Annotated in this window: 191 protein-coding genes, 2 tRNA genes, 1 other RNA gene and 1 pseudogene; 95 read left to right on the plus strand and 100 right to left on the minus strand. The window is 67.5% G+C overall.

Features of this window, described 5'->3' with window-relative positions:
* Positions 1-935 (minus strand): annotated as a pseudogene (locus G0D83_RS01135) (hypothetical protein); the annotation flags it as partial.
* Positions 936-1100: 165 nt separating this feature from the next.
* Between G0D83_RS01135 and G0D83_RS01140 the strand changes: the two are divergent.
* Positions 1101-1814 (plus strand): SIMPL domain-containing protein, encoded by a 714-nt coding sequence (locus G0D83_RS01140; protein WP_164188800.1) that lies wholly within the window; start codon positions 1101-1103, stop codon positions 1812-1814.
* A 79-nt stretch (positions 1815-1893) separates the two neighbouring features.
* Here G0D83_RS01140 and G0D83_RS01145 read toward each other — a convergent pair whose 3' ends face one another.
* From G0D83_RS01145 to G0D83_RS01165, 5 genes are all read right to left on the minus strand, one after another.
* The gene (locus G0D83_RS01145) at positions 1894-3063 is read right to left on the minus strand and encodes an exo-alpha-sialidase (RefSeq protein WP_164188802.1); all 1170 of its coding nucleotides are present in this window, start codon (positions 3061-3063) and stop codon (positions 1894-1896) included.
* A gap of 113 nt (positions 3064-3176) precedes the next feature.
* Positions 3177-4166 carry a hypothetical protein gene (locus G0D83_RS01150; RefSeq protein ID WP_164188804.1) on the minus strand — a complete coding sequence of 330 codons (990 nt, stop codon included), beginning with the start codon at positions 4164-4166 and terminating at the stop codon, positions 3177-3179.
* A gap of 201 nt (positions 4167-4367) precedes the next feature.
* Positions 4368-5060, minus strand: coding sequence for a metal-dependent hydrolase (locus tag G0D83_RS01155; protein WP_164188806.1), 693 nt, complete (start codon positions 5058-5060; stop codon positions 4368-4370).
* Positions 5061-5264: 204 nt separating this feature from the next.
* Positions 5265-6782, minus strand: a complete 1518-nt coding sequence (adh, locus tag G0D83_RS01160) for an aldehyde dehydrogenase (RefSeq protein ID WP_108966742.1) — start codon at positions 6780-6782, stop codon at positions 5265-5267.
* A gap of 157 nt (positions 6783-6939) precedes the next feature.
* On the minus strand, positions 6940-7905 hold the full coding sequence (locus tag G0D83_RS01165; protein WP_164188808.1) for a GAF domain-containing protein: 966 nt from the start codon (positions 7903-7905) through the stop codon (positions 6940-6942).
* A gap of 364 nt (positions 7906-8269) precedes the next feature.
* On the opposite strand from G0D83_RS01165, the gene rpsA reads away from it, so the two are divergent.
* The 5 genes from rpsA to G0D83_RS01190 all read left to right on the plus strand — a co-directional run bounded on the left by rpsA (position 8270) and on the right by G0D83_RS01190 (position 12505).
* Positions 8270-9946 carry a 30S ribosomal protein S1 gene (gene rpsA / locus G0D83_RS01170; protein ID WP_108966738.1) on the plus strand — a complete coding sequence of 559 codons (1677 nt, stop codon included), beginning with the start codon at positions 8270-8272 and terminating at the stop codon, positions 9944-9946.
* Positions 9947-10112: 166 nt separating this feature from the next.
* Positions 10113-10802: a gamma-glutamylcyclotransferase gene (locus tag G0D83_RS01175; RefSeq protein WP_164188810.1), complete on the plus strand. Its 690-nt coding sequence runs from the start codon at positions 10113-10115 to the stop codon at positions 10800-10802.
* Positions 10803-11077: 275 nt separating this feature from the next.
* Complete coding sequence (ihfB, locus tag G0D83_RS01180; protein WP_092425075.1) at positions 11078-11359, plus strand: integration host factor subunit beta; 282 nt, start codon at positions 11078-11080, stop codon at positions 11357-11359.
* 5 nt (positions 11360-11364) lie between these two features.
* Complete coding sequence (locus G0D83_RS01185; protein ID WP_108967766.1) at positions 11365-11715, plus strand: lipopolysaccharide assembly protein LapA domain-containing protein; 351 nt, start codon at positions 11365-11367, stop codon at positions 11713-11715.
* 121 nt (positions 11716-11836) lie between these two features.
* Complete coding sequence (locus G0D83_RS01190) at positions 11837-12505, plus strand: phosphoribosylanthranilate isomerase (RefSeq protein ID WP_164188812.1); 669 nt, start codon at positions 11837-11839, stop codon at positions 12503-12505.
* Positions 12506-12654: 149 nt separating this feature from the next.
* Here the strand turns inward: G0D83_RS01190 and ykgO are convergent, their stop codons facing one another.
* Together ykgO and G0D83_RS01200 are read right to left on the minus strand one after the other, a co-directional pair.
* Entirely contained in the window at positions 12655-12780 is a 126-nt protein-coding gene (gene ykgO / locus G0D83_RS01195) for a type B 50S ribosomal protein L36 (protein ID WP_008884645.1), read from the minus strand.
* An 80-nt stretch (positions 12781-12860) separates the two neighbouring features.
* Positions 12861-12935 (minus strand) — tRNA-Val (locus G0D83_RS01200).
* Between the two features lie 158 nt (positions 12936-13093).
* Between G0D83_RS01200 and G0D83_RS01205 the strand changes: the two genes are divergently transcribed.
* Positions 13094-13954 carry an N-formylglutamate amidohydrolase gene (locus tag G0D83_RS01205; protein ID WP_108966733.1) on the plus strand — a complete coding sequence of 287 codons (861 nt, stop codon included), beginning with the start codon at positions 13094-13096 and terminating at the stop codon, positions 13952-13954.
* Positions 13955-14029: 75 nt separating this feature from the next.
* On the opposite strand, the gene G0D83_RS01210 is transcribed toward G0D83_RS01205, so the two are convergent.
* Together G0D83_RS01210 and G0D83_RS01215 are read right to left on the minus strand one after the other, a co-directional pair.
* Positions 14030-14677 carry an RluA family pseudouridine synthase gene (locus G0D83_RS01210; RefSeq protein ID WP_164188814.1) on the minus strand — a complete coding sequence of 216 codons (648 nt, stop codon included), beginning with the start codon at positions 14675-14677 and terminating at the stop codon, positions 14030-14032.
* An 83-nt stretch (positions 14678-14760) separates the two neighbouring features.
* Positions 14761-15948 carry an acetyl-CoA C-acyltransferase gene (locus tag G0D83_RS01215; protein WP_164188816.1) on the minus strand — a complete coding sequence of 396 codons (1188 nt, stop codon included), beginning with the start codon at positions 15946-15948 and terminating at the stop codon, positions 14761-14763.
* 281 nt (positions 15949-16229) lie between these two features.
* Here G0D83_RS01215 and G0D83_RS01220 point away from each other — a divergent pair, with 281 nt between their 5' ends.
* Together G0D83_RS01220 and G0D83_RS01225 are read left to right on the plus strand one after the other, a co-directional pair.
* Positions 16230-16604, plus strand: a complete 375-nt coding sequence (locus G0D83_RS01220; RefSeq protein WP_108966727.1) for an STAS domain-containing protein — start codon at positions 16230-16232, stop codon at positions 16602-16604.
* A 15-nt stretch (positions 16605-16619) separates the two neighbouring features.
* Positions 16620-17105 (plus strand): ATP-binding protein, encoded by a 486-nt coding sequence (locus G0D83_RS01225; RefSeq protein WP_164188818.1) that lies wholly within the window; start codon positions 16620-16622, stop codon positions 17103-17105.
* 599 nt (positions 17106-17704) lie between these two features.
* On the opposite strand, the gene G0D83_RS01230 is transcribed toward G0D83_RS01225, so the two are convergent.
* The 4 genes from G0D83_RS01230 to G0D83_RS01245 form a co-directional block, all read right to left on the minus strand.
* Positions 17705-19075 (minus strand): glutamate--cysteine ligase, encoded by a 1371-nt coding sequence (locus G0D83_RS01230; RefSeq protein WP_108966724.1) that lies wholly within the window; start codon positions 19073-19075, stop codon positions 17705-17707.
* A 67-nt stretch (positions 19076-19142) separates the two neighbouring features.
* Positions 19143-19670 (minus strand): hypothetical protein, encoded by a 528-nt coding sequence (locus G0D83_RS01235; protein WP_164188820.1) that lies wholly within the window; start codon positions 19668-19670, stop codon positions 19143-19145.
* Positions 19667-20524, minus strand: a complete 858-nt coding sequence (locus tag G0D83_RS01240; protein WP_164188821.1) for a GNAT family N-acetyltransferase — start codon at positions 20522-20524, stop codon at positions 19667-19669. Before G0D83_RS01240 ends, G0D83_RS01235 begins: the two co-directional genes overlap by 4 nt.
* Entirely contained in the window at positions 20521-21249 is a 729-nt protein-coding gene (locus tag G0D83_RS01245; protein ID WP_164188823.1) for a 16S rRNA (uracil(1498)-N(3))-methyltransferase, read from the minus strand. The genes G0D83_RS01240 and G0D83_RS01245 overlap by 4 nt, the downstream gene beginning before the upstream one ends.
* Before the next feature lie 12 nt (positions 21250-21261).
* Between G0D83_RS01245 and ubiA the strand changes: the two genes are divergently transcribed.
* From ubiA to G0D83_RS01270, 5 genes are all read left to right on the plus strand, one after another.
* The gene (gene ubiA / locus G0D83_RS01250; protein ID WP_164188825.1) at positions 21262-22230 is read left to right on the plus strand and encodes a 4-hydroxybenzoate octaprenyltransferase; all 969 of its coding nucleotides are present in this window, start codon (positions 21262-21264) and stop codon (positions 22228-22230) included.
* Positions 22231-22292: 62 nt separating this feature from the next.
* Positions 22293-24266, plus strand: coding sequence for an OmpA family protein (locus G0D83_RS01255; protein WP_164188827.1), 1974 nt, complete (start codon positions 22293-22295; stop codon positions 24264-24266).
* Positions 24263-24592 carry a hypothetical protein gene (locus tag G0D83_RS01260; protein ID WP_108966714.1) on the plus strand — a complete coding sequence of 110 codons (330 nt, stop codon included), beginning with the start codon at positions 24263-24265 and terminating at the stop codon, positions 24590-24592. The genes G0D83_RS01255 and G0D83_RS01260 overlap by 4 nt, the downstream gene beginning before the upstream one ends.
* A gap of 366 nt (positions 24593-24958) precedes the next feature.
* Complete coding sequence (locus G0D83_RS01265) at positions 24959-28081, plus strand: calcium-binding protein (RefSeq protein ID WP_164188829.1); 3123 nt, start codon at positions 24959-24961, stop codon at positions 28079-28081.
* Positions 28082-28165: 84 nt separating this feature from the next.
* Positions 28166-29092 (plus strand): LysR family transcriptional regulator, encoded by a 927-nt coding sequence (locus tag G0D83_RS01270; protein WP_164188831.1) that lies wholly within the window; start codon positions 28166-28168, stop codon positions 29090-29092.
* 9 nt (positions 29093-29101) lie between these two features.
* Here G0D83_RS01270 and G0D83_RS01275 read toward each other — a convergent pair whose 3' ends face one another.
* The 5 genes from G0D83_RS01275 to G0D83_RS01295 form a co-directional block, all read right to left on the minus strand.
* Positions 29102-30103, minus strand: coding sequence for a glycosyltransferase family 4 protein (locus G0D83_RS01275; RefSeq protein WP_164188833.1), 1002 nt, complete (start codon positions 30101-30103; stop codon positions 29102-29104).
* A 26-nt stretch (positions 30104-30129) separates the two neighbouring features.
* Complete coding sequence (locus G0D83_RS01280; protein WP_164188835.1) at positions 30130-31101, minus strand: glycosyltransferase family 2 protein; 972 nt, start codon at positions 31099-31101, stop codon at positions 30130-30132.
* A gap of 19 nt (positions 31102-31120) precedes the next feature.
* The gene (locus tag G0D83_RS01285; RefSeq protein WP_164188837.1) at positions 31121-32035 is read right to left on the minus strand and encodes a glycosyltransferase family A protein; all 915 of its coding nucleotides are present in this window, start codon (positions 32033-32035) and stop codon (positions 31121-31123) included.
* 294 nt (positions 32036-32329) lie between these two features.
* On the minus strand, positions 32330-34957 hold the full coding sequence (locus G0D83_RS01290) for an ATP-binding protein (RefSeq protein ID WP_164188839.1): 2628 nt from the start codon (positions 34955-34957) through the stop codon (positions 32330-32332).
* A gap of 26 nt (positions 34958-34983) precedes the next feature.
* Positions 34984-35502, minus strand: coding sequence for an oxidoreductase (locus G0D83_RS01295; protein WP_108966699.1), 519 nt, complete (start codon positions 35500-35502; stop codon positions 34984-34986).
* A gap of 357 nt (positions 35503-35859) precedes the next feature.
* On the opposite strand from G0D83_RS01295, the gene G0D83_RS01300 reads away from it, so the two are divergent.
* The gene (locus tag G0D83_RS01300; protein WP_235940389.1) at positions 35860-36522 is read left to right on the plus strand and encodes a response regulator transcription factor; all 663 of its coding nucleotides are present in this window, start codon (positions 35860-35862) and stop codon (positions 36520-36522) included.
* Positions 36523-36781: 259 nt separating this feature from the next.
* Positions 36782-37171 (plus strand): hypothetical protein, encoded by a 390-nt coding sequence (locus tag G0D83_RS01305; RefSeq protein ID WP_164188841.1) that lies wholly within the window; start codon positions 36782-36784, stop codon positions 37169-37171.
* A 238-nt stretch (positions 37172-37409) separates the two neighbouring features.
* Here the strand turns inward: G0D83_RS01305 and ffs are convergent.
* An RNA gene (gene ffs, locus G0D83_RS01310) (signal recognition particle sRNA small type) lies at positions 37410-37508 on the minus strand.
* Positions 37509-37712: 204 nt separating this feature from the next.
* Here ffs and G0D83_RS01315 point away from each other — a divergent pair.
* Positions 37713-38873 (plus strand): hypothetical protein, encoded by a 1161-nt coding sequence (locus G0D83_RS01315; RefSeq protein WP_108966693.1) that lies wholly within the window; start codon positions 37713-37715, stop codon positions 38871-38873.
* A gap of 7 nt (positions 38874-38880) precedes the next feature.
* Here G0D83_RS01315 and G0D83_RS01320 read toward each other — a convergent pair whose 3' ends face one another.
* From G0D83_RS01320 to G0D83_RS01340, 5 genes are all read right to left on the minus strand, one after another.
* Complete coding sequence (locus tag G0D83_RS01320) at positions 38881-39642, minus strand: ABC transporter permease (protein WP_164188843.1); 762 nt, start codon at positions 39640-39642, stop codon at positions 38881-38883.
* Between the two features lie 97 nt (positions 39643-39739).
* Entirely contained in the window at positions 39740-40534 is a 795-nt protein-coding gene (locus G0D83_RS01325) for an ABC transporter ATP-binding protein (protein ID WP_164188845.1), read from the minus strand.
* Positions 40535-40597: 63 nt separating this feature from the next.
* The gene (locus G0D83_RS01330; protein ID WP_164188846.1) at positions 40598-41602 is read right to left on the minus strand and encodes an ABC transporter substrate-binding protein; all 1005 of its coding nucleotides are present in this window, start codon (positions 41600-41602) and stop codon (positions 40598-40600) included.
* 156 nt (positions 41603-41758) lie between these two features.
* On the minus strand, positions 41759-42442 hold the full coding sequence (locus G0D83_RS01335) for an HAD family phosphatase (protein WP_164188848.1): 684 nt from the start codon (positions 42440-42442) through the stop codon (positions 41759-41761).
* Between the two features lie 254 nt (positions 42443-42696).
* Positions 42697-44670 carry a bifunctional 2',3'-cyclic-nucleotide 2'-phosphodiesterase/3'-nucleotidase gene (locus G0D83_RS01340; RefSeq protein ID WP_164188850.1) on the minus strand — a complete coding sequence of 658 codons (1974 nt, stop codon included), beginning with the start codon at positions 44668-44670 and terminating at the stop codon, positions 42697-42699.
* A gap of 213 nt (positions 44671-44883) precedes the next feature.
* Here G0D83_RS01340 and nudC point away from each other — a divergent pair, with 213 nt between their 5' ends.
* Positions 44884-45858 (plus strand): NAD(+) diphosphatase, encoded by a 975-nt coding sequence (gene nudC, locus G0D83_RS01345; protein WP_164188852.1) that lies wholly within the window; start codon positions 44884-44886, stop codon positions 45856-45858.
* Between the two features lie 47 nt (positions 45859-45905).
* A complete protein-coding gene (locus G0D83_RS01350; RefSeq protein ID WP_164188854.1) occupies positions 45906-46364 on the plus strand; it encodes an SRPBCC family protein in 459 nt (152 codons plus the stop codon).
* Here G0D83_RS01350 and xylB read toward each other — a convergent pair whose 3' ends face one another.
* From xylB to G0D83_RS01370, 4 genes are all read right to left on the minus strand, one after another.
* Positions 46365-47819 carry a xylulokinase gene (gene xylB, locus G0D83_RS01355; protein ID WP_164188856.1) on the minus strand — a complete coding sequence of 485 codons (1455 nt, stop codon included), beginning with the start codon at positions 47817-47819 and terminating at the stop codon, positions 46365-46367.
* Positions 47820-47888: 69 nt separating this feature from the next.
* On the minus strand, positions 47889-48521 hold the full coding sequence (locus G0D83_RS01360) for an ATP-binding cassette domain-containing protein (protein WP_164188858.1): 633 nt from the start codon (positions 48519-48521) through the stop codon (positions 47889-47891).
* Positions 48514-50202 carry an ABC transporter permease gene (locus G0D83_RS01365; RefSeq protein ID WP_370457123.1) on the minus strand — a complete coding sequence of 563 codons (1689 nt, stop codon included), beginning with the start codon at positions 50200-50202 and terminating at the stop codon, positions 48514-48516. The genes G0D83_RS01360 and G0D83_RS01365 overlap by 8 nt, the downstream gene beginning before the upstream one ends.
* Positions 50203-51435, minus strand: coding sequence for an ABC transporter substrate-binding protein (locus G0D83_RS01370; RefSeq protein WP_370457124.1), 1233 nt, complete (start codon positions 51433-51435; stop codon positions 50203-50205).
* Between the two features lie 178 nt (positions 51436-51613).
* Here G0D83_RS01370 and G0D83_RS01375 point away from each other — a divergent pair, with 178 nt between their 5' ends.
* On the plus strand, positions 51614-52207 hold the full coding sequence (locus G0D83_RS01375; RefSeq protein ID WP_164188859.1) for a cyclopropane-fatty-acyl-phospholipid synthase family protein: 594 nt from the start codon (positions 51614-51616) through the stop codon (positions 52205-52207).
* A 12-nt stretch (positions 52208-52219) separates the two neighbouring features.
* Here G0D83_RS01375 and gph read toward each other — a convergent pair whose 3' ends face one another.
* The 11 genes from gph to coxB form a co-directional block, all read right to left on the minus strand.
* On the minus strand, positions 52220-52885 hold the full coding sequence (gene gph / locus G0D83_RS01380; RefSeq protein ID WP_164188861.1) for a phosphoglycolate phosphatase: 666 nt from the start codon (positions 52883-52885) through the stop codon (positions 52220-52222).
* A 130-nt stretch (positions 52886-53015) separates the two neighbouring features.
* Positions 53016-53849: an MBL fold metallo-hydrolase gene (locus tag G0D83_RS01385; protein ID WP_164188863.1), complete on the minus strand. Its 834-nt coding sequence runs from the start codon at positions 53847-53849 to the stop codon at positions 53016-53018.
* 118 nt (positions 53850-53967) lie between these two features.
* On the minus strand, positions 53968-54552 hold the full coding sequence (locus tag G0D83_RS01390) for a GNAT family N-acetyltransferase (protein ID WP_164188865.1): 585 nt from the start codon (positions 54550-54552) through the stop codon (positions 53968-53970).
* Complete coding sequence (locus G0D83_RS01395) at positions 54552-55814, minus strand: pitrilysin family protein (RefSeq protein ID WP_164188867.1); 1263 nt, start codon at positions 55812-55814, stop codon at positions 54552-54554. The genes G0D83_RS01390 and G0D83_RS01395 overlap by 1 nt, the downstream gene beginning before the upstream one ends.
* Entirely contained in the window at positions 55811-57199 is a 1389-nt protein-coding gene (gene thrC, locus G0D83_RS01400; protein WP_164188869.1) for a threonine synthase, read from the minus strand. Before thrC ends, G0D83_RS01395 begins: the two co-directional genes overlap by 4 nt.
* A gap of 6 nt (positions 57200-57205) precedes the next feature.
* Positions 57206-57895, minus strand: coding sequence for an SURF1 family protein (locus tag G0D83_RS01405; RefSeq protein ID WP_164188871.1), 690 nt, complete (start codon positions 57893-57895; stop codon positions 57206-57208).
* Between the two features lie 335 nt (positions 57896-58230).
* Entirely contained in the window at positions 58231-59031 is an 801-nt protein-coding gene (locus G0D83_RS01410; RefSeq protein ID WP_108966661.1) for a cytochrome c oxidase subunit 3, read from the minus strand.
* 25 nt (positions 59032-59056) lie between these two features.
* Complete coding sequence (locus tag G0D83_RS01415; protein WP_108966659.1) at positions 59057-59641, minus strand: cytochrome c oxidase assembly protein; 585 nt, start codon at positions 59639-59641, stop codon at positions 59057-59059.
* Positions 59631-59810 carry a hypothetical protein gene (locus G0D83_RS01420; RefSeq protein WP_108966657.1) on the minus strand — a complete coding sequence of 60 codons (180 nt, stop codon included), beginning with the start codon at positions 59808-59810 and terminating at the stop codon, positions 59631-59633. The genes G0D83_RS01415 and G0D83_RS01420 overlap by 11 nt, the downstream gene beginning before the upstream one ends.
* On the minus strand, positions 59810-60772 hold the full coding sequence (gene cyoE, locus G0D83_RS01425) for a heme o synthase (protein WP_164188873.1): 963 nt from the start codon (positions 60770-60772) through the stop codon (positions 59810-59812). Before cyoE ends, G0D83_RS01420 begins: the two co-directional genes overlap by 1 nt.
* A 67-nt stretch (positions 60773-60839) precedes the next feature.
* Positions 60840-61745 carry a cytochrome c oxidase subunit II gene (coxB, locus tag G0D83_RS01430; protein WP_164188875.1) on the minus strand — a complete coding sequence of 302 codons (906 nt, stop codon included), beginning with the start codon at positions 61743-61745 and terminating at the stop codon, positions 60840-60842.
* 186 nt (positions 61746-61931) lie between these two features.
* On the opposite strand from coxB, the gene tldD reads away from it, so the two are divergent.
* From tldD to G0D83_RS01455, 5 genes are all read left to right on the plus strand, one after another.
* Positions 61932-63353, plus strand: coding sequence for a metalloprotease TldD (tldD, locus tag G0D83_RS01435; protein ID WP_164188877.1), 1422 nt, complete (start codon positions 61932-61934; stop codon positions 63351-63353).
* Between the two features lie 176 nt (positions 63354-63529).
* Entirely contained in the window at positions 63530-64687 is a 1158-nt protein-coding gene (gene dprA / locus G0D83_RS01440; RefSeq protein WP_164188879.1) for a DNA-processing protein DprA, read from the plus strand.
* Positions 64688-64841: 154 nt separating this feature from the next.
* The gene (gene topA / locus G0D83_RS01445; RefSeq protein ID WP_164188881.1) at positions 64842-67538 is read left to right on the plus strand and encodes a type I DNA topoisomerase; all 2697 of its coding nucleotides are present in this window, start codon (positions 64842-64844) and stop codon (positions 67536-67538) included.
* A gap of 290 nt (positions 67539-67828) precedes the next feature.
* The gene (locus tag G0D83_RS01450; RefSeq protein WP_108966646.1) at positions 67829-68533 is read left to right on the plus strand and encodes a CoA transferase subunit A; all 705 of its coding nucleotides are present in this window, start codon (positions 67829-67831) and stop codon (positions 68531-68533) included.
* Positions 68533-69159 (plus strand): CoA transferase subunit B, encoded by a 627-nt coding sequence (locus tag G0D83_RS01455; protein WP_108966645.1) that lies wholly within the window; start codon positions 68533-68535, stop codon positions 69157-69159. Before G0D83_RS01450 ends, G0D83_RS01455 begins: the two co-directional genes overlap by 1 nt.
* Before the next feature lie 195 nt (positions 69160-69354).
* On the opposite strand, the gene G0D83_RS01460 is transcribed toward G0D83_RS01455, so the two are convergent.
* Together G0D83_RS01460 and G0D83_RS01465 are read right to left on the minus strand one after the other, a co-directional pair.
* Entirely contained in the window at positions 69355-69807 is a 453-nt protein-coding gene (locus G0D83_RS01460; protein WP_164188883.1) for a phasin, PhaP, read from the minus strand.
* 144 nt (positions 69808-69951) lie between these two features.
* Positions 69952-71748, minus strand: coding sequence for an alpha/beta hydrolase (locus tag G0D83_RS01465; RefSeq protein ID WP_164188885.1), 1797 nt, complete (start codon positions 71746-71748; stop codon positions 69952-69954).
* A 161-nt stretch (positions 71749-71909) separates the two neighbouring features.
* Between G0D83_RS01465 and phaZ the strand changes: the two genes are divergently transcribed.
* Positions 71910-73175, plus strand: coding sequence for a polyhydroxyalkanoate depolymerase (gene phaZ, locus G0D83_RS01470; protein WP_164188887.1), 1266 nt, complete (start codon positions 71910-71912; stop codon positions 73173-73175).
* A gap of 114 nt (positions 73176-73289) precedes the next feature.
* Here the strand turns inward: phaZ and G0D83_RS01475 are convergent, their stop codons facing one another.
* The 3 genes from G0D83_RS01475 to G0D83_RS01485 all read right to left on the minus strand — a co-directional run bounded on the left by G0D83_RS01475 (position 73290) and on the right by G0D83_RS01485 (position 75436).
* Positions 73290-73829 (minus strand): adenine phosphoribosyltransferase, encoded by a 540-nt coding sequence (locus G0D83_RS01475; protein ID WP_164188889.1) that lies wholly within the window; start codon positions 73827-73829, stop codon positions 73290-73292.
* A 37-nt stretch (positions 73830-73866) separates the two neighbouring features.
* Complete coding sequence (locus tag G0D83_RS01480; protein WP_164188891.1) at positions 73867-74490, minus strand: LysE family translocator; 624 nt, start codon at positions 74488-74490, stop codon at positions 73867-73869.
* A 73-nt stretch (positions 74491-74563) separates the two neighbouring features.
* Positions 74564-75436 (minus strand): S-methyl-5'-thioadenosine phosphorylase, encoded by an 873-nt coding sequence (locus G0D83_RS01485; RefSeq protein WP_164188893.1) that lies wholly within the window; start codon positions 75434-75436, stop codon positions 74564-74566.
* 204 nt (positions 75437-75640) lie between these two features.
* On the opposite strand from G0D83_RS01485, the gene G0D83_RS01490 reads away from it, so the two are divergent.
* A complete protein-coding gene (locus G0D83_RS01490) occupies positions 75641-77260 on the plus strand; it encodes a SulP family inorganic anion transporter (protein WP_108966631.1) in 1620 nt (539 codons plus the stop codon).
* 93 nt (positions 77261-77353) lie between these two features.
* On the opposite strand, the gene rpe is transcribed toward G0D83_RS01490, so the two are convergent.
* The 9 genes from rpe to G0D83_RS01535 form a co-directional block, all read right to left on the minus strand.
* The gene (rpe, locus tag G0D83_RS01495) at positions 77354-78049 is read right to left on the minus strand and encodes a ribulose-phosphate 3-epimerase (RefSeq protein WP_108966630.1); all 696 of its coding nucleotides are present in this window, start codon (positions 78047-78049) and stop codon (positions 77354-77356) included.
* A 37-nt stretch (positions 78050-78086) separates the two neighbouring features.
* Positions 78087-79022, minus strand: a complete 936-nt coding sequence (locus tag G0D83_RS01500) for a glyoxylate/hydroxypyruvate reductase A (RefSeq protein WP_164188895.1) — start codon at positions 79020-79022, stop codon at positions 78087-78089.
* 17 nt (positions 79023-79039) lie between these two features.
* Positions 79040-80179: a rod shape-determining protein RodA gene (gene rodA, locus G0D83_RS01505; protein WP_164188897.1), complete on the minus strand. Its 1140-nt coding sequence runs from the start codon at positions 80177-80179 to the stop codon at positions 79040-79042.
* Entirely contained in the window at positions 80176-82095 is a 1920-nt protein-coding gene (gene mrdA, locus G0D83_RS01510) for a penicillin-binding protein 2 (protein WP_164188899.1), read from the minus strand. The genes rodA and mrdA overlap by 4 nt, the downstream gene beginning before the upstream one ends.
* On the minus strand, positions 82092-82634 hold the full coding sequence (locus tag G0D83_RS01515; RefSeq protein WP_164188901.1) for a rod shape-determining protein MreD: 543 nt from the start codon (positions 82632-82634) through the stop codon (positions 82092-82094). The genes mrdA and G0D83_RS01515 overlap by 4 nt, the downstream gene beginning before the upstream one ends.
* Positions 82627-83586 carry a rod shape-determining protein MreC gene (gene mreC, locus G0D83_RS01520; RefSeq protein ID WP_164188903.1) on the minus strand — a complete coding sequence of 320 codons (960 nt, stop codon included), beginning with the start codon at positions 83584-83586 and terminating at the stop codon, positions 82627-82629. The genes G0D83_RS01515 and mreC overlap by 8 nt, the downstream gene beginning before the upstream one ends.
* A 116-nt stretch (positions 83587-83702) precedes the next feature.
* Positions 83703-84749, minus strand: coding sequence for a rod shape-determining protein (locus G0D83_RS01525; RefSeq protein WP_095882793.1), 1047 nt, complete (start codon positions 84747-84749; stop codon positions 83703-83705).
* A 307-nt stretch (positions 84750-85056) separates the two neighbouring features.
* Positions 85057-85506, minus strand: coding sequence for a YtoQ family protein (locus G0D83_RS01530; RefSeq protein ID WP_108966619.1), 450 nt, complete (start codon positions 85504-85506; stop codon positions 85057-85059).
* A gap of 83 nt (positions 85507-85589) precedes the next feature.
* Positions 85590-86312: a hypothetical protein gene (locus tag G0D83_RS01535; RefSeq protein WP_203595172.1), complete on the minus strand. Its 723-nt coding sequence runs from the start codon at positions 86310-86312 to the stop codon at positions 85590-85592.
* A 429-nt stretch (positions 86313-86741) separates the two neighbouring features.
* On the opposite strand from G0D83_RS01535, the gene mscL reads away from it, so the two are divergent.
* Both mscL and G0D83_RS01545 read left to right on the plus strand, forming a co-directional pair.
* Complete coding sequence (gene mscL / locus G0D83_RS01540; RefSeq protein WP_164188905.1) at positions 86742-87164, plus strand: large conductance mechanosensitive channel protein MscL; 423 nt, start codon at positions 86742-86744, stop codon at positions 87162-87164.
* 114 nt (positions 87165-87278) lie between these two features.
* The gene (locus G0D83_RS01545) at positions 87279-88166 is read left to right on the plus strand and encodes a cation diffusion facilitator family transporter (RefSeq protein WP_164188907.1); all 888 of its coding nucleotides are present in this window, start codon (positions 87279-87281) and stop codon (positions 88164-88166) included.
* A 126-nt stretch (positions 88167-88292) separates the two neighbouring features.
* Here the strand turns inward: G0D83_RS01545 and ald are convergent, their stop codons facing one another.
* Entirely contained in the window at positions 88293-89411 is a 1119-nt protein-coding gene (gene ald / locus G0D83_RS01550) for an alanine dehydrogenase (RefSeq protein WP_164188909.1), read from the minus strand.
* Positions 89412-89561: 150 nt separating this feature from the next.
* Here ald and G0D83_RS01555 point away from each other — a divergent pair, with 150 nt between their 5' ends.
* Together G0D83_RS01555 and G0D83_RS01560 are read left to right on the plus strand one after the other, a co-directional pair.
* Positions 89562-90020, plus strand: coding sequence for an Lrp/AsnC family transcriptional regulator (locus G0D83_RS01555; RefSeq protein ID WP_164188911.1), 459 nt, complete (start codon positions 89562-89564; stop codon positions 90018-90020).
* 196 nt (positions 90021-90216) lie between these two features.
* Positions 90217-90543, plus strand: a complete 327-nt coding sequence (locus G0D83_RS01560; RefSeq protein ID WP_108966609.1) for a hypothetical protein — start codon at positions 90217-90219, stop codon at positions 90541-90543.
* A 133-nt stretch (positions 90544-90676) separates the two neighbouring features.
* Here the strand turns inward: G0D83_RS01560 and ccoS are convergent, their stop codons facing one another.
* From ccoS to ccoN, 9 genes are all read right to left on the minus strand, one after another.
* Positions 90677-90838 (minus strand): cbb3-type cytochrome oxidase assembly protein CcoS, encoded by a 162-nt coding sequence (ccoS, locus tag G0D83_RS01565; protein WP_095881226.1) that lies wholly within the window; start codon positions 90836-90838, stop codon positions 90677-90679.
* Positions 90835-93030, minus strand: coding sequence for a heavy metal translocating P-type ATPase (locus G0D83_RS01570; protein WP_164188914.1), 2196 nt, complete (start codon positions 93028-93030; stop codon positions 90835-90837). Before G0D83_RS01570 ends, ccoS begins: the two co-directional genes overlap by 4 nt.
* A 4-nt stretch (positions 93031-93034) precedes the next feature.
* A complete protein-coding gene (locus G0D83_RS01575) occupies positions 93035-93508 on the minus strand; it encodes a FixH family protein (RefSeq protein ID WP_164188916.1) in 474 nt (157 codons plus the stop codon).
* On the minus strand, positions 93505-94941 hold the full coding sequence (gene ccoG, locus G0D83_RS01580; RefSeq protein ID WP_164188918.1) for a cytochrome c oxidase accessory protein CcoG: 1437 nt from the start codon (positions 94939-94941) through the stop codon (positions 93505-93507). The genes G0D83_RS01575 and ccoG overlap by 4 nt, the downstream gene beginning before the upstream one ends.
* A 90-nt stretch (positions 94942-95031) precedes the next feature.
* The gene (locus G0D83_RS01585; RefSeq protein WP_164188920.1) at positions 95032-95910 is read right to left on the minus strand and encodes a LysR substrate-binding domain-containing protein; all 879 of its coding nucleotides are present in this window, start codon (positions 95908-95910) and stop codon (positions 95032-95034) included.
* A 446-nt stretch (positions 95911-96356) separates the two neighbouring features.
* Positions 96357-97244 (minus strand): cytochrome-c oxidase, cbb3-type subunit III, encoded by an 888-nt coding sequence (ccoP, locus tag G0D83_RS01590; RefSeq protein ID WP_164188922.1) that lies wholly within the window; start codon positions 97242-97244, stop codon positions 96357-96359.
* A 13-nt stretch (positions 97245-97257) separates the two neighbouring features.
* Positions 97258-97455 (minus strand): cbb3-type cytochrome c oxidase subunit 3, encoded by a 198-nt coding sequence (locus G0D83_RS01595; RefSeq protein WP_108966599.1) that lies wholly within the window; start codon positions 97453-97455, stop codon positions 97258-97260.
* Between the two features lie 12 nt (positions 97456-97467).
* Positions 97468-98238, minus strand: a complete 771-nt coding sequence (gene ccoO, locus G0D83_RS01600) for a cytochrome-c oxidase, cbb3-type subunit II (RefSeq protein WP_164189061.1) — start codon at positions 98236-98238, stop codon at positions 97468-97470.
* A gap of 41 nt (positions 98239-98279) precedes the next feature.
* A complete protein-coding gene (gene ccoN, locus G0D83_RS01605; protein ID WP_164189064.1) occupies positions 98280-99893 on the minus strand; it encodes a cytochrome-c oxidase, cbb3-type subunit I in 1614 nt (537 codons plus the stop codon).
* 204 nt (positions 99894-100097) lie between these two features.
* Here ccoN and G0D83_RS01610 point away from each other — a divergent pair, with 204 nt between their 5' ends.
* The gene (locus tag G0D83_RS01610) at positions 100098-100937 is read left to right on the plus strand and encodes a universal stress protein (RefSeq protein WP_164188924.1); all 840 of its coding nucleotides are present in this window, start codon (positions 100098-100100) and stop codon (positions 100935-100937) included.
* A 274-nt stretch (positions 100938-101211) separates the two neighbouring features.
* Positions 101212-101526, plus strand: coding sequence for an SH3 domain-containing protein (locus G0D83_RS01615; protein WP_235940390.1), 315 nt, complete (start codon positions 101212-101214; stop codon positions 101524-101526).
* 25 nt (positions 101527-101551) lie between these two features.
* On the opposite strand, the gene G0D83_RS01620 is transcribed toward G0D83_RS01615, so the two are convergent.
* A complete protein-coding gene (locus G0D83_RS01620; RefSeq protein ID WP_108966593.1) occupies positions 101552-102007 on the minus strand; it encodes a MarR family winged helix-turn-helix transcriptional regulator in 456 nt (151 codons plus the stop codon).
* A gap of 70 nt (positions 102008-102077) precedes the next feature.
* On the opposite strand from G0D83_RS01620, the gene G0D83_RS01625 reads away from it, so the two are divergent.
* The gene (locus G0D83_RS01625) at positions 102078-102428 is read left to right on the plus strand and encodes a DUF1428 domain-containing protein (protein ID WP_164188926.1); all 351 of its coding nucleotides are present in this window, start codon (positions 102078-102080) and stop codon (positions 102426-102428) included.
* A 19-nt stretch (positions 102429-102447) separates the two neighbouring features.
* Here the strand turns inward: G0D83_RS01625 and fnrL are convergent, their stop codons facing one another.
* Positions 102448-103203 carry a transcriptional regulator FnrL gene (fnrL, locus tag G0D83_RS01630; protein ID WP_108966590.1) on the minus strand — a complete coding sequence of 252 codons (756 nt, stop codon included), beginning with the start codon at positions 103201-103203 and terminating at the stop codon, positions 102448-102450.
* Between the two features lie 64 nt (positions 103204-103267).
* Here fnrL and hemN point away from each other — a divergent pair, with 64 nt between their 5' ends.
* The gene (gene hemN, locus G0D83_RS01635) at positions 103268-104623 is read left to right on the plus strand and encodes an oxygen-independent coproporphyrinogen III oxidase (RefSeq protein WP_164188928.1); all 1356 of its coding nucleotides are present in this window, start codon (positions 103268-103270) and stop codon (positions 104621-104623) included.
* A 45-nt stretch (positions 104624-104668) separates the two neighbouring features.
* On the opposite strand, the gene G0D83_RS01640 is transcribed toward hemN, so the two are convergent.
* The 5 genes from G0D83_RS01640 to G0D83_RS01660 all read right to left on the minus strand — a co-directional run bounded on the left by G0D83_RS01640 (position 104669) and on the right by G0D83_RS01660 (position 111395).
* Entirely contained in the window at positions 104669-106264 is a 1596-nt protein-coding gene (locus tag G0D83_RS01640; RefSeq protein ID WP_164188930.1) for an ABC transporter ATP-binding protein, read from the minus strand.
* Positions 106261-107466: an ABC transporter permease gene (locus G0D83_RS01645; RefSeq protein ID WP_164188932.1), complete on the minus strand. Its 1206-nt coding sequence runs from the start codon at positions 107464-107466 to the stop codon at positions 106261-106263. The genes G0D83_RS01640 and G0D83_RS01645 overlap by 4 nt, the downstream gene beginning before the upstream one ends.
* Before the next feature lies 1 nt (position 107467).
* On the minus strand, positions 107468-108580 hold the full coding sequence (locus G0D83_RS01650) for a microcin C ABC transporter permease YejB (protein ID WP_164188935.1): 1113 nt from the start codon (positions 108578-108580) through the stop codon (positions 107468-107470).
* Position 108581: 1 nt separating this feature from the next.
* Positions 108582-110573, minus strand: coding sequence for an extracellular solute-binding protein (locus G0D83_RS01655; protein ID WP_164188937.1), 1992 nt, complete (start codon positions 110571-110573; stop codon positions 108582-108584).
* A 312-nt stretch (positions 110574-110885) separates the two neighbouring features.
* The gene (locus G0D83_RS01660) at positions 110886-111395 is read right to left on the minus strand and encodes a cytochrome c family protein (RefSeq protein WP_164188939.1); all 510 of its coding nucleotides are present in this window, start codon (positions 111393-111395) and stop codon (positions 110886-110888) included.
* A 144-nt stretch (positions 111396-111539) separates the two neighbouring features.
* On the opposite strand from G0D83_RS01660, the gene G0D83_RS01665 reads away from it, so the two are divergent.
* Both G0D83_RS01665 and G0D83_RS01670 read left to right on the plus strand, forming a co-directional pair.
* A complete protein-coding gene (locus G0D83_RS01665; RefSeq protein ID WP_108966577.1) occupies positions 111540-112373 on the plus strand; it encodes a prephenate dehydratase in 834 nt (277 codons plus the stop codon).
* Positions 112374-112394: 21 nt separating this feature from the next.
* Positions 112395-112901, plus strand: a complete 507-nt coding sequence (locus tag G0D83_RS01670; protein ID WP_235940391.1) for a hypothetical protein — start codon at positions 112395-112397, stop codon at positions 112899-112901.
* A 78-nt stretch (positions 112902-112979) separates the two neighbouring features.
* Here the strand turns inward: G0D83_RS01670 and G0D83_RS01675 are convergent, their stop codons facing one another.
* The 3 genes from G0D83_RS01675 to G0D83_RS01685 are packed head-to-tail and all read right to left on the minus strand — an operon-like array spanning position 112980 to position 115704.
* Positions 112980-113726 (minus strand): TadE/TadG family type IV pilus assembly protein, encoded by a 747-nt coding sequence (locus G0D83_RS01675; RefSeq protein WP_235940392.1) that lies wholly within the window; start codon positions 113724-113726, stop codon positions 112980-112982.
* An 11-nt stretch (positions 113727-113737) separates the two neighbouring features.
* Positions 113738-114274: a TadE/TadG family type IV pilus assembly protein gene (locus tag G0D83_RS01680; protein ID WP_164188941.1), complete on the minus strand. Its 537-nt coding sequence runs from the start codon at positions 114272-114274 to the stop codon at positions 113738-113740.
* On the minus strand, positions 114271-115704 hold the full coding sequence (locus tag G0D83_RS01685; protein ID WP_164188943.1) for a TadE/TadG family type IV pilus assembly protein: 1434 nt from the start codon (positions 115702-115704) through the stop codon (positions 114271-114273). The genes G0D83_RS01680 and G0D83_RS01685 overlap by 4 nt, the downstream gene beginning before the upstream one ends.
* A gap of 354 nt (positions 115705-116058) precedes the next feature.
* On the opposite strand from G0D83_RS01685, the gene G0D83_RS01690 reads away from it, so the two are divergent.
* Positions 116059-117495 (plus strand): Glu/Leu/Phe/Val dehydrogenase, encoded by a 1437-nt coding sequence (locus G0D83_RS01690; protein WP_164188945.1) that lies wholly within the window; start codon positions 116059-116061, stop codon positions 117493-117495.
* Between the two features lie 66 nt (positions 117496-117561).
* Here the strand turns inward: G0D83_RS01690 and ribD are convergent, their stop codons facing one another.
* From ribD to G0D83_RS01710, 4 genes are all read right to left on the minus strand, one after another.
* Positions 117562-118650 (minus strand): bifunctional diaminohydroxyphosphoribosylaminopyrimidine deaminase/5-amino-6-(5-phosphoribosylamino)uracil reductase RibD, encoded by a 1089-nt coding sequence (gene ribD, locus G0D83_RS01695; protein WP_370457127.1) that lies wholly within the window; start codon positions 118648-118650, stop codon positions 117562-117564.
* A gap of 31 nt (positions 118651-118681) precedes the next feature.
* Complete coding sequence (gene nrdR / locus G0D83_RS01700) at positions 118682-119149, minus strand: transcriptional regulator NrdR (RefSeq protein ID WP_108966569.1); 468 nt, start codon at positions 119147-119149, stop codon at positions 118682-118684.
* A 175-nt stretch (positions 119150-119324) separates the two neighbouring features.
* Positions 119325-119744: a secondary thiamine-phosphate synthase enzyme YjbQ gene (locus G0D83_RS01705; RefSeq protein ID WP_108966567.1), complete on the minus strand. Its 420-nt coding sequence runs from the start codon at positions 119742-119744 to the stop codon at positions 119325-119327.
* 101 nt (positions 119745-119845) lie between these two features.
* Entirely contained in the window at positions 119846-120097 is a 252-nt protein-coding gene (locus G0D83_RS01710; protein ID WP_164188946.1) for a hypothetical protein, read from the minus strand.
* Positions 120098-120308: 211 nt separating this feature from the next.
* Here G0D83_RS01710 and G0D83_RS01715 point away from each other — a divergent pair, with 211 nt between their 5' ends.
* The 15 genes from G0D83_RS01715 (at position 120309) to G0D83_RS01780 (ending at position 134484) form a co-directional block, all read left to right on the plus strand.
* Positions 120309-120983, plus strand: a complete 675-nt coding sequence (locus G0D83_RS01715) for an SDR family oxidoreductase (RefSeq protein WP_164188948.1) — start codon at positions 120309-120311, stop codon at positions 120981-120983.
* Positions 120984-121114: 131 nt separating this feature from the next.
* On the plus strand, positions 121115-124528 hold the full coding sequence (locus tag G0D83_RS01720) for a DUF2126 domain-containing protein (protein ID WP_164188950.1): 3414 nt from the start codon (positions 121115-121117) through the stop codon (positions 124526-124528).
* 7 nt (positions 124529-124535) lie between these two features.
* On the plus strand, positions 124536-126938 hold the full coding sequence (locus G0D83_RS01725) for a circularly permuted type 2 ATP-grasp protein (RefSeq protein ID WP_370457129.1): 2403 nt from the start codon (positions 124536-124538) through the stop codon (positions 126936-126938).
* A gap of 14 nt (positions 126939-126952) precedes the next feature.
* Positions 126953-127831, plus strand: a complete 879-nt coding sequence (locus G0D83_RS01730) for a transglutaminase family protein (RefSeq protein WP_164188952.1) — start codon at positions 126953-126955, stop codon at positions 127829-127831.
* Positions 127832-127928: 97 nt separating this feature from the next.
* Positions 127929-128918, plus strand: coding sequence for a hypothetical protein (locus G0D83_RS01735; protein WP_164188955.1), 990 nt, complete (start codon positions 127929-127931; stop codon positions 128916-128918).
* Between the two features lie 134 nt (positions 128919-129052).
* Positions 129053-129814: a sulfite exporter TauE/SafE family protein gene (locus tag G0D83_RS01740; protein ID WP_108966554.1), complete on the plus strand. Its 762-nt coding sequence runs from the start codon at positions 129053-129055 to the stop codon at positions 129812-129814.
* Between the two features lie 151 nt (positions 129815-129965).
* The gene (locus G0D83_RS01745; RefSeq protein ID WP_164188957.1) at positions 129966-130859 is read left to right on the plus strand and encodes a 2-dehydro-3-deoxygalactonokinase; all 894 of its coding nucleotides are present in this window, start codon (positions 129966-129968) and stop codon (positions 130857-130859) included.
* Complete coding sequence (locus G0D83_RS01750; RefSeq protein WP_164188959.1) at positions 130856-131476, plus strand: 2-dehydro-3-deoxy-6-phosphogalactonate aldolase; 621 nt, start codon at positions 130856-130858, stop codon at positions 131474-131476. The genes G0D83_RS01745 and G0D83_RS01750 overlap by 4 nt, the downstream gene beginning before the upstream one ends.
* 51 nt (positions 131477-131527) lie before the next feature.
* Positions 131528-132040, plus strand: coding sequence for a tRNA (N6-threonylcarbamoyladenosine(37)-N6)-methyltransferase TrmO (gene tsaA / locus G0D83_RS01755; RefSeq protein ID WP_164188961.1), 513 nt, complete (start codon positions 131528-131530; stop codon positions 132038-132040).
* 180 nt (positions 132041-132220) lie between these two features.
* Complete coding sequence (locus tag G0D83_RS01760; RefSeq protein WP_164188963.1) at positions 132221-133048, plus strand: urease accessory protein UreD; 828 nt, start codon at positions 132221-132223, stop codon at positions 133046-133048.
* Between the two features lie 2 nt (positions 133049-133050).
* Positions 133051-133353: an urease subunit gamma gene (locus G0D83_RS01765; protein ID WP_164188965.1), complete on the plus strand. Its 303-nt coding sequence runs from the start codon at positions 133051-133053 to the stop codon at positions 133351-133353.
* A gap of 59 nt (positions 133354-133412) precedes the next feature.
* Positions 133413-133580 (plus strand): hypothetical protein, encoded by a 168-nt coding sequence (locus G0D83_RS31805; protein ID WP_203595175.1) that lies wholly within the window; start codon positions 133413-133415, stop codon positions 133578-133580.
* Positions 133577-133882 carry an urease subunit beta gene (locus G0D83_RS01770; RefSeq protein ID WP_164188967.1) on the plus strand — a complete coding sequence of 102 codons (306 nt, stop codon included), beginning with the start codon at positions 133577-133579 and terminating at the stop codon, positions 133880-133882. Before G0D83_RS31805 ends, G0D83_RS01770 begins: the two co-directional genes overlap by 4 nt.
* A gap of 32 nt (positions 133883-133914) precedes the next feature.
* On the plus strand, positions 133915-134244 hold the full coding sequence (locus tag G0D83_RS01775) for an antifreeze protein (protein WP_164188969.1): 330 nt from the start codon (positions 133915-133917) through the stop codon (positions 134242-134244).
* Positions 134245-134271: 27 nt separating this feature from the next.
* On the plus strand, positions 134272-134484 hold the full coding sequence (locus G0D83_RS01780) for a hypothetical protein (protein ID WP_108966538.1): 213 nt from the start codon (positions 134272-134274) through the stop codon (positions 134482-134484).
* Between the two features lie 93 nt (positions 134485-134577).
* On the opposite strand, the gene G0D83_RS01785 is transcribed toward G0D83_RS01780, so the two are convergent.
* On the minus strand, positions 134578-135420 hold the full coding sequence (locus tag G0D83_RS01785; protein ID WP_164188971.1) for a c-type cytochrome: 843 nt from the start codon (positions 135418-135420) through the stop codon (positions 134578-134580).
* 70 nt (positions 135421-135490) lie between these two features.
* Here G0D83_RS01785 and G0D83_RS01790 point away from each other — a divergent pair, with 70 nt between their 5' ends.
* The 7 genes from G0D83_RS01790 to G0D83_RS01820 all read left to right on the plus strand — a co-directional run bounded on the left by G0D83_RS01790 (position 135491) and on the right by G0D83_RS01820 (position 141281).
* The gene (locus G0D83_RS01790) at positions 135491-135877 is read left to right on the plus strand and encodes a lysozyme inhibitor LprI family protein (protein WP_235940394.1); all 387 of its coding nucleotides are present in this window, start codon (positions 135491-135493) and stop codon (positions 135875-135877) included.
* Positions 135878-135897: 20 nt separating this feature from the next.
* Positions 135898-137637 carry an urease subunit alpha gene (gene ureC, locus G0D83_RS01795; RefSeq protein ID WP_108966533.1) on the plus strand — a complete coding sequence of 580 codons (1740 nt, stop codon included), beginning with the start codon at positions 135898-135900 and terminating at the stop codon, positions 137635-137637.
* 445 nt (positions 137638-138082) lie between these two features.
* Positions 138083-138301 carry a DUF1127 domain-containing protein gene (locus G0D83_RS01800; protein ID WP_108966531.1) on the plus strand — a complete coding sequence of 73 codons (219 nt, stop codon included), beginning with the start codon at positions 138083-138085 and terminating at the stop codon, positions 138299-138301.
* Positions 138302-138439: 138 nt separating this feature from the next.
* Complete coding sequence (locus G0D83_RS01805; protein WP_164188975.1) at positions 138440-139039, plus strand: urease accessory protein UreE; 600 nt, start codon at positions 138440-138442, stop codon at positions 139037-139039.
* Positions 139029-139664, plus strand: a complete 636-nt coding sequence (locus G0D83_RS01810) for an urease accessory protein UreF (protein ID WP_164188977.1) — start codon at positions 139029-139031, stop codon at positions 139662-139664. The genes G0D83_RS01805 and G0D83_RS01810 overlap by 11 nt, the downstream gene beginning before the upstream one ends.
* Before the next feature lie 16 nt (positions 139665-139680).
* On the plus strand, positions 139681-140313 hold the full coding sequence (gene ureG / locus G0D83_RS01815; protein WP_164188979.1) for an urease accessory protein UreG: 633 nt from the start codon (positions 139681-139683) through the stop codon (positions 140311-140313).
* Positions 140310-141281 carry a ketopantoate reductase family protein gene (locus G0D83_RS01820; RefSeq protein ID WP_164188981.1) on the plus strand — a complete coding sequence of 324 codons (972 nt, stop codon included), beginning with the start codon at positions 140310-140312 and terminating at the stop codon, positions 141279-141281. The genes ureG and G0D83_RS01820 overlap by 4 nt, the downstream gene beginning before the upstream one ends.
* Positions 141282-141512: 231 nt before the next feature.
* On the opposite strand, the gene G0D83_RS01825 is transcribed toward G0D83_RS01820, so the two are convergent.
* Positions 141513-146381 (minus strand): translocation/assembly module TamB domain-containing protein, encoded by a 4869-nt coding sequence (locus tag G0D83_RS01825; protein ID WP_235957995.1) that lies wholly within the window; start codon positions 146379-146381, stop codon positions 141513-141515.
* Positions 146378-148198, minus strand: a complete 1821-nt coding sequence (locus tag G0D83_RS01830; RefSeq protein WP_164188982.1) for an autotransporter assembly complex family protein — start codon at positions 148196-148198, stop codon at positions 146378-146380. Before G0D83_RS01830 ends, G0D83_RS01825 begins: the two co-directional genes overlap by 4 nt.
* A 215-nt stretch (positions 148199-148413) precedes the next feature.
* Between G0D83_RS01830 and G0D83_RS01835 the strand changes: the two genes are divergently transcribed.
* Both G0D83_RS01835 and G0D83_RS01840 read left to right on the plus strand, forming a co-directional pair.
* A complete protein-coding gene (locus tag G0D83_RS01835) occupies positions 148414-149325 on the plus strand; it encodes an NAD(P)-dependent oxidoreductase (RefSeq protein WP_164188984.1) in 912 nt (303 codons plus the stop codon).
* A gap of 4 nt (positions 149326-149329) precedes the next feature.
* On the plus strand, positions 149330-149893 hold the full coding sequence (locus G0D83_RS01840; RefSeq protein ID WP_164188986.1) for a DedA family protein: 564 nt from the start codon (positions 149330-149332) through the stop codon (positions 149891-149893).
* A gap of 76 nt (positions 149894-149969) precedes the next feature.
* On the opposite strand, the gene G0D83_RS01845 is transcribed toward G0D83_RS01840, so the two are convergent.
* The 4 genes from G0D83_RS01845 to G0D83_RS01860 form a co-directional block, all read right to left on the minus strand.
* Complete coding sequence (locus G0D83_RS01845; protein WP_164188988.1) at positions 149970-150254, minus strand: HlyU family transcriptional regulator; 285 nt, start codon at positions 150252-150254, stop codon at positions 149970-149972.
* Between the two features lie 16 nt (positions 150255-150270).
* A complete protein-coding gene (gene rpoD, locus G0D83_RS01850) occupies positions 150271-152265 on the minus strand; it encodes an RNA polymerase sigma factor RpoD (RefSeq protein ID WP_164188990.1) in 1995 nt (664 codons plus the stop codon).
* Between the two features lie 141 nt (positions 152266-152406).
* Positions 152407-154401, minus strand: a complete 1995-nt coding sequence (gene dnaG / locus G0D83_RS01855; protein WP_164188992.1) for a DNA primase — start codon at positions 154399-154401, stop codon at positions 152407-152409.
* Between the two features lie 128 nt (positions 154402-154529).
* A complete protein-coding gene (locus tag G0D83_RS01860; RefSeq protein ID WP_164188994.1) occupies positions 154530-154811 on the minus strand; it encodes a hypothetical protein in 282 nt (93 codons plus the stop codon).
* Between G0D83_RS01860 and G0D83_RS32020 the strand changes: the two genes are divergently transcribed.
* The 4 genes from G0D83_RS32020 to G0D83_RS01880 are packed head-to-tail and all read left to right on the plus strand — an operon-like array spanning position 154810 to position 157932.
* Positions 154810-155187 (plus strand): hypothetical protein, encoded by a 378-nt coding sequence (locus G0D83_RS32020; protein ID WP_235940397.1) that lies wholly within the window; start codon positions 154810-154812, stop codon positions 155185-155187. The two genes, G0D83_RS01860 and G0D83_RS32020, sit on opposite strands and share 2 nt — an antisense overlap.
* A complete protein-coding gene (locus tag G0D83_RS01870) occupies positions 155184-156704 on the plus strand; it encodes a CHAD domain-containing protein (RefSeq protein WP_164188996.1) in 1521 nt (506 codons plus the stop codon). Before G0D83_RS32020 ends, G0D83_RS01870 begins: the two co-directional genes overlap by 4 nt.
* On the plus strand, positions 156701-157453 hold the full coding sequence (locus G0D83_RS01875) for a ParA family protein (protein ID WP_108966508.1): 753 nt from the start codon (positions 156701-156703) through the stop codon (positions 157451-157453). The genes G0D83_RS01870 and G0D83_RS01875 overlap by 4 nt, the downstream gene beginning before the upstream one ends.
* Positions 157450-157932, plus strand: a complete 483-nt coding sequence (locus G0D83_RS01880) for a CYTH domain-containing protein (RefSeq protein ID WP_164188998.1) — start codon at positions 157450-157452, stop codon at positions 157930-157932. Before G0D83_RS01875 ends, G0D83_RS01880 begins: the two co-directional genes overlap by 4 nt.
* Before the next feature lie 398 nt (positions 157933-158330).
* On the opposite strand, the gene G0D83_RS01885 is transcribed toward G0D83_RS01880, so the two are convergent.
* Positions 158331-158405 (minus strand) — tRNA-Thr (locus G0D83_RS01885).
* Positions 158406-158540: 135 nt separating this feature from the next.
* Between G0D83_RS01885 and G0D83_RS31810 the strand changes: the two genes are divergently transcribed.
* The 3 genes from G0D83_RS31810 to G0D83_RS01895 are packed head-to-tail and all read left to right on the plus strand — an operon-like array spanning position 158541 to position 160449.
* Positions 158541-158714, plus strand: a complete 174-nt coding sequence (locus G0D83_RS31810) for a hypothetical protein (protein ID WP_203595176.1) — start codon at positions 158541-158543, stop codon at positions 158712-158714.
* Positions 158714-159985: a UDP-N-acetylglucosamine 1-carboxyvinyltransferase gene (murA, locus tag G0D83_RS01890; RefSeq protein WP_108966504.1), complete on the plus strand. Its 1272-nt coding sequence runs from the start codon at positions 158714-158716 to the stop codon at positions 159983-159985. Before G0D83_RS31810 ends, murA begins: the two co-directional genes overlap by 1 nt.
* Complete coding sequence (locus G0D83_RS01895) at positions 159982-160449, plus strand: DUF2948 family protein (RefSeq protein WP_193989030.1); 468 nt, start codon at positions 159982-159984, stop codon at positions 160447-160449. The genes murA and G0D83_RS01895 overlap by 4 nt, the downstream gene beginning before the upstream one ends.
* Before the next feature lie 41 nt (positions 160450-160490).
* Here the strand turns inward: G0D83_RS01895 and G0D83_RS01900 are convergent, their stop codons facing one another.
* Entirely contained in the window at positions 160491-160904 is a 414-nt protein-coding gene (locus G0D83_RS01900; RefSeq protein ID WP_235940398.1) for a c-type cytochrome, read from the minus strand.
* Between the two features lie 169 nt (positions 160905-161073).
* Between G0D83_RS01900 and hisD the strand changes: the two genes are divergently transcribed.
* The 13 genes from hisD to G0D83_RS01965 all read left to right on the plus strand — a co-directional run bounded on the left by hisD (position 161074) and on the right by G0D83_RS01965 (position 170327).
* On the plus strand, positions 161074-162375 hold the full coding sequence (gene hisD, locus G0D83_RS01905) for a histidinol dehydrogenase (protein ID WP_164189000.1): 1302 nt from the start codon (positions 161074-161076) through the stop codon (positions 162373-162375).
* Between the two features lie 108 nt (positions 162376-162483).
* Positions 162484-162963: a UPF0262 family protein gene (locus G0D83_RS01910; RefSeq protein ID WP_108966500.1), complete on the plus strand. Its 480-nt coding sequence runs from the start codon at positions 162484-162486 to the stop codon at positions 162961-162963.
* Positions 162964-162967: 4 nt separating this feature from the next.
* Positions 162968-163414, plus strand: a complete 447-nt coding sequence (locus G0D83_RS01915) for a low molecular weight phosphatase family protein (RefSeq protein WP_108966498.1) — start codon at positions 162968-162970, stop codon at positions 163412-163414.
* Complete coding sequence (locus tag G0D83_RS01920; protein WP_164189002.1) at positions 163411-163809, plus strand: ketosteroid isomerase-related protein; 399 nt, start codon at positions 163411-163413, stop codon at positions 163807-163809. Before G0D83_RS01915 ends, G0D83_RS01920 begins: the two co-directional genes overlap by 4 nt.
* Positions 163806-164414: a GNAT family N-acetyltransferase gene (locus tag G0D83_RS01925; protein WP_370457131.1), complete on the plus strand. Its 609-nt coding sequence runs from the start codon at positions 163806-163808 to the stop codon at positions 164412-164414. The genes G0D83_RS01920 and G0D83_RS01925 overlap by 4 nt, the downstream gene beginning before the upstream one ends.
* A 90-nt stretch (positions 164415-164504) precedes the next feature.
* Positions 164505-165389, plus strand: a complete 885-nt coding sequence (locus tag G0D83_RS01930) for a carbon-nitrogen hydrolase family protein (protein WP_164189004.1) — start codon at positions 164505-164507, stop codon at positions 165387-165389.
* A 108-nt stretch (positions 165390-165497) separates the two neighbouring features.
* A complete protein-coding gene (gene infA / locus G0D83_RS01935; protein WP_005978431.1) occupies positions 165498-165716 on the plus strand; it encodes a translation initiation factor IF-1 in 219 nt (72 codons plus the stop codon).
* A gap of 66 nt (positions 165717-165782) precedes the next feature.
* Complete coding sequence (locus tag G0D83_RS01940) at positions 165783-166361, plus strand: nucleoside triphosphate pyrophosphatase (RefSeq protein WP_108966490.1); 579 nt, start codon at positions 165783-165785, stop codon at positions 166359-166361.
* 15 nt (positions 166362-166376) lie between these two features.
* Positions 166377-167420, plus strand: coding sequence for a ribonuclease E/G (locus tag G0D83_RS01945; protein WP_164189006.1), 1044 nt, complete (start codon positions 166377-166379; stop codon positions 167418-167420).
* The gene (locus G0D83_RS01950; RefSeq protein ID WP_164189008.1) at positions 167417-167605 is read left to right on the plus strand and encodes a DNA gyrase inhibitor YacG; all 189 of its coding nucleotides are present in this window, start codon (positions 167417-167419) and stop codon (positions 167603-167605) included. Before G0D83_RS01945 ends, G0D83_RS01950 begins: the two co-directional genes overlap by 4 nt.
* 146 nt (positions 167606-167751) lie before the next feature.
* Positions 167752-168489, plus strand: a complete 738-nt coding sequence (locus G0D83_RS01955; protein WP_164189010.1) for an allophanate hydrolase subunit 1 — start codon at positions 167752-167754, stop codon at positions 168487-168489.
* Entirely contained in the window at positions 168486-169523 is a 1038-nt protein-coding gene (locus G0D83_RS01960) for a biotin-dependent carboxyltransferase family protein (protein WP_235957996.1), read from the plus strand. The genes G0D83_RS01955 and G0D83_RS01960 overlap by 4 nt, the downstream gene beginning before the upstream one ends.
* Before the next feature lie 27 nt (positions 169524-169550).
* Positions 169551-170327, plus strand: a complete 777-nt coding sequence (locus G0D83_RS01965) for a LamB/YcsF family protein (protein ID WP_164189012.1) — start codon at positions 169551-169553, stop codon at positions 170325-170327.
* Positions 170328-170373: 46 nt separating this feature from the next.
* Here G0D83_RS01965 and G0D83_RS01970 read toward each other — a convergent pair whose 3' ends face one another.
* From G0D83_RS01970 to G0D83_RS01995, 6 genes are all read right to left on the minus strand, one after another.
* Positions 170374-171405, minus strand: a complete 1032-nt coding sequence (locus G0D83_RS01970) for a siderophore-interacting protein (protein ID WP_164189014.1) — start codon at positions 171403-171405, stop codon at positions 170374-170376.
* Positions 171406-171419: 14 nt separating this feature from the next.
* Entirely contained in the window at positions 171420-172211 is a 792-nt protein-coding gene (locus tag G0D83_RS01975; protein ID WP_164189016.1) for an ABC transporter ATP-binding protein, read from the minus strand.
* Positions 172208-173185: an iron chelate uptake ABC transporter family permease subunit gene (locus G0D83_RS01980; protein ID WP_164189018.1), complete on the minus strand. Its 978-nt coding sequence runs from the start codon at positions 173183-173185 to the stop codon at positions 172208-172210. The genes G0D83_RS01975 and G0D83_RS01980 overlap by 4 nt, the downstream gene beginning before the upstream one ends.
* Positions 173182-174168: an iron ABC transporter permease gene (locus tag G0D83_RS01985; protein WP_164189020.1), complete on the minus strand. Its 987-nt coding sequence runs from the start codon at positions 174166-174168 to the stop codon at positions 173182-173184. Before G0D83_RS01985 ends, G0D83_RS01980 begins: the two co-directional genes overlap by 4 nt.
* A complete protein-coding gene (locus tag G0D83_RS01990; protein ID WP_164189022.1) occupies positions 174168-175169 on the minus strand; it encodes an ABC transporter substrate-binding protein in 1002 nt (333 codons plus the stop codon). Before G0D83_RS01990 ends, G0D83_RS01985 begins: the two co-directional genes overlap by 1 nt.
* Positions 175170-175346: 177 nt before the next feature.
* On the minus strand, positions 175347-176360 hold the full coding sequence (locus G0D83_RS01995) for a zinc ABC transporter substrate-binding protein (protein ID WP_164189024.1): 1014 nt from the start codon (positions 176358-176360) through the stop codon (positions 175347-175349).
* A 147-nt stretch (positions 176361-176507) separates the two neighbouring features.
* Here G0D83_RS01995 and G0D83_RS02000 point away from each other — a divergent pair, with 147 nt between their 5' ends.
* From G0D83_RS02000 to G0D83_RS02010, 3 genes are read left to right on the plus strand one after another with little or no spacing between them, the layout of a single operon-like run.
* Positions 176508-176999, plus strand: a complete 492-nt coding sequence (locus G0D83_RS02000) for a transcriptional repressor (protein WP_108966464.1) — start codon at positions 176508-176510, stop codon at positions 176997-176999.
* Positions 176996-177763 (plus strand): metal ABC transporter ATP-binding protein, encoded by a 768-nt coding sequence (locus G0D83_RS02005; RefSeq protein ID WP_164189026.1) that lies wholly within the window; start codon positions 176996-176998, stop codon positions 177761-177763. Before G0D83_RS02000 ends, G0D83_RS02005 begins: the two co-directional genes overlap by 4 nt.
* On the plus strand, positions 177763-178557 hold the full coding sequence (locus G0D83_RS02010; protein ID WP_164189028.1) for a metal ABC transporter permease: 795 nt from the start codon (positions 177763-177765) through the stop codon (positions 178555-178557). The genes G0D83_RS02005 and G0D83_RS02010 overlap by 1 nt, the downstream gene beginning before the upstream one ends.
* Before the next feature lie 24 nt (positions 178558-178581).
* On the opposite strand, the gene G0D83_RS02015 is transcribed toward G0D83_RS02010, so the two are convergent.
* The 3 genes from G0D83_RS02015 to G0D83_RS02025 all read right to left on the minus strand — a co-directional run bounded on the left by G0D83_RS02015 (position 178582) and on the right by G0D83_RS02025 (position 183172).
* The gene (locus tag G0D83_RS02015; protein WP_164189030.1) at positions 178582-180708 is read right to left on the minus strand and encodes a capsular polysaccharide biosynthesis protein; all 2127 of its coding nucleotides are present in this window, start codon (positions 180706-180708) and stop codon (positions 178582-178584) included.
* Complete coding sequence (locus G0D83_RS02020; RefSeq protein WP_164189032.1) at positions 180624-181766, minus strand: polysaccharide biosynthesis/export family protein; 1143 nt, start codon at positions 181764-181766, stop codon at positions 180624-180626. Before G0D83_RS02020 ends, G0D83_RS02015 begins: the two co-directional genes overlap by 85 nt.
* Positions 181767-181861: 95 nt before the next feature.
* Positions 181862-183172 (minus strand): capsule biosynthesis protein, encoded by a 1311-nt coding sequence (locus G0D83_RS02025; RefSeq protein ID WP_164189034.1) that lies wholly within the window; start codon positions 183170-183172, stop codon positions 181862-181864.
* Positions 183173-183317: 145 nt separating this feature from the next.
* Here G0D83_RS02025 and G0D83_RS02030 point away from each other — a divergent pair, with 145 nt between their 5' ends.
* The 10 genes from G0D83_RS02030 to G0D83_RS02075 all read left to right on the plus strand — a co-directional run bounded on the left by G0D83_RS02030 (position 183318) and on the right by G0D83_RS02075 (position 189778).
* Complete coding sequence (locus G0D83_RS02030; protein ID WP_108966451.1) at positions 183318-183905, plus strand: riboflavin synthase; 588 nt, start codon at positions 183318-183320, stop codon at positions 183903-183905.
* A 211-nt stretch (positions 183906-184116) separates the two neighbouring features.
* Entirely contained in the window at positions 184117-184275 is a 159-nt protein-coding gene (locus G0D83_RS02035; RefSeq protein WP_164189036.1) for a hypothetical protein, read from the plus strand.
* A gap of 128 nt (positions 184276-184403) precedes the next feature.
* Positions 184404-185321 (plus strand): cation diffusion facilitator family transporter, encoded by a 918-nt coding sequence (locus tag G0D83_RS02040; protein WP_164189038.1) that lies wholly within the window; start codon positions 184404-184406, stop codon positions 185319-185321.
* Between the two features lie 110 nt (positions 185322-185431).
* A complete protein-coding gene (locus G0D83_RS02045) occupies positions 185432-186058 on the plus strand; it encodes an ATP-dependent Clp protease proteolytic subunit (protein WP_108966446.1) in 627 nt (208 codons plus the stop codon).
* Between the two features lie 156 nt (positions 186059-186214).
* On the plus strand, positions 186215-187480 hold the full coding sequence (clpX, locus tag G0D83_RS02050) for an ATP-dependent Clp protease ATP-binding subunit ClpX (protein ID WP_095881278.1): 1266 nt from the start codon (positions 186215-186217) through the stop codon (positions 187478-187480).
* A 155-nt stretch (positions 187481-187635) separates the two neighbouring features.
* Positions 187636-188118, plus strand: coding sequence for a hypothetical protein (locus G0D83_RS02055; protein WP_164189040.1), 483 nt, complete (start codon positions 187636-187638; stop codon positions 188116-188118).
* Between the two features lie 4 nt (positions 188119-188122).
* The gene (locus G0D83_RS02060; RefSeq protein WP_108966440.1) at positions 188123-188485 is read left to right on the plus strand and encodes a RidA family protein; all 363 of its coding nucleotides are present in this window, start codon (positions 188123-188125) and stop codon (positions 188483-188485) included.
* 80 nt (positions 188486-188565) lie between these two features.
* Positions 188566-188949: an NADH:ubiquinone oxidoreductase subunit NDUFA12 gene (locus tag G0D83_RS02065; protein ID WP_164189042.1), complete on the plus strand. Its 384-nt coding sequence runs from the start codon at positions 188566-188568 to the stop codon at positions 188947-188949.
* 17 nt (positions 188950-188966) lie between these two features.
* The gene (mlaD, locus tag G0D83_RS02070; protein WP_164189044.1) at positions 188967-189416 is read left to right on the plus strand and encodes an outer membrane lipid asymmetry maintenance protein MlaD; all 450 of its coding nucleotides are present in this window, start codon (positions 188967-188969) and stop codon (positions 189414-189416) included.
* Positions 189413-189778, plus strand: coding sequence for a DUF2155 domain-containing protein (locus G0D83_RS02075; RefSeq protein WP_164189046.1), 366 nt, complete (start codon positions 189413-189415; stop codon positions 189776-189778). Before mlaD ends, G0D83_RS02075 begins: the two co-directional genes overlap by 4 nt.
* On the opposite strand, the gene aat is transcribed toward G0D83_RS02075, so the two are convergent.
* The 4 genes from aat to G0D83_RS02095 all read right to left on the minus strand — a co-directional run bounded on the left by aat (position 189742) and on the right by G0D83_RS02095 (position 193223).
* Positions 189742-190377, minus strand: a complete 636-nt coding sequence (gene aat, locus G0D83_RS02080; protein ID WP_164189048.1) for a leucyl/phenylalanyl-tRNA--protein transferase — start codon at positions 190375-190377, stop codon at positions 189742-189744. The genes G0D83_RS02075 and aat overlap by 37 nt on opposite strands.
* 66 nt (positions 190378-190443) lie before the next feature.
* Positions 190444-191796 (minus strand): acetyl-CoA carboxylase biotin carboxylase subunit, encoded by a 1353-nt coding sequence (accC, locus tag G0D83_RS02085; RefSeq protein ID WP_164189050.1) that lies wholly within the window; start codon positions 191794-191796, stop codon positions 190444-190446.
* A gap of 9 nt (positions 191797-191805) precedes the next feature.
* The gene (gene accB / locus G0D83_RS02090) at positions 191806-192297 is read right to left on the minus strand and encodes an acetyl-CoA carboxylase biotin carboxyl carrier protein (RefSeq protein WP_164189052.1); all 492 of its coding nucleotides are present in this window, start codon (positions 192295-192297) and stop codon (positions 191806-191808) included.
* Positions 192298-192506: 209 nt separating this feature from the next.
* Positions 192507-193223 carry a hypothetical protein gene (locus G0D83_RS02095; protein WP_164189054.1) on the minus strand — a complete coding sequence of 239 codons (717 nt, stop codon included), beginning with the start codon at positions 193221-193223 and terminating at the stop codon, positions 192507-192509.
* Positions 193224-193482 lie beyond the last annotated feature (259 nt).

A 193482-nucleotide genomic window follows, 5' to 3' on the forward strand; every position in this document is an offset into this window, starting at 1 on the left:
GCCGAGGCCGAGGCCGCGGGCGCCGGGCCGCGGCTGGCGCGCACGCTACTGAAGCTCGGCGCGCCGGGAGGCGAGACGGGGTGCGCGATCGGCGGCGCGACCGGGGCAGGCGGGGGCGCAGCCTCGGGGGGGGGCATGGGAACGGGCTCGGGGTCCGACTCGGCAGGCCTTTGCGGGGCGCCGGGATCGGCCCGCGGCGTTTCTGCGGCGACAGGAACCTCGACAGGGGGGGCGACATGGTCGTCAATCGGGGCGTCGCCCGTGGCGTCAATCGGGGTGGCGGGCGGCGCCGGTGTTGCGGCAGCTGCGGGCGCTTCCGTGGCAACGGCAGGGGTGACCGGGACGGTCTGCGATTCAGCGGCGGGCTCTGGCTCCGCCGGGTCCGCAATCGTCTCGGCGGTTTGCGGCTCGGCCGTTACCTCCAGCGGCAGCAGCACCACCTTGCCCGGACGTTCGGGGGTGGCGCCCTGCCAGGAGTCGGCGGGGCCGAAATAGGCGGTGCCGCGGAAGGCGCCCGAGGGCGGTATTGCGGCAAAGAGCACCGGCTCGAACCCGCGCTCGCGCAGGAAGGTCTCGGCCTCCTCCAGCGACTCCCGCGCCACGGCAGCGCCAAGCAGGGTGGTGCCGGAGAGCGACCAGTCGAGAACCAGATCCGCGACCCGGTAGGGCGTCGCGCCTTCGAGCGCGGCTTCCAGCGCGGCGCGGCGCTCGATCTCGGTGCCGGGATCGGGCATCTCGAGATAGCGCACCTGATCGTTGGGCAGGAAAAGCGCCACCTGCGCCCCCGCGGGGTCGAGCGCCTGCGCGCGCTCGCGCATGGCGTCGAAGCCGTCCGCAGACAGATCGGCATCGGCCAGCGCAAGCCATCCGCCGGCCTCGCGGCGCAGCAGGGTAAGCCCGTCGGATGTAAGCGAAAGCGCGAAATCTGGTATCATGCGCGGTCTCTAGCACTGCTCTTGGAGCTATGGGAGTCTCCGGCTCCTTGAGCGCAGCCTACAGCAGGAGTTTGCTCAGCGAAAGAACCGGGGGCGCCCGCCCCTTGTCGTTTGCCGTGTCCCTACCGACATTGTGAGCGGAATTCCAAGCCAAAGGATGTGCTTATGACCAGTATTCCCCGCCGCGCCGCCCTCATGGCCGCCACCTGTCTCGCGCTGGCCGCCCCGGCGCTGGCGCAGGCGCAGGAGGCGCCGCTGCCGCGCATCACCGTGACCGGAGAGGGCGAAGTGGCCGCGGCCCCAGACATGGCCACGGTCTCGCTCGGCATCACCGCCGAGAACGCCGAGGCCGGCGCCGCCATGGACGAGGCCTCGCGCGTGGCCGAGTCGCTGCTTGCGCGGCTCGACGAGCTGGGCATCGCCGCGGCGGACCGCCAGAGCTCCGACATCTCGCTGCGGCCGGTCTGGTCGAACGGCGAGGACGGCACCACGCGCGGCATAACCGGCTACGAGGCGGGCAATATGTTGACCGTGCGGGTCCGCGACCTGGACCGGATCGGCGAGGTGCTGGGCGCGGTTCTTGACGGTGGCGCCAACCAGCTTTCGGGCCTCAGCTTCGGTCTGCAGGAGCCGAAGCCGGTGATGCAGGACGCGCGCCGCGCCGCCGTCGCCGACGCGATGGACAAGGCCCGGGTTCTGGCTGAGGCCGCCGGGGTGACGCTCGGCCCGGTGATCTCGATCGCCGAGGCGGGCGGCGGTTTTGCCCCGGCGCCGATGATGGAGATGGCCCGCGGCGCCAAGGTGCCCGTCGCGGCCGGCGAGACGGTGGTGAGCACGCAGGTCACCATGGTCTTCGAGCTGGGCGGCGCGCCCGAGTGAGCCCTGTCCCCGCGGGGACGCGGGCTCTCCGTCCCCGCGGGGACGCCCGACCTCTGTCCCCGCGGGGACAGGGGACGGCTCAGGCGCGTGGCATGACCTCGACGCAGAGCACCGTCGGCAGGTGGCGCGCCAGCTCGCTCCAGCTGTCGCCCTCGTCGAATGAACCGAAGACCGAGCCCGAGTTGGTGCCGAAGAACACCCCGGCGGGCTCGGCGGCATCCACCGCCATCGCCTGTCGCAGCACGGTGAAGAAACAGCCCTGCTGCGGCAGCCCGTCTCTGCAGGCCTCCCAGCTTTCACCCGCATTGCGGGAGCGCCAGACCGCGGCCTTCGCGTCGGGCGGGTAGCGCCCCTCGGTGTCGCCGTTGAGCGGCAGGGTCCAGATCGTCTCGGGGTTGCTGGGGTGCAGCCCGATCGGAAAGCCGAAGGTCGAGGGAAGCCCCTCGGTGATCTCGTCCCAGCTGCGACCGCCGTCGCGCGAGCGGTACACGCCGTGGTGGTTCTGCTGGTAGAGCACGTCACCGCCCCCCGCGGCGCGGCCCATGTTGTGCACGCAATGGCCGGTCTCCTGCCCGTCGCCGGCGGCGGGATGAGAGCTGGGCGTGGCCGGGGCATTGGACCGGCGGTTGCGGCGCTCCCATGTCTCGCCACCGTCTTCGGTGGCGAAGACCCCGGCAGCAGAGATCGCCAGCCACATGCGCTTGGGATCGGCCGGATCGGCGACGATCGTGTGCAGGGTGAGCCCCGCTGCCCCGGGCATCCAGTCGTCGGCGGAGGGGTGATTGCGCAGGCTCTCTATCTCCTCCCATGTCTCGCCGCCGTCCTTGCTGGCGTAGAGCGCCGCGGGCTTGCCGCCGGCGTAGAGCGTGCCATCCGCGGATTTGAGCGACCAGACCGCCTGCAACTGGCCGGTGTAGGGAGCGGGGCCGGAGGCCGTCATCCCGAGCCGGGCAGCGAGCTCGGGGTCATTGGATATCCAGTCGTCCATCTGACCGCCAGCGAGCTTCGCCAGCTCCCAGCCGTCGCCATTCGCGCTGCCATTCGCGCGGCCGTTCCTGCGCCAGACCCCGGCACCGAACCACTCGTTGCCGCCCCCTGCCCAGATCGTGCCGGTCTTGGCATCGCCCGCCATGTGGTTGATCGGCCAGCCGTTGCAGAAGGGGCCTTCGGCGCTCCAGCCGTCCTCGCCCTTGGCGAGCAGGAAGGCGCCCTTGGTGGTGCCGACAAGAAGCGTGGGGGCGGTGCTCATGGGACTTCCTCCGTCCTTTGGGTTGATATCAACCTAACATGAGTCTTGGGGCACCGCGAAGAGGCTTTTGCGAGGGGGTGCAGGTTTCCGCGCGTGGCAAGTTGGGGCGGGCTTCAGCGCATCCAGAGCCCGGCGCGCTTGAGCGGGTTGCGGATGCCCTGCTCGCGCCGCGGCAGATCGTTGCGGTCGAACATCGCCCGGACCTTGGCGCCGCGCCCCTGGTAGATGTAGCGCAGGAAGGGCTCGTGGTCCTTGAGCAGTTTCTTGATGCGCTTGGGCGCGGCGATGGCCTCGAGAAAGGCGATGAGCGCGTCGCTCTCGCGGGCATAGAGCAGCGGCATGGCGCGGTAGTGGCAGCTGTGGCTGCCGTCGAGCATTCCCTCGGGCAGGGTGTCGCGCCCACCGCCGAAGCTGTGGATCACCAGCGGCAGCACCACCTGGTCGAGCCAGGGGTCGAGGCTCTGGCAGACCAGCGCCTCGGGCGGGTCGTCCCTGATCGAAAGGGCGTAGTCGAGGAAGCGCTGCCCGAAGTCTTGCGGGCAGGCGTGGAAGAAGAAGCCCGCGTTGAAGTAGAGGTAGCGCTGCCAGTATTCGTCGGGCCACGAGCGGTCGAGCGAGCTTTCGAAGTCGAGCCCGAAGCGGTCGTAGAGGGCGCGCCATGTCTCGGTGTAGCCCGGCCCGTAGAGCTCGATCTTCGGCCAGGTGTCCTCGCGCCTCATCGAGGCGGTGGGGCGGGCGAAGTCGAAGGGCACCTCTGACAGATCGCCGGTGATCAGCGTGTCGGTGTCGAAGAAGACAAAGGGCTCCTTCGCAGGCAGGGCAAAAAGTGCCTCGATCTTGTTGCCGTAGGGGTAGGCCTGCCCGAAGTGGCGGCTCTCGAAGGGAACGATGCGGGCACCGAGGTCGCGCAGGATGTCGCAGGCCTCGGGGGTCATGCGCGGATCATCGTCCCAGAGCGGGCCCGGCTGCGGTTCGGCGACGAAGAGGCGGGCGCGGCCCTCGGGGGTGGCGGCATCGAGCGAGAGGGCGAAGAGCACGGCCTCGTACTGCAGCCGCCCGTGCTGCCCGACGATCAGGATGTTGAGCGGGTGGGGACCTGTCATTCTGCCCGGTTTTCGCCTGTGGTGCCATGCTTGGGCGGGACTATAGGCGGGACCTTAGGGGGCGGGAAGCGGGTGGCGGTGCGGCGGGGGCGCGCTGTGACATCGGAAGCAGCACGCCGATCCGCCGGACTGAGGTCGACAGCGCCGGACGAGCGCCTGCCCGCCTCGGCAGGCTGGCCTCGCCCGGCTTGGCTGGGCCGTCTAGAGCGAGATTGCCGTCAGCACTTCGGGCTCGATCACCTGCACGCCCGGCAGGCCCTCGGCCAGCTTGGCTGCCGATTGCTCTAGCGCCGGGAAGGTGCGGTAGTGGCAGGGGATGACCGTGTCGAAGTCGAAGTAGGTCTTCGACGCCCAGGCTGCCATCTCCATATCCATCGTATAATAGCCGCCGGCGCTGAGGATGCCGATGTCGGGCTTATAATACTGTCCGATCCAGGCCATGTCGGCCATGATCGTGGTGTCGCCCGAGAAGTAGATGGTCTTGCCTTCGCCCTTGATGATGAAGCCTGTTTCCATGCCCGCATACTTGGGGCCTTCGTCGGTCGGCAGGGAGGAGCTGTGCGAGGCGGGCACCATGCTGACGCTGACATTGCCGAAAGAGATGGTGCCGCCCTTGTTGAAGGCGTGGCCCTCGATCGCGCCCTTGCCGTGCAGCTGCCCGGCAAGCTCGACGATGCCCGAGACCGGCGCCCCGGTGCGTTGAGAGACCTCGACGACATTGTCGGTGTGATCGAAATGGCCGTGCGTGATGAGGATCTGCGTGACGTCCTTCAGGGCGTCCTCGATGCGGTCCTCGGGGAAGGCCGGGTTGCCCTTGACCCAGGGGTCGATCAGCAGGACCTGGTCCTCGATCTCGATGCGGAAGGAGCCGTGTCCGAGCCAGATGATGTTCATGCGAGTGCCTCCTGAGCCTTGCCAATCTTGGATTGAGGCGGAGGGTAGCACGCGGAAAATGACGGGCAAGCGATGGCCTGGAGGGGCATGGGTGCGAAAAGAACCACCGGCCAGGCGGGAGGGCCTGGCCGGCGGACCCCTTGCCGACGCGCGCTTGGGGATACGCCCGCGCCGGCCAGGTGGCTGGGGATCAGGAAATTCTGATCAGAAGAAGCCCAGCTTGTTGGGGTTGTAGCTGACCAGCATGTTCTTGGTCTGCTGGTAGTGGTCGAGCATCATCTTGTGGTTCTCGCGCCCGACGCCCGACTGCTTGTAGCCGCCAAAGGCCGCATGGGCCGGGTAGGCGTGGTAGTTGTTCACCCAGACCCGGCCGGCTTCGATGTTTCGGCCGAAGCGGTAGGCGCGGGTGCCATCACGGGTCCAGACGCCGGCGCCGAGCCCGTACATCGTGTCATTGGCGATGGCGAGCGCCTCGGCCTCGTCCTTGAAGGTGGTGACAGACACGACCGGGCCGAAGATCTCCTCCTGGAAGACGCGCATCTTGTTGTGCCCCTTGAGGATCGTCGGCTCGATGTAGAAGCCGTTCTCCAGCCCCTCGATCTTTGCCGCCTTGCCGCCGGTGAGCACCTCTGCGCCTTCCTCAACGCCGATGGTCAGGTAGCTCAGGATCTTGTCCTGCTGCTCCTGGCTCGCCTGCGCGCCGACCATGGTGGACATGTCGCGCGGATCGCCGCGCTGGATCGCCTCGACCCGGGCGATGGCGCGCTTGATGAACTCCTCGTAGATGTCCTCTTGGATGAGCGCGCGGCTGGGGCAGGTGCAGACCTCGCCCTGGTTGAAGGCAAAGAGCACGAAGCCCTCGACCGCCTTGTCGAGATAGGCGTCATCCTCGGCCATCACGTCCGAGAAGAAGATGTTGGGAGACTTGCCGCCCAGTTCGAGCGTCACCGGGATCAGGTTCTCGGTCGCCGCCTGCATGATCTTGCGCCCGGTTTCGGTGGAGCCGGTGAAGGCGATCTTGGCGATGCGCGGGCTGCGGGCGAGCGGCGCGCCGACCTCGGCGCCCATGCCGTTGACGATGTTGAGCACGCCGTCCGGCAGCAGATCGGCGATGCACTCCATAAGGACCATGATCGCGGCGGGGGTCTGTTCGGCCGGTTTCAGCACGACGCAATTGCCGGCGGCAAGGGCCGGGGCGAGCTTCCAAGCCGCCATCAACACCGAGAAGTTCCAGGGGATGATCTGCCCGACCACGCCGAGAGGCTCGTGGAAGTGGTAGGCCACGGTGTCGTGGTCGATCTCGGACATGCTGCCTTCCTGCGCCCGGAGCGCGCCGGCGAAGTAGCGGAAGTGGTCGACCGCCAGCGGGATGTCGGCGGCCATGGTCTCGCGGATCGGCTTGCCGTTGTCCCAAGTCTCTGCGGTGGCGATGAACTCGAGGTTTTCCTCGATGCGGTCCGCGATCTTCAGCAGGATGTTCGAGCGCTCGGCGGCCGAGGTTTTGCCCCAGGCCTCGCGCGCGGCATGGGCGGCGTCGAGCGCCAGCTCAATGTCCTCGGCGGTGGAGCGGGCCACCTCGCAGACCTTGGCGCCGGTGATCGGCGTGATGTTGTCGAAGTACTGGCCTTTCACCGGGGCGGTGAACCTGCCGCCGATGAAGTTGTCGTAGCGGGTGCGGAAGGGCGATTGGTAGCCAGCCGCGACTTGGGTCATCTCGTTCATGTCTGTCCTCCTCAGGGCCCGGTCCTCCACCGGGGATGAGGAGAGTGTGGCGAGGCGCGAAGGCCGCGTCAGCCCGGGGGAAGTCGCGGGACGGGCGGATCTGTCTCAGCCCTGAGACAGGTTTGGGCAGGGAGATGACGCGCGGCGGCGCTGGGCGCTACGACAGCCCGAGCTTTTTCATCCGCCGGTAGAAGGTCGCCCGACCGACGCCAAGCGTGCGCGCGGCCTCGGAGACATTGCCCCTGGCCCGCGCCAGCGCCCGCACCATGGCGGCGCGCTCGGCGCGATCAAACCCCGAGGGGCCATCGTCGCGGCCGAAGAGGTCGCTGGCCGGGCGGGCGACGAGTGGCCCGCTGCTCTCCAACCCGAAGGAGCGGCGCGCGGCGCGGGTGGCACCCTGCACCAGGTCGTCGCCATCGACCGCCAGAAGCACCGAGGCCTCGCTCTCCTCGGCATCGGCGACGATGATCCGCGCCTCGGGGAAGGCGGCGCGGAAGGTGTCGGCCTCGATCTGCCGGGCGGTCTGGGAGACCATGGCGGCGATCAGCCGGTTGAAGGCCTCGGTTTGGTCGGCGCGGGCCGAGGAGACATCGAGCGCGCCGATGAGCTCGCCCTGGGGGCCGAAGATCGGCGCGTCCATGCAGCTCATCGCGGTGTTGCGGGCGTGGAAATGCTCGTCGCGGTGGATCACCACCCGCCGGGCCTCGGCGATGCAGGTGCCGATGCCGTTTGTGCCCTCCGAGGCCTCGGACCAGTCCGAGCCCGGGCAGAGACCCCAGGCGCGAAACACCCCGAGATCGCCCGAGCCGGCGCGCAGGTCGAGCACCACGCCCTCGGCATCGGTCAGAAGCACGCCGCAGCCCGAGCTGCCGACCATCTGGTAGAGCGCGTCGAGTTTCGGCGCGGCGATATGCAGAAGCCGCTCGGCCTGTTCGCGCCGCTCGGAGAGCGCCTGGTCCGTGATCCGGTGCACCCCGTCTTGCCGTGCCGGGTCGAGCCCGTGATGCGCCAGCGACCGCCGCCAGGAGGCAGCGAGACGCGAGCGTGCCGCGGCGGCCGGGTCGGTCGCCGTCTCGACGACGCGGGCGGCGTGGCGGTCGGCTGAGGGCCGGGATCGGGTCATGCGGGTGTCCTCCGGAGGCCGACGATACAGCAATTCGCTTCGGCGCCAAATCCTTCGTTCGTGCTTGGCTGGAGAGGCGGGCGCGGGGGCTTCTTTCGTTTCCCGATAGGCCCGCCGGAGGTCGTCCAAGCGGCCCCGCGGCCAGTATGACGCGGCACCGCCAAGCCTTCGGCCTTGATCTGCGGAGCCTGCGGGTCTATATCGCGCGCGTCAAGCAAGGCAACCAACGCCGCGGACATCGAGACGGGCAGGGTCGGACAACCGGCCCTCTTTGTCATATGCGGAGCGCCCGAAAGACCAATCCGAAGACCGGTGGAGACAACCACCCGGCCAGAAAAATCGATGTAAAGGACATATACGCCACATGGCAAACGCAACCATGGAGGAGTTCGAAGCCCTCCTTTCCGAAAGCTTCGAAATGGACACCCCCGAAGAGGGGTCCGTTGTTAAAGGCAAGGTCATCGCGATCGAAGCGGGCCAGGCCATCATCGACGTCGGCTACAAGATGGAAGGCCGCGTCGAGCTGAAGGAATTCGCAAACCCCGGCGAAGCCCCCGAGATCTCGGTCGGCGACGAAGTCGAGGTTTACCTGCGCGCAGCAGAAAACGCCCGCGGCGAAGCCGTGATCAGCCGTGAGATGGCCCGCCGCGAAGAGGCATGGGACCGTCTCGAGAAGGCCTATGCCGACGACGCCCGCGTCGAAGGTGCGATCTTCGGCCGCGTCAAGGGTGGCTTCACCGTCGACCTCGGCGGCGCCGTGGCCTTCCTGCCCGGCTCGCAAGTCGATGTCCGCCCCGTGCGCGACGCCGGCCCGCTCATGGGTCTCAAGCAGCCGTTCCAGATCCTCAAGATGGACCGTCGCCGTGGCAACATCGTTGTCTCGCGCCGTGCAATCCTCGAGGAATCGCGCGCCGAGCAGCGTGCGGAAGTCATCGCCAACCTCACCGAAGGCCAGACGGTCGACGGCGTGGTCAAGAACATCACCGAATACGGTGCGTTTGTAGACCTGGGCGGCGTCGACGGCCTGCTGCACGTCACCGACATGGCATGGCGCCGTGTGAACCACCCGTCCGAGATCCTGTCGATCGGCGAGACCGTTAAGGTCCAGGTCATCAAGATCAACAAGGACACCCACCGTATCAGCCTCGGCATGAAGCAGCTGCAGGAAGATCCGTGGGATCTGGTGGCCGTGAAGTACCCGCTGAGCTCGGTGCACACCGGCCGCGTGACCAACATCACCGACTACGGCGCCTTCGTGGAGCTGGAGCCGGGCGTCGAAGGTCTGGTTCACGTGTCGGAAATGTCCTGGACCAAGAAGAACGTCCACCCGGGCAAGATCGTGTCGACCTCGCAAGAAGTCGAAGTCATGGTTCTCGAGATCGATCCCGCGAAGCGTCGCGTGTCGCTCGGCCTCAAGCAGACCATGCGCAACCCGTGGGAAGTGTTCTCCGAGACTCACCCGGAAGGGACCGAGGTCGAGGGCGAGGTCAAGAACATCACCGAATTCGGTCTGTTCATCGGCCTGCCCGGCGAGATCGACGGCATGGTTCACCTCTCGGATCTCTCGTGGGATCAGCGCGGCGAGGAAGCCATCCAGGAGTACCGCAAGGGCGACGTGGTCAAGGCCGTTGTCACCGAAGTGGACACCGACAAGGAGCGCATCTCGCTCTCGATCAAGGCTCTCGGCGGCGACAAGTTCGCTGACGCGGTTGGCGGCGTGAAGCGCGGCTCGATCGTGACCGTCGAAGTCACCGCGATCGAAGACGGCGGCATCGAGGTGGAATACGAAGGCATGAAGTCCTTCATCCGCCGTTCCGACCTGTCGCGTGACCGCGCAGACCAGCGCCCCGAGCGCTTCTCGGTCGGCGACAAGCTGGACGTCCGCGTCACCAACATCGACAGCAAGACCCGTCGTCTGGGCCTGTCGATCAAGGCACGCGAGATCGCCGAAGAGAAGGAAGCCGTGGAACAGTACGGTTCCTCCGACTCCGGCGCATCGCTGGGCGACATCCTCGGCGCAGCTCTGAAGCGCGACGAGTAAGCCTCGCGCTTGCTGAATTGAGGAAGGCCCCGGGAGACCGGGGCCTTTTTCGTTTGTCCCCTCCGGTCCTGCGCCTTTGCTCTGACCCGCGCGGCAGCGCACAGGGGATTGTGCAGGGCGACCCGCGCTCTTGCGCGGAACTGGTCTCAGGGACGATATGCGGAGCATGGATAGAGAGCTTCACCTTACCGAAGAGCATGTGAGCCGGGTGTTTCGCGACGTCCCCGAGGGCGACGATGCGCTGCATTGGGGCTGGACCCGCCTCGACGAGGCCGCCGTCTCCGCCAAGGCGCGGGAGATCCTCGCGCAGCGGCCCGAGGGGCCACTGCAGGTCTTTGCCTATGGCTCGCTGCTGTGGAAGCCGGAATTCCGCCCGGTGGCCTCGCGGCCGGGGCGGGCGATCGGCTGGCACCGCGCCTTTTGTATCGAGCTGACCTCCTGGCGTGGCACCCCCGAGGCGCCGGGGCTGATGATGGCGCTGATGCCGGGCGGCGACTGCACGGCGCTGCTGCAGGAGATCGCAGAGCCGGAGGTGCTGCCGGCGCTCGAGGCGCTGGTGCGCCGCGAGGTGCCCTTTGCCGAGGTGGCGGAGTCCTACGCCTGGATCGAGGTGGAGGCCGCCGAAGGCCCGGTGCGGGCGCTCACCTTCTATGCGCCGCCGAAGGGACAGGACCTGCGCCGCGACCTGTCGCTCGAGCAGACCGCGGCGATCATCGCGCGCGCCTGCGGTCACGCCGGGTCAAACACCGAATACCTGCACCGCACGGTGACCGCGCTGGCCGCGCAGGGCATTCACGACCCGAATCTCTGGCGCCTTCAGCAGCTTGTGGCGGCGGAGATCGACGCGCTGGACTAGCGCCGGTCCGGGCGGCTTCGAGAGGTATCTAGAGACCGCTCTGCCTCTTTGCGGACGCATTTGGGGGGCGAATCGCGGGGGGGTGCTTTCGCCTAGCCGCGACGCAGCAATGGGCCTGCTTTGGGGTATCGAAGGGGTTACACCGGCGTGAAGCCGCGCAATACGCTGCTTTCCATGGGTTTTTCTCTGATTCGCGCGGTTTGTGTTTGGCGCGCCCCGGGCAAAGGTCGTACAACGGGGGAGGCTCCGAAAATGCGATACAGGGATGGGCGAGGATGATCAGATCGGAATTGATCCAGAAGATCGCGGAAGAGAACCCGCATCTCTACCAGCGGGACGTCGAGAGGATCGTGAACACGATCTTCGAAGAAATCACATCGGCTATGGCGCATGGCAACCGCGTCGAGCTGCGCGGCTTCGGGGCGTTTTCGGTGAAACAGCGCGACGCGCGGCAGGGACGGAACCCCCGTACCGGCGAAGCGGTTGACGTCGAGGAGAAATGCGTGCCGTTCTTCAAGACCGGCAAACTCCTGCGGGACCGACTGAACGGGAAGTGACCTCGATGAAATACATTCGCTACGCCTTCTGGGCCGTGCTGGCCGTTGTGCTGATCTGCGTGTCTCTGGCCAACCGTGGCCCGGTGACGCTCAACCTGTTGCCGGCCGAGCTTGCCACGTTGCTCAATTTCCAGCTCTCGGCGACCGTGCCGGTGTTCATCGTCATCCTTGGCGGGATCATCGCCGGGCTGCTCATCGGCTTCGTCTGGGAATGGCTGCGCGAGCACAAGCACCGCGCCGTGGCTGCGCAGCGCAAGACCGAGGTGAAGCGTCTGGAGCGCCAGCTCAAGAAGACCCAGGACGAACGCGACAAGGACAAGGACGAGGTTCTCGCGATCCTCGACCAGAGCGCCTGAGGGCGACTCGCGCCGCATCGCTGGCTAGAAGGGAAGGGGGCCGTGTGCCCCCTTTCGCTTGCGCTCGCGTCCCCCGGGGATATTTTCGCGGTGGAACCGCAACGCGAGCCGGAGGGCCGACATGGACATTCAGGTGAAGATTTGCGGGCTGCGCAGGCCTGAGGACGTAGCTGTCGTCGCCGAGGCCGGGGCGCGCTACGCAGGCTTCGTCTTCTTTCCCAAAAGCCCGCGTTCCGTGAGCGTCGCAGAGGCGCGCGCGCTGGCGCTGCTGGCCCCCGTCGGACTCGCCAAGGTGGCGCTGGTGGTGGATGCGGACGACTCGCTGCTCGACGAGATCGTCGCCGAGGTGCCGCTCGACATGCTGCAGCTCCATGGCCACGAGTCGCCCGAGCGCGTGGCGCAGGTTCGCGCCCGCTACGGCCTGCCGGTGATGAAGGCGGTGGGCGTCGCCTCGGAGGCTGATCTGCCGGCGCTGGAGGCCTATGGCAAGGTGGCGGACCAGTTGCTGGTCGATGCCAAGGCGCCGAAGGAGTCGGCGCTGCCGGGCGGCAACGGGCTGGCCTTCGACTGGCGGCTTGTTGCCGGTCGCCGCTGGCCGGTGCCCTGGATGTTGGCAGGAGGGCTGACCCCCGAGAATGTCGCCGAGGCGGTACGGCTGACCGGGGCGCGCCAGATCGACGTCTCGTCGGGCGTGGAGCGCGCACGTGGCGAGAAATCGCCCGAGTTGATTCGCGCCTTTGTCGGCGCCGCGCAGGCCGCCGGGGCCGAGCCCGCGGTGCCGCGATTCTGAAGTCCGCCTGTTCCGGCTTAGAAACTGGAAAAGCCCCGCAATCTGCGGGGCTTTTTCTTGAGGCGCGGCAGGGGGGATGTGAGGGTCCCAGACAGCAAAAAGGCCACCCATTTGGGCGGCCCTCAGCCGGATCTCGTCCTGCGCTTCGTTTAGCCCTGACGGGCCTTGAAACGGCGCTGGGTCTTGTTGATCACGTAGACGCGGCCCTTACGACGCACGACGCGGCAGTCGCGATGGCGCTGTTTGAGCGAGCGGAGCGAGTTTGCGACTTTCATATCAAGTCTCTCCTCTTTCGCGGCGCGCGAGCGCCTGGCGTTGCGTTGTGCCCCGGGACGCATCCCGAAGCGGTGAATAGTGGTGGGCGGTACTGGGATCGAACCAGTGGCCACTACGATGTCAACGTAGTGCTCTACCGCTGAGCTAACCGCCCGTATGGCCTGCGCTTTTCTTTGCTTTCGCTCCGCTTTCCTCTGTGGAAGTCCGCGGTGAGCAGCGCCGGTGGAGGGCTCTATAAAAGGAGTCGGAGGGGGGATCAAGGGCTTTTGGCAGAAATCGGTTCCGGCTATCTTGTTTTCGCAAGGAGCCCTTATGCCCAAAGTCGCGTATCACCTCGACCTGCCTGAAACGCCCAGTTCGGTGGTGGTTTTTGCCTCTCCGCATTCGGGCCGGGATTACCCCTGGAGCTTCCTGCGCGGGACCATCCTCGACGAGACCTTGATTCGATCTTCCGAGGATGCCTTTGTCGATCGCCTGTTCGATTGCGCGCCGCAATTCGGCGCGCCCTTGCTGCGGGCCGGGGCGCCACGGGCCTTTCTTGACCTGAATCGGTCGTCGGACGAGCTTGATCCCGCGCTCATCGAGGGGGTGCGCCGCACCGGCCACAACCCGCGGGTGGCGAGCGGGTTGGGAGTGGTGCCGCGCGTGGTCGCCAACGGTCGGGCGATCTACAGTGGCAAGTTGCCGCTGGCCGAGGCCGAGCGGCGAATCGGGCTCTACTGGAAGCCCTACCACACCCGTTTGCAGGCGCTGCTCGACACCGCCAAGGCGCAGTTCGGAGAATCGATCCTGATCGATTGCCACTCGATGCCGCACGAGGCGGTGGAGAGCATGTTGCGCAAGGGCGGGGCGCGCCCGCAGATCGTGCTGGGCGATCGTTTCGGGGCCTCTGCCGCGCCGGAGATCGTCGAGCTGGTGGAGCAGGCCTTCAGCCGGGCCGGGCTCGTGGTGGCGCGCAATTCGCCCTTTGCCGGGGCTTACACAACGATGCACTACGGGCGCCCCTCGCGGCGTCAGCACGCGATCCAGATCGAGATCGACCGGGGGCTCTACATGGATGAGGCGGCGATCAAGCCGAACGGCAACTTCCACGCCTTCCGCAGGCTGCTGCGCGGGGTGATCGCCGAGATCGCCGCGATCGGGCACCGCGAGCAGCGGCTGGCGGCCGAGTGACCCTCTGCCGCCGGTGCGCGGCGTCCAGCTCCGTCGGTGGGTATCTTCACCTCGAAGACGCGTTTGGCACCGTGCTCAGAACGGGGCGGGGGCGCGGAACTTGAGGCCGAGGCCGCCGTCGGGGTGGCGCAGGCGCAGCTCTTCGGCGTGCAACATCATGCGCGGATAGTTGGCCGCGGTCTCCGGCGCGTAGAAGGGATCGCCGAGAATCGGGTGACCCTGCGCCAGCATGTGCACCCGCAGTTGGTGGCTGCGGCCGGTGAGTGGCATGAGGTGCACCCGGCTCTCCTCGTCGCTGCACTTGATCACCCGCCAGTCGGTCTGCGCCGGCTTGCCGGTCTCATGGCAGACCATCTGCTTGGGGCGGTTGGGCCAGTCGACGATCAGCGGCAGGTCGATATGGCCGGTCTTCGGCTCGAGCTTGCCGGCGACGCGGGCGAGGTAGGTCTTCTTGGTGCGCCTGTATTCGAACTGCTGGCCGATGTGGCGCTGCGCGTGCGGCGTCAGGGCAAAGACCATGACCCCCGAGGTGTCGCGATCGAGCCGGTGCACCAGCAGAACCTGCGGGAAGGCTTGCTTGAGCCGTTCGATCAGGCAGTCGGCCAGCTCCGGGCCCTTGCCGGGCACCGAGAGCAGCCCGGCGGGCTTGTCGACCACGAGGATCTCGTGGTCCGCGTGCAGGATCGGGATCTCGCCCTGCGGAGGGGTGTATTCAGCGCTCATGGGGCCTGCTCATGGCAGGCGGCGGTGCTGGCCGCAAGGGCCCGCGCCGTCGCAGAAGGCCGCGCAGGGCGCGCGCTGGGGGATTAGAGCCGCTCGATGGCGATGGCCGTGCCCTCGCCGCCGCCGATGCAGATTGCCGCCACGCCGCGCTTCAGCCCGCGGGTTTCGAGCGCGTTCAGCAGGGTGACCATGATCCGCGCGCCCGAGGCGCCGATAGGGTGGCCGAGCGCGCAGGCGCCGCCGTTCACGTTCACCACGTCGCGCGGCAGGCCCATCTCCTTCATGAACGCCATGGGCACGACCGCGAAGGCCTCGTTCACCTCCCAGAGATCCACGTCGGAAGGCCGCCAGCCGATGCGCTCGAGCAACTTGCGGGCGGCGGGAATCGGCGCGGTGGGAAAGAGGCCGGGGGCCTGCGCATGGCTGGCGTGCCCGAGGATGCGGGCGCGGGGCAGGGCGCCGGTGCGTTCGACATTGGCGAGGGTGGTCAGCACCAGCGCCGCGGCGCCATCCGAGATCGAACTGGAATTGGCGGCCGTGACCGTGCCGCCGGGGCGGAAGGCGGGCTTCAGATGCGGGATCTTCTCGGGGCGGGCGCGGGAGGGCTGCTCGTCGCGGGTGATCACCTCCTCGCCGGTGCGGGCGTGCACGGTGACCGGGGTGATCTCGGTCTCGAAAGCGCCGCTGCGCTCGGCGTCGAGCGCGTTCGACAGCGAGGCGAGCGCGTATTGATCCTGCGCCTCGCGGGTGAACTGGAAGGCCTCGGCGCAATCCTCGGCAAAGCTGCCCATGAGGCGGCCGCCGCCTTTTTCTCCCCTGTCGTAGGCATCCTCGAGCCCGTCGAGGAACATATGGTCGATCACCTCTCCATGACCCAGACGGGCGCCGCCGCGCATCTTGGGCAGAAGGTAAGGGGCATTGGACATGCTCTCCATGCCGCCGGCGACCATGACCTCGGCTTGGCCGAGCGCCAGCCGGTCCCAGGCCATCATCGCCGCCTTCATTCCCGAGCCGCACATCTTGTTGAGGGTCGTGGCGGGCACCTCTTCGCCAAGACCGGCCTTGAAGCCCGCCTGGCGCGCCGGGGCCTGGCCCTGGCCGGCGGGCAGCACGCAGCCCATCAGCAGCTCGTCCACCGCCGGACGCCCGGCCTCGGCCAGCGCCGCGCGGATCGCGGCGCCGCCGAGCTGCGCCGCGCTGAGCCCGGAGAGCATCCCCTGGAACCCGCCCATCGCGGTGCGCGCGGCACCGGTTATCACCACATCCTGCATGCTCTCTCCTCCCAGGGTCACGACACCTGAATACCGAATGGTAAGGATTGCCGTCTAGCGTGCTGAGAATATGGGCGCTTGTCGCCGCCTCGGCAATGCGTCGGCGGTGTCGGCCCGGCACCGCGCGCGGATCGGGCAGGGTGGCAGAGAGCTGGCAGGGCGGCCGGTGATGCGTTGTGATGCGTGGTGAGGGGCCGTGAGCGGCCGTGGCAGGCTGGGCCGGTCACCTGCCGGAGGCGTTGCCGCCCGCAGAGGGGCGAACTTCAGGAGGCAAGGACGTAATGAAGTTGACGTGCCGGGGAACGGAGCCGCAGATCATCGCCGTTGGCGAGCCGCGCATCGATGCGGCTGTGGCGATCCAATTCAAGGACGCCATGCGCGCTGCGCTCTCATCCGAGGCGGGCCGGGTGATCCTCGACCTTTCGCAGGTGGAGTTCATCGATTCCAGCGGGCTCGGCGCCGTGGTCGCGGTGAAAAAGGCCATGCCGCCGCCGCAGCGGCTCGACCTCGCCGGGCTCACGCCGATGGTCGACAAGCTGTTCCGTCTCACCCGGATGGACACGATCTTTGCACTCTACCCGACGCTGGCCGAGGCGGAGGTCGCGCAAGCCCCGCTGGGCGCCCAGCGGTCCCCGGTGGATGGCTCCGAGGGCTGAAGGGAGATGGGTTCCATGGCGCTGCGCTCGGTCATGGGGGCCGACGGGCCGGAGCCGGGCGGCGCGGGGCTGAGGCTGCAGATCTCCAGCAGCGCCACGGAGGTGCGCGCGGCGCTTGGGCAGGTGACGGAGGCGCTTGGCCGCGGTGGTCATGATGCCCGCGCGCGAAGCTGCGCCGAGCTGGTACTGGCCGAGGCGCTCAACAACATCGTCGAACATGCCTATGCCGGGCAGGACTTGGGGCGCATCACGTTGCGGCTGCAGGGGGCGCCCGGAAAAATTCACCTGGAACTGCGCGATCGCGGACGGCCGATGCCGGGCCTCGCCCTGCCCGAGGGGCGGTTGAAGCCTCTGGGCCATGACGGCGATCTGGCCGAGGGCGGCTTCGGCTGGTATCTGATCCGGCGTCTCGCGACGGAGGTCAGCTACCGGCGGGACGGCCGCGAAAACGTCCTGCGTCTGGTTCTGGTCAGCGGGCCGGAGCCCGGCGAGCGCGGCTGAGCGCGATGCCCCGCCAAGCCGGGGTCTCAGTGGCTGCGCATTTTTGTCCCAGTGTTGATGGCCGTGGGCGCACGGGCGGCAAAAACTGTGCCCTGCCGCCGCAGCGCGCTGTGCCGGTTCGGCGGGGGGGCGCGGCGTTGACGCGGTCGCGTGGAACTTCCGGTAAGTCCTGACGCTTTCCGGGGTTTCCGTGCGATGGGCGTCTTTCTGCCGTTGAAGGGGTGATCTGCGCGGGCTTTCGCCGACCCGGGACAATCTGCCCGGCCTGCTGCACTAAGGTCTCAGAGCGACCTTAGTATTGCCTGATTTGAGCGGGATACATGGAACTGTAGCTGCATATGGCTTCCCTCGGCGCCACGCCGTTTCAGCCCCCACCCAGTGCGTGGCGTCGAGGACTCTAAAGCGCAGCGATTTCCCCGACCTCACAGATCCGGTCCGCGCAGATCCCGACCGCGCAGATCCCGACTGCACAGATTGCGACATGGCAGAGCCCGCCGCCGAGCCGCGCCCCTGTCCGTGTCGGCACGCGGTCGCCCTGACGCAAGCCGCCCGGTCTTTCGGACCGGGCGGCTTGGGATCTCGGTGGCAGGGGGCGGGCCTCAGTAGCTGTAGGCGCCGTAGATCTTCGAAAGATCGCCGCCCCAGTCGCCCTCGTAATGCGCCAGCATCTCGTCGGCCTGCACCGTGCCGCTCTCGATGCTTTCCTTCAGCGCGTTGAGGAAATGTGTCTCGTCCGGCAGCAGGCCACCCGCGCCGGGGCGGGCGCGGGATTTGAGCCCGGCCTCGGCGATCTCCAGCACCTGCGCGGCCAGATCGTGCATCCGGATGCCGTTCACCTCGGCCTGCAGCGCCTGTTCGGAGGCGGCAACGCGCAGACCCTCGCGGGTTGCGTCGTCCCAGCCTTTCACCAGGTCCCAGGCGGCGTCGAGCGCACCCTGATCGTAGGTCAGGCCTACCCAGAAGGCAGGCAGGGCGCAGAGCCGGCGCCAGGGGCCGCCATCGGCGCCGCGCATCTCGATGAACCTCTTCATCCGCGCCTCTGGGAAGAGCGTCGTCAAGTGGTCGGCCCAGTCCGAGAGCGTCGGTTTTTCGCCGGGCAGGGCGGGCAGGCGTCCGGCCATGAAGTCGCGGAAGGACTGGCCGAGTGCGTCGATGTACTTGCCGTCGCGGTAGACGAAGTACATGGGCACATCGAGCGCGTATTCCACGTAGCTTTCGAATCCGAAGCCCTCGTCGAAGACGAAGGGCAGCATGCCGGTCCGCGCGGCGTCGAGATGCCGCCAGACGTAGGCGCGGTAGCTCTTGAGGCCGTTCGGCTTGCCCTCGAGGAAGGGCGAGTTGGCAAAGAGCGCGGTGGCGACCGGCTGCAGCGCCAGCGCCACGCGCATCTTCTTGATCATGTCGAGCTCGGAGCCGAAATCGAGGTTCACCTGCACGGTACAGGTGCGGCGCATCATCGTGGTGCCGGTGGTGCCGACCTTGCCCATGTAGGCGTCCATCAGCTTGTAGCGGCCCTTGGGCATGAGGGGCATTTCCTCGTGCTTCCATTCGGGCGCGGCGCCGAGACCGATGAAGCCCACGCCGATCTCGTCGGCGATGCCCTTCACCTCGCGCAGGTGCTCGTTCACCTCGTCGCAGGTCTGGTGGATGGTCTCAAGCGGGGCACCCGACAGCTCGAGCGCGCCGCCGGGCTCAAGCGAGACGTTCGCCCCGTCCTTGGTCAGACCGATGAGGTTGCCGCCCTCGGTGACCTCGGCCCAGCCATGACGGTCGCGCAGACCTTCGAGCACGGCCTTGATCGAGCGCTCGCCGTCATAGGGCAGCGGGGCATGCGTGTCGGTCAGGTAGCCGAACTTCTCGTGTTCGGTGCCGATGCGCCAGTCGTCCTTGGGCTTGATGCCCTCTTCGAGGTACTCGGCAAGCTGCGCGTGATGCTCGATCGGCCCGCCGCCGGATTGAGGGATGGACATGGCTTGGGCTCCGATCTTGCTCGCCTTTGGTGTCGAAGGTCAGGGATGGGCGCAACCGAAGCCCTTGTCAATGCAGACGGAGGGGGTGGTTTTGTGCGCTGGCGCGCTGCCAGATGAGCACCGGTGCGGAGCCACGCGCCTGCATCTTCGACAGCATCCGCTCGGTCTGCAGCCCGGGCAATTGGGCGAAAATGTCGAAGAGCTGCTCCGAGCCCTCGGCGGTGAGGGGAATCGCCAGCATGGTGCCGTCTTCGCTGCGCAGCAGCCAATGCGGCGGCCTGGCGGAGGGATCGAGGCTGAGGGCGGTGAGGCTCGACAAGTCGGCGAAGCCGCCGGTGAGCGGGCCGAAATAGCTGATCCGCCCCTCGACCACCTGTACCATGCCCGGCCCGCCAGTGCCGGTGCGGAAGCGCGCGCGCTGTACCCCGGCGAAGGTGAGCGCCGCGCCGGCCAGCGCCACGGCCCATCCCAGCAGCGCCAGAAGCCCGCCGGTGAAGAGCGCCCAGTAGAGGCCGAGCGCCACGGCACCGGCCCCCACCAGAACCTCGCGCCAGCGCATCAGCGTGGCCTCGGCCTCGGGGCGCAGGAAGCTCATGCGTGCGTCCTCGCCGTTTGCGGCACACGCAGCACCGCGACGCGGTAGCCGCCGATATGCTCGAAGCCGAGCGCCTCATAGGCGCGCGCCGCCGCCGGGTTATTGGCGAAGAGCACCGCGGTGCGAATGCCGCGGTCCTGCGCCTCGCGGAGCTGGGCGTGGACCACCCGGCGCCCGCGCGCAGCATTGCGCAGGGCGCGCGGCACGAAGACGCCGCCGAGTTGAACGAGATCCGCAACCTCGGCATTGAAATCGCTCATGGCCACGGGCCGGCCCTGGTCGATGAGCAGGCGCAGCGAGCCCTTGGTGATGCAATAGTCGGCGCGCTCGCGTGCGGCCTGACGGGCCGGTTCGTCGGCGGCCGTCGCCTTGATGTCGACCCCGTAGTCGAAGAACCAGTCCGCCAGCAGCGACGCGTCCTGGGGGCCGGGCGGTCGGATGACATCCGCGCAGTCTGGCAGCCTGGCCAGATCGAGCCTGTAGAGCGGCTCCACCTGGTTCAGCCTGAAGGCGGCGTCCCCGAGCCCCAGCGCCGAAATGAGCGCGGCGGTCTGCTCCGGGGGGCCGCTGATCACGGTCACCGGCAGGGGGGCGATGATCTCGGCATAGGCACGGAACGCCTCTGTGGGAGCGCCCTGCGCTTGGCAGATGACGTCGCCACGCCGTGTTCGGCCAAAGACCGCCCGGATCGCGCCGCGTTCGGACCAGATATGCACCGTGGTGGCAAGCCGGTGACCACTGTCGCCGAGTCCGTGCGCGGCGATATTGCTGCGCAGGAACATCGAGGTTTCAGCATGGGGCGCGAGGAAGGCGTCGAGCGCTGCGACATCGCCGGGCAGGGCGCGCCGGATCATGCCCAATCCCCGCAATGCGCCTGCCAGAGCGTCAGCGCAGCCACGGCCGCCGTATCGGCGCGCAGGATGCGCGGACCGAGGGCGATGGACGTTGCCTGGTCCATGCCGTGCAGCTTCTTGCGTTCGGGCTCCGAGAAGCCACCCTCGGGGCCGATCAGCACGGCCCAGGGAGCGGGATCGCCCGACAGGGCGGCGGCATAATCGGTGCCGGCCCCGGCAGAGGATTCGTCGCAGAAGAGCAGGCGGCGCTCGGTCCAATCGGTCAGCAGCCGGTCCAGCTTCTGCAACTCGGCCACCTCGGGCACGAAGGTGGCGCCGCATTGCTCTGCCGCCTCGACCGCGTGGGCCTGCAGCCGGTCCTGCCGGATGCGCTCGGAATTGGTGAAGGCGGTCTGCACCGGCACGATGCGCCGCACGCCCAGTTCCACCGCTTTTTCGACAATGAAATCGGTGCGCGCCTTCTTGATCGGCGCGAAGAGCAGCCAGAGGTCGGGCGGCGTGCCCTGCGGGCGGGTCTGTTCCACGCAAGTCAGCGTGCCGCCCTTCTTGCCGGCCTCGGCCACCTCGGCCAGCCACTCGCCGTCGCGGCCGTTGAACAGGGCAACCGGCGCGCCGACCGGCAGCCGCATCACGGAAAAGAGATAGTGGGCCTGCTCGCGTTCGAGAGCGACCGGTTGTCCCGCGCCCAGCGGGTCGTCTACATACAGGCGTACCTTAGCAGTCATGAGGCGGACCATATGACCCATCCCGGCGCAGCGCCAGATCCCGAAGGACAGGTTTCCGACGCCGTCCGGGGCAACTGGGTGGATCACCACGCCCCGGCCTGGACGCGCCCCTACCTGCGCCTGTCGCGCGCCGACCGGCCGATCGGGACGTGGCTGCTGCTGCTGCCCTGCTGGTGGGGCCTGCTGCTGTCGATGGTCGCGGACGGGCAGGCGCGCTGGTTCGACCTGTGGATCTTCGTCGGCTGCGGCATCGGCGCTTTCCTGATGCGCGGCGCGGGCTGCACCTGGAATGACATTACCGACCGCGATTTCGACGGCTCGGTGGCGCGCACCGCCTCGCGGCCAATCCCCTCGGGGCAGGTCAGCGTGAAGCAGGCGCTGGCCTGGGCGGTGGTCCAATGCCTGATCTCCTTCGCGATCCTGCTGACGTTCCCGCCGATGGCGATCCTGCTGGGGGTCGTGGCGCTGGGGACAGTTGCGATCTACCCGTTCGCCAAGCGGTTCACCTGGTGGCCGCAGGTGTTCCTTGGCATCGCCTTCAACTGGGGCGCGCTGCTGGCCTGGGCGGCGCATAGCGGCAGCCTCGGCTGGCCCGCGGTGGCGCTTTACTTCTCGGGCATGGCCTGGACGCTGTTCTACGACACGATCTACGCCCACCAGGACAAGGAAGATGACGCGCTGATCGGGGTGAAATCCACCGCGCGGCTGTTCGGCGACGCACGCACCCCGGCGATGCTGGCGCGTTTCCTGGTGATCTCGGTCGCGCTGATGGGGCTTGCAGTGGTACTGGCCGCGCCGCGCGGCGAGATCCTGCAGCTGGTGATCCTGATCGCCGGCCCCTGGGCCTTTGGCTGGCATATGCTTTGGCAGATGCGCAAGCTCGACGTGAACGACAATGCCGTGCTGCTCAGGCTGTTCCGGTCCAACCGCGACGCCGGCCTGCTGCCCGTGCTGTTTTTCGCCGCCGCGCTTTTGGCATGATTGCGCCGACCCGGGGGCGGGCGTATCAGAGATGAAAAATTGATCAAGAAAGGGACGCTTTGATGCGCCTTTCCGGCTATCTCCTTCCGGCTACCGCCTTTGCTGCCGCTGCGGCGCTCTGTGCCGGGACCGCCTATTTCTCGATGCAGATGGTCGAGACCGCCTCGCGGCAGGATGTCGCCGATGCGCTGCTGCGCGATGGGCAGGACTGGGCCGAGGTCGATGTGAACGGTTTGCAGGTCTTTCTCATCGGAACCGCGCCCGACGAGGCGGCGCGGTTCCGGGCGATGACAGTGGCAGGCTCCGCGGTGGATTCAGCGCGGGTCATCGACCAGATGCTGGTCGCCGATGCCGAGGAAATCCAGGCGCCGCGCTTCTCGATGGAGATCCTGCGCAACGAGTCCGGCATCTCGATCATCGGGCTGGTGCCCGGCGAAACCGACCGTGAGCGTCTGCTGGGCGTGCTTTCGGAGATGACCGAGGGTGATCAGCAGGTGGCCGACCTGCTCGAAGAGGCCGATTTCCCCAAGCCCGAGGGTTGGGGCGCTGCCGTGGACTTCGCCGGCCGCGCGCTCGAGGATCTGCCGCGCTCGAAGATCTCGGTCTCGGCGGGTCGGGTGCACATCAAGGCGATGACTGACAGCGAGAGCGACCGGCGCGAGATCGAGCGCACCCTGCGCCGCCGGGCACCGAATGGCGTGGATCTGACGCTTGATCTGTCCGCGCCGCGGCCGGTGATCACCCCCTTCACCCTGCGCTTCCTGATGGACGAGGAGGGGCCGCGCTTCGACGCCTGTTCCGCCGATACCGAGGCTGCGCGCGAGCGTATCCTCAAGGCGGCGCAGGACACGGGTTTCGAGGGCACGGCCAACTGCCGCCTCGGACTGGGCGTGCCCTCGCGGCGCTGGGGCGAGGCCGGGGCAATGGCGATCTCGGCAGTGAAGGAGCTGGGCGGGGGCTCGGTCACCTTCTCCAATGCCGATGTCTCGCTTGTGGCGCTGGAAGGCACCAGCCAGGGGCTTTTCGACCGGGTGGTGGGCGAACTCGATACGGCGCTGCCGCAGGTCTTTGCCCTGCACGCCACGCTGCCCGAGACGCCGCAGGAAACCGACCAGGGCCCGCCCGAGTTCACCGCCACGCTCTCGCCCGAGGGCTCGGTGCAGCTGCGCGGCCGGATCAACTCGGACCTCTCGCGCGAGACCGCGGACAGCCTGGCCAAGGCGCTCTTCGGCTCGGACAGTGTCTATACCGCCGCGCGCGTCGTCGAGGGGCTGCCGAATGGCTGGTCGACCCGCGTGCTGACCGGGCTCGAGGCGCTCGGACAGCTCAGCAACGGCGCGCTGCGGGTGACCCCCGAACTGGTCCGGGTCTCGGGCAATACGGGCAATAAGGACGCGAACGCCGAGATCGCCGGGTTGCTCTCGGACAAGCTGGGCGAGGGCGCCGACTACGAGATCGACGTCACCTACCAGGAAAAGCTCGACCCCGAGCTGGGCATCCCAACCCCCGAGCAATGCGAGGCGCAGATCGTCGAGATCATCGGCGACCGGAAGATCAGCTTCGAGCCGGGCTCGGCCAATCTCGACTCCTCGGCCAAGGACATCATGGACGAGCTCGCCGATCTGCTGAAGCTTTGCGGCGACATCCCACTGGAGATCCAGGGCCACACCGACAGCCAGGGCCGCGAGTCGATGAACGAGGCGCTGAGCCGCGACCGGGCGCAATCGGTGCTCGACGCACTGCGCAACCGCCGCGTGCTGACCTCAAGCTATCGCGTGAAAGGCTATGGCGAAACACTGCCGATTGCGGATAACAGTACCGAAGAGGGACGCGAGGCGAACCGCCGGATCGAATTCAAGCTGATCCGCCCCGAGCCGACCGAGGAAGAGCCGACCGCGCTCGAGCAGATCGAACAGGAAGGCGCCGAAGCCACCGGTGAGTCGGGGGCCTCGGAAGAAAGTGACGCCGCGCAGGACAACGCGGCGCAGGACGAGGCAGGGACGGGCGAGGCAGGCATGGAAGGGGCAGAAGAATGAACCGGACGGAATTCGTGATCGCGACGGCGGTTATCCTCTTCGTGGCCTTCTGCATGGGCTGGTTCGCCAACTGGCTGGTGCACCGGTTCAAGCGCGTCGCCCAGGCCGACGTCGACCAGCTGGAGAAGATGAGCCGCGAGCTGCACGAAGCCGAGGAGACCCGCGACCAGGCGATCACCTACTTGCAGCAGCGCGAGGCCGAGCTGACCAATCAGCTGGCGCAGACCGAGGCCGAGCTCTCTGCGGCTATGGAGGGTCTGCGCGAGGCGCGGCACGAGGCCGAGGACCTGCGCGGGCTGGTCGAACGCAAGAAGGGCATGGCCTGAGAGCCATCTCAGGCGCAGCTTGCGACAAGGCGAGGCTGTGCCTCGCCTTTTTTGCAGTGAATGAGGTTCCGCACCCGCCCTGCTGCCGTTCGCGGGATAAGCCTGCCTCTCAGAACGCGCGGGGTTGATCGGCTGCGGTTTGATCTGGGTCGGGCGGCGCCGTCGGCGCGCAAAAACCTTCGGCATTGCTGATATACTCAAGACAATTTTGCCTGATGGGACTTGCTGTTTCACAAATCGGGCCGTGATCGTTCGCGGCGCCTTAAACTTGTCGCATCTTGTCCCTATCCAGTCTTAATTCGGGGCGCAGACCAGCCCCCGTGTGCGATTCCCCGGGTGTTGGGGATCTATGTCAGGGTGTGTGCGATGACGGTCTACGCGGTGACGCAGGAGAACTGGAACGATCCGACCTTCTGGGCGGCGATCTCCGAAAGCTCCGCGGGGCACCAGCTCGACCTCGCGGGTCTGCCGGACGGGGTCGAGGCGGAGTTCGACCAGGCCAACCTTGTGCTCTTTCTCCATTACGAGGGCGGCAGCTTTCTGATCGGCGACACCACGGCCCCAGCGGTCTTCGACGCGCAACTCGGCGCGGGCACCGACTGGAGCTATTTCACCCTGATCACCGGCAGCGCGGGCGACGACAAACTCGGTGGCGGCGAGGGCGATGACACGCTCTGGGGCGCGGCGGGGGAGGACAGCATTCTCGGCTATGCCGGGGACGACCTAATTTACGGCGGCGACGGTGGCGACACGGTGCATGCCGGCATCGGTGCCGACACGGTGATCGGCGGCGAGGGCGATGATTCCCTGTCCGGCAACGAGGGGAACGACGTGCTGGAGGGCGGCGCGGGCAGCGACTCGCTCTACGGTCAGGAAGGCGATGACTATGTCAGCGGCGGCGACGGCGACGACACGCTCGAGGGCAACGAGGGCGCGGATACGATCGTTGGCGGCGCGGGCAACGACTGGATGCGCGGCTCTTACGGCAACGACGCGCTTTGGGGGGGCACCGGCGACGACAGCTACTGGGGCGGGTGGGGTGACGACACTTTCCACATCGAGAACGGTTTCGGCAACGACACGGTGGATGCCGAGGGCGTGGACGAGGTGCTGGGCGACACGCTCGACCTGTCGCTTGTCACCGACGCGCTGCGCCTCGACCTGGGCGACATCAACCCCGAAAACGGACGTGTCTCTGACGGAACGAGCACGCTGATCTACGACGAGGTCGAGCACATCATCCTTGGCGCCGGGGAGGATACGCTGGCGCTGTCAAACGGTGGTGGGCACGATGCGGTGGAGGGCTTCGCGCCGCCGAGCGCTCTTGGCGATGGCACCTACGCGGGCAACGACCTGTTGGACGTCTCGGGGCTGACCGATGCCGAGGGCAATCCGCTGGACGTCGGCGACGTCGCGGTGAGCGATACAGTCGGCGACGGCACAGGCGACGCGGTACTAAGCTTTCCCGGAGGCGCCTCTCTGACACTGGTGGGCGTGCTGGCCTCCGAGGTTTCCTCGGCGGCGCAGCTTCAGGCTATGGGCATTCCGGCGGCCAGCGAAGGGGCCGATCCGGTGGAGCCGGGTGATCCTGTCGATCCGGTTGACCCCGTTGACCCGGTCGAGACCACGGGGGAGCTGCCGCAGATCGACGGGGCTTTCGAGTTCGAGGCCACGGTTCGCTTCGATGATCTGTCCGCCGCGCCGGGCCAGAAGGTGTTTGAATTCGGCGGTGCGGGCGAGGACCGGCTGAGCTTCGGCCAGCTCGGCCCGAGCACGGCCGTGCTTTTCGAGATCGTGCAGGACGGGGCGAGCTGGCTCATCGTCGCCGAGGACGCCATCGTCGAGGGCGAAAGTGCCACCTGGACCGTGGGCGTCGACGAGACCGGCTTCATGTATGTCGAGAAGGACGGGCTGCAGATCGCGGAAGGCGACGGCGTCGTGCCAGCCGACAGCGAGCGTCTGACCAACATCCTTGGCGGCAGCGACGGGACGGCACTGGTCGGCGCGATCTCGGGGGTGTCTGTCACCCAGGCGAGCGGCACCTGGGTACCGGCCGGCGGCAGCGGGGCGGATGCGGGCGGTGACGGCGGAGAGGCTGGGGGAGAGACTGGTGGCGAGACTGGCGGCAGCACCGACCCCACGGACCCTGACCCTGCCGATCCGACCGATCCAGCAGGCCCCGATCCGGACAGCGACGCGATCCCGCAGATTGGCGGCGCCTTCGAGTTCGAAGCGAGGCTGCGGTTCGACGACATCACCGGCGCGCGCGACCAGCGGATCTTCGAATTCGGCGGGGCGGGCGAGGATCGCATCACCTTTGGCCAGCTCGGCCCAAGCAGCGCGGTGCTCTTCGAGATCGTGCAGGACGGCGTCACTGCGCTCATCGTCGCCGAGGATGCGATCTCCGAGGGCGAGACCGCGACCTGGACCGTGGGCGTGGATGAGACCGGCTTCATGTACATCGAGAAGGACGGGGTGCAGATCGCCGAGGGCGACGGGATCGTGCCGGCGGACAGTGACCGGCTCGAGAACCTGCTCGGCGGCTCCGGCTCCACGACGCTGCAGGGCGAGATGAGCGACGTCAGCCTGGTGCAGGGAAGCGAGATCTGGACGCCCGAAGAGGGCACGCAAGTCTATGACCCCGGTGAGACGGAGGCGGAGGACGGGGGCGGCGCGGTCGATCCCGTGCTTCCCGAGCCAACCGACGACGACCTGCCGCAGATCGGCGGGGCCTTCGAGTTCGAAGCAGAGCTGCGCTTCGACGATCTCACCGATGCGCGCGGCCAGCAGGTCTTTGAATTCGGCGGGGCGGGCGAGGACCGCATCGCCTTTGGCCAGCTCGGGCCGAGCGATGCCGTGGTCTTTTCGGTCAGCCAAGGCGGATACACCCATTACATCGTGGCCGAGGATGCGCTTACCGAGGGTGAGACGGCAAGCTGGACGGTGGGCGTGGATGAGACCGGCCTTATGTACGTCGAGAAGGACGGGGTGCAGATCGCCGAAGGTGAGGGCGTGGTGCCAAATGGCAGCGCCCGGCTCAGCAACCTGCTCGGTGGCAGCGGCGACCGCGCGCTGCAGGGGCAGATCAGCGACGCCAGCATCACCCAGGAGGGCAGCCATTGGTGGCTCGACGAGGCGGGCGATGCGCATCTTGAGCTGCACGGCACAGAGGAAGACGAGCTGCTCGAGGGCGGCAGCGGCGACGACACGCTCTGGGGGGGCGGGGGCGATGACACGCTGACCGGCGGCGACGGCGCCGATGACTTCGGCGTGAGCGCGGCGGCGGGGAATGTCACCATCACCGATTTCTCTGGGGCCGACCGCATTGACCTCTCGCAGCTCGGGCAATGGGCGGATGGCGAGGCGCTGATGGCGGCGCTGAGCCAGGAGGACGGGACCGCCAGCCTCAGCTTCGACGTCGACGGCGCCGCGCAGACCCTGCTGATCCACGCGGACGAGGAGCTGACCGAGGACGACTTCCTGCTCTGAGCCGTCCCGCCCGGCCAACGGCTTGGCAAGGGGCGGGGCGCGTGGTTCACTCCGCCGACGCCGACAGCCCCTCGAAGGACCGCCATGCCCGGACTGCCCCATCTGCGCGCGATGCAGGCCTTCGAGGCCGTGGGCCGCTGCGGCTCGGTGCGCCGCGCCGCCGAGGACCTGGGCGTCTCTTCCGGCGCGATCAGCCAGCAGGTGCGGCGGATCGAGGAGCATCTGGGCGTCGCCCTGCTAGAGCGTCGCGGACGGCAGCTCGAGCTGACCAGCTGGGGCCGGGTCTACCATGCCGAGGTAAGCAAGGGGTTCGCGCAGCTTGCCCACGCGGGCGAGGCGCTGGCGCGGGCGCGCAACAGCAGGGGCTTCGTGATCAGCTCGCTCACCACGGTGACCAACAAGTGGCTCGGGCCTCGGCTCTTCGAATGGACCGCCGACAACCCCGGCGCGCCGGTGCGGCTGGTCGGCACCGAGATAGAGCCGGATCTGACCCGCGACAACGTCGACTTCCGGCTCTACTTCGACGACAGCCCGCCACATGGCCAGTATGCCGAGCTTTTCACAGACTGCATCCTGCCCGCCTGCGCGCCGTCGCTGCTAGAGGGGCGCAAGCTGCAGCGGCCCGAGGAGGTCTACGACTACCCGCTGCTGCAGATCTCCTGGATGGAGAGCTTTGCCGCGCATCAGGTGCCGGGCTGGGCAGATTGGGCGGCGCAGTGCGGCGTCGCCCCGCCGCCGGACCCGGGCGGCTCGGCGCTCAGCTTCGCGCTGTCGTCTAGCGCCATCGACGCGGCGGTGGCGGGGCGGGGGTTCGTGCTCGGGCAGCTGGCGATGATCGGCGAAGAACTGGCCAGCGGGCGGCTTGTTGCGCCGTTCGATCTGCGCATGCCGCTCTCGGTGCCCTACGGGCTGGCGTGGGACCGCGCGAGTCTCGAAAAACCCATGGGCCGGGCGCTGCGCGACTGGCTGGTGGCGCAGGGGCGGCGGCAGGCGGCCCTCTGCGCCCGCTGAGCGGCGGCATCAGATCGTTGCGAAGGAACTGCTTTTGGCGGTCTTGCGGCAGCCGAGGCGGCCGAGCAACGCCTGCCAGCCCTGCACCGTGGGCTCGCGCGCGGCCGCCACGGCGAGGCGCGGCACGGCATCGGTCTCGGCCAGAACGTCACTGAGGGCCCGGCTCCAGGCGGCGACCGAGAGGTCGGCGACGGTCACCAGCCCAGGTCCCTGGATCTCGGAAAGGCTGTCGCGGCCCGAATGCAGGACCCGGCGCCCGGCGGCCAGCGCCTCTTGCGCGGCCAGCGGGGAGGGTTGCCAGCGGGCCGGGATGGCGATGGCGTCGGCCCGGCGCAGCGCCGCCAGCCGGGTGGTGCTGCCATGTACGCGGATGCGCAGGTCGTGGCGGGCCAGCGCGCGCAGCTCGCCGCGCTGCGGACCGTCGCCGAAGATGTCGAGCCGGGCGTCGGGGTTGGAGACGACGCTGAACGCCTCGATCAGCATATCGAGGCCGCTTTGCCGGTGCAGGCGGCCAATCGCGGCGATGTGCCGGACCGGGCCCCGGGGGTCGGGCAGGGCGGCAAAAGGCGCGAGATCGGCGCAGGGCGGTATCACCGAGAGCTGGCCCGGGTTGACGAGGGCGTGCCGGCGCATCCAGTTTGCCTGCGGGGTGCTCAGGGCGACGACGTGATTGAACAGCGCATAGGCGCTGCGCAGAATGGCGCGCTGCCGGCCGCGGTTCCGCGCCGCCGCCGCCGACCCCTCGCAATGCAGATGCTCGACATGGATCAGCGTGGCGCGCGGGTGGCGGGCGCGCAGGGCCATGAGACCCGGCAGGCTTTGCAGGCGCAGCGGCAGGTGCGAGACGATCACCTCTGCCCTGAGGGAGACCGCCCCCGCGGCAAAGCGTGACACGCGCACCGCGTGGTGCTCGGCGGTGGCGCCAAGCGCGGCATCGCGGCCCAGAAACGCAAGATAGCGAGACAGGTCGCCCGACGTGTGGTCGTCGTGAAGATGGGCGATGCGCGGCATTGGCTAAATCTCCATGCGATGAGGGGTCACGCCGAGCGGCCGTGCCGACGCGAAAGCCGGCTCAGCAGCGGGATGCTGGTCATGGAAAGAAACAGGCTAGTGGCGCAAATCGCCAGCGTCCGGCCGGGCTCTTCGGTCAAGGGCCTCCGCGAGGAGACAAGCGCCCCGCGCAGAAGCTGGGCAGCACCCGGCGCATCACCGCTGGCGATGGCACAACGCGCGAGGTGGCGCAGGTGGTAGGCGCGGGCGGCGGCCGCGTACCGGCCGAAGAACTGCCGATCCTGTGCCGAGAGCTTGGTCACCATACGCTCCCAGGCGGCGAGCTGCTTGCCCACCGAGGTGTGGGGCTCGGCGCGGCGGCAGCTGCAGAGCGTGCGCGGGATCGCGGCGATCTCCCAGTCGGTGACCAGCGCGAAGCGCAACCAGAGCTCCAGGGCCTCGCCCTGCAGAAAGGTCTCGTCGAACCACCAGTCGCGCTCGGTCTCCTGCGGCGGACGGAAGGCGATGCGCTGCAGGGCGGCACGGCGGAACAGGGCCGTGGAGACGGGACCGATGGGGTTGCGCTTGAAGATCGCCGCTGCTCCGTAAAGGCGCTTCCGGGGCGTTTTCCACAGGCTGTACCGAGGGCCTTCGTCGCGGATCATGTCGCAGGCCGAGAAGCTCAGGCCGACGCTCGGCGCGGACTGCATCAGTGCCATGTGCTCGGCCAGCTTCTCCGGCGCCCAGAGATCACCTGCGTCGCAAAAGCCCACCAGGGACCCGCGCGCGGCGGCGATGCCGGTGTTGCGCGCGGCCGGGAGCCCGCGGGTGCGCTGGCGCAGCACGCGGATGCGCAGATCGCCGAAGTCCTCTGCCAGCTCGGCGCTGTGATCGGCGGAGCCGTCGTCCACCACGATGATCTCGAAGTCGGGAAAGCTCTGCGCGCAGAGGCTGCGCAGGGTCTCCTGCAGCCGCTGCGCGGAATTATGTGTCGCAACGATGATAGAGGCGCGGGGCATTGGGGGACCTCCCCGGGGTTCAGCGCGAGAAGAGCGCGTTGCGCAGCAGGCGGGGCAGCAGCGTGGAAAACAGCGCGGCGGTCAGCACGCGGGCACCGTGGCGCGGGTTCGAGAACCAGCCCCTGGGGCTGGTGGTGCAGCCGATGAGACCAAGGCGCAGCACCTGCCGGCCCGAAGCGCCGATGCGCAGGGCTCGCGCGGCGAGGAAACGAAGATGCGCGGCTTCGCTGCGGGCGGTGCTGCTGAAGCCGTAGCGCGCGGCGCTGATCAGCGCGATCGCGCGGCCGGCCTTCATGCCTTCGAGATCGGAGGACAGGCCGCGGTCAGAGACGCGGTAGGTGACCAGCGGGGCGTCGATGCCCACGACCTTGGCACCGTCGCCGATCAGCCGGACCAGCCACTCGAGGTCGGCGTTATGGGTGATGTCGGTGTTGAAGCCGCCGCTGGCAAGGAAGCTCTCGAGGCGGATCGCGAAGTTCGACATGGTGCAGACCGGATTCTCGGACAGCAGCGCATCCAGCGTCAGCGTGCCCTCGAAGGGACCGGTGGGGGTGCCCACGGTGCGCCCATCCGAGAGGGTGACGCGGCCGAAGCAGGCGTCGGCGCTCTCTTCCTCGAAGAAGGCGTCGAGCCTCTCGAGCTTCTCGGGATGCCAGGTGTCATCGGCATCAAGGAAGGCTATGATCTCGCCATCGGCCTCTGCCAGCGCCATGTTGCGCGCCGCGCTGGGGCCGGTGCCGTTGCTCTTCATCAGGCGGAACCGCATATCGATCCCGGCCATGGCGGCGGCGATCAACCGGGTGTCGTCGCTCGAGCCGTCGTCGATGATCAGCACTTCCCAGTCCTGCTCGGTCTGCGCGAGTAGGCTCTCGAGCGTCTCGGCGAGGGTGTCTTCGGCGTTGTAGCAGGGAATGACGACGGAAAAGCGGGGCATCTTCGGGCATCCTTCTCTGCCGGGGACAGGATCGAGGAACGTTGGAACGGGATCGGCGCTTGGCGTCCGATACACCATTTCTACCTGCGCTCCCGCGACCCTGTCGCCCGCACCAGAGGGGAGTCGGATGGGGCAAGCGGCGAGAGACCTATCCAGTAGGATAGGCGCACTAATCCGCGCCCGGGGCGGGCGCGGCAAGACTGTGACAAAGCGGGGCGGAAAAGCGGCGCGGAGGCCCGAAGCGGGCTGCGGAAGGACCTTGCCGACTCGGTTTTCAGGCGCTGCGCAAGGCGGTTAGGCCGCCTCGAGTCGGCTCTCCAGCGCGCTGCGGCTCTGCTGCCAAAGATCGGCCAGCGCGGCGAGTTCGGCCCTCGACGGTTGATCGCCGCGTTTCACCTGCGTCTCGATGCGTCCCAGTGCGCGGCGCAGCGCTTCGACGCCGAAGGGACCGCAGGAGCCGGCGCATTGATGCGCGACCGGACCGAGATCGGGATCGTCGGGCGCGGTTTCCGCGAGTGCGGCAATGTTGCGATCCATCTCGGCGTAGAACCGCTCCAGCAGCTTGTCGACCGTGGGACGCGGCACCTCGGACAGGAAGGCACCGAGGCGCTCCTCGTCGAGCAGTTCCGTGTCGGGCGCGCCTGCGCCCTCCGGCCGCGGCTTGACCACAGTGAGCGAGGGGGCGGCGGCAGCCGCGGCGACGATCTCCGGCGGGATCGCCGGGATGGCCCCCGAGGTTACCTCGGCCAAGGTGCGCAGCAGCAGCGGGCGCTCGATTGGTTTGGTCAGGCAGGCGGTCATCCCGACCTTGCGGAAGCGCTCGCGCTCCTCGGGCAGGGCGTGGGCTGTGAGGGCGATGATCGGCACCTCGGCGCAGGCGCCGGTGCCGCCGCGAATGTGAGCCGACGCGGTGGTGCCGTCCATGACCGGCATGGAGATATCCATCAGGATCACGTCGTAGCGGTGCAGGGCCGCCGAATCCACGCCAGCCTCGCCATTCTCGGCTATGGTGACCTTGTGGCCCTCTCCCTCGAGCATTTCGCGAACGATGAAGCGGTTGATCTCGTTGTCCTCGACCAGCAGAACGTCGAGCGGCCGCTGCGGCTTCTCTGGGCAATCGCGCGGCTCTTCCGGCTCGATGCCGAGGTCCTCGGAGGGGCGCAGCGGCACGCGGATCCAAAACAGGCTGCCTTCGCCGGGTTCGCTTTCGGCGCCGATCTCGCCACCCATCAAGCGCATGAAGCGCCGCACGATGCCGAGCCCGAGCCCGGTGCCGCCCGCTTCGCGCGCGTAGGAGGAATCGAGCGTCTCGAAGTCTTGGAAGATGCGGGTAAGGTCTTCCTCGGCGATGCCGATGCCATTGTCGATGACGCGGAACTCGACCTCGGTCTTCGCGGCATTGACGTATTCCACCTCGATCTCGACGCTGCCGTTCCGCGTGAACTTCAGCGCGTTGCCGACGAGGTTGAGCAGCACCTGGCGCAGACGACGGGCGTCGCCGATGGCGCCGTCGCCCCTGGGGCCGGACCAGCGCCAGTTGAGTTCGTTGCCGTAGGTCTGCGCCAACGGCTGGGCTGTCTCGACCAGCCCGTCGAGAAGGCGGTTGATCGAGAAGGGGGCTTCCTCGACCTTCATTTTGCCCGCCTCGAACTTGGCCAGATCGAGCACGTCGTTGACCAGTTCGAGCAGCAGCCGGCCCGAGCTTTGCATGCGGTCGAGCAGTTGGCTCTGGCGCGCGCTGAGGCTTTGGTCGCGCATCAGCTGCATGGCGCCCAGCAGCCCGTTCAGCGGGGTGCGCATCTCGTGGCTCATCACCGCGAGGAACTCGGACTTGGTGCGCTCACCGGCGAGGGCCCGGTCGCGCGCTTCGGTCATCTGCTCCTCGGCCTCTTTCCAGTTCGAGATGTCGCGGATGTAGAAGACGTAGAGCGGGTTGTCGGCCTCGGCCCTGTCGGCGGAAATCTCCGCCGGGAAGAGATGCAGGTCGCGGGTCTGCAGGGTGATCTCGAAGTGCTGCTCCTCGGGGCGCGGGCGGCGGTGCTCGTCGAGGAAGGCCAGCGCGCCGAGCTGGTGGCGAGCGAGCGATTCAGTCGGGACCATGAGCTCCAGTGCCAGCCGGCCAACTGCCTCGGCGCGGGTGAAGCCGAAGAGCGCCTCTGCAGCGGTGTTGAACTCGCGCACCACGCCCACCTCGTCGGTCACGACGATGGCGTTGGGGGAGGTCTGCACGATGGTCTTCATCCGGGTGCTGGCGAACTGCAGCGCGTCGGCGCGCTTCTGCGCGAGACGGAACAGCCGGAACATCGCATAGGCCAGCAGGGTCAGGCCGATGAACAGCGCCAGAAGCACCGCGGCGATGTAGATCATCAGCTCGGTAATGCCCTCGCGGCGGGAATCCGAGACCTCGGCGAAGGCCGCCAGCGCCGCGAGCGAAAAGGCGCGAACATCGGCGGTGACCTGTTCGGACTGCTCCAGCAGCGAGGGCAGTTCGGCGAGGAAGTCCTCGTCCGGCCCGTCGATCAGCGGGACGGTCTGCTCGAGGAAGTCGAGCACCCGCATGCGCGGCGCAGAAGATTGCACCGACTCGCGCAGGGCATGGAACACCCGCCCGCTGCTCATCGTCACCATGCGGCTGTAGAAGATGTCGAAGCGTCGGCGTACGTCCTCCATCGCGGCGGGATCGTCCTGCGCCTCCTTCATCGAGAGACGGAACTGCAGGAATTCGACGTCCGCCTGCGCGAGGCTCCACTGAAGGTTGTCGGAGTTGGCGACGGAGAAGTCGTCGATCTCTCTCAGAACCAGCCACCCGAGCCAGACCACAAGGCCGACACAAAGCAGGAGCGCCGAGGCCGCGCCCCCGGTCTGCACCAAGGTCGCGCGGCTGTGGGTCGAATTTTCGTCGGGCAAGTTCAAGTTGATCATGCTTCCATGGGCATGAAGCGGGCGTGCTAGTCAAGCACGACGATGCGGTCCAACTGCCAGATTGCACGAGAGTAAATCTGCTCGGTCTGGTACTCGGGCCGCTGGTCGAAGGGATAGACGATCCAGAGGGGGCCCTTGTCACGCACGGCCATCTTCTCGCCGCTGTTGAGGAAGGCAACGATCGGTCCGCCGTCCACCCAATCCGCGCGGGGGATGTTCACCGCGTAGTCGTTGATCGCCGTCGCCTTGATCTCGTCGCCGGTGGCGCCGACCAGGTCCATCAGGTCGCTCAGCTGCACACCGGTGAAGGTCTGGTCGCCGTCCGTCCATATGGTCTTGGTGGTGAAGGTCACCGTGTCCAGCCCCTCGAGCATCTCGAAATCGAAGGAGGCGGTGTCGTCCACATTGGTGTTCGAGATCGCTCCACTGACCACAAGCAGGGGTTTCTCCTCGGGCACCGGCAGGTTCTGCGCCGCCGCAGCTGCCACGGGCGCGACGAAAAGAGCGAGGGCGATGAGCGTGCGCAGGGGCGGAAGACCGAGCATGTTAAGCGACTCCTTGGTAGCTGAACCCATAGTGTCACATACGCGACAATAGCGGTATCGGGGCAATCGGAGGGTCCCCTATCCGTCCGGGTAGGGACGGATCCGACGCCTGAATAGGTGGGAATTGCCGCAGGTGCAGCCTTGCCGTTGCGCGATCCGGGATGCGATACCGATACTCAGGCGGGCATTGGCGGCGAAAATGCACGTAAAACGAGAGGACTTAGGCCCGGCCAGGATGTGCAAGCGTGCCACAGGCCCTGTTTTGTCCATAATTTAACCGCAATCCGCCAATAACTTTGCTATTTGTTTAGAGAATGATGATCGGCGATTCGCCGTGAGGTTGCAGGGAGATGGACGATGATGGCACAGCAGGCGGCACAGGCGGTAACCAGACCGGCCAATATGCTCCGCGTTTTGATCGCCGACGACCATGATCTGCTGCGCGACACGCTCCAGATTTTTCTTGAAGGCGAAGGCACTTTCGAGACCGTCTGCGTCGCAAGCTACTCCGAAGCCGAAGCGCTGGTGAAGGCGGGGGAGCAGTTCGACCTCGTGCTGCTCGATTATTCGATGCCCGGCATGAACGCGCTTGAGGGCTTCAACAAGATGCGCGCGCTCGAGGGCTCGCAGCGGGTGGCGATCATCTCCGGCACTGCGAATCGCGACGTCGCTGAGCAGGTGCTCGAGGCTGGCGCCGCGGGCTTCCTGCCCAAGACGCTCTCCGCCAAGTCGCTGGTCAACGCTGTGCGCTTCATGGCGATGGGCGAGCAATACGCGCCGCTGGATTTCATGCGCCAGGAAGAGGCCACGCCGAGCCACCCGATGGCCGAGCGCCTGTCGCCGCGCGAGCTGGAAGTGCTCGAGGGCTTGACCCATGGCAAGTCGAACAAGGAGATCGCCCGCGATCTCGACATTCGCGAACCGACGGTGAAATTGCACGTCAAGACGCTCTACCGCAAGATCGGCGCGTCGAACCGCACCCAGGCCGCGCTGCTGGCCAAAGAGGCCGGCCTGTTCTGAGCGGCGCCTCCCGACGCTGACATCCGCGAAAGACGCGCCGGGTTTCCCGGCGCGTCTTTTCTTTTGGCAGGCGGTGTGGATTTGGGCGCCGGCCGGCTCGCTTTGTCTCAGTGAGATGTGGTGCCTCACCGGGGCGCCCGGCGTAAATTGAGGTGCAATTATGGCGAAGACCGAATATAATGGGCGCGCAAGACCTTGAAAAGGGCGGGTATTGAGCCGCCTTCATTTTGTGCGATGCATTTTTTTAAGGAATATTGATATGAGTCTTAAGATTATCGCCTTTGGGCTTGTAGCGAGTATTGCAATTTCTGGTTGTGCAAAGAAGTCCCAAGACATTTCAGCCCAATATGTTTCTCCAATGCAGTTCCAATCCTACTCCTGTCGCCAGATCACCGAGGAAGCGCAGCGCGTTTCCGAGTATTCGGCTCGAGCGATGCGTGTTCAGAACCAGACCGCAAGCACCGACGCTGTCGCGACCGGCGTCGCGATCGTGCTGTTTTGGCCCGCGGCCTTTTTCGTGAGCGGAAACGGCGCGAACGCGGATGAGCTTGCGCGTCTCAAGGGGCAGATGGATGCGCTGCAGAGTGCCAGCACGCAAAAGCAATGCGGAATCGAGTTTCGCAGGGCGCCATTGCCCGAGCCGACCTGAGCGCCTGAACAGACCCTGATCTGGCATCCTGCACTCACCCGGGTCCCTCCAGCAGGGGTCCGGGTTCTTGTGTTTTCGACAAGAGGGTGGTCCGGGATGCGGCCTGCGCTCCTCTGCCGGACCTGTCACCCTTGCTGCGGTGCGCGTGCCGACTTCCGAGGTCGAGCGTCGACGGCTCCGATCGAGCCGCGGTGGATTGCGGTCGCTTTCGCAGGGTCTGGTCGTCCTGAGGGGGATAAGGTGAGAGGCTGGACAACGACCCAAGCGGGGCTCGTTACGGCTGCTTCCTTCCGGACCTGACCGGGTTGGCGAGGCGCTCGCCCGCGCCAACCTCTCGACGCTGATATAGGCCGCCCGGTGGCAGGACTGCAAGGGGGGCAGGGCAGAGATTTTTTGTCCGGCCCTCTTTGGATTTTCGCAAACTTTACCTTGATCGGCATAAAGTCGTCGGACAGCGCGGCCCTTGTCGGGGCGCGGTCGCATTCTATCTTGCTTTATCGACATGGCTATAAAGGTGTCGGCGACACATGGGAATCCACAGATGACCGACAGGAGCAACCGCGGCGCCTTCTACGTCCCGCGCAGAGAGCTGGCGGAGACCATTGCCGGGCGGCTGTCGCTCGACCCGCTGATGGGCAGCCCTTCGGGGCTCATGCTGGCCGCCCCGCGGCGGACCGGCAAGAGCACCTTCCTGCGGCGCGACCTTCTGCCGGTGCTCAAGGCGCGCGGCGATCACGCCGTGCTGGTCGACCTCTGGTCGGATCGCAAGGCCGACCCGGGCCAACTCATCGCAGACGCGCTCGCCGCCGACATCGCCGGGATGCCGACCCCCGCCGAGCGCGTCGCCCGTGCCGCGAACGCGGTGCCGATCAAGTCGATCAGCATCGGCGGGCTGCGGGCCGAGATCGGCGGCGTCGCGGACGGGCGCAACCTCACGCTCACCGAGGCGCTGCTGGAGATCGGCGCGCGGGCGAAGGCGGACGTGGTCTTCATCATCGACGAGGCGCAGCAGGCGGTGACCTCCGAGGCCGGGCTCGACGCGATGTTCGCGCTCAAGGCGGCGCGCGATGCAATGAACCAGAGACCCGAGGGCGCGCGGCTCTTCGTGCTCTGCACCGGCTCCAACCGCGACGGGCTGGCAGGGCTGCTGTCGACCAACCAGCAGCCGTTCTACGGCGCGCGGGTCGAGGATTTCCCGACGCTTGGCCGGCCCTACGTCGAGGCGCTGGTGGCGGCGATCAACCCGCGGCTGGCCGAGGACAACAAGCTCGATCCCGAGGATGTGGCGCAGGCCTTCCGCTTGCTGGGTCACCGTCCCGAGAAGCTGGTCGAGGTGGTGCAGCAACATGCCGCCTGGTTGCCCGGCAGCGCCGGGCTGAAGCGCACGCTGCAGGAGCGCGCGGACGAATTGCGGGCGCGGGTCTGGGACCAATACGGTTCGGATTTCGACGGGCTGACGACGCTGCAGCGCGCAGTGCTCGAGGTGCTGATCCGCGACGGAGCGAATTTCGCGCCCTTCCACGAGAAGACCGTGCAGCGCATCGCCGGGATCGCCGGTCGCAAGACCTCTGCGCAGGCGGTGCAAAAGGCGCTGGACGCTCTGCGCGACAGGCAGCTGGTCTGGCGGCCGGGCCGGGGGCGCTACGCGCTCGAGGACCCGGACATGCGCGACTGGCTGCTGGCGCGGATGGAGACGGGCTGAGCGCTGCTCAGCCCTGCGGGCGTTCGGCCCAGCTCGCGAAGACCTTCTCGAGCGCGACCACCACGTAGTAGAGCACGATCCCGAGGAAGGCCAAGGCGATCAGCACCGCGAACATCAGCGGGTAATCGGAGTTGGTCTTGCCGCTGTCGAACAGCGCGCCGAGACCGCGCCCGTGCGGGCTGACGATCTCCATCAGGTTGGTGCCGATGAAGGCCAGTGTCACCGCCACCTTCAGCGCGCCGAAGAACTCTGGCAGGGTCTTGGGCAGCGCGATCTTCCAGAAGATGGTCGACTGGCTGGCGCCGAGAGAGCGCAGGATGTCGCGGTACTCCGGCTCCAGCGTCGACAGGCCGATCGAGACCGAGACGGCGATCGGGAAGAAGGAGATCATGAAGGCGATGAGCACGGTGTTGAAATCGTGCATGCCGACGAACATCAGCGCCACGATGGGCACGACGGTGGCCTTGGGCACGGCGTTGAACCCCACGAGCAGCGGGTAGAGCGCATCGCGCATGGTGCGCGAGAAGCCCATGACCATGCCGAGCGCGGTGCCTAAGACCACGGCGATCAAGAGCCCCACCACGGTGCGCCAGAGGGTCTGCCAGCCCATGGTGAGGAACAGGCTCCAGTAGCGCTCGTAGGCGGGCAGCAGATCGGAGGGCGAGGCCATCTTGTAGTTGGGCCAGCCCATGGCCCAGACCAGCGCCTCCCAGAGCGCGAGGAAGATCACGATGGCGAGGCAGGGGACGGCGAACTGGCGGAAAGTCATGAGGGGCTCCGCTGCGCGGCCTGACCGGCGGGGGCGCGGGTTTCGGCGGCGGGATATGCGTATTTGGAAAGAGGATAAGCGGGCAGGAAGACTCGCATCACGTGGAAGCCCCCGCGGGGGCCCGGCCCTGGGCGATCTCGATCTGGTGGCGCAGCGTGGCGAGCATCTCGGCAGCCTGCGGCGTATAGAGGTGCTCGATGTCGCGCGCGCCGCTTATCCCTGTGTCGAGGGTGAACTGGGTGCGGGCCGGGCGGCCCGAGAGCACCACCACCTGATCGGCGAGGTAGATCGACTCGCGCAGATCGTGGGTGATGAGAACGCCGGTGAAGGGCTCTTTCTCCTTCACTTGGTGCATGATCTGCCACAGGTCCTCGCGGGTGAAGGCGTCGAGCGCGCCGAAGGGCTCATCGAGGATCAGCACCTCGGGCGAATGCACCAGCGCGCGGCAGAGCGAGGCGCGCTGGCGCATGCCGCCCGAGAGCTCGGAGGGACGCTTGTCCTCGAAGCCTTCGAGACCGACGAGGGAGAGCAGGTAGCGGGCGCGCTCCTCCTGCTGCGCCTTGTTGAGTTTCGTCGGCACGATCTCGAGCGGCAGCATGACGTTCCGGAGGATTGAGCGCCATTCCAGCATCACCGGGTTCTGGAAGGCCATGCCGACGGTGGCGCGCGGGCTCTTCACCTTTTCGCCGTGCAGCCAGACCTCGCCCTCGTCGGGTTTCAGCAGGCCCGCCACCAACTTGGTCAACGTGGACTTGCCGCAGCCGGAGGGGCCGACGACGGCGACAAAGCCGCCTTCGGGCACCGACAGCTCCAGCCCGTCCAGCACCGGCAGAGGGCCATTGGCGGTCTTGTAGGCGTGGCGCACGCCCTTGATCTCGATGAGGTTGGTCATGTCTTGCCTTGCATGGGTGCGCCGGGGCGGTAGAGCCGTCCCGGCGCGGTCTTCGTCAGGGTCTCACTCGAGCGGGAAGCCGCCCTCGGGAAGGTAGTCGCCGGTGAAGTAGAGCGCGGCATCGGGCTCGTGCTGGAACTCGTAGGTCAGCTTGATCTGCTCGAGCGCGCTCTGCATGCGGGTGTCGTCGATCGGTCCGAAGCCGTTCGCCTTCGTCCAGTCGGTGACCACATTGGCGTCGAGCGCCAACTCGAGCCGGCGGGTTTCCAGCTCAGCATCCGCAGCGGGGTTGCGCGAGACGAGGCTTTCCACCGCGGCGGCGGGATCGGCCACCGCATCTTTCCAGCCTGTGGCGACGGCGGCGAGGAAGCCCTTGAGCAGGTCGCTGTTCTCGGCGGCCCAGTCGGTGTTGACGATGATCGCGTTGCCGTAGAGGTCGACGCCGTAATCGGCCATCAGGAGGGTCGAGATGTCGGCCTCATCCACGCCGAGGCGGGCGGTGTTGAGATAGGAGGTAAAGGAAAAGCCGGTGATAGCGGCCACCTTGCCCTCGGCCAGCATCGGCTCGCGGGTCGGGAAGCCGACGGGCTCGATGGTGATCTTCGAGGTGTCGAGATCGTTCTCGGCGGCAAAGATCGGGAACTGCGCCCATGCGCCATCCGGCGGCGGCGCACCCAGCACCTTGCCCTCGAGGTCCTTGGGGGCCTCGACGCCCAGCGACTTGCGGCCGATGATGGCAAAGGGCGGCTTGTCGTAGACCATCATGACGCCGGTCACCGGCGCACCGGGGTTCTGGTCGAGGAACTTGATCAGCGAGTTGATGTCGGCAAAGCCCACGGGGAAGGCACCGGTGGCCACTTTGGGGATGGCGTCAAGCGAGCCGGATCCGGCGGAGATCTCCACCTCGAGACCGGCATCGGCGAAATAGCCCTTGTCGATGGCGACGAAATAGGGGGCCGAGGGGCCTTCGAATTTCCAGTCGAGCGCGAAGGGCAGGGCGGTCTGGGCCGAAGCGGCGGTGGCGGCGGCCACGAGGGTGGCGGCCAGCGCGAAGGCGCGGGGGGTCATGGTGTCTTCCTCCGTGTTGCGGCGGTCGGGCCGCCAGGATTTTCGGCGTGTTCGTCACGTCTTGCGGCGAGCTTGCCCGGAAATGCGGCCGTGGGAAGACCTGATCGGAGGAAGTCGCGCGCCGGCCCTGCTGATTTTTAATCGAATGATCAAAAGTTAGGCAGAGAGGTCCTCGGCGCCCTTGCGCAGCGGCAGGCCGGCCGCCAGCGCGCCCTCGATCAGCGAAGCCGCGAGGTGGTGCGCATGGAGCCCGTCGCTGGGCAGCATGTCGGGCACCTGCACCACGCGCATGCCCGCGGCGCGGGCGCTGGCGGCACCGGTGTCGCTGTCCTCGAAGGCGAGGCAGAGCTCCGGCGCATGGCCGAGCGCCTCGGCGGCCAGGAGGTAGGGATCGGGCGCGGGCTTGGGGTTCTCGACGTGGTCGAAGGCGATCACCGCAGTGAAATGTGCGCGCAGCCCGGCGAGGGTGAGCTTGCGCTCGGCCTCCTCCGCACCCGAGCTGGTGGCCACCGCCATGGGCAGACCGAGCGCGGCGATCTCCTCGACCAACAGCTGCACGCCGGGCTTTAGCGGCAAGCCGCTGGCCGCGCGCAGGGCGATACTCTCCTCGCGGATCGCCTGCAGCAGCATCGGCTGGTCGAGGTGCCCGTAGGTGTCGCGCAGGGCGCTTGCCACGGCGTTTCGGTCGCGGCCGATCAGCGCTTCGAGAAACCCCGGCGCCACGGTCTCGCCGAAACGCAGGAAGGCGCGCCGCCCGGCCTCGAGCGCGACCCGTTCACTGTCCACGAGCGTTCCGTCGAGGTCGAAGATGACGGCGGCGAAGGGGAGTGGGGTGGTCATGGCGGGCCTTTCTGCATCGGGCGCCGCCATGTGACCCATCGCGCGGGGGAATGTCGAGGCCGCGGTGTCGTGCCATGCTGTCTGCCTTTGAGTCAGGCTTGAGTCAGGCAGGCACCACAGAAACCTCGTGGACCACGGAGGGTGGTTCGATGATCGCGCGTGTCTTCCAGGTCGTCGCGATCCCGCTGCCGCGCCGCATTAGCGGCTCGTCGAGGTGCTGCCGGGGGCGCTGCGAGGCGCCCCCGGCGGGATCCTCAGAGCTTGATGCGGAACTGCGCGTAGCCCTCCTCGGTGTCGCCCGCGTCCTCGATGTCGAGCGCGACGCTTTCCATGTAGTCGCGTGCCTTGGGGCCGGTCTCGAAGAGCACCGTGGTGCCGTCCATCGGGGCGAAGCTCCAGTTGTCGTCAGCGCTCGGGTTGATGGTGCCCTGCTCGACGATGTAGCGCACGATGACATCGCGATTGGTGTCCGGCGCCTCGAAGACGATGGTGTCGCCGGTGCCCGGGAAGCTGCCACCGCCCGAGGCGCGGTAGTTGTTCGTCGCGATGATGAATTCGGCCTCGGGATCGATCGGCTTGCCCTCGTAGGCGAGGTTGACGATCCGGTTGGTCTCCTCGTTCACCACATTGCCATCGCGGTCGAACATCGCCGGTTGCGACAGGTCGATCTGATAGGTCACCCCGTCGATCACGTCGAAGTTGTAGCTCGGGAAGTCAGGGTTGAGCAGCGGTGCATCACTGGCGCCGGGCTCGATCTGGTTGAACATGCCCGCAGACCGCTCCAGCCAGCCCTTGATCTGAGCGCCAGTGACCTTCACCGCGCGCACCGTATTGGGATAGAGGTAGAGATCCGCGACGTTCTTGATCGCCACCGGGCCCGCGGGCACGTCGGTGTAATACTCCGGCCCGCCGCGGCCACCGGCCTTGAACGGCGCTGCCGCCGACAGGATCGGCAGGCCCTCGTATTCGGTGCCCTTCATCATCTGCGCGATGTACCAGCTCTGCGCGATCGAGACGATCTGCACCGAGGGGTCATCCGCCACCAGCGCAAAGTAGGAATAGAGCGGCGCCGAGGTCTCGCCCACCGCGCGGCGCACGTAGTCCAGCGTCGCCTCGTGCTCGGGGCGGATCGAGTCGAGCACCTCCGCGTCGTCCTCGACCAGCGCCGTGATCGAGCGGTCTTCGCCGCGCTCGTAGATCGGGCGCGCTTCTGACGTGGTCGAGACCACCTTCCACGCGTTGCCGTCGCGCTCGAGCAGCAGGTCGATGAGCCCCATGTGCGAACCCCAGAACCCCCCCATGACGGCGGGCTTGCCGTGGATGGTGCCCGCCGAAAGGTCGATGGCGTCCTGCCCGTCGTAATCCGGCGAGGGGAAGACGAGGTGGCTGTGACCGGTCATCAGCGCGTCGATCCCGTCGACGGCGGCCAGCGGTACCGAGGCGTTCTCCATCCCGTCCTCGTGCTGCGCCGCGCCGATACCGGAGTGCGAGAGCGCAATGATGATCTCGGCGCCCTCTTCCTTCATCTGCGGCACGAACGCCTCGGCGGTGGTGACGATGTCGCGCGCCTCGACGTTGCCCTCGAGATGTTTGCGGTCCCAGTTCATCACCTGCGGCGGGGTGAAGCCGATGATGCCGACGCGGATAGGATGGGTAGTGCCGGCCCCGTCGGTGACCTCGCGGTCGAGGATCACGTAGGGCTTGAACAGGGTCTCGTCCTCGCGCGGGTTCGCGCCCTGCTTCTTGGCGATATTCGCAAGCACGATGGGGAAGTTCGCGCCTGCGGCGGATTTCTCGAGGAAGCCGAGCCCGTAGTTGAACTCGTGGTTGCCGATGGTGCCCGCGTCATAGCCCAGCGTGTTCATCGCGGTGATGACCGGGTGCATGTCGCCGTCCTTCATGCCACGCTCGTAGGCGATGTAATCGCCCAGCGGGTTGCCCTGAAGGAAGTCGCCATTGTCGACGAGCAGCGTGTTGGTGGCCTCGGCGCGGATGCTCTCGATGATCGAGGCGGTGCGTGACAGGCCCACGGTGTCGACCGGCTTGTCGGCGTAATAGTCGTAGGGGAAGACGTGCACGTGCAGGTCGGTGGTTTCCATGATGCGCAGGTGCGCCTGATTGGCCGCCGCCCGGGCCGAATAGGGGTGCAGCGCGATCAGCGCGCCACTCGCGGCGCTGCCAGCGAGAAAGCCTCGGCGGCTGATCGGGGTTTGGGGAAGTTTGCGCATCTTGCTCTCCTTCGAGTCTCGTCGCTGCGGGAATAGTGCAGCTTCAAGACGGTCTTGCAACGATTGCCTCGCGCGGCATCGCGTATTGGCAGATGACGCTGCGACATGCGCCGGGGGCTGTGCATCGCGCCTCCGGCACGGCTCGGAGGGCGCATCGGTTGCCAGTCCGCGCGCCGCGTGCCATCCCTTGCCCGACCCAGCAGGAGACACGGCATGCGGCAGGCGGAAGAGGTGACATTTGGCGGCTCGGGGCTCGATCGGGCGGCGGAGCTGCGCGGCGACGTCCCGGGCCTTGCGGCGTTGATGCAGCGCCCCGGCGCGCGCGGCGTGGTGTTCTGGCGCGGCAAACCTCTCATTGCCGATGAGGCGTCGCGCGGCACGTCCTGTGCCGGGCTGCTCCGGCTGCCGCTCGATCATCCGCTGCTCGGCGCGGCGCGGTCGCGGCCGGTGCTCCTTGGGCGCGAGGCGGGCGAGGTTGTGCTGGCCTACGACATTTCTGCCTGGGAGCCCGACGCGCCGCAGGAAGAGGGCTTTGTCGACCCGAGCGTGCAGGTCCACCCGGATGCGCCGGAGGGCGCGCGTTTCGTCGAGCTGCGCACGCTGCTGATGGCGCTCACCCCGCGCGACGCCGAGCTCGCCGCCACCGCCAAGGCGATCCTCGGTTGGCACGATACGCATGGGTTCTGTGCGCGCTGCGGGTCGGCCTCTGATGTGACGCAGGCGGGCTGGCAGCGGGTCTGCCGATCCTGCGGCGGCCAGCATTTCCCGCGCACCGATCCGGTGGTTATCATGCTGATCACCCGCGGCAATGCCTGCCTTCTGGGCCGGTCGCCGGGTTGGCCCGAGGGAATGTACTCCTGCCTTGCCGGCTTCATCGAGCCCGGTGAGACGGTCGAGGCGGCGGTGCGCCGCGAAGTGATGGAGGAGACAGGGGTCGAGGTCGGTCCGGTCTCGCTGCTCACCAGCCAGCCCTGGCCCTGGCCCTCGTCGCTGATGCTCGGCTGCCACGGCGAGGCGACAAGCGAGGCCATCACCATCGACCCGGTCGAAATCGAGGCCGCGCAATGGGTCAGCCGCGAGCGGCTCGCCGATGCCTTTGCCGGGCTCGAGCCGGGCCTCGTGCCGGCGCGACGCGGCTCGATCGCCAACCACCTGCTGCGCAACTGGCTTGCGGACCGCCTTGAATAGGCCAAGATGCGGCGGCAAATGGGGAAAACTGGGTAACGAGGCAGGCAATGGACATCTCCACCAAGGAAGACATCGCGGTTCCGGTCGAGCGGGTCTACGCGGAGGCGACGAATTTCGATCATCTCGAGCGGCAAATCATGCGGCGTGGGATCGAGTTGCGGCGGGTGAACCCGGAGGGCGCGGGCAGCCATGCCTGGCACGCGGTGTTCAACTTCCGCGGCAAGGCGCGGTCGGCCGATATCACGCTGGTCGAGGAGGATGCGCCGAACCTGCTGGTCTATCGCAGCTTGACGGACGGGCTCGAGGTGATGACGCGGATCGAGTTCGTGGCGCTGTCGCGCAGCCGCACGCGGGTGGCGATGGACCTCGAATTGAAGCCCAAGACGCTCTCGGCCCGGCTCATGGTGCAGTCGCTGAAGCTGGCGCGGGCCAATCTCGAAAAGAAGTTCCGGCTGCGCATGGCAGACTACGCGCAGGCGATCGAGGACCGACTGAATCGCGCCTGATCAGCGCGGGACAGCGAGCGGCTTCAGCACGCGGTAGAGCGCGCGCCAGGCTTCGAGACGATCCTGCAGTGCGGCAGTGGGGCGGGGGCCGAAGATCTCGCGCGCCTCGGGGCGCCGGGCCAGGTCGCTGCGCGACAGCGCGCCTGTGGCCAGCGCCGCGAGCTTGGCCGCGCCCAGAGAGGGCCCGCTGGTGGCACTTTCGGGACGGAAGAGGCTCAGTCCGCTGGCATCCGCGACGCTTTGCAGCAGCAAGTCGCTTTGGGCCCCGCCGCCGAGCGCGGGCAAAGGTGCCAGCCCCTGCGCGGCAGGCCCGAAGCTTTGCACCGCGTCGGCAAAGCAGAAGGCCACTGCCTCGACCACCGCGCGCATCATCGCGGCGCGACTGGTGCTGTCCTCGAGCCCGAAGAAGCCGCCGCGGATGTGCGGGTCGCCATGCGGGCTGCGCTCGCCGGTGAGATAGGGCAGAAAGAGCGGCACGCGGGTTTCGGGCACCTCTGCAGCTTCCTGCAGCAGCGCGCCGATCTCGGCCCCGGACACCCCGGCGAACCAGGCGATCGGGCGGGCACCGTTGAGCATCGCGGCCATCTGGTACCAGCGTTCCGGAAGGGTGTGGGCGAAGGCGTGCACGAAGGCCCCAGGGTTGGGGCGATAGGCGCTACCCGCCAAGAGGAACTGCCCCGACGTGCCGAGAGAGATGAGCCCGGTGCCATCCTCCACGGCGCCCACGGCAACCGCACCGGTGGCCGCATCGCCGCCGCCGGTGACGATCTGCACCTTGGGCGAGAGACCAAGCTCGGCTGCCATTTGCGGGAGCATTTCTCCGGCGACCTGTGCGCCCTCGAGCACCGGCGGCAGCCAGTCCGGATCGGTCGCGGAGGCGGCACAGAGGGCCTCGGACCAGCGCCTCTGCGCCTGGTCGAACCAAAGGGTTCCGGCGGCATCCGAGGGATCGGTGGCGTAGCCGCCGTGCAGGCGCAGGCCAAGGTAGTCCTTGGGCAGAAGTACATGGGCAATGCGGGCGTGGGTCTCGGGCTCGTGCCGCGCCAGCCAGAGCAGCTTCGGAGCGGTGAAGCCGGGCAGCGGTGGAACCCCCGCGAGGGTGCCGATCCCGGGCAGCGCCTCCTGCAGCGCGGCGCATTCGGCATGGGCACGGCCGTCGTTCCACAGCATTGCCGGGCGCAGCACCGCGCCCGCCGCATCGAGCAGCACGGCACCGTGCATCTGTCCCGACAGGGCAATGGCGCTTATGCTCCGGCGCTCGGCCTCGGGCAGGGGCGCGATCAGTTCGGCGAGAACCGCGCGGGCCGCCTGCCACCAGTCCTCGGCGTTCTGCTCGGAAGCGTAGGGCGTGGGCGACGCGGTGGTGAGCGGGCGGCGCGCTTCGGCGCGCGGCCTGCCTGCCTCGCACAGCAGGCCGATCACCGAGCTGGTGCCGAGATCCAGTCCGATTTCCAAGCTGCGTCTCCTCCCATGAGCCCCATTTCGCCCAACCTTTTCGCGGATCGGCGCAGGCCGCAAGGGGGCTCAGCCGAGGGTGATCACCCGTCCGCCAGCGGCCTTGGCATCCTCGGGGTCGTGGGTCACCAGCAGGACTGGCAGGCCCTGAGCCCGTGCCCGCTCGAAGACCAGCGCGCGGATCTGCCCGCGGCGGGCGGCATCGAGCTTCGAGAAGGGCTCGTCGAGCAGCAGCGCGCGGGGCTCGGCGAGCAGCATCCGCATCAGGGCGACGCGGGCCTTCTGCCCGCCCGAAAGCGTGGCGGGGTCGCGCGTGGCAAATCCCTCGAGGCCGATGTCGCGCAGCGCGGTGTCGATCTTTTCGTGCCGGGCCCTGCCGCGCAGCCGCGGCGGCAGGCCGAAGCCGAGGTTGCCGCCGACCGAAAGGTGGGGAAACAGCAGCTCGTCCTGAAAGAGAATGCCGGCGCGGCGCTGCTCGGGTGGCAGGTAAGTGATCTCGGTGCCGTCGAGCGTGATGCGCCCCTCCAGCGTGAACCCGGGCGCCAATGTTCCGATGACCGCGGCGAGCAGCGTGGACTTGCCCGAGCCCGAGGGCCCCATGACCGTCAGCACCTCGCCCGGTACGACGGTGGCGTCGAGCGCCAGCAGGGGGGCGCCGTGATGGAGGATGCGCAGGTGATCCAAGACCAGCCCCCTATCCATGTCGCATTCCCCGCCGGTTGCGCCAGGCCAGCGCCGGGATCAGCAATGCCAGACCGAAGGGCAGGAAGGCCGCGGCGGTCTGCGCCAGAGCGGTCACACCGATGACCCGCCGGTCGCCGCCGGACGCGAGGGCGAGCGCCTCGGTGGTCAGGGTTGGCACGCGGCCTCCGCCGATCAGCAAAGTCGGCAGGTATTGCCCGACACTGACGGCAGCGCTGACCGCGGCGGCGGTGAGCCAGGGTCGCAGCAGCATCGGCAGGCGCACGCGCCAGAAGGTGGCACCGGGGCCGCGCCCCAGCGCGTGGGCGACGGCGGCGTAGCGCGGATCGAGCGCGCGGTAGGGGTCAGAGAGCGACAGGAAGGCATAAGGCAGCACGAAGACCACATGCACAGCGATCACCGCCGCCAGCGTGCCATCGAGTCCGGTGAGCAGCCCGGCCACCTGCAGCCCTGGCAGAAAGGCGATCTGCGGCACCAGCAGCGGCAGATAGAGCAGCCAGAGCGCCCGCGCGCCGGGCCGTAGCCCGTGGCGTTGCTCGGCCTCGAGGCAGGCGGTCGTCAGGATCATGGCGATGCCAGAGGACGTGGCGGCGATCAGCAGGGTCCGCGCGAAAAGCGCCAGCAGCTCGGGTCCGTGGCGCATCCAGCTGCGCAGGCTCCAGCCTTGTGGCAGCAGTTCGGGAAAGCGCCACAGCCCGGCGAAGGACCAGACTGCCAGCCCGATGAGCCCCAGCAGCACCAGCGCCGCCGAAAGCGCGCCGAGGCCGAGCCCCAATGCGCGCAGTAGCCGTTCGCCGTGGCCGCGCCCTCCGGCCACCAGCCAGCGCGCCGCGAGCCGTGCGAGCGTGATCTCTGCGCCGCGCCAGAGCAGCAATGCGGCCAAGGTCAACGCCAGCAGCAGCAGCGCCCCGGCGGCGGCGCGGAAACGCATCGCGAGGTCCGGATCGTTCATCCATCTCAGCACCTGCACCGCCAGTGGCGGCGGCGTGCCCGGCCCGAGGATCATCGCCACGTCAACCACCGAAACCGAGAAGGCCAGCACGGCGTAAACCGGCAGGCGGATCTGTGGATAGAGGCGCGGCAGGATCACCTTGAACCAGGCGGCGACGCGGCCGTACCGCAGGGCCTGCGCGGTGGCGAGACTCTGTGCCGGGCGCAGCGCGGGCAGGGCGGCGAGGGTCATCAGCAACAGGAACGGCATCTCCTTCACCACCAGCCCGGCGATCAGCGACAGGCCGAAAGGGTCCTGCAGGATCAAGAGGTCCGGCGGGCGCTCCCACCCCAAAGGCTGCGCGATCAGCCGGGCGATCCAGCCCGAGGGAGCGATGAGGAAGGCCAGCCCGAAGGCGGCGGCGGCATGGGGAACCGACAAAAGCGGAGAGAGCGCGCGTTCGAGGGCTCTGAAGGCGCGGGTGCCCTGCCAGCCGGCGCAGATCAGCACCGTCAGCGCCAGCGAGACCAGCGTCGCCGCGAGGCCGGTGAAAAGCGACAGGGCCACCGCGCGGGGCAGCCCCGGCCACCCCAGCAAGTCGCCGAAGGGCTCAAGGCTGAGGTCGGTTCCGCCGAGGGCGGGCATCAGGCCAAAGGCCGGGGCGAGCGTGCCCGCCAAGCCCGCCGCCACCGGCCCGAGCAGTGCCAAGAGCGTCAGGACCGGCGCCGCGCGGGTCGGCGAGAGGCCCACTCAGGGGGCCACGCCGTAGCGCGAGGTCCAATCCTCTTCGAGCTTTTCCATCCACGACGGATGTGGCTCGGGCAGGGTGGGCCCCAGCTCTTCGGGGGTCAGCGTCGCGATGCCGACCGGGATCTCGTCGAAGAGCCGCACCTGATCGTCCGAAAGCCGGTCCATCGCCAGCACCGTGCCAAAGCCCAACTCGTCGGGGCTGGCCATGCGCGCCTGCGCCTGCGGCGAGAGCAGCAGGTTGGCGATCACCATCGCCCCCGCCTTGGCATTGGCGTTGTAGGGGATGGCGACGAAGCTGGCGTTGCCGAGCGAGCCGCCCTCGAGCACGAAGCTGCGGACCGTGTCAGGCAGCTGGAAGTTCGCGATGGCGTTGGAGGCGGCGTTGGGGTTGAACTCGAAGCCGATGTCGATCTCGCTGTCGGCCACGAGCTGGATCATCCGCTGGGCGTTCTGCGGGTAGGCTTTGCCCTGGCGCCAGAGATTCGGGGTCAGCGCGTCGAGCCAATCCCACAGCGGGGCGGTTGCAGAGGCGTAATCGGCCTCTTCGACCGGCTGCGACAGGGCATCCGTGTCCGGGGTCAGCTCGATCAGCGCCTGCTTGAGGAAGGTCGAGCCGAGAAAGTCCGGCGGCTGCGGATAGGTGAAGCGGCCGGGGTTCTGCTCTGCCCACTCCGCCAGCGCCGCCATGCTGCGCGGTGGCCGGGACAGGCGGGCGGTGTCATGGTAGAACACCAATTGCGCCATGCCCCAAGGGCTTTCCAAGCCCTCTGTCGGCACGGTGAAATCGGCGGTGAGCGCGGCATTGGCCTCGGGGTCGGTGAGCTGCCAGTTCGGCAGCGCCTCGGACCACGGGCCAAAGAGCAGCTCCTGCCGCTTCATCGCCGCGAAATTCTCCCCGTTGATCCAGATGAGGTCGATGGCCCCGCCCGTGTCCTTGCCGGCGCTCTTTTCGGCCAGCACACGGCTCACCGCCTCGGCGGTGTCCGAGAGCTTCACGTGTTCCAGCGTCACGCCGTAATTCTCCTGCGCGAGCTCGCCCATCCAGTCGATGAAGGCATTGACGTTCTCGGCCCCGCCCCAGGCGTTCCAGTAGACGGTCTGCCCCTTGGCCTCGGCCAAGACGGCGTTCCAGTCGGCGGGGTCCGCCTCGGCAAAGGCAAGGGTAGGAGCTGTGACAGTGAGGGCAGCGGCAAGGCCGAACGGCAGCCAGTTGCGCATCGGACGGCGGATCATCGCGCGGGTCTTTCCTGCTGTGCCGCAAGATGCGGCAATTTCGTGCTATAGGGAGTCATGTTTTCGCAAGTGCGCCGCCCCGGGGTCAATGGCAAAAGGCTGTGAACGATTGCCACGCGCTTGTCGCCTTCGGGCGCCTTTCTATCTGAGCCATATGTATTTTTGAGGAGCATCGCCCATGTGGGACGAACGATATGCCGTCGAGGACTACGTGTATGGAACCGAGCCTTCGGGCGTTTTGATCCGCCGAAACCACTGGCTGAAGCCGGGCGCGCGGGCGCTTTGCGTTGCCGATGGCGAGGGGCGCAACTCTGTCTACCTTGCGGGGCAGGGTCTGAAGGTCACCGCATTTGATGGCGCGGCGCCCGCGGTCGAGAAGGCGCGGCGGCTGGCCGTCGAGCGCGGAGTCGAGGTCGACTACGCGGTGCAGGATGTCTTCGACTGGTCCTGGCCGGTGGCGGAATTCGACCTTGTTGTCGGCATCTTCATCCAGTTCGTCGGCCCCGCCGGGCGCGCCATGCTGTTCGACAAGATGAAGGCGGCGCTGAAGCCCGGAGGCGTGTTGCTCCTGCACGGCTACACGCCGCAGCAGCTGCGCTACGGCACCGGCGGCCCGGGCGTGGCCGAGAACCTCTACACCGCCGGCATGCTTCGCAAAGCCTTTGCCGACATGCAGGTGCAAGTGCTCGAGGACTATGAGCTCAATATCCAGGAGGGCCGGGGCCACAACGGGCGCTCGGCGCTGATCGACATGATCGCCGTCAAGCGCTGAACACTGCGCGGCTCAGGCCTCTTGCGCGGCGAAGTGCTGCGCCACGATCCCGGGAAGCTGGTCCCAGTGGTCGAAGGCATAGGCGTGCGGCAGCTCCCCCACCGGGGATTTGCGATAGCCCTCGGTGAAGAGGACAAACGGCAGGCCAGCGCGCTCGGCGGTCTCGGCGTCGACTTCGCTGTCGCCGACGTAAAGCCCCGGCCCGCCCAGATCATGCATGACCTTGATCAGCGGCGCGGGATCCGGCTTGCGCACCGGCAGGGTGTCGGCGCTGGCGACGGCGCGCAGGTGGCGGTCGAGCCCGAAGTGCTTCAGCGCGATATGGGTGGGGGCCTCGGGCTTGTTGGTGCACAGCCCCATGGCGCAGCCGAGCAGCTCGAGCCGCGCCAGCGCGTCGATCACCCCGGGGTAGAGCACCGTCAGCGCCGGATCTCGCTCGTATTCGTGCATGAACTTGCCCAGCAGCCGGGCGTGGGCGTCGGGATCATCGCTGAGCCCCACGGCTTCGACCACCCGCTCGATGAGCACCGACGCGCCCTTGCCGATGAAGCTGCGGGCCTGCTCGAAGGTGATTTCTGGCAGCCCCTCGCTGCGCAGAACGACATTGGTGGCGCGGTGCAGGTCCGGGGCGCTGTCGATCAGCGTGCCGTCGAGATCAAAGACTACGGATTTCAGCATGTTGCGCGGCCTTCGGCGAAGAGGGCGTGAGAGAAGGGCATGGCGCAAGGCTCCTGTATCGGCGCCGCGGGAAGGCGGTGCGCGGCCATACTGGCCCCGCCAGGGCACGACGTCCAGCGCCACCGGGATCTCATTCGCCGAGCCATTCGGGCGGCAGCACCATGACCGTCGGTTGCGGGGGCAGGGTGTTCAGGCCGATGACCAGCTCGGAGCTGTCGCGGCGCTCGACCACGAAGGTGTCCGACACATCCGCGATGAAGCGCTCCAGCGAGGCGCCGGAGAACCAGTGCATCGGCAGGATCAGCGAGCTGCGCAGCCTCTCGACCACGCGCTCCATATCCTCGAGCGGCATCGTCATGCCGCCGTCCACCGGGACCATCAGCACGTCGATCCGGCCGAGTGCGGCGTATTGCGCGTCGCTTGGCTCGTGGTGAAGGTGGCCGAGATGGCCGATGCAGAGCCCCTCGACCTCGAAGACAAAGATCGAATTGCCGTTTTCCTCGGTTCCGCCGTAGGCCGAGCGGATGTCCGTCGAGACATTGCGCACCAGCATCTCGCTTAGGTCTAGGTGATGCTCGATGCCCTCGCCGAAGGGCCCCCAGCCCTCGAGGATGTGCGGGATCGCCGGATCGGGATAGGGGGTCCAGTGGCTTGTGTGCGCGTGGTTCATGGTGACGACGTCTGGGATCATCGGCACGTTGCCGATGTAGCCGGTGAAATCGGTCACCACGTTCAGCCCACCGCGGGTCTGGATCAGGAAGGAGGCATGCGAGAGATACTGGATGCGCACCGAATACTCGGGCACCGGGTCGGTCCAGGCCGCCTGGTGCAGATACTGTATGCCGGGTGCGGCGTCGGCGATGGCGATGCAGTGAGACGCGCGGCGCTCCTGCGCCTCGGCGGGCAGGGGGGCGGTCAGCAGAGGAATCAGCGCGGCGGCTGAGGCAAGGACAGGACGCGGCATGGCGGGGCTCCTTTCGGGAAGCAGCCTAAGCCGGATGGCCCCGCGCGAAGTTAAAATTTACGTGGGGTAAGCTTTGGGCGCTCTGCGAACGCGTGGCAGCGGCCTTCCCCGCGGGCCATCAGCCGACCTGTGTCCGCCCGCGCCGGTCCAGCCGCAGCGCGCTGTAAAGCACATGGGTGCGCCAGCGGCCATTGATCTGCAGATAGCTCTGCGCCACGCCCTCGTACTTGAAGCCCGAGCTTTCCAGCAACCCTCGCGAGGGAACGTTCTCCGGCAGGCAGGCAGCTTCGATGCGGCTGAGGTCCATCGCGGTGAAGGCGTGATGCACCAGCGCCGCGATCGCCTCGCGCATGTAGCCGTGACGGGAGAAAGGCTGGCCGGTCCAGTAGCCGAGCGTGCCCGACTGCGCCGGGCCGCGCCGGATGTTGTCCAGGGTGATCGCTCCGATCAGCAGCTGGTCTTCGCGCCGGACAATGAAGAGCGGCACCGCCGAACCTGCGTTGATCGAGCGCTGCGCCCAGTAGACACGGTTGGTAAAGGCGCGCCGCGACAGGTGATCCTCGGCCCAGGACGGCTCCCAGGGGGTGAGGTATTCCTTGCTCTGCAACCGCAGCGCGACCCAGGCGTTGAAATCGCCATGGAGCGGCGGGCGCAGGATCAGGCGCTCGCTGTCGAGCCTGAACTTCCGCCGCCGTCCCAGCATCACGCGGCTCGCTGCGCCTGCAGTTCGCCCAGCCCCGGCGCGCCCGAGACCGGCCCGTAGAGCGCCAGCGCCGCAGGCGCCTCGGCGGCGACGGTCTCGGCGAAGTCGCGCACGTCGCCGGTGGTGACATTGTCGATCTTCTCGACCGTCTCCTCGATCGGCGGCACCTCGCCCCAGATCTGCACCATGCGCGCCATGCGCTCGGCGCGGGAGGACGAGCTTTCCAGCCCCATCAGCAGCCCGGCCTTCATCTGCGCGCGGGCGCGGGCGACCTCCTCGGGGGACATGTCGTCAGCGGCGCGCTTCATCTCGTCGATGGTCAGCCGGGCAAGCTCGCCGACTTCCTCGCCGGAGGTTCCGGCGTAGATCGTGTTGAGCCCGGTTTCCGCATAGGCGCCGGTCTGCGAGAAGATCGTGTAGCACAGGCCGCGCTTTTCGCGGATCTCCTGGAACAGCCGCGAGGACATGCCGCCCCCGAGCGCGATCGAGTAGATCTGCGCGGTGTAGAAGGCGGGGTCGCGATAGCCCGGCCCTTCGAAGGCCAGCGCCAGATGCGCCTGCTCGAGCGTCTTCTCGCGGCGGAACTCTCCGCCGGTGAACCGCGCGTTCTCGGCAATCGGCGCAAGCCGCGGCGCCATGTGGCCAAAGAGCGCCTCGGCCTGCGCCACCAGCGCCTCGTGATCGACCGCGCCGGCGGCCGAAAGGATCATCTGGCCCGGCCCGTAGTGCTCGGTGACAAAGTTGGCGAGATCGTCGCGCCCGAAGCCCTTCACGTTGGCTGCCTCGCCGAGGATGGTGCGCCCGAGCGCCTGTCCACCATAGGCCTGCTCTTGCAGCCAGTCGAAGATCACATCATCGGGCGTGTCGAGCGCCTGGCCGATTTCCTGCAGGATCACGTGGCGCTCGGTCTCGATCTCCTTGGGCTCGAAGATCGGGTTGAGCAGGATGTCCCCGATCACGTCCATGGCGAGCTTGGTGTCGTTCTCCAGCACGCGGGCGTAATAGGCGGTCACCTCGCGCGAGGTATAGGCATTGATGTAGCCGCCCACGTCCTCGATCGCCTCGGCGATCTGCAGCGCGCTGCGGGTCTTCGTGCCCTTGAAGGCCATGTGCTCGAGGAAATGGGCAATGCCGTTTTGCTCGAGCCGCTCGTTGCGGCCCCCGGCGGTGACCCAGATGCCAAGCGAGGCCGACTGCAGGCCGGGGACGTTTTCCGAAACGACGCGGAAGCCGTTCGTAAGGGTGGTGAGTTGCACGGTCACTTGGAGATACGCTCCCGGATGAGGGTTTCGAGTGCCGCAAGGTCATTGGGCACGCGGGTGACACGCTCGGGGCGGTCAAAGAGATCGGCCATGCGCGCGGGTAAGGGCGGGCGGATGCCGCTGGCCTTCTCGACGGCGTCGGGGAACTTGGCCGGATGCGCGGTGGCGAGGGTGATCATCGGCACCGAGGGGGTGCGATGCTCCTCGGCGACCTTCACGCCGATGGCGGAATGCGGGCACAGAAGCTCGCCCATGGTCTCGCGCGCCTGCGCGATGGTGGCCAGGGTTTCGTCTTCCGAGGCGCGGCCGCTCTCGAAATGCTCGCGCAGCGCCTGCAGCGCGCCCTGGCTGACGTGGAAGCCGCCCGCTTTCAGCTCGTCCATCAGCTGCGCCACGGCCGCACCGTCGCGGCCGTAGGCATCGAAGAGCGCGCGCTCGAAGTTGCTGCTCACCTGGATGTCCATCGAGGGGCTAATCGACGGGTGCACTTCCGAGGTCTGGTAGTCGCCGGTCGACAGGCAGCGGTGCAGGATGTCGTTCTGGTTGGTCGCCACCACCAGCCGGTCGATGGGCAGACCCATCTTCTTGGCGATGTAGCCGGCGAAGATGTCGCCGAAGTTGCCGGTGGGCACGGTGAAGCTGACCTTGCGGTCGGGCGCGCCGAGCGAGACCGCCGACGAGAAGTAGTAGACCACCTGCGCCAGCACCCGGGCCCAGTTGATCGAGTTCACTCCCGCCAGCCGCACGTCGTCGCGGAAGGTGAAGTCGTTGAACATGTCCTTGAGCTTGGCCTGGCAGTCGTCGAAATGCCCGTCGAGCGCGAGGGCGTGGACATTGGCCTCGGGCGGCGTGGTCATCTGGCGGCGCTGGACCTCCGAGACGCGGCCATGCGGGAAGAGGATGAACACATCCACCGCGTCGAGCCCCTTGAAGGCCTCGATCGCCGCCGAGCCGGTGTCGCCCGAGGTCGCGCCGACGATGGTGACGCGCTCGCCGCGGCGGGTCAGCGCTTCCTGGAAGAGCTGGCCGATGAGCTGCATGGCGAAGTCCTTGAACGCCAGCGTCGGGCCGTGGAACAGCTCCAGCAGGAAGTGGTTCGGCGCCAGCTGCACCATCGGCGCGCGGGCGTTGTGGCCGAAACCGGCATAGGCCCTGGAGATCAGATCGCCGAAGGTCTCGTCGCTGAAGGTGTCGCCGACGAAGGGGCGCATGACGCGAAAGGCGACTTCCTCGTAGGATAGCCCGTTCAGCGCGCGGATGTCGCCAGGGGTCATCACCGGCACCGTCTCGGGCACGTAGAGGCCGCCGTCACGGGCAAGGCCAGAGAGCATGGCCTCTTCGAAGCTGAGCGCCGGGGCTTTGCCGCGGGTCGAGATGTAGCGCATGAGGGCTCAGGCCTTTCCTGTCTTAGACTGCCGGCGGATGTAATAGCCGGTCATGATCAGCCACACCACGGCCAGCGAAAACCAGGTGATGGCATATTGCAGGTGATCGTTTGGAATGCCGCTGGGGCTGACCGGCAGCGGCTCTATCTTGGGGTCGGCGGGGTCGATCTCGCGCGCGACGACGAGCAACGGCTCGGTCTGCAGCACCTCGGCCATGGCGCCGATGTCCCTGGCGAACCAGATGTTCGCCTTGAGGTCATTCTCCGGTGTCGCGCTGTTGCGGTCGTCCGGCCAGTGCAGGTTGCCGGTCACGGTGACCGGACCGGTGCTGCGCGCGGCGTCCTTGTCGGCATCGGCGGTGAAGCCGCGGTCGAGCAACAGCAGCCGCGGCCCGCTCGGCGCCCCCTCGACCCGGAAGGGCGAGATGATCCGATAGCCCGCGCCGACCTGCTTTTGGCTGACCAGCACGCGGATTTCGCCGGGCAGGATTTCGCCCTGCAGGGCGACCGGCTGGTAGCGCTGTTCGTCGGGCGAGATCATTTGCGGCAGGGGCTCGGCCGGGCCGGAGATGCGGCTGTCGATCTCGGCCAGCACGGCCTCTTTCCATTCGAGCCGGCGCAGCTGCCAACTGCCCAGGGAGACCAGGATCCCGGCGCCGATCAGGCCAAAGAGGAGAGGAGCGAGGTAGCGGGTCACGTAGGTCCGGGTCCAGCTTTCAGTCGAGGGTCGGGGCGCCTGTGCGTCCCGCCTGCTTTAGCGCCTCTGCGCGGGGCACATCAAGGCGCGATTGAGCGGCCTTGCAAGAGGGGCGGGAACTGCAGCCAAAGAGCAGGGCGTCCGCTCCTCTGCGGATGCGCCGCAGTCACCCCGGCATATCTGGAAAGAGAAGACGCGCGCTGCCGCTGCGTCTTCTCTTCTGCAAGCACGTTTGCCGAAGCCCTGCCGTCGCGCGCGGAGTCGGGCAGATGCGAAACGCCCGCCGAAAGGGGCGGGCGTCTGCGGTCCCGAAGGACGAAGCGCGGGGGCCTGGCTCAGCCGCCCCAGATGTAGACCGAGGCGAAGAGGAAGAGCCACACGACATCGACGAAGTGCCAATACCAGGCGGCGGCCTCGAAGCCGATGTGCTTGGTCGGGGTGAAGTCGCCCTTCATCAGCCTCAGCAGGCAGACGAAGAGGAAGATCGTGCCGATGATCACATGGGTGCCGTGGAAGCCCGTCGCCATGAAGAAGTTGGCGCCGTAGATGTTGCCCGAGAAGCCGAAGGCCGCGTGGGTGTACTCATAGGCCTGGAAGACGGTGAAGAGCACGCCGAGCGCGATGCCGATGATCAGGCCCCACTTCATGTCCTGGCGGTTGTTCTCATGCACCAGCGCGTGGTGCGCCCAGGTCACCGCGGCGCCAGAGCAGAGCAGGATCAGCGTGTTGATCAGCGGCAGGTGCCAGGGATCAAAGGTCTCGATTCCCGCGGGCGGCCAGACGCCGTCGACGGCCGGCGAGTTCGGACCCATCGGGTAGAGCGCATGTTTGAAGAACGACCAGAACCAGGCGAAGAAGAACATCACCTCGGACATGATGAAGAGGATGAAGCCGTACTTCAGGCCGATCTGCACCACCGGGGTATGGTCGCCCACCCGGCTTTCCGCGATCACGTCCGACCACCAGCCGAACATGGTGTAGAGCACGCCGACGAAGCCCGCGAGGAAAATCCACGGCCCGTGGTCGTGCATCCACAGCACCGCGCCGAAGAGCATGACGAAGGCAGAGGCCGAGCCGATCAGCGGCCAGGCTGATGGAGGCAGGATGTGGTAGTCGTGGTTCTTTGCATGCGCCATCTCGATTCCCTCGTTGGTCAGGCGGTCAGTTCACGGAACTGGTGTCCGCTTCCTCTTTGGCGAGAGCGGCCTGCGTCTCCTCTGGCAGGTCGATCTCGTAGAATGTGTAGCTGAGCGTGATGTGCTTGGCGAACTTCGCGTCGGGATCGTTGACGATCTCCGGGTCGACGTAGAAGCTCACCGGCATTTCCACCCGCTCGCCGGGCATGAGCACCTGCTCGGTGAAGCAGAAGCACTCGATCTTGCTGAAATAGGCGCCCGCATCATAGGGGGCCACGTTGTAGGCGGCCTGTCCGGCAATCGGGCGGTCGGTGGGGTTGTAGGCCTCGTAGAAGGCCAGCCCGTCCTCGCCGATGCGCAGCGTCATCTCGGTTTGCAGCGGCTTGAACTCCCAGGGGAAGCCGCGATCCTTGGAAGCATCGAAGCGGATCTTGATGGTTTGGTCGAGGATCTGCGAGGATTCCCCGGTGGCCACGTTGGTGGTGCCGCCATAGCCGGTGACCCGGCAGAACCAGTTGTAGAAGGGCACCGCTGCCCAGGCCATGGCGCCCATGAAGACCACCACGCCGATCAGCGACCAGAGGGTTTTCGTGGTCCCCTTAGTTGCCATTCTGGACCTCTTCCTGCTGCGGCGCGTTGGCGGCGCCGAAGTCCCCCGAGCCGATCTTCACCATGGTCAGCCCAAAGACGATCGCGATGAAGGCAGCCAGGGTCAGCCCGACCCCGATATTGCGCCCGCGGCGGCGCTGGTGCAGCTCGTGTTCGTGCGCAATGCCCATCAGAAAGCCCCCAGAAGATCGATGCCGAAACGGGCCAGCCCCGCCTCGACCAGGATCGCGCCGAAATGCGCGAAGAGGTAGAGCAGCGAGAGCTTGAAGAAGCTCTTTTCGGTTTTGAAGTTGTCCGCCTCGGACATGGTCTCGTCGCGGCGGAAGATGTCCCAGGCACCCTTGAGGAAGAGCACGTTCAGTACCAGCGCCACCGCAAGGTAAATCGGTCCGCCCACCGAGGTGAAGCCGGTGCCGATGGCCAGTGCGGCTAGCAAGATGGTGTAGACGAGGATATGCTTGCGGGTCGAGCGGCGGCCATGGGTCACGGTCAGCATCGGCACCTTCGCGTCGTCGTAATCGGAGCGCATGAACAGCGCCAGCGCCCAGAAGTGCGGCGGGGTCCACATGAAGGTCAGGCAGAACATCAGCACGGCCTCGACGCTGACCGACCCGGTCGCGGCGGCCCAGCCGATCATCGGAGGGAAGGCGCCCGCGGCGCCGCCAATGACGATGTTTTGCGGCGTCGAGCGCTTCAGCCACATGGTGTAGATCACCACGTAGAAGAAGATGGTGAAGGCCAGCAGCCCCCCCGCGAGGACGTTGGTGGCCAGCGCCAGGAAGACGCAGGAGAAGCCCGAGAGCGCGAGCCCGATGGCCAGTGCCTCGCCCGCCTGCACGCGGCCCGACGGGATCGGACGCTTGGCGGTGCGCTTCATCACCGCGTCGATGTCGGCGTCCCACCACATGTTCAGGGCGCCAGAGGCGCCGCCGCCCACGGCGATGAAGAGGATCGCGCAGAAGCCGATGAAGGGGTGAACCGGAACCGGAGCGGCCAGCAGGCCGACGAAGGCGGTGAAGACCACCAGCGTCATGACGCGCGGCTTGAGCAGGGCGAAATAATCGCCGAACTGCGCGTCGTACTCGGACACGCGGGCTGCCTGGGCTGCGGGATTGGTGGTGAGGTCGCTCATCTGGGTCTCGATTCAGGTCTTGGAAACGCGCCCTCCTCCTCGGGGCGCGCCTCCGTGGTGTAAAGAGTTACGACGCGGCGAGGAACTGGCGCACGTCGACGTAGCCGCCCTCGTCCTGCGAGGCAGCGAGCCAGGCGTCGTAGGCCTCCTGGCTGACCACCTTGACGGTGATCGGCATGTAGGCGTGGCTGATGCCGCAAAGTTCCGAGCACTGGCCGAAGAACACGCCTTCGCGCTCGGGCTTGAACCACAGCTCGGCAATGCGGCCCGGAACGGCGTCCTGCTTCACCCCGAAGGCGGGGATGGTCCAGGAGTGGATCACGTCGGCCCCGGTCACCTGCATGACCACGGTCTTGCCCACGGGCACGACCACGGCGCTGTCGGTGGCGAGCAGGAACTCGCTGTCGCTGTAGCCGGCTTCCTGCAGCTGGGCAGAGACCTCGGGGTTCATGCGGTTGTCGCCGCCGGTGGCCGGCGCGCCGATCATGTAGCCTTCGTAGCCGAGGTCGGTGCCGACGTATTCATAGCCCCAGTACCACTGGTAGCCGGTGACCTTGATGACCACGTCGCCCTCGGGGATTTCCTGCTGCTTGAACAGCACCGGCAACGAGAAGGCACCGATCACCACGAGAATCACGATGGGACCAAGGGTCCAGGCGATCTCCAGTGGAGAGTTGTGCGTGAAGCTCTTGGGGTTCGGGTTCGATTTCCTGTTGAAGCGCACCGCGGCGAAGGCCAGCAGCGCGATGACCAGGATGCAGATCGCGGTGATGATGACCAGCAGCATCCCGTCGAGCCAATGAAGATCGCGCGCCAGCTCGGTCGCGGCGGGCTGGAAGCCCACGCCGCCGGCCTGCGGGTGGCCGACCAGCTCCAGCGAGTCCTGCGCCATGGCGGGCGCGGCCTGCACAGCGGCGAGGGCTGCGGCGAGGGTGCCGGTGGCGCGGCCCGTCAGCATCGATAGTTTACGCATGTATCACCTGATCCGGTTGTCATTCTTCTCTGCGGACAGGAGGATTCACCCCCGAGCCGCCGCCCGAAGAGCCTCCTCCCTGTTGTTGTGGACTTTAAAAAGCACATTGCGCCCATCAAATAAAGATGAACGCTTGCGGCAAAAGCGCACTTTTTTGATCCAGATCAAATCTAAAAGGACAATCCCATGAGCGAAAGCCCCTTCCGGCCCTTTGAAACGGCCCTCGATCTGGACCGCACACTGGGGCAGCTGCGTAATGCTGTCGCGGGGGCGGATGACGGCGAATTGTTCCTCGAACGCCGCCGCGGCGAGGCTTTGGTGCTCGACGACGGGCGAATCAGGACCGCCAGCTACGACGCCTCCGAGGGATTCGGCCTGCGCGCGGTGCGTGGCGAGGTGGCGGGCTACGCCCATTCCACCGAGATCTCTGAACAGGCGATCACCCGCGCCGTGGAAACCGCGCGGTTGGCGGTGGGCGATGGCGGCGGCGTGCTCGCCCCGCCGCCCGCGGGCACCAACCGCAAACTCTACACCGACGCCGATCCGATTGCGGGGCACAGCTTCTCGGTCAAGCTCGACACGCTGCGCGAGATCGACGCCTTTGCCCGCGACCTCGATCCGCGGGTGGTGCAGGTGACGGCCACCATCGCCGCGTCGTGCCAAGAGGTCGCGATCCTGCGGCCCGAGGGCGGGCTGGTCTCGGACGTGCGGCCGATGACGCGCGTCACCGTGTCCGTCATCGTCGAGGAGAACGGCCGGCGCGAGCAGGGGGCGGCCTCGGGCGGCGGGCGCTACCTGCTGGACGGGCTGCTGGAGCCGTCGGCCTGGCAGGCGCAGGCGCGCGAGGCGCTGCGCGTGGCGCTCGTCAACCTGCGGGCCGAGGATGCGCCCGCCGGGGTCATGGACATCGTGCTCGGGCCGGGCTGGCCGGGCATCCTTCTGCACGAGGCGGTGGGCCACGGGCTCGAAGGCGACTTCAACCGCAAGGGCAGCTCGGCTTTTGCCGGCCTGATGGGCCAGCGCGTTGCGGCACCGGGCGTTACGGTGGTCGACGACGGCACTCTGCCGGATCGCCGCGGTTCGATCTCGGTGGACGACGAGGGGACGCCCTCGGCGCGCAACGTGCTGATCGAGGACGGCATCCTCGTGGGCTACATGCAGGACCGGCAGAACGCCCGGCTGATGGGGGTCGCGGCCACCGGCAACGGTCGCCGCGAGAGCTATGCCCATGCGCCCATGCCGCGGATGACCAACACGATCATGGAAGGCGGTGCCGCCGACCCGCAGGACATCGTGGCGGACCTCAAGGACGGCATCTGGGCGGTGGGCTTCGGCGGCGGCCAGGTGGACATCACCAACGGCAAGTTCGTCTTCTCCTGCACCGAGGCCTACCGGGTGAAGAACGGCAAGGTCGGCGCCCCGGTCAAGGGCGCGACGCTCATCGGCGACGGGGCGACCGCGCTGCAGCACGTGCGGGCGCTGGGGAATGACATGGCGCTCGACCCGGGTATGGGCAATTGCGGCAAGCAGGGGCAATGGGTGCCGGTGGGCGTGGGCCAGCCGACCGTGATGATCGGCGGGCTGACCGTGGGCGGGGCCGGCAGCTGAGGCCCGGCGCCGCGCAGCGGGCGCGGGGCAGGGCCCGAGGCGAGGGGCGCTGCTGCCCCTCGCGCTCCCCGGAACGCTTGGCTCAGGACGAAAGGGCGGACGCCGTGGAGCGCGGCGCTTCATGCTTGCTTAACCAGTCATCGGGTAGAGAGGATCTCGCAAGAGGCGGGATCAGGATGACCGGGCCCAGACAGACTTCCAACCACCCCCCACTCCCACCCACCACGGAAGCCGACCGGCTGGACTGGCTCCGTCTCTTGCGCTCGCGCCGAGTGGGGCCATCGACCTTCTGGCGGCTGCTGTCGGAACATGGGACGGCCGCGGCGGGGCTGGCGGCGCTGCCGGCGGTGGCGGCCGAGGCCGGTGTCGAGGACTACAGGACCTGTCCCGCGGGCGTGGTCCTGGCCGAGCTCGAGGCCGGCACGCGTGCCGGGGCCCGATTGGTGTTTCGCGGCGCGCCAGACTACCCGCCCGCGCTTGCCGAGCTGGAGGATGCGCCGCCGCTGCTTTGGGTGATCGGGCAGGGGCCGTTGCTGCGCCGCCCCACCGTTGCGCTGGTGGGCGCACGCAATGCCTCGTCGCTCGGCGCCCGCACGGCGCGATTGCTGGCGCGCGGGCTTGCTGAAGCTGGCTGGCTCGTGGTGTCGGGTCTGGCGCGCGGCATCGACGCCGAGGCGCACCGCGCAGCGCTGGAGGGTGCCGGGGGCGGAGGCGGCACGGCGGCGGTCATGGCTGGCGGCGTCGACGTCATTTATCCCAAGGAAATCGAGATGCTTGCCGCCGAGATTCGGGCGCGCGGCGTGCTGCTGTCCGAGCAGCCCATGGGCGTGCAGCCGCAGGCCCGGCATTTCCCGACCCGCAATCGCATCGTCTCGGGCATGGCCCGGGGTGTCGTGGTGGTCGAGGCGGCGGTGAAGTCCGGCTCGCTGATCACCGCGCGCTGCGCGCTCGACCAGGGGCGCGAGGTCCTGGCGGTGCCGGGCCATCCGCTCGACGGGCGGGCCGGGGGCTGCAACCTGCTCTTGCGGGACGGCGCCCAGCTGGTGCGCCATGCCGAAGACGTGATCGAAGCGCTGGCCCGGCCGGAGCCACCCGACCTCGTGGAGGTGATCGAAGAGATTCCTGCGCCGCCGCCCGAGCGCCGCAGCCGGGCCGAGACGCTGGCACTGCATCAGCGCATCCTCGACCGGCTCGGACCAGTGCCGGTGCCCGAGGATCAGGTGATCCGCGACCTTGGCGGCGCGGTCGGGCAGATCGCCCCGGCGCTCACCGATCTGGAGCTCGAGGGCCGGCTTGAACGCCGTCCCGGCGGGCTGCTCAGCCGCCCCTCCTGATCCCGGATTCCGCGCCAAATCGCGGCAATCTGCCTACGTTGCAAGGGGCCCGCGAGCGGCCCACATTGACATTTCCCCCTTGCGTCCCACATGTTGCGCCGCCATAGCGGCAGGCAAGCCGTTTTGAGCACAGAGTTGCAATGAGGTCTCATTAATGCCCGTCGTCGTCGTCGAATCCCCGGCCAAGGCCAAGACAATCAACAAGTATCTGGGATCCGACTACACGGTGCTCGCCTCCTACGGTCACGTGCGCGACCTGCCGGCCAAGGATGGATCGGTCGACACGGAGCACGACTTCGACATGACCTGGGAGATCGGCAGCGACTCGCGCAAGCACGTCGCCGCCATCGCCGAAGCGCTGAAAAACGACAACGCGCTCATTCTCGCGACCGACCCCGATCGCGAGGGCGAAGCGATTTCTTGGCACCTGAAGGAGGCGCTGACCAAGCGCCGCTCGATCAAGAAGGACACGGCTGTGAGCCGGGTGACCTTCAACGCGATCACCAAGGCCGCCGTCACCGAGGCGATGCAGAACCCGCGCGAGATCGACGCGCCGCTGGTCGAGGCCTATCTCGCCCGCCGGGCGCTCGACTACCTTGTCGGCTTCAACCTCTCGCCGGTGCTCTGGCGCAAGCTGCCGGGCGCGCGCTCGGCGGGCCGGGTGCAATCGGTCTGCCTGCGGCTCATCGTCGAGCGCGAGATGGAGATCGAGGCGTTCAACCCGCGCGAATACTGGCAGGTCAAGGCGCTGCTCTCGACGCCGCGCGGGCAGGACTTCGAGGCCCGGCTGACCACGCTCGCCGGCAAGAAGCTCGACCGCTACGATCTCGAGAACGCCACCCAGGCCGAGATGGCGGTTCAGGCCGTGGCCAAGCGCGCGCTGAAGATCCTCTCGGTCGAGGCGCGGCCCAGCACGCGCAACCCCTCGGCGCCCTTCATGACCTCGACCCTGCAGCAGGAGGCGAGCCGCAAGTTCGGCATGGGTGCGCGCGCCTGCATGAACGCGGCGCAGCGGCTCTACGAGGCGGGGCACATCACCTACATGCGGACCGACGGCATCGACATGGCCCCCGAGGCAGTCACCGCCTGCCGCGAGGCCATCGCCGATCGTTTCGGCAAAAACTACGTGCCGGGCAGCCCGCGCATCTACAAGAACAAGGCCAAGAACGCGCAGGAAGCGCACGAGTGCATCCGACCCACCGACATGACGAAGGACGCGGGCGATCTGAAGCTGCGCGAGGACGACCAACGCAAGCTCTACGACCTGATCTGGAAGCGCACGCTCGCCTGCCAGATGGAGGCCGCGAAGCTCGAGCGCACCACGGTCGAGATCGGCTCGGACGACCAGCAGGTCGGCCTGCGCGCCACCGGCCAGGTCATCGTCTTCGACGGCTTCCTGAAGATCTACGAAGAGGGCCGCGATGATGTCGCGGATGACGACGACAAGCGCCTGCCGCAGATCATGCAGGGCGAGAATGCTGCTTTTGCCAAGTCGGGCCTCAAGGCGCAGCACGAGAAAGCTGCCGAACGCGCCACCGCCGCCTCCGGCGTGTCGTCGATCCTGTCGGACAACAGTGCCGTGCTGGGCACTCAGAGCTTTACCCAGCCGCCGCCGCGCTACACCGAGGCGACGCTGGTCAAGCGGATGGAGGAGCTCGGCATCGGGCGGCCCTCGACCTATGCGTCGGTGATCACCACCATCCAGGACCGCGAATACGTCAAGAAAGAGCAGAACCGCCTGATTCCCGAGGACAAGGGCCGGATCGTCACGATCTTCCTGCTCAACTTCTTCCGCAAGTACGTGGGCTACGAGTTCACCGCCGAGCTTGAGAACGAGCTCGACGAGGTCTCGGCGGGCGAGATGGACTGGAAGGCGCTGCTGGGCAAGTTCTGGCGCGACTTCTCGGCGGCGATCTCCGAGACCTCCGAGCTGCGGATCTCCGAGGTGCTGGACGTGCTCGACGATGCGTTGGCGCCGCAGCTCTACCCGCCGCGCGAGGACGGCTCCGATCCGCGGGTCTGCCCCAAGTGCGGCACCGGCCAGCTGCATCTCAAGACCTCGCGCACCGGCGGCTTTGTCGGCTGCGGCAACTACCCCGAATGCACCTACACCCGCCCGATCGCGGGCGAGGGGGCCGAGGGCGACGAGCGGCTGCTTGGCGAGGATCAGGGCGACGAGATCTGGCTCAAGGCCGGGCGCTTCGGCCCCTACGTGCAGCGCGGCGAGCCGACCCCCGAGAACAAAAAGCCGCCGCGGGCCTCATTGCCGCGCGGCTGGTCCAAGGACGAGATGACGCTGGAGAAGGCGCTTGTGCTGCTCTCGCTGCCGCGCGAAGTGGGCGAGCACCCCGAGGGCGGCACGGTGTCGAGCAACTTCGGGCGCTTCGGCCCCTACATTATGCACCAGCTGCCCGACGACGCGAAGCCGACCTACGTCAACCTCAAGGACCCGGCGGATGTCTTCGAGATCGGCATGAACCGCGCGGTCGAGATGCTGGCCGAGAAGCGCGCCAACCCGGGCGGGCGCGGCCGTGCGGCGGCCAAGGCGCTGAAAGAGCTGGGCGATCACCCGGACGGCGGCAAGATTGCCATCTTCGACGGGCGCTACGGGCCCTACGTGAAATGGGAAAAGGTGAACGCCACCCTGCCCAAGGATACGGACCCCGAGAGCGTCACCATGGAACAGGCGCTCGAGTGGATCGCCGAGAAGGCCGCGAAGTCCGGAAAGAAGAAAGCCGCCCCGAAAAAGGCTGCGGCGAAGAAGACGACCACCAAGAAGACCACGGCGAAAAAGACAACCGCGAAGAAGACGCCGGCGAAGAAGACTGCGGCGAAATCGGGCGACGACTGAGCGCGCCCAGATTAGGCTCGGCGGATCGGCCCGCGCCCCCGTTGGCGCGGGCCGTTGCACGTCCGGCGTTGCGCCCCTGCGCCCCTGCGCCCCGAACGGGGACATTTCCGCCTAGAAGAAAAGGGCTTGCCCTTGCCTGCCAATCTTGGGAATGCTGCATCGCGGCGCCAGTTTGCTGCGCATGCGAAAGTGACTTGGCGCGAACCCCGCGAACGGCGGGGGAGGCTTCGTTGACTCTGCGGGTCCCGCGGGTGACAAGTCTCGCAGACTCTTTCTTTCGGGAGGACGGAATGAAGAAAGTTTACGGCTCCGCCGCAGAGGCGCTGGACGGGCTGCTCTTCGACGGGATGACCATCGCGGCGGGCGGCTTTGGCCTTTGCGGCATCCCCGAGCTGCTGATCGACGCCATGGTCGAGAGCGGCGTCAAGGATCTGACGATCGCGTCGAACAACTGCGGCGTCGACGGCTTCGGCCTTGGCAAGCTGCTCGACACCAAGCAGATCAAGAAGATGATGAGCTCCTACGTGGGCGAGAACGCCGAGTTCATGCGCCAGTACCTGTCGGGCGAGCTCGAGCTCGAGTTCAACCCGCAGGGCACGCTCGCCGAGCGTATGCGCGCCGCCGGCGCGGGCATCCCGGGTTTCTACACCAAGACCGGTGTCGGCACCGTGGTGGCCGAGGGCAAGGAGACCAAGGTCTTCGGCGGCGAGGAATACGTGCTCGAAGAGGGCATTTTTGCCGACCTTTCCATCGTCAAGGCATGGAAGGCCGATACCACCGGCAACTGCGTGTTCCGCAAGACGGCGCGCAACTTCAACCCGCCGGCGGCCATGTGCGGCAAGGTCTGCGTGATGGAGGTCGAGGAGATCGTGCAGCCGGGCGAGCTTGACCCGGATCACATCCACCTGCCGGGCATCTTCGTGCATCGCATCATCCAAGGCGAGCATGAGAAGCGGATCGAACAGCGCACCGTGCGCAAGCGGGAGGACGTGTAATGCCCTGGGATCGTAACCAGATGGCCGCGCGTGCGGCCGAGGAACTCGAAGACGGCATGTATGTGAACCTCGGGATCGGCATCCCGACGCTTGTCGCCAACTACGTGGGCGACAAGGAGATCACGCTGCAGTCCGAGAACGGCATGCTGGGGATGGGCCCCTTCCCCTATGAGGGCGAAGAGGATCCGGATCTCATCAACGCCGGCAAGCAGACCATCACCGAGCTGCCCAAGACCTCTTATTTCGACAGCTCCATGTCCTTTGCGATGATCCGCGGCGGCAAGATCGCGGCGGCCATCCTCGGCGCCATGGAGGTCGCCGAGAACGGTGACCTGGCGAACTGGATGATCCCGGGCAAGCTGGTCAAGGGCATGGGCGGCGCCATGGACCTGGTGGCGGGCGTTGGCCGCGTCATCGTCGTCATGGACCACACCAACAAGCACGGCGAGAGCAAGCTGCTCAAGGAATGCACCCTGCCGCTGACCGGCAAGGGCGTGGTTGACCGGATCATCACCAACCTGGGCGTGCTGGACGTGGTCGAGGGCGGTCTGAAGATCGTCGAGACTGCCGAGGGCGTCACCGAGGACGAGCTGCGCGCGGCAACCGAGGCGACCATCGTCGACTGAGGCGCGGTCCCAGTGCCTTATCCGAACGCGGCCCCCCGGGGCCGCGTTTTTCTTTGGCGTCCTCTGCGGATCCGGGCGCGGCACAGAAAAAGGGCGGGCTCTGATGAGCCCGCCCCACGCATTGCGCCGGATACATGGGAGGAGAGGAAAGGCGCAACAGCGGCTCGCCCCGGGGAGGCCGGGGCGAAATCCGTCTTATTTCGTGGCGGCCGTGGTGGTCTTCTTGGCAGCTGCCGTCATGTCGTCGGTGGCCTTCTTGACCGCCGCGGAGGCATCCTCGGAGAAGTCCTTGCCAGCGGCCATCATCAGCTCGACGGTGTCCATCTGCACCTTCTTCGCGATCTCTGCGAAGGCGGCCATGTTCTCGGCAGCGACCTCGGCCTGCGCCGATGCGAAATCGGTCATTGCCTTGGCATAGTCGGCCGGCTCTTTCTTGACCTTGGACATGTCGGAGAGTTTCGCCAGCGTTTCTTTGGTCCACTTGGCGGAGATCTCGGTGGACTTTCCGGCCGCTTCGAGCGCAACCGCCGAGAGTTTCTCGTTCAGCGTTGCAGAAGTCTTGAAGGCTTCGTCCATGGCCTTGGTGTCCACGGGGAACGCGCCCATCATGTCCTTCATCATGGCGGTGAAGTCTTGAGTCTTAGCCATCCTTAAATTCCCGTATTCAGCCTGGCGGGCCCACCCCGCGCTTTGTCTATCGGCTACACACAATATGAATGCTGCAGTGCAGCATTTCAAGGTTTTTTGCCGCAGCGCAGCAAAAATCGTGCAACGTCCTGAATTGACGCAAGGTTAAGCGGCCTTTACCCGCACGTATTCGCCGGGCGCGGGGCAGAGCGCGGGATGCGCCGAATCGCCAGGGGCGCGCGCGGGGACCAGTTTGCCCGAGCGTTTGCGCAGCCAGGCCTCCCAGACCGGCCACCACGATTGCTTTTCGTGGAAGGCCGCGCCGGCCTGCCAATCCTCGGCCGAGAGCTTGAGGTCGGGGTTCAGGTAGTGGCCGTACTTGTTCTTGCTCGGCGGGTTCACGATGCCGGCGATGTGGCCAGATTCCGACAGCACGAAGGTCTTCGACCGCGAGCCCATCTTCTGTACGCCGCGATAGCAGTCCTTCCAGGCGGCGATGTGGTCGCCCTCGGCGGCGATCGACATCAGGGGGACGTCCACGTCGGTGATGTCGAGCCTGTGCCCCAGGATTTCGAAGTCGCCGCGAGAGAAGAGGTTCTGCTGGCAGAGCCCGCGCAGGTACTGGACCGTCATCTTGCCCGGCAGGTTCGCGCCGTCGCCGTTCCAGTAGAGCAGGTCGAACGCCGGGGGCGTCTCGCCCATCATGTAGCTGCGGATCGCCGGCGTGTAGATCAGGTCCGTCGAGCGCAGGAACGAGAAGGTGCGCGACATGATGAAGCTCTTCAGGATGCCGCTGGCGTTGATCTCGGCCTCGATCCCATCGACAAAATCGTCTTGCAGGAAGGGGGTGAACTCGCCCTGATCGGAAAAATCGGTGAGCGTGGTAAAGAAAGTCGCCGACTTCACCGAGGTGTCGCCCCGCTGCTTGAGCAGGGCAAGGGTGAGCGCGAGCGTCGTGCCGGCGATGCAGTAACCCACCGCGTTCACCTGCGCGACACCGCAAATATCCCGGACCTGCTGGATCGCGGTCAAGAAGCCGTCCTCGATGTATTCCTCGAGGCCGACGTCGCTGTAGCTCTCGTCGGCATTGACCCAGCTCACCACGAAGAGCGTGTATCCTTGGTCAACGATGTACCTGATCAGGCTGTTCTGCGGCTTGAGATCGAGGATGTAGTACTTGTTGATCCACGGTGGGAAGAGCACGATCGGGGTCTCGCGCACCTTCTCGGTGGTGGGCTTGTACTGGATCAGCTCCATCATGCGGTTGCGGTAGACCACCTCGCCCTCGGCGGTGGCGATGTTCTCGCCGAGCTTGAAGGCGTTCTCGTCGGCGAGACGCACCACCAACTCGCCGTTGTTGGCCTCGAGGTCGGCGACGAGGTTCTCCATCCCCTTCACCAAGCTTTCGCCCTCGGTCTCGAGCGCCTTTTGCAGCGCGTCGGGGTTGGTGGCGAAGAAGTTGGTCGGCGCCATCATGTCGACGATCTGCCGGGCGAAGTAGCGCAGGCGCTTCTTTTCCTTGGGATCGAGATCGTCGATCTCGTCGATCGACCGGTGGATCGCATCGGCGGAGATCAGGTACTGCTGCTTGATGAAGTTGAAATAGGGGTGATTGTCCCACAGCGGGTTCGCGAACCGCTTGTCTCGGGGGCCGGTATCCTCGGGCGGCGTCAGTTGGCCACCGGCCAGGGCCGCCTGCGCCTCGAGGTAATGGCTGAGCGCCTTGCCCCAGTAGGACACCTGCTGCTCGTAGACCTTGGCCGGATTTTGCATCCACTCCATCCAGTAGGCCTGCGCGGCCTTGCCGTAGAGCAACGGATCCGGGCCATTTAACGCGGGATTGATCGGCTTACGTCGCGAAATTGCTTCCATAAGGCGTTGAGAAAGGGCTTCGATCTTCTCAATGTTTGCTTCGAGTCTTGCGCGGTCAGACGTGACGTCCGTGCCCGGAGTAGTTGTCATAAGGTCGAATCCCCTCTACTTTCGGCATGTTGCAGAATAACGGCGGCAGAGCGGGGGGCAAAGCGGCGAATTGGTCCGGGGACCGGATCGGCGGTGATTGCGTGACGGGAGGTGCGCAAGGCCGGACGCTGTGAGCGACCGCATCTCAGGAGACACGCATCATGCGTCAAATGGCGACCTACGATCTGATGGAAACCTTCCGGAACACCAACCAGTGGCTCGGGGCCACCGCGCGGACCATGGCTTCCTATCCGGCCTTCGCGGCAATCCCCAATCCGATGATCGGCTTGATGGCCGCCTGGGGCGAGGTGACCGAGCGCACCTTCGAGCGCATGGTGGTCAAGCCCGCCTGGGGCATCCGCACGGTGACCTGCAACGATGGCCGCGACCACGTCGTCGAACCGACCACCGTGGTCGAAAAGGCGTTTGGCGACCTGGTGCATTTCGAAGTGGTCGGTCGTCCGACCAAGGAGCGAAAGGTGCTGCTGGTCGCGCCCATGTCCGGCCACTACGCGACGCTGCTGCGCTCCACGGCCGTCTCGCTGCTGCCCGATTGCGAGCTCTACGTCACGGATTGGAAAAACGCCCGCGACATCCCGGTCTCGGAGGGCAAGTTCGATATCGAGGACTACACCCTCTACCTGATGGACTTCATGCGCGCGCTTGGGCCGGACACCAATGTCATCGCGGTCTGCCAGCCGGCGCCGCTGACGCTGGCGGCCACCGCCTATCTCGCCGAACTCGAGCCCGCCGCGCAGCCGCGCACGATGACGCTGATCGGCGGGCCGATCGACCCCAATGCCACCCCTACCGACGTCACCGATTTTGGCCACCGCGTGACCATGGGCCAGCTCGAAGAGACGATGATTCAGCGCGTCGGGTACAAGTACGCGGGCGTCGGAAGGGCGGTCTACCCGGGGCTGCTGCAGCTGGCCTCCTTCATGTCGATGAACGCCGAGCGTCACTCCAAGGCGTTCTCCGAGCAGATCCTCCGCGTCACCCGTGGAGAGGCCTCGGATTACGACGCGCACAACCGCTTCTACGACGAGTATCTCGCGGTGATGGACATGACCGCCGAGTTCTATCTCTCGACCGTCGAGCGGATTTTCAAGAACGGTGAGATTGCCTCGAACAATTTCATCGTGGACGGGCACAAGGTCGACATCGGCAAGATCACTGACGTGGCGGTGATGACCGTCGAGGGCGCCAACGATGACATCTCGGCCCCGGGCCAATGTGTCGCCGCGCTCGACCTCTGCACCGGCCTGCCGGACAGCAAGAAGGGCCGGCACCTCGAGCCGGGAGCGGGCCATTACGGCATCTTTGCCGGGCGCAGCTGGCGCAGCAACATCCGGCCGCTGGTGCTCGACTTCATCGACCGCAACTCGAACGCGCCCCGCAAGGCAGCCAACAGCAACGCCGCCTGAGTTCTGCGGGAAGGGGGGCGCTGTCCGCTCTGGCCTAACGGCCGGGTTTTCCTACGGCGTACTAGCAAAGAGAATAAGCGCGGCGGGCCGAGAGGCACCGCCGCGTCTTATTGGTCAGAGGCCTTCGTAGGCGCAGAGCGCGTGGACCTTGCCACCGAGCGCTTCGAGCCGCTTGCGGCCGCCGAGGTCTGGCAGGTCGACGATGAAGGCGGCGCCGACCACGGTGCCGCCAAGCCGCTCGACGAGCGCCACCGCCGCCTCGGCGGTGCCGCCCGTGGCGATGAGATCATCCACCAGCAGCACCTGCTCGCCGGGCGCGATGGCGTGCTCCGAGAGCTCCACCACCGCCTCGCCGTATTCCAGCGCGTAGCTCTGCGCGATCACCGGCGGCGGCAGCTTGCCCTCTTTGCGCAGCGCCGCGAAGCCTGCCGAGAGCTGGTGCGCCACCGCGCCGCCGAGCAGGAAGCCGCGCGCCTCGGGTCCGATCACCTTGTCGATCTTCTGGCCGGTGAAGGGCAGGGTGAGCTGGTCCACCGCCAGACGGAACCCCTGCGGGTCGGCGCAGAGCGGCGTCACGTCGCGGAACAGGATCCCTGCATGCGGGTAGTCGGGGATCGTGCGGATGTAATCGGGAATGGACTTGGGAGGCTTCATCGGAAGGATCCTGTGACAGATGCCGCGCGCGGCAGGGTCAGGCGGCGCGGCGCAGCGTGGCGGTGAGGGCGCCCATGGCGATCAGCGCCGCGCCTCCGGCGCGGGTGAGCCAGGCGAGCACCGAGGGGCGGCCGATCAGCCGGCGCAGCCGGTCGGCGGCCAGCGCATAGGCCAGCACGTTGAGCGCCGCAAGGGTGACGAAGGTGGCCACCAGCAGCGCGAATTGCGGCAGGAGCGGCGCCGAGGCGTCGACGAACTGCGGCACGAAGGCGATGAAGAAGGCGATGCTCTTGGGGTTGAGCGCGGTCACCGCCGCGGCATGACCGAAGACACCGCGCGCGCTCACCGCGTCGCGGGGCACCGCCAGCCCGGCACCGGGGGCCGAGCGCAGCAGTTTCACCCCCATCCAGACCAGGTAGAGCGCGCCGATCCACTTCAGCACGGTAAAGGCGGTGGCCGAGGCCAGCACCAACGCACCAAGCCCGGCGAGCGACAGGCTCATGGCCGTGAAATCGCCGAGCGCAACGCCCGCCGCCGAGGCCAGCGCCACCGAGCGGCCCTTGGAGAGCGCGTAGGACAGCACCAGCAGCACCGTCGGGCCCGGGATCAGCAACAGCGCGACAGAGGCGGCGACGAAGGTCAGCCAGAGATCGAGGGGCATGGCGGTGTCCTGTCCTGTTCGGCGGGCAGTCTGGCGCGGCGGCGCGCGCGGGGCAATGGCGGAATGAGTACTTTCAGAGCAGCCGGCCAGCCACGGCATCCAGCCTTGCCAGCACCTCGGGATCGCGCGCCGCGGGGGCGGTGATGAGCGCATGTTCGAGCGCCCGGTCACAACCATGCGGGCAGGGCGCGCGGCTCGCCCCAAGCAGCGCCGGCAGGCGCGAGACCAGCGCGCGGGCCTTCTCGGCATTGCCCTGCAGCACCTTGAGAATGTCCGAGACCTCGACCGCGCCGTGATCCTCGTGCCAGCAGTCGTAGTCGGTGACCATGGCGACCGAGGCGTAGCAGAGCTCGGCCTCGCGGGCGAGCTTGGCCTCTGGCATGTTGGTCATGCCGATGACGTCGGCGCCCCATTGTTCGCGGTAGAGGCGCGATTCCGCGAGGGTCGAGAACTGCGGGCCTTCCATGGCGAGATAGGTACCGCCGTCATGCACCGTGATCCCCGCATCGCGCGCCGCGGCGAGCGCATGAGCGCCGAGCCTCGGACAGGTGGGACGGGCGAGCGAGACATGCGCGACACAGCCGGTGCCGAAAAAGCTCTTCTCGCGCGCGAAGGTGCGGTCGATGAACTGGTCGACGACGACGAAGTCGCCCGGCGCCATCTCCTCGCGGAACGAGCCACAGGCCGAGACCGAAACAACGTCGGTCACTCCGAGCCGCTTCAGCGCGTCGATATTGGCACGGTAGGGCACGCTCGAGGGCGACAGCCGGTGGCCGCGGCCATGGCGCGGCAGGAAGGCCATCTCGACCCCTTCCAGCGTGCCGGTGAGGATCTGGTCCGAGGGCGCTCCCCAGGGCGTGTCCACCGTCACCCAGGCGCGGTCCTCCAGCGTGTCGAGGTCATAGACCCCGGATCCGCCGATCACCCCAATCATCGTCTTTGCCATGCGCGGTCTCCTTTTGCGCGCAGCCTGCCCCGCGGCGTCGGCGAAGGAAAGGGGCGGGATCTGCCGCCCCGCGGCCCCTCCGAATGCCGGATTTGCACCATTCGTGGCGGATCTGCCGAAATTCGGCGCCTCCGGGTAGCGCCCGCAGCCTCTGTGCCTTATGGGCAGGGGCGCGCGCAAACAGACCGATTGGAACAGCTCCCCATGGCCAAAGCCCTCCTGGCGCGATACGCCAGCCGTATTCAGAAACCCGACCTGAGCCTCTCGCCGACGGCGCGGCTCACTCCCGCACAGATCCGCACCGACATCCTGTCGGGCCTGACCGTGGCGCTGGCCCTGGTGCCCGAGGCCGTGGCCTTTGCCTTCGTGGCGGGGGTGCATCCGCTGGTCGGGCTCTATGCCGCCTTCCTCGTCGGGCTGATCACCGCGCTGATCGGCGGCCGGCCGGGGATGATCTCGGGCGCCACCGGCGCGCTCGCCGTGGTCATGGTGGCGCTGGTCGCGGACCATGGCGTCGAATACCTCTTCGCCACGGTGGTGCTGATGGGTCTGCTGCAGATCTTTGCAGGCGTCATGCACTGGGGCAAGTTCATCCGGCTGGTGCCGCACCCGGTGATGCTGGGCTTCGTCAACGGCCTGGCGATCGTGATCTTCATGGCGCAGCTCACGCAGTTCAAGGTGCCGGGTACAGCGGTGCCGGGGGTGACGCCCGGTGAGTGGCTCGCGGGTCCGCAGCTTGCGATGATGCTGGGGCTGGTGGTGCTGACCATGGCGATCATCTGGCTGCTGCCGAAGGTGACCAAGGTTATCCCGGCGCCGCTGGCGGGCATCGCGGTGACCGCCGCCATCGTCATCGCCTTCGGGCTCGACGTGCCGCGGGTCGGCGACATGGCCTCGATCGAGGGCAGCTTCCCGCCGTTCCACCTGCCGATGGTGCCGCTCAACCTCGAGACGCTGCAGATCATCCTGCCCTATGCGGTGATCCTCGCCGCCATCGGCCTGATCGAAAGCCTGCTGACCCTCAACCTCGTCGGCGAGATGACCGGCCAGCGCGGCGGCGCCAGCCAGGAATGCATCGCCCAGGGGACCGCCAACGTGGTCACCGGCTTCTTCGGCGGCATGGGCGGCTGCGCGATGATCGGCCAGTCGATGATCAACGTGAAGTCGGGCGGACGCACCCGCATCGCCGGCATCGTCGCGGCGCTCTTCCTGCTGTCCTTCATCCTCTTCGCCTCGCAGCTGATCGAACTCATCCCGCTCGCGGCGCTGGTCGGGGTGATGTTCATGGTGGTGATCGGTACCTTCGCCTGGAACAGCCTGCGTATCCTCGCCAAGGTGCCGCTGACGGACGCCTTCGTCATCGTGCTGGTGACCGTGGTGACGGTGTTCGAGGATCTCGCGGTGGCGGTGGTCGTCGGTGTGATCGTCTCGGCACTGGCCTATGCCTGGAACAACGCGCGCCGCATCCACGCCAAGAGCTACACGACGCCCGAGGGCGCCAAGGTCTACCAGATCCAGGGTCCGCTCTTCTTTGGCTCGTCCGACGGCTTCGCCGAGCTCTTCGACATCGAGGGCGACCCGAAGGCGGTGATCGTCGATTTCGCCGACAGCCGGGTGGTCGACCAATCGGCGCTGCAGGCGATCGAGGCGGTGGCCGGCAAGTACGAGGCCGCGGGCAAGCGGCTTCAGCTGCGCCACCTGTCGCGCGACTGCCACCGGTTGCTGACCAAGGCCGGGCACCTGGTCATCGACAGCGACGACGACCCCGATTACGCGCTGGCTGCGGATTACCACGTGCGCACGGGCATTCTCGGCGGGCATTGAGCCGCATCCGACAGGAATGAAAAAAGGCGCCGCGAGAAATCGCGGCGCCTTTCTTCATTGCAGGAGGGGTCTCCGCTCCCGAGGCGCGGAGGCTCAGCCCTCGAGGCTGGCGCGGATGGCGCGGATGTTCTCGCCGTAGGGCGCCGGGTTCTCGACCGAGCCGCCGCGGAAGACGGCGGATCCCGCCACCAGCACGTCGGCGCCGGCCTCGACCACCAGCGGCGCGGTCGAGGGGTCGACGCCGCCGTCGATCTCGATGTGGATCTCGCGATCGCCGATCATCTCGCGCAGCTTCTTCACCTGCGCCACCTGGCTGTGGATGAACTTCTGGCCGCCGAAGCCGGGGTTCACGGTCATCAGGCAAACGAGGTCGCACATGTCGAGAAGCGGTGCCGCCGCCTCGACCGGGGTGCCGGGGTTCAGAGCGAGCCCGGCCTTGGCACCCGAGGCGCGGATCGCCTGCAGGGTGCGATGGGTGTGGGCGCCGGCCTCGAGGTGCGCCGTGATGATATCGGCGCCTGCCTCGGCGAAGGCCTCGATGTAGGGATCGACCGGCGCGATCATCAGGTGCACGTCCATGACGGTCGAGATGTGCGGGCGGATCGCCTTCACCAGCGGCGGACCGAAGGTGAGGTTCGGCACGAAGTGGCCATCCATGACGTCGACGTGGATCCAGTCCGCGCCCTGTGCCTCGACGGCACGGATCTCGGCGCCGAAATTGGCGAAATCGGCGGAGAGGATCGAGGGGGCGATCTTCACGTTGCGGTCGAAGGTCTCGGGCAGGGGCATGGCGGCAGCATCTCCAGTTAAGATGCGCCGCGCCTTATCAGTATCCCGCGCCCCGGTCCACAAGATGCAGCAGCGGCTCGCCCGTGACGCCGCGCCGCAGGTTCTCGGCAATCACCCGCGAAGCCGAGTCGGCCCGGGTTTCGGCGGCGATATGGGGAGTGACCGTCACCTTGGGATGCGCCCAGAACGGATGGTCCTGCGGCAGCGGCTCGACCCGGAAAACGTCGAGTGTGGCATGGCCGACCTGTCCGGCGTCGAGTGCCGCCAGCAACGCGTCGTCGTCGATCAGCGGGCCGCGCCCGGGGTTGATGATCGCGGCACCGGGTGCCAGCAGGGTGAACTGCTCGGCGCCGAGCGTGTTCTCGGTCTGCGGGGTGAAGGGCAGCAGCAGCACGACGATCTCGGCGCTGGCGAGCGCTTCGGCCAGCCCCTCGGCGCCCGACAGGCAGCGGATACCCTCGATCTCCCGCGGGGTGCGGCTCCAGCCGGTCACCGGGAAGCCGATCTGCGCAAGTTGCCGGGCGCAGGCGCTGCCCAGCATGCCGAGGCCGAGCACGGTGACCGGGCGCTCGCGCGCCAGCGGCGGCGCCTTGTTCAGCCAGACATGGTCGGGATTCACGATATGCGCATCCATCCCGAGGTGATGGCGCAGCGCGTGGCCGGTGACATATTCGACCATGCCCTGGGTGAGCCCCTCGTCGTCCACCATGCGGGTAAGCGGCACGGCAAGCTTGTCGTTGCCCACGATCTTCTCGACCCCGGCCCAGAGGCTCAGCACCGCCTTGAGCTTGGGAAAACCGGTGAAGTCGGTCAGGCCCGAGCTCGGCGCATAGACGATGTACTCGACCTCGGCCGCAGGAATGTCACGGGAGAGGTGGTAGTCGATCCCGGTGGCGTCCAACGCCTCGGTAAGCGGCGCGCGGTATTCGTCCCAGCTGTCCTGCGGGGCGGCGAAGAGGATCGTCGTGGTCATGGAAGTCCTTGCGAAGTCTAGCGTGGCCTGTGGATGTGCGCACTCTGCACGAGACCGAAGGCGATCATCAACACCAGCATGGCCGAGCCGCCGTAGCTGACCATCGGCAGCGGCACGCCGACCACGGGCGCAAGGCCCATGACCATCGACATGTTGACCGCGAAGTAGAGGAAGAAGGTCAGCCCGATGCCCAGCGTTAGCAGCGAGGAGAACCGGTCGCGGTTGCGCAGCGCTGCGAAGATGCAGAACAGCAGGATCAGCACGTAGAGCGTCAGCAGCGACATGCCGCCGACGAAGCCGAACTCCTCGGCCAGCGTGTTGAAGATGAAGTCTGTGTGCTTCTCGGGCAGGAAGTTGAGCCGCGACTGGGTGCCCTGCATGAACCCGCGCCCGGTCCAGCCGCCCGAGCCCATGGCGATCTTGGCCTGGGTGATGTGATAGCCCGCGCCGAGCGGATCGGTGGATGGGTCGAGGAAGGTGTCGATGCGGCGGAACTGGTAGTCCTTCAGCAGCTGCCAGTCGGTGCCGCGCGACTCGAATACGGTAAAGACCGTGCCCACCCCGGCGGCGATCACCACGGCAAAATAGGCCCAGTGCACCCCGGCGAGGAACATGATCAGCCCGCCGCCGATCATCAGCAGCAGCGCCGTGCCGAGGTCGGGCTGGATCAGCGTCAGCCCGGTCGGCAGCAGGATCAGCAGGATCGGCATCAGCACCCAGAGCGGGCGCGACGTCTTCCTCAGCGGCAGCCAGTCGTAATAGGCGGCCAGCACCATCACCAGCGCGATCTTCATCAGCTCCGACGGCTGCAGCCGCATGAAGCCGATGTCGATCCAGCGTTGCGCGCCCATGCCGACGGTGCCGAAGAGCTCCACGGCGATCAGCAGCCCGAGCGCGCCGAGGTAGGCCAGAACCGACAGGTTCCGCCAGAGCCAGATCGGCACCATGGCGGTGACGAACATCGCCGCCAGCCCGAGGCCGAAGCGCTTCATCTGCGGCTCGGCCCAGACGTCAAGTCGTCCGCCAGCCACCGAGTAGAGCATCAGGAAGCCGACGCTGGCCACGGCGGTCAGCAGGATCACCAGCGGCCAGTTGATGTAGAGCACCTTGCGCCAGCCCGTGGGCGTGGTCTTGACGGTGTATTCGAGATAGCTCACGCGCGCCCCCGTGCCTGTTCGGCGCGCTCGCGGCGCTCGCGGTCGAGCCGCTCCTGCAGCTCCTTGATCTTGTCGTGGTCCGACGAAGGGTAGGCGTCGAGCGGGGGCGTGCCGCCGTAGAGCGCCTGCAGCGCCACGTCGCGCACGATGGGGGCCGCGGCCGAGGAGCCGCCGCCGCCGTGCTCGACGACCACCGAAACCGCGATGCGCGGCGCGTTCACCGGGCCGAAGCCGACGAAGAGCGCATGGTCGCGCTCGACCCAAGGAACCTCGTCGTTGCTGACCACCCGGTTGCGGACCTGCGCCGTGCCCGACTTGCCGGCAAGCTCGTAGCCTTCGGCGACAACGCGTGAACGGTAGCCCGTGCCGCGCGTGGTATTCATCACCGACGACATGCCCTTGCGCACCCAGCGCAGGTGGTTGGGATTGATGTCGAGCGCCTGCCCGCCGACAAGCTCGGTCTCGACCCCGTCGATGGTCTTGACGAGCCGCGGGTGTACCTCGCGGCCGGTGGCGATCCGGGCGGTCATGATCGCGAGCTGCAGGGGCGAGGTCAGGACGAAGCCCTGACCGATCGAGGCGTTCACCGTGTCGCCGATCAGCCAGCCCTTGCCCCGCTCGCGCTGCTTCCACTCCTTGTTGGGCATGATGCCGGAGGTTGTCGCCGACATCGGCACGTCCGGCGCGGTGCCGAGCCCGAGCCGCCGACCGACATCCGCGATGCGGTCGATGCCGACCTTCATCGCCACGTCGTAGAAGAACACGTCGCAGCTCTGCTGCAGCGCCTGCTCCAGCGTCACGTGCCCGTGGCCGGAGCGCTTCCAGCAGTGGAATCGGCGCGAGCCGACCTCCAGGTGGCCGGGGCACCAGACGGTGTCGTCGGGCGAGAGGACCCCTGCCTCGAGCGCGGCGAGCGCGGTGACCATCTTGAAGGTCGAGCCCGGCGGATAGGCATCCTGCACGGTCTTCGAGGCGAGCGGGCGGTGATCGTTGTCGCGCAGGATCGAATAGTCGGCGACCGAGATGCCGCGCACGAACTTGTTGGGATCGAAAGAGGGAGCCGAAGCGATGGCCAGCAGGTCGCCCTTTTCCACGTCCATGATCACGCAGGAGGCGGATTCATGGCCCAGCCGCGCCTGCACGTAGTCCTGCAGATCGCTGTCGATGGTCACCTGGATGTCGGCGCCGTTGTCGCCCTCGCGCCGGTCGAGCTCGCGCATGACCCGGCCCACGGCGTTGACCTCGACGCGTTTGGCCCCCGCCTTGCCGCGCAGCTCTTCCTCGTATTTGGCCTCGACTCCGACCTTGCCGATCTGGAAGCGCGGGATGCGCAGCACCGGCTCGGGGTCCTCGTAGCGGGCGAGGTCGCGCTCGGACACCGGGCCGACGTAGCCCACCACATGCGCGAAGTTGCCGTGCTGCGGGTAAAAGCGCGACAGGCCGACCTCGGGGGTGACGCCAGGAAGGGCAGGGGCGTTGACCGCGACGCGGCTGATCGACTCCCAGCTCACCCGGTCGGCGATGGTGATCGGCAGGAAGGGGGCAGAGCGGCGCATCTCGGCCAGCGCGCGGTTGAGCTCGTCCTCGTCCAGCTCGACCAGCGCCGAGAGCTTGGCGATCACATCCTCGACGTCCCCGGCGTCTTCGCGGACGATGGTGATGCGGTAGGTCGGGGTGTTCTCGGCGATGACCTTGCCCTTGCGGTCGAAGATGCGCCCGCGACTCGGCGGGATCAGCCGCATGTTGATGCGGTTTTCCTCGGCCAGCAGGCGGAACTCGTCCGCCTGATCGACCTGCATGTGGTGCATGCGCAGCCCCAGCATCCCGGCAAAGCCCAGCTGCGCGCCGCCCAGCAGCAGGGCGCGGCGCGATATGCGGCGCCAGCTGTCGGAGCTTTCCTTGGGGGTGCGTCTCACATCGGTCTCCCGGCATGGTCGAAATCGCCCGGCGCCATCCGGCGCACGCCGAACAGGCCCTGCGACAGCAGAACCACCAGAGGGTAGCAGATCACGGTGGTGGCGTATCGCATGAGCGCAAGGAAAGAGGTTCCCTCGGGCACGATCAAGAGCCCCAGCGCCAGCCGGAACAGGATCGTGATCACCGCCAGCACCACGGCGACGGTGATCCATTCCATCAAGAAGGTCTGCTCGCGCCGCGGCCCGTCGCGGTTCTTCAGCGACTCGGTGGCCATCAGCACCAGCACCGCCCAGAGCCCTGGCGGGCGTTGGAACAGCAGGTCGGCCAGCAGCATGACTCCCGCCACCAGCAGCGCGGGCACGTAGTCGGGCCGGCGCAGCGCCCAGGCAAAGCACAGGGCGGTCAGCACGTCCGGTCCCGCATAGGCGGCGGGCATCAGGTCGAGCGGCAGCAGGTGGATGAAGATGAGCGCGAAGGTCAGGGCGACGAAAATGGCGCGCATCATCCAGACCTTGGCCGGGCGGCTGCTCTCAGCCATTGCCGGCCTCCGGCCCCGATCCGGGCTCCGCGTCGCTGAGCGGTGGCACCGTCGGATCGGTCACCGCCTCGGGCTGCGGTGCCTCGGGCGGGGTTTCGGGCAGGATCAGCCCCGACGGGGCGCTGACCCGCCGCGCGCCGTGGTCGCGCAGCACGCGCAGGAACTCCAGCCGCTCGTAATCGGCGGCAAGGCGCACGCGCAGCCGCCCGCCCGGATCCTGCACCACCTGGCCAATCAGCAGCCCCGGCGGGAAAACCTCCCCGTCGCCCGAGGTGACAATGCGGTCGCCGGGCTTCACGAGGTCGGGGTTCTCGAGGAAATCGATCGGCGGGTTGGCCGAATTGTCGCCGACCACCATGGCCCGCTGGCCCGAGGGCTGGATCGTCGCCGGGATGCGACTGCTGGCGTCGGTCAGCAGGATCACCCGCGCCGTGTTGTTCCCGACCCCCGAGATGCGCCCGACTAGACCGATGCCGTCCATCGTGGCCCAGCCGTCGACGATGCCGTCGCGGCTGCCGACGTTGATCAGCACCGACTGGCGAAAGGGCGAGCCGCTGTCGGCCAGCACCACGCCGGTGATATAGGTCAGCCGCGGATCGAGCTGCACGTTGTTGAGATCGCGCAGCTTGGCGTTCTCCTGCTCGAGCTGCAGCGCGGCCTCCTTCCAGGCGGTCATCCGGCGCAGCTCGCGGCGCAGCTCCTGGTTCTGCTCGTGGATGCGCTGGTAGGACTGGAAGTCGCGCAGGATCTTCACCGCGCCGGTGACCGGCGCCATCGCCCAGTCGAACCCGGGCATGATGGTGTCGATCACCTGTGCGCGGAATCGCTCGACGCGCGGGCTGTCGATGCGCCAGAGGATGAACAGCCCGGTGAGACACAGGATCAACACCGCCAGAAGCAGGCGCTTCAGCGGGGCGGAATAGTCTTCGCTGTTGGTGCCGTGTTTCGCCATCGGATCTCTGCGGGTGGCCTCTGCGTCACGTGTGCCTCAGGGGCGGTGCAGGGCGGGTGCGGCCTCGGCAGCACCCGCCCCGGACTATGCCGCAGCCGGGACGATCCCGAAAGGGATCAGCTGTCGTAGTCGATCGCGTGCTGCAGCTGCTTTTCGTATTCCAGCGCCTTGCCGGTGCCGAGCGCCACGCAGTTGAGGCTTTCCTCGGCGATCGACACCGCAAGCCCGGTCTGCTCGCGCAGCGCCAGATCGAGATCGCCCAGCAGAGCGCCGCCGCCGGTCAGCATGACGCCGCGGTCGACGATGTCGGCCGCCAGATCCGGCGGGGTCGCCTCGAGCGCGGACATCACCGCCTCGCAGATCGCCTGCACCGGCTCGGACAGCGCCTCGGCCACCTGGGCCTGGCTGATCTCGGTTTCCTTCGGCACGCCGTTCAGCAGGTCGCGGCCGCGGATCTGCATCGAGCTGCCGCGCCCGTCGTCGGGCATGCGCGCGGTGCCGATCGACGTCTTGATGCGCTCGGCCGTGGCTTCACCCACCAGCAGGTTCTGCTGGCGGCGCAGGTAGTTGACGATGGCCTCGTCCATGCGGTCACCGCCGACGCGGATCGAGCGCGCATAGACGATGTCGCCCAGCGAGAGCACGGCCACCTCGGTGGTGCCGCCGCCGATGTCGACGACCATGTTGCCGGTCGGATCGGTGATCGGCATGCCAGCGCCGATGGCCGCGGCGATCGGCTCTGCGATGAGCCCCGCCTTGCGCGCGCCGGCGCTCAGCACCGATTGACGGATCGCCCGCTTTTCCACCGGCGTCGCGCCATGCGGCACGCAGACGATGATCTTCGGCTTCGAGAAGGTCGAGCGCTTGTGCACCTTGCGGATGAAGTGCTTGATCATCTCCTCGGCGGTGTCGAAATCGGCGATGACGCCCTCGCGCATCGGCCGGATGGCTTCGATCGAGCCGGGGGTGCGCCCCAGCATGAGCTTCGCATCCTCGCCGACGGCCAGCACCTTCTTGACGCCGTCCTTGACGTGATAGGCCACAACCGACGGTTCGGACAGAATGATTCCGCGACCTTTCACGTAGACCAGCGTGTTCGCCGTGCCGAGGTCAATGGCCATGTCCGCCGAGAAGGCGCCCATGAGTCTGTCCAGTCCAAACATTAAGTGTCCCGCCCCAGAAATACGCGTTTTGGCCCTCGACTCCCCTCGAGCGAAGGCTCGGGTGTTATAGGGTCGGACGGCGCGGCAAAAAAGCCCCCACCCTGCGCAAATGCGCGTGAAATCGCGTGTGGGGTCTTGCTGCCGCACATCCGCCGGTCGGCAGCGCCCCGACTCGGCGCTGAAGCACGTCGCACATCTCTCGGCATTTGCTTGCGAAAGGGGCGCGACGGAACGTCGCGGCCGCCGCATCGGGCCGCAGGGCGGGGTGGGCCGCGTCGTGGCGTCACCCGGCGGCGATGATAGCCTGTTATTCGGGCAGGGCGCCGGTCAGAACGTAACGCAGCGTGGCCACCACCTCCTCGGGCTCGCGCGTGACCGCCAGCGCCGCGGCATCGACCTCCTTCAGCGCATGGTCATGCTCGGGGCGCTGCAGGATGATCAGCGACTTGCCGAGCGCGGCGGCATAGCCCGCGTCGAAGGCGGCATTCCACTGCTTGTACTGCTCGCCGAAGCGCACGACGACGACGTCGGCATCGGCGATCGCCTTGCGGGTGCGGATGGCGTTCATCTTGGCGCCCTTGTGGTCGTGCCAGAACTTGCTCTGTTCGGCGCCGAGGATGGCCACGCCGCAATCATCACTGGCCGCGTGGTCGGTCACCGGGGCGCTGAAGGTCACATCAAGCCCCTGCGCCCCCGCGATGATACGCTCGCGCCAGTCGGTGTGAATCTCTCCCGAGAGATAGACGTTCAGTCCCATGCGGTGTCCCTTCCGTGTCCTTGCGTACCGGGCAACCTATGCACTGACCGGCGCAAGACAACCGCAAAGGCGGGGAAGAGGGCTCAGAACTCGTGCCGGTAGGAGACGCCGAGCTTCTGCTCTTCGCCGAAATCATTGTCGATGTAGGAGCCGAAGAGCGCCACCGTGTCGGCCTCGGACAGGTGATAGGACAGCCCGCCGCCCAGCGAGATTCCGTTGAAGTCGTCGGACCCGCGCGTGTAGATGCCGCCGGTCATGAAGGTGAGCTTCTCTGTGAACGGCCGGATCGCGAACAGTCCGGCATAGCCGCTGTTGTTGCTGACCTCGACGTCGAAGGTCTCGTGCAACTCCACGCTCGTGACTGCCACGGTGCCCTCGCTGTAGGTATAGCCGAAGGGGGTGAAGAGCTGCCACCGCCCGGTCTTGAGCCCCATGGCCGTCAGCGGGATGAAGCCCCCGAGCGAATAACGGGTCTGCTCCGAGCCATTGTCGAACTCGTTCTTGCCGGCCGAGAAGGTCAGGATGCCGAAGGAGAAGAGGTAGGATGCCCCGAGCGACCATTGCCCGCTCTCCGAGACCCGCGCGTTGACCTTGGTCACCGGGCCGAAGGCCAGCGAGCCGGAGACGGAGAACTCGTCCGAATAGGACACGCCGGCCTTGGTGGCGATCTTGGTGGGGTCCTCTGGGTTCTTCTCCTCCTGCGCGGCGGCAGGGGTGGAGGTCAGAAGCGCGATCAGGGCGGTGCCGGCGCAGAGCCGCGCAAAGCGGGGGTCCGTGAGGAATGGTCGGGAAACGGGTCTGGCCACGAGATTGCCCCTTGTGAAATGCCGACGGGAAGAATGATCGGTTGGAACGCCTGTCATGCGCGACGCCGGGAAATGCCTGCGGTCATACTAAGGCGGGAAAGCCAAACAACAAGCACCAGTTAAGGTGGAGCGAGACGGCGCGCGGTGTGGTTCTGGTTGCCCTGGGCCGCCGTGACCTGCGCGCCGTGCAGCGGCCAGCGCGCCCCGATCCATGGCGGCCAATGCTGCGGCGACGAAACCGCGCCGCGCGGAGAGGGCGACGTCCGGGCGCACCGGGCCCAACGCACAAAAAGTGAGGGATCTCTGCATCCTGTCCGCCGCCCGCGCGGAATGTCCCCGGGTTTTCCGTGGCGTCATCGCGGCAAACGTGCCACCTCTGGACCCGGAAACGACAGTCACACCCGCGCAGCGGGCAGGGAACCCAGAGACATGATTCAGGAATTCAAGGACTTCATCGCCAAGGGCAACGTCATGGACATGGCGGTGGGCATCATCGTCGGCGCCGCCTTCACCGCCATCGTCACCTCGCTCGTGGGCGACATCATCAACCCGATCATCGCTCTTTTCACCGGCGGCATCGACTTCTCGGGCTGGTTCTACGCGCTCGACGGGGGCGACTACGCCTCGCTGCAGGCGGCCAAGGACGCCGGGGCGCCGGTCTTCGCCATCGGCAGTTTCATCATGGCGGTGATCAACTTCTTCATCATCGCCTTCGTGGTTTTCATGCTGGTCAAGATGGTCAACAGGATCCGTTCTGCGGCGGAAAAGCCCGACGAGGTGGCCCCCGAGGTGAAGACCGGCCCCTCCCAACTCGATATCCTGATCGAGATTCGCGACGCGCTGAAGAAGTGATCCGTCTTGCGCATTCTGCAGTCCCGCCATGCAGGCCCGGATCCCGATACGGGTTCCGGGTTGCGAGCCAAAGACGACATCGCTAAGTCGCCCGGACCCCTCCGGAGAGCCAGCATGACCCGCAGCGTGAAGATCGCCCTCGGCAGCGTATTCGTCGGCATTCTCGTGCTGACGATCAAGACCTTTGCCTGGTGGCTGACCGGCTCGGTCGCTCTGATGTCGGACGCCCTGGAGAGCATCGTCAACGTCGCCACGGCGCTGGCGGCGCTTCTGGCGATTCACATCGCCTCGCAGCCGGCGGATGCAGACCACCCCTTTGGCCACCACAAGGCCGAGTATTTCAGCGCCGTGCTCGAGGGCGTGCTGATCGTCGTCGCCGCGGTGCTGATCCTGCGCGAGGCCTGGGGGGCCTGGCAGCAGCCCGAGGCGATCCAGCAGGTCGGGCTCGGCCTTGCCATCAACCTCGCGGCAGGGGCGATCAACGCGCTCTGGTGCTACGTGCTGCTGCGCGAGGGGCGCAAGCTGAACTCGCCGGCCCTGGTGGCGGACGGCAAGCACCTTCTGACCGACGTCTTCTCCTCGGCCGGGGTGGCCGTGGGGGTCGGCGCGGCGGTGCTGACCGGTTGGCTCTGGCTCGACGCCGCTCTGGCGGCGCTGGTGGCGGTCAACATCCTCTGGTCCGGCTGGCAGGTGATCCGCGGCTCGGTCGGCGGGCTGATGGACGCGGCGGTGCCCGAGGCGGAACTGGCGGACATGCGCGCGGTGATCTCGGCCAATGCCGAGGGCGCGGTCGAGGCGCATGACCTGCGCTCGCGCCGGGCCGGGCAGGCGGTCTTTCTCGAGTTCCACCTCGTGGTGCCGGGCGAGATGTCCGTCGATGCGGCGCATGAGATCTGCGACCGCATCGAGCACGCGCTTCAGGAGAAGATCGACGGCTGCCGCGTGACCATCCACGTCGAGCCGGAGCACAAGGCAAAGCACTCGGGCATCGTGGTGCTCTGAAACCCGGGCCGCAGGGGGCATTACCCCCGACCTGCCTGCGCTTGGACTCCCCGCGTATTTGAAAAGAGAAAAAAGGGCGGGCGCTTCTGGCGGCCCGCCCTTTCGTTTCTCGCGATGTCGTGCCGATCAGGCGGCGAGAGCCTTCTCGATGCTCTCCAGCGGCAGGTTCAGCGCGCGGGCCACGGCAGCGTTTGTGATCTGCCCGTCGTGCACGTTGAGCCCGGCCTGCAGGTGCGGGTCCTCGGCGCAGGCGACGCGCCACCCCTTGTCGGCGAGCGCCAGCATGAAGGGCAGGGTGGCATTGCCGAGCGCCAGCGTCGAGCTGCGCGGCACCGCGCCCGGCATGTTGGCGACGCAATAGTGCTGAATGCCGTCAACCGTGTAGACCGGGTCCTGGTGGGTGGTGGCCTTCGAGGTCTCGAAGCAGCCGCCCTGGTCGATCGCCACATCCACCAGCACCGCACCGGGCTTCATGGTCCCGAGCTGCGCGCGGCTGACCAGCTTGGGCGCGGCGGCACCGGGGATCAGCACCGCGCCGATCACCATGTCGGCCTCGGCCAGCAGCTCGGCCACGGCGCCCTCGGTCGAGTAGCGGTTCTTGAAGAGGCTACCGAAGGTCTCGTCGAGCTGGCGCAGGCGCGGCAGCGACCGGTCGAGCACGGTGACATCCGCGCCCATGCCTGCGGCGATGCGGGCCGCATGGGTGCCGACGACGCCGCCGCCCAGCACCACCACATTGGCCGGCCCGACGCCGGGCACGCCGCCCATCAGCACGCCGCGCCCGCCATTCGCCTTCTGCAGCGACCAGGCGCCCATCTGCGGCGCGAGGCGCCCCGCGACCTCGGACATCGGCGCCAGCAGCGGCAGCCCGCCACGCGCATCGGTCACTGTCTCGTAGGCGATGCAGGTGGCGCCGGACTCGAGCAGATCCTGCGTCTGCTCGGGGTCGGGAGCGAGGTGGAGGTAGGTGAACAGCAGCTGGCCGCGCGTGAGCTGCTTGCGCTCGCCTGCCTGCGGCTCCTTCACCTTGACGATCATCTCGGCCTCGGCCCAGATTTCCTCGGCTGTGGTCGCGATGCGGACACCCGCCGAAGTGTAATCCTCGTCGGAGAAACCGGCGCCGAGACCCGCGCCCTGCTGCACGATCACCTCGTGACCATGGGCCACCGCCTCGCGCGCGGCGTTGGGCGTAAGACCGACGCGATATTCCTGCGGTTTGATCTCTGTCGGGCACCCGATTTTCATGATAGCTCCTCCTCCTGGCCCCTCCGGGCATCTCTTGATGCTTTCAGGATGCGCCCGCGCGCGTGCAATTTCCTTGCTGAAGTGTCCCGTCCAAAGCGCTATTGGGGGGAGAATCTTCGACCACACCGCCAAGTTTTCGAAAGACTACGCATGCAACTCGACGATACCGACCGGCGCATCCTGCGCGCGCTGCAGAAGCAGGGCCGCATGTCCAACGCGGAGCTGTCGGAAAAGGTGAACCTCTCGGCCTCGGCCTGCCACCGGCGGGTGCAGCGGCTGGAGGCCGAGGGCTACGTGAAGGACTACGTGGCGCTGCTCGACGCCCGCAAGCTGGGGCTCGCGAGCACGGTGTTTGTCGAGATTCGCCTCAGCGCCCAGGCCGACGAGGTTCTGGATGCCTTCGAGAAGGCGGTGGCGCGGGTGCCGGCGGTGCTGGAATGCCACCTGATGGCGGGCACGGCGGATTACATCCTCAAGGTCGTGGCCGAGGACACCGAGGATTTCGCCCGCATCCACCGCCAGTATCTCACCCGCCTGCCGGGCGTGGCGCAGATGCAGTCGAGCTTCGCCCTGCGCACCGTGTTCAAGACCACCGCCCTGCCGCTCTGAACAGCCTGCACCGCATTCCGACTTGCCGCGCCATGCCGCGCACCCCCTCGGGCAACACAAATGCGCCGACGACCATGATCGCCGAGAAGGCGGCCGAGATGATCCTGCAATGCTCCTCTGCGGTTGCGTCGGAACCGTGCTATGCTCGGCGGTGTTCGAGACTCAAGACTTTGCCCGAAGCATTTGGAGACAGCCGATGAACGCCATTACGCCGATCGCCGCCGCGGTCCTTTCGCTCAGCCTTGCCGCCCCGGCGCTTGCCGGGGATTTCACGGTCTACGAGGGTGTGCCCGCCGACCGCAGCAAGGACGCAGGTCGCTACTTCTCGCAGCTCGACCTCGACCGCAACGGTGTGCTGACCTGGTCCGAGCTGGTGGCCGCCTACGGGGATTCGGCCTTCGACGCGATCATGGCTTTTGATGGCAACGCCGACCGCATGGTCACCCGCAACGAGATGCGCGCCTATGACGATCTCGGCACCGGCGGGCCGGCCGGGCTGCTGCACGAGAGAGTGCGCGGCTGACCGGGGCGCGGAGGGGGCTTTGCCCCCTCGGTGCTGCTTTCCTCACCCCGGGGATGGTTCCCCTTAGAAGAAAACCGCGCGGCGTCTTCCAGGCTCGAGCCTGTGCGCCGTAGGCGGGCCTGCCCGGGGGCGCTCAATCCTGCTTGGGGTGGTCGTCGTACTTGCCCGACAGGATCCGCTGCGCGTCGCCCTCGGGATCTTCGTACTGGCGGCTCTTCACCGTGAAGACGAAGAAGCCGAGTCCGAGCCCCCCGAGGATCAGCGAGATCGGGATGAGGTAGGCGAGGATATTCATTTTGTTGCCTTGAGACGCAGCGCGTTCAGCGAGACGGTGATCGACGAGGCCGACATGGCCAGCGCCGCAATGAGCGGCGAGCAGAGCCCGGCTACGGCCAGCGGCACGGCGATGACGTTGTACCAGGTGGCGATGGCGAAGTTCTGGCGGATGCGTTGCGTGGCGCTTGCGGCCACCGACAATGCTCCGGGGATCGGCGCCAGCGAGCGGCCCAGCAGCACGATGTCCGAGGCCACCCGCGCCGCGTCGAGCGCCGACGCCGGCGAGATCGAGACATGCGCGCCCGCCAGCGCCGCCGTGTCGTTGAGCCCGTCGCCGACCATCAGCACCCGTCTGCCTGCGTCCGAGAGCGCCCTTACCCGCGCCGCCTTGTCCTGCGGCAGCGCCTCGGCGACCCACTGCGGGATCTGCAGCCGCGTCGCCAGCGCTTCGACCGCGGCGGTGCTGTCACCGGAGAGCAGGATCACGCGCTTGCCCATGTCCTTGAGTGCGGCGACTGTTTCCTCGGCGCCGTCCCTCAGGCTGTCCTCGAAGGTGAAGACCTGCGCCGGGCCTTGTCCGACCCGCAGCCATGCAGCGGTGGCGGCGCTCTGTCCGCCGCCGGTCCAGGCGGCCCGGCCGAGCCGCACGGGCTCTGCGCGCCAGAGGGCCTCGGTGCCATGGCCGGGCACCTCCTTGAGCCCGGTGACCTCGGCGGGGCTGATCCCGGCGGCGCGCAGCGCGGCGGTCAGCGACACCGAGAGAGGGTGGGCCGAGCCCTCGGCGAGGGCGAGGGCGATCTCGAGGTCGTGCCGGGTGAAGTCGTCGCGATTGGTCAGAGCCGGCGTGCCCGCGGTCAGCGTGCCGGTCTTGTCGAAGACCACCGTGTCGATCTCGGCCAGCCGCTCGAGCGCGGTGCCGTCCTTGATCAGAAGCCCCTGCTTGAAAAGCTTGCCCGAGGCGGCTGTGGTCACCGCGGGCACGGCGAGCCCGAGCGCGCAGGGGCAGGTGATGATCAGCACTGCGGCGGCGATATTGAGCGCGACGCGGAAATCGCCGGACCAGAGCAGCCAGCCGAGGAAGGCCAGCGCGGCGAGGATGTGTACCCCCGGCGCGTAAAGCTTGGCGGCCTTGTCGGCGAGCGGCGTGTAGTTCTCGCGGCCCGACTCGGCCACGGCCACCAGATCGGCCATGCGGTGCAGCGAGGTGTCGCGGCCCACCGCCGTGGCGCGGATCACCAACGGGCCGGTGAGGTTCACCTCGCCGGCGCTCACCGTCTGGCCGGGGGCGGCGTAGACGGGCAGGGTCTCGCCGGTCAGCAGCGAGCGGTCGAGCTCTGACTGGCCCTCGCAGATCTCGCCGTCGACCGGCATCCGCCCGCCGGGGCGCACGCGGACCAGATCGCCGACGCGCAGCTCGGCGGCGGGGACCTGTTCCTCGCCCGCCTCGGTGAGACGCCAGGCGCGGGGCACCTCGAGCGCCGAAAGCTCCTCGGCGGCGGAGCGGGCGATGGCGCGGGTGCGGTGGTCGAGGTAGCGCCCGGTGAGCAGGAAGAAGGTCAGCGCGATGGCGGCGTCGAAATAGGCGTGCTCGCCCGAGAGCATCGTCTCCCAAAGCGAGGTGACGATGGCCAGCAGGATCGCCAGAGAGATCGGCACGTCCATATTGAGATGCCCGGCGCGCAGCGCGGACCAGGCGTTGCGAAAGAAGGGCTGCGCCGAGAAGGCGACAGTGGGCAGCACGATGGCCGCCGAGATCCAGTGGAACAGGTCGCGCGTCGGCCCCTCGGCGCCGGACCAGACCGCGACCGACAGCAGCATGACGTTCATCGCGGCAAAGCCCGCCACGGCGAGGCGCATCAGCAGATCGCGCCCGGCCGTGTCGGTGGCGGTGGCCGCAAGCGTGCCGGCGTCGAGCTCGTGAGCCTCGTATCCCGCCGCTTCGACGACGGGGATCAGCGCTTCAGCGGTCATTTGCGGGTCGGCCTCGATGCGCACGCGCTTCTGGCTGAGGTTGACCCGGGCGCTGCGCACGCCGGGCACCTTTTCCAGCGCGCTTTCCACGGCGGTCATGCAGGCGGCGCAATGGATGGTCGGCAGCGACAGGGCCAGCCGGGCCTCGGAGGGCTGCGCGCGCTCGGCCAACGCCTCGGCGGCGGGGGCGGCGACGCAGGCCGGGCAGGCAGAGGCGGGCGGTCGCAGGGTGGCGGTCATGAGGTCAGCCCCTGATGAAGAATTCCAGACGCTGCTCGAAGAGCGTACCATCCTCGGCTTGGGCCTTCACCCAGACGTTCCAATGGCCGGGCGCAAGATCGTCGGCGGCGACGAACTGGCGGCCGTCCCAGAAGAACTCGGGCGTGTGGTCGTCCTTGACGTGGGTCGAGCGGCCGAGTCTTGCGCTCAGCTCGGCGGGCTTCACCGGCAAACCCTCGGGATCGGTGAACCGCAGCACCACCGCGCCCTCGCGCGGCTCGGCATGGGCGGTCCAGCGCAGCGCCTCCTGCTCGGCGCGGCGGACATCGAAGGTCTGGCTGGCGACGTAGGAGTTCGGCACCTCGAGCCCAGGGAAGGTGGCGATGGCATTGTAGGCGAGCGCGATGTTCACCGCGATGATCACCCCGAAGGCGCCGCCGAAGATCGCCAGCACGTGCCAGCCGGTGAGCTTGCGTCCGCTATCCTGTGCTTCGGTCATTGAATTGTCCGTCCGTTGAAGATGGTCGCCTTGGCGGCGCGGTCGCCGGTGGTCAGGTCCTCGACCCAAATGTGAAACTCGGTGCGGTCGGCCTTAGCCTCGGGGGTGCCCTCGGGAGCGGTCACATAGACCCTCTGAAGGTGCGTCTCGTTGGCGGGCACGTCAACGGTGGTGTCCGTCTCGCCCTCGAGGCTGATCTGCAGGATGGCATCGTCCGAGAGCGACAGCCGGAAGGGCCGGTCCTCGCCGTGCTTGTTGAGCAGGCGCACGTCGTAGGTGTTGCGGATCGAGCCGTCCGAAAGCACCACGTAGGTCGGATTGCGCACCGGGGCGACGGTGAGCTCGATCTCGGGGCGCAGCACCAGCGCGACCAGCAGGCCGACGCCGACCAGCGACCAGAGCGCGGTGTAGAGAAGCACGCGCGGACGGAAGATGTGCTTCCAGATCCTGCGGGGTTCTTGGCCCGCGCGCTCGCGCGTCTCGTCCGACAGGGCGAGGTAATCGATCAGCCCGCGCGGCTTGCCGATCTTGTCCATCACGTCGTCGCAGGCGTCGATGCAGAGCGCGCAGGTGATGCAGGCCATCTGCTGGCCGTCGCGGATGTCGATCCCCATGGGGCAGACGTTCACGCAGGCGTTGCAGTCGATGCAGTCGCCGAGCTGCTCTGCGCCCTCGGCCTTGCGGTGCTTGCCGCGCGGCTCGCCGCGCCAGTCGCGGTAGCCGACGGTCAGCGTCTCCTCGTCCATCATCGCCGCCTGGATGCGCGGCCAGGGGCAGGCATAGATGCAGATCTGCTCGCGCGCGAAGCCGCCGAAGGCAAAGGTCGTGGCGGTGAGGATGGCGATCGTCGTGTAGGCCACGGGGTGGGCGTTGCCGGTCACCAGGTCGACCAGCAGGGTGGGCGCGTCGGTGAAATAGAACACCCAGGCACCGCCGGTGGCCAGCGCGATGAGCAGCCAGACCACCCATTTGGTCAGCCGCAGCCGTAGCTTGCGTACGTCCCAATTTTTCTGCCGGTGCAGCCGAAGCCGCGCGTTGCGGTCGCCCTCGATCCAGCGTTCGACGAGGATGAAGAGGTCGGTCCAGACGGTCTGCGGGCAGGCATAGCCGCACCAGACCCTTCCCAGCGCCGAGGTGAAGAGGAAGAGCCCGAGCCCTGCCATGATCAGCAGGCCGGCGACGAAGTAGAACTCGTGTGGCCAGATCTCGATGAAGAAGAAAAAGAAGCGGCGGCCAGCCATGTCGACCAGCACCGCCTGGTCCGGCAGCTCCGGCCCCCTGTCCCAGCGGATCCAGGGGGTCACGTAGTAGATGCCCAAGAGCACGAGCATCAGCACCCATTTGAGATTACGGAAGTGCCCGCGCACCCGGCGGGGGAAAATCGGCTCGCGCGCCGCGTAGAGAGAGGGCGCGCCTGGTTGGGTCTCGGACACCGCAAGTACTCCGGTTCGAATCTGCCTGTGCCGCCCGTTCTGACGCCGCAGCGCGCCGCGAACTTTGACCTGCATCAATAAGCATATCTTTCACTTAGCTTTTGCGGCCTCACGTCGCAGCCAGGTGGTGAACATCCGGAGCGGCGCGCGCATGACTCCGGGCCGGGTGACCAGATAGTAGCCCTTTTGTCGGCTATCTTCGAACAATAGTCGCAGCCGGCCCGAGGCGATGTCGTCCTCGGCAAAGACGCGGGCGGTGATCGCGATGCCATGACCCTGCCGCGCGGCCTCGAGCATCAGGTTGCCGGGCAACGAGCTGACCCCCTGCCGGACGTCGTGGTCTATGCCGAACTGGGCGAACCAGTCGGTGGCCTCGTTGGTGCCCAGCTCCTGCAGCCAGTGGAAGCTGCGCAGCTCGGCGGGGTCGGTGTACTCGCGGTCGCCCACCAGCTGCGGCGCGCCGACCAGCGCGATGGGAGACTCCACCAGCAGCTCGGCCTCGAGCCCTGGCCAGCGGCCCGAGCCGTAGCGCAGCGCCACGTCGATGCCGCCAGGCTCCAGCGGCGCGAGCTTGGCCGAGGGATCGAGCATCAGGCTGATCTCGGGATGCGCCTCGCGAAAGCGCGCGAGCCGCGGCATCAGCCAGGACGAGGCAAAACTCGGCGTGGTGGTGATCATCAGCGGCCGGTCGGCTTCGGCGCCGGTCAGCGCCTCGAGCTCCTGCGCGATGCGCCCGAATCCCTCGGCCAGCGCCTGTGCCAGCCGCGCGCCTTCCTCGGTCAGCGCCATGGAGCGCCGCGAGCGGTCTAGCAGCCCGATGCCGAGATGCGACTCCAGGTTTCGTATCTGCTGGCTGATCGCCGCGTGGCTGACGTTCAGAGCTGCGCCGGCCTTTTGCACCGACCCGGTCTCGGCGTAGGCGGCAAAGGCCCGGAGCGCAGGGAGAGGGGGGAGAGAGGTCCAATTCATTATGTCAAGCAATCTTACATGTCAGAATTCTTCCTGACTGGCTGCAATGGGCCCTTCGATCAATACTTGAAGGGCGAAATGGCGTATTCAGGAGGTTAAAAGTGCTTGTAATATATGCAAAAACTTTCATGACTGCGACCCGGACGGACGTCAGGCCAAATTGCCCTCCATCCGCGCGCTCGACACATGCGCCTCACCCCGGTGCGCCAGAGGCGTCCCGGGCAAGCGACAGGCGTCGCCGGGGTATACGGTCAATGATCAACGGAATTTTGATGCGTGCCAAGGGCAGAAATGCGGCCAAGGCAGATTGCCGGGGTCATGAGACGTGAAACGTCCGCTTTCTCGGCGGCAAAAGGAAACGCCGGCCCCCCTGGAAACGCGCGAACAGGTGGGGGACCGGCGTCTGGCCTCCGGGCCTTGCGGCCCAGAGGTATCTTGTCGCGCGCCTACTCGGAGGCTTCGCCGCCGCCAAGCCCGTGCACATAGGTGGCCACGGCGCGGATTTCCGCTTCCGACAGACGGGCGTTCCAGTTCGGCATGACGCCGAAGCGGGCGTTGGTGACGGTCTCGTGGATCGTCGCGTAGTCGCCGCCGTAGAGCCAGATCGCGTCGGTCAGGTTCGGCGCGCCCTGCATCCGGTCGCCGGTGCCGTCCTCGCCATGGCAGGCCGCGCAATTGTCCGCGAAGACCGTGGCGCCCTCGTCAACGAGCGAAGCGTCCTGGGGCTCTTCGCCCGACAGCGTCATCACGTAGTTGCTGACCGCGGCGATCTGTTCGCGCTCGAGCAGCCCGTCACGCCCGAAGGCCGGCATTTCCGAGTAGCGCGCATCGGGGTCGTCCTCGTTGCGGATGCCATGGGTGATCGTGGTGTGGATCTCCTCGATCGAGCCGCCCCAGAGCCAGTCGTCGTCGAGCAGGTTGGGATAGCCCTTGGCCCCCGCTGCGCCCGAGCCGTGGCACTGCGCGCACCAGGTGCGGAAGACCGCGGCCCCGGCGTTCTGCGCGTAGCCGCCCAGCTCGGGGTCGCCCGCGATCGCGCTCAGCTCGACCGAGGCAAGCTGCTCGTTGATCGGGGCGAGCTTGGCCTCCTGCGCCGCGATCTCCTCGGCCACGGCGCCGCGGGTCGAGTAGCCGAGCAGCCCCGCGGTGGCCGAACGCACGCCCGGCCAGGCGGGATAGGCGATGGTGTAGCCCACGCCCCAGATGATGGTCGCGTAGAAGACCATCAGCCACCAGCGCGGCAGCGGCTTGTTGTACTCCTCGATCCCGTCCCAGGAATGGCCGGTGGTCTCGTAGTCGAGATCGTCTCTACGGGTGTCTTTCTTGTCGCTCATGATCCTCGCCTCCTCACTTGTGGGCGGGTTTTTCGGGCGCGTCGGGCGCGGCCGGGGCGGTGTCGTTGCGAAGCGGGATGCTGGCGGCGTCATCGTGATTGCGCCTGGCCCCGGGGCGGAAGATCCAGACGATCATCCCCACGAAGAACAGGAACATCAGCAGCAGCCCCCAGCTGTCCGCGAAGTGGCGGAGGCCGGAATAGGTGTCCATCTCGTCCCCTCCTCAGCGGCTGGCGTCGGGCGTGAAGGTCGAGAAATCGACCAGCGTGCCGAGCATCTGCAGGTAGGCCACCAGCGCATCCATTTCCGAGATGCCCGGTTCGCCGTCGAAGTTGCGCACGCTGACCTTCTCGCCGTAGCGCTCGAGCAGCCCGTCGTAGTCGAGATCGGGGTTCGCCTGCACCCGGAAGTCGGCCGAGGCGTTCTCGACCATCTCGTCGGTATAGGGCACGCCGACCATGCGGTGGGTGGCCAGAAGGTCTTCCATGTACTGCCCGTCGATCAGCTTGGCCGACAGGAAGCCGTACTTGGGCATCACCGATTCCGGCACGACCGACTGCGGGTCGGTCAGGTGATCGACGTGCCACTCGTCCGAGTAGCGGCCGCCGACGCGGGCGAGGTCGGGCCCCGTCCGCTTCGAGCCCCATTGGAACGGGTGGTCGTACTGCGATTCCGCCGCCAGCGAGTAATGGCCGTAGCGCTCCACTTCGTCGCGCATCGGGCGGATCATTTGGCTGTGGCAGACGTAGCAGCCCTCGCGGATGTAGATGTCGCGCCCGGCCAGCTCCAGCGGGGTATAGGGGCGCATGCCCTCCACGTCCTCGATGGTGTTTTCCAGGTAGAAGAGCGGCACGATCTGCACCAGCCCGCCAATGGTCACCACCAGGAAGGCGAAAATGGCCAGCAGCGTGACGTTCCTCTCGAGAACGCCGTGCTTGTCGAGGATGGACCACCTTTTGGGGCGGTCACCCAGACCCGTGGCGGAGGCCGGCATCGGGGGCTTTTTGTCGTTGGTTGCCATTGTCTCGGCCCTCCTTATTCGGCCGGGTGCGCGAGAGCGGCCGCGGTCTCGGCTTCGACAGCCGGAGCCCGTTTCACGGTCATCCACAGGTTGTAGCACATGATAATCGCACCAGCGATGTAGAGGCCGCCGCCGAGGGCGCGCACCACGTACATCGGGAACTTGGCGGACACGGTGTCGGCGAAGCTGTTGACGAGGAAGCCGTTGGCATCCACCTCGCGCCACATCAGGCCTTCCATGATGCCCGTGACCCACATCGACGCGGCGTAGAGCACGATGCCGATGGTGGCGAGCCAGAAGTGCCAGCTGACGAGGCTGAGGCTGTAAAGGCGCTCACGGTTCCACAGTTTCGGCGTCAGGAAGTAGAGCGCGCCGAAGGTGATCATGCCGTTCCAGCCAAGCGCGCCGGAGTGCACGTGGCCAATGGTCCAGTCGGTGTAGTGCGACAGCGAGTTCACCGCGCGGATCGACATCATCGGGCCTTCGAAGGTCGACATGCCGTAGAAGCCGATCGAGATCACCAGCATCCGCATGATCGGGTCGGTGCGCAGCTTGTCCCAGGCCCCCGAAAGCGTCATCAGGCCGTTGATCATGCCGCCCCAGCTGGGCATCCACAGGATGATCGAGAACACCATGCCAAGGGTCGAGGCCCAGTCGGGCAGGGCGGTGTAGTGCAGGTGGTGCGGACCGGCCCAGATGTAGAGGAAGATCAGCGCCCAGAAGTGCACGATCGACAGCTTGTAGGAGAACACCGGGCGCTCGGCCTGCTTGGGCACGAAGTAGTACATCATCCCCAGGAAGCCGGCGGTCAGGAAGAAGCCCACGGCGTTGTGGCCATACCACCATTGCGTCATCGCGTCCTGCACGCCCGAGAACAGTTGCACCGACTTCGAGCCCCAGATCGATACGGGGATGCTGAGGTTGTTGAAGATGTGCAGCATGGCGACGGTGATGATGAAGCTCAGGTAGAACCAGTTCGCCACGTAGATGTGCGGTTCCTTGCGCTTGATGATCGTGCCGACGAAGACCAGCAGGTAGGCGACCCAGACCACGGTCAGCAGCCAGTCGACGTACCATTCGGGCTCGGCGTATTCCTTCGACTGGGTGGCGCCCAGCAGGTAGCCGGTCGCGGCCAGCACGATGAAAAGCTGGTAGCCCCAGAAGACGTACCACGCGAGGTTGCCGCCCCAGAGGCGGGTCGCCGAGGTGCGCTGGACGACGTAGAACGATGTGCAGATCAGCGCGTTGCCGCCAAAGGCGAAAATCACCGCCGAGGTGTGCAGCGGCCGCAGCCGTCCGAAGTTGGCAAAGCCCTGCGCCCATTCGAAGTTGAGCGCCGGAAAGGCCAGCTGGGTGGCGATGAACACGCCGACCGCGAATCCCACCACGCCCCAGAAGGCGGTTGCAATGACGCCGGCGCGCACCACATCGTCCATGTAGCTCAGCTCTCGCACCCGGGCGGGCACCGGCTCGTCGGTATTGCGGAGGGTCCAGAGGAACAGACCCGCCGCGAGGAGGAAGATGGTCAGCGCATTGACCATGTAAGCCACGTCTCGTGCGTAGTTGGCAGCGATCAGCGCGAAGAGCGCGACAACCCCCAGCACGATGAGCTTGATATAATTCAGCATCATTCGTCCCTTCGTCTGACTCGCACGATTCGTTGCCGCGCGAGCGGTTCTGACTGACGGGGTTTTGAAGTGAATGCTCCCGCCCAACCTTGATCTGAATCAAGGCTTTGGTTCCGAGTTCTTGCGTTAAGTCATTCTAAGGGTTGCCCTTCGGGCGTAATGTGCCGGTGTCGGGCCCTCCCGGACAATACCACGGAGATTGCAATGGGCTACAAATCAATACTTACGGTTGTGACCGACGAGGCCTTCCTGGAGTCGACGATCGATCACGCCGCCGCGGTTGCCGCCTGCTGGGACGCCCATCTGGATGTGCTCGCCTTTGGCGTCGACCGCACCCAGACCGGCTATTATTACGCCGGCGCCGACGCGATCATCCTGCAGGAAACGCTCGACCGCGCTTCCAAGGACGCCACGGCGCTTGCCACGGCGGCGAAGGCGCGGCTGAACCGCTTCGACCTGCGTTGGGCGGTCGAGGAGGGTGTGGCGCAATTGGCCGACATCGGTCGCCACGTGGCGGGCCGGGCGCGGTTTGCCGACATGGTGGTGCTGCCCAAGCCCTATGGCCCGGACCGCGGCGTCGAGCTGGAGCCGGTGGTCGAGGGCGCGCTCTTCGAGGGGCAGGCCCCGGTGCTGGTGGTGCCGCGCGCCTCGGACCCGTCGAGCAAGCCCAAGCGCGTCGTGCTGGGCTGGAACGAAAGCGCCGAGGCGCTGCGCTCGGTGCGCGCCGCCATGCCGATCCTCAAGGAGGCCGAGGCGGTGCACGTGGTGGTCATCGATCCGCCGCAGCACGGGCCGAACCGCTCCGATCCGGGCGGCATGCTGTCGCAATACCTGTCGCGCCACGGGGTGAGCGCCGAGATCGACGTGCTGACGAAGACCATGCCGCGGATCTCCGACATCCTGAACCGCCACGTGCAGGACGTGGACGGTGACATGATCATCATGGGTGCATATGGCCATTCCCGCTTCCGCGAGGCGATCCTCGGCGGCGCGACGCGGAACATGCTGGAACTGGCGGAGGTACCGGTCTTTCTGGCGCATTGAGGCTTGGGAGAAGAGGCCTCTGCGAAGAAACCGGACAGGCGGCGCAAGCCGTCCGAGGGCGGACCCGAGGGTCCGCCCTTGTCGTGTCAGCCGGTCCGTGTCAGCCGGTCCGTGTCTGCCGCGCCAACCCTGCGAGGACGTGTCTGCGGCAGAGGTTGCCCGGGCACCGCACGGTGGGGGCGCAACGGCCCGGCGCGCTCGGTTGAGGTTCCTTTCGCACCGGCAAGTCGATAGGGTCCGGGCCGAGGCAGAAAAGAACGAGCAGGAGACACCCATGCGCGCAACGATCGGGACCGTGATGATGAGAGGCGCGGCAGCGCTCGCCCTTGCGGCGACATTGGGCGGATGTGCCGCCAATCCCGGCTGGGGCGGGCGCTACGAGGTTTACGGCGTCGAAGAGGGCGACATGCTCAAGCTGCGCGGCGGGCCGGGCACCGGTTTCGACGTGATCATCGGCCTGCCGAACGGCACCGTCCTTCGGGTCTACGACTGCACCCAGACCGGCGGAACCCGCTGGTGCGAGGCCGCCCTCGACCGGGCGCCGGAGACACGGGGCTACGTCTCCTGGGCCTATCTGCGCGAGCACTGAGCACGCCGTCCCCGCGGGGACGGGCTCAGATCTCGCCCAGGGCCATCAGCGCCGCCTTCAGCGTCTCGAGGTCCATATCCCCGAGCGCCGTGTCCACGGCATCGTGCTCGCGGCGCCAGATCGGCATCGCCGCGTGCAGCACCTCGTGTCCCCGCGGGGACAGGCGCAGCCGCTTGCCGCGCTTGTCCTCGGCATCGGCGGTGCTTTCGACCAGCCCGCGCCGCTCGAGCACCTTGAGCGCCGCGGTCAGCGTGGTGCGGTCCATGGCCAGGAAGGGCGCCAGATCCGAGATGCGCGGCGGCTCGGGGCGGTTCAGCGACATCAGGATCGAGAACTGCCCGTTGGTCAGCCCCACGGGTTTCAGCGCGACGTCGAAGCGCCGGCCAAGCGCGCGTGCCGCCCGCTGCGCGCGGAAGCACAGGCAGCGGTCGCGGACCTCGAGGGTGGTCTCATAGGGCAGGGATGGCGTTGTCTCGCTCATGTATTCTCATTCATGTTGATATCAACTTAATTATGCGCCTAGGATGCGGAAGAGCAACAGGAGATGTCTCATGACGCATGTTTGGGGGTTTTTGACGCCCGTGCCGCAGGAAAACAAGGCAGCCTATTTGGAGACGGCCCGAAAATCCTGGGATTTATTCAAGGAATACGGGGCCTTGTCGCTACACGAATGCTGGGAGGCCGAGGTGCCCGAGGGCAAGCTGACCTCCTTTCCCATGGCGGTGAAGCGCGAAGAGGGAGAGGCCGTGGTGTTCAGCTGGATGATCTGGCCCGACAAGGAGACCGCCGACCGCTGCGGCGCCTCCTTCGAGACCGATGAACGCTGGAAGGCGACCATGGACATGCCTTTTGACGGCAAGCGGATGATCTACGGAAGCTTCGATCCGCTGTTCGAGGCCTGAGCCGGGCGCAGGCGGGCGGTCAGGCGAAAACGCCGCCGTCCGCGTCGTCGCCCGCCTCTTCGAGCAACCGGTCCATGTCGGGGATGGTGACGTGGCGCTTGCCCTCGAGCTCGATCACCCCGTCCTTGCGCAGCGCCGAGACCTGGCGGCTGACCGTCTCGAGCGTCAGCCCGAGGTAATCCGCCATGGCCTCGCGGGTGAGCGGCAGGTCAAAGGTGATCCGCTCGCCGGGCGCGCTCACGTCGCGCATGTTGATCGAGGCATCGCGACGGGCAATGATCGACAGCAGCGAGGCGATCTTCTCGCGCGCGGTCTTGCGGCCGAGCACCAGCATCCATTCGCGTGCAGCATCGAGCTCGTCGAGGGTCATCTCGAGAAGGCGCTGCGCGATATGCGGGGTGCGCATCATCATCTCTTCGAAGGGGCTCTTGCGGAAGCAGCACATCACCAGGTCGGTGGTTGCCACCACGTCGTAGGCAGCCGAGGCGCGGCCCGGACGGCCGACGAAATCCGACGGCAGCAGCAGGCCGACCATCTGGGTGCGCCCGTCTTCCATGGTCTGGGTGAGCGTCGCGATGCCCGAGACCACCGAGCCGACGAATTCCATCCGGTCGCCGGACCAGATCACCGTCTGCCCGGCTTCGAATTTGCGGTAATACTTGATTTCTTCGAGCCGCTCGAGCTCATCCGACTCGCAGCGGGCGCAGACCGCACGGTGGCGGATCGGGCACTCGTTGCAGTCATGCGAAACCGCGATGCTCTTTTCGTTCAGCATTCCATGTCCAAATCTTGATCTGCGTCAAAGTCGTGCCGCGAAAAATTTTCGTAAGCCTACGCTCATGATTACGCGAGCACAACTCTCCCGCCTTGGCCTCTTCGACGCGAAGGTTCCCCGGTACACCAGCTACCCGACGGCCCCGCATTTCTCGGGCGACGTCACCCCGGGCGATTTCGCAAACTGGATCAGGGCCGTGCCCGAAAATGGCATGGTCTCACTCTACCTGCACGTGCCTTTCTGTCGCAGGCTGTGCTGGTTCTGCGCCTGCCGCACGCAGGGCACCGCGACCCTCGCGCCGGTGGAAAGCTACGTCGAGACGCTGAAGGCCGAGCTTGACCTGCTGAAGCGGCATCTGCCCCGGGGTGTCAAACTGTCGCGGCTGCACTGGGGCGGCGGCACGCCGACGCTGCTGACGCCCGAGCTGATGCGGGCACTGATCGACAAGCTCGCCGACGTTGCCGATTTCGCCGAAGGGGCCGAGTTCTCGGTCGAGATCGACCCCAACGAGATCGACGGCGAGCGGCTCGACGTGCTGGCCGCCGGGGGGATGAACCGTGTCTCGATCGGGGTGCAGGACTTCGATCCCGGGATCCAGAAGACCATCGGTCGCGAGCAGAGCTACGAGGTGACCCGCCGCGCGATCGAGATGGTCCGCGACCGCGGCATCGGCAGCCTCAACGCCGACATCCTGTACGGGCTGTCGCATCAGTCGAAGGCGCGGATCACCGAGTCGGTGCAGAAGCTGCTGTCGCTCGGGCCCGACCGCGTGGCGCTCTACGGCTACGCGCATGTGCCCTGGATGGCCAAGCGCCAGCAGATGATCCCCTCGGACGCGCTGCCCACGCCGAGCGAACGGCTCGACCTTTTCGAGACGGCGCGCCAGCTTTTTGCCTGGGATGGCTACGCCGAGATCGGCATCGACCACTTCGCCGTGCCCGATGACGGGCTGGCGATCGCGCAGAAGACCGGCAAGTTGCGGCGCAACTTCCAAGGCTACACCGACGACACGTCCGAGGTGCTGATCGGGGTGGGGGCCTCGTCGATCTCGCGCTTTCCGCAGGGCTTCGCGCAGAATGCTCCGGCGACCTCGGCGCATGTGGCGGCGATCCGAGAGGGGCGTTTCTCGACAGCGCGCGGGCATACTTTCCGGGGCGAGGACAAGCTGCGCTCGCGGATGATCGAAATGCTGATGTGCGATTTCCGCATCCGCTCCGAGGAGTTGATCCGGGACTACGGCGCGAGCGAGGCGATGCTCGCGGGCCTGTACCGCGATGCCAATGCCCGCTTCGACGGGCTGCTGGAGATCACTGAGGACGGGCTTTTCATTCCGGTGGGCGCGCGGCCGCTGACCCGCATGGTGGCGCGCAGCTTCGATGCCTACGAGCTGTCGAAGGCCGGGCACAGCTCGGCGATCTGAGCAATGGCGCATGGGCGGGCGCTGGCCCGCCCGGCGCGCGCCGCCTTATCCCGCCAGCTCGAAGGCCGCGGCAAAGAGCGTCTGCGTGTAGTCCGTCTTGGGCGCGGCGAAAATCTCTTCCGCGTCGCCCATCTCCACCACGTCGCCCTGCTTCATCACGATGACCTTGTGGCTCATCGCGCGCACCACCTTGAGGTCGTGGCTGATGAAGAGGTAGGCGAGGTCGTACTTGCGCTGCAGCGCGCGCAGCAGCTCGACGATCTGCACCTGCACCGTCATGTCGAGCGCCGAGGTCGGCTCGTCCAGCACCACCAGCTTGGGCCGCAGCACCATGGCGCGGGCGATGGCGATCCGCTGGCGTTGACCCCCCGAGAATTCATGCGGGTAGCGGTGCATCGTGGCCGGGTCGAGACCCACCTCGGTCATGATCGCTGCCACCACCTCTTTCGCGGGTCGCCCGTCGGGGGAGCCGTGCACGCCGAGACCCTCGGCGATGATCTGCTCGCAGGTCATCCGCGGGCTGAGCGAGCCGAAGGGGTCCTGGAAGACGATCTGCATCTCGGAGCGCAGCTTGCGCAGCTGCCGGGTCGACAGGTCGCGCACGTCGCGCCCGTCGAAGGTGATGCCGCCCTGTGACTGGATCAGCCGCATGATCGCAAGAGCCAGCGTGGTCTTGCCCGACCCGGACTCGCCGACGATGCCCACGGTCTCGCCCGCGCGCACTGAGAAAGACGCGTCGTTGACCGCCTTCACGTAGCCGACGGTCTTTTTCAGGAACCCTTTCTGGATGGGGAACCAGATCTTCAGATTGTCGGCGCGGGCGATCTCTTTCGCATCCGGCTCAACCGGATCAGGTTTCCCGGTGCTCTCGGCCGAGATCAGCTTCAGCGTGTAGGGATGCTGCGGGTTGGCGAAAAGCTCGGCGGTGGGGCCATGCTCGACGATCTCGCCGTTCTTCATCACGCAGACCCGGTCTGCAATCTTGCGCACGATGTTGAGGTCGTGGGTGATGAACAGCAGGCTCATGCTCTCGGCCTGCTTGAGATCGGCCAGAAGCTCGAGGATCTGCGCCTGGATGGTCACGTCGAGCGCGGTGGTGGGCTCATCCGCGATCAGCAGGTCCGGCCCGTTGGCCAGCGCCATGGCGATCATCACCCGCTGCCGCTGCCCGCCCGAAAGCTGGTGCGGATAAGCCGACAGACGGCTTTCGGGGTCGCGGATGCCGACCTTGTTCAGCAGATCGAGGATGCGCGCGCGGGCCTTGTCGCCGGTTAGCCCCTGGTGCAGCGCGAGGCTCTCGCCGAGTTGCTTTTCCAGCGTGTGCAGCGGGTTGAGCGAGGTCATCGGCTCCTGGAAGATGAAGCTGATGTCATTGCCCCGCACCTTGCGCAGGCGCTGCAGATCGGCGCCGATCATCTCCTGATCGTTGTAGCGGACCGAGCCTTCGACATGTGCGGCATCGCCCAGCAGCGAGACGGTCGAGAGCGCGGTCACCGACTTGCCCGAGCCCGACTCGCCGACCAGCGCCACGGTCTCGCCGCGCGGGATGTCGAAGCTCACACCCTTGACCGCGAGGCTGCGCGTGCCGTCCTGGGTGAAGCTGACCTTCAGGTCGCGGACCTCGAGGATATTGGCGCTCATGAGAAGGTCTTTCTGGGGTCAAACGCGTCGCGTACGCCTTCGAAGATGAAGACCAGCAGCGACAGCATCAGGGCAAAGACGGTGAAGGCGGTGAAGGCCAGCCACGGCGCCTGCAGGTTCTGCTTGGCCTGCAATGTCAGCTCGCCCAGCGAGGGCGCCGAGGAGGGCAGGCCGAAGCCGAGGAAGTCGAGGCCGGCGAGAGTGCTGATCGTGCCGGTCACGATGAAGGGCAGCATGGTCAGCGTCGCGACCATGGCGTTGGGCAGCATGTGGCGGAACATGATGGTCCAGTTGCTGACGCCGAGCGCCTTGGCGGCGCGCACGTACTCGAGGTTGCGCGCGCGCAGGAATTCTGCCCGCACCACGCCCACGAGTGCCGTCCAGCCGAAGAGCACCGTCAGGAAAACCAGCAGCCAGAAACTTCGGCCCAGAATGGCGAAGAGGATGATGATCACGTAAAGCGATGGCGTTGCGGACCATATCTCGATCAGCCGCTGGAAAATGAGGTCGAGCCAGCCGCCGAAGAAGCCCTGCAGTGCCCCGGCGACGACGCCGATGATCGACGAGACGACCGTGACCACCAGCGTGAAGAGGATCGACAGGCGGAAGCCGTAGATCACCCGCGCCAGCACGTCGCGCTTGGTGTCGTCGGTACCGAGCAGGTTCTGCCCATTCGGGGGCAGGGGCGCCGCGCCGGGACGGTCGACCGGGGTGTTGAACGTGTAGGGAATGGGCGGCCAGATGCTCCATCCCTTGACGAAATCGCCCTCGGGGGTGCCGCCCGCCTCCACCGTCTCGATCAGCCCTTCGGGGTCGTCGAAACATGCCTCGATGCCGCCGGTGCGAATGAGGCATTGCACCTCGGGATCGCGGTAGGCGGCCTCGGTCCGGAAGTCGCCGCCAAAGGCGGTTTCGGGGTAGAAATTGAAGATCGGCATGCGCAGCTCGCCGCGGTAGCTGACGAGGATCGGCTTGTCGTTGGCGATGAACTCGGCGAACAGCGACAGGCCGAAGAGCACCACGAAGATCCACAGCGACCAGAAGGCGCGGCGGTTGCGCTTGAAGTTGCGCCAGCGGCGCTGGTTCAGCGGCGACAGCGCGAAGCGGCCGGGTTTGGGCTGCGGGACGACGGGAATTCCGGGCTCGGGCTGCGGGCGGAGCGGCGCGGAGTCGTCGAAGCGGGGATCAGGCTCGTAGCTCATCTCAGCCCTCCCGCTTCTCGAAGTCGATGCGCGGATCGACCAGAACGTACATCATGTCCGAGATGATCCCGACGACAAGGCCGATGAGGCCGAAGATAAAAAGCGTGCCGAAGATCACCGGATAGTCGCGCGCCACCGCCGCCTCGAAACCGAGCCGCCCGAGACCGTCGAGCGAGAAGATCGTCTCGATGATCAGCGAGCCCGAGAAGAAGACGCCGATGAACACCGCCGGGAAGCCGGCGATGACGATCAGCATGGCATTGCGGAAGACGTGGCCATAGAGCACGCGGCTCTCGCTCAGGCCCTTGGCACGGGCGGTCATCACGTAGTGCTTCTTGATTTCGTCGAGGAAGGAGTTCTTGGTCAGCAGCGTCAGCGTGGCAAAGGCCGAGATCGTCGAGGCGATCACCGGCAGCGCGATGTGCCAGAAGTAATCGGCGATCTTCATCGGCCAGCTCAGCGCCTCCCAGTTGTCCGAGGTGAGGCCCCGCAGCGGGAAGATCTGCCAGAACGAGCCACCGGCGAAGAGCACCAGCAGCAGGATGGCGAAGAGGAAGCCCGGGATGGCGTAGGCGACGATGATCACGCCCGACGTCCATGTGTCGAAGCTGCTGCCGTCCTTGACGGCCTTGCGAATGCCGAGCGGGATCGAGACGATATAGGCGATGATCGTCGACCAGAGCCCGAGCGAGATCGACACCGGCATCTTTTCCAGCACCAGGTCGATCACCGAGATCGAGCGGAAGTAGCTCTCGCCGAAGTCGAGCCGCATGTAGTTCCACATCATCCCGAAGAAGCGCTCGAGGGGGGGCTTGTCGAAGCCGAACTCCTTCTCGAGGCTCTCGATGAACTCGGGCGGCAACCCGCGGGCGCCGACGTATTTCTCGTTGCCGCCGCCGCCCATGCCCGCGCCGACAGTGTCCATTCCGGCACCGGGCGCAGTGCCGCCACCGCCGGAGAAGCCGCCGAAGACGTCTCCCTGGCCCTCGATCTGGGCGATGATCTGTTCGATGGGACCGCCGGGCACGAACTGCACCAGCGCGAAGTTGATGATCATGATCCCCAAGAGCGTGGGGATGATGAGCAGCAGTCTGCGGAGAATGTAGGCTCCCATATTATTTCAGCACGCCGGCCTCTTTGAGGGCCTTCTCCTTGTCGGGGTTCACCCACCAAAGGCTGAGGTAGCCAAGATCGTAGGGCGGGATGGTCTCGGGGTGTTCGTACATGTCGTAATAGGCGACCCAGTAGTCTGCGATATAGCCGTCGGGGACGATGAAGAACTCGTAGCGCAGCGCGCGGTCGAGCGCCATCAGCGCGACGTCGGTTTCCGCCTGGCTGGTGGCCTCGAAACTGGCGGCGATGATCGCGTCGACGAGCGGGCTGGCGAGCCCGGCGGGGTTGAAGAGCGAGAATTCGGCTTCGCGCGAGCCGTACATCTGGCTGAGCCCGCCCCCCGTGGACAGGAAGGCGCCGTAGCGACTCGAGTAGATCATGTCGTAGTCGCGCTCGCGCTGCCGCAGCGTGAACTGCGAGGGATCGACCTTTTCGTAGCTGGCATCGATCCCGATGGCGCGCAGGTTCTGCACGTAGGTTTCATGCATCGACTCGATGCTCGCTTCGATGTTGCTGGGAATGATCATGTGCAGCTTGAGGGTCTCGCCGGCGTCATTGCGCGCCAGCCCGTCGTCGCCCACGCTCCAGCCCGCCTCCTGCAGCAGCCCGCCTGCCTGGCGGCGCGTGCCGCGGCTGATCAGGTCCTCGGGGTTGCTCTCGTGCATGGTCCAGACGTCGGTGGTGTAGATGCCTTCGGGAACCACGTCGCCCAGCGACTTGAGGAAGTCCAGCTCGGCCCCCTCGGGCAGGCCCTTGGCCTCGATCGGGGTGCCCTCGACGAAGGAACTGCGCGGGCTGTAGAGCCCGTAGCGCAGGCTCTCATTGCTCCACTCGAAGTTGAAGGCCAGGGCGATCGCCTCGCGCACGCGCTTGTCCTTGAGCTGCGGCTTGGCGAGGTTGAAGACGAAGCCGGTGGGGTTGGGCGGGCTGCCGTCGGCGATCTCTTCCTTTTTCACCGTTCCCTGCTGGATGCGCGGGAAGTCGTAGGAGGTGGCCCAGAGCTTGGGGTCGCTCTCGACCCGGAAGGTGTATTCGCCCGCCTTGAACGCCTCGAAGGACGCCGTCTGGTCAGAGAAATACTCGACCCGGACGGTGCCGTAGTTGTGCCGGCCCTTGTTGAAGGGGATGTCGCGGCCCCAATAGTCGTCGCGCAGCTTGTAGACGATGCGGCGGTTCACCTCGTAGCTGTCGAGCTTGTAGGGGCCAGAGCCGACCGCCACCTCCATGCGCGGCTCGTCGAGGCGGCGCTTCTCGGGGTCTTCCTCGAACCAGGCCTTCTTGAACACCGGCGTGGCGCCCACGGTCTCGATGCGCGAGCGCTTGGTGAGCTCTGTGTTGAAGGTGAATTTCACGGTGCGCTCGTCGAGCGCTTCTGCGCCGGTCACCATCTCGCCCACGGCGGCGGCATAGGAGGGAAGGCCCTGGGTGATGAAGAGCTTGTGCGAATAGACCACGTCCTCGGCGGTGACCGGCGTGCCGTCCCAGAAGGTCGCCTCGGGGCGGATGTGGAAGATCACCCAGGATTTGTCCTCGGGGTATTCGAGGCTCTCGGCGAGGACGCCGTAATATTGGCCGACGGAATCCTCGGTGCTCTCGATCAGGCTATCGTATTGCAGGGTGGTCAGCGCCCCGGCGCGGCCCTTGCGCGAATAGGGATTCATGCTGTCGAAGGTGCCGGAGGCGCCGAGCACGATCTCGCCCCCCTTTGGCGCGTCGGGGTTCGCAAAGTCGAAATGGTCGTAGTCGGCAGGGTAGTCGAGCTCGCCGAAGTAGGAGTAGCCGTGCGCGGTGATGATCTTCTGATCCGTCGCCTCGGCGGAGTCGGGGGCAGTTTCGGTGGCGGCGGGGCTGGCTGCGGGACTGGAGTCCTGGGCCCAGCCGGCTTGGGCGGCGAGGGCGATCCCCAGCGCGGTCAGCGCGCCGAGAAGGGGGCGAAAGGCAATCGGATCGAGGCTGCGAATGGCGGCCGCGGCAGGGCGCGTCGTCCGGATCATGTGGTCTCCCCTCTGGTTGTCGGCTTGAGCTCTGCCGTTTGATGTAAGCTAAGGGCCGGTCGCGACGACATTCAAGCCGAACTTGCTGGAGTTTGCGTGAGCGCCCGCGATTTCGGCGCGAGGGCGCCTGCGCGCAGGCCGTCCCGCCCGCGTCGCGGCCCGGCGCGCTTTGGGGGGTCGATTTTTCAGGGAAGGGGCGCGCAGCGGCCGCTGGTGGAGCGCCCATCCGTCCGCAGCGCACAGAAAAAGGCCACGGCGCGGGGCCGTGGCCTTTGCAATCTTGCTGCCGGAGCGATCCGGCTGATCCGCGGATCAGCCGCCCAGCGAGTCCAGGTAGGCGATCAGGTTCACGCGGTCCTCGGGCTTTTTCAGGCCGGCGAAGGACATCGCGGTTCCGGGCGCCACACCCTTGGGGTTCTCGAGGAAGTGGAAGAGGTTCTCGGGGGTCCAGACATCGCCGACCTGCTCGAGCGCGCCGGAGTAGGAGAAGCCGTCCACGGCGTCGATGTCGCGCCCGACGACGCCGTCGAGATGCGGGCCGGTGGCGTTGGTGCCGTCAATCTTGTGGCAGGCACGGCACTTGCCGAAGACCTTCTCTCCCTTGCCGGCATCGGCCGAGGCCATGAGCGTGGCGAAGTCGACCGTCTCTTCCTCGGCGCCGCCGCCGGCATCGGCGACCTCGATCACGTAGGAGGCCGTTTCCTCGCCATGGCTGCCGCCGACGTGGTAGAGGCTTTCGCCGACCCAGCTTCCCAGAAGGTAGATCAGAAAGGCGCCGCAGACGCCGCCCACCACTTTCGTCAAGGTCATGGTATCAAACATATGTCGCGTGTCCTCCCCAGGTCGGGCGTCGAAAGATAACCGTCGATCAGTGGTCTACGGCTTCCCTTGGCGTCTGGCAAGGTATACTAGCCGCGACCAAATGCCCACAAGCTGCAAGTGTTTCCAAAACGACGCGAGACTGAAATGACCAACCGCATTGCCTTCCAGGGAGAGCTTGGCGCCTATTCGCACCAAGCCTGCCGAGACGCCCGTCCCGACATGGAGGCACTGCCGTGCCGCACCTTCGAGGACACGATCGAGGCGGTGAAGAGCGGTGAGGCGGATCTGGCCATGCTGCCGGTCGAGAACTCCACCTACGGGCGGGTCGCGGACATCCACTCGCTGCTGCCGCACTCTGGGCTGCACATCGTTGACGAGGCCTTCGTGCGGGTGCACATCAACCTGCTGGCGCTGCCGGGGGTGCCGCTCGAGAAGATCGAAAAGGCGATGACCCATACCGTGCTGCTGGGCCAGTGCCGGAAGTTCCTGTCCGAGCATGGCATCGCCCGGCTGACCGGCGCCGACACGGCGGGCTCGGCGCGGCAGGTGGCCGAGATGGGCAAGCCCGAGATCGCGGCGCTGGCCTCGGAACTGGCGGGAGAAATCTACGGCCTCGACGTGCTGGCGCGGCACATCGAGGACCAGGGCAATAACACCACCCGCTTCCTCGTCATGTCGCCCGAGGCGAATCACGAGCGCCGCGGCGATCACGGCATGATGACCACCTTCGTGTTCCAGGTGCGCAACATTCCCGCCGCGCTCTACAAGGCGATGGGCGGTTTCGCCACCAATGGCGTCAACATGACCAAGCTGGAAAGCTACATGGTCGGCGGATCGTTCACCGCGACGCAGTTCTATGCCGACATCGAGGGCCATCCCGAGGACCCGGCGGTCAAGCGGGCGCTGGAGGAACTCGACTACTTCACCGAATACCTTGAAATCCTTGGGGTCTATCCGCGCGATCCGCGCCGCGACTGATCCGGGGCAGGGGGAGGACCCATGCAAGACAAGATGGACGACAAGATCCTGGCGCGCGCCTCGGCCACCGGGCCGCGGCGGGTGATCGGCGTCGGCACGATGGGCGGGCTCGGCCTGCTGCTGCTCTGGCTGGCGGTGATGCAGCCGCCGGCGAACCCGCTCTGGCTGGTGTTCCTGATCGTGCTCGGCGTGGCGGCGCTCTGGGTCGCGCAGATGATGTGGCGCGTGACCTCGCGCGAGCTGCTGCTCACCGACGACGCGCTGAGCGACAGCTCGGGCGCGGTGATCGCGCGCATCGCCGACGTGGTGAAGGTGGACCGCGGCGCCTTTGCGCTCAAACCCTCGAACGGCTTTGCCCTGACGCTGAAGGCACCGGGCAAGCGCGCGTGGTATCCGGGGCTTTGGTGGCGCACCGGTCGGCGGGTTGCCGTGGGCGGGGTGACCGCCGCGCGCGACACCAAGCCGATGGCCGACATCATCTCGGTGCTGGTGATGCGCCGCGAGGGCGAACTGCCGCCGGAGATGTGATCCCGGGGCACCCCGAAGAGCAGAAAGGCCGCAGCGATGCTGCGGCCTTTTGCGTAGGGTGGTGGGCGCGGGCGGGGATCAGCTGTCCCAGCCAGCCTCATTGTTGTAGCTGCCGTCGGTGTTGTCGCAGTCGGTGGCGTTCTCGGCGTTGTTGTTGCACAGCGAGTTGCCCGAGGCGTCCTGGTCGCCGTTGCCCCAGCCGTTGTTGCCGCTCTTGTTGTTGTAGAGAAGCTGCGGCGCATAGCGCGGCTGGGTGAAGCTGTAGGCCTTGATCGGGAAGGCGGAGAGACCGACCCGGAACAGCGGGTAGTAGTCGTCCCAGGTCTCCACCAGGATCACCTGCGCGGCATCGGCCAGGATCGGCAGGCGGTTGCGCATCCCGCTAAGGTCGCCGTTGGTCAGCGGCGCCGGATCGCCGCGCACGACGGACCATTCGACCGAGTAGTTGTCCTTTTTCTCCGAATAGCTGACCACGGTGATCCGAAGGTCGGTCTTATAGAGGTCGCCCTCGGCGAAGCCGGCGTTTTCGCGGTCCTCTCCGTAAACCGCGTTGCCGGTTCGGGTGAACAGTTTCAGCAGCTTGTAGGCGTTGTCGATATAGGTGTCGGTGATCTCGTCGGTTTCGCGCGAGAGCGCATCGCCGATGACGTAGTTGGCCTTCTGGTTCACCGAGGTCTCGCGAAAGACGTCGAAATAGACCCAGCAGGCTGCGAAGATCACCACCAGGATGGGCAGGGTGATCATCGCTTCCATCGTCACGTTGCCCTCGGTGTCGCGGGCAAAGCGGGTCAGGCGCGAAGCGAGGGATCTCTTCAGGGTCATCATGTCCTCACTCCTCACAGCGGTTCGTGGACGAAGGCCGAGGTGGCCACCAACGCGGTGTAGCCCTCGTCGTCCTTGTACATCGACGAGGCCAGCGCTCCGCCGGGCGAGATCGGGCGGTATTTGAAGCAGGCGCGCAGCAGCATGGTCTCATGCTGACCGCCGTGGACGAAGCTGCGCATCGGCGTGACCGTCAGGTTGGTGTCAACGCAATCCGGCGAGGCCGCGGGCGCCACCCAGTTGCGCATGTCGAGGCCGACCATTTCGAGCTGCAAGGTCTCGACGCAGCTTCCGAGGATGGGCGCGCGGTCGCAGATCATCTCCTTGAGCGAGTCGGCCGTGTAGAGCGTGCCGGTCCCGAGCTTGACCTCGCGCACCGTCTCGTCGAGCGCGCGGTCCAGCGCGGTCTGGCGCATGGTGGCAAAGCCCGATTCGACGCTGGCGATGAGCAGGCCGACGAAGACCGGCGTCCAAAGCGCGAAGGGGATGACTGCCGAGCCGTTCTCGTCACGGCCGAAACGCCGCAGGGCGGATTTCAAGGAGCCGATCATTGGGTCAACCTCAGCTGGTTGAGGGTGTGCGCGATGGTCGAGAAGGCTTCGCTGATCTCCGTCCCCTCGACGCGGAAGAAGTGCGAGGGAGAGGAGGCACAGCTTTCCATCACGTCCGCGCCGTGGTCTGCGACCTCGAAGCCGATGGACCAGATGATGATGCCCTTGTCCTTGGCGGCGGTGCAGATGTTGTCCAGCAGCGTGTCGCCCGTCCTGGCGTCATACTTCTGGTAATAGAAGTTGCCGCGCTGCCATTCGTAGACGTTGCGGTTCAGCCAGTACCAGAGGTTGTTCTTGCTCCACTGCACGTACTCGGATTCCGAGTTGTAATATGCATCGCGGATGCGGAACGACTTGTCGTGCTGCCCGTCGGTCATCAGGACAACCGTCTTCAGCACGTCCTCGTCGCCGTAGTCCACCGGACGACCCTCGAAGACCGAGTCCACCTCGCCATCGGCAATCAGCCCGCTGGCGATATTGCGGCTCGAGGGATCGAGCAGCGCCGCGCCCCATTTCATCCCGAGGAAGATCGAGGTGCCGGCGCGCGGCGTCAGCTTTCCGATCTGCCGCTTGAGCGCCGTCGCATCCTGGCTGAACGGGGTGATCCGCTCGTAGTCGTAGCGCGGGCAGACCGTGTCGGTCAGCGTGTTCCTGCCGTCGTAGTTCCACTGGAAATGCTGCATCTGGTCATAGCGGATCGAGGTGTCGAGCTCGGTCGAGCCGAAGACCGAATTGGGCATCTCGAGGCAATGCGAGAAACCGTGCTTCCAGTTCACCGGCAAGTAGCTCAGGATCTCGGGGCCAGCGTTGACCTGCTCGGAATAGGGCACCAGCGAGATCGAGACCAGATCGTCGCTTCCGTCCGACAGCAGGGTGTCGACGAAGTCGCTCGCGGCGGCCTTGAGGTTTTCCATCTTGTTGTTGTTGACCATCGAGCCGGAAATATCGACGACCAGCGAAACCTCGACCTTGTTGAACCGTTCCGTGGCCTGGGCGTGTCCCGAGGCCGTGGTCGTGTCGATGCCGAGCAGGCCGATGAAGTTCGAGGGCGCCTCGACGAAGCCGTCGGCAGTGACGATCCGGTAATTGAGGCCCTCGTCCACATCGGAGGAGACCAGCGCATCGCCAAGGCCCATCTTTGCCATGTAGTCGGCAACGACGTCCTCGGGGTCGAGAATTTGATCGAGGTCCGCGGCGGCAAGCACCGCGCGGTCCAACGTGTTCTGTACCTTGGTGCGATTGAGCTCGGTGAACACCATGTCCACACCAATTCCGCCAAACGCTATCATCACTAACGAGGACACAAGCGCGAAGTAGGACATGCTGCCCTCTTCGTCACGGAGAAAGGCATCGCTGCCGCGCATCCGCGCCATCAGCGAAACCCTGCTCCGGGCGCGAAATACGCGCCAGCAAGCAGTCTGCTTTTCCATGATATAAGATACCCTTTTCTCGACCATTGCTGACGCAAGGCCTTCAGAACTCACCACACTACGAGGGGAACTATCGGAACGCTTGATGGCTAAAATGCGGCTCATTTCACGGCGAAATTGGGACCTACGGCTCGCGGTCAGGGACAATACCGGGGGCTTTCGAGGGGCAGGTTCCGGAGTCAGAACAATACGTTGCCCATCGGTTAGCAAACGGTTTCGCCGCGACAGGTTTTCGGTCAGTAATGAAGGGCCGCCGTCTCTTGCTCCTCCGGACTGTCCGGCACCGCGGCAGCAGACGGCACTCCGCGCTTCGGCGCGGACCGGCAAGCGTGCGTTTGGCCAGGAGGAGATCCAATGAACGTCTTACCATCCAACGAGCCGACATTCCGCCAGAGCGTCGATCTGATGTTCAACCGCGCCGTGGCGCTGATGGACCTGCCGCCGGGACTGGAAGAGAAGATCCGTGTCTGCAACGCGACCTACACCGTGCGTTTCGGGGTGCGCCTGCGCGGCAAGATCGAGACCTTCACCGGCTACCGCTCGGTGCACTCGGAGCACATGGAGCCGGTCAAGGGGGGCATCCGCTACGCTGCGGCGGTGAACCAGGACGAGGTCGAGGCGCTGGCCGCGCTGATGACCTACAAATGCGCGCTGGTCGAGGCGCCTTTCGGCGGGTCCAAGGGCGGTCTGCGGATCGACCCCACGCAATACGAGGAGCACGAGCTCGAACTGATCACCCGGCGCTTCGCTTACGAGCTGTGCAAGCGCGACCTGATCCATCCCAGCCAGAACGTGCCCGCGCCCGACATGGGCACCGGCGAGCGCGAGATGGCCTGGATCGCCGATCAATATGCACGGATGAACACCACCGACATCAACGCGCGCGCCTGCGTGACCGGCAAGCCGCTCAACGCCGGCGGCATTTCCGGGCGGGTCGAGGCGACGGGGCGCGGCGTGCAATACGCCCTGCGCGAGTTCTTCCGCCACCCCGAGGACGTGGCCAAGGCCGCGCTTTCGGGCGGGCTCGCGGGAAAGCGGGTGATCGTGCAGGGTCTTGGCAACGTGGGCTATCACGCCGCGCGTTTCCTGTCCGAAGAGGATGGGGCGATCATCACCGGGATCATCGAGCGTGACGGCGCGCTCTACGATCCCAAGGGGCTCGATGTCGAAGCGGTGAAGGATTGGATGACCAGCCACGGCGGGTTGGTTGATTACCCCGACGCCATCCACACCCGCGATGGCGGCGCGGTGCTGACCGAGGACTGCGACATTCTCATTCCTGCCGCGCTCGAGGGGGTGATCAACCTCACCAATGTCCACAGGGTTCAGGCCAACCTGATCATCGAGGCCGCAAACGGGCCGATCACCGCGGGCGCCGACGACATCCTGCGCAGCCGTGGCACGGTGGTCATCCCCGATCTGTTCGCGAACGCCGGGGGCGTCACCGTGTCGTACTTCGAATGGGTGAAGAACCTCAGCCACATCCGCTTCGGGCGGATGCAGCGGCGCCAGGAAGAGTCGCGGCACCAGTTGGTGGTGGACGAGCTCGAACGGCTCGACATCGCCATGGGTGACGCCTGGACCCTCGATCCGGCGTTCAAGGCGCGTTACCTGCGCGGCGCGGACGAGCTGGAGCTGGTGCGGTCTGGGCTCGATGACACGATGCGCACCGCCTACCAGTCGATGCGCGAGATCTGGCACGGGCGCGACGACGTCACCGACCTGCGCACCGCCGGGTTCATCGTCGCGATCGACCGGGTGGCCAAGAGCTACAAGGCCAAGGGCCTTTGATCTGCCGGGGGAGGGGCGTGGCGCTGCCGCGCCCCTTGCCATGCCTGGGCCGCACCCGGGCCGCGCCTAGCGCAGCCAGCGGTGCATCACGTCGTTGCCAAGCGCGCGGGTCTCCACCAGCCGGAAGCGCGGCGCCTCGCTCAGGGTGTCGACCCCCATGGCGCCGACGCCGGGCCGCCCCTCGGCGCCGAGCGCAAGGCCGGCGGTGAAGCCGACCAGCTCGTCGACGAGATCGGCGGCGAGCAAGGAGGCGGCGAGCTGACCGCCGCCCTCGCAGAACACCCGCGTCAACCCCTGCGCGCCAAGTGCCGAGAGCAGCGCCCCGGGATCGAGGCGCCCCGCGGTGACGCGGCTCTGGATCAGGGTCGCGCCGCAGCTCTTCCAGGCCCGGCGGGTCTCGGCGGCGGCGTCGGAGCCATGCACGATCCACACCGGCACCTCGCGCGCGGTCGAGGCGAGCCGGCTCATCAGCGGCACGTCGATCAGCCGCGAGGCGATCACCCGTATCGGCTGGTGCACCTCGCCCCAGCCGCGCACGGTGAGTTCGGGATCATCTGCGCGCGCGGTGCCCGCGCCGACCATCACCGCGTCATGCGCCGCGCGCAGCCCGTGCACGGTGCGGCGCGCCTCGGGGCCGGTGATCCATTGGCTCTCGCCGGTGGCTGTGGCGATGCGCCCGTCGAAGCTGCTCGCCAGCTTCAGCGTCACCCAGGGGCGGCCCTCCTCGGTCTTCAGGAAAAAACCCGCGTGGTCGTGCGTCGCCTCTTCGGCAAGCACGCCGGTGGCCACCTCGATGCCCGCCTTGCGCAGCATCTCGAAGCCCTGGCCCGAGACGCGCGGATCGCTGTCGGCGATGGGGGCCACCACCCGCGCGACGCCCGCCTTGATCAGCGCCGTTGCGCAGGGCGGGGTCTTGCCAGTGTGGGCGCAGGGCTCGAGTGTGACATAGGCGGTGGCGCCACGGGCGCGCGGGCCGGCATCGGCCAGCGCCACGGCCTCGGCATGCGGGCGGCCGCCGGGCTGGGTCCAGCCGCGGCCGACAATCCGGCCGTCATTGACCAGCACGCAGCCGACGGCGGGGTTCGGCCAGCACTTGCCCATGCCCCGGCGCCCAAGGCGCAGGGCGTGGGCCATGTGGCGGGCATCGTCGGTCACGCGGACATGCTCCCTTTTTGCCGGTGCGGGCTCACTTCTCGGTGTGGGTGCCCGGGCGCAGCTCGCTCACGAACTTGTCGAAATCGTCGGCCGCCTGGAAGTTCTTGTAAACGCTCGCAAAGCGCACGTAGGCCACCGTGTCGATCCGGGCGAGCGTCTCCATGACGATTTCGCCGATCTGCTTCGACTGTATGTCGGTCTCGCCGAGGCTTTCAAGACGCCGCACGATCCCCGAGATCATCTGGTCCACGCGTTCCGGATCGATCGGGCGTTTCTGCAGCGCGATGCGGATCGAGCGCTCGAGCTTGTCACGGTCGAAATCCTCGCGCCTGCCGCTGGTCTTGATCACCACGAGGTCGCGCAACTGGACCCGCTCGTAGGTGGTGAACCGGCCGCCGCAGGCGGGGCAGAAACGCCGGCGACGGATCGAGACATGGTCCTCTGCCGGGCGTGAATCCTTGACCTGGGTGTCGATATTTCCACAAAACGGGCAGCGCATGCCTTCCCCCAATCACTTCGTTCCAACGTGGGCATGAGGTTATCCCTCATTTATCCACAGCCACTATAGGGGAGCGCCCAGAAATTGGGTAGAGGTCAAATCACCCCGCAAGATGAAGGGCGTTGAAAATCTGCGGGACGGACCTAAAGCGCTATGAAAACGGCCTTGCCCGCCTTCACGCGCAGAGATGGGCCAAAATCTCGCGCCGGTGCGGCGCGCTGCGGTGCTCGAAAAGATAGATGCCCTGCCAGGTGCCGAGCGACAGCTTTCCACCGGTGACAGGAATGGAGAGCGAGACCGGCAGCAGCGCCGCCTTGATGTGGGCGGGCATATCGTCCGGGCCTTCGTAGGTGTGCGTGAGATAGCGCATCGACGGATCGCTGCTGGGTGGCACCAGCCTGTGGAAGAACTCGGTGAGATCGCTGCGCACCTCCGGGTCCGCATTCTCCTGAATGAGCAGCGAGGCCGAGGTGTGGCGGATGAAGAGCGTGAGAAGACCGTCGCCTTTGCCGGTCCCGCCGACCCATCGGCTGACGTCACGGGTGACCTCGTAGAGGCCGGGGCCTCGGGTCTCAACGGTGAAGAGCGTCTGCATTGGCGTGGGCGCCTCGCTTTCGGATTGGGAGTCCAAGGCGTAGCAAGCGGGGCGCGGGAGTGCCAGCGCCCACGCTCCAGACCGTGGCCCAGACCGTGGCCTCAGACCGTGGTGGCGACGCAGCGCACCTGCGGCAGGTCCTCGGACGACTGGAAGAGCAGGGGCGTGCCGTCGTCTGAGACGGCGGCCATGGAGCCGACCTGTTGCAGCGTCTCGCGGCACTGTGCCAACTCGTGCGGCGCGACCTCAATTTCGATGACCGTTGCGGCGCCAGGGTTCAGCGCCTCGGTCGCGGCATAGGCGGCGACGGCGGTGCAGGTGGCGGCGGCAGTGAGCAGTGCAAGGCGTTTCATCAAGAGTCTCCGTTACTGGTCAGCAGGTACGGTCGGCAAGAAAACGCTGGTGCGTCGAAAATCGTTCCATTTCCGCCGCGTGAGGTCCGACCGGTTCACGTCGAGGCCCGGCTGCATGGGCGGCGGCACGCGGCGCCCTACCTTTGAGCGGAGCCGCGCCGGGAAGCCGGCGCTTCGAGTTTCACGGCAATTTCCTTCGGGAGGATTAAGCATGAATCGCAAGACCCTCTTCATCACCGGTGCCTCCTCGGGCATCGGCGCACAGACCGCCCGCGCCGCGGTCGAACACGGCTGGAACGTCGGGCTCTTCGCCCGCTCCGAAGACAAGATCGCAGAGTTGGAAAAGGAGCTTGGTGCGCACGCGCTGGCGCTGCCCGGGGATGCGACCTCGCTGCAAGAGCAAGAGGCGGCGATGGCAAAGCTGGCCGGGCATTTCGGTGATGTGAACGCCGCCTTTGCCAATGCCGGGACGGGCCTTTCGCAGTCGGGCACCCGCAAGGGCGATCCCGAGGAATGGGAGGCCCTCGTGCGGCTCAACATTCTGGGGGTGCTCTGGACCGCCAAGGCGGCCTCTGCTTACTTCGTGAAGAACCGCGGTCATCTTCTGATGACTGGCTCGGCGGCGGGGCGGACGACCATCAAGGGCTCGCTTTACGGCGCCTCGAAGTGGTTCGTGCACGGCTACGGCGGCAATCTCGCCGAAGAATTCCGCGAGTGGGGTGCGCGGGTTACGGTAATTGCGCCGGGCATGGTGGACACGCCCTTCTTCGACGAGGCAAAGCCGGACAAGCTCAAACCCGAAGACATTGCGCGCTCGGTGATCTTCGCGCTCGAGGCCGATCCGCGCGCGAATGTGCGCGAGGTCTTCGTTATGCCGGTGAACTGAAGCGGGACACCGCGCCGCCTGCGGAACGGGCGGCGCGGCAACGCGTGATGCCGCGAGGTCACGCAGGGCTTTACAAGCGCAGACCAAGTCGCTCAGGTGTGGGAGGTTTCCCCCAGTTCCGGACCTGATGAATGGCGATCACGGCAAGTATCTATCACCTGACGCATTACAAGTACGACCGCCCGGTGTCGCTCGGGCCGCAGATCATCCGGCTGAGGCCCGCGCCGCATTCGCGCACCCGGGTGATCTCGCATTCGCTGAGGGTCTCGCCCGAGGGGCACTTCGTCAATCACCAGCAGGATCCCTATGGCAACTGGCTGGCGCGCTTCGTCTTTCCCGAACCGGTGACCGAGTTCAAGATCGAGGTTGATCTGGTCGCCGACATGACGGTCTACAACCCGTTCGATTTCTTCGTGGATGAGAGCGCCGAGGCCTTTCCTTTTGAATATTCGCAGGACTTCGCCGAGGACCTGTCGATCTACCGCACCCCCGAGCCGGCCGGGCCGCGGCTGCAGGCTTATCTTGACACGATCGAGAAGAGCGCGCCGCGTACGGTCGACTACCTCGTCGGACTGAACGCCCGGCTGCAGAAGGACATCGGTTATATCGTCCGCATGGAGCCCGGGGTGCAGACCCCCGAGGAGACCTTGCATTTGGCGAAGGGCTCGTGCCGCGACACCTCGTGGCTGCTGGTGCAGATCCTGCGCCACCTCGGCTTCGCGGCGCGCTTCGTGTCGGGCTATCTCATCCAGCTCAAGCCCGACCTCGTCTCGCTCGACGGGCCGGCGGGCACCGATCACGACTTCACCGACCTGCACGCCTGGTGCGAGGTCTACATCCCCGGCGCCGGCTGGATCGGGCTCGACCCGACCTCGGGGCTGCTGACCGGCGAAAGCCACATCCCGCTCGCCGCCACGCCGCACTACCGCAACGCCGCGCCCATCGTCGGGGGCTATGCCGCGCCGCCGGACACGCAGACCGACTTCGACTTCGACATGCAGGTGACGCGTGTGGCGGAGCACCCGCGCATCACCAAGCCTTTCTCCGACGAGGCGTGGGAGGCGCTGGATGCGCTCGGGCAAAAGGTCGACGCCGAGATCGCGGCGCAGGACATGCGGCTGACCATGGGCGGCGAGCCCACCTTCGTGTCGATCGACGATTTCGAGAGCGCCGAGTGGAACACCGCCGCTGTCGGCCCGCAGAAGCGCGCGCTTGCCGACCAGCTGATCCGCCGCTTGCGGACGCGCTTCGCGCCGGGCGGCTTCCTGCACTACGGGCAGGGCAAGTGGTACCCCGGCGAGACGCTTCCGCGCTGGACCTTCTCGCTCTACTGGCGGCGCGACGGCAAGCCGGTGTGGAAAAACCCCGACCTTGTGGCGAAGGAGACCGCCAAGGGCGCCGACGCCGCGCAGGCCGACAGCTTCATGACCCGGTTCGCCGAAACCCTCGGGCTCAGCGGCGATTACGTGCATCCTGCCTACGAGGATCCGGCCGAGTGGATTCTCAAGGAAGCCGACCTGCCGATGAACGTGACGCCGGAGGATTCAAAGCTCAAGGATCCCGAGACCCGCGCCCGCATCGCCCGGGTGTTCACCCGCGGGCTCGACGAGGCGGCGGGCTTCATCCTGCCACTGCAGCGCTGGCAGTCCAAGGCGAGCGGGCCGAAGTGGCGCTCGGAGCACTGGAAGACCCGGCGCGGGCATCTCTTCCTGATCCCCGGCGACAGTCCGGTGGGCTTCCGCCTGCCACTCGGCGCGCTGCCCTTCGTGCCGCCGTCGGCCTATCCCTATGTCTATCCCGCTGACTCCAGCATCCCGCTGACCGAGCTTCCGGATTTCCACGCGCAGCAACAGGAGCGCCGCGCGCGGCTGATGAAGGAGCTGGAGCGCATCGCCGAGGAAGAGCGCGAGGCCGCCGCGTCGCTGCCCGAGGTCACCCCGGGCCACGATCAGCCGGTGAGCGCAGCGCGCGACGTCGGGCGGCGGCAGCGCATAATGGAGCAGGGCGTCGATCCGGCAGGGGGCGCGGTGCGCACCGCCATTGCCATCGAGCCGCGCGATGGGCGGCTCTGCCTCTTCATGCCCCCGGTGGAAGCGCTGGAGGATTATCTCGACCTGCTCGCCGCCGCCGAGACCACCGCCGAGGAGTTGGGCCTGCCGATCCATATCGAGGGCTACACCCCGCCGCATGACGCCCGGCTCAACGTCATCCGCGTCGCCCCCGATCCCGGGGTGATCGAGGTCAACGTCCACCCGGCGCACAGCTGGGAGGACTGCAAGGCGATCACCAATGGCGTCTACGAGGAAGCCCGCCAATGCCGCCTCGGGGCAGACAAGTTCATGATCGACGGCAAGCACACCGGCACCGGGGGCGGCAACCACGTGGTGGTGGGCGGCGAGACGCCGAACGACTCGCCCTTCCTGCGCCGCCCCGACCTCATGCGCTCGATGATCCTGCACTGGCTGCGGCATCCCTCGCTGAGCTATCTCTTCTCGGGGCTCTTCATCGGCCCGACGTCGCAGGCCCCAAGGATCGACGAGGCACGGCACGACAGCCTCTACGAGCTGGAGATCGCGCTGGCGCATTTCCCGGCGCCGGGGCAGGGCGAGCCGCCGCTGCCCTGGCTCACCGACCGGCTCTTGCGCAACATGCTGATCGACGTCACCGGCAACACCCACCGGGCCGAGATCTGCATCGACAAGCTTTACTCGCCCGACGGGCCGACCGGGCGGCTTGGCCTTGTCGAGTTCCGCGGCTTCGAGATGCCGCCCGACGCCAAGATGAGCCTTGCCCAGCAGGTGCTGATCCGGGCGCTGCTGGCGCGCTTCTGGAAGGCCCCGATCCAGGGCAAGCCCACGCGCTGGGGCACCACGCTGCACGACCGCTTCATGCTGCCGCATTTCGTCTGGCAGGATTTCCTCGACGTGCTGCGCGACCTTGGCGATCACGGTTTCGCCTTCCGCCCCGAGTGGTACGAGGCGCAGCGCGAGTTCCGCTTCCCCTTCGCCGGGGAGGTCGAGTACGACGGCGTCCATCTCGAGCTGCGACAGGCGCTCGAGCCCTGGCACGTGCTGGGCGAGCGCGGCGCCATCGGCGGTACCGTGCGCTACACCGACAGCTCGGTCGAACGCATGCAGGTGCAGCTCACCGCCACCGAGCCGGGGCGCTATATCGTCGCCTGCAACGGTCGAGCCGTGCCGATGGCCGAGACCGGCGCTTCAGGCGTCAGGGTCGGCGGCGTGCGCTTCAAGGCGTGGCAGCCCGCCGAGGCGCTGCACCCGACGCTGCCGGTGAACGCGCCGCTGACCTTCGACATCTTCGACACCTGGACGGGTCGCGCGCTGGGCGGCTGCCGCTATCATGTGGCGCATCCGGGTGGGCGCAACTACGACACCTTCCCGGTCAATACCAACGAGGCAGACGCGCGCCGGCTTGCCCGTTTCGAGAAACTCGGGCACACCCCGGGCAGCTATTGGCCCGCGCCCGAGACACCGCATCCGGAGTTCCCGATGACGCTCGACCTGCGCCGCCTGCCGGGGATCTGATGCCGTGGTGGCGGACACAAAACGCCCGCCGCCGGAGACGGTGGCCAAGTTCCTCCAAGGCTACAGCCCCCCGCCGGGCGTGGCCGACGAGCTCTTGCGCTCCGATGGCCGTCTCCGCCCCGTCTGGCAGCCGCTGATCCGCCACCTCGCCGCGCAGAGCACCGAGGCCCGCGCCCGCGCCTTTGCCCGGGGCGACCAGTACCTGCACGACACCGGCGTCTACTTCCGCCAGCACACCGGCGAGGGCTCGACCGAGCGCAGCTGGCCGCTGAGCCATGTGCCGGTGGTGATCTCGGGCCGCGAATGGGCGACGCTCTCGGAAGGCATCGTGCAGCGCGCCGAACTGCTCGAGCGGGTGATGGCCGATCTCTACGGGCCGGGCAATCTGGTGAAGCAGGGGTACCTGCCTGCCGACCTGGTGGCGCGCAACCCCGAGTGGCTGCGCCCCATCGTCGGCGTGCAGCCACGCTCGGGGCATTTCCTGCATTTCCTGGCCTTCGAAATCGGTCGCTCGCCAGACGGCTCGTGGTTGGTGCTGGGCGACCGCACGCAGGCCCCCTCCGGGTCGGGTTTCGCGCTGGAGAACCGGATGGCCACCGGCCGGGTGTTCCACGACCTCTTCCCCAAGGCCAACGTCGAGCGGCTGGCGGGCTTCTTCCGCAGCTTCCGCGACGCGCTGATCGGCCTGCGCGCCGACGACCGCAGCCGGGTCGCGATCCTCACCCCGGGCCAGCACACCGACACCTACTACGAGCACGCCTATATCGCCCGCTACCTCGGCTTCATGCTGCTGGAATGCGAGGATCTGGCGGTGCGGAGCGGCCAGCTCAAGGTGCGTACCGTGGCCGGGGACCAGCCGGTCTCGGTGCTCTGGCGGCGGCTCGACTCGCGCTTTGCCGATCCGCTGGAACTTGACGAAAGCTCGGCCCTCGGCACGCCCGGCATGGTCTCGGCACTGCGCGCCGGGGCGATCACCATGGTCAACTGCCTCGGGTCCGGGGCGCTGGAATCGCGGGCGCTCATGGCCTTCCTGCCGCGCATCTGCGAGGCGCTGACCGGCGAGCCCCTGAAGCTGCCCAACATCGCCACCTGGTGGTGCGGCCAGCCCTCGGAGCGTGCCTATGTGCGCGACAACCTGCACCGCATGCTGATCGGCCCGGCGCAATCGACCAAGCTGCCCTTCGACATCGACGCGGGCACCGCGCTCGGCGGGCGGTTCCGTGGCGGCGTGCATGGCTCGGTCTCGGACTGGCTGGAGCGCGAGGGCGAGACGCTGGTGGGGCAGGAGGCGGTGACCCTTTCGACCACCCCCGCCATGGTCGGCGACCAGCTTCTGCCGCGCCCGATGGTGGTGCGTGTCTTTGCCGCCCGCACGCCGCAGGGCTGGACGGTGATGCCCGGCGGCTACGCGCGCATCGGGCGCACGGGCGATCCCACCGCGCTGGCGATGCAGGCGGGCGGCTCGGTGGCCGATGTCTGGATCACCTCGGACGCGCCTGTCGCCCGCGAGACGCTCGCCCCGCGCGACACGGGGCCGTTCCTGCGCCGCCAGCCGGGTCTGCTGCCGGCGCGGGCGGCGGACAACCTCTATTGGCTCGGGCGCTACGTCGAGCGGGCCGAGAACGGCGTGCGGCAGATCCGCGCCTACCACCTGCGGCTCGAGGACTACGGCCCCGACGCGCTTCCGCTGTTGGAGAGCCTCGCGCGGTTCCTGGCGGGCTACGGTCTCGATCCGTCCGAGGAGCCGGTGCCGCCGGGGCTGCTGCAGCTCTTCGACGTCTCGCGCGGTTGCGCGGCCAAGGTGCGCGACCGTTTCTCCACGGACGGCTGGAACGCGCTTTCGGACCTTGCCACCACCGCCCACGAGGTCGCCGAGGGCTGCCATCCCGGCGACGACGCCGCCCGCGCGATGAGCCTGCTGCTGCGCCGCATCGCCGGCTTCTCGGGCCTCGTGCACGAGAACATGTTCCGCTTCCTCGGCTGGCGCTTCCTCACCTTGGGGCGGGCGCTGGAGCGCGCCGACCAGATGGCCGCCTTCCTTGCCGCCTTCACCGACAGGGCCACCCCGACGGGCGGGCTTGATCTGGCGGTCGAGGTCGGCGACAGCGCCATGACCCACCGCCGCCGCTACTCGGTGGAAACCTCGCGCGAGACGGTGATCGATCTCTTGGCGCTCGACGCGGGCAACCCACGCTCGCTGCTCTTCCAGCTCGACGTGCTGATGGCCGAGGAGGCGCGGCTGCGCCCGGCGGGCAGCAGCGGCCTGCCCGAGGCCGGGCGGCGCATCCTGCTGTTGCGCACCGCGCTCGCCGTGGCCGCCCCCGAAGAGATCACCCCGGCCCGCCTGCGCGGCTTCCGCGCCGACCTCGCGGCGATCTCCCACGCGCTGACCGCGCATTACCTGAGCTGACCCCGGAGCCGCCCATGTCCCAGCTCTACGACATCTCGCTGCGGATCACCTATGAATACGCCCATCCCGCCGGGGCCAGCCGCACCTTGCTGCGCATCCTGCCGCGCGCCCTGCAGGGGCAGCAGCTGCTCTCAGGGGCGGTGACCGCCGATCCCGCTCCGAGCTGGCGACGTGATGGAAAGGATTTCTTCGGCAATCCGACCTGCGAGATGGCCCATGATATGCCGCTGAGCGAGATCGCCTTCGCCTTCTCGGGCCGGGTGCGCAAGGCGCGGCCGGTGGACGGGCTCGACCTCTCCGGCGGGCTCGGCGCGTTGGCGCAGGAGCTTGCGGGGGTGCGCAGCATCGGGCCTGAAAGCCCGCATCACTTCCTTGGCGCCTCGCCGCGGCTGCCCGCCGCGCCCGAGATCGCCGCCTTCGCGCGGGGCACGCTGAGCTCCGCCCTGTCGGTGCGCGCGGCAATCGAGGCGATCAGCCACCAGCTCCACAGCGAGTTCACCTTCGACCCCGAGGCCACCGAGGTCACCACCGCCGCGATCGAGGCCTTTCGCGCCCGCCGCGGCGTCTGCCAGGACATCTCCCACGTGATGATCACCGCGCTGCGCAGCCTCGGCATCCCTGCGGGCTATGTCTCGGGCTTCCTGCGGACCCTGCCGCCCGAGGGTCAGCCGCGCCTCGAGGGCGCCGATGCCATGCATGCCTGGGTCCGCGCCTGGTGCGGGGTCGAGCTGGGCTGGGTCGAGATCGATCCCACCAACGACATGTTCGCCGGTGCCGATCACGTCACCGTCGCCTACGGGCGCGATTATTCCGACGTGGCCCCGACGCGCGGCTCGCTGCGGTCCGAGGGCAGCCATGTGACGACGCATTTTGTGGACATGGTGCCCGTCTGAGCCCCCCGCCGAGACCCAGCCCGGGCCCGCGCCGCCATTGACGATTGCGCAACCTCTTTGGCGCATGCTGCCGCGAGGGGCGCCAAGGGGGCAGGCGATGCGGCGGATCGATGAGAAACTGGCGAAGATCGCGCAGGGGCGGTACGGGCCGCGCGATTTCATCCTGACCTTCTGCAAGGATGCGGACCTTGTGCGCGGCTGTTCCGCCGCCGGGCGGGACGAAAACGGCCGGCTGCGCAACGCCCCGGCCTACCGCGCTGACATGCGCCGGGTCATAGAAAGCGATCTGGCCGACATCGTGCTCAGTTCCCTGGCCAACGCCGAGATCTTCAGCGAGGAGGGGATCTATGCCCGCTCCAACGTCACACCGGCCGTACGCCTGACCGACAATACCGACATCTGGCTGGTGCGCGGCGGGCGCTACGCGCAGGTCCCCGCCGTGCCCTTCCGCAGCTCGCGGCTGGAAAACGTGCGCCCGGTGGCGAACCTCGGCCTCTACGCGCTCAGTTTCTACAACGACATCGACATCGACCACGCCACGCTGCGCGCCTATGCCGAGTTTCGCCAGATCGCCGCCTCGGTGGGGCTGCGCCACTTCCTGCGGGTCGCCGATCCGCCCATCCCCGTCGACACCGGCCCCGAGGAATATGGCGCATATCTCAACGACGTGCTGACCCGCAGCCTCGCCGGCGTCGCCAGCAAGGAGCGGCCACTCTTCGTCGAGGTCGGCTACCACGGCCCCCGCCTGATGGAGGAACTGGCCAACTGGGACCCCACGCGGGTGATCGTCGGCCTCACCGGCTGCAAGGAGGGCACCACCCGCGACTGCCTCGAGCGGCTGGCGCAGGGCGAGCGCTACGGCGCGCGCACCGCCAGCTTCAGCCGGCTGGACTTTCAGTGCGAGGATCCCGTGCTGATGATGCGCGCCATGCGCCGCGTTGTGCGCGAGGGCGTGAGCTCGCGCGAGGCGGTGCAGGCCTACCATGCCGAGCTCGAGGTTGCGGGGCTGCCTCCGAACCGGCCCCTGCAGGAGGACCTCGAGCTCACCGTGCCCCTGCTCAGCCGAAACCACAGCCGCGCCGCCTGACGCATGCGGGCGGTCCGCCCGGTTTGTCGCCCGCCGCCGCCGCGCCTGTCTGCATCTGCGGCTGCCACGGCGGTTTCCGCTTTTCCCTCCCTCCGCCTTTCTCCAGAAGGGGGCACGGCAAGAGAGGGTGCGTCATGGAAGATGGAAGCGGGTTCTGGATTGCGGCGGCGCTGGCGACCTTCTGCGTCGGCGCCTCCAAGGGCGGCATGCCGGTGATCGCCATGCTCGGCGTGCCCATGCTGACGCTCTTCATCTCTCCCGCCGCGGCCGCCGGGCTGCTCTTGCCGATGTACATCCTGTCGGACGTCTACGCGATCTGGCTGTTCCGCCGCAATTTCTCGCGCCGCAACCTGAAGATCCTGATCCCCGCTGCCGCAGTCGGCATCCTGCTGGCCTTCCTGTGCATCTCGCGGGTGCCGCCCGAGATCGGCAAGCTGATCGTCGCGCTGGTCGGGCTTTACTACCTTGGCGACACGCTGCGCAAATGGCTGGTGCGGGACCACGCTGCCCGGCCCGCCGATGTCCCGCGCGGGCTCTTCTGGGGCGCGCTTTCGGGTTTCACCAGCTATATCTCCCATGCCGGCGGTCCGCCGTTCCAAGCCTATACCCTGCCGCAGATGATGCCCAAGATGACCTACGTGGGCACCCAGGCCATTGTCTTCGCCTGCATCAACTGGATGAAGCTGCCGCCGTATATCGTCGCCGGGCAGGTGACCTGGGACAGCCTGCAGCGGGTGGCGCTGCTCGCGCCCGTGGCGCTTTTTGGCGCCTGGTCCGGCCAGCGGCTGGTGCGGTGGCTTCCCGAGCGGCTCTTCTTCGGGGTGGTGCGCGCAGCGCTGGGGCTGCTCAGCCTGCGCCTCCTGTGGGAGGTCGCCCGCGCCTGGGGCTGGCTCTAGGCGCGCTGCCGCGGTTTCCCCCGGGCGGACATGGCCCGGAGGGGCAGCCGCGGATCCCCGCAGCATGCGGGTCGCCAGGTTCTGCGGGCTCCCGCGCTTGCACGCCGCAGGGCCGGGCGCTAACACCAAGGCTGCAATTCACGGAGGGCGCATGGCCAAAGCTGACTGGATCGCGGTGGACTGGGGCACGTCGAACCTGCGCCTTTGGCGCATGGCGGCGGATGGCACGGTGCTCGACCGCGCCGAGAGCGACGCCGGAATGGGCCGCCTTTCCCCCGAGGACTTCGAGCCGACCCTGCTGGGGCTGCTGTCCGATCTCGACACGGAAACTCCGGTGATCATCTGCGGCATGGCCGGGGCACGGCAGGGCTGGGCCGAGGCGCCCTACGTCAAGACCCCCTGCGCCCCGCCCGGCGTCGCCGAGGCGATCACCGTGCCGACGCGCGATCCGCGCCTGAACGTGTGCATTCTGCCCGGCGTTGCGCAGGACCGTCCCGCCGACGTGATGCGCGGCGAGGAGACGCAGGTCGCGGGCTTCCTTGCGCTCAACCCGCGGTTCGATGGGGTGATCTGCCTGCCCGGCACGCACAGCAAGTGGGTGCATGTGAGCGCGGGCGAGATTGTCTCCTTCCGCAGTTTCATGACTGGCGAGATCTTCGAGCTGCTGAGCCAGAAGTCGGTGCTGCGGCACGGGCTTGGCGGCGGCTGGGACGAGGCGAGCTTCGCCGAGGGCGTGGATCAGGCCATGGGCCGCCCCGCGGCTTTTGCCGCCGAGCTCTTCACCCTGCGCGCAGAGGGGCTGCTGCACGGGCTGCCGCCCGAAAAGGCCACGGCGCGGCTCTCGGGCCTGCTCATCGGCATGGAGCTCTCGGCGGCGAAACCCTACTGGCTCGGCCAGAGCGTCGCCCTTCTGGGCGCCTCGAAGCTGGTGGCGCACTACCGCAGCGCGCTCGAGACGCTGGTGGTGCCGGTGGTCATCGCTGACGCCGAACGCATGACGCTGGAGGGGCTGAAGGCAGCCCGCAAGACGGAGAAGACCGAATGACCCGCGAGATCATCGCCATCCTGCGCGGCCTCACCCCCGAGGAGGCCCCGGCCGTCACCGAGGCGCTGATCGGCGCCGGGATCACCAAGATCGAGGTGCCGCTGAACTCGCCGCGCCCCTTCGACTCCATCGCCAAGATGGTGCAGGGCTTCGGCACCGACGCGATCATCGGTGCGGGCACGGTGCTTGCCCCCGAGGAGGTGCTGCGCCTGCAGCAGATCGGCGCGCGCATGGTGGTCTCGCCCGACATGAACCAGCGGGTGATCATGGCCACCAAGAAGGCTGGTATGCTCAGCTATCCCGGGGTGCTGACCCCGACCGAGGCTTTCACCGCGCTGCGCACCGGCGCCGACGGGCTGAAGTTCTTCCCCGCCTCGCTGGTCGGCCCCGAAGGGGTGAAGGCAATGAAGGCGGTGCTTCCCGAGGCCACGGCAACCTATGCGGTGGGCGGCGTCAGCGCCGGGAACATGGGCGAATGGCTGGCGGCGGGCGTCACCGGCTTCGGCATCGGCACCTGGCTCTACAAGCCGGGCCGCAGCCTCGACGAGGTGGCCGCCCGGGCGCGCGAGGTGGTTGCTGCCTATGACACGGCGCAGGAGGCGGAACTGGCGGGCTGAGCACGGCCGCGCTAGCTTGTCTGCCAAAGGGGCAGGGACAGGACGCGCGCCATGAGCCAGACCAGGGACGATCAGACCGGGGTCGATAAGACCGGGCAGACCAGCGACGATGCGATCCGCCCCGGCGAGACCGCGCTCGAGCTGCCGCCAGCGCGGGACGCAGAGCTTCGCTTCATCGGCCGAATCCGCACGCCCTTTGCCAGCCGGCGCGATTGCCCGCGGCAGGGCGATCTCGACGGCCCCGAGTGCCGCATCGAACTCGACCCGCAATGGGAGCCCGCTCTCGAGGGCATCGAGCGGGCAGAGCGCATCCAGGTGCTCTACTGGCTCGACCGTGCGCGGCGGGACCTTCTGACCCAGACACCCCATGGCAACACCACCCGTGGCACCTTTGCGCTGCGCTCCCCGGTGCGACCCAATCCGATCGGCATTTCTTCGGTCCGGCTGGTCCGGCGCGAGGGCGCGGTGCTGGTGGTCCAAGGGCTCGATTGCGTCGACGGGACCCCGCTTCTGGACCTCAAGCCGGACCGGTGCGAGCACCGCGAACGGCCGAAGAATGGTTGATTCAATAACGCCCAATCCTTACGCAATCACGCGATTTTCGCCGCGTTTCTGTGCGTATGGCCTGCGCGGTCTGGGGGAGGTCCGGCCTTGCGGCGCACCACTCCTTGTCGCGCTTGCCGCGATGACAGAGGGTCCGCGAGGCAAGCGGAGGACACGTCCATTCCCTATGATAATCCCCAGATGAGCGCGCCTTCTGCCCCGCCGGGGAAGATCGCCGCGCAGCGTGCCCGCGGACGCGCCCGGCTTGCCGCGCGGCGTCGCGGGGCCGCCAGCGTCATCGGGGATCTGCACATGTCAGGTAGCTCCAAGCTGCTCTTCCCGCGCGCATTGGACGCGCTGCAGGCGGTCTATCTCAACAGCTCGGGCGGGGTGACCGGGGGCGACGCCTTTGACATCACGGCCACCGCCCGCGAGGGCGCGCATCTGGCGATCACCACGCAGGCCGCCGAGCGCGTCTACCGCGCGCTGCCCGGCGAGATCGGGCGCGTCGACACGCAGTTGACCCTCGAAGAGGGCTCAAGGCTCGACTGGCTGCCGCAGGAGACAATCCTCTTCGACGGCGCGGCCCTCGACCGGCGGCTTTCGGTCGAGATGGCCGGGGACGCGCGTCTGCTGCTCTGCGAGCCGCTGATCTTCGGCCGCGCGGCCATGGGCGAGAGCGTCACCGACCTGCGCCATGCGGACCGCATCGATATCGCGCGCGCCGGACGGCTCGTCTGGTCCGACCGGCTTCGCCTCAACGGCGACGCTGCCGCCTGCCTTGCCGATCCGGCCATCGCCGAGGGCGCGCGGGCCATGGCCACCGTCGTTCTCGCAGCGCCCGGCGCGGCGGCACAGGTCGCGCCGCTGCGCGGGATGCTGCCCGAAACCGGCGGCGTTTCGGCGCTTGATCCCGACCTTCTCGTGCTGCGCCTGCTCGCCATTGACGGCTTCGAGCTGCGCCGCCACCTTTGCCCCATACTGCGGCGGCTTTCGGGCGCCGAACTCCCAAGACCCTGGATGATCTGACCATGCAACTGACTCCCCGCGAAAAGGACAAGCTTCTGGTGGCGCTCGCCGCCGAGGTGGCCCGCAAGCGCCTCGCGCGCGGCGTGAAGCTGAACTACCCAGAGGCCGTGGCGCTGATCACCGACGCGGTGGTCGAAGGCGCCCGCGACGGCCGCTCCGTCGCCGAGATGATGGAGGCCGGCGCGCAGGTCATCACCGCCGAGCAATGCATGGAAGGCATCCCCGAGATGGTGCACGAAGTGCAGGTCGAGGCGACCTTCCCGGACGGCACCAAGCTGGTGACCGTGCACAATCCCATTCGGTAAAGCCGGGTTCTCGGGAACCTCCGGGGCCACGAGGCACTTTGAAGACCACAGGTGACAAAATGAAATACCTCCTTCCGATCCTTGCCCTGCCGCTCGCAACCCCGGCGCTCGCGCATTCCGGCGCGCACCTGCACCCGCATGGCGCCGAGACGTGGTTGACCGCCGTGGCGGTGCTGGCCGTGGCGGCCTGCGCCGGCTGGCGCATGTTTGGCGGTGGTCGCAAATGATCCCGGGCGAGATCCTTCCCGCCGCCGGTGAGCTTGTGCTCAACGATGACCGCGAGGCGATCACCCTGATGGTCGCCAACACCGGCGACCGCCCGGTGCAAGTGGGGTCGCACTACCATTTCGCCGAGACCAACCCGGCGCTCGACTTCGACCGCGATGCGGCGCGCGGCCTTCGGCTCGACATCGCGGCGGGCACCGCCGTTCGCTTCGAGCCCGGCCAGCGTCGCGAGGTTCAGCTCATCCCGTTCTCGGGAGAGCGCAAGATCTACGGCTTCAACCAGAAGGTCATGGGGGCACTCTGAGGTCTCCTCTTCCAGCGATAGGGACGGCAAGCATGTTCGAAGCATTTACGGCACTGACCGGCAGCATGATGCGGCTGGGGTTCCTCGGCGCCGAGGCGCAGAGCGTGATGACCTACCGGATGCTGGGGTTCGCCGGCATGTGGTCGGTTCCCTCGACCGAGGTCTACCGGATGACCGCCGAGAAGGGTCCGGCCTTCATCCAGGCTTGGTCGCAAGCGAGCGCGGCGATGATGCGCGGCGCGCCCGCGCCGGTGGTGATCAACGCGTTTTCCCGACCGCTGGAAGTGAAAGCCCGCCGCAACCGCAAGCGGCTGAGCCGGCGCGGGCCGCAGTTCCGCCCCGGTCAGCGCTCGGGCTGGTAGGCGCGGTCAGGGCAGGGAGGAGCGGCGATGGTCTACCTGACACCCTTCGACTGGGCGGCGCTTATGCTGCGCGGCGCGAGCCAGATGCTCGCGGTCCAGGCGCAATGGACCGAGGTTTACCTTGGCCATGTCCGCAGGCGGGGGGCTGCAATGCCGACCGCCAAGGCGACCGTGCTGCCCTTCGTGCGCCCGGCGCCCCTGGCAACGATGGGCATCTGCGGCCCGGCGCGGGTGAAGTGAGGGCCCGCCTTGCACGCAGCGAGCCACGCATATTCCTCTTTGGTCAGGCCGGCCCCGGCGCGCCAGCGACTGGCACGCCGGGGTGCGTATCTCTCAGGCGTCGGGCAGCGGCGGCAGGCTACGCAGGTAGAGCACGACGGCATCGAGATCGCCCTCGGTCATATGCGCGAAATAGCCATAGGGCATGGGCGGCATCATCGCCGAGCCGTCGGGCCGCGTGCCAGTGGTGATCATCTTCTTCAGATCGTCGTCGCTGTAGCCCGCCAGCCCGTCCTCGGAGCTGGTGAGATTGGGCGCGGTGACGCTGCCCCAGGGGCCGTGGAATTCGAATCCGCCCTGACCGAGGTGCTCGGGATCGGTCATCGGGCCCTTGTCGCTCATCGGCGAATGGCACTCCATGCAATGGCTGACGGCGGTGGCGAGGTATTGGCCGTAGTCCGCCGACACGCCGCGCGCGGGCGGGGTGATGCTCTCGACCGGCGGGCCGTAGGCCGGGGGCAGGGGGATGTTGTAGACCGAGTCCGGGACTTCGTTGTCGACAGCCGGGAGCGTCCGCAGGAAGGCGACGATCGAAGCCAGATCGTCATCGCCAAGACCGCGGTACATGGCGATGGGCATGGGCGGGCCGATCACCGAACCGTCGGGCAGGATGCCCTCGCGGATGGCGCGGGCCAGCTCTGCGTCGGTCCAATCCGCGACCGCGCCGGCCGGGGTGATATTGGGGGCATAGGCGGTGAACATGGGGTTGTCTTCCACGAGGCGCCCGCCGAGCTCCTTGCTCATGTCGAACCCCGCCTCGCCGAAAGGCGTGTGGCAATTGCCGCAGCCCGCCGGACCCCTGACCAGATATTCGCCGCGGGCGACATCGCCCTCCGCGGCAGCAGCCCCGGCGCCGAGCGCCAGCAGCGAAAGTCCCGCAATCGTCGACCTGGACATTCCAATCTCCTTGCTGATGAACTGGCTGGGAGGAAAAATGAACTTTGCCTGCTTGCCCGGAAGGTTACTCTTGTCCCCTAGTCTTACAAAGCGAATTCGCATTGCCGCCCTTGCAGGGATATCGCTGCTTGCGCTGACTTCGGCCGAGCCGGCCCGCGCCGAATGCGCCGACGCTGTAACCACCGTCGAGATGCGCGCCTGCGCAGCGCAGGAATACGAGGCCGCCGACGCCGAGCTGAACGCGGTCTACGCGCAGGTGAAAGCTGCCGTGTCCAAGGAGGTCATGGGCTATGTCCGCGAGGCGCAGCGGGCCTGGATCCCCTTCCGAGACGCGGCCTGTTCCGCCGAGGCGGCCCCTTACGCAGGCGGTACGATCCAGCCGCAGATCGGGACCGACTGCAAGACGAGACTCACCCGGCGCCGCAGCGAAGATCTGCGCGCGCTCTTGCCGAATTGACCAACCCGAGGACGACCCGAATGCCCGCAACGATTTCCCGCCGCGACTATGCCGCCATGTTCGGTCCCACCACCGGGGACAAGGTGCGGCTTGCAGACACCGACCTCATCATTGAGGTCGAGCGCGATCTCACCGCCTCGCTTGCCGGCGGGGGCACGCGCGCGCTCTACGGCGAAGAGGTGAAATTCGGCGGCGGCAAGGTGATCCGCGACGGCATGGGCCAGTCGCAGTACACCCGCGCGCAGGGCGCCGTGGACACGGTGATCACCAATGCGCTGATCGTTGACCATACCGGCATCTACAAGGCGGACGTGGGCCTGAAGGACGGGCGCATCGCCAAGATCGGCAAGGCGGGCAACCCCGACACCCAGCCGGGTGTGAACATCATCGCGGGTCCCGGCACGGAGGTGATCGCGGGCGAGGGGCGTATCCTCACCGCAGGCGGCATGGACAGCCACATCCACTTTATCTGCCCGCAGCAGATCGAGGACGCCCTGCATTCGGGCCTGACCACGATGCTTGGCGGCGGCACCGGCCCTGCGCACGGCACGCTGGCGACGACCTGCACCCCGGGGCCGTGGCACCTTGGCCGGATGATGCAGGCCGCCGACGCCTTCCCGATGAACCTGGCCTTCGCCGGCAAGGGCAACGCCTCGCTGCCCGCGGCGCTGGAAGAGCAGATCAGGGGCGGTGCCTGCTGCCTCAAGCTGCACGAGGATTGGGGCACCACCCCGGCGGCCATAGACACCTGCCTGTCGGTGGCCGACGACTGGGATGTGCAGGTGATGATCCACACCGACACGCTCAATGAATCGGGCTTCGTCGAGAACACCGTCGCGGCGATGAAGGGCCGCACCATCCACGCCTTCCACACCGAAGGGGCAGGGGGCGGTCACGCGCCGGACATCATCAAGATCTGCGGCGAGGAGTTCGTGCTTCCGTCATCCACGAACCCGACCCGGCCTTACACGGTCAACACGCTCGAGGAACACCTCGACATGCTGATGGTCTGCCATCACCTCGACAAGTCGATCCCCGAGGACGTGGCCTTTGCCGAGAGCCGCATCCGCCGCGAAACCATCGCCGCCGAGGACATCCTGCACGACATGGGGGCCTTCTCGATCATCGCTTCGGACAGCCAGGCCATGGGCCGCGTCGGCGAGGTGATCATCCGCACCTGGCAGACCGCCGACAAGATGAAGAAGCAGCGCGGCAAGCTGGCCGAGGAACAGGGCGACAACGACAACTTCCGCGTCCGCCGCTACATCGCCAAGTACACGATCAACCCGGCGATCGCGCATGGCATCAGCCAGCACATCGGCTCGATCGAGGAAGGTAAGCGCGCCGATCTGGTGCTCTGGAATCCGGCCTTCTTTGGCGTGAAGCCCGAGATGGTGCTGATGGGCGGCACCATCGTCTGCGCGCAGATGGGCGATCCCAATGCCTCGATCCCGACGCCGCAGCCGGTCTACACCCGCCCGATGTGGGGCGCCTATGGCCGCTCGGTCGAGAATTCGGCGGTGATCTTCGTATCGGAGGCGGCACAGGCCGACGGTTTGCGTGACAAGCTCGGCATCGCCAAGCAGACGCTGGCGGTGAAGAACACCCGCGGCATCGGCAAGAAGGACCTGATCCTCAACGACGCGCTGCCGCATGTCGAGGTGAACCCCGAGACCTACGAGGTGCGCGCCAACGGCGAGCTGCTGACTTGCGAGCCCGCCAAGGAGCTGCCGATGGCGCAGCGCTACTTCCTCTACTGACGCCCGCCACCGCAGCGGAGCTCATGACGCCGGCCCGTTGCCACGGGCCGGCGTCTCTGTTCCCAGACGGTGAGTCTCAAGGGGGCCGAATCCGGGTCGAGCCGTGCAAAATGCGCAGATCGCGCCCCGGATCCAAGCTTGCCGGATGCGCCCGAAAATTCGGCAGCCTCCCCGCCTGCGCATGGCTGCCCTCGGCTAAATGACGCGTCTTGCAGAGTTTTTTACGGCAATTGTTCGCAAAACGCCGCCCATTTATGCGTCAAATAATTTTGCATCCCTCCTAGGGCGGCGTGAGTAATAAAATTATCTGTGATCTTTGCATGGCTGGGGGGCCGGCTATGCACATGCAGCATTTGTTGTTCCCGGGTGCCTGACCTATCTTGGCTGTCAAGGGAGGAAACCAAAACCGAACGCAACGAACTCAAACGCTAGGATAGGTTTCCAAATGGCATTTCTGACTGCATCCGCACGCACTGAACAGGCACCGTTCTTCTCGCGCTTCTTCGCCGCAATCGGCAACGGCCTCGTTGCACTGGGTGAAGCAAACCCGCGCCTGCGCAAGATCGAAGCCCTGCAGCGTCTTTCCGACGAGCAACTGGCCGAGCGTGGCATCCGTCGCGAAGACATCGCGCGTCACGTCTTCCAGGACGTCTTCTACCTCTGAGTTCCTTGGGGCGCGCAAGCGCCGCAGAACTCGGCACATCAAGGCCACGCCCCGGTGATCCCGGCGCGTGGCCTTGCCTTTTCCGGTCGTTGGTCCGAGGGTGCTGGCGCAATCCAGACGATCCCCGGAGCCCTCCTCATGACAGCCCCCTCGACAAGCCTGTCCGTGTCCCACGAGATCGCCCGCAAGGGCGTCGTTCCCGAAGCGAGCCTGAGCGTGACCCTCAGCTACGAGGATCGCTTTCTCCGCCGCAAGGTGCTGAAGAGCGACCAAGGCGAGAGCTTCCTCGTCGATCTCGCGCACACCGAGAGTCTCGACCAGGGCGACGCCTTTGTACTGACCGACGGGCGCGCGGTGCGCGTCGAGGCCGCCGCCGAGCCGCTGCTGGCGGTGAGCGGAGCAGACCTGCCGCGGCTTGCGTGGCACATCGGCAACCGCCACACTCCCTGCCAGATCGAAGCCGCGCGGCTGCTGATCCAGCGCGACCACGTGATCCGCGACATGCTCGCCCATATCGGCGCGACCGTGGACGAGGTGCTCGAGCCGTTCACCCCCGAGGGCGGGGCCTATGGCCACGGCCGCACCCACGGCCATGACCACTCGCATGCGCACGGGCCAGAGGGGCACGCGCACAGCCACTCCCATTCGCACAGCCATGCGCACGCCCATGATCACGATCATGCGCACAGCCACAGCCACAGCCATTCCCACGGTCCCGCGCACGCGCATGACGACTGATCCGCTGCTGACGCTGCACCAACTTTTCTCGCCGGCCTTCCCGGTGGGCGCCTTTGCCTATTCGCACGGGCTCGAGACGCTGGTGCAGGAGGGCCGCGTCACCACCGCCGCGCAGCTGCAGGGCTGGCTCGAGGCGGTGCTCGAACACGGCGCAGGCTGGAGCGACGCGGTGCTTCTTGCGCAGGTATCGCAGGGCGGGGACGTTGCAGAGCTGACGGACCTCGCCACGGCGCTCACCCCCTCCGCCGAGCGGCGGCTCGAGACAGTGAAACAGGGCGAGGCCTTTGCCGCCACCGTCCGCGATCTGTGGCAGGCCGATATCCTCCCCGCGCCCTATCCCGTGGCAGTGGGGCAGGCCGTGCGCGCGCTGGATCTGCCGCTGCTACCGGCGCTGCAACTCTACCTTCTGGCCTTCGCCTCGAACCTTGCGGCCGCCGGCATCCGCCTGATCCCGCTCGGCCAGACGGAGGGGCAGGCGGTGATCCGTGCGCTCTCGCCGCTCTGCGAGGCGCTCGCGGCCCGCGCAATGACCGCCAGCCTTGATGAGATCGGCGGCTTCTCCCCGCTCTCGGACGTTGCCAGCCAGCGCCACGAGGCGCTCTATTCCCGTATCTTCCGATCCTGACACCTCTGGAGACCACATGACTTCCCCCAACGGACCCCTCCGCGTCGGCCTCGGCGGCCCCGTGGGCGCCGGCAAGACCACCCTCACCGCGGCGCTGGCCCGCGCCCTGCGCGACCGGCTCTCGATGGCCGTGGTGACCAATGACATCTACACCCGCGAGGACGCCGAGGAGCTGATGCGCCAGCAGATCCTGCCGCTCGACCGCATCAAGGGTGTCGAGACCGGCGGCTGCCCGCATACGGCGATCCGCGAGGATGCCTCGATCAACCTTGCCGCCATCGCCGAGCTGAACGCGGCCTTCCCCGACCTCGACCTGATCCTCATCGAAAGCGGCGGCGACAACCTTTCTGCGACGTTCTCGCCGGAGCTGGCCGACGTGACGATCTACGTGATCGACGTGGCCGCGGGCGAGGAAATCCCGCGCAAGGGCGGTCCGGCGATCACCAAGTCGGACATCCTCGTGATCAACAAGACCGACCTCGCGCCCTACGTCGGCGCCTCGCTCGAGGTGATGGAGCGCGACGCCACGCGGATGCGGGCGGGCAAGCCCTTTGTCTTTGCCCAGGTCAAGCACGGCGAGGGCGTGGACGAGATCGTCTCGCTGCTCGCCAAGATCGGCGGACTGCCTCTGGCGGAGGCGGTGGCATGAGCCGGATCGTCATCCTTGGCGTTGGAGCCGTCGGCGGCACGCTGGCGGTCAAGCTGACCCTTGCCGGGCAGGAGGTGCTGGGCATCGCCCGTGGCGCGCAGCTCGAGGCGATCCGCGCTGGTGGGCTGACGCTGCTGACGCCCGAGGGCGCCTTGCAGGCCGAATTCCCCTGCGTGGCCAGCCCCGCCGAGGCGCAGCTGCGTCCGGACGACGTGATCTTCCTGTGCGTGAAGACCCAGCACACCGAGGCCGCGCTCATGCAGCTGCGCGACGCGGGGCTGCAGGACCAACATGTCTTCTGTTTCCAGAACGGCGTCGAGAACGAGCGGCTGGCGCTGCGTTACTTCCCCAACGTGCACGGGGTGACGGTGATGCTTCCGGCGGACTTCGTGCAGCCGGGCGAAGTGGTCTGCTACGGCGCGCCCTGCATCGGCTCGTTTGACATCGGGCGCTACCCCTCGGGCTTCGACGCCGCGGACACCGCGCTCGTCGCGCGGCTCGAGGCTGCGGGTTTCCCCTCTGCCACGCGCGCGGCGGTGATGGAACGAAAATATGGCAAACTCCTGATGAACCTCGGCAATATCGTGGGTGCTGCGCTTGGCGAAGAGGTCGACAGCACCGCAGTCACCGCTGCGCTCAAGGCCGAGGCCGAGGCGGTCATGGCCAAGGCGGAGATCGACTGGTCGGACCCCGCCGAGGAGGACGACAAGCGCGCGGCGCAGCTGAAGATCGTCGAGGTGCCGGGGGTGACACGGGTCGGCAGCTCGACGGCGCAGAGCCTCGCGCGCGGGGCCGGCTCGGTCGAGACCGACTACCTGAACGGCGAGGTCGCGCTGCTGGGCCGGCTGCACGGCGTGCCCACCCCCTGCAACGCCTGGTTCACCGCGCTTGCCGCCCGGTTGGTGCGCGACGGTGCCGCGCCGGGGGCGGTGACGCTGGCCGAGGTCGAGGCCGCGCTGGGGCTCTGAGCAGAGGCCAGAGCGTCGCGATAACGCGTTTCGGGGACGATGCGGTAGAAACGACCGCCGATCACCCCGAACCGCCCTCGGGCCGGAAGAGCCTGATCCATGACGCCGCTCTCCCGGATGACCGACTGTGCCGTTCTGGAGAGCCGCAGAGCCGCAGGCAAGAATTGCACCATTGATGAAAAAGGGGTGTCCCCGCGGGGACACCCCTAGATGTTTTGGCGGCGCGGCGCCTTAGTAGTCGTGCTCGTAATAGATGCCGAGCGTGCTGTCGCCCTCCGAGGTCACGCTGCCCTTTGCCTTGAGGCTGGGGGTGATCTTGATGTTGAGGTTGACCGCGCTGCCGCCGCCGGAGTCGACTTCGACGTCGGTGTAGATGTCCTCCGAGATGTACTTGCCGAGCCGCAGCCCGGCCTCGCCCTCGTCGTTCGTGGTCACGTCGAGATCGTCCAGCCCGAGGTTCTGCCTCAGCCCGTCGACCGCGCCGGAGCCGCGCCCGGCGAGCGTGTTCACCGCCGCCGCGATCTGCAGCGCCTGGAAGCCCGAGATCTCGGTGATGTCACGTCCGAAAAGCAGCAATGCCAGCACCTCTTCCTCGGGGCGCGAGGGATCGGAGGAGAACTCGACTTCGGGCTCCGTGGCGAGTCCGGTGATGCTGACGGTCACCGTGGTGCTCTCGACCTGCGAGGTGGCGGCGATATCCAGCGTCGGGATGAACTCTCCGGTGAGCGCCATGGTCGCCCGGTCCAGCGTGAGCCGCTGGCCGAGGATGTCGAGCCGGCCGCGGATCAGGTCGAACCGGCCTTGCGGGATCACGTCGGCCGAGCTGCCGGTGATGCGCAGCGCGCCGCCAAGCTCCATGTCGAGGCCACGGCCGCGCACGAAGATCTGCTGCGGCGCACGGATCACCAGGTCGAGCGGCAGCGCGTAGGCCGAGCCGCCGCCTTGCTTCTCCTCGTCGATCATCCCGGCCCGGATGCGGGTCACGCGCGAGCCGAAGGGCTCGGAGACATGGGTCAGCACGAAGCCATGGCTGCCCGGCCCGAGCCCGGTTTCGGGGATGCGGATTTCGGCGTTGTCGATAAGGATCTCGCCGCCGATCGTAGGCCCGGTGAGCAGTGGCCCCGAGATCGTGACGTTGCCGCCGAGCTGCACCTGGTAGAGCCGCCGGTCCTCGAGCACGAGGTCGTCGAGCGCAATGACGAGGTTGGCGGGGAAATCGCCGCTCATGCCGATGGTGCCGTCGACGTTGATCCGCCCGCCGGTGGCCAGCGCGGTCGAGGCGGTCAAGCTGGTCTGCCCGCCCGAGACATTGGCGTTGAGGTTGAGCCCGGTGAACTCGAGCCCGGCGGTGGGCACGATGACGCGCGCGCCGTTGACCGTGACATTGCCGGACAGGGAGTTCAGCGCCAGCGGTCCGTTCAGCTGCATGTTGAAATTCGCCATGCCGGACATGAGGTTGGGCGAGGCCACCTGATTGGCCAGCTCGAGCGGCGCATTGCCGGTGATCGCCAGGTTGGCGCTGCCGAAGTCCTGCGCGATGCTGCCCGAGACCTGCGCCCGCGTGCCGCCGGGGGCGGTGAGGTTGGTCTGCACTTGGTACTGGCCGCCGTTCTGGGTCAGCGTGCCCTCGGCGGTGGCGCGGCCGGGGAGCTGTGGCACCAGAAGGCCCAGATCGCGCAGCGCGACATTGTAGGTGATGCTGCTGTCACCGGTGCCATAGGTGCCATTGGCGGTGGCGGTGATCTCGCGCGTCTGCACCTCGAGCTGTTGCACGTTCAGCGCCCCGTCCGCATCTCGGCTCAGTTGCACCACGGCGCGGCCGTCGCCGCCAACGAGCTGGTCGACGGTGGGGATGCCAAGCGCCAGCGCGCGGGTGTCGAGCCGCCCATCGGCCGTAAGGCTGCCATCCTCGAGGTTGTAGGCGACGTTGCCGTCGAAGTTGACCCCGCCCGAAAGCGGCTGGCCGACCAGCGGCGCATAGGCGTTCAGCGAGGCGACCGAGGCGGTGCCATCGAAGCCCACCGCGCCGAGCTTGCCGCCGCCGAGCTTCTCGGCGGTGACGCGGCCCTGCGCGTTCGCCTCGCCCGGGCCGGAGCCGCTGAAGTCGAGCTGATAGGCGCCGTCACTTTCCTGCAGGGTGCCCCTGAGCTGCGCGCCGCCGGTGACGCCGGGCTGGATCAGCGACATGTCGGGCAGCGAGATGTCGAAGCTGGCGTTGCTGAGGCCGCTCTCGGCCGAGCGCTCCTTGCCGAGCAGCGCGGCGGTGTAGACATCGCCCTGCGCGGTGACCTGGATTGCCTGGCCGTTCACGTCGAGCTGCCGGATCTGCACCAGATCACCGTCATAGGCGACCGAAGCGTCGAGATCGACCGTGCCGGTGAGCAGCCCGTCCAGCTGCGCGATGCCGGTGCCGAGATCACGCGTGGTGCCGTCGAGCACCGCGTCGGCGGCGCCGGTGGCCATGTCGTAGGAGACGTCGGCGGTGAGGTTCAGCCCGCCCGCCAGCGCGCGTCCGACGAGCGGCTCGTAAATCGACAGGTCAGAGGCCGCGAGGTCGCCATCGAAGGTGACCATGCCGAGGCTGCCATCGGCCCGTTTCTCGGCGCTGGCCTTTCCGATGATGCGCACGTCGCCCGGCGCGGTGGCGTCGAGGTCGAGCAGGTAGGCGTTGCCCTCTTCCTGCAGCGTGCCGGTGAACCGTGCGGGGCCGGTGATCTCGGGCTGGATCAGCGACATGTCGGGCAGGGAGATGTCGAAGCTGGCGTTGCTCTGGCCTGCACTTGCCGACGGGGTGCCGCCCAGCAGGGCGGCGGTATAGACCTCGCCTTCGGCCGAGACCTGCACAGCCTGACCGTTCACCGTCAGCTGGCGGATCTGCGCCAGATCGCCATCATAGGCAACCGAGGCGTCAAGATCGACCGCCCCGGTGAGCAGCCCGTCCACCTGCGCGATGCCGGTTTCGACGTTGGTCAGCCGACCGTTCAGCACGGCATCGATGGCGCCGCCGTCGAGCGTATAGGTGACGTCGGTTTTCAGATCGACGCCGCCCGCCAGCGGTCTTCCAGCCAGCGGGGCATAGGCCGCCAGGTCCTGCGCCGCGGCATCGCCCATGAAGCGCAGGAACCCGATGCCGCCACCTTCGAGCTTGCTTGCGGTCAGCAGACCATCGAGATCGGTGCCGCCCGGCGCGGTGCCCTCGATGTCGAGGCGGTAGGCTTCGGGGGTCTCGTCGAGCGTGCCGGAGACCTGCACCGCGCCCGAAAGCCCGTCCTGCACCTTCGACACGTCCGGTATAGAGATGTCGAAGGTGCCGGTGCTGCCGCCGGTCTGCAGCTTGGCCTCGGCAGTGGCCTTGAGACCCTCGCCCGAGAGGTCGAGGCGGCGCAGCTCGGTGCCTTCCTCGTTGCGGACTGCAGAGGCGAATAGCTCGACCTGCCCCTCGAGCAGGCCGTCGGCCTGCGCGATGCCGGTCTTCAGATCGAGGGTGCGGCCCTGCGCGGTGATGTCGAAGCGGCCCGCGACCGGCTCGATCGAGCCCTTTACCGCAAGGTCGGCATCGCCGCCGAGAGGGCGCCCGGCAAGGCCGGAGAAGCGGCCGATGTCTTTGGCCTTCACGCTGAGGTCGGGCTCGATGATGATATTGCCGCTGTTGCCGAGGCCCGAGAAGGTCACGTCTCCGTCGAGCGAGAGCCCCGCGCCGCCGAAGTCGATCTGCCGCAGGTAGAGTGGATCGCCCGCTTGCCAGTCGATCTGCATGACGCCCCTCAACTCCTCGCCCGCGGCGTCGGCCATGGAGGCGTCGGCGAAGTCGAGGCCGGTGGCATCGAAGGTCAGCTGCGCCTCGACTCCGCCAGGCAGGGAGGCGCCGGCGCTGCGGCGGATGGTGCCGCGCCCGGCGATGTCGGCGCGGTCGATGGACATGTTGGGGCGGTCGATGCCCTCGGCGACCAGATCGAGGATGAAGGCCTCGCCCTGCGATGCGTCGAAGTCGAGCGTCAGCGTGGCGGTGTCGAGCATGGTGACGTCGCCGGACATGGCCAGCCGCACCGGGCTGCCGTCGTCGGAGGCGATTTCCCCGTCGAGTTTCAGCAGCTCGGGCCAGCCGTCTGCGCCGATCCGTGCCGAGCCGGTGAGCGAGACCATTGCGGTTTGCAGGTCCAGCTTTTCCAGATCGAGCGTGCCGTCCGAGCCCTGCAGGCCCGTGACTTGAAGGCTCTGCTCGGGTCCGAAGAAGTCGCGGTGCTCCTCTGGCAGCAGCGGGCGGAGGTCGCCCGAGAGATCGGCGGTGAACTGGCGCCCGGCTTCGGAGCTGCCCTGCAGCGTGACCTGTCCCCCCAGCCGTTCCTCGCCATCGGTGGCGAGCTGCAGGTCGGCGGTGAAATCGTCGAGCACGCCGTCGCCCTTGACCGTCAGCGCCAAAGAGGGCGCTCCGGGCAGGCCCAGCTTGGTGCCGACGATTCCGCCGCTGTCCTCTTCGAGCGCGAGGTCGATGTTGAGCGAGCCGCTGTCGTTGGCGTAGCTGCCTGCGAGAGTCAGCGAATCCCGCGGCCCGTCGAGCCGGTTTACCGAAATGTCGGCATTGCCTTCGCCATCCGCGAGTTTGGCCGAGCCTTGGACCTCCAGCGCGATCTCCTCGCCCATCAGCGGGGCGCCGAGTTCGACGCGGGCGATATTCAGCGCGCCGACCTCGACCGAGACGGGCAGATCGGGCAGAGCGAAATCGCCCGAGGCCTCGGGGGCGGGGGCCTCGCCCTCGGTGATCGGGGCACGCGCGATGGCGAGCCGCTCGGCGCTGAGCTCGTTGACGACGAGCTGGCCGCGCAGCAGCGCGGTGCGGCGCCAGTTGAGCTTGGCATTCTCGAGCGTCAGCCAGACGCCGTCGGAGTCGGAAATGGTCATCCGCTCCAGCGTTGCTTCGGAGCTCAGCGCGCCGCGAAAGCCGATGATGCGCACGTCGCGCCCGGCGCCGGAGAGGGAATCCTCGATCAGCCGTTCAAGAAAGCCGCCGCTGTCCTCGTCTTCCTCCTGCGCCAGCGCAGGCGGGGCCGCCAGAAAGAGCGGCAGCAGCAGCAGCATCAAAAGTCTTTTGAGAAGGGTCAAAACGCTTGTCCTATCCCGAGGTAAATCTGAACGCCGTCGCCGGTGTCGCCGCCGGCGGGCATGGCGACATCGAAGCGCAGCGGGCCGATGCCCGTCTTGTAGCGCACGCCGAGACCGGCGCCCGCGTGCCATTCGCCGTCATCGCCGCCGGGGGTGCTGTCGCGGCCGACGTAGCCCGCGTCGTAGAAGACCACCGCGCCGAGGCTTTCGCCGATGTCCTGCCGAAACTCGGCCGAGAGCGCTGCGAAGCTGCGGCCGCCGATGGTGTCGCCGTCGCCGATGTCGATGGCCAGCGACTGATAGGGCTGGCCGCGGACGGTGCCGGCGCCACCGGAATAGAAGAGGTAGTCGGGCGGGGTTTCGTCGATGTCGGGGCCGAGCACCGAGCCCAGCATGACCCGCCCTGCCAGCACCGAGCGCTCGCGTTCGCCGAGCGCGAGATAGCCGCGGAAGTCGCCGTAGAGCCGCGCGCCGTTGGGATCGTCGCGCAGGTTCAGGAAGGGGGTCGCCTCGGCTAGCGCGTAGAAGCCGTGTCGCGGATCGAACTCGTTGTCGCGGCGATCGTATTCGGCCTTCATCGGCAGAGTCAGCAGCTCGAAGGTACGCTCGCCGAGATCGTCGGTGGTCTCGGAGTAAAGATAGCCGACGCCGATTTCGGTGTAGAGATGGTCGGTGAGTTGGCGGGTGATGCCGAGGGTCAGCTCGATGCTGTCCAGATCGTAGTTCGGCTCCTGCAGGTGCTGCAGCTCGGTCTCGAAGAAGCCGTTGGTCTCGGGTCCGATGACGGCGGGCACGTCGAGCCGCCCGGTGAGCGTGTAGTCGAGCGTGTCGGCCTGATCGGTTATGTCGGTGATCGAGGCGTCGAAGCGCAGTCGTTCGGCACCGCCGAGGATGTTGCGGTGCAGCCAGTAGCCGGTGAGCGACAGGCCTTCGAGCGAGCTGATCTCGGCGCCGGCGCCAACGCGCCGCGGCTTGGAGTCGACAACCTGGAGCGTGTAGTCGAGCGTGCCGTCGGGGTTGGGCACCTCCTTCTCGCGCAGGGTGACCGTGGCAAAGGCGCCGGTGCGGGTGAGCCGATCAACCGCATCGTTGACCTCTTGCGGATCGTATATCTCGCCAGTGGGCAGCCCGGCGATGCGTCGCCGGGCGCTGCCGCGCACGGCGCTCTTGCCGACGTTGAGCAGCCGGCCGAAGCGCAGACGCGGGCCGGTGGTCACCCCGAGGTCCACATCGACGTAGCGGCTGACGTGGTTGGCGGTCACATCCTCGCGGGTCAGCTCGGCCTTGGGGTAGCCGACGTTGCGCCAGCCGTCGACGGCTGCCTGCGCGGCGCCGCTGATGGTGCTTGCGCGGGCGCGGTCGCGGGTCTTGAAGTCCGAGGGCAGTTCGGTGCCGGGGGCCAGCGGCGCCACGTTCGTGCGCCCGAAGCGGAAGCTGGGACCGCGCTTGACCAGAACGTCGACACGGTTCACCGACTGCGGCGTGGTGAGCAGCGGGATGTCGGCCGCCTCGCGACCGTCGATGCGGATCGACACTTCGGGTCCGTAATAGCCGTTGGAATAGAGCGTCTCGACGATGATTCCGTAGTCCTGCAGCGCCGCGGCGAGCACGTCCGGCCCCTGGGTCTTGCCGTCGGTCTTGGCACGCACCAGCGCCGAGTAGGTGGTGATCTGGTCCTGAATGTCCTGGTCGAGCTCCGGAAATGCGAAGCTGAGCGTTTCGAAGGCCGAGGCCGGCAGGGCGGCGAGGCTCAGGGCGAGGCTCAGGGAAATAAGAGAGTGCCGAGGGCGCAATGAACTGTCCTTTCTCGAAACCATGCGGGCACCTTAACGCAGCGGAAGTGCTGCGGCTAGGCGCAGCGGCAATAAGGTCAGCGTTCCGGGTGATTTAGCGCTCATCGGTCACGGGGCGACCGTCGATCCGCAGCGGGAGGCCGCCGGGACGCGGAAAAGCCGCGGCGCGGCTTGCCGTAAGGTCGGTGCGGCACTATCCCGATCAACAGGCAGCTTGGCAAAAAGGGCAGGGCATCACGATGGCGACGCAGACCTATGTGACCGGATGCGCCGGCGTGCTCGGCTTCGAAATCCTGCGCGCGTTCGACGCGGCGGGCCTGCCGGTCACCGGCATCTCGCGCAGCGCGCTGCCCGAAGGGGCGGCGGCGCTGCCGCACGTGCGGGTGAGCGACGCACTGCACCCGGGCTGGCTGGCGCCGGGCGATGCGGGGGCCACCATCGTGCATTGCGCCGGCCTGTCGGACGCGCGGCGGCGCTTCGGCTCGATCGGTGAGTTGTCGCAAGAGATCACCCGGCCGCAGACCGATTTCGTCGAGGCGCTGGTGGCGCGCGGCTGGCGCGGGCATTTCATCTACCTGTCCACCGCGGCGGTCTACGGCGACACGGACGCGCTGCCGATCCCCGAGACCCGCGAGCCACAGCCCAAGGGGTATTACGCGCTGCACAAGCTGGCGATGGAGGAGGCACTGCTGTTCCTCGCCGCGCAGCATGGCTTCCGGCTCACTCTGCTGCGGCTTGGAAACCCCTATGGCACGGCGATGCCTGGGCGCGAGCGGGGGGTGATGCGGCTGCTGCTCGATGCGCTGGCCAGCGGCGCGCCTTTCACCGTCTATGGCAGCGGCGAGACCTCGCGCGATTACCTGCACATGGATGACTTCTGCGCCGCGGTGGAGCGGGTGGCGACCGGCCCGCTGCCGGCGGCGGTGACCCGGCTCAACCTCGGCGCGGGCGAGGGATGTTCGCTGAACGCGTTGATCGCGAAGCTGGAGGCGGCCACCGGACGCCAGCTCAACCTCGTCAGCGAACCTTCGGCGCTGGAGGTGAAGTCGAGCGTGCTCGATATCGCGCGCGCGCGACGTGTCCTTGACTGGGCGCCGCGGGTGTCCCTGGACGACGGGCTGGCGCGCATGGTCGCGGACTACGGGCTTTGAGGCGATGATCGACGCGCTGATCGCCAAATACGGTCTGATCATCGTCTACCTCGGCTGCGCGCTCGAAGGCGACACGGTCGCCATCACCTCTGGGCTGCTGGCGCATCACAAGTTGCTGCCGCTCTGGCCGACCCTTGCCGCCGCCTGGGCTGGGGCTTGGAGCGCGGACGCCGTGATCTTCCTGCTGGCGCGGCACTACCGCGATCACCCGCGGGTCCTGCGCCTCCTCGCCCACCCGGTGTCGCAGAAGATGGCGCGGCGGTTCCTTGGGCGTCCGGTCCTGCTGGCCGCGGTCTTCCGATTCCTGCCGGGAATGCGCACGGTGACGCCGGTGCTTTTGGCCGCCGGCGCGCGGCTGAGCCCGGCACTTTACCTGCCGCTCACCTGCGTTTCGGCGCTGGTCTGGGCCGGGGTGATGGTGGTCATCGGCCATGGCATCGGCGGGCTGGTGCACCGCATCTGGGGGCATGTGGACCGGACCGAGTTGCTGCTGGCGCTGCCGGTGCTGCTGGTCGCGCTGTTCCTTGGGCACCGGCTGTGGCAGATGCGGCGGGATCTGCGCGAGTAAACCAGCCAGACTTGGCCGGCGCCGCAAAAGAAAACGCCGCCCCGGAGGGCGGCGTCTTGCGTTCCGCGGGCGCGCTTCAGCCGAAGAGCCGGCTGCCCTGTTCGTCGATCATCTGCTTGGCCTTGCGGATCGACGCCTCTACGGCCTCGTCGCGGTCGCGGATGACGTCGGCGCGGATCAGTTCGTGCACCTTTGTCTCGCCGTTCACCTCGCCCTCGATGCGGGCGGCGATGCGGAACTGACCCTCTGCCGGCTGCGGCGTGGGAAAGATGCGGAAGCCGCTATATTCGACGGCCTCCGCCTGCGGCTCTGCCTTGGCGGGGCCGGAGCCGCCGCCGAAGAGACGAGACCAGAAGGACATGGGCGTTCCTCCGCGTTTACTGGTCGAGGAAGGAGCGCAGCTTGCGCGACCGCGACGGGTGCTTGAGCTTGCGCAGGGCCTTGGCTTCGATCTGGCGGATCCGTTCGCGGGTCACCGAGAACTGCTGGCCAACCTCTTCCAGCGTGTGGTCGGTGTTCATGCCGATGCCGAAACGCATCCGCAGAACCCGCTCTTCACGCGGGGTGAGCGAGGAGAGCACGCGGGTGGTGGTCTCCTTGAGGTTTTCCTGAATCGCCGAGTCGAGCGGCAGGATCGCGTTCTTGTCCTCGATGAAATCGCCGAGCTGCGAATCTTCCTCGTCGCCGATCGGCGTTTCGAGCGAGATCGGTTCCTTGGCGATCTTCATCACCTTGCGGACCTTCTCGAGCGGCATCTGCAGCTTTTCCGCCAGCTCTTCCGGGGTCGGCTCGCGGCCGATCTCGTGCAGCATCTGGCGGCCAGTGCGGACCAGCTTGTTGATCGTCTCGATCATGTGCACCGGGATACGGATGGTGCGCGCCTGGTCGGCGATCGAGCGGGTGATCGCCTGACGGATCCACCATGTCGCATAGGTCGAGAACTTGTAACCGCGGCGGTACTCGAACTTGTCCACGGCCTTCATCAGGCCGATGTTGCCTTCCTGGATGAGATCGAGGAACTGCAGCCCGCGGTTGGTGTATTTCTTGGCGATGGAGATCACGAGGCGCAGGTTGGCCTCGACCATTTCCTTCTTGGCCTGACGCGCCTCTTTCTCGCCCTTCTGCACCTGCTGGACGATGCGGCGGAATTCGCTGATGTCGAGGCCGACGTACTGGCCGACCTGCGCCATGTCGGCACGCAGCTCTTCTGCCTTGTCCGAGAAGCGCTCGATGAACATCTGCCAGCCGCGACCGTCCTTGGCCGCCATGTGGTCCATCCAGTTCGGATCAAGTTCGCGGCCACGGTATTCGTCGATGAACTCGCGGCGGTTGATGCGGGCCTGGTCGGCCAGCTTCACCATCGAGCTGTCGATCATCATGATCCGCTTGTTGATGCCGTAGAGCTGGTCGATCAGCGCCTCGATGCGGTTGTTGTGCAGGTGAAGCCCGTTCACCAGCACCACGATTTCCGAACGCACGCGCTGGTACTGCGCCTCGTCCTCGGCCGAGAAGGAGCCGTCCTCGTTCAGCGTGGCGCTGATCCGGGCATCCTGCATTTCCGACAGGGTTTCGTAATCGGCTGCGATCGTGTCGAGGGTTTCCAGAACGCGCGGCTTCAGCGCGGTCTCCATCGCGGCCAGCGACATGCTGGCCTGGTCGTCCTCGTCCTCGTCGTCATCACGGCGCAGCGGGTTGCCGTCGGCATCGAGTTCGGGCTCGTTGCTGCGCTGCTTCTGCGCCGAGGCGTCGCCGCCGGTGCCGACCACCGGCTCGTCCAGCTCGCCGTCCTCGTCGAGCTGGTTGCCGAAGGTCGCCTCGAGGTCGATCACGTCGCGCAGGAGGATTTCCTCGCTGAGAAGTTCCTCGCGCCAGATGGTGATCGCCTGGAAGGTCAGCGGGCTTTCGCAGAGGCCCGCGATCATCGTGTTGCGGCCAGCCTCGATGCGCTTGGCGATGGCGATTTCGCCCTCGCGCGAGAGCAGTTCGACCGAGCCCATCTCGCGCAGGTACATGCGCACCGGGTCATCGGTGCGGTCGAGCTTCTCGGCGCCCCCGGACGACAGCGCGACGTCGCGACCGCGCGAGGCGTCGACCAGATCGGTCGAGCCCTTCGCCTTGTCGTCACCGTCTTCCGATTCCTCGTCCTCTTCGGTGACTTGGATGCCCATTTCGGAGAGCATCGACATCACGTCTTCGATCTGGTCTGAGCTGACCTGATCGGGCGGCAGAACCTGGTTCAGCTGGTCATAGGTGATAAAGCCACGCTCGCGCGCCTCGGCGATCATCTTCTTGACCGCGGCCTGGCTCATGTCGAGGCTGTGTGCGTCGTCCTGAGTTTCCGGCTTGGCGTCGTCGTTGTCTTTGGCTGCCATGAAGTGCTCCGTCAGAGGGAGGGGCCGGTTCTGGCCGGCACTCGCGCAAGTGAAGTGATTCGATTTTGCGAATCATGGGGGGAATCGTTTGATTCGGCCACCCGTCTACCGGTTTTTCCTCCAGTTTCCCTAAATGGCCATCTAGTTCTGACCTTTGGAAAAGCGAATCTGCTGCAGCAACGCGTCAAAGGCGCTGCGTTCTTCCTTGTCCATGCGGGCGCCATTCACGCCCACGTCGAATTCCACGTCATCCTCGGACCGGTTCATCACGGCCTGGTTGCGTGCCTGCGCTGCCTGTCCCAGGCGCCAGGTGAGGGCTTCGTCCGCCAGGCTTTCCATGTCTTCCAGAGCCTCGGCGAGTTCGGCCACGAGCCCAGCCTGAGCGGCGATTTTCGCGAACTCCTCGGCCACCGTCAGGCGGGCGAGCTCGCTGTCACCGAAATGTCGCAGGCAGGGTACGACAGCCACATGGCGTGCCCCGAGCAGGGAATCAAGGGCCTCGGGTCCGATTCTCTGCATCGCTTCGTCCTGGAGTGTCTCGGGATCGTCGGTCACCCCCGACAGCAAAAGGCTGCGCAGGGCGGCGTGCGAGGGGTCCTGGCAGGGCAGCGTCTCGAGCGGGCTCTCGAATTCGGCCATCAGCGCGGGGTAGCGCAGCAGCACGGCGAGGATGACATCCTCGCGCAAGCGGGTCTCGGCGGCGTCGCCAGCGGCAACCAGGAGCGAGGCCTTGGCCGAGGCGCTCGGCGCGATGGGCACGGCCTGGCCCCATTTCTGCGTACGCCTGCCGTTGCGGAAAGGGGTGTATTGGCTCGCGCTTCCCGAGAACCCGCCGGACGAGCCGCCGCGCTTGCCGCGGAAGAGCTGCCAACGCAGGTCCTTGATCTCGTCGCCGTAGTGGCGGCGCAGGTCGGGGTGCTGGATCCGCTTGATCGCGGCGCGCAGCGTCGCGTCGAGGGCGGCCTTGCGTTCGGGGCTGTCGAAGACCTTGCCTTCGGTCTCGCGCCGCCAGAGAAGCTGCACCATGGGCAGCGCCTGGTCGAGCACGGCCTTCACCGCCTGCGGACCCTTCGCGCGGAGCAGATCATCGGGGTCCTGCCCCTCGGGCATGAGGGCGAACCGCAGCCCTTTGCCAGGCACCAGCAAGGGCAGGGCCGTGTCGATCACCCGGTAGGCGGCGCGCAGCCCGGCCTTGTCGCCGTCGAGGGCGATCACCGGCTCGTCGGCGATACGCCATAGGAGGGCGAGCTGATGCTCGGTCACCGCCGTGCCGAGCGGCGCGACCGAGGCTTCGAACCCGGCTTCGCTGAGGGCGATCACATCCATGTAGCCCTCGGCAACGATCAGCGGCTGGCCCTTGCCCGCCGCCTCGCGCGCGGGCGCGTGATTGTAGAGGTTCCGGCCCTTGTCGAAGAGATCGGTCTCGGGCGAGTTGAGGTATTTCGCATTGTCGCGCGGATCCATCGCCCGCCCGCCAAAGGCGATCGCGCGGCCGCGACCGTCGCGGATCGGGAACATGATGCGGTTGCGGAAGACGTCATAGGGCGCGCGGCCCTTGTCCGAGGGCTTGGCCAGCCCGGCGCCGAGGATCAGATCCTCGGCCACGCCCTGTCCGCGCAGGTGATCCCAGAGCCCCTGCCAGCCGTTCGGCGCGAAGCCGAGCTCGAACCGGTCCTGCACCTCCTGCTTGAGGCCGCGCCGCTCGAGATAGCCACGCGCCTCGGCGGCGGCGCTGGTGCGCAGCTGCATCCGGTAAAAGCGCAGCGCCTGTTCCATCACCTCGGCGAGCTGGCTGCGGCGGTCGGCCTTCTGCGCGGCCTGCGGATCGCGCGCCGGCATTGGCATCCCGGCCTCGCGGGCGAGGATCTCGACGGCTTCCATGAAGTCGACGTTCTCGCTCTCGCGGATGAAGGAGATGGCGTCGCCCTTCGCGTGGCAGCCGAAACAGTAGTAGAAGCCCTTGCGGTCATCGACGTGGAAGGACGCGGACTTCTCTTGGTGGAACGGGCAGGGCGCCCACATGTCCCCCTTGGCCTGGTTCGATTTCCGGCTGTCCCACATGACCTTGCGGCCCACGACCTGAGACAGGCTCGTGCGCGTGCGCAACTCGTCGAGGAAACCGGGTGGAAGACTCATGGTCGGAGTATCAATGCACAACGGAGCCGAGTCCATGCGACTCGACCGGGGATTTCATCATTCGTTGCGGATAGCCGACTCCGGCGCCGCGCGGAAGCGCGACGTCGGTGCCCGTCAGCTCTGAGGGCTCATTGCGTGAGGCACTGTTGCTCCCACGTCCGACCCACGTCGAGGGTCAGATCCTTCTCCGGCAGCTCGTAGATCCATTGCGCGAGCGAAGCGCCGGTGTCGCGGTCGAGCGCCCGGCGCAGCTCGCGCTCGGTCCGCTTGAGGGAAATTCCGTCCTTACGCGCCTGCACCGCTTCCATGACCATCTTTGCCGAGGTCTCGCAGCGTGCCGCCTTCTCACTTTGCGCGGAGAGGGGCGTGGCAGCGGCAAGCACCAGCCCGAGTACAACAAGGTTCCGCATGGTCTGCATCTCCTTCGTCAGCCATGCTGGGTACCTAAGCGCTCGCGGCGGCGCTGTCATCCGCAGCACTCTGTTCATTCACGAACAGATGAGTAGGCCGAGCGTGTTGATTTCAGGGAAAACCGCGTTGCGGGCCGGTCGCAGGAATGACATCATGACGTCACATACAGGAAAGGTGCGCAGCATGGCGAAGGTCAAACAGCCCAAGGCCAAGGATGCACAGGAAGATGAGAAGAAGAACACCTCCCTTCGGCTCAGCGGCGAGACCCTGAAGGCGCTCAAACTGCGCGCGATCGAGGAAGATACAAGCGTGCAGAAGATCGTCGAGACACTGATCGAAGACTACCTGCGCAAGAGCAGAAAGAAGGTACGATGAGCCCGGAGACCCTTGCACTCTATCTCCTGCCCGAAGCGGCGCTGGAGCGGCTGATGGGCGCGCCCGTCGGCGGCCTTGCCGCGCGGTTGGTCTGGCAGGAGGGCAGCAGCGCCTTCCAGGTCCGAGACAGCTTCGATCAGAGGCTCCGGAACTCCGGCAGGCTGCTGGTCGAGGCGGACGAGCGGTTCGAGCTGCTGCGGCCTGCGGGCGCGCCTCTCGTGCAGCGCGGTGCCGCCGGGGCCCGCTTCGTCAGCGACCTTCCCGAGGGGCCGGTCAAGGGGGCGCTCTCGGACCTCTCTTCGCTGCGCTGCCTGCTCCCAGTGGGCGCGGGCACGCTGCGCCGGGGAACGTTGTCGCTGCTGGATGACGAGGGCAAGACGCAGGCGCGGGCGCAGCTTATCGAGCTGGCGGCGACCGGGGGCGGAACCGTATTGGTGCTGCAGCTGCAGGGGCTGCGCGGCTACGACAAGGCGCTGCAGCGGCTGCGCGCTATGGTCGAGGATGCGGGCGGCACGGCGCTCGGCGAGGCCGGGCTCTATGCAAAGCTCTTTCCGGGTCTGAGCGACTACACCCCCAAGCCGGTCGTTTCACTGGATCGCGAGACCGGGGCCTTCGATGCTGCGAGCGACATCATCGCCGCCTATCTGCATGTGGCGCGGGCCAACGAGGCCGGGGTGATCGCCGATGACGACACCGAGTTCCTGCACGACTACCGCATCGCGCTGCGCAAGGTCCGCTCGGTGCTGAGCCTTTTCAGGGATGTCTACGACGCGGAGCTGACCGCCGAACTGAAGGCGCGCTTTTCCGACCTCATGACGCCCACCGGGCGGCTGCGGGATCTTGATGTCTACCTGCTGGAGCGGGACGGCTTCTACGGCATGGTGCCCGCCAGCCTGCACGGCGGGCTCGACCGGATGTTCGCGCTTTTCGCGCAGGAGCGGACGGGGGAACACCAATCGCTTGCGGCACACCTGCGCAGCACTGCCTACCGCAAGGAGATCAAGGCGCTCATCAAGCTCTTTGACAAGCGCAAGAAGCTGGCAAAGGGGGGCAAGGCTGATCTGTCCGCCTACGACTTCGCCTGCAAGCTGATCTGGAAACGCTACCGAAGGATCTGCGCCATTGCCGAGGGCATCGACGAGGGCACACCCGACCACGAGGTCCACGAGCTGCGCATCCACTGCAAGAAGCTGCGCTACCTCATGGAGTTCTTCGCGCCGCTCTTCCCGGCAAAGCCCTTCAAGCAGATCATCAAGCCGCTCAAGAAACTGCAGGACAACCTCGGCCTCTTCAACGATTACTCGGTGCAGCAGGAGAGCCTGCAGGCCTTTCTCGGGCGTCTCGAGGGGGCGACACCGGGCAACCTGCAGATTGCCCAGAGCGTCGGCGCGCTGGTCCTTGTGCTGCACGACCGCCAGCTGGCCGAGCGCGCACGGGTTGTCGGCAGCTTTGCCGCCTTCAACAGCGCCGAGACCCGCCAGACGTTCCGCGACCTGTTCCACGGGGGAAAACCATGAAGATCATCGCCTGCTATTCCAACAAGGGCGGCGTGGGAAAAACCGCGACCTCCGTCAATCTCGCCTATGCGCTGGCGCAGGGCGGGCGGCGGGTGCTGCTCTGCGATCTCGATCCGCAGGGCGCCTCGGGGTTCTACTTCCGGGTGAAGCCATCGAAGAAGCTGACCGAGACGCGTTTCTTCGACGACGTCGCGCGCTTCACCAAGGCCATCCGCGGCAGCGATTTCGACAATCTCGACATCTTGCCCGCGAATATGACCTTCCGCGACTTCGACGTATTTCTGGCGAGGATGCGCAACTCGCGCTCTCGGCTCAAGAAGGCGCTGAAGGCGGTGAAGGGCGACTATGACGTGATCCTTCTGGATTGCCCGCCGAACATCTCGACCCTGTCGGAGAACGTCTTCCGCGCCTCGGATGCCGTTGTCGTGCCGGTGATCCCGACGACGCTCTCGCAGCGCACCTTCGAGCAGCTCAAGGCGTTCTTCCGCGAGCACGACCTGCCGGTGAAGAAGTTGCACGGCTTCTTTTCCATGGCGCAGGGGGTGAAGTCGTTGCATGGCGAGACCATGGACGAGATGCGCCGGGAGCACGGCAAGCGGCTGCTCGCGGCGTCGATCCCCTTTACCTCGGACGTGGAGCGCATGGGGGTGCATCGCGCGCCGGTCATGGTCTCGGCCCCGTCGAGCGCGGCAAGCGCGGCCTACGCGACGCTGCATGACGAACTTGTTGCCCGGGTGTTCGGCAAATGAGCGGCGGCGTGGAGATCGAGCGCAAGTTCCTCGTCGCCCGCCTGCCGGTGCTCGAGGGGCTGAAATCCAAGCCGGTGCGACAGGGGTATGTCACGCTCGAGGGCGATTCCATCGAGCTGCGCCTGCGCGAGAAGGGCGGCGCCTATTTCCTGACGCTGAAATCCGAGGGCGGGCTGGCGCGGATGGAGCGCGAGATCGAGATCGGGCGCGCCCAGTTCGAGGAACTCTGGCCGACGACCGGCGGGCGCGTGGTCGAGAAGACCCGCTACGTGGGCGCGCTGGCGGATGGCACCGGCTTCGAGCTCGACGTCTTTGCCGGCGCGCTGGCGCCGCTGGTGATGGTCGAGGTGGAATTCGATACGGTGGAGGCCGCACTGGCTTTCACTCCGCCGGACTGGTTCGGCGCGGATGTGACCGAGGATCGCCGCTACCGGAATCGCGCGCTCGCCGACAACGGGGTGCCGGGCCGACCCGGGTGACGTGACGTTCGCCTCCTGCGACTCGTGTGTATCGATTCGCGGGGGGCAGTTTTCGCGGCGGAGAATCGCGGTGCCGTGCGATCTGGGCGCGACTCGTTTCCGCGCCGGAGTCGGGGTGACGCCGGGGTGACGCGCCGGGGTGACGCAAGGACCGCTTCCGGGGGTCGGAAAATGCGCAGGATACGGGGGCTTCGGGATGCCCTTGCGGCAGCTCGGTGCGCGCTGCGCGGTGGCGCGCCAAGAGCCCTGGCGACGTGCTCCGATAAAGCCCTGATCTACCGGACCAAGCGCATGCAGGAGCCAGCGCGGCAGCGCGGAGGCGTCTCGGCAAGGCCCGGAGCGCGAGAGGCCACCCTGGGAGAGGGTCTCGCGAAATCTAGCGATTTCAGGGATTTAAGTGGTGCTGCTGGACAGGATTGAACTGTCGACCTCTCCCTTACCAAGGGAGTGCTCTACCACTGAGCTACAGCAGCGCCGGTTCGCCTTTCGAAGCGTCCGCGCTAGGTTGCGTCGGTGTGCCTCGTGGCGTGGCGCGGTGTCTAAGGGCAAACGCCGGGGGGTGCAAGCGCAATCTGGACGGTTTTTTGCCTCTCAAGTAAAGAAAGTTCATGGAGCCGAAAAACAGCCCCCGAACATCCCCTGCGCAGGAGCGCGAAACCCGTCTAAAAGCCGCGCTGAAGGCGAATCTCGCCCGGCGCAAGGCGCAGGCCAAGGCGCGCAATGCCGCGCCGACAGAAGATAACAAGCCCGAAGACGGGCAGAGCAGTGAAAAGGACAGTTAATGGATTCGATCGTCGTCACGGGCAACGGCCCGCTTTCGGGACAAATTCCGATTGCCGGGGCGAAGAACGCCTGTCTCACGCTGATGCCGGCCACCCTGCTGTCCGATCAGCCGCTCACGCTGACCAATGCGCCGCGGCTGTCGGACATCCGCACCATGACGCTGCTGCTGCAGTCGCTTGGCGCCGAGGTGCAGTCGCTGAATGACGGGCAGGTCCTGGCCATGTCGAGCCACGCGCTGACCTCGACTCGCGCCGATTATGACATCGTGCGCAAGATGCGCGCCTCGATCCTCGTGCTCGGCCCGCTGCTGGCACGCTTTGGCCATGCCGAGGTTTCGCTGCCCGGTGGCTGCGCCATCGGCGCGCGCCCTGTGGACCTGCACCTCAAGGCGCTCGAAGCCATGGGCGCCGAGCTCGACCTGCGCGACGGCTACGTGCATGCCAAGGCCCCCTCGGGCGGTCTCAAGGGTGGCATCGTCGATTTCCCCTTCGCCTCTGTGGGTGCCACTGAGAACGCGCTGATGGCCGCGACGCTGGCCAAGGGCACCACGGTGATCAAGAACGCCGCGCGCGAGCCCGAGATCGTCGACCTGGCGCAGTGCCTGCGCAAGATGGGCGCGCAGATCGAGGGCGAGGGCAGCTCCACCATCGAGATTCAGGGTGTCGAGACGCTGGGCGGTGCGACCCACCGCGTGGTCACCGATCGCATCGAGCTGGGCACCTACATGCTTGCCCCGGCGATCTGCGGCGGCGAGGTGGAGTGCCTTGGCGGCACCATCGCGCTGGTTGAGAGCTTCTGCGAGAAGCTCGACGCGGCGGGCATTTCGGTCGAGGAGACGCCCACGGGTCTCAAGGTGGCGCGCAAGAACGGCCGGGTGAAGGCGGTGGACGTGACCACCGAGCCTTTCCCGGGCTTCCCCACCGACCTGCAGGCACAGATGATGGCGCTGCTCTGCACCGCCGAGGGCGAGAGCGTGCTGGAAGAGAAGATCTTCGAGAACCGCTTCATGCATGCCCCCGAATTGCTGCGCATGGGAGCCAAGATCGACGTGCACGGCGGCACCGCACGGGTCACCGGGGTCGACAAGCTCAAGGGCGCCCCGGTGATGGCCACCGACCTGCGCGCCTCGGTGTCGCTGATCCTCGCGGGTCTCGCCGCGGAAGGCGAAACCGTGGTAAGCCGGGTCTATCATCTGGACCGCGGCTACGAGCACGTGGTCCGCAAGCTGCGCGGCGTGGGCGCCAAAATCGAACGGGTGAAGGGCGAGTGACCGAGGACGCAAGATTCGAAGACGCGGGCAACCAACCGCTCAACCTGGGTGCCATGGATCCGGAGGACCTGCAGGTCCTTTCGGCCCTTGCGCAGGATTCGGTGACGACCGTGGCCGACGTGGCCTGGGAGAAGCGTCACCACCGGCTGGCGCTGCTGATCAACCGGCTGCGCCGTGAGGATGGCGTGCATGTCTCGCCGCCGGAGCGGGTGCGATCGCTTCTGGTGATCGAGAACGTCCTGAAGGTCTCGGCGCAAGGGGTGAACCCGGGCGAGAAGGACACCGTGCTCTCGCTGCTCTCGGTGAAATTCGAGCCGGGCGAGGAGGGAGCAGGATTCGTCGAGCTGACCTTCGCCGGTGACGGCGCGCTGCGTGCCGAGGTCGAGGCGCTGGAGTTGCGTCTCAAGGATGTGACCCGGCCCTACACCGCGGTGTCGGGGCAGGTGCCGGATCACGGGGCCTGAACCGGTGGTCCTGAACCACCGGGCCTGACTCCTTTCCGAACCTACTGCGCCTGGATCGATTCCAGGTGCTGCGCGAGGGCGAGAATCCGTCCTCGCGTCACGATCTCGCTGGCGTAGGGGCCGATGTCTATGGAAAGCGCTTCCTTGAACCGCTGCCCCCAGACCGGCATCGGGTAGCCATGCCCCCGGATGCCGCTGCGCCCGTCGATGATCTGAATGACGTCGAGCATCGGAAACGCGCCGTCGTTCCGCGCCGAGATCTGCGTGAGGTCGGGTAGATCGACGGTCATCAGTTCGGCCAGCGGCCCGTCGCCGGTGCCTTTCTCGCCATGGCAAGCGGCGCAGGCGTTCATGTATTCCGTTTCTCCGGCGCTCTGCGCCACGGCCGATCCGCCAGCGCAGAAGGCACTCGCCGCAACCACCAGCCCCATGGCTGCAAATGTCTTCTGAAACATCTTTGCTCCTCCGAAATGCATCGGCTCTCCCATGCCGATTTCGACATATTAGGCGAGTCGCATGTTTTTCGGGCTGATCCATGTCAAGGGATGCGGGCGAATCCCCCGGCGCGCCACTTGAGCCGGGCGGCGCTTCTCTCTAAGCAGTCTCGCGACAAGGAGACCGCCCATGCCCGTCTTTCTCGACACGACCGACCCGGATTTCGAGCTGGAGTTCGCCCAGCTGCTCAGCGCCAAGCGCGAGGACAGCCCCGACGTGGATGACATCGTCGCGGGCATCATCGCCGACGTGCGCGCCCGCGGCGACGCCGCCGTGCTGGAGATGACCGCCAAGTTCGACCGGCTCGAGCTGGAGGCGGCCGGGTTGCGGTTCACTCCCGAGGAGATCGACGCCTATTGCGCGCAGGTCCCCGCAGCCGAGCGTGCCGCGCTGGAGATCGCCGCCGAGCGCATCCGCGCCTACCACGTGCGGCAGATGCCCGAGGATGCGCAGTGGACAGACCCCGACGGCGCGACCCTCGGCTGGCGCTGGACGCCGGTCTCAGCGGCCGGTCTCTATGTGCCGGGCGGACTTGCCAGCTATCCGTCCTCGGTGCTGATGAACGCCATTCCCGCCAAGGTGGCGGGTGTCGAGCGGCTCTGCATCGCCGTGCCGACGCCTGATGGCGTGGCCAACCCGCTGGTGTTGCTGGCGGCGCGCATCGCCGGGGTCGACGAGATTTACCGGATCGGCGGGGCGCAGGCGATCGCCGCGCTCGCCTATGGCACCGAAAGCATCGCGCCCGTGGACAAGATCACCGGCCCGGGCAATGCCTTCGTCGCTGCCGCCAAGCGCCGGGTCTTCGGCAAGGTCGGCATCGACATGATCGCCGGCCCCTCCGAGATCCTCGTCATCGCCGACGAAGGCAATGATCCCGAGTTCATCGCCCTCGACCTGCTCAGCCAGGCCGAGCACGACGAGAGCGCCCAGTCGATCCTGATCACCCCCGACGCGGGCCTTGCTCAAAAGGTGGCCGACGAGGTCGCCCGGCAGCTCGAGGTGCTCGAGCGCCGCGGCATCGCCGGCGCCAGTTGGCGCGACTTCGGCGCAGTCATCATCTGCCGCGATCTCGACGAGGCGGCGGCCCTGTCGAACCGGGTGGCGCCCGAGCACCTCGAGCTCTGCGTTGCCGAGCCCGAAGCGCTGTCCGAGAAAATCCGTCACGCCGGGGCGATCTTCCTCGGCCAATGGACCCCGGAAGCGATCGGCGATTACGTCGGCGGGCCGAACCACGTGCTGCCCACCGCGCGCTCGGCGCGCTTCTCTTCGGGGCTGTCGGTGCTCGATTTCGTCAAGCGCACCACGCTGGCGAAGATGTCGCCCGATGCGCTGCGCGCCATCGGCCCCGCCGCCGAGGTGCTGGCGACCTCGGAAAGCCTGCAGGCGCACGGCATGTCGGTCACCGCGCGGCTGCGCAAGCTCAACGGCTGATCGTCCGGGGCGGGGGCGTCGCCGCTTCTGCCCCATGAGTCGCAAGTCGCATTGCCCCATCCCCGCGCATTGGCTACAGATTCCGGAGCCGCAGCCGAGGACGCGCCCATGAGCACCATCGCCCGTATCGAGCTTGACGACGCCAACCTGCCGCCTCCGACCCCGGAGATCGAGCAGGAGCGGCGCGTGGCCATGTTCGATCTCATGGAGGACAACAGCTTCTGCCTGCCGGCGCGCAACGGCCGCGACGTGCCCGACGGTCCCTATGCGCTCGGCCTGTCGATCCGCGACAAGCGGCTGGTTTTCGACATCACCACCGACGCTGGAGATCCGGCAGCCGAGTTCCACCTGTCGCTCGCGCCCTTTCGGCAGGTGGTGAAGGACTACTTCCAGATCTGCAAAAGCTACTTCGATGCGGTGAAGACGGCGGCACCGAGCCAGATCGAGACCATAGACATGGCCCGCCGCGGCATCCACAACGAGGGCGCGCGCATCCTGCAGGAGCGGCTCGAGGGCAAGGCCGAGGTCGACATAGACACCGCGCGGCGCCTTTTCACACTCATCTGCGTGCTGCATTTCGGGGGCTGATCGCGTGCCGAAGCTGCCGCAATCGGTGCTCTTCTGCTGCGACCACAACGCGGTGCGCTCGCCCATGGCCGAGGGCATCATGAAAAAGCTCCACGGTCAGGGCACCTATGTGCAGTCCGTCGGCGTGGTGAACGATCTCGAGATCGACGGCTTCGCGATCTCGGTCTGCCAGGAGATCGGCGTCGAGCTGTCGCGCCACCGCTCGCGCAGCTTCGAGGAGCTCGAGGAGATGGGCGAGACGCTTTCCGGATTCGACCTGATCGTGGCCATGTCGCCCGCCTCGCAGCGCGCCGCGCTGGATCTGACCCGCTTCTTCCATCTGACGGTGGAATACTGGCCGATCATGGATCCGACGGGGCTCGGCGAGACCCGAGAGACCAAGCTCAACGCCTACCGCCAGACCCGCGACCAGATTTACCAAAAGCTCAAGACCCGGTGGGGAGACACATGACGGCCACCGAAACGATCCAAGCCTATTTTGCCGCCTTCAACGCCAAGAACACCGATGCCATGCTCGAGCTGCTCTCGCCCGACATCGCGCATCACGTGAACGAGGGGCAGATCCGCTCGGGCAAGACGAAGTTCGCCGAGTTCTGCGCCCACATGTCCCACTGCTACGACGAGCACCTGACCGATATGGTGGTCTTCGAAGCAGAGGGCGGCACCCGCGCCGCCGCCGAATTCACGGTGAACGGCACCTATCTCAGCACCGACGCGGGCCTGCCCGAGGCGCGGGGCCAGACATACCGCCTGCCGGCTGGGTCCTTCTTCTCGCTCGAGGACGGCAAGATCACCCGGGTCGTCACCTACTACAATCTCGCCGACTGGATCCGGCAGGTCTCGTGACCGCGGTGACCGAGGTTCGTGTCCTGACCGGCGCGGCGCTCGATTCGGCGCTCGACGACGTGGCGCGGCTGCGCATCGCGGTGTTTCGCGACTGGCCCTATCTCTACGACGGCGATCTGGATTACGAGCGGCGCTACCTGGAAAGCTACCGCACCAGCGCCGGGGCCGTGCTGGTCGGCGCCTTTGCGGGCCCGCGCCTCGTCGGCGCCGCCACCGGCACCCCGATGGAGGATCACGCCGAGGATTTCGCCGCGCCCTTCGCCGCCACCGGACTCGCGCTGGCCGACATCTTCTACTGCGCCGAGTCGGTGCTGCTGCCCGAGGCGCGCGGGCAGGGCATCGGTCACCGCTTCTTCGAGGCGCGCGAGGCACACGCCCGCGCGCTCGGCCGCCGCTACAGCGCCTTCTGCGCCGTGCAGCGCCCCGCGGATCACCCGCTGCGCCCCGCCGCCTACACCCCGCTCGACACGTTCTGGCGCAAGCGCGGCTACGCGCCGCTCCAGGGCGTCGTCGCCCGCTTCCGCTGGCGCGACGTCGACCAGCCCGAGCAGACCGACCACACCCTGCAGTTCTGGCTTCGTGACCTCGACGACGACATCGCCTGACCTTTCCTTCTCTCTTCACATACGCCTCGGGAGTCCGCGCAGCGGACGGGGGCAGAGACCCTTCGACCCCGCCAGCCAAGGACACCATGCATGAAGATCGCCACTGCTGCTTACCCGATGGACTTCCTCGAGGACTGGGACGCCTATGCCGCAAAGACCGAGACCTGGGTCTCCGAGGCCGCGGGGCAGGGCGCAGAGCTCCTGGTCTTCCCCGAATATGGCGCGATGGAGATCGCGACGCTGGCCGGGCGCGCCGCGGCAGGTGATCTCGAGGCCTCGCTGCACGCGGTCTCCGAGCGCATGCCGCAGGTGGATGCGCTGCACTCGGAACTCGCTGGCAAGTACAAGGCCCACATCCTCGCCGCCTCCGCCCCGGTCTTCGATGCCGCCCTCGGTCCGCGCCCGGTCAATCGCGCGCGCTTCTTCGCGCCCGGCGGCGGCATGGGGTTTCAGGACAAGCAGATCATGACCCGTTTCGAGCGGGAGGACTGGCACGTTGTTGGCGGCGCGCCGCTGCAGCTCTTCGACACCGCGCTCGGCAAGATCGGCATCCTCATCTGCTACGACAGCGAGTACCCGCTGCTCGGCCGGGCGCTGCGCGACGCCGATCTGCTGCTGGTGCCCTCCTGCACCGAGGCGCTGGCGGGCTACAGCCGGGTGCGCATCGGCGCCATGGCCCGCGCGCTCGAGCAGCAGTGCATCGCGGTCATGGCCTCGACGGTCGGAAGCTGCGACTGGTCCGAGGCGGTGGATACCAACATGGGCATGGGCGGGGTCTTCTGTCCGCCCGACACCGGCTTTCCCGCCACCGGGGTGATCGCCGAGGGCCGACTCGGACAACCCGGCTGGACCTATGCCGAGGTTGACCTTGACGCCGTCGCGCGGGTCCGTAACGATGGCGTCGTGCTGAACCGAAGCCACTGGGACGATCAGTCCGGCCGCGACGGCCCCGTGACCCAGCGGGCGCTGCGCTAGAGCCTATTCCCGACAATCTGCAATTGTGGGCTTGAAAATTGCCCCGTTTGGGCGCATATGCATCCGCGTTCCGCGAAAGTCAGCGGGACTGCATTTTCAGGAGAAAGCATGGCCAAGGAAGATACGCTCGAATTTCCCGGTGTCGTGAAGGAACTCCTGCCCAACGCGACGTTTCGGGTCGAGCTAGAGAACGGCCATGAGATCATCGCGCATACGGCAGGTAAGATGCGGAAAAACCGCATCCGGGTTCTTGCCGGCGACAAGGTTCAGGTGGAAATGACGCCCTATGATCTGACCAAGGGCCGGATCAACTACCGCTTCAAGTAACTCCGCATGACCCGGAATCTCATGGCGGATCCCGCGTTCCCTGACACGGACACGGGAGGTCCGCGCATGAAACTCGTCCTCGGTTCCGGCTCGCCCCGGCGGCGCGATCTGCTCGCGCAGCTTGGCGTCACCGCCGACGACATCCGCCCGCCCGACATCGACGAAGACCCGATGCCGGGCGAGCTGCCCCGCCCTTACTGCGTGCGGCTCGCGCGCGAGAAGGCGCAGGCGATTCCCTCTGCAGACGACGAGATCGTGCTCTCGGCCGACACCACCGTCGCGCTCGGGCGCCGCATCCTCGGCAAGCCCCGCGACGCGGGCGAGGCCGCGGAGTTTCTCACCAAGCTCTCTGGCCGCCGTCACCGGGTGATCACCGCCGTCGCGGTGCGCCGCGGGAGCCGCATCTGGGAACGCGACGTTGTAACCCAGGTGCAAATGAAGAACCTCTCCAACGAGGAACTGAACGCCTACCTCGCTTCGGGCGACTGGCAGGGCAAGGCCGGGGGCTACGGCATCCAGGGTCTCGCCGGGGCGTTCATCCCGTGGATCAACGGCAGCTTCACCTCGGTTGTCGGCCTGCCGATGGCCGAGACCGCGAACCTGCTGCTCGCGGCGGGCTACCCGCTCTATAAACCTGCAGACTGACCAAAGGGGCCTCGCATGAAGGGACGCACCATCGCGCTCGACCAGCTCGGCGAGGCGGAAGCCGCCGCGCTGATCGTCGACGGCAAGCTCGAGGACCTGCTGATCGACAGCGATCACGCGCGCCCGGGCACCATCTACCGAGGCATCGCGCAGCGCCCGATGAAGGGGCAGGGCGGCATGTTCCTCGACACGCCCGAGGGCTCGGCCTTCCTGCGGCAGGTCAAGGGGCTGGCACCCGGCCAGCCACTGATCGTGCAGGTCACCGGCTTTGCCGAGCCGGGCAAGGCGATCCCGGTCACCACCCGCATCCTCTTCAAGTCGCGCTACGCCATCGTCACGCCCGGCGCGCCGGGGCTGAACATCTCGCGCCGCATCAAGGACGAGGACATCCGCGAGAGCCTGCTCGAGATTGCCCATGAGGTCATGCCCGGCGCCAACGAGGCCGAGAACGGCCTGATCCTGCGCTCTTCCTGCGCCGAGGGCAATGCGGACGAGATCGCTGAGGACATCGCCGCCATGGCGCAGCTTTGCGCGCAGGTGATGGCGGATGTCTCGGGCAAGGCCGAACTGCTGGTCGAGGGCGACGGGCCGCATTCCATGGCCTGGCGCGAGTGGGACGAGGGCGACGTGGACGCAGAGCCCGGCGCCTTCGAGCGCCATGACGTGCACGAGATGATCGCCGCCTTGCAGCGCCCGCTGGTGCCGCTGCCCGGGGGCGGCTCGATGAGCATCGAGCCCACCCGCGCGCTGGTCGCGGTGGACGTGAATACCGGCGGCGATACCTCTCCGGCGGCGGGGCTCAAGGCCAATATCGCCGCCCTGCGCGAGCTGCCCCGGCAGCTGCGCCTGCGCGGGCTTGGCGGGCAGATCATCGTCGATCCCGCGCCGATCCCGAAAAAAGAGCGCCGCCAGCTCGAGACCGTGCTGCGCGCGGCGCTGAAGACCGACGCCACCGAAACCATCCTCGCCGGCTGGACCCAGCTGGGGCTCATGGAGCTGCAGCGCAAGCGCGAGCGCGTGCCGCTGAGCGAGGTGCTGAAACCGGGGATGCTGCCATGAGCTGTCCGATCTGCGCCAAGCCGACCGACGAGAAATACCGCCCCTTCTGCTCGAAACGCTGCGCCGATGTCGATCTGGCGAAGTGGATGTCGGGCAGCTACGCCGTGCCCTCGGACGATCCGCAGGACGTGGAAGAGGCGATCGAGCTTGCCGAGCGCGAACAGGCCAAGCAGACGCGGCACTGACAGGGCGGGCAAGGGCCTTCGCTGCCACCGCGCTGCGCGCGTCCTCCCGAAGGAACGTCTGTCTGGAAGAAACGCAGGGCCGGTCCCGGGGCCGGCGACGGTCATTGCCTGTTGCAGCCGCGCGGGACATCGCTAACGTCCCGCGCATGACCCATACGTCTTCCTATCCCCTGCTGCGCACCGCTGGCATCGACGGCATGCTGGTGAGCTTCGGCGACCGGCTGAGCGAGCCTGCCAACCGCGCCGCGCTGGCCTTCCGTGCCGCGCTGGAGCGCGAAAGCTGGGAGGGGGTGGAGGAGATATCCTCGTCGCTGGTCTCGGCCTATCTGCGCTTCGATCCGCTGGCGCTCAAGCATGCCACGCTCGAGGCGCGGCTGCGCGCGCTGATAAGCTCGCGCGACTGGCTGCAGGCCGAGTTGCCGCACGGCCGCCGCCTGCACCGCATTCCTACCGCTTATGGCGGCACCCTCGCGCCGCAGCTGGCGGAGGCGGCACAGGTGGCGGGGATGACCGAGGCCGAGGCGGTGGCCTCGCTGTCCTCGGCGCGGGTGCGGGTGACGGCGCTTGGCTTCGCGCCGGGCCAGCCCTATCTGGGTGAGTTGCCGGAGGTGTGGAACATCCCGCGCCAGCAGGCGCTGACGCCGCGCGTGCCGCAGGGGGCGTTGGTGCTGGCGATCCGGCAATTCGTCATCTTCTCGGTCACCGCGCCGACCGGCTGGCGCCACGTCGGCCAGACCGCCGCGCCGCTGTTCCGGCTCGGGGCCGAGCGGCCTTTCCTGCTGGCGCCGGGCGACGAGGTGGAATTCCCGCAGGTTTCGGAGGAGGTCTTTAACCGGATGCAGGACGATCCCGACGGCGGGGCGAGCTGGGAGGCGCTGTCATGAGCAAGGCCATGACCGGAACCACGCGCCGCGAGCTGATCGTCCATCGCGCCGGGCCGGCGGTCACCGTGCAGGATGGCGGGCGTCCGGGCTGGATCGCCTATGGCTTGTCACGGGGCGGCGCCATGGACCGCATGGCGCTGGCCGAGGCTGCGGCGCTGCTCGGGCAGGGCGAGAGCGCGGCGCTGGAGATGGGCGGCATGGGCGGGCGCTTCGAGGCGGGCTGCGATCTGCGCATCGCGCTGACCGGCGCGCCGATGCGCGCCAGCATCGACGGCGCGCCGGTTGTCTGGCACGCCTGCCACGCGCTGCCCAAGGCCGCGGTTCTGGAGATCGGCCCGCTGCAGGCCGGGGCCTATGGCTACCTGTCGGTGGGCGGGGGGCTTGCGCCTGACGAGATCCTCGGCGCGGTCTCGGCGCATCTGACGGCCGGGCTCGGCCGGGCGATCGAGGCAGGCGACCGCATTCGCGTGGGTGCCGACCGCGGCAGCGCCGTGGCACGCAAGCTGGCTGTCGAGGACCGTTTTTCGGGCGGCGCATTGCGCGTGGTCGAGAGCCTGCAGACCCGGCTCTTCCCCGAGGAGCAGCGCGCCCGGCTCGAGACCACCCGCTTCACCCGCGACGCCCGCGCCAACCGGATGGGCGCCAAGGTCGTGGCCGAGGGCGAGCCCTTCGGCGTCGAGGGGGGGCTGTCGGTGGTCTCCGAGATCATCACCCCCGGCGACATCCAGGTGACCGGAGACGGCGCCCCCTTCGTGCTGCTGGCCGAGTGCCAGACGACAGGCGGCTATCCGCGCCTGGCCACGGTCATTCCCGCCGATCTGCCGAGCATCGCGCAGGCGCCCGCCGGGGCCGAGCTGCGCTTCCGCTTCGTATCGATGGACGAGGCACTGGCGGCCGAGGCGGCCCATCGCGCCGCGCTCAAGGAGATGCCGCGCCGGGTCGAGCCGCTGGTACGGCACCCCGGCGATGTTCCGGACCTTCTGGGCTACAAGCTGGTCAGCGGGTTTTCCAACGGCGAGCATCACGACCACTAGACACGACAGAAAAAAGGGGAGCGCAGGATGACCAGCGTCGATCTCAACGCGGATATGGGTGAAAGCTTCGGGCCCTGGGTCATGGGGCAGGACGCGGCGCTCTTGGAGGTGATCACCTCGGCCAATATCGCCTGCGGGTTTCACGCCAGCGATCCCGACGTCATGGCGGCGACGATGAAACGCGCCGTCGACCATGGCACCGGCATCGGCGCGCACCCGGGTTTTCCGGACCTGCAGGGGTTCGGGCGGCGGCGGATGCAGCTGTCGTCGGCCAGCCTGCGCAACCTGACCGCCTACCAGCTCGGCGCGGCGCAGGCGATGGCGGGCATGGCGGGCGGCAAGGTGCGGCACCTCAAGCTGCACGGCGCGCTGGCCAACATGTGCGCCGAGGACAAGGCCATGGCGCTGGCCGCCTACGAGGGGGCGCTCGCGGTCGATCCCGAGATCATCGTCATGGTGCTGGCGGCGACGCAGCAGCAGGCGGCGGTCGAGGAGTTGGGCTGCCGCTGGGCCGGCGAGATCTTTGCCGACCGCGCCTATAACGACGATGCGACGCTGGTCGACCGGGCGCTGCCGGGCGCGGTGATCCACGATGCCGAACTGGCTGCCGCGCGCATGGTCAAGATGGTCGAGGCCGGGGCAATCATCACCGAGAGCGGCAAGCACATCCCGGCGGCGGTGGACACGATCTGCCTGCATGGCGACGGCAAGACGGCGCTGCAGATCGCCCGGGCCGTGCGCGCGGCGCTCGAGGGGGCGGGCGTGACGCTGCAGGTCTTCCCCGGGCGCACCGGCGGGGTCTGAGCACCGGGGTCTGATGCCGGGGTCTGAGCGGCGGGGCCGCCCGGTCTCAGCCCTTGGTCCAATAGGCCGAGAAATACCCGCGCTCGCGCGGCAGGCCAAGCTCCTTGAAGTGGGCCTTGGCCGAGCGGACAATGGATTTCTCGGCGGCAACCCAGACGCATTGGCCGTCCTCAAGCCCCGTGACCGCTTTCAGTGCAGCCCCCAGGCCGCCGCCGTGGCCGCGGGTGATCCAGCGCAGCGCCATGCCCGCTGGCAGGATCAGCGCGGGACGGTGCTGCTCCGAGGCGGTCTCCAGGATCACCGTGCCGCGCCGGTCCGCGGGCGACTGCTCGAGGATGCGGCGGATGGTGGGCAGGGCGGTCTCATCCCCGGCAAGCAGGATATGGTCGGCCTCGGGGAACTCGCCGCCGCCCGGTCCCATCACGCCCACCGTCTCGCCCGGCCTCGCGCGACGCGCCCAGTCGGTGGTCTGCCCGCCCTCATGCTCGAAGATGTCGAAGGCAAACCGCCCCGCCTTGGCATCGAGCCAGACGAAGGTATAGGCCGCCCTGTGCAGCGCGCAGGCGCCATCCGGCCAGATGGTGCGGCCCTGCTCGGTCAACTCGGGCCAGCGCGGCGTGGTCCCCTCGGGCGGCAGCAGCAGCGAGAAATGCATGCCGCCCTCCTGCAGCGTCGCGATGCCGTCGCAGGCCATCTCGACGCGCAGGAAGCCCGGGCTGATCCGCCGCGTGCCGACCACGGCGGCGAGGTGGAAGTTGGGCGGTGTGCGGCGGGCATTGACGCCGCTCCAGGTCATGCGCGCGCTCGCCTCGGGCAGCGCCGCGTCGAGGAAGTAGATCACGCTTTCACGGCATTGGTGCAGGGGCACTTCGCCCTCGGCGGCGATCTGCACGGCAAAGCCGGCGTGGTCGAGCCGCAGGGTGATATCGGCCTGGGTGTAGCGGGCGGTCAGCTGGTGCCCGCGTTGCTGCAGCGGGATGTCGTAGTCTTCGAGCTGTGCGCGCAGGCGGCTGAGGAAGCCCTCGGGCAGCGGGCCGTCGTATCGGCTGGCAGAGATGGATCGGTCGGGCAGAACCATGGTGCGCCTTTCGCTCAGAGCGGGATGACCATCGGCGTGCCGGTCACCGGGTCGGGATCGACGCGGGCGGCAAGTCCGAAGGCGGTCTGAAGCTGTGCGGGCGTCAGCACCTCCCAAGGGCTGCCGGTGGCGACGAGCCCGTCGCGGCCCAGCAGCACCAGCCGGTCGGAGAAACGCGCCGCGAGGTTCAGGTCGTGCAGCACCGAGACCACCGTCAGCCCGGCTTCGCGGTTGCGGCGGCGCAGCAGTGCCAGCACCTCGATCTGATGCACGAGGTCGAGGTAGGTGGTCGGCTCGTCGAGCAGCAGGAGCGGCGCGGATTGCGCCATCACCAGCGCGATCCAGGCCCGCTGCCGCTGCCCGCCAGAGAGCTCGCCAATGGGACGGTCGGCGAATGCGCTCATCTGCACGGCGGCCAGCGCGTCGGCGCAGGCAGAGGCATCCTCGTCGCGCCAAGGGGTGAAGGGGCCGCGCCACGGCGTGCGGCCGCGCTTGACGAGATCGGCGACGGTGATGCCCTCGGGGGCGATGGGGCTCTGCGGCAGGATCGCCAACTCGCGGGCCAGCGCGCGGGTGTCGCGGCGGTGGATGTCCTCGCTGTCGAGCAGCACGCGCCCGGCAGAGGGGGCGAGCAGCCGGGCCATGGCGCGCAGCAGGGTGGACTTGCCGCAGCCGTTCGGGCCAAGGATGGCGGTCATTTCGCCGCGCGGCAGCGCGAGCGACAGCTCCGCGATCACCGGGCGCTCGGCGTACCCCAGCGAGAGGCGCTCGGCGGCGAGGCCGGCGGGGGGCAGATCAAGGGTCATAGCTCGCCTTTCTCCATTTCGCGCGACAGGCGCCAGAGCAGGTAGGGGGCACCGAGAAGCCCGGTCATCACCCCGGCGGGCAGCTGGATGCCGGGCAGCGCCGCGCGGGCGGCAAGGTCGGCGACCACCAGCACCAGCGCACCGGTGCCCGCGGCCGAGAGCATCTGTCCGCGCAGCCGCCGCGCGCCGGTGATCCGCGCGCCAAGCGGGCCGGACATCAGCGCGATGAAGGGCACCGGGCCCGCCACCGCCACGCCCGCCGCCGCCAGCAGCACGGCGGTTCCGGCCAGCGCTAGGCGCGCCCGACCGACGCGCAGGCCGAGCCCGGCGGCGAGGTCCTCTCCCAGCTCCAGCGCGGCGAGGCGGCGCATCTGCGCCAGGGCCAGCGCCGCCAGCAGCGCGCCAATCAGCCACACCTGCGCCACATGGGTCCAGTCGCGCGCTGCCAGCGAGCCCGTCAGCCATCGCTGGGCTTCGGCGGCCTGCGGATGCGGGAGCAGGGTCAGCAGGAAGCTCGACAGCGCCGAGGCGATGAAGCCGATGCCGAGCCCGACCAGGATCATCGTCAGCGGCGGCGTCGCATGGCCCCTGCGCTGCGAGAGCAGCGCGACCAGCAGCGCCGCCGCCAGACCGCCGCCCGCCGCCAACAGCGGCGGCGGCAGGGTGAGGCCGAGCGCGATGGCGGCGATGATGGTCAGCCCCGCGCCCGCGGTGAACCCCATGATGTCCGGCGCCGCGAGCGGGTTGCGGAAGAGCGCTTGGAAAAGCGCGCCCGAGAGGCCCAGAACCGCCCCGGCACCCAGCGCCGTGACGACCCGAGGGCCGCGGATCGTGCCCAGCACCAGCGCGCCGGGGCCCTCGCCGGTGCTCAGCCCCTGCCAGAGCAGGGCGGGGCTCAGCTGCACCGGCCCCAGCGCCAGCGCCGCCAGCGTCGCGCAGAGCAGCAGCAGACAGAGCGTCAGAGCCCCCTTCATGCGGTGGCCCCGGGGCGCAGGCGCCGTGCCACCCAGAGGAAGATCGGCCCGCCGATCAGTGCCGTCATGACGCCCGCCCGGACCTCGGCGGGCGGCATCACCACCCGGCCCAGCGTGTCGGCAAAGAGCAGCAGTGCCGCGCCCAGCAGGGCGGAGGCGAGAAGTTCGCGGCGCAGCGCATGGCCCGCGACGCGCCGGGCGAGCGGCGGCACCATGAGGCCCAGGAAGGCGATCGGCCCGGCGACCGCCACGGCCGCCCCGGTGCAAAGCGTCACCACCGCCAGCGCCGCCGCCTGCACCCGGCGGGGCTTCGTGCCAAGACCGCGCGACAGCGCCGAGCCGAGCGAGAGCGCCTCGATCTGCGGGGCGACGGCCAGCGCCAGGATCCCCCCGGCTGCGGCGATGAGAGCCATTTCCATGAGCGGGCGGCTGGCGGCCTGGGTCAGCGATCCGGCGACCCAGAAGCGGAACATGTCGAGCGTGTCCTGCCGGATGAGCACGATGGCGGTAACCAGCGACAGCAGCAGCGCGTTCAGCGCCGCGCCCGCCAAGGTCAGCCGCACCGGTCCCACGTCGCCGCGCAGCCCGCCTCCCAGGGTGAACACCAGCGCCGAGGCGAGCGCCGCCCCGGGGAAAGTCAGCAGCGCCACCGAGGTGGCGTCCGAGGTGCCCAGGGCCGTCGCCCCGATGAGCAGCGCGAAGGCGGCCCCGGCGTTCACCCCGAGCAGTCCGGGGTCGGCCAACGGGTTGCGGGTCATCACCTGCATGACGGTGCCGGCGATGCCGAGTGCGCCGCCCGCGATCAGCCCTGCCGCAAGGCGGGGCAGGCGGATCGCCATGAGGGTCACATGTTCGGGGTTGGTCGGATCGTAGGCCCGCAGGGCCTCCAGCGCCACGGCGGGCGTCACCGGCCGGGCGCCCACCGAAAGGGCGAGCGCGAGCGCCAGTGCCAGCAGCGTGAAAAGACCGAGCAGGCGGAGCATCAGAGCAGGCCGGCCTCGGAGGCGCTCGGCACCACGGTTGTCGGATCGCCGTCGAGGGCGGCACTGATCTCGGGCTCGAGCCGCTTCAGCGCATAGGGCACCGACAGCACGCTGCCGAAGGAGAGCGCGCCCGAGAGCAGCGCGTCGCAGAAGGCCTCGCGCCCCTCGGCGTTGGCGCGCAGGGTGCGGCGCATAGCGAGCGCGGCGAGATCGTCGGCCTGTCCACCGTCCGAGATCCACAGCAGCAGGTCGGCGTCGATGGGCGAGAGGTCCTCGGGCGAGAGCGCGGTGTAGAAGTCGTCGGTCCCCTGCATCTGCGCCAGCGCCTCGGGCAGGCGGAAGCCCATCTCGCGCAGCACCTGCGCGCGGCTGTCGCCGCCGAGGAAGGCGCTGGTCTGCCCGCCCTCGTGCCAGGCGCAGACGGCGCTTTGGCCCTGCCAGTCGGGGTGCCGGGCACGCAGAGCCTCGAAGCGGCCGTGCAGGTCGGCGACCAGCGCCTCGGCGCGCTCCGAGGTGCCGGTGGCGCGGGCGAGCATGCGCAGCTCGGCGTCCCAGGGCATGCCGTAGGTGGTGAATTCGGGCGCCTGCATCAACACCGGGGCGATCTGCGACAAGAGCGCGTATTCGGCCTCGGAGATGCCCGAGCCGATGGCGACGATGAGAGCGGGGGCGAAGCTGGCGACGGTCTCGATCGACACCTCGCCGGTCATCAGCATCGGCTGCCCGTCGCCGAGCAGCGGCTGCGCCCAGGGCCAGACACCATAGGGGTGATCGCCGTACCAGTAGCGGATCGCCTGCGGCACGATGCCGAGCGCCAAGAGACTGTCCTGCGTGGTGTAGCCCAGAGAGACGACGCGTCTCGCCGGCGCCGCGAGGACCGTCTCGCCATAGGCATGCGCAAAGCGCAGCTCCTCGGCGGCATGCAGTTTCGGGGCTGCGAGCAGGCTGGCGGCCCCGGCAAGGAAGCCGCGGCGGCTGAGAGAGGCGAGGGGCGTGGTCATCCGGTTTCCTTGCGCGGCTGTGGCGCCGTGAGTTCCGCAAGGTCTGAGAGTGGCAAACCCCGGCGACGCGGCGCCCGCGTCCTTTATCCAAGCTAATTAGTCGGGAAATGCGGCAAGGAAAAGCCCCTTTGCCATCAAGGCAAAGAGGCGTCGCGCAGCGGGATGTCGGGGTAGAGCTTATTGAGCGGCGCAATCCGCGATGCGCTGCGCCATGTCCTCGATCAGCGCCGGGTAGAAGCCGGGGCCGGGCTCGAGCGTGGCGCCGAGCGGGTCAATCTCGGCCACCGGGGTGCCCGCGCCTTCGGTCACCGCCGCGATGAGGCGCGGGTCGAATTGCGGCTCGGCAAAGACGCAGGCCGCTGCGGCGCCGCTCAGCGCATCGCGCAGCGCGTCGAGGCGGGCCGGGCTGGGGGTGGTGGCATCCGAGAGCGAGATCGCACCCAGCACGGTCAGCCCGAAGCTGTCCTCGTAGTACTGGAAGGCGTCGTGGAAGACGACGAAATGGTTGTCCTTCACCGGCGCGAGCGTGGCTTCGGCGGCGGCGCGGGCCTCGGCGATGCGGGCCTGCGCGGCCTCGGCGTTGGCGGCATAGGTCTGGGCGTTCTCGGGATCCTGCGCCGCAAGGCTCTCGGCAATCGCGGTCAGCCAAGTCGCGGCATTGTCGACCGAGAGCCAGGCGTGGGGGTCGTCGCCCTCGTGGTGGTGTCCGCCCGCCTCGTGACCATGGTCGTGATGGTCCTCGTGCGCATGGTCGTCATGACCGTGATCGTCATGCGCGTCGTGATCGTGCGCCTCCTCGTCGTGCCCGCCGTGGTCATGATCCCCCTGCGCACCGGGCTCGGCGAAAAGCACGTCGTCGCGCGCCGCGAGATGCCGGGTGCCGGTCAGGTCGAAGAGCGAGACTGCGCTGCCCGCCTGTGCGATCGAGTCGATCTTGCGGGCGAGGTCCGGGCTCAGCTCCTCGCCGATCCAGAAGACCAGGTCGGCCTGCTGCAGCGCGCGCGCCTCGGAAGGTTTCAGCGCGTGGCTGTGCGGAGAGGCGCTGGCGGGGATCAGCAGGTCCGGTGTGCCGAGGTCGCCCATCACGCTGGCCACCAGCCCCTGCACGGGGGCGATGTCGGTGACCACCTTAGGCACCTCGGCGAAAGCGGGGCTGGCGAGCAGAAGGGCGGGGAGGAGGGAGCGGTACATCGGGGCCTCTTGCGTGACGGTCGGGAATCAAGGTGTGTTATAAAGTAACAACAGGTGGGGTTGATATCGGCAACACTATAACATATCAACCCCCATCCACCGCGGTCCCGCTCCGGGGGCGAGATGTCAGGCATCAGGGCAGACGACATGACAGAGCATACCGATCCTCTCGGGTTCACCCCGCACAACCACGCGCATTGCCGCGAGAGCGCCCTGCAGGCGGCGGAAGACACCTGCGCGCGCGAGGGGCTGTCGCTCACCAAGCAGCGCCGCCGGGTGCTCGAGCTCTTGCTGCGCAAGCACAAGGCGATGGGCGCCTACGAGCTGCTCGATGCCATGCGCGACGACGGTCAGCCGGCGCAGCCGCCGACGGTGTATCGGGCCCTGGACTTCCTCGTCAGCAACGGCTTTGCCCACAAGATCGAGCGGCTGAACGCCTTTGTCGCCTGCGCCCATCCCGGCGAGCGGCACAAGCCGGCCTTCCTGCTCTGCAGCGCCTGCGGGCTGGTGGCCGAAATGCGCTCGCAGGGGATTGGCGAGGCGGTGAAGGCCGCCGCCGAGGAGCTCGATTTCGCGCTCGAGCGGATGGTGGTCGAGGCCGAGGGGCTCTGCCCGCACTGCCGCGGAGCCGCCGCATGACGCTGATCGAGGCGCGTGGCCTGCAGGTCACGCTGGGCGAGCATCCGGTGCTTCAAGGTGTCGATTTCCACGTCGATCCCGGGGAGATCGTCACGATCGTCGGGCCGAACGGCTCGGGCAAGTCGACGCTGCTGCGCACGCTGATCGGCGCGGTCCGGCCGCAGGCGGGCAAGGTGACGCGCAAGCCGGGGCTCCGGCTCGGCTACGTGCCGCAAAAGCTGCAGATCGACGCGACCCTGCCGCTGACCGTGGCGCGGTTCCTGTCGCTGCCGCAGCGGATCAGCCGCGCCGAGGGCCGTGCCGCGCTGGAAGAGGCCGGGGCCGGGGCGCTGGAGGAGCGGCCCATGTCGGGACTCTCGGGCGGCCAGTTCCAGCGCGTGCTGCTGGCGCGGGCGATCCTCGGAAAGCCCGAGGTGCTGCTGCTCGACGAGCCGACGCAGGGGCTCGACCAGCCGGGCTCGGCGGCCTTTTACCGGCAGATCGAGCAGATCCGCGCGCGGCTTGGCTGCGCCGTGGTGATGGTCAGCCACGAGCTGCACGTGGTGATGAGCGCCTCGGACCGCGTGGTCTGCCTCAACGGCCATGTGTGCTGCCAGGGCCACCCCGAGACGGTGGCGCAGGCGGCGGAGTACCGGGCGCTTTTCGGCACCGGCACCCATGGCGCGCTGGCGCTCTACCGACACGAGCACACGCATACGCACGATCATGCCCATGACCATGCGCATGACCATTCCCACCACGATCACGCAGGGCACGGGCACTGATGCTGGACGATTTCCTTGTACGCGCGGCGCTGGCGGGGCTCGGCCTTGCCTTGGCGGCGGCACCCCTCGGCTGCTTCGTATCGTGGCGGCGCATGGCCAACTTCGGCGATGCTACGGCCCATGCGGCGATCCTTGGCGTGGCGCTCTCGCTGGCCCTCTCGCTGCCGGTCTTTGCCGGGACGCTCTTCGTGGCGCTGGTCATGGCGGTGCTCGTGGGCGCGCTGAGCGAGCGCGGGCTTGGGATCGACACGGTGCTGGGCGTGCTGGCGCATGGTGCGCTGGCGATCGGCCTCGTGGCGATCACCTTCGTACCGGGCGCGCGGCTCGACCTCTCGGCCTATCTCTTCGGTGACATCCTCGCGGTGACCAAGAGCGATTTGCTGGTGATCTGGGGCGGGGCGGCGCTCGTGCTGGCGCTGCTGCTCTGGCGCTGGCAGGCGCTGCTGACCGCGACGCTCTCGCCCGACCTTGCCCATGCCAGCGGCATCGACCCGCGACTGGAAAGCCGGGTGCTGACCGTGGCGCTGGCGCTGACCGTGGCGGTGGCCATCAAGGTGGTGGGCGTGCTCTTGATCGGGGCGATGCTGCTCATCCCGGCGGCGGCGGCCCGGCCCTTTGCGCGCACGCCCGAGGCGATGGCGCTGATGGCAACGGGGATCGGTGGGGTTTCTGCATTGGCCGGGCTCGAGGGGGCGCTGCTCTTCGACACGCCCGCGGGTCCGAGCATGGTCTGCGCGGCAACGCTGATCTTTGCGGTCACGGCGAGCCTCGGGGCGCTGCGCGGGCGGCGCTGAGCGCCAACGGCGGCCCCCGGCGCGTCAGCGCCAGAAATGCGCCTGCGAGGCAAGCAGCCCCTGAAGTTTCGACAGCAGCCGGTTGGACAGGCCGGGGTGCGGGATCGCACCCTGCTCCAGCCTCTCCGCGACGACCTCTACCGTGCAGGGCAGGCCGCTCACCGGATCGCGGTACCGCGGGTAGGCGATGAGGGTGGCGTGGACCAGCGCCTCGAGCGTGGGCCGCTGTCCGGACAGGCGGCGCGCCGGGACCGGCCCGAGGTCGCGCGTCAGCCCCCATCCGGCGTAGAATGGCGCGCCGAGCGTCGTGACGGGAACCCCGCGCAGCAGCGCCTCGAAGCCGGAAAGCGACGTCATCGTCCAGACCTCCTGCACCTGCCGCAGCAGAGCTCCCATGTCCGTGCCCTCGACCGTCAGGTCGGACCAAAGTTCGGGCTGCGAGACAGCGCCCCTGCGCAGCCCGGCGCTGACGTCCGGGTGCGGCTTCCACAGCAGCACGGCCTCGGGGTTCTCGGCGCGGGTGCGGGCGAGCAGCGCGGCGTTGCTCTGCATGTCGGGGCTGCCGAGGCGGATCGAGGCATCATCTTCAACCTGCCCGACCACGAGGATGCGACGCCCGTCAGGCAGGGCCGGGGGCTGCGTTCCGAGGTTGTATTTGGTCAGACCCGCGCCGGTGAGCCGCGCGATGAGCCGCTGAGTGCGGTCCTGCTGGTCGGGGCGCAGCTCGGGCGCTTTCGCGAGGATCGTTTCCAGCCGCGAAGGCCGGGTCGGATCGTAGTAGATTCCCAGATCGTCGAGCACCAGCGACAGCGGCGGAACCAGCTCGGCCCCGAGCCCGCGCGAGCGCAGGAAGCCGTCTTCGACTCGCACCACGTTCCCCTCGGCCTTGCCCGCCCAGGTCATGCGGCGGCGACCGGTTTGTACAGACTTGCGGTCGGCGGCGGCGCCTTCGGCAAAGACCACCCCTTTCTGCCCGCCAAAGAAGCGCTGTAACGCGCCCCGTTTCCACAGTCTCATGCCCGAGGCGACCCAGCCTTGCCGGTCCTCGCGCCACGCCCGGGTCTGCGCCTCGAGCGCGCCGAGAGCGTCCTCGAAGGGGCAGAGCGTGTCGCGGCATGGATCGTACCAGGTGGGATGGAGGATCATCGCCCCGGCAAAGAGCTGTGCCCGGGTCAGGCTGCGGTTCCGGCGTGGCAAAGGCATCTCGTCCTGCGTCAGCCCCCATCCCGCATAGAAGGGCGTGCCGAAGACGCGGGGGCGGTGCCCGGCAAGGATCGCCTCGAAGCCCATCTGGGAGCTGAGCGTGTAGACCGCCACAGCCCCCTCGAGCAGCGCCCAGGGAGAGACGGGATCGGTGCAGAGGCTGACCCGCCCCTGTGCCTCGTCTTGGGTGAAATGTCCCGGCCGCAGCCCCTGCGCGGTCTCTGGATGGGTCTTGATCACGATGCGGGCGCCGGGATTTTCCTCCTGGGCCCAGTAGAGCATCTCGAGAAAGCGGTTGCGGTCGCCGCCCGAGGCGCGGACCGAGGCGTCGCCCTGCGTCTGGTCGATGACCAGCACGTAGCCGGGCCCGGGCACCGGGTGCGCGGGGTCGAAGCCGCTATACTTGGTGAGATGCGCCGCGCGCATCCGGGCAATGCCGCCGCGGGCGCGCGCGAGCAGAGCGTGATCGTCGAGCGGGTGGGTGGCCAGCAGGGTCTCCAGGTCCGAAGGCGTGCTGGCGTCGAAATGCACGCCCGTACGGTCGAGCAGCAGCCCGAGCGGGGGCTGTCCCTTGCGGCCCGGGTGCAGCGAGCGCAGGAAGGCGTCCTCGATCCGCAGCAGAGGTGCCCCGTAGCGTGCCGCCATCGCCTCGCCGCGCGCGGCGTAGGGAGACTGGCCCCAGACGCCGACGTGATCCTGCGCGGAGGGGAGGCCCAGGGATACCTTCCAGCCAGCCAGTGTCAGCATCCGCCGCAGCCGGCGCTGGGTCAGGAAACCGCCGGTGTAGACATAGAGACGCCGGGGGATTTCTCCCCCGGCGCTGCCCTGTCCCTCGTTATGATTATTCAGGGCCTTGTCCTTAATCAGTTGGTCACCGCGTCGCGGACGGTCGAGACGGTTGCGATGGCGGTCAGCGTGCCGGTGAGCGAAGTGATCGCCTTGCTCCATTGGGCATAGGGCGCCTCGGTGACGTAAAGCGTGTCCTGGTCGCGCACCACGAAGTCGCGCGCCATGAACATGCCGTTGGGCTTGGTCAGGTCGAGCACGTAGACCATGCGCTGTGCCCCGATCAGATCGCTGCGACCGAGCACCTGGTTGGCGATGTCGGCGGGCTCGTTGCGGAAGATGAACACGCCGGTCGGATCCGAGGCCGAGGGCACGAGGCCGCCGACCTGGGCGATCGCCTCGACGGCCGAAAGCGTCTGCGTCTCGAAGGGAACGCGGGCCTGGGTGCCGGTGGCGCCGAGCGCGGTGAAGGCCCGGGTGTCCTCCTCGACGAGGATGCGGTCGCCGCCGCGCAGGGCGATGTCGAAGCGCGGGTTCTTGTAGAGGTCCTGGAACCAGATTTTGCCCTGGTTGCCGCCACGCAGCACGGTGATCTGGGCGATCTCGGGCTGGATGGTGATGCCGCCAGCGCGGGCCAGCATCGACGAAAGCGTCCGGGTCGGGCGCTCGATGGCGTAGACGCCCTGACCGCCCACGGCGCCGACCAGACTGACGGTCGAGCCGTCACCGGCAAGGCGGCGCACCTCGACCTGCGGGTCGGGGGTCTGATCCTGCAGCTTCTCGGTGATGATCCGGCGCACGGTCTCGGGCGAGTTGCCCGAGGCTCTTATGCGGCCGGCGTAGGGCACGAAGATGAAGCCCGAGCCATCGACCTGCACCTCTTCAAGCGCGGTGGCATTGGTTTCGGCAGCGGCCAGCAGCCCGTCGTCGACGTTCTCCCAGATCGTCAGGCCGAGCGTATCGCCGGGCTGGATGGTGTCGGAGCCGACGAGGCCGGCGCCCTGGAACTGGTCGGAAAAGCCGAGCGCTGGCACGACGGCGGTGGCGCGGGTCACCCGGTCGTTGACCGAAACGATGAAGGCATCGCCTTCGCGCTGCACGGAACCGGAGTAGATTTCATCCTTGTTGGGACCGACGCGGGGCAGGGCGCAGGATGCCAGAATCGACACTGCGGCCAGAAGGGCGGCGGATTTCGCCCATCGGGAGCGGGACTGTTTCACGGCTCGGTCTCCTCGACCTGTTCTTATCTGCCTCAGGTTTTTTGCGTAAGGTACGGAAATGCGGTTTCAAAAGCGAGTCCGGCCTTGGCGCGGGCTCAGCGGACCAGCCGCAACTGTTGCCGAGGCGCCGCGGTCCCGTTGCGCAGCGCGTCGTAAGGATCGTGAGGGGAGAGCATCATGTCGACCACCTGCCGCAGAAGTTGTCTGCGCCCGCGCGACGCGTAGAAGCCACCGGGAACTTGGCTGGTTTCAAGCAGATACCGCCGGTAGTCCTTGTAGGCGCGGCTGTCTGGGCGGGTCGGCAAGGCGAAGAACTCGGGCAGCGGCTGATCAGAGACGAACTCGGGCTTGGCATAGACCGCGCGGCCGAAGGTCCTGAGCGGAATGCCGCGCCAGAGCACCTGCTGTCCGGCGGTTGAATTCACCGTCACCGCGCTGCGCGCGTCGTCGAGAAGCCTTGCCAGCTTGCCGCCGGGGACGAAATGCACCCGGTCGGCGATGCCGAGCCGACGCGCGGCCTCGGCGATCATGCGGCGCAGCGGCAGCTGGCCATTCTCAAGAGGATGGGCCTTGAACACCAGATGATGGTGCCTTGGCGCGCCTTCGGCGAAGCCGTCCAGTACGAGGTCGACGAACTCGGCCATGCTGCCAAACGGCGAATGCTTGCGGAAGCTGGAGTCGTGCTCGAGCTGCAGCAGCACGAGGTGGTAGGGGTAGCCGCCGCGGCGGATCTGCAGAGTCTCGAGGAAGCGCTCGACCCGGGTCAGCGGCATCGTCAGCAGACGTTTCAGGTAGAGTTGGAACTCGCGCGCGACGGGCAGGTCGCGATGGGCGCGGAAGTTGCGATAGTCGCCGTTTCGGAACATCACGAACCAATGGTAGAGCGCGCCATAGAAGATGTGCTGGCGCATGTCGCCCCAGTGGCCGGGGGGCAGGGGGGCTTCCATGTCGGACCGTGCCAGCGCGGCGCGCATGTCCGCCACGTCCATCTGCATCAGCCGCGAATGCCCATTGGCGCCGCCGCGTTCGTAGGTCACCCAGTAGGGGCGCATGTAGCCTTCCTCGAAGACATGGACGCGCAGCCCGCGGCGACGCGCCTCGGTCACCGCCTCGGCGTGGATGCCGCGCGTGTCGCCGTAAAGCACGAGGTCGGTGACACGCTTCTCGGCGAGCAGGGCGGCGATGCGTGCGGGCCAGTCCTCGGGGGTGCCGTTGAAGGGCAGGTAGCTCTCGCCGTGGAACCAGAACGCGCGGTCTCCGGCATTGAATCCGACCCGCCAGACCTCGGCCCCGGTGCGGCGCAACATGGCGCCGAGACGATGAAAGAACGGACCGTGCGGCCCCTGCAGGAAGAGGAAGACACGGCGCGGTGGCGCTGCTGGCTGGTCTGCGGTTGCCTTGGACATGGGCACTCGTTAAGGATCGGCCTACTCGTAAGGGGTTGGCGTCCGGCTCTCCGGCCCGATGGCCCTCCCTAGCGGCAGTATTTGACCAAAATAAGGCCCGTGACCAGAGATCTATGGCGCTCGGGGCCGTCGAGAGGATTTGCAGATGTTCACCGGCATCGTCACCGACATGGGGGAAATCCGGGCGCTCGAACAGGCGGGCGACCTGACCGCGCGCATCGGCACCGCCTATGACACCGCGGGCATCGAAATCGGCGCCTCCATTGCCTGCGACGGCGTCTGCCTGACCGTGGTGACTTTGGGCGAGGACTGGTTCGACGTGCAGATCAGCGCCGAGACCCTGTCCAAGACCAACCTTGGATCCTGGGAACCCGGCAAGCGGGTCAATCTCGAGCGGGCGCTGAAGGTCGGCGACGAGCTGGGCGGGCACATCGTGTCGGGCCATGTGGACGGGCTGGCGGAGGTGGTCTCGATCCAGGACGAGGGGGACAGCACCCGCGTGCAGCTGCGCGCGCCGGACGAGCTGGCGAAGTTCATCGCGCCCAAGGGCTCGGTGGCGCTCAACGGCACCTCGCTGACCGTCAACGAGGTGCAGGGCACCACCTTCGGCATCAACTTCATCCCGCACACCAAAGAAGTGACCACCTGGGGTGGCGTGAAGCTAGGCGACAAGGTCAATCTCGAGATCGACACCATGGCCCGCTACGTCGCGCGCCTGCGCGAGATGAGCTGAGCCGACCGGTCCCGTCCCGCGCCTGTGAACGGCTCCCGCCCGGGGGCCGTTTTTCTTTGTCGCGCGGAAACATGCCGTTGCGCCGTGTCCTCGCAGGATCGTGAGCCCGTCTTGACCCGGCGTTGCTGCATAGTCGGGTGGATCGCGCCGCAGAGCGCCCCATATGAAATGCCAGCGCCCCGCACAAACAGGCAAGAAGAAGGACGCCCCGATGAGCTTTCGCCACTGGATTCTCTGCGCCGCCGCCCTGCTGTCGCTGTCTGCGGCGCTGGGGCTGTTCCCGAAGAACGAGCACGCCGAGCGGCCTGGCTACGATATCACCCGCACGCTCCAGCATGCGGTGCCCGAATCCCGCGACGCTGTGCTCTGACAGGCTGACGGCCTGACGACCCTCACTCCCTCCGATCCCGCGGTTGGACAGGGCGCCGGTTGCCGCCGCGCCGTCTGTATCCTGCCGCCCCTATTGACCTTCCCGGCGTACGAGCGCCTGATGCCCGCATGAGTCACCACCATCACCACCATCATCACGTGGACCCCGAGGCCGGCGATTTTCGCATGGCGCTCGCGGTCGGCGTGAACATGCTGCTGACCGTCGCGCAAGTGGTGGGCGGCATCCTCTCGGGCAGCCTCGCGATGATCGCCGACGCGCTGCACAATTTCTCGGATGCGATCTCGCTGATCATCGCCGCGCTGGCGCGCAAGATCGCGCGCCGCCCGGCCAATGCCGAGATGCCCTTTGGCTACGCCCGGGCCGAGACCGTGGCGGCGCTGATCAACTACACCACGCTGATCGTCATCGGCGTCTACCTGATGATCGAGGCGATCCTGCGGTTTCTCTCGCCCGAGCCGGTGCAGGGCTGGATGGTGGTGATCATTGCCGCCGTCGCGCTGGTGATCGACGTGGTGACCGCGCTGCTGACCTATTCGATGTCGAAGGACAGCCAGAACATCCGCGCCGCCTTCCTGCACAACGTGGCAGACGCCATGGGTTCGCTCGCGGTGATCTTGGCGGGGACGCTGATCCTGCTTTTCGGCTGGACCTGGATCGACCCGCTGGTGACGCTGCTCATCGCCGGATACATCCTGTGGATGGCCTTTGCCGAGATCGGCGGGGTGATCCGCGTGCTGATGCTGGGCAGCCCGCCTGACGTGGTGCCGGCGCAGGTGCTGGAGGCGGCGCAGGCGATCGACGGCGTCGCGGGGCTGCACAAGGCGCACTTGTGGCAGGTCGACGAGCACAACGCTGCGCTGCAGGCGCATCTTGTGGTCGATGAGGGCGCCTGGGCCCGCGCCGACGGGATCAAGCGCGCGGTGAAGGAGGAAATGCAGAGCCGCTTCGGCTTGCGGCAGGTGACGCTCGAGCTGGAATGCAGCCGACACAGTTGCGCGTCACCGCAGGACTGGGGCGACGCATGAGCCGGGGAATTGGCGCGCCAGCCCTTGCAGCCCCTTTGGCCCGACACTAAGACTCGTTTAACGCGCGCGCGCTAGGCACCATTTGGACACGACAGAGCAGGCAGGCGAAGATGAAAGACCCATTTGAAACATACATGAACACCCTCGTCCCCATGGTCGTCGAGCAGACCAGCCGTGGCGAGCGGGCCTACGATATCTTCTCGCGGCTGCTGAAGGAGCGTATCATCTTCCTCTCGGGCCCGGTGCATGACGGCATGTCCTCGCTGATCGTGGCGCAGCTGCTGCACCTCGAGGCCGAGAACCCGGGCAAGGAAATCTCGATGTACATCAACAGCCCGGGCGGCGTGGTGACCTCGGGTCTGTCGATCTACGACACGATGCAGTACATCAAGCCCAAGGTCTCGACGCTGGTGATCGGGCAGGCGGCCTCGATGGGCTCGCTGCTGCTTGCCGCGGGCGAGCCGGGCATGCGCTTCTCGCTGCCGAACAGCCGCGTCATGGTGCACCAGCCCTCGGGCGGCTACCAGGGCCAGGCGACCGACATCATGATCCACGCGGAAGAGACGCTGAAGCTGAAGAAGCGCCTCAACGAGATCTACGTGAAGCACTGCGGCCGCACCCTCGAGGAAGTCGAGCGGGCGCTCGAGCGCGACAACTTCATGTCGCCCGAGGACGCCAAGGCCTGGGGCCTCATCGACGAGATCGTCGAGAAGCGCGGCAGCGCCGACGCGGCGTAACCCGCCGCCCGTGCCGCGCGCCGACCTGCGCGCGGCAATTTTGACATTGTGGACCGGAAAGGCCTGTCCTAGACTTTCCGGACTTGGCAGAGACGATAGGCCTCGTCGGGGCAACGGCCCCGACCAATGCGAACACAAGGCCTGGAAAGGTGTGACATGGCGACGAACTCCGGCGGCGACAGCAAAAACACCCTGTATTGCAGCTTCTGCGGCAAGAGCCAGCACGAGGTGCGCAAGCTGATCGCGGGACCGACCGTCTTCATCTGCGACGAATGCGTCGAGCTCTGCATGGATATCATCCGCGAGGAGACCAAGGGCGCTGGCCTGAAGTCCTCCGACGGTGTGCCCACGCCGCGCGAGATCTGCGACGTTCTGGACGATTACGTGATCGGCCAGATGAAGGCGAAGCGCGTGCTCTCTGTGGCCGTGCACAACCACTACAAGCGGCTCAACCACTCGCAGAAGAGTGGCGACATCGAGCTGGCGAAATCCAACATCCTGCTGATCGGCCCGACTGGCTGCGGCAAGACGCTGCTGGCACAGACGCTGGCGCGCATTCTTGACGTGCCCTTCACCATGGCCGATGCGACCACGCTGACCGAAGCTGGCTACGTGGGCGAGGATGTCGAGAACATCATCCTCAAGCTTCTCCAATCGAGCGAGTACAACGTCGAACGCGCGCAGCGCGGCATCGTCTACATCGACGAGGTCGACAAGATCACCCGCAAGTCCGAGAACCCCTCGATCACCCGCGACGTGTCGGGCGAGGGCGTGCAGCAGGCGCTGCTGAAGCTGATGGAAGGCACCGTGGCCTCGGTTCCGCCGCAGGGCGGTCGCAAGCATCCCCAGCAGGAATTCCTGCAGGTGGACACCACGAACATCCTGTTTATCTGCGGCGGCGCCTTTGCCGGTCTCGACCGGATCATCGCGCAGCGCGGCAAGGGCTCGGCCATGGGCTTTGGCGCCGATGTGCGGGACCCCGACCAGCGCGGCACCGGCGAGATCTTCAAGGAGCTGGAACCCGAGGACCTGCTGAAGTTCGGCCTGATCCCGGAATTCGTCGGCCGTCTGCCGGTGATCGCGACGCTCGAGGATCTCGACGAAGACGCCCTGGTGACGATTCTCACCCAGCCGAAGAACGCTCTGGTCAAGCAATACCAGCGCCTCTTCGAGATGGAGGACACCACGCTTACCTTCACCGACGATGCGCTCTCGGCCATCGCGAAGAAGGCGATCGCGCGCAAGACCGGCGCCCGTGGCCTGCGCTCGATCCTCGAGGGCATCCTGCTCGACACCATGTTCGAGCTGCCGGGCATGGCCGATGTGACCGAGGTCGTGGTGAACGAGGAGTCGGTGAACGCCGACGCCAAGCCGCTGCTGATCTACACGGACCCCAAGAAGGAGCCCGCGTCGGCCGGCTGATCCAAGCGTGACAAGTGACTTTCTGGTATGAGTAAATGACTTGGTTCCTGGCGCAGCTTGTGCAGAACGCTTTGAGAATGCTTGCCGTCGTGGCAGGCATTTTCTTTTTGGGGGGATGGGCATGGTTCGCCTATTTACACGGGCGTGACGCCGACGTGCGCAGACTTCCGCCCCCTCACGAGGTGCAGGCCCGCTACGGCAGCGCAACACCTGTGCCCGGCACGGGCTCGCTTGCGCCGGGGCCCGAGGCCTATGCCCGCAAGGTGTTCGGGGGGCTGCTCCCGATCGAGGAGGTGCTGGCCAGCAAGCTTGCTTCGGACGAGGGCAAGGGGTGCACCTACGCGATCATCCGGACCGGCACCGGCGTTGCCAACGCGCCGCCAACCTCGGCGTTCGGAACCGTCTGGTGGGAACGCTTCGGCGGCGACTGGCGGCAGTCGCCGGAACGGCTCTTCGGCAAGTTGCCGGTCGACGTGCTGGACGAGTGCCGCGGCGAGTGGCAGTCGGAGCTGGGCGCCGAGCTGCAGCACGCGCTCGACACGCCTGGCAACTGGTACATGCGCAACGCAACGGCCGAGGACCTTCACATCTTTTCCGCCGATGGCCGCCTTGCGGCGCGCATCCGCTTCGGGAGCTGACCCCATGACCCTCAAACGCATTTCCTCGGGCGGCGAATTCGAGGCGAAGATCGGTTATTGCCGCGCCGTCGTGGCGGGTGGCTTTGTGCATGTCGCGGGCACGGTGGGGCAGGGGGAGACGGTGGTCGAACAGTGCCGCTCTGCGCTGGCCACCATCGAGAAGGCGCTGGCAGAGGCCGGGGCGAGCTTCGCCGATGCGGTGCGGGTGACCTACTACCTGCCCGACGCCGCCGAGTTCGAAGCCTGCTGGCCGCTGCTGCGCGAGACCTTCGGAGACAATCCGCCGGTCGCGACGATGCTCGAGACCGCGCTGATCGACCCGAAATTCCGGATAGAAATCGAATTGACCACACTCGCCCCCGCCTGAGGCCGAAGGCGCACCGTCGCCGCTGGACCTCGGCGGCGGATTTGGTCATACACGGGACAGGATCAAGCGAGGAGTCGTCCATGGGCATTCTCAATACGTTGCTGCGGGCCGTTACCTGGTGGAACGGGGCGACGCTGAACACCCAGCTCTACACGTCCCGCAAGGGCCAGCGCGTCGGCGAGGACGAGCAGGGGAACGTCTTCTACCAGACCAAGGACGGCACGCGCCGCTGGGTCATGTACAACGGCGAGGCGGAAGCCACCCGGGTCAGCCCCCAGTGGCACGGCTGGCTGCACCACACCTTTGATGCGCCGCCGACCGAGCGCCCGCTGCCGCACAAGGCCTGGGAAAAGCCGCATGTCGAGAACCTGACCGGCACCGCCTTGGCCTATGCGCCCAAGGGCTCGATCCGTCGCCCTGAGCCCGCCCCGCGCCGCGACTACGAGGCGTGGAGCCCTGAATAAGAGCCCGGAATAATCCCATGTCGCACACTGCCACAGAGGTGACCGTCGGCGGGCTGGTGCTGGCTGGGGCCATTGCTTTCTCGGCTTATGCGGTCAGCGCCACTGGCTTCGCCATCGGTGGCGACAGGGGGTACGCGCTCGACGCCAGCTTCCGTTCGCTCGAGGGTATCAGCGTAGGCAGCGACGTGCGGCTAGCGGGGGTAAAGGTCGGTTCTGTCAGCGAAATCCGCCTCAACCCGGAAACCTATCGCGCCGACATGACATTGATGGTCCAGGACGATGTGCAGCTGCCCGACGACAGCTCGATTGTCATCTCCTCCGAGGGGCTTCTGGGCGGCAACTTCGTCGAGATCAGCCCCGGTGGTTCGCCCTTCTATTATAGCGCGGGCGACGAGGTGCTGGACACGCAGGGCTCGGTCAGCCTGATCTCCCTGCTGCTGAAATACGTCGCGGGAGGAAGCGAATGAAACGCGCTTTGGCAGGGCTGATTATGCTGGCCTCGACCGCGACCGCGGCCGGGGCACAGGACGCCACAGAAACCGGCTCGGGCGCGGTGCTGCGCGGGCTGGACAAGCTGACCGGGCGGGCGACCGACCTCGAGGTAGCGTCGGGCGCCAGCGTCGCCTTTGGCCGCATCGAGATCGCGCTGCAGGAGTGCCGCTACCCCGAGGGCAACCGGGCAGGCGATGCCTTTGCCTTCCTGACCATCCGCGAGGCGGGCACCCCGGACGCGGTGTTCCGCGGCTGGATGATCGCCTCGTCTCCGGCGCTCAACCCGATGGATCACCAGCGCTACGACGTCTGGGTGCTGCGCTGCACCACCTCCTGACCTGAGTTCGCCAGCGGCGTGCCAGAAAGGTCAGGCGTCACCAGGAGCGCCGTCGCGAGCTGCGCGCGGTACTGCTGGCGGGGGATCTCGATCGCACCCAGGCTGGCGAGGTGTTCGGTCAGGAATTGCGTGTCGAAGAGTATGAAGCCCGCGCGTTTCAGCAGGTCGATCAGCCAGGCCAGCGCGATCTTCGAGCCATCCCGGCGGCGGGAGAACATCGACTCGCCGCAGAAGGCGCCGCCCACTTCGAGGCCATAGACACCGCCGACCAGCTCGTCCTGCATCCAGACCTCGATCGAATGGGCATGGCCGCGTCGGTGCAGCTCGGCGAAGAGCGCGCGGATCTCGGAATTGATCCATGTCTCGCGCCTGTCGGCGCAGGCGTCGATCACCCCCTCGAAATCTCGATCGAAAGTCACCTCGTAATCCTGCCGGCGCAGCCGCCGGGCAAGGCTGCGCGAGATGCGAAAGCCGTTCATCGGGATGACGCCTCGGCGGCGCGGGTCGACCCAGAAAAGCTCTGGATCGTCGCGGTGCTCGGCCATGGGGAAGACGCCGGCGCGATAGGCCTGCAGCAGAAGCTCGGGGCTCAGACTCATACGGCCCCTCCCCGGGATCGGGAAGGGGCCGCACACATTGATTGCTCCGATCTGCTCACGCGTGGATCAGGCGTCGGCGAGCTTGCTGGCCAGCCATTTCTCGAGCCAGTGGATCGAGTAGTTGCCGGTCAGGATGTCTTTCTCCTGCAGCAGCGCGGAGAAGAGCGGCAGCGTGGTGTCGACGCCATCGACGATCAGCTCGCCAAGCGCGCGGTCGAGCCGCGACAGCGCCTCGCTGCGGTCGCGCCCGTGCACGATCAGCTTGCCGATCAGGCTGTCGTAATAGGGCGGGATCGAGTAGCCCTGATAGAGCGCGCTGTCCATCCGTACGCCAAGGCCGCCCGGCGCGTGGTACTGGGTGATCTTGCCGGGGCAGGGCGCGAAGGTCGGCAGACGCTCGGCGTTGATCCGAACCTCGATCGCATGGCCGTTGATCTCGAGCTCGTCCTGCCCGAAGGACAGGTCCATGCCCGAAGCCACGCGGATCTGCTCGCGGACAAGGTCGACGCCGAAGATCGCCTCGGTCACCGGGTGTTCCACCTGCAGGCGGGTGTTCATCTCGATGAAGTAGAACTCGCCGTCCTCGTAGAGGAACTCGATGGTGCCGGCGCCGGTGTAGTTGATCTTGGCCACGGCGTCGGCGCAGGTCTTGCCGATGCGCGCGCGCTCCTCGGGGGTGATGCAGGGGCCGGGGGCCTCTTCAAAGACCTTCTGGTGGCGGCGCTGCAGCGAGCAGTCGCGCTCGCCGAGGTGCACCGCCTTGCCCTTGCCGTCGCCGAAGACCTGGATCTCGATGTGGCGCGGGCGCTGCAGGTACTTCTCGATATAGACCTCGTCGTTGCCGAAGGCGGCCTTGCCTTCTGCGCGGGCGGTCTGGAAGGCCCGCTCCATCTCGGCCTCGGAGGCCGCGACTTTCATGCCGCGCCCGCCGCCGCCGGCGGTGGCCTTGATGATCACCGGGTAGCCGATGTCGCGGCCGACCTGCTTGGCGGTCTCAAGGTCGGGCACGCCGCCGTCCGAGCCGGGCACGCAAGGCACGCCGAGCGCCTTCATCGTGTCCTTGGCGGTGATCTTGTCACCCATGACGCGGATGTGCTCGGCGGTCGGGCCGATGAAGGTGAGGCCGTGGTCCTCGACCATCTGCACGAAGCGCGCGTTTTCCGACAGGAAGCCGTAGCCCGGGTGGATCGCCTGGGCGCCGGTGACTTCGCAGGCCGAGATGATGGCGGCCGGCGACAGGTAGCTTTCCGACGAGGGTGCGGGGCCGATGCAGATCGTCTCGTCGGCCATGCGCACGTGCATGGCGTCGGCGTCCGCCGTCGAGTGGACCGCCACCGAGGCGATGCCCATCTCGCGGCAGGCGCGGATCACGCGGAGCGCGATCTCGCCACGGTTTGCGATGAGGATTTTGTCGAACATGGCTGCCTCTTACTCGAGGATGACCAGCGGGGCGCCGTATTCGACCGGGGCGCCATCCTCGACGAGGATGCGCTTGACCGTGCCCGCGCGCGGGGCGGGGATGTGGTTCATCGTCTTCATCGCCTCGACGATGACGAGGGTGTCGCCTTCCTTTACCTGCGCGCCGACCGAGATGAACGACGGGGCGCCGGGCTCGGGCTGCATGTAGACGGTGCCGACCATCGGCGAGGTGACGGCGCCGGGGTGCGCGGCGGGATCCTCGGGCAGCTCTGCTGCGGGTGCAGCTGCGGGTGCCGGTGCGGCGGCGGGGGCTGCGGCCGGTGCGGCGGCGACGGTGGCGGTCACCGGGGCCTGCGGCTGCACGCGGCTCACGCGGACATTGAGGCTGTCTTCTTCGCCATATTCACGCTTGACCTGCAGTTCGGTCAGGTCGTTTTCACGGAGCAGTTCAGCCAGTGCCTTGATGAAGGCCACGTCGGCTTCGTGGTTGTCTTTGCTCATGCGGTCCTCGCCGGTGTTATGCTGGGCCCGGTCGGTGCAGGGCCTGATGATTTCGCGCTTATAAGACAAGCTTTGGCGCATGAAAAGCGAGGCGGTGCGGGAAAACCGGCGAGAGCGGGGCAGGAAGCGCGGGGTCTTCACCCGGGACCGGGCCCAAAAACCGGGATGGCGAGCGCTTGCAGGGGCTTGCGGAGGTCCGGCTGGGACGCTCAGCCCGTGCCCAGGGCCTCCGCCTGCCGCCCGAAGGGGGCCGAATCACTGCCGTAGGCGTGTGGGGTCGGTGCGGCGACCGGCGTCGTGCGGCGCGCGTCCCGGCGGGAGACCGGCAATTCCTCGCCAGCTTCAATGCCTCGGGAAGTCGGGTCGGGCGCCTCGGTCGGGGCCGCAGGGGCGGTACCCTGCGACAGCGCCGTTTCTGCCCGGGCGGGGGCCAAAGCGGACTCCGCCTGCTCCGGGGCCCCTTGCCCGCCGCCGGGCCCGGCCGTGGCGGTCCGGGTGGTTGGGTCTGCACCGGGATCGGCGCCCGCGATCTGCCCGGGCCCCTCGTCTTGCGGCGGCGGAGCAGTCGGTTCCGTCTGTGCGGGAGGCGGGCTTTTGACCCCGATACGGGCGATGGCCTTGTCGCGCAGTTCCTTCAGCAGCGCTTCGGCCTGCTCTTCGAGCAGGGCCGAGATGCGGATCTGCATGATCGAGGGCGGGGCCACGTGATTGGCCGGGTCCGGCAGGCCGGTAAGGCTGCGCCAGAAGCCGGTGGGCGGCTGGCCGTCGGTCCCATGGTCGGCGCCATGATCCGTGTCGGTCGTGGACTGCTCTTTGACCGGTTGCACCTTGGTCTCCTCGGCCGTCCTGACCGGGGCGCCGGGCAAGCCGAGGGGGTGCCCGGTGGCCAGAGGTGCCACCACTTGGGGAACACCTGTCAACTGCATCGAAATGCTCCGTCTGCTATCGGCCCCACGGGATCGAGACTAGCACAAGGCGGCTGCCCGGGCATCAGGATGTCGCGAATTCTTCCTAGTTTTCGGTAAACTGGTTAACCGCAGCTGACCGCCCAGAGACGACAAAGGGCCCCCTGAGGGGCCCTTCGGTTCGGCGGCAAAGGGGCGCTACGCCTTGTTCGCGCGGTTCTCGATGAGGTCGTCGACGACCGAGGGGTCGGCGAGGGTGGAGGTGTCGCCGAGGGCGCCG

Origin of the sequence: Salipiger sp. PrR003 (genome assembly GCF_010500785.1) — a bacterium.
In the GTDB taxonomy this organism is placed as follows: Bacteria; Pseudomonadota; Alphaproteobacteria; order Rhodobacterales; family Rhodobacteraceae; genus Salipiger; species Salipiger pacificus_A.

What these genes read in the sequence shown, in the direction of transcription:
- G0D83_RS02025 (WP_164189034.1), bottom strand. Translation starts at nt 183,172, where the DNA reads ATGTCCAAGGCAACCGCAGACCAGCCAGCAGCGCCACCGCGCCGTGTC.
- G0D83_RS01875 (WP_108966508.1), top strand. Translation starts at nt 156,701, where the DNA reads ATGAAGATCATCGCCTGCTATTCCAACAAGGGCGGCGTGGGAAAAACC.
- G0D83_RS01945 (WP_164189006.1), top strand. Translation starts at nt 166,377, where the DNA reads ATGAAGGGACGCACCATCGCGCTCGACCAGCTCGGCGAGGCGGAAGCC.
- G0D83_RS01785 (WP_164188971.1), bottom strand. Translation starts at nt 135,420, where the DNA reads ATGTCCAGGTCGACGATTGCGGGACTTTCGCTGCTGGCGCTCGGCGCC.
- G0D83_RS01290 (WP_164188839.1), bottom strand. Translation starts at nt 34,957, where the DNA reads ATGATCAACTTGAACTTGCCCGACGAAAATTCGACCCACAGCCGCGCG.
- cyoE (WP_164188873.1), bottom strand. Translation starts at nt 60,772, where the DNA reads ATGAGCGACCTCACCACCAATCCCGCAGCCCAGGCAGCCCGCGTGTCC.
- G0D83_RS01525 (WP_095882793.1), bottom strand. Translation starts at nt 84,749, where the DNA reads ATGTTTGGACTGGACAGACTCATGGGCGCCTTCTCGGCGGACATGGCC.
- G0D83_RS01610 (WP_164188924.1), top strand. Translation starts at nt 100,098, where the DNA reads ATGGGCTACAAATCAATACTTACGGTTGTGACCGACGAGGCCTTCCTG.
- G0D83_RS01665 (WP_108966577.1), top strand. Translation starts at nt 111,540, where the DNA reads ATGACCAACCGCATTGCCTTCCAGGGAGAGCTTGGCGCCTATTCGCAC.
- accB (WP_164189052.1), bottom strand. Translation starts at nt 192,297, where the DNA reads ATGAGCAAAGACAACCACGAAGCCGACGTGGCCTTCATCAAGGCACTG.
- G0D83_RS01185 (WP_108967766.1), top strand. Translation starts at nt 11,365, where the DNA reads ATGAAATACATTCGCTACGCCTTCTGGGCCGTGCTGGCCGTTGTGCTG.
- G0D83_RS32020 (WP_235940397.1), top strand. Translation starts at nt 154,810, where the DNA reads ATGGTCTGCATCTCCTTCGTCAGCCATGCTGGGTACCTAAGCGCTCGC.
- G0D83_RS01455 (WP_108966645.1), top strand. Translation starts at nt 68,533, where the DNA reads ATGCCCTGGGATCGTAACCAGATGGCCGCGCGTGCGGCCGAGGAACTC.
- G0D83_RS01835 (WP_164188984.1), top strand. Translation starts at nt 148,414, where the DNA reads ATGGCGACGCAGACCTATGTGACCGGATGCGCCGGCGTGCTCGGCTTC.
- G0D83_RS01745 (WP_164188957.1), top strand. Translation starts at nt 129,966, where the DNA reads ATGGCCAAAGCTGACTGGATCGCGGTGGACTGGGGCACGTCGAACCTG.
- rpsA (WP_108966738.1), top strand. Translation starts at nt 8,270, where the DNA reads ATGGCAAACGCAACCATGGAGGAGTTCGAAGCCCTCCTTTCCGAAAGC.
- G0D83_RS01920 (WP_164189002.1), top strand. Translation starts at nt 163,411, where the DNA reads ATGACGGCCACCGAAACGATCCAAGCCTATTTTGCCGCCTTCAACGCC.
- hemN (WP_164188928.1), top strand. Translation starts at nt 103,268, where the DNA reads ATGATTACGCGAGCACAACTCTCCCGCCTTGGCCTCTTCGACGCGAAG.
- G0D83_RS01235 (WP_164188820.1), bottom strand. Translation starts at nt 19,670, where the DNA reads ATGAGCTTCCTGCGCCCCGAGGCCGAGGCCACGCTGATGCGCTGGCGC.
- G0D83_RS01685 (WP_164188943.1), bottom strand. Translation starts at nt 115,704, where the DNA reads ATGGAAAAGCAGACTGCTTGCTGGCGCGTATTTCGCGCCCGGAGCAGG.
- G0D83_RS01340 (WP_164188850.1), bottom strand. Translation starts at nt 44,670, where the DNA reads ATGCGCAAACTTCCCCAAACCCCGATCAGCCGCCGAGGCTTTCTCGCT.
- G0D83_RS01595 (WP_108966599.1), bottom strand. Translation starts at nt 97,455, where the DNA reads ATGGACACCTATTCCGGCCTCCGCCACTTCGCGGACAGCTGGGGGCTG.
- G0D83_RS02045 (WP_108966446.1), top strand. Translation starts at nt 185,432, where the DNA reads ATGAAAGACCCATTTGAAACATACATGAACACCCTCGTCCCCATGGTC.
- G0D83_RS31810 (WP_203595176.1), top strand. Translation starts at nt 158,541, where the DNA reads ATGGAGCCGAAAAACAGCCCCCGAACATCCCCTGCGCAGGAGCGCGAA.
- thrC (WP_164188869.1), bottom strand. Translation starts at nt 57,199, where the DNA reads ATGCGCTACATCTCGACCCGCGGCAAAGCCCCGGCGCTCAGCTTCGAA.
- G0D83_RS01710 (WP_164188946.1), bottom strand. Translation starts at nt 120,097, where the DNA reads ATGAAACGCCTTGCACTGCTCACTGCCGCCGCCACCTGCACCGCCGTC.
- coxB (WP_164188875.1), bottom strand. Translation starts at nt 61,745, where the DNA reads ATGCGTAAACTATCGATGCTGACGGGCCGCGCCACCGGCACCCTCGCC.
- G0D83_RS01775 (WP_164188969.1), top strand. Translation starts at nt 133,915, where the DNA reads ATGTTCGAAGCATTTACGGCACTGACCGGCAGCATGATGCGGCTGGGG.
- G0D83_RS02015 (WP_164189030.1), bottom strand. Translation starts at nt 180,708, where the DNA reads ATGGAGCAAGGCGATCACTTCGCTCACCGGCACGCTGACCGCCATCGC.
- G0D83_RS01465 (WP_164188885.1), bottom strand. Translation starts at nt 71,748, where the DNA reads ATGACAACTACTCCGGGCACGGACGTCACGTCTGACCGCGCAAGACTC.
- G0D83_RS01210 (WP_164188814.1), bottom strand. Translation starts at nt 14,677, where the DNA reads ATGAGCGCTGAATACACCCCTCCGCAGGGCGAGATCCCGATCCTGCAC.
- G0D83_RS01655 (WP_164188937.1), bottom strand. Translation starts at nt 110,573, where the DNA reads ATGATCCGGACGACGCGCCCTGCCGCGGCCGCCATTCGCAGCCTCGAT.
- G0D83_RS01990 (WP_164189022.1), bottom strand. Translation starts at nt 175,169, where the DNA reads ATGACCACGCCCCTCGCCTCTCTCAGCCGCCGCGGCTTCCTTGCCGGG.
- G0D83_RS01145 (WP_164188802.1), bottom strand. Translation starts at nt 3,063, where the DNA reads ATGAGCACCGCCCCCACGCTTCTTGTCGGCACCACCAAGGGCGCCTTC.
- G0D83_RS01205 (WP_108966733.1), top strand. Translation starts at nt 13,094, where the DNA reads ATGCCCAAAGTCGCGTATCACCTCGACCTGCCTGAAACGCCCAGTTCG.
- G0D83_RS01765 (WP_164188965.1), top strand. Translation starts at nt 133,051, where the DNA reads ATGCAACTGACTCCCCGCGAAAAGGACAAGCTTCTGGTGGCGCTCGCC.
- G0D83_RS01650 (WP_164188935.1), bottom strand. Translation starts at nt 108,580, where the DNA reads ATGGGAGCCTACATTCTCCGCAGACTGCTGCTCATCATCCCCACGCTC.
- nudC (WP_164188852.1), top strand. Translation starts at nt 44,884, where the DNA reads ATGCGGCAGGCGGAAGAGGTGACATTTGGCGGCTCGGGGCTCGATCGG.
- G0D83_RS01960 (WP_235957996.1), top strand. Translation starts at nt 168,486, where the DNA reads ATGAGCAAGGCCATGACCGGAACCACGCGCCGCGAGCTGATCGTCCAT.
- G0D83_RS01450 (WP_108966646.1), top strand. Translation starts at nt 67,829, where the DNA reads ATGAAGAAAGTTTACGGCTCCGCCGCAGAGGCGCTGGACGGGCTGCTC.
- G0D83_RS01715 (WP_164188948.1), top strand. Translation starts at nt 120,309, where the DNA reads ATGAATCGCAAGACCCTCTTCATCACCGGTGCCTCCTCGGGCATCGGC.
- mlaD (WP_164189044.1), top strand. Translation starts at nt 188,967, where the DNA reads ATGTCGCACACTGCCACAGAGGTGACCGTCGGCGGGCTGGTGCTGGCT.
- G0D83_RS01575 (WP_164188916.1), bottom strand. Translation starts at nt 93,508, where the DNA reads ATGACCGAAGCACAGGATAGCGGACGCAAGCTCACCGGCTGGCACGTG.
- nrdR (WP_108966569.1), bottom strand. Translation starts at nt 119,149, where the DNA reads ATGCGCTGCCCGTTTTGTGGAAATATCGACACCCAGGTCAAGGATTCA.
- G0D83_RS01615 (WP_235940390.1), top strand. Translation starts at nt 101,212, where the DNA reads ATGCGCGCAACGATCGGGACCGTGATGATGAGAGGCGCGGCAGCGCTC.
- G0D83_RS01750 (WP_164188959.1), top strand. Translation starts at nt 130,856, where the DNA reads ATGACCCGCGAGATCATCGCCATCCTGCGCGGCCTCACCCCCGAGGAG.
- G0D83_RS01140 (WP_164188800.1), top strand. Translation starts at nt 1,101, where the DNA reads ATGACCAGTATTCCCCGCCGCGCCGCCCTCATGGCCGCCACCTGTCTC.
- G0D83_RS01475 (WP_164188889.1), bottom strand. Translation starts at nt 73,829, where the DNA reads ATGAAGCCTCCCAAGTCCATTCCCGATTACATCCGCACGATCCCCGAC.
- G0D83_RS01620 (WP_108966593.1), bottom strand. Translation starts at nt 102,007, where the DNA reads ATGAGCGAGACAACGCCATCCCTGCCCTATGAGACCACCCTCGAGGTC.
- G0D83_RS01410 (WP_108966661.1), bottom strand. Translation starts at nt 59,031, where the DNA reads ATGGCGCATGCAAAGAACCACGACTACCACATCCTGCCTCCATCAGCC.
- G0D83_RS01705 (WP_108966567.1), bottom strand. Translation starts at nt 119,744, where the DNA reads ATGCAGACGCTCTTCACCGTTGAGACCCGAGGCCCCGGCCTCTACGAG.
- G0D83_RS01980 (WP_164189018.1), bottom strand. Translation starts at nt 173,185, where the DNA reads ATGAAGGGGGCTCTGACGCTCTGTCTGCTGCTGCTCTGCGCGACGCTG.
- G0D83_RS02030 (WP_108966451.1), top strand. Translation starts at nt 183,318, where the DNA reads ATGTTCACCGGCATCGTCACCGACATGGGGGAAATCCGGGCGCTCGAA.
- G0D83_RS02040 (WP_164189038.1), top strand. Translation starts at nt 184,404, where the DNA reads ATGAGTCACCACCATCACCACCATCATCACGTGGACCCCGAGGCCGGC.
- aat (WP_164189048.1), bottom strand. Translation starts at nt 190,377, where the DNA reads ATGAGTCTGAGCCCCGAGCTTCTGCTGCAGGCCTATCGCGCCGGCGTC.
- G0D83_RS01165 (WP_164188808.1), bottom strand. Translation starts at nt 7,905, where the DNA reads ATGACCCGATCCCGGCCCTCAGCCGACCGCCACGCCGCCCGCGTCGTC.
- G0D83_RS01500 (WP_164188895.1), bottom strand. Translation starts at nt 79,022, where the DNA reads ATGACCACGACGATCCTCTTCGCCGCCCCGCAGGACAGCTGGGACGAA.
- G0D83_RS01285 (WP_164188837.1), bottom strand. Translation starts at nt 32,035, where the DNA reads ATGCCCCGCTTTTCCGTCGTCATTCCCTGCTACAACGCCGAAGACACC.
- G0D83_RS01270 (WP_164188831.1), top strand. Translation starts at nt 28,166, where the DNA reads ATGCCCGGACTGCCCCATCTGCGCGCGATGCAGGCCTTCGAGGCCGTG.
- G0D83_RS01390 (WP_164188865.1), bottom strand. Translation starts at nt 54,552, where the DNA reads ATGCTGGGACGGCGGCGGAAGTTCAGGCTCGACAGCGAGCGCCTGATC.
- G0D83_RS02075 (WP_164189046.1), top strand. Translation starts at nt 189,413, where the DNA reads ATGAAACGCGCTTTGGCAGGGCTGATTATGCTGGCCTCGACCGCGACC.
- G0D83_RS01720 (WP_164188950.1), top strand. Translation starts at nt 121,115, where the DNA reads ATGGCGATCACGGCAAGTATCTATCACCTGACGCATTACAAGTACGAC.
- murA (WP_108966504.1), top strand. Translation starts at nt 158,714, where the DNA reads ATGGATTCGATCGTCGTCACGGGCAACGGCCCGCTTTCGGGACAAATT.
- ccoO (WP_164189061.1), bottom strand. Translation starts at nt 98,238, where the DNA reads ATGCCGGCCTCCGCCACGGGTCTGGGTGACCGCCCCAAAAGGTGGTCC.
- G0D83_RS01225 (WP_164188818.1), top strand. Translation starts at nt 16,620, where the DNA reads ATGGCGCTGCGCTCGGTCATGGGGGCCGACGGGCCGGAGCCGGGCGGC.
- G0D83_RS01860 (WP_164188994.1), bottom strand. Translation starts at nt 154,811, where the DNA reads ATGCGGAACCTTGTTGTACTCGGGCTGGTGCTTGCCGCTGCCACGCCC.
- infA (WP_005978431.1), top strand. Translation starts at nt 165,498, where the DNA reads ATGGCCAAGGAAGATACGCTCGAATTTCCCGGTGTCGTGAAGGAACTC.
- topA (WP_164188881.1), top strand. Translation starts at nt 64,842, where the DNA reads ATGCCCGTCGTCGTCGTCGAATCCCCGGCCAAGGCCAAGACAATCAAC.
- G0D83_RS01735 (WP_164188955.1), top strand. Translation starts at nt 127,929, where the DNA reads ATGCGGCGGATCGATGAGAAACTGGCGAAGATCGCGCAGGGGCGGTAC.
- ccoP (WP_164188922.1), bottom strand. Translation starts at nt 97,244, where the DNA reads ATGAGCGACAAGAAAGACACCCGTAGAGACGATCTCGACTACGAGACC.
- G0D83_RS01670 (WP_235940391.1), top strand. Translation starts at nt 112,395, where the DNA reads ATGCAAGACAAGATGGACGACAAGATCCTGGCGCGCGCCTCGGCCACC.
- ykgO (WP_008884645.1), bottom strand. Translation starts at nt 12,780, where the DNA reads ATGAAAGTCGCAAACTCGCTCCGCTCGCTCAAACAGCGCCATCGCGAC.
- dprA (WP_164188879.1), top strand. Translation starts at nt 63,530, where the DNA reads ATGACCGGGCCCAGACAGACTTCCAACCACCCCCCACTCCCACCCACC.
- fnrL (WP_108966590.1), bottom strand. Translation starts at nt 103,203, where the DNA reads ATGCTGAACGAAAAGAGCATCGCGGTTTCGCATGACTGCAACGAGTGC.
- G0D83_RS01515 (WP_164188901.1), bottom strand. Translation starts at nt 82,634, where the DNA reads ATGGCTGAGAGCAGCCGCCCGGCCAAGGTCTGGATGATGCGCGCCATT.
- G0D83_RS01805 (WP_164188975.1), top strand. Translation starts at nt 138,440, where the DNA reads ATGACAGCCCCCTCGACAAGCCTGTCCGTGTCCCACGAGATCGCCCGC.
- G0D83_RS01360 (WP_164188858.1), bottom strand. Translation starts at nt 48,521, where the DNA reads ATGGATAGGGGGCTGGTCTTGGATCACCTGCGCATCCTCCATCACGGC.
- clpX (WP_095881278.1), top strand. Translation starts at nt 186,215, where the DNA reads ATGGCGACGAACTCCGGCGGCGACAGCAAAAACACCCTGTATTGCAGC.
- G0D83_RS01995 (WP_164189024.1), bottom strand. Translation starts at nt 176,360, where the DNA reads ATGTACCGCTCCCTCCTCCCCGCCCTTCTGCTCGCCAGCCCCGCTTTC.
- rpoD (WP_164188990.1), bottom strand. Translation starts at nt 152,265, where the DNA reads ATGGCAGCCAAAGACAACGACGACGCCAAGCCGGAAACTCAGGACGAC.
- G0D83_RS01585 (WP_164188920.1), bottom strand. Translation starts at nt 95,910, where the DNA reads ATGAATTGGACCTCTCTCCCCCCTCTCCCTGCGCTCCGGGCCTTTGCC.
- tldD (WP_164188877.1), top strand. Translation starts at nt 61,932, where the DNA reads ATGAGCGAAAGCCCCTTCCGGCCCTTTGAAACGGCCCTCGATCTGGAC.
- G0D83_RS02035 (WP_164189036.1), top strand. Translation starts at nt 184,117, where the DNA reads ATGAGCTTTCGCCACTGGATTCTCTGCGCCGCCGCCCTGCTGTCGCTG.
- G0D83_RS01965 (WP_164189012.1), top strand. Translation starts at nt 169,551, where the DNA reads ATGACCAGCGTCGATCTCAACGCGGATATGGGTGAAAGCTTCGGGCCC.
- rpe (WP_108966630.1), bottom strand. Translation starts at nt 78,049, where the DNA reads ATGCCCCTGCCCGAGACCTTCGACCGCAACGTGAAGATCGCCCCCTCG.
- ihfB (WP_092425075.1), top strand. Translation starts at nt 11,078, where the DNA reads ATGATCAGATCGGAATTGATCCAGAAGATCGCGGAAGAGAACCCGCAT.
- G0D83_RS01910 (WP_108966500.1), top strand. Translation starts at nt 162,484, where the DNA reads ATGAGCACCATCGCCCGTATCGAGCTTGACGACGCCAACCTGCCGCCT.
- G0D83_RS01220 (WP_108966727.1), top strand. Translation starts at nt 16,230, where the DNA reads ATGAAGTTGACGTGCCGGGGAACGGAGCCGCAGATCATCGCCGTTGGC.
- G0D83_RS01305 (WP_164188841.1), top strand. Translation starts at nt 36,782, where the DNA reads ATGAGTCTTAAGATTATCGCCTTTGGGCTTGTAGCGAGTATTGCAATT.
- G0D83_RS01460 (WP_164188883.1), bottom strand. Translation starts at nt 69,807, where the DNA reads ATGGCTAAGACTCAAGACTTCACCGCCATGATGAAGGACATGATGGGC.
- G0D83_RS01175 (WP_164188810.1), top strand. Translation starts at nt 10,113, where the DNA reads ATGGATAGAGAGCTTCACCTTACCGAAGAGCATGTGAGCCGGGTGTTT.
- G0D83_RS01350 (WP_164188854.1), top strand. Translation starts at nt 45,906, where the DNA reads ATGGACATCTCCACCAAGGAAGACATCGCGGTTCCGGTCGAGCGGGTC.
- G0D83_RS01375 (WP_164188859.1), top strand. Translation starts at nt 51,614, where the DNA reads ATGTGGGACGAACGATATGCCGTCGAGGACTACGTGTATGGAACCGAG.
- G0D83_RS01640 (WP_164188930.1), bottom strand. Translation starts at nt 106,264, where the DNA reads ATGAGCGCCAATATCCTCGAGGTCCGCGACCTGAAGGTCAGCTTCACC.
- G0D83_RS01150 (WP_164188804.1), bottom strand. Translation starts at nt 4,166, where the DNA reads ATGACAGGTCCCCACCCGCTCAACATCCTGATCGTCGGGCAGCACGGG.
- G0D83_RS01280 (WP_164188835.1), bottom strand. Translation starts at nt 31,101, where the DNA reads ATGCCCCGCGCCTCTATCATCGTTGCGACACATAATTCCGCGCAGCGG.
- ccoS (WP_095881226.1), bottom strand. Translation starts at nt 90,838, where the DNA reads ATGAATATCCTCGCCTACCTCATCCCGATCTCGCTGATCCTCGGGGGG.
- mreC (WP_164188903.1), bottom strand. Translation starts at nt 83,586, where the DNA reads ATGGCGAAACACGGCACCAACAGCGAAGACTATTCCGCCCCGCTGAAG.
- G0D83_RS01560 (WP_108966609.1), top strand. Translation starts at nt 90,217, where the DNA reads ATGAACGCCATTACGCCGATCGCCGCCGCGGTCCTTTCGCTCAGCCTT.
- G0D83_RS01680 (WP_164188941.1), bottom strand. Translation starts at nt 114,274, where the DNA reads ATGATCGGCTCCTTGAAATCCGCCCTGCGGCGTTTCGGCCGTGACGAG.
- phaZ (WP_164188887.1), top strand. Translation starts at nt 71,910, where the DNA reads ATGCGTCAAATGGCGACCTACGATCTGATGGAAACCTTCCGGAACACC.
- G0D83_RS01780 (WP_108966538.1), top strand. Translation starts at nt 134,272, where the DNA reads ATGGTCTACCTGACACCCTTCGACTGGGCGGCGCTTATGCTGCGCGGC.
- G0D83_RS01810 (WP_164188977.1), top strand. Translation starts at nt 139,029, where the DNA reads ATGACGACTGATCCGCTGCTGACGCTGCACCAACTTTTCTCGCCGGCC.
- G0D83_RS01570 (WP_164188914.1), bottom strand. Translation starts at nt 93,030, where the DNA reads ATGACCGCCACCCTGCGACCGCCCGCCTCTGCCTGCCCGGCCTGCGTC.
- tsaA (WP_164188961.1), top strand. Translation starts at nt 131,528, where the DNA reads ATGAGCCAGACCAGGGACGATCAGACCGGGGTCGATAAGACCGGGCAG.
- accC (WP_164189050.1), bottom strand. Translation starts at nt 191,796, where the DNA reads ATGTTCGACAAAATCCTCATCGCAAACCGTGGCGAGATCGCGCTCCGC.
- G0D83_RS01660 (WP_164188939.1), bottom strand. Translation starts at nt 111,395, where the DNA reads ATGTTTGATACCATGACCTTGACGAAAGTGGTGGGCGGCGTCTGCGGC.
- ureG (WP_164188979.1), top strand. Translation starts at nt 139,681, where the DNA reads ATGACTTCCCCCAACGGACCCCTCCGCGTCGGCCTCGGCGGCCCCGTG.
- G0D83_RS01275 (WP_164188833.1), bottom strand. Translation starts at nt 30,103, where the DNA reads ATGCCGCGCATCGCCCATCTTCACGACGACCACACGTCGGGCGACCTG.
- G0D83_RS02065 (WP_164189042.1), top strand. Translation starts at nt 188,566, where the DNA reads ATGGGCATTCTCAATACGTTGCTGCGGGCCGTTACCTGGTGGAACGGG.
- G0D83_RS01940 (WP_108966490.1), top strand. Translation starts at nt 165,783, where the DNA reads ATGAAACTCGTCCTCGGTTCCGGCTCGCCCCGGCGGCGCGATCTGCTC.
- hisD (WP_164189000.1), top strand. Translation starts at nt 161,074, where the DNA reads ATGCCCGTCTTTCTCGACACGACCGACCCGGATTTCGAGCTGGAGTTC.
- G0D83_RS01260 (WP_108966714.1), top strand. Translation starts at nt 24,263, where the DNA reads ATGAACCGGACGGAATTCGTGATCGCGACGGCGGTTATCCTCTTCGTG.
- G0D83_RS01385 (WP_164188863.1), bottom strand. Translation starts at nt 53,849, where the DNA reads ATGCCGCGTCCTGTCCTTGCCTCAGCCGCCGCGCTGATTCCTCTGCTG.
- G0D83_RS01625 (WP_164188926.1), top strand. Translation starts at nt 102,078, where the DNA reads ATGACGCATGTTTGGGGGTTTTTGACGCCCGTGCCGCAGGAAAACAAG.
- mscL (WP_164188905.1), top strand. Translation starts at nt 86,742, where the DNA reads ATGATTCAGGAATTCAAGGACTTCATCGCCAAGGGCAACGTCATGGAC.
- G0D83_RS01325 (WP_164188845.1), bottom strand. Translation starts at nt 40,534, where the DNA reads ATGACCAACCTCATCGAGATCAAGGGCGTGCGCCACGCCTACAAGACC.
- G0D83_RS01155 (WP_164188806.1), bottom strand. Translation starts at nt 5,060, where the DNA reads ATGAACATCATCTGGCTCGGACACGGCTCCTTCCGCATCGAGATCGAG.
- G0D83_RS01485 (WP_164188893.1), bottom strand. Translation starts at nt 75,436, where the DNA reads ATGGCAAAGACGATGATTGGGGTGATCGGCGGATCCGGGGTCTATGAC.
- G0D83_RS01255 (WP_164188827.1), top strand. Translation starts at nt 22,293, where the DNA reads ATGCGCCTTTCCGGCTATCTCCTTCCGGCTACCGCCTTTGCTGCCGCT.
- G0D83_RS01675 (WP_235940392.1), bottom strand. Translation starts at nt 113,726, where the DNA reads ATGATGACCCTGAAGAGATCCCTCGCTTCGCGCCTGACCCGCTTTGCC.
- G0D83_RS01240 (WP_164188821.1), bottom strand. Translation starts at nt 20,524, where the DNA reads ATGATCCGGCGCGCCCTGCCCGGCGATGTCGCAGCGCTCGACGCCTTC.
- ubiA (WP_164188825.1), top strand. Translation starts at nt 21,262, where the DNA reads ATGACCCATCCCGGCGCAGCGCCAGATCCCGAAGGACAGGTTTCCGAC.
- G0D83_RS01190 (WP_164188812.1), top strand. Translation starts at nt 11,837, where the DNA reads ATGGACATTCAGGTGAAGATTTGCGGGCTGCGCAGGCCTGAGGACGTA.
- G0D83_RS01530 (WP_108966619.1), bottom strand. Translation starts at nt 85,506, where the DNA reads ATGGGACTGAACGTCTATCTCTCGGGAGAGATTCACACCGACTGGCGC.
- G0D83_RS01975 (WP_164189016.1), bottom strand. Translation starts at nt 172,211, where the DNA reads ATGACCCTTGATCTGCCCCCCGCCGGCCTCGCCGCCGAGCGCCTCTCG.
- G0D83_RS01840 (WP_164188986.1), top strand. Translation starts at nt 149,330, where the DNA reads ATGATCGACGCGCTGATCGCCAAATACGGTCTGATCATCGTCTACCTC.
- adh (WP_108966742.1), bottom strand. Translation starts at nt 6,782, where the DNA reads ATGAACGAGATGACCCAAGTCGCGGCTGGCTACCAATCGCCCTTCCGC.
- G0D83_RS01490 (WP_108966631.1), top strand. Translation starts at nt 75,641, where the DNA reads ATGGCCAAAGCCCTCCTGGCGCGATACGCCAGCCGTATTCAGAAACCC.
- G0D83_RS01870 (WP_164188996.1), top strand. Translation starts at nt 155,184, where the DNA reads ATGAGCCCGGAGACCCTTGCACTCTATCTCCTGCCCGAAGCGGCGCTG.
- G0D83_RS01330 (WP_164188846.1), bottom strand. Translation starts at nt 41,602, where the DNA reads ATGACCCCCCGCGCCTTCGCGCTGGCCGCCACCCTCGTGGCCGCCGCC.
- G0D83_RS01820 (WP_164188981.1), top strand. Translation starts at nt 140,310, where the DNA reads ATGAGCCGGATCGTCATCCTTGGCGTTGGAGCCGTCGGCGGCACGCTG.
- G0D83_RS01950 (WP_164189008.1), top strand. Translation starts at nt 167,417, where the DNA reads ATGAGCTGTCCGATCTGCGCCAAGCCGACCGACGAGAAATACCGCCCC.
- G0D83_RS01900 (WP_235940398.1), bottom strand. Translation starts at nt 160,904, where the DNA reads ATGTTTCAGAAGACATTTGCAGCCATGGGGCTGGTGGTTGCGGCGAGT.
- G0D83_RS01690 (WP_164188945.1), top strand. Translation starts at nt 116,059, where the DNA reads ATGAACGTCTTACCATCCAACGAGCCGACATTCCGCCAGAGCGTCGAT.
- G0D83_RS01730 (WP_164188952.1), top strand. Translation starts at nt 126,953, where the DNA reads ATGTCCCAGCTCTACGACATCTCGCTGCGGATCACCTATGAATACGCC.
- G0D83_RS01760 (WP_164188963.1), top strand. Translation starts at nt 132,221, where the DNA reads ATGAGCGCGCCTTCTGCCCCGCCGGGGAAGATCGCCGCGCAGCGTGCC.
- G0D83_RS01370 (WP_370457124.1), bottom strand. Translation starts at nt 51,435, where the DNA reads ATGATCCGCCGTCCGATGCGCAACTGGCTGCCGTTCGGCCTTGCCGCT.
- G0D83_RS01800 (WP_108966531.1), top strand. Translation starts at nt 138,083, where the DNA reads ATGGCATTTCTGACTGCATCCGCACGCACTGAACAGGCACCGTTCTTC.
- G0D83_RS01955 (WP_164189010.1), top strand. Translation starts at nt 167,752, where the DNA reads ATGACCCATACGTCTTCCTATCCCCTGCTGCGCACCGCTGGCATCGAC.
- G0D83_RS01265 (WP_164188829.1), top strand. Translation starts at nt 24,959, where the DNA reads ATGACGGTCTACGCGGTGACGCAGGAGAACTGGAACGATCCGACCTTC.
- G0D83_RS01415 (WP_108966659.1), bottom strand. Translation starts at nt 59,641, where the DNA reads ATGGCAACTAAGGGGACCACGAAAACCCTCTGGTCGCTGATCGGCGTG.
- G0D83_RS02060 (WP_108966440.1), top strand. Translation starts at nt 188,123, where the DNA reads ATGACCCTCAAACGCATTTCCTCGGGCGGCGAATTCGAGGCGAAGATC.
- gph (WP_164188861.1), bottom strand. Translation starts at nt 52,885, where the DNA reads ATGCTGAAATCCGTAGTCTTTGATCTCGACGGCACGCTGATCGACAGC.
- G0D83_RS01295 (WP_108966699.1), bottom strand. Translation starts at nt 35,502, where the DNA reads ATGCTCGGTCTTCCGCCCCTGCGCACGCTCATCGCCCTCGCTCTTTTC.
- dnaG (WP_164188992.1), bottom strand. Translation starts at nt 154,401, where the DNA reads ATGAGTCTTCCACCCGGTTTCCTCGACGAGTTGCGCACGCGCACGAGC.
- G0D83_RS01740 (WP_108966554.1), top strand. Translation starts at nt 129,053, where the DNA reads ATGGAAGATGGAAGCGGGTTCTGGATTGCGGCGGCGCTGGCGACCTTC.
- G0D83_RS02005 (WP_164189026.1), top strand. Translation starts at nt 176,996, where the DNA reads ATGACGCTGATCGAGGCGCGTGGCCTGCAGGTCACGCTGGGCGAGCAT.
- G0D83_RS01230 (WP_108966724.1), bottom strand. Translation starts at nt 19,075, where the DNA reads ATGTCCATCCCTCAATCCGGCGGCGGGCCGATCGAGCATCACGCGCAG.
- G0D83_RS01215 (WP_164188816.1), bottom strand. Translation starts at nt 15,948, where the DNA reads ATGCAGGATGTGGTGATAACCGGTGCCGCGCGCACCGCGATGGGCGGG.
- G0D83_RS01480 (WP_164188891.1), bottom strand. Translation starts at nt 74,490, where the DNA reads ATGCCCCTCGATCTCTGGCTGACCTTCGTCGCCGCCTCTGTCGCGCTG.
- G0D83_RS01315 (WP_108966693.1), top strand. Translation starts at nt 37,713, where the DNA reads ATGACCGACAGGAGCAACCGCGGCGCCTTCTACGTCCCGCGCAGAGAG.
- ccoN (WP_164189064.1), bottom strand. Translation starts at nt 99,893, where the DNA reads ATGCTGAATTATATCAAGCTCATCGTGCTGGGGGTTGTCGCGCTCTTC.
- G0D83_RS01770 (WP_164188967.1), top strand. Translation starts at nt 133,577, where the DNA reads ATGATCCCGGGCGAGATCCTTCCCGCCGCCGGTGAGCTTGTGCTCAAC.
- G0D83_RS01985 (WP_164189020.1), bottom strand. Translation starts at nt 174,168, where the DNA reads ATGCTCCGCCTGCTCGGTCTTTTCACGCTGCTGGCACTGGCGCTCGCG.
- G0D83_RS02010 (WP_164189028.1), top strand. Translation starts at nt 177,763, where the DNA reads ATGCTGGACGATTTCCTTGTACGCGCGGCGCTGGCGGGGCTCGGCCTT.
- G0D83_RS01300 (WP_235940389.1), top strand. Translation starts at nt 35,860, where the DNA reads ATGATGGCACAGCAGGCGGCACAGGCGGTAACCAGACCGGCCAATATG.
- G0D83_RS02000 (WP_108966464.1), top strand. Translation starts at nt 176,508, where the DNA reads ATGACAGAGCATACCGATCCTCTCGGGTTCACCCCGCACAACCACGCG.
- ureC (WP_108966533.1), top strand. Translation starts at nt 135,898, where the DNA reads ATGCCCGCAACGATTTCCCGCCGCGACTATGCCGCCATGTTCGGTCCC.
- G0D83_RS01320 (WP_164188843.1), bottom strand. Translation starts at nt 39,642, where the DNA reads ATGACTTTCCGCCAGTTCGCCGTCCCCTGCCTCGCCATCGTGATCTTC.
- G0D83_RS31805 (WP_203595175.1), top strand. Translation starts at nt 133,413, where the DNA reads ATGAAATACCTCCTTCCGATCCTTGCCCTGCCGCTCGCAACCCCGGCG.
- G0D83_RS01645 (WP_164188932.1), bottom strand. Translation starts at nt 107,466, where the DNA reads ATGAGCTACGAGCCTGATCCCCGCTTCGACGACTCCGCGCCGCTCCGC.
- G0D83_RS01845 (WP_164188988.1), bottom strand. Translation starts at nt 150,254, where the DNA reads ATGTCCTTCTGGTCTCGTCTCTTCGGCGGCGGCTCCGGCCCCGCCAAG.
- G0D83_RS01555 (WP_164188911.1), top strand. Translation starts at nt 89,562, where the DNA reads ATGCAACTCGACGATACCGACCGGCGCATCCTGCGCGCGCTGCAGAAG.
- ald (WP_164188909.1), bottom strand. Translation starts at nt 89,411, where the DNA reads ATGAAAATCGGGTGCCCGACAGAGATCAAACCGCAGGAATATCGCGTC.
- G0D83_RS01245 (WP_164188823.1), bottom strand. Translation starts at nt 21,249, where the DNA reads ATGACTGCTAAGGTACGCCTGTATGTAGACGACCCGCTGGGCGCGGGA.
- G0D83_RS01335 (WP_164188848.1), bottom strand. Translation starts at nt 42,442, where the DNA reads ATGACCACCCCACTCCCCTTCGCCGCCGTCATCTTCGACCTCGACGGA.
- G0D83_RS01970 (WP_164189014.1), bottom strand. Translation starts at nt 171,405, where the DNA reads ATGGTTCTGCCCGACCGATCCATCTCTGCCAGCCGATACGACGGCCCG.
- G0D83_RS01830 (WP_164188982.1), bottom strand. Translation starts at nt 148,198, where the DNA reads ATGGTTTCGAGAAAGGACAGTTCATTGCGCCCTCGGCACTCTCTTATT.
- G0D83_RS01880 (WP_164188998.1), top strand. Translation starts at nt 157,450, where the DNA reads ATGAGCGGCGGCGTGGAGATCGAGCGCAAGTTCCTCGTCGCCCGCCTG.
- G0D83_RS01930 (WP_164189004.1), top strand. Translation starts at nt 164,505, where the DNA reads ATGAAGATCGCCACTGCTGCTTACCCGATGGACTTCCTCGAGGACTGG.
- G0D83_RS01545 (WP_164188907.1), top strand. Translation starts at nt 87,279, where the DNA reads ATGACCCGCAGCGTGAAGATCGCCCTCGGCAGCGTATTCGTCGGCATT.
- G0D83_RS01420 (WP_108966657.1), bottom strand. Translation starts at nt 59,810, where the DNA reads ATGGGCATTGCGCACGAACACGAGCTGCACCAGCGCCGCCGCGGGCGC.
- G0D83_RS02095 (WP_164189054.1), bottom strand. Translation starts at nt 193,223, where the DNA reads ATGCAGTTGACAGGTGTTCCCCAAGTGGTGGCACCTCTGGCCACCGGG.